The organism is Rhodocista pekingensis (assembly GCF_042665545.1).
Taxonomy (GTDB): Bacteria; Pseudomonadota; Alphaproteobacteria; order Azospirillales; family Azospirillaceae; genus Rhodocista; species Rhodocista pekingensis.
This window is the reverse complement of sequence record NZ_JBHTCM010000028.1, coordinates 168,658-334,698: the sequence shown is the minus strand read 5'-3', so window position 1 is coordinate 334,698 and position 166,041 is coordinate 168,658. Positions and strand designations below refer to the sequence as shown.

General features: G+C 70.6%; 129 protein-coding genes and 2 riboswitches (1 of these 131 only partly in view). Of the genes, 73 read left to right on the top strand and 56 right to left on the bottom strand.

Features of this window, described 5'->3' with window-relative positions; translation table 11 throughout:
* The first annotated feature begins 340 nt into the window (after positions 1-340).
* Positions 341-5,341 (top strand): AAA domain-containing protein, encoded by a 5,001-nt coding sequence (locus tag ACFQPS_RS19910; protein ID WP_377361071.1) that lies wholly within the window; start codon positions 341-343, stop codon positions 5,339-5,341.
* A 78-nt stretch (positions 5,342-5,419) separates the two neighbouring features.
* Here the strand turns inward: ACFQPS_RS19910 and ACFQPS_RS19905 are convergent, their stop codons facing one another.
* From ACFQPS_RS19905 to ACFQPS_RS19885, 5 genes are all read right to left on the bottom strand, one after another.
* The gene (locus ACFQPS_RS19905) at positions 5,420-6,199 is read right to left on the bottom strand and encodes a SapC family protein (RefSeq protein ID WP_377361069.1); all 780 of its coding nucleotides are present in this window, start codon (positions 6,197-6,199) and stop codon (positions 5,420-5,422) included.
* Positions 6,200-6,346: 147 nt separating this feature from the next.
* Positions 6,347-8,122 carry a hypothetical protein gene (locus ACFQPS_RS19900; protein ID WP_377361067.1) on the bottom strand — a complete coding sequence of 592 codons (1,776 nt, stop codon included), beginning with the start codon at positions 8,120-8,122 and terminating at the stop codon, positions 6,347-6,349.
* A 154-nt stretch (positions 8,123-8,276) separates the two neighbouring features.
* Positions 8,277-9,635, bottom strand: coding sequence for an HlyD family type I secretion periplasmic adaptor subunit (locus tag ACFQPS_RS19895; protein ID WP_377361065.1), 1,359 nt, complete (start codon positions 9,633-9,635; stop codon positions 8,277-8,279).
* On the bottom strand, positions 9,635-11,362 hold the full coding sequence (locus ACFQPS_RS19890) for a type I secretion system permease/ATPase (protein WP_377361064.1): 1,728 nt from the start codon (positions 11,360-11,362) through the stop codon (positions 9,635-9,637). Before ACFQPS_RS19890 ends, ACFQPS_RS19895 begins: the two co-directional genes overlap by 1 nt.
* A 158-nt stretch (positions 11,363-11,520) precedes the next feature.
* On the bottom strand, positions 11,521-12,543 hold the full coding sequence (locus tag ACFQPS_RS19885) for a glycosyltransferase family 2 protein (protein ID WP_377361063.1): 1,023 nt from the start codon (positions 12,541-12,543) through the stop codon (positions 11,521-11,523).
* Between the two features lie 640 nt (positions 12,544-13,183).
* On the opposite strand from ACFQPS_RS19885, the gene ACFQPS_RS19880 reads away from it, so the two are divergent.
* The 25 genes from ACFQPS_RS19880 to ACFQPS_RS19760 all read left to right on the top strand — a co-directional run bounded on the left by ACFQPS_RS19880 (position 13,184) and on the right by ACFQPS_RS19760 (position 40,491).
* Positions 13,184-13,813, top strand: coding sequence for a response regulator transcription factor (locus tag ACFQPS_RS19880; RefSeq protein ID WP_377361061.1), 630 nt, complete (start codon positions 13,184-13,186; stop codon positions 13,811-13,813).
* Positions 13,814-13,878: 65 nt separating this feature from the next.
* Positions 13,879-15,174, top strand: a complete 1,296-nt coding sequence (locus ACFQPS_RS19875) for a methyl-accepting chemotaxis protein (RefSeq protein ID WP_377361060.1) — start codon at positions 13,879-13,881, stop codon at positions 15,172-15,174.
* Between the two features lie 18 nt (positions 15,175-15,192).
* On the top strand, positions 15,193-15,561 hold the full coding sequence (locus tag ACFQPS_RS19870; RefSeq protein ID WP_377361058.1) for a response regulator: 369 nt from the start codon (positions 15,193-15,195) through the stop codon (positions 15,559-15,561).
* 10 nt (positions 15,562-15,571) lie between these two features.
* The gene (locus ACFQPS_RS19865; RefSeq protein WP_377361057.1) at positions 15,572-15,943 is read left to right on the top strand and encodes a hypothetical protein; all 372 of its coding nucleotides are present in this window, start codon (positions 15,572-15,574) and stop codon (positions 15,941-15,943) included.
* Positions 15,933-17,450: an ATP-binding protein gene (locus ACFQPS_RS19860; RefSeq protein WP_377361055.1), complete on the top strand. Its 1,518-nt coding sequence runs from the start codon at positions 15,933-15,935 to the stop codon at positions 17,448-17,450. Before ACFQPS_RS19865 ends, ACFQPS_RS19860 begins: the two co-directional genes overlap by 11 nt.
* Positions 17,428-17,805 (top strand): response regulator, encoded by a 378-nt coding sequence (locus ACFQPS_RS19855; RefSeq protein ID WP_377361053.1) that lies wholly within the window; start codon positions 17,428-17,430, stop codon positions 17,803-17,805. Before ACFQPS_RS19860 ends, ACFQPS_RS19855 begins: the two co-directional genes overlap by 23 nt.
* Positions 17,806-17,837: 32 nt before the next feature.
* Complete coding sequence (locus ACFQPS_RS19850; protein ID WP_377361051.1) at positions 17,838-18,665, top strand: STAS domain-containing protein; 828 nt, start codon at positions 17,838-17,840, stop codon at positions 18,663-18,665.
* A gap of 3 nt (positions 18,666-18,668) precedes the next feature.
* Positions 18,669-19,034 (top strand): STAS domain-containing protein, encoded by a 366-nt coding sequence (locus tag ACFQPS_RS19845; protein WP_377361050.1) that lies wholly within the window; start codon positions 18,669-18,671, stop codon positions 19,032-19,034.
* Entirely contained in the window at positions 19,031-19,450 is a 420-nt protein-coding gene (locus ACFQPS_RS19840) for an anti-sigma regulatory factor (protein WP_377361048.1), read from the top strand. The genes ACFQPS_RS19845 and ACFQPS_RS19840 overlap by 4 nt, the downstream gene beginning before the upstream one ends.
* Positions 19,450-20,580, top strand: a complete 1,131-nt coding sequence (locus ACFQPS_RS19835) for an ATP-binding protein (RefSeq protein WP_377361047.1) — start codon at positions 19,450-19,452, stop codon at positions 20,578-20,580. The genes ACFQPS_RS19840 and ACFQPS_RS19835 overlap by 1 nt, the downstream gene beginning before the upstream one ends.
* Entirely contained in the window at positions 20,561-22,060 is a 1,500-nt protein-coding gene (locus tag ACFQPS_RS19830; RefSeq protein WP_377361045.1) for a PAS domain-containing protein, read from the top strand. Before ACFQPS_RS19835 ends, ACFQPS_RS19830 begins: the two co-directional genes overlap by 20 nt.
* An 89-nt stretch (positions 22,061-22,149) precedes the next feature.
* Positions 22,150-24,078, top strand: coding sequence for a methyl-accepting chemotaxis protein (locus tag ACFQPS_RS19825; protein ID WP_377361043.1), 1,929 nt, complete (start codon positions 22,150-22,152; stop codon positions 24,076-24,078).
* 28 nt (positions 24,079-24,106) lie between these two features.
* Positions 24,107-25,645, top strand: a complete 1,539-nt coding sequence (locus ACFQPS_RS19820; RefSeq protein ID WP_377361042.1) for a chemotaxis protein CheW — start codon at positions 24,107-24,109, stop codon at positions 25,643-25,645.
* Positions 25,646-25,670: 25 nt separating this feature from the next.
* Positions 25,671-26,729 (top strand): chemotaxis-specific protein-glutamate methyltransferase CheB, encoded by a 1,059-nt coding sequence (gene cheB, locus ACFQPS_RS19815; RefSeq protein WP_377361040.1) that lies wholly within the window; start codon positions 25,671-25,673, stop codon positions 26,727-26,729.
* A gap of 1 nt (position 26,730) precedes the next feature.
* Positions 26,731-27,345, top strand: a complete 615-nt coding sequence (locus ACFQPS_RS19810) for a HEAT repeat domain-containing protein (RefSeq protein WP_377361038.1) — start codon at positions 26,731-26,733, stop codon at positions 27,343-27,345.
* Positions 27,346-27,358: 13 nt separating this feature from the next.
* Positions 27,359-28,270 (top strand): CheR family methyltransferase, encoded by a 912-nt coding sequence (locus tag ACFQPS_RS19805; protein WP_377361037.1) that lies wholly within the window; start codon positions 27,359-27,361, stop codon positions 28,268-28,270.
* Positions 28,267-28,680, top strand: coding sequence for a response regulator (locus tag ACFQPS_RS19800; protein ID WP_377361036.1), 414 nt, complete (start codon positions 28,267-28,269; stop codon positions 28,678-28,680). The genes ACFQPS_RS19805 and ACFQPS_RS19800 overlap by 4 nt, the downstream gene beginning before the upstream one ends.
* Positions 28,677-31,325, top strand: a complete 2,649-nt coding sequence (locus ACFQPS_RS19795; RefSeq protein ID WP_377361034.1) for a chemotaxis protein CheA — start codon at positions 28,677-28,679, stop codon at positions 31,323-31,325. The genes ACFQPS_RS19800 and ACFQPS_RS19795 overlap by 4 nt, the downstream gene beginning before the upstream one ends.
* Complete coding sequence (locus ACFQPS_RS19790; RefSeq protein WP_377361033.1) at positions 31,322-31,546, top strand: hypothetical protein; 225 nt, start codon at positions 31,322-31,324, stop codon at positions 31,544-31,546. Before ACFQPS_RS19795 ends, ACFQPS_RS19790 begins: the two co-directional genes overlap by 4 nt.
* A 120-nt stretch (positions 31,547-31,666) precedes the next feature.
* Positions 31,667-34,642: a PAS domain S-box protein gene (locus ACFQPS_RS19785; protein WP_377361031.1), complete on the top strand. Its 2,976-nt coding sequence runs from the start codon at positions 31,667-31,669 to the stop codon at positions 34,640-34,642.
* 328 nt (positions 34,643-34,970) lie between these two features.
* A complete protein-coding gene (locus ACFQPS_RS19780; RefSeq protein WP_377361029.1) occupies positions 34,971-37,208 on the top strand; it encodes a TonB-dependent siderophore receptor in 2,238 nt (745 codons plus the stop codon).
* Positions 37,209-37,276: 68 nt separating this feature from the next.
* On the top strand, positions 37,277-38,242 hold the full coding sequence (locus ACFQPS_RS19775) for an alpha/beta hydrolase (RefSeq protein WP_377361027.1): 966 nt from the start codon (positions 37,277-37,279) through the stop codon (positions 38,240-38,242).
* Positions 38,239-38,562 (top strand): DUF3649 domain-containing protein, encoded by a 324-nt coding sequence (locus ACFQPS_RS19770; protein WP_377361026.1) that lies wholly within the window; start codon positions 38,239-38,241, stop codon positions 38,560-38,562. Before ACFQPS_RS19775 ends, ACFQPS_RS19770 begins: the two co-directional genes overlap by 4 nt.
* A gap of 6 nt (positions 38,563-38,568) precedes the next feature.
* On the top strand, positions 38,569-40,161 hold the full coding sequence (locus tag ACFQPS_RS19765) for a PepSY-associated TM helix domain-containing protein (protein WP_377361024.1): 1,593 nt from the start codon (positions 38,569-38,571) through the stop codon (positions 40,159-40,161).
* A 9-nt stretch (positions 40,162-40,170) separates the two neighbouring features.
* Positions 40,171-40,491 (top strand): DUF3325 domain-containing protein, encoded by a 321-nt coding sequence (locus ACFQPS_RS19760; protein ID WP_377361022.1) that lies wholly within the window; start codon positions 40,171-40,173, stop codon positions 40,489-40,491.
* Here ACFQPS_RS19760 and ACFQPS_RS19755 read toward each other — a convergent pair.
* Positions 40,443-40,865: a hypothetical protein gene (locus ACFQPS_RS19755; RefSeq protein ID WP_377361021.1), complete on the bottom strand. Its 423-nt coding sequence runs from the start codon at positions 40,863-40,865 to the stop codon at positions 40,443-40,445. The genes ACFQPS_RS19760 and ACFQPS_RS19755 overlap by 49 nt on opposite strands.
* A gap of 522 nt (positions 40,866-41,387) precedes the next feature.
* The gene (locus tag ACFQPS_RS19750; RefSeq protein ID WP_377361020.1) at positions 41,388-42,872 is read right to left on the bottom strand and encodes a methyl-accepting chemotaxis protein; all 1,485 of its coding nucleotides are present in this window, start codon (positions 42,870-42,872) and stop codon (positions 41,388-41,390) included.
* 471 nt (positions 42,873-43,343) lie between these two features.
* Between ACFQPS_RS19750 and ACFQPS_RS19745 the strand changes: the two genes are divergently transcribed.
* Positions 43,344-45,746: a TonB-dependent receptor plug domain-containing protein gene (locus ACFQPS_RS19745; protein WP_377361018.1), complete on the top strand. Its 2,403-nt coding sequence runs from the start codon at positions 43,344-43,346 to the stop codon at positions 45,744-45,746.
* A gap of 87 nt (positions 45,747-45,833) precedes the next feature.
* Complete coding sequence (locus ACFQPS_RS19740) at positions 45,834-47,141, top strand: aminotransferase class V-fold PLP-dependent enzyme (RefSeq protein ID WP_377361016.1); 1,308 nt, start codon at positions 45,834-45,836, stop codon at positions 47,139-47,141.
* A 45-nt stretch (positions 47,142-47,186) separates the two neighbouring features.
* Here the strand turns inward: ACFQPS_RS19740 and ACFQPS_RS19735 are convergent, their stop codons facing one another.
* The 4 genes from ACFQPS_RS19735 to ACFQPS_RS19720 form a co-directional block, all read right to left on the bottom strand.
* Positions 47,187-47,744, bottom strand: coding sequence for a cob(I)yrinic acid a,c-diamide adenosyltransferase (locus ACFQPS_RS19735; protein WP_377361014.1), 558 nt, complete (start codon positions 47,742-47,744; stop codon positions 47,187-47,189).
* 100 nt (positions 47,745-47,844) lie between these two features.
* Entirely contained in the window at positions 47,845-48,363 is a 519-nt protein-coding gene (locus ACFQPS_RS19730) for a bifunctional adenosylcobinamide kinase/adenosylcobinamide-phosphate guanylyltransferase (RefSeq protein ID WP_377361013.1), read from the bottom strand.
* Positions 48,364-48,390: 27 nt separating this feature from the next.
* On the bottom strand, positions 48,391-49,290 hold the full coding sequence (cbiB, locus tag ACFQPS_RS19725) for an adenosylcobinamide-phosphate synthase CbiB (RefSeq protein ID WP_377361011.1): 900 nt from the start codon (positions 49,288-49,290) through the stop codon (positions 48,391-48,393).
* Between the two features lie 118 nt (positions 49,291-49,408).
* Positions 49,409-50,995, bottom strand: a complete 1,587-nt coding sequence (locus tag ACFQPS_RS19720) for a cobyric acid synthase (protein WP_377361009.1) — start codon at positions 50,993-50,995, stop codon at positions 49,409-49,411.
* A gap of 115 nt (positions 50,996-51,110) precedes the next feature.
* Positions 51,111-51,324: riboswitch (cobalamin riboswitch) on the bottom strand.
* Positions 51,325-51,439: 115 nt separating this feature from the next.
* Positions 51,440-51,659, top strand: a riboswitch (cobalamin riboswitch).
* Between the two features lie 91 nt (positions 51,660-51,750).
* On the opposite strand from ACFQPS_RS19720, the gene ACFQPS_RS19715 reads away from it, so the two are divergent.
* The 4 genes from ACFQPS_RS19715 to ACFQPS_RS19700 all read left to right on the top strand — a co-directional run bounded on the left by ACFQPS_RS19715 (position 51,751) and on the right by ACFQPS_RS19700 (position 55,418).
* The gene (locus ACFQPS_RS19715; protein WP_377361007.1) at positions 51,751-53,778 is read left to right on the top strand and encodes a ribonucleoside triphosphate reductase; all 2,028 of its coding nucleotides are present in this window, start codon (positions 51,751-51,753) and stop codon (positions 53,776-53,778) included.
* A gap of 68 nt (positions 53,779-53,846) precedes the next feature.
* Complete coding sequence (gene nrdD, locus ACFQPS_RS19710) at positions 53,847-54,026, top strand: anaerobic ribonucleoside-triphosphate reductase (RefSeq protein ID WP_041785068.1); 180 nt, start codon at positions 53,847-53,849, stop codon at positions 54,024-54,026.
* A gap of 13 nt (positions 54,027-54,039) precedes the next feature.
* Positions 54,040-54,693, top strand: coding sequence for an anaerobic ribonucleoside-triphosphate reductase activating protein (locus ACFQPS_RS19705; RefSeq protein WP_377361006.1), 654 nt, complete (start codon positions 54,040-54,042; stop codon positions 54,691-54,693).
* Complete coding sequence (locus tag ACFQPS_RS19700; protein WP_377361004.1) at positions 54,672-55,418, top strand: acyl-CoA thioesterase; 747 nt, start codon at positions 54,672-54,674, stop codon at positions 55,416-55,418. Before ACFQPS_RS19705 ends, ACFQPS_RS19700 begins: the two co-directional genes overlap by 22 nt.
* 22 nt (positions 55,419-55,440) lie before the next feature.
* Here the strand turns inward: ACFQPS_RS19700 and ACFQPS_RS19695 are convergent, their stop codons facing one another.
* Together ACFQPS_RS19695 and ACFQPS_RS19690 are read right to left on the bottom strand one after the other, a co-directional pair.
* Complete coding sequence (locus ACFQPS_RS19695; protein WP_377361002.1) at positions 55,441-56,232, bottom strand: ABC transporter ATP-binding protein; 792 nt, start codon at positions 56,230-56,232, stop codon at positions 55,441-55,443.
* Positions 56,233-56,412: 180 nt separating this feature from the next.
* Positions 56,413-57,477 (bottom strand): FecCD family ABC transporter permease, encoded by a 1,065-nt coding sequence (locus ACFQPS_RS19690; protein ID WP_377361001.1) that lies wholly within the window; start codon positions 57,475-57,477, stop codon positions 56,413-56,415.
* A 230-nt stretch (positions 57,478-57,707) separates the two neighbouring features.
* Here ACFQPS_RS19690 and ACFQPS_RS19685 point away from each other — a divergent pair, with 230 nt between their 5' ends.
* On the top strand, positions 57,708-58,568 hold the full coding sequence (locus ACFQPS_RS19685; RefSeq protein ID WP_377360999.1) for an ABC transporter substrate-binding protein: 861 nt from the start codon (positions 57,708-57,710) through the stop codon (positions 58,566-58,568).
* A gap of 15 nt (positions 58,569-58,583) precedes the next feature.
* Here the strand turns inward: ACFQPS_RS19685 and ACFQPS_RS19680 are convergent, their stop codons facing one another.
* From ACFQPS_RS19680 to ACFQPS_RS19670, 3 genes are all read right to left on the bottom strand, one after another.
* Entirely contained in the window at positions 58,584-59,615 is a 1,032-nt protein-coding gene (locus ACFQPS_RS19680; RefSeq protein ID WP_377360998.1) for an aldo/keto reductase, read from the bottom strand.
* A 149-nt stretch (positions 59,616-59,764) separates the two neighbouring features.
* Positions 59,765-61,273, bottom strand: a complete 1,509-nt coding sequence (locus tag ACFQPS_RS19675; protein WP_377360996.1) for a succinate CoA transferase — start codon at positions 61,271-61,273, stop codon at positions 59,765-59,767.
* 216 nt (positions 61,274-61,489) lie between these two features.
* Positions 61,490-62,209, bottom strand: a complete 720-nt coding sequence (locus tag ACFQPS_RS19670; RefSeq protein ID WP_377360994.1) for a TetR/AcrR family transcriptional regulator — start codon at positions 62,207-62,209, stop codon at positions 61,490-61,492.
* Positions 62,210-62,398: 189 nt separating this feature from the next.
* On the opposite strand from ACFQPS_RS19670, the gene ACFQPS_RS19665 reads away from it, so the two are divergent.
* The 7 genes from ACFQPS_RS19665 to ACFQPS_RS19635 all read left to right on the top strand — a co-directional run bounded on the left by ACFQPS_RS19665 (position 62,399) and on the right by ACFQPS_RS19635 (position 73,378).
* Positions 62,399-63,706 (top strand): parallel beta-helix domain-containing protein, encoded by a 1,308-nt coding sequence (locus tag ACFQPS_RS19665; RefSeq protein WP_377360993.1) that lies wholly within the window; start codon positions 62,399-62,401, stop codon positions 63,704-63,706.
* On the top strand, positions 63,706-64,881 hold the full coding sequence (locus ACFQPS_RS19660; protein ID WP_377360991.1) for an SO2930 family diheme c-type cytochrome: 1,176 nt from the start codon (positions 63,706-63,708) through the stop codon (positions 64,879-64,881). The genes ACFQPS_RS19665 and ACFQPS_RS19660 overlap by 1 nt, the downstream gene beginning before the upstream one ends.
* A gap of 248 nt (positions 64,882-65,129) precedes the next feature.
* Positions 65,130-67,637: a TonB-dependent receptor gene (locus ACFQPS_RS19655; protein ID WP_377360989.1), complete on the top strand. Its 2,508-nt coding sequence runs from the start codon at positions 65,130-65,132 to the stop codon at positions 67,635-67,637.
* A 128-nt stretch (positions 67,638-67,765) separates the two neighbouring features.
* Positions 67,766-68,425 carry a TetR family transcriptional regulator gene (locus ACFQPS_RS19650; protein ID WP_377360987.1) on the top strand — a complete coding sequence of 220 codons (660 nt, stop codon included), beginning with the start codon at positions 67,766-67,768 and terminating at the stop codon, positions 68,423-68,425.
* A complete protein-coding gene (locus ACFQPS_RS19645; RefSeq protein ID WP_377360986.1) occupies positions 68,422-69,498 on the top strand; it encodes an HlyD family secretion protein in 1,077 nt (358 codons plus the stop codon). Before ACFQPS_RS19650 ends, ACFQPS_RS19645 begins: the two co-directional genes overlap by 4 nt.
* On the top strand, positions 69,491-72,253 hold the full coding sequence (rbbA, locus tag ACFQPS_RS19640) for a ribosome-associated ATPase/putative transporter RbbA (protein WP_377360985.1): 2,763 nt from the start codon (positions 69,491-69,493) through the stop codon (positions 72,251-72,253). The genes ACFQPS_RS19645 and rbbA overlap by 8 nt, the downstream gene beginning before the upstream one ends.
* Positions 72,254-72,256: 3 nt before the next feature.
* The gene (locus ACFQPS_RS19635; protein ID WP_377360983.1) at positions 72,257-73,378 is read left to right on the top strand and encodes an ABC transporter permease; all 1,122 of its coding nucleotides are present in this window, start codon (positions 72,257-72,259) and stop codon (positions 73,376-73,378) included.
* 36 nt (positions 73,379-73,414) lie between these two features.
* On the opposite strand, the gene ACFQPS_RS19630 is transcribed toward ACFQPS_RS19635, so the two are convergent.
* The 5 genes from ACFQPS_RS19630 to ACFQPS_RS19610 all read right to left on the bottom strand — a co-directional run bounded on the left by ACFQPS_RS19630 (position 73,415) and on the right by ACFQPS_RS19610 (position 83,254).
* Entirely contained in the window at positions 73,415-74,614 is a 1,200-nt protein-coding gene (locus ACFQPS_RS19630; RefSeq protein ID WP_377360982.1) for an HD-GYP domain-containing protein, read from the bottom strand.
* A gap of 157 nt (positions 74,615-74,771) precedes the next feature.
* Positions 74,772-77,342: a magnesium-translocating P-type ATPase gene (mgtA, locus tag ACFQPS_RS19625; protein WP_377360980.1), complete on the bottom strand. Its 2,571-nt coding sequence runs from the start codon at positions 77,340-77,342 to the stop codon at positions 74,772-74,774.
* Between the two features lie 70 nt (positions 77,343-77,412).
* On the bottom strand, positions 77,413-78,810 hold the full coding sequence (locus tag ACFQPS_RS19620) for an AcvB/VirJ family lysyl-phosphatidylglycerol hydrolase (protein WP_377360979.1): 1,398 nt from the start codon (positions 78,808-78,810) through the stop codon (positions 77,413-77,415).
* Positions 78,811-78,823: 13 nt separating this feature from the next.
* Entirely contained in the window at positions 78,824-81,454 is a 2,631-nt protein-coding gene (mprF, locus tag ACFQPS_RS19615) for a bifunctional lysylphosphatidylglycerol flippase/synthetase MprF (RefSeq protein ID WP_377360978.1), read from the bottom strand.
* Positions 81,455-81,580: 126 nt separating this feature from the next.
* On the bottom strand, positions 81,581-83,254 hold the full coding sequence (locus tag ACFQPS_RS19610; RefSeq protein ID WP_377360977.1) for a methyl-accepting chemotaxis protein: 1,674 nt from the start codon (positions 83,252-83,254) through the stop codon (positions 81,581-81,583).
* A gap of 555 nt (positions 83,255-83,809) precedes the next feature.
* On the opposite strand from ACFQPS_RS19610, the gene ACFQPS_RS19605 reads away from it, so the two are divergent.
* A complete protein-coding gene (locus tag ACFQPS_RS19605; protein WP_377360976.1) occupies positions 83,810-84,241 on the top strand; it encodes a cache domain-containing protein in 432 nt (143 codons plus the stop codon).
* Between the two features lie 53 nt (positions 84,242-84,294).
* Here ACFQPS_RS19605 and ACFQPS_RS19600 read toward each other — a convergent pair whose 3' ends face one another.
* From ACFQPS_RS19600 to ACFQPS_RS19590, 3 genes are all read right to left on the bottom strand, one after another.
* A complete protein-coding gene (locus tag ACFQPS_RS19600) occupies positions 84,295-86,292 on the bottom strand; it encodes a cache domain-containing protein (protein ID WP_377360975.1) in 1,998 nt (665 codons plus the stop codon).
* Between the two features lie 398 nt (positions 86,293-86,690).
* On the bottom strand, positions 86,691-88,040 hold the full coding sequence (locus ACFQPS_RS19595) for a phytase (protein WP_377360973.1): 1,350 nt from the start codon (positions 88,038-88,040) through the stop codon (positions 86,691-86,693).
* A 31-nt stretch (positions 88,041-88,071) separates the two neighbouring features.
* The gene (locus ACFQPS_RS19590; protein WP_377360972.1) at positions 88,072-90,330 is read right to left on the bottom strand and encodes a TonB-dependent receptor plug domain-containing protein; all 2,259 of its coding nucleotides are present in this window, start codon (positions 90,328-90,330) and stop codon (positions 88,072-88,074) included.
* A gap of 401 nt (positions 90,331-90,731) precedes the next feature.
* Between ACFQPS_RS19590 and ACFQPS_RS19585 the strand changes: the two genes are divergently transcribed.
* Together ACFQPS_RS19585 and ACFQPS_RS19580 are read left to right on the top strand one after the other, a co-directional pair.
* Positions 90,732-93,005 carry a TonB-dependent receptor gene (locus ACFQPS_RS19585; protein WP_377360970.1) on the top strand — a complete coding sequence of 758 codons (2,274 nt, stop codon included), beginning with the start codon at positions 90,732-90,734 and terminating at the stop codon, positions 93,003-93,005.
* Between the two features lie 13 nt (positions 93,006-93,018).
* Complete coding sequence (locus ACFQPS_RS19580; RefSeq protein ID WP_377360968.1) at positions 93,019-95,121, top strand: alkaline phosphatase D family protein; 2,103 nt, start codon at positions 93,019-93,021, stop codon at positions 95,119-95,121.
* 28 nt (positions 95,122-95,149) lie between these two features.
* On the opposite strand, the gene ACFQPS_RS19575 is transcribed toward ACFQPS_RS19580, so the two are convergent.
* Positions 95,150-96,280 (bottom strand): glycerophosphodiester phosphodiesterase, encoded by a 1,131-nt coding sequence (locus tag ACFQPS_RS19575; protein WP_377360967.1) that lies wholly within the window; start codon positions 96,278-96,280, stop codon positions 95,150-95,152.
* A 178-nt stretch (positions 96,281-96,458) separates the two neighbouring features.
* Between ACFQPS_RS19575 and ACFQPS_RS19570 the strand changes: the two genes are divergently transcribed.
* From ACFQPS_RS19570 to ACFQPS_RS19560, 3 genes are all read left to right on the top strand, one after another.
* Complete coding sequence (locus ACFQPS_RS19570; RefSeq protein ID WP_377360965.1) at positions 96,459-96,773, top strand: hypothetical protein; 315 nt, start codon at positions 96,459-96,461, stop codon at positions 96,771-96,773.
* 210 nt (positions 96,774-96,983) lie between these two features.
* Complete coding sequence (locus ACFQPS_RS19565; protein WP_377360964.1) at positions 96,984-98,330, top strand: cytochrome ubiquinol oxidase subunit I; 1,347 nt, start codon at positions 96,984-96,986, stop codon at positions 98,328-98,330.
* 8 nt (positions 98,331-98,338) lie between these two features.
* Complete coding sequence (locus ACFQPS_RS19560; RefSeq protein ID WP_377360962.1) at positions 98,339-99,346, top strand: cytochrome d ubiquinol oxidase subunit II; 1,008 nt, start codon at positions 98,339-98,341, stop codon at positions 99,344-99,346.
* Here ACFQPS_RS19560 and ACFQPS_RS19555 read toward each other — a convergent pair.
* Together ACFQPS_RS19555 and ACFQPS_RS19550 are read right to left on the bottom strand one after the other, a co-directional pair.
* A complete protein-coding gene (locus ACFQPS_RS19555; protein WP_377360960.1) occupies positions 99,337-100,461 on the bottom strand; it encodes an extracellular catalytic domain type 1 short-chain-length polyhydroxyalkanoate depolymerase in 1,125 nt (374 codons plus the stop codon). The two genes, ACFQPS_RS19560 and ACFQPS_RS19555, sit on opposite strands and share 10 nt — an antisense overlap.
* Before the next feature lie 25 nt (positions 100,462-100,486).
* On the bottom strand, positions 100,487-100,921 hold the full coding sequence (locus tag ACFQPS_RS19550; protein WP_417715227.1) for a CopG family transcriptional regulator: 435 nt from the start codon (positions 100,919-100,921) through the stop codon (positions 100,487-100,489).
* Positions 100,922-101,080: 159 nt separating this feature from the next.
* On the opposite strand from ACFQPS_RS19550, the gene bchE reads away from it, so the two are divergent.
* Both bchE and bchJ read left to right on the top strand, forming a co-directional pair.
* Complete coding sequence (bchE, locus tag ACFQPS_RS19545; RefSeq protein ID WP_377360958.1) at positions 101,081-102,853, top strand: magnesium-protoporphyrin IX monomethyl ester anaerobic oxidative cyclase; 1,773 nt, start codon at positions 101,081-101,083, stop codon at positions 102,851-102,853.
* A 12-nt stretch (positions 102,854-102,865) separates the two neighbouring features.
* The gene (gene bchJ, locus ACFQPS_RS19540; protein WP_377360956.1) at positions 102,866-103,567 is read left to right on the top strand and encodes a bacteriochlorophyll 4-vinyl reductase; all 702 of its coding nucleotides are present in this window, start codon (positions 102,866-102,868) and stop codon (positions 103,565-103,567) included.
* 122 nt (positions 103,568-103,689) lie between these two features.
* Here bchJ and ACFQPS_RS19535 read toward each other — a convergent pair whose 3' ends face one another.
* Positions 103,690-106,773 carry an efflux RND transporter permease subunit gene (locus tag ACFQPS_RS19535; RefSeq protein ID WP_377360954.1) on the bottom strand — a complete coding sequence of 1,028 codons (3,084 nt, stop codon included), beginning with the start codon at positions 106,771-106,773 and terminating at the stop codon, positions 103,690-103,692.
* 10 nt (positions 106,774-106,783) lie between these two features.
* The gene (locus tag ACFQPS_RS19530; RefSeq protein ID WP_377360952.1) at positions 106,784-107,914 is read right to left on the bottom strand and encodes an efflux RND transporter periplasmic adaptor subunit; all 1,131 of its coding nucleotides are present in this window, start codon (positions 107,912-107,914) and stop codon (positions 106,784-106,786) included.
* Between the two features lie 251 nt (positions 107,915-108,165).
* Between ACFQPS_RS19530 and ACFQPS_RS19525 the strand changes: the two genes are divergently transcribed.
* Positions 108,166-108,783 (top strand): TetR/AcrR family transcriptional regulator, encoded by a 618-nt coding sequence (locus tag ACFQPS_RS19525; RefSeq protein ID WP_377360951.1) that lies wholly within the window; start codon positions 108,166-108,168, stop codon positions 108,781-108,783.
* Between the two features lie 78 nt (positions 108,784-108,861).
* Here the strand turns inward: ACFQPS_RS19525 and ACFQPS_RS19520 are convergent, their stop codons facing one another.
* Together ACFQPS_RS19520 and ACFQPS_RS19515 are read right to left on the bottom strand one after the other, a co-directional pair.
* Positions 108,862-111,285, bottom strand: coding sequence for a TonB-dependent receptor (locus ACFQPS_RS19520; RefSeq protein WP_377360950.1), 2,424 nt, complete (start codon positions 111,283-111,285; stop codon positions 108,862-108,864).
* A gap of 242 nt (positions 111,286-111,527) precedes the next feature.
* On the bottom strand, positions 111,528-111,773 hold the full coding sequence (locus ACFQPS_RS19515; RefSeq protein WP_377360948.1) for a hypothetical protein: 246 nt from the start codon (positions 111,771-111,773) through the stop codon (positions 111,528-111,530).
* Between the two features lie 172 nt (positions 111,774-111,945).
* On the opposite strand from ACFQPS_RS19515, the gene ACFQPS_RS19510 reads away from it, so the two are divergent.
* The 3 genes from ACFQPS_RS19510 to ACFQPS_RS19500 all read left to right on the top strand — a co-directional run bounded on the left by ACFQPS_RS19510 (position 111,946) and on the right by ACFQPS_RS19500 (position 116,128).
* Positions 111,946-112,890, top strand: a complete 945-nt coding sequence (locus ACFQPS_RS19510) for an alpha/beta fold hydrolase (RefSeq protein ID WP_377360947.1) — start codon at positions 111,946-111,948, stop codon at positions 112,888-112,890.
* 113 nt (positions 112,891-113,003) lie between these two features.
* Entirely contained in the window at positions 113,004-115,586 is a 2,583-nt protein-coding gene (locus ACFQPS_RS19505; RefSeq protein WP_377360945.1) for a M1 family metallopeptidase, read from the top strand.
* A gap of 8 nt (positions 115,587-115,594) precedes the next feature.
* On the top strand, positions 115,595-116,128 hold the full coding sequence (locus ACFQPS_RS19500) for a DUF6702 family protein (RefSeq protein ID WP_377360943.1): 534 nt from the start codon (positions 115,595-115,597) through the stop codon (positions 116,126-116,128).
* Positions 116,129-116,175: 47 nt separating this feature from the next.
* On the opposite strand, the gene ACFQPS_RS19495 is transcribed toward ACFQPS_RS19500, so the two are convergent.
* Together ACFQPS_RS19495 and ACFQPS_RS19490 are read right to left on the bottom strand one after the other, a co-directional pair.
* Positions 116,176-119,250, bottom strand: coding sequence for an efflux RND transporter permease subunit (locus tag ACFQPS_RS19495; protein ID WP_377360941.1), 3,075 nt, complete (start codon positions 119,248-119,250; stop codon positions 116,176-116,178).
* Positions 119,251-119,257: 7 nt separating this feature from the next.
* On the bottom strand, positions 119,258-120,343 hold the full coding sequence (locus ACFQPS_RS19490; RefSeq protein ID WP_377360939.1) for an efflux RND transporter periplasmic adaptor subunit: 1,086 nt from the start codon (positions 120,341-120,343) through the stop codon (positions 119,258-119,260).
* A 106-nt stretch (positions 120,344-120,449) separates the two neighbouring features.
* On the opposite strand from ACFQPS_RS19490, the gene ACFQPS_RS19485 reads away from it, so the two are divergent.
* Entirely contained in the window at positions 120,450-121,133 is a 684-nt protein-coding gene (locus tag ACFQPS_RS19485) for a TetR/AcrR family transcriptional regulator (protein ID WP_377360937.1), read from the top strand.
* Between the two features lie 314 nt (positions 121,134-121,447).
* Entirely contained in the window at positions 121,448-122,713 is a 1,266-nt protein-coding gene (locus ACFQPS_RS19480) for a sensor histidine kinase (protein WP_377360935.1), read from the top strand.
* On the opposite strand, the gene fghA is transcribed toward ACFQPS_RS19480, so the two are convergent.
* Together fghA and ACFQPS_RS19470 are read right to left on the bottom strand one after the other, a co-directional pair.
* Entirely contained in the window at positions 122,661-123,512 is an 852-nt protein-coding gene (fghA, locus tag ACFQPS_RS19475; RefSeq protein ID WP_417715226.1) for an S-formylglutathione hydrolase, read from the bottom strand. The two genes, ACFQPS_RS19480 and fghA, sit on opposite strands and share 53 nt — an antisense overlap.
* Before the next feature lie 73 nt (positions 123,513-123,585).
* Complete coding sequence (locus tag ACFQPS_RS19470) at positions 123,586-124,698, bottom strand: S-(hydroxymethyl)glutathione dehydrogenase/class III alcohol dehydrogenase (protein WP_377360931.1); 1,113 nt, start codon at positions 124,696-124,698, stop codon at positions 123,586-123,588.
* A 211-nt stretch (positions 124,699-124,909) separates the two neighbouring features.
* Between ACFQPS_RS19470 and ACFQPS_RS19465 the strand changes: the two genes are divergently transcribed.
* Positions 124,910-125,434, top strand: coding sequence for a glycine cleavage system transcriptional repressor (locus tag ACFQPS_RS19465; RefSeq protein WP_377360930.1), 525 nt, complete (start codon positions 124,910-124,912; stop codon positions 125,432-125,434).
* A 25-nt stretch (positions 125,435-125,459) separates the two neighbouring features.
* On the opposite strand, the gene glpK is transcribed toward ACFQPS_RS19465, so the two are convergent.
* Positions 125,460-126,956, bottom strand: a complete 1,497-nt coding sequence (gene glpK / locus ACFQPS_RS19460) for a glycerol kinase GlpK (protein WP_377360928.1) — start codon at positions 126,954-126,956, stop codon at positions 125,460-125,462.
* Positions 126,957-127,136: 180 nt separating this feature from the next.
* Positions 127,137-128,156, bottom strand: coding sequence for an Ldh family oxidoreductase (locus tag ACFQPS_RS19455; protein ID WP_377360926.1), 1,020 nt, complete (start codon positions 128,154-128,156; stop codon positions 127,137-127,139).
* Positions 128,157-128,329: 173 nt separating this feature from the next.
* Between ACFQPS_RS19455 and ACFQPS_RS19450 the strand changes: the two genes are divergently transcribed.
* Positions 128,330-129,865 carry a S10 family peptidase gene (locus ACFQPS_RS19450; protein WP_377360925.1) on the top strand — a complete coding sequence of 512 codons (1,536 nt, stop codon included), beginning with the start codon at positions 128,330-128,332 and terminating at the stop codon, positions 129,863-129,865.
* Here ACFQPS_RS19450 and glpD read toward each other — a convergent pair.
* The 3 genes from glpD to ACFQPS_RS19435 form a co-directional block, all read right to left on the bottom strand.
* Positions 129,837-131,387, bottom strand: coding sequence for a glycerol-3-phosphate dehydrogenase (gene glpD, locus ACFQPS_RS19445; protein WP_377360924.1), 1,551 nt, complete (start codon positions 131,385-131,387; stop codon positions 129,837-129,839). The genes ACFQPS_RS19450 and glpD overlap by 29 nt on opposite strands.
* A 99-nt stretch (positions 131,388-131,486) precedes the next feature.
* Positions 131,487-131,825 (bottom strand): hypothetical protein, encoded by a 339-nt coding sequence (locus tag ACFQPS_RS19440; protein WP_377360922.1) that lies wholly within the window; start codon positions 131,823-131,825, stop codon positions 131,487-131,489.
* A 140-nt stretch (positions 131,826-131,965) separates the two neighbouring features.
* On the bottom strand, positions 131,966-132,748 hold the full coding sequence (locus tag ACFQPS_RS19435; protein WP_377360920.1) for a TrmH family RNA methyltransferase: 783 nt from the start codon (positions 132,746-132,748) through the stop codon (positions 131,966-131,968).
* Between the two features lie 163 nt (positions 132,749-132,911).
* On the opposite strand from ACFQPS_RS19435, the gene ACFQPS_RS19430 reads away from it, so the two are divergent.
* The 6 genes from ACFQPS_RS19430 (at position 132,912) to ACFQPS_RS19405 (ending at position 136,909) form a co-directional block, all read left to right on the top strand.
* Positions 132,912-133,430: a sigma-70 family RNA polymerase sigma factor gene (locus ACFQPS_RS19430; protein WP_377360918.1), complete on the top strand. Its 519-nt coding sequence runs from the start codon at positions 132,912-132,914 to the stop codon at positions 133,428-133,430.
* Positions 133,427-134,197 carry an anti-sigma factor family protein gene (locus ACFQPS_RS19425; protein WP_377360916.1) on the top strand — a complete coding sequence of 257 codons (771 nt, stop codon included), beginning with the start codon at positions 133,427-133,429 and terminating at the stop codon, positions 134,195-134,197. Before ACFQPS_RS19430 ends, ACFQPS_RS19425 begins: the two co-directional genes overlap by 4 nt.
* Before the next feature lie 155 nt (positions 134,198-134,352).
* A complete protein-coding gene (locus tag ACFQPS_RS19420) occupies positions 134,353-134,838 on the top strand; it encodes a MaoC family dehydratase (protein ID WP_377360914.1) in 486 nt (161 codons plus the stop codon).
* Complete coding sequence (locus ACFQPS_RS19415) at positions 134,838-135,323, top strand: PaaI family thioesterase (protein ID WP_377360913.1); 486 nt, start codon at positions 134,838-134,840, stop codon at positions 135,321-135,323. Before ACFQPS_RS19420 ends, ACFQPS_RS19415 begins: the two co-directional genes overlap by 1 nt.
* Position 135,324: 1 nt before the next feature.
* Complete coding sequence (locus ACFQPS_RS19410) at positions 135,325-135,999, top strand: GNAT family N-acetyltransferase (RefSeq protein ID WP_377360911.1); 675 nt, start codon at positions 135,325-135,327, stop codon at positions 135,997-135,999.
* A gap of 70 nt (positions 136,000-136,069) precedes the next feature.
* Entirely contained in the window at positions 136,070-136,909 is an 840-nt protein-coding gene (locus tag ACFQPS_RS19405) for a universal stress protein (RefSeq protein ID WP_377360910.1), read from the top strand.
* 21 nt (positions 136,910-136,930) lie between these two features.
* Here ACFQPS_RS19405 and ACFQPS_RS19400 read toward each other — a convergent pair whose 3' ends face one another.
* Complete coding sequence (locus ACFQPS_RS19400; RefSeq protein ID WP_377360908.1) at positions 136,931-137,530, bottom strand: DedA family protein; 600 nt, start codon at positions 137,528-137,530, stop codon at positions 136,931-136,933.
* 356 nt (positions 137,531-137,886) lie between these two features.
* Between ACFQPS_RS19400 and ACFQPS_RS19395 the strand changes: the two genes are divergently transcribed.
* Complete coding sequence (locus ACFQPS_RS19395) at positions 137,887-138,123, top strand: hypothetical protein (RefSeq protein WP_377360907.1); 237 nt, start codon at positions 137,887-137,889, stop codon at positions 138,121-138,123.
* A 134-nt stretch (positions 138,124-138,257) separates the two neighbouring features.
* Here the strand turns inward: ACFQPS_RS19395 and ACFQPS_RS19390 are convergent, their stop codons facing one another.
* The 6 genes from ACFQPS_RS19390 to ACFQPS_RS19365 form a co-directional block, all read right to left on the bottom strand.
* Positions 138,258-138,788 (bottom strand): nucleoside 2-deoxyribosyltransferase, encoded by a 531-nt coding sequence (locus ACFQPS_RS19390; protein WP_377360905.1) that lies wholly within the window; start codon positions 138,786-138,788, stop codon positions 138,258-138,260.
* Positions 138,785-140,770, bottom strand: a complete 1,986-nt coding sequence (locus ACFQPS_RS19385) for a bifunctional 2',3'-cyclic-nucleotide 2'-phosphodiesterase/3'-nucleotidase (protein WP_377360904.1) — start codon at positions 140,768-140,770, stop codon at positions 138,785-138,787. The genes ACFQPS_RS19390 and ACFQPS_RS19385 overlap by 4 nt, the downstream gene beginning before the upstream one ends.
* A gap of 143 nt (positions 140,771-140,913) precedes the next feature.
* Entirely contained in the window at positions 140,914-141,882 is a 969-nt protein-coding gene (locus ACFQPS_RS19380; protein ID WP_377360903.1) for an ABC transporter permease, read from the bottom strand.
* 1 nt (position 141,883) lies between these two features.
* Positions 141,884-143,005: an ABC transporter permease gene (locus ACFQPS_RS19375; RefSeq protein WP_377360901.1), complete on the bottom strand. Its 1,122-nt coding sequence runs from the start codon at positions 143,003-143,005 to the stop codon at positions 141,884-141,886.
* Entirely contained in the window at positions 143,002-144,588 is a 1,587-nt protein-coding gene (locus ACFQPS_RS19370; protein WP_377360899.1) for an ABC transporter ATP-binding protein, read from the bottom strand. Before ACFQPS_RS19370 ends, ACFQPS_RS19375 begins: the two co-directional genes overlap by 4 nt.
* A gap of 13 nt (positions 144,589-144,601) precedes the next feature.
* The gene (locus ACFQPS_RS19365) at positions 144,602-145,603 is read right to left on the bottom strand and encodes a BMP family lipoprotein (protein WP_377360898.1); all 1,002 of its coding nucleotides are present in this window, start codon (positions 145,601-145,603) and stop codon (positions 144,602-144,604) included.
* A gap of 295 nt (positions 145,604-145,898) precedes the next feature.
* Here ACFQPS_RS19365 and ACFQPS_RS19360 point away from each other — a divergent pair, with 295 nt between their 5' ends.
* The 5 genes from ACFQPS_RS19360 (at position 145,899) to ACFQPS_RS19340 (ending at position 152,110) form a co-directional block, all read left to right on the top strand.
* On the top strand, positions 145,899-147,965 hold the full coding sequence (locus ACFQPS_RS19360; protein ID WP_377360896.1) for a PhoX family protein: 2,067 nt from the start codon (positions 145,899-145,901) through the stop codon (positions 147,963-147,965).
* 34 nt (positions 147,966-147,999) lie between these two features.
* A complete protein-coding gene (locus ACFQPS_RS19355; RefSeq protein ID WP_377360894.1) occupies positions 148,000-149,598 on the top strand; it encodes an alkaline phosphatase D family protein in 1,599 nt (532 codons plus the stop codon).
* A gap of 105 nt (positions 149,599-149,703) precedes the next feature.
* Positions 149,704-149,901 (top strand): hypothetical protein, encoded by a 198-nt coding sequence (locus tag ACFQPS_RS19350; protein ID WP_377360893.1) that lies wholly within the window; start codon positions 149,704-149,706, stop codon positions 149,899-149,901.
* 209 nt (positions 149,902-150,110) lie between these two features.
* Positions 150,111-151,064, top strand: coding sequence for a polysaccharide pyruvyl transferase family protein (locus ACFQPS_RS19345; protein WP_377360891.1), 954 nt, complete (start codon positions 150,111-150,113; stop codon positions 151,062-151,064).
* 122 nt (positions 151,065-151,186) lie between these two features.
* Positions 151,187-152,110 carry a glycosyltransferase gene (locus ACFQPS_RS19340; protein WP_377360889.1) on the top strand — a complete coding sequence of 308 codons (924 nt, stop codon included), beginning with the start codon at positions 151,187-151,189 and terminating at the stop codon, positions 152,108-152,110.
* A 4-nt stretch (positions 152,111-152,114) separates the two neighbouring features.
* On the opposite strand, the gene wecB is transcribed toward ACFQPS_RS19340, so the two are convergent.
* From wecB to ACFQPS_RS19310, 6 genes are read right to left on the bottom strand one after another with little or no spacing between them, the layout of a single operon-like run.
* Positions 152,115-153,215 carry a non-hydrolyzing UDP-N-acetylglucosamine 2-epimerase gene (gene wecB / locus ACFQPS_RS19335; RefSeq protein ID WP_377360888.1) on the bottom strand — a complete coding sequence of 367 codons (1,101 nt, stop codon included), beginning with the start codon at positions 153,213-153,215 and terminating at the stop codon, positions 152,115-152,117.
* Positions 153,216-153,244: 29 nt separating this feature from the next.
* Entirely contained in the window at positions 153,245-154,258 is a 1,014-nt protein-coding gene (locus ACFQPS_RS19330; RefSeq protein ID WP_377360887.1) for a polysaccharide deacetylase family protein, read from the bottom strand.
* Positions 154,255-155,958 carry an asparagine synthetase B family protein gene (locus ACFQPS_RS19325; protein ID WP_377360885.1) on the bottom strand — a complete coding sequence of 568 codons (1,704 nt, stop codon included), beginning with the start codon at positions 155,956-155,958 and terminating at the stop codon, positions 154,255-154,257. The genes ACFQPS_RS19330 and ACFQPS_RS19325 overlap by 4 nt, the downstream gene beginning before the upstream one ends.
* 12 nt (positions 155,959-155,970) lie before the next feature.
* Positions 155,971-156,828, bottom strand: a complete 858-nt coding sequence (locus tag ACFQPS_RS19320; RefSeq protein WP_377360884.1) for a hydrolase 2, exosortase A system-associated — start codon at positions 156,826-156,828, stop codon at positions 155,971-155,973.
* Positions 156,825-157,664 carry a hydrolase 1, exosortase A system-associated gene (locus ACFQPS_RS19315; RefSeq protein WP_377360882.1) on the bottom strand — a complete coding sequence of 280 codons (840 nt, stop codon included), beginning with the start codon at positions 157,662-157,664 and terminating at the stop codon, positions 156,825-156,827. Before ACFQPS_RS19315 ends, ACFQPS_RS19320 begins: the two co-directional genes overlap by 4 nt.
* Positions 157,665-157,676: 12 nt before the next feature.
* Positions 157,677-157,949, bottom strand: coding sequence for an acyl carrier protein (locus ACFQPS_RS19310; RefSeq protein ID WP_377360880.1), 273 nt, complete (start codon positions 157,947-157,949; stop codon positions 157,677-157,679).
* A 239-nt stretch (positions 157,950-158,188) separates the two neighbouring features.
* Here ACFQPS_RS19310 and ACFQPS_RS19305 point away from each other — a divergent pair, with 239 nt between their 5' ends.
* The 5 genes from ACFQPS_RS19305 to ACFQPS_RS19285 are packed head-to-tail and all read left to right on the top strand — an operon-like array spanning position 158,189 to position 165,045.
* Entirely contained in the window at positions 158,189-158,887 is a 699-nt protein-coding gene (locus tag ACFQPS_RS19305; RefSeq protein WP_377360878.1) for a GNAT family N-acetyltransferase, read from the top strand.
* A complete protein-coding gene (locus ACFQPS_RS19300) occupies positions 158,884-160,485 on the top strand; it encodes an acyl-CoA ligase (AMP-forming), exosortase A system-associated (RefSeq protein WP_377360876.1) in 1,602 nt (533 codons plus the stop codon). Before ACFQPS_RS19305 ends, ACFQPS_RS19300 begins: the two co-directional genes overlap by 4 nt.
* Positions 160,482-161,720 (top strand): pyridoxal-dependent decarboxylase, exosortase A system-associated, encoded by a 1,239-nt coding sequence (locus ACFQPS_RS19295; RefSeq protein WP_377360874.1) that lies wholly within the window; start codon positions 160,482-160,484, stop codon positions 161,718-161,720. The genes ACFQPS_RS19300 and ACFQPS_RS19295 overlap by 4 nt, the downstream gene beginning before the upstream one ends.
* A 32-nt stretch (positions 161,721-161,752) precedes the next feature.
* On the top strand, positions 161,753-163,558 hold the full coding sequence (locus ACFQPS_RS19290) for an asparagine synthetase B family protein (RefSeq protein WP_377360872.1): 1,806 nt from the start codon (positions 161,753-161,755) through the stop codon (positions 163,556-163,558).
* Positions 163,555-165,045, top strand: a complete 1,491-nt coding sequence (locus tag ACFQPS_RS19285) for a lipopolysaccharide biosynthesis protein (RefSeq protein WP_377360870.1) — start codon at positions 163,555-163,557, stop codon at positions 165,043-165,045. Before ACFQPS_RS19290 ends, ACFQPS_RS19285 begins: the two co-directional genes overlap by 4 nt.
* A gap of 4 nt (positions 165,046-165,049) precedes the next feature.
* On the opposite strand, the gene ACFQPS_RS19280 is transcribed toward ACFQPS_RS19285, so the two are convergent.
* The 3 genes in view from ACFQPS_RS19280 to ACFQPS_RS19270 are tightly spaced (at most 38 nt apart) and all read right to left on the bottom strand, a layout consistent with a single transcriptional unit that may run on beyond the window.
* Positions 165,050-165,268 (bottom strand): hypothetical protein, encoded by a 219-nt coding sequence (locus ACFQPS_RS19280; protein WP_377360868.1) that lies wholly within the window; start codon positions 165,266-165,268, stop codon positions 165,050-165,052.
* A gap of 21 nt (positions 165,269-165,289) precedes the next feature.
* Positions 165,290-165,904 (bottom strand): C-type lectin domain-containing protein, encoded by a 615-nt coding sequence (locus tag ACFQPS_RS19275; protein WP_377360866.1) that lies wholly within the window; start codon positions 165,902-165,904, stop codon positions 165,290-165,292.
* Positions 165,905-165,942: 38 nt separating this feature from the next.
* Positions 165,943-166,041 carry the 3' portion of a hypothetical protein gene (locus ACFQPS_RS19270; protein ID WP_377360864.1) on the bottom strand. Its footprint extends 1,884 nt past the window's final position, so 99 of the gene's 1,983 nt are visible here — the last part of the coding sequence; its start codon lies off the right edge, out of view; it ends in the stop codon at positions 165,943-165,945.

Genomic DNA, 166,041 nt, shown 5'->3' with positions numbered 1-166,041 from the left:
GTCAGGCTCATAACCTGAAGGCCGCAGGTTCAAATCCTGCCCCCGCAACCAATAACATCAAAGGCTTAGACCCTCCCGGAGCTAAGCCTTTTTTGCTGCCTGGAAGCACCGCGGAAGCAGGCGGAGCAAAAAGGCCCGCTCCGCAGCCCGGCCCCGTTATCGTGCCGGCCCCAGGCAGGGGCGGCGCGGTTGTGCCCGGCCCGGCTGTAGGGTGCAGGTCATGCATCGCGCACCGGCTGCGGCCATTGCACTCCGGGACACTCCCAAGCCCTTTCTTTCCAAGCGACCCCGGCCGGCGGTAGAACATCTGTCTGGTGGCTGTAGACCGGAGCGTCCTGGGATGTCGGAGTTCGCCGATAAGCAGAAAGGCCTGCAGAACGTCCTCCGGTACACGCAGGGCCTCCTCTCACTCAACGAAAGGGTCATCCTCGACATCGCGCGCGAGCCCTATCCGAGCTTCCTGGAGGCGCAGATCCGCGACCTCCCCGGGGTGGAGGTCAATGTCGATGGCGAGACATGGATCCGGGTCCAGCGCCTGCGGGAGACGCCGCCGCCGCTGCCCGATCCGCTCTTTTCCGGCTGGGCGGCGTTCGGTGCCCGCCCGTCTCCCGACAGCCCGCCGAAACTTGAGGCCGAGCGGATGCTGGCTCTCGCCCCTGAGGAGATCTCCGATCTCTTCGAGGCGAAGCTGCTGACCGATCCGGCCGACGTGATGCGGCCGCTCCCGTCCGACAGCGAGCCGCAGGACCGCCTGGACGTGCTGCTCCGGACCGCCGCGATGCCGGAGTTCCGGGCTCTGTGGCAGGCCTACCTGGATGGGCCCTGGGCGGCGTGGGCGGCCAGGGAGCGCCCTGTCCGCCGCTCGATCGACTTCTACAACAGACTGTACCAGACCTGTCAGCGCGTCCTGTCGCTCGGCGACGACAACCCGATCGACCTTGTCTTCGGTGTCGGCATGGCGCGCTGGCGCCGGCCCGATGCCCGCGTCAATGTTCCCCTGATCGAGCAACTGGTCGAGCTGGACCTGCATGATGACGGGGCCATCCTGGTCCGGCCGCGGAGCACGCCGCCCCTGATCAACCTGCGTCCGTTCCACGAGCTGGAGATCGATGGGGCGAAGACGTTGCAGCGGGATCTGGCGGCCGAACTGGAACGGGGGCTGGAGGACCCGGATCTCGGCTTCTCTCCGTTCGAGCCCCGGACCTTCGAGGCGCTGCTGCGTGCCTGCGCCGCCCGCCTGTCCAGCACCGGCGCCTACTGGCCCGACCTGCGCAAGGACGCGTCCGACCGATCCGTGCCGGAGATCACGGATGCGCTGACGATCACGGACACCTGGGCGCTCTATGTCCGCCAGCGGAGCGAGGACTTCCGCCGGGAGGATCTGGAGCGCCTGATCCGCTGCATCGAGACGGCCGAGGATGAGGCCGGCCTGCCCCGGCCCGCGCTGCGCCTTGTCGAACCGCCGAGCGACAGACGGCCCTATGAGGACGGAGCGTCGATCGACCTGAGCAGCACGGACCTCGTGCTGCCCGAGGCCAGCATCGGCTGGAAGGGCGGAACGGGCCCGGGAACCGGAGCGGCCGACGGCGATGGCCGGACGGCGTCCGGGGCGGGCCGGCGGACCTACTTCTTTCCCCTGTCCTACAACGATGACCAGATCGCCATCATGGAGCGCCTGGAAAGCGGCGATGCCGACGGCGTTCTGGTCCAGGGGCCTCCCGGGACAGGCAAGACGCACACGATCGCCAACATCATCTGCCACTACCTCGCCACCAACCGGCGCGTTCTGGTCACGGCGAAGACCCCGGAAGCCCTGACCGCCTTGCAGGAGAAGCTGCCGCCGGAGATCCGCTGTCTGGCCATCGCCGTCATCCACAACGACCGGGAGGGCGGCCGGCAGTTGGAGCAGGCCGTCACCGTCCTCGCGGGCGAGGCGAAAAGTGTCAATGTGCGGCAGGTCGAACGGGAGATCGGCGAGAAGCAGGCCCGCCTTGCCACCCTGAAGCAGCGTATCCAGGAGATCGATGACGAGCTTCAAGCCCATGCCGAGCGGAATCTCGCCCGTGTGGCGTGCGGTGATCGCCCGCTCCTGCCCATGGAGCTGGCCCGGACGGTCGCGGAACAGCGGCCGCGGCATGCCTGGTTTCCCGACCCCCTGACCCTGGATGCGCGGTTCGACCCCCGCTTCACGGACGGGGACATCGCCGAGGCCGAGGAGCTGCGGCGCACCCTCGGGGCGGATCTGATCTATGGCGTCTCCGACCTTCCCGATCCCGCCACGCTGCCCGACATGGCCCGCGTTCTGGCGGCTCACGGGGAACTACAGCGCCTCACCGAGATTGACGGCCGCGCCGAGAGGGGGGATGTCCCCTATGTCTCGGTCGATGCCGTGGGCCTGGACCAGGCGCGGGAGATCAGGGTCTGGCTCCGCGACGTCTCCGGTCTGATCGGGGAGCTGGTGGCCGAGGGATGGCTCCTTGACGCCTATCACGCCCTGGCCGGGGTGAAGCGGATGGACCCGGCCGTGGCCACGGCCATGCACCAGTCGTTCACGACCTGGGCCGCTCTCAACCGTCAGGGCCGCGAGTTCGCGCTGAAGGGGGTCCGGCACGGGGAGGTGCCCCTGGACGATCAGGCGTTCAACCGCGCCCTTGAGGATCTCGCCGCCGGCCGGCAGCCCTTCGGCCTGTTCGGCTTCCTCAAGGGAGGGCTGAAGGCCCGTATCGTCAAGGTCGAGATCGAGGGCCGCCCGCCGGCCTCGGCAGAGGACTGGGGCACGGTCGTCAGGTTCCGGGACTGGCAGCGCGATGCCATCGCCTTCCTCGACCGCTGGGCGTCGATCGCCCGGCTGGCCGGCGTGCCGGCTCTGCCCCGGACAGCGGAAGCCGGCCTTGACGAACTGATGCGCCTGGGACGCCTGCTGGAAGGGATGGTGGCGCTGCTGGAGGTGCTTCCGGCCCGCCTTCAGCTCCTGAGGCAGCTCTATCCCTACGGTGTCGATCTGGACGAGGCGCTCTACCATGGCCGCTGTGCGCCGGCCCTGGCGGCGCTGGAGGCGAGCCTTGAACGGGCCGAGCTGGCGGATGCGGAGGCCGTGCGCCGGCATCTGAGGGAGCTGGCCGGGGAGGGAAGCCTGCCCTGGCACTCGGCCGTGCGTCAGAGCCTTGAGGCCCTGGGCGATCCGGAGGTCGGCCAGGGCGCTCTGGCGCAGGCCTGGAAGCAGGTGCAGGAGGAGGCCCGCCGCCTGGACGGCCTGCGGCCCCTGATCGCCAGACTGGACACGATCATGGCGAGGGTCGCCGACTCCGGTGCGCCCCGCTGGGCGGAGCGCCTGCGGAACGACGCTCCGGGGGACAGCCCCTGGTCCGCGGTTCCCTGGCGGTCAACATGGGAGTGGGCCCGGGCGGACGGCTTCATCCGCTCGCTCGACGACAGGGGCCGCATCGGCCGGCTCACGCAGGAACGGGTCGAAGCGGAGGCCGAGCAGAAGCGGATCTTCACGGATGTCATCCGGCTGCGGACCTATCTCGGGCTGAAGCGCGGCCTGACGGAGCGGGTCGAGGCGGCGCTCGCCAAGTTCGCATCGGCGATCGCGAAGCTGGGCAAGGGGACCGGGCGGGGCGCGGACCGGCAGCGGAGGATCATCCGGGAAGCGACGCTGGACGCAGCGGCCGCGATTCCCTGCTGGATCCTGCCCGAGTGGCGGGTCTCCGAACAGCTTCCCGCTCAACTGGCCGCGTTCGATCTGGTGATCATCGACGAGGCGTCGCAGTCCGACATCACCGCCCTGCCGGCGCTGCTCCGCGGCAAGAAGGTCCTCATCGTCGGCGACGACAGGCAGGTTTCCCCGACCCTGATCGGTGTCGAGGACCGGAAGATCATCCAGCTCCGGACGACGTTCCTGGGCGGCCTCCCCTTCGCGAACCAGATGGACCCGGCGACATCGCTCTACGAACTCGGCGGGATGCTCTTTCCGGGCAAGGCGATCCTGCTGCGCGAGCATTTCCGCTGCGTTGAACCGATCATCCGGTTCTCCAGCCGCTTCTATCCGCATCCGCTCATCCCGTTGCGCCTGCCCACGGCCTCCGAGCGGCTCGACCCGCCGCTGATCGACATCCTTGTCCCGCACGGCCGGAAGCTGCGGGACGTCAACCCGGCCGAGGCGGAGGTGATCGTCGAGGAGATCCGCACCCTGACGGCCGATCCAGCCTATGCCCGCCGCTCCATCGGCGTCATCTCGCTGATCGGCGACAAGCAGGCGAAGCTGATCTACGACAGGCTGATCCGCGACCTCGGCGCCGAGATCATGGAACGGCACCGCATCATGTGCGGCAACGCCGCGAAGTACCAGGGGCAGGAGCGGGACATCATCTTCCTCTCGATGGTCGCCTGTCCGCGGACCGCGATCGCGCAGACGTCGCGCCTCTTCGAACAGCGGTTCAACGTGGCCCTGTCCCGGGCACGCGACCGCATGGTCCTGGTCCGCTCGGTGACATCGAGCCACCTGAAGCCTTCCGACCTCAAGCTGGCGGTCCTTGAGCATTTCCGCAATCCGATGGGGGGCGGCAACATCGCCGGTGCCGGCGACATTCTGGCCCTCTGCGAGTCGGACTTCGAACGGGATTTCGGGCGACGCCTGCTGGCGCTCGGTTACCGCATCCGGCCGCAGGTCCCCGTCGGCGGGCGGCGCATCGATTTCGTCATCGAAGGACGCAATGACCGGCGCCTCGCCATCGAACTCGACGGCGACAAGTATCACGGCCCCGACCGCTGGGCGGCGGATCTGCGGCGCCAGAAGTCTCTGGAACGGCTGGGCTGGCGGTTCTGGCGCTGTTGGGGGTCGAGCTGGATCACGGACCCCGACAGTTGCCTCGGCGATCTGCGGCGGGTGCTCGACGATCTGGGGATCGACCCGATCGGGGCGGCACCGGTCGACATGGTCTATACCCGGCACATCGACCTGTCCGCCCCGGCGGAGGAAACCGGCATCGCCGCGTCCGAAGGCATCGCCCCGGCAACGACCACGGTGGACCGGACGCCGGCCGATGCTGCGGCCCCCGGGGAGGTGGTTCCGCTGCCGGTCGGCGACGACGCCGTGGTTGAGATCGGGGATCTGGTGGTGGTCCGGTTCAACGACGAGCCGGGCCGCCCGCGGCGCTTCCGCATCAGCGCCAGCGAGAACCGCCCCGATGAGGGCATCGTGCAGTGGCGGGAGCCGATCGCCGCGGCGCTGATCGGGGGCTGCGTCGATGATGAGGTCGAGATCCTGGCGGGCGGACACACGAGAACCGCCGTGATCGAGCGCATCGAGAAGAACCGGGCGAAGATCGCGGCCGAATAGGTGGCGGCAGCCTTTCCAGGGTCGGACCGTCGGACGTCTCCTGCACCTCCGGAAGAACGGACCAGGGGCAGGCCCGCATCAGAAACGGAAGACAAGATCCTCGGATGGGACCCGACTGAGATCAGATGTGGGTTTGGTGGGGGGAGCTGGTTGCGGCGGCGCCACCGCCGGGGTCATTTTCGCCAACGCCTGCAATCTGTGCATCGAAATCAAATGGGCGTATGCAAGAGTCAGCCCCCCGTTGGCGCGCAACTTGAGGACGTTCTCATCGGAAAGGGAGAAAAATGCTGCTTTTTCGATCCTGAACAGGCCGCTGATTTCCCGGACGGAATCTCCTTGCTGGATCTTCAAGGGCCATGGCTGGATCAATCCAGCTTCCACGATCGCGGTTGTCGCCAGAAGAGTGGCGCCCCGGGCGGATTCCAGTTCCTTACAGAACTGAAGGGTCTTCACAAGAGTCGGTGCTGGCTGCAAGTCCTCTGTGAACAGAGGCTCCCCTTCCGTCTCCGACAACAACCCAGAACTTTCATCAATGCAAAGCGCCAGATTACGGTCACCCGGCGTATGCCCGATGACAAAAGGATAACGGCGAACGATCGCCGGGATATAATTCCCGATCCACCGACCGTTCGCGTCAACAAAAAGGTTTCGACCGTTTGCCAATCCCAGAAGGGCGCTTGGCTCAAGGGTGTCGTTGTTCTTCGTGAAACCGATGGGGTACTCTGCGGCCGCAACCATTGTTTCGGGAATGGTCAGGGGAACCGCGGTGAGTTTGTCCGCGAACGAATAGTCTGTAACTTGCTTCAGGCGTTTCCGCCCATGAACATCGGCAGAAACGGAAACAATATTCTCATACATTTGAATGCTTATCCCATCTTCCCGGTTCGCGTCCCGCCGGTTCAAGCTTTCCGGACGTCAGACACCCGCTGCTCTGCTCCAGATCAAGGCCTGAGCGTCCTGTTTCTCACGCTGTCCAGAGGGAAAAATCGACCGGCGACATCTGCGTCAGCCTCCGGCATTATCCCAGCCTGCCAGTCCAATGAAGGTCAGCGTCGAATTATCGCTGAAAGTCATGATCAGCGAACCCTCGTCTGACCACGTAATACCCATCGAGGACGGATCAAGATTGCTGGTTTCTATGATCAACCGGTCCGTGCCGAACTGGAAATTAAACAGAGTGACGTTGCCGCCGGTAAAGACGATGGTCTCGCGGCCCGTTGTGAGCGCGTAATCGGAACTTCCGTCGGCCAGGATGATCTTCCCGAAAGATGGAAGGTCTGCGGAACCAGGAAGCGTCGACGATGGTGCTTCTGGCGGATGAGACGCCGACTTTGCCGGCTGTTCTTCTGTAGCGGATGCTGGAGACGCAGGTTGGCTGTCGCTCGGGGAGGGCGGGGATGGAGGAGATGAAGCAGCCGGGTCTGGATTCTGGGCAGTCGGCGTATGATCGACCTTTCCCGCCGCCGTATCATCCGGATTACCCGAATCTCCCGTGGCCGGATCACGGGCCAGGGGAGAAACCTCCTTCCCCCGCGCCAAATCCGGTGACGGGGGCAACTGGGCCACATCCGCGGGCGTCGCCACCGTATCCAGGAGGATGTCGAACTGAACCTCAACCGCTTTCCCTGGGGCCAGGGGCAGGATCTCGGCGAGAACGGGGACGATCCTCACCTCGATCACGCCCCCCTGGGGCAGGAAGACGATGGAGTGCGCAGCCGCCAGATCAAGCGGGGCGACCGTCAGAAACTTCCCATGGGGGGCAGAAGATATTTCCCCGAATTCCAGCAGATCGTGGCTGATCACGACGGTGTCGTTACTGACCAGGACACTGTCAATGCCGACCCGTGAATCCTCTCCCACAGATTCCTGCACAATGAACGGTGAAGAGGACACCATCGGCAGGCTACGATCGCCATCCGGAGCAGTTTCCGCGCTTGCCGTAGAGGCAACGGCCATCTCGGTCAGAATGGGCTTCTGACGTCCATCATGAGCAAGGCCAGCAACCGCCCAACCGGTCGGGAGGAACTGTGCCTCGGATTGAACAAACTGACCGGTATGGGTGAATGGCGTTTCCGGTTCCGAAAATGCGGCGGCATCCCCGGCCGACTCCAGCAGCATGACGGCCGTCCCGATAACGGCAGTCAGGGCGGCGAACTGGGCCTGGCTGAAGATACTGTCGGCTTTCGGACTGGTCCGCAGCGTCTCCCATTGCCTGGGCCCGTCGAAGGCGCGGCCGGCGGCGACCGGGCTGGAAGCGGGACGGATGACCGCTTCCGGATCCGCGGCAGCGTCGCCCCCCCCTTCCGGTCCGCCCTCCTTCGGCACCTGACCCGACGGCACTTCGGATGCCTCTGCCGGGTTGATGTCAGAAAGAAGCATCAGCGCCGCCGCGACGAAGGCGCTCAGAACGACGCTGGGGTGAAGATACAGCTTGGCCGTGGCTGGATTAGAGGGGGGCAATACCAGCGGCTGCATCCGGACGAGGGCGTTGAGCAGATCGCGGAAGTCGGTCCCGCGGATCGTGTCGCCGGTGGCTCCGTTCGACGCGACAAGCCGTCCGTCGATCTTGGCAAAATGAGCGATGACGTCGCTGGAATCATCCCGCAGGAACACGAGCCAGGGATCGCCCTCGTCGCTCCACCCGCTGTCGATTGACACAGCGAGTCCTGCGCGGTTCAGAATTTCGACGACGCGATAGAATTCCGCCAGTTCCTGGTTTGCCCAGGACCTGGTTCGCGGTTGGACCGATCGCCTCAGCGGGATGACAACGGAACTGACCACGCCTTCCATCCTATTGCAGGAGCAGCCTCTGGACGGCCAACCATCCCATTCCCAATAGTGTTAATGTGTAAGTATCTCCTGTCCATTCCGCAAGGAGATAGGGAGGGGCGGGTCGGAATTGTCCCGGCTGTGTCACGTCCGACCCGCGTGCCGATCAGTTCTCCCGGAAGGATCTGTTTATGACCTGTATCAGCGGGTCGAACAGGTAACGAAGCGGGGTTTTCTCTCCGGTCTTGATATAAGCATCCGCAGGCATGCCAGGGAGCAGTTGAAGGTCGCCCAGCTTTGCTCTTTCTTCCTCAGATACAATGATCCGGACAGTATAATAAGGAAGTCCGGTCCTCTGGTCCTGGAAGCGGTCACCGGAGACATTTGCCACAGTGCCGGTGACGACAGGCGTAACACGCTGGCTGAACGCGGTAAGGTGGACATCGGCTTCCTGCCCGACATGCACATTGTCCACGTCCGTCACCTGGAGTTGGGCCTCGATGATCAGATCGTCGTTGTCTGGGACGATCTGGAGCATCACATCCCCCGGCGGGACGACGCCCCCCACGGTATGGACCTTCAGACCGGTCACCTTGCCGGCTTCGGGGGAGGTGATGACAGTACGGGTCAGAACATCCTCTGCGGCCCTCAGGCGCTCCCGCAGATCGAAGATCTGGTTCTGCGTTTCCTGAAGTTGCTTGGCGACTTCCTCCTGGAAGTTCTTGCGGACCTGGATGATCTGCAATTCGGTTTCGCCGATCACCTGCTGTACCCGGGAAACCTCGCCCCCGTATTGTCCGCGCTCGCCAAGAAGCCGGGAGGCTTCGCGCTCCAAAGCCAGAATACGGGTTCGCGGCGCATAACCCTTGTCGTAGAGTTCGCGCAGACCCTTGAGTTCATCTTCGATCAGCGTGATCTGCCGGTCATTGCTGTCGCGCTGCGCTTCGAGACCGCCGATCTGCTCACGGGCCTGAACGACACGTTTGCGAAGTATGGTGATCTGCCCTTCCAGAGAAAGCTTGCGGGCTTCGAACAGCTTCTTCTGGCTGTCGATGATAGCGGCGACATCCGGGTCCGAGGCGTTCTGCGTCAGGCTTTCAGGGAAGCGCACCGTGTCGGCGCCGGAGCGTTCCGCCAGAAGACGGGCCTCCAGGGCCAGGGTCGCGTCAAGCTGGCCCCGGACGATGTCAACCTGCGCTTCTGCCCTGGTCGGGTCCAGCACGACGAGGGTGTCGCCGGCAGCGACGATATCGCCCTCTTTAACCTTGATCTCTTTGACGATCCCCCCTTCGAGGTGCTGAATGAGCTTGTTGTTGGAGGCAACGGTCAGCACACCGGAGGCGATGGCCGCACTGCTCAGGGGCGCCAGCGCGGCCCAGGTTCCGACACCGCCGAAGGTAACGCCCAGCAGGACAAGGCCGCTGATCACAACCCCTTTGAAACTGGTCGGAACCGGGGCTTCCTGCATCCGGTTGTCGATAGTGGTTGCCGACCGTTGGGTCGGAACGAGGTCGAGCATCGTCATCAGGCCACTCCCGACTTCAGCTGCGTCACATTCTCGGCCTGCACGGGGGTGGCGGGGCGTGCGAAGCGTGCCATGACATCCGCCCTGGGGCCGAACATCTGAATCGCCCCATCCCGGAGGACAATGATCTTGTCAACGCTCGTAAGAACGCTCGGGCGATGCGCCACGATCAACACGGTTGCGCCGCGTTCACGAAGTTGGGCCATGGCCCTGACCAACGCAGATTCACCTTCGTCGTCCAGATTGGAGTTCGGCTCGTCGAGAATGACCAGGACCGGATCCCCGTACAAGGCACGGGCCAGAGCAACGCGCTGTCGCTGGCCACCGGAAAGGACGCTGCCGCCTTCGCCGATCTGCGTGTCGTAGCCTTGCGGCAGGCGGACGATGAGGTCATGCACACCCGCCATCCGGGCCGCCGCGACGACCTTGTCAGGGTCGACCGAACCGAAGCGCGAGATGTTCTCGGCGATGGTGCCTGAAAACAACTCGACATCCTGGGGAAGATATCCGATGTGGGGGCCGAGCTGTGTACGATCCCACTGGCCGATGTCGGCACCGTCGAGACGGATCTTCCCAGCATAGGCGGGCCAGACACCGACAAGCATGCGAACGAGCGTCGATTTCCCGGCGGCGCTGGGGCCGATGATCCCGATGGTCTCTCCCGCTTCCACCTGGAAGCTGATGCCCCGCAGGGCGGGAACCGTGCTGCCCGGCGGGATCGCGACCAGTCCCTCGACCGCCAAGGCGCCGGTCGGTGCCGGCAGCGGCATGGGTTGCGGCCGCGGCGGGAGCTTCTGGAACATCTCGGTCAGGCGTTCGTAGGCGCTGCGGGCCTGCAACAGCAGCTTCCAGGTGCCGATCGCCTGCTCCACGGGCGCCAGGGCCCGCCCGACGATGATGGAGGCCGCGATCATCACGCCGGGCGTGATCTCATGGCGGATGGCAAGCCATGCGCCGGCGCCCAGAATCAGGCTCTGCAACGTTATGCGCACGAACTTCGTCATCGATGAGATGGCGCCGGCCCGGTCGCTCGCGATCGCCTGCAACGTCAGCATCTTACGGTGCCGGTCATACCAGCGCCGCCGGATGCCCGGCAGCATGCCCATGGCTTCCAGAACCTCGGCGTTCCGCAGGTTCGTCTCGGCGAACTGGCTGCCCAGCATCTGCTCCTGGTTCGCCTGGGCGAGAGGCTTGCGGGTCAGCATCTCCGTGGCGATCGCAAGGGCGACCAGGATTACCGCACCACAGACTGCGATGATCCCCAACAGCGGATGCAGAAGAAAGACGACGGCCATGTAGAGAGGGGCCCAAGGGGCATCGAAGAACGCGAAAAGCCCCTGACCCGTAAGAAACTGCCGGAGTGTAAGCAGATCGGCGAGCGGCTGGCTGCGGCTTGCCTGCGGCAGTCGCAGGGCCCGCTCATAGACAATCTCGAAAAGGCGCTCGGCAAGCCGAGTGTCGATCCTGTTGCTGATCCGGACCAGGACACGGGAGCGAAGAAGTTCCAAGGCCCCCATGACCGCGAGCAGCCCGACGATGACAATCGTCAGCATGAGCAGCGTGGCTTCGCTGCGCGAGCCCAGGACCCGGTCATAGACCTGGAGCATATAAAGCGGCGACACCAGCATCAGCATGTTGATGAAAAAACTGAACACGCCGGCCATGGCGAAACCGCCACCACAAGCCTTCAAGGCGAGGGTCAGCTCGGTTTTAGGCTTTGTCCGCATTCCATGTCTTCCTTTTCGCCGCCGCCAACGCGCCAGCGGAGCGCCCCGAACTTCCGTTGCATATCACGGCTGAGTGTCTGGTTGAACCACGGGTTTCTGCATAGGCAAGGTTCATGCCGGGACCGCTCGATGCTCACGGCCCCGCCTTGCCACTCTCATCAGGGCGTCCCATTCCGACTCCAGAAGAGCGTCGGGAGATCCCGCCAGAATCCAAGAAAACCAAGCACCACCGGGCCGGGGCTTTCGCGGCGCGCGGCTGCCTGAGCCAGTCGCAGCACAGGTTCCACAGTCGCACTGGCGATGGCAAGAGCGACCGCTGGAATGACTCCAAAATGTTTTCGCGTGAAGAGGACCCGGCTGCGCAGGAACTGGTGCAGACGCAGGGCTACCGCCGTCCGGCTGCTGCCCTGGCCGATATGACGGGCCTGCACATCGGCAGCATAGAGGACTTCCTGTCCCCCTGCCGTGGTCCGTAAACATAAATCCATGTCTTCATAGTAAAGGAAGAAACGGGGATCGAAGCCGCCCAGGTCAAGGAAAGTGGAGCGGCGTGTGAGCATGACCGCACCCATCACCTGGTCGACGGAGCGCGTTTCCGAATGATCCCAGTCGGTCATGAAGGGGCCGAACCGGCCGGGAAGGAGAAGATGGAGCCCCAGAACCTGACCCAGGAGCGTTGCCGGTCGGGGAAAGCGCGAGCAGGTGCGCTGGACCCTGCCGCATGCATCAACCAGCTGGACACCGACAATGCCAACGGTGGCCTTCGGGCTGCTGGCGGCGGGGTTTCCCGGAGCGGCCGCCTCTCCAAGCGCGGCCAGCGCTCCGTCGAGCGTGCCATCCAGGACTTCCGCGTCCGGATTCAGGAAAAGCAGCAGATCGGCGGTCGAATGCTGCGCGGCGAGATTGCAGGCGGCCCCGAACCCTAGATTCCGCCCAGGACGCAGGATCTCGACCTCTGCGCCGAGCAGGGCTTCCGACATGTCGGAAGAGTTGTCCACGATGAAAATCCGCCTCACCGTACAGGTTTCCGGCGGGTACCGGTACAGCGACCCGACGCACGCTCGGATCAGGGCTTCTGAGCGGAAATTGACGATGATGACATCGATCGTGGGCTTCGGGCTGCCCCCAGGGACCGCAGAACCGTCGTCCGGTCGCCCGACACAGCAGGAGGGATGTGTCATGCGACGTTACTTTTCCACTTTGCCAGGGGCGGGTTCTCCGGAACCTGGCGATGTCCGGACGCTGGACATGAACGATGACCTCAGAAAGTCGGGGCTTCGGGCATGATACCGCGCCTTCCCGGCATGGGAACACCTCGGTTGACAAGCACAGCCTCCACTCGGAGCAGGGGCCGGCCCCGGGCCGCCTCGGGGCACCGATACCGCCCAGGGTCATTCCGCCCCGTCCCTGCCGGACCCCAGCGCCCCTCCGCCGCATCGGGGCTTCACGCCGCGGGCATCCACACGGATATGGCGCGACCGGATGAGCGGGAGTCAGGATCGGTCCCGAACTGCGAAATGAAATTAGCATGCGTTGAGATATCAGTAAAAAAGGCGCGGCTTTCGGGCGCAGGAAGATGAACCCGGAGCGGTTCTGCTTGATGGGCGACTGTCGTCCGGCCCAATCCTATTCCTCGGTCTAGATACCCAACCGGTCCCGCCTCCCGGATATTGCCGGAAGGGTGACGTCTGTCCCTTCCCGACCACCGGGGGGCGGCTGTCGCCGGTGGGAGTCCTGCTCGTCCGGTCGGTGCGGCGCACGCGGCCGGATGCCGCCTTTTCCCGGATGCCGCCGGCATCCCGATCATCCAGGGTGTGAGCGATGCCGTATGATGGCGCTGCCGGTGTGGTCGTCCATATCGTCGACGATGAACCCACGGTCCTGAAGGCGCTGCGGACGCTGCTCGAAGCCGATGGCTTCACCTGCCGGACCTACGAGGATGGCCGCCCGTTCCTGGAGGCCGGGGTCGGTGAGCGCGACTGCGTCATCGCGGACGTGCAGCTTCACGACATGACCGGGATAGAGATGCTTCAGACCCTGCGCGCCCGGGGCCAGCGCACGCCCGTCCTCGTCATCACCGGCTATGCCAGCATCGAGGTGGCGGTGGAGGCGATGAAGGCCGGCGCCACCGACTTCCTGACCAAGCCGTTCGAGAAGGCGGAACTGGTCGGCAAGGTCCGCGCCTGCCTTGCCATCGCGCGCCTGCGCGCGTCCGAGACGGCGCGCCGCCGTGCCGCCGCGGACAAGCTCGCCGCCCTGTCGGAACGGGAGGTCGAGGTCCTGGGCCAGGTCATTGAGGGCCGGACCAACCGGGCCATCGGCGACGTGCTGGGCATCAGCATCAAGACGGTGGAGGCGCACCGCGCCCGCATCATGGAAAAGACCGGCGCCCTCTCGCTGGTGGACCTGACCCGCCTCTGGGACACGGCCGGGCCCTGCGCCGCCCTGTAGGGTTTACCCTGATTTACGCCGCCCCCGGTCGTTGGCACCGTTGTCGCGGTCTTTGGAGCCCTCTGATGACGCTCATGGAACGACACGGCCCGGCGGGGCGGCGCTTCGCTTCCGCCGACCCTGTCCTGTCTGTCCTTCTCGCCGTCGCCGCCGTGGCGTCGGTGGCCGTTGTGCTGGCGGCCGGGCATCCGGCTGTCGTGCGGGCGCTCGGTATCGTCTGTGCCCTGCTCTGCGTGGCGGCGGCGCTGGTCCCGGTCCTGCGGGCCCGCCGTTCCGACGGCGGTGCCGATGCCACCGCCGCCCCGGCCGCGGCAGGTCTTTCCCCGTCTTCCGGCCCGTCGCGGCCCGGCCTGTCCCCCTCCGGCCTGACCCTGGATGCGGCCCTGGCGCCGACAGGGGAGGCGGTGCCCGCGACGCTGTTCGAGCCCGGCACTCCCGCCGGCACCAGCAACGACTTGCAGACGGCCATGGGCCTGTTCGGCTCCGTGATCATGGAGCAGGTCGAGACCTCCGTCACCGCCGTGGTCCAGGAGAACCTCCAGATGCGGGAGATGGCGGAGGAGATGTCCACCGCCGCCCAGCAGGCGAACGAGCAGTTCCGCCGCTCCATGACCGGCGCCAGCGACACCGAGACCTGCATCGAGCGCCTCAGCACCGTGGGCGAAGGGTTGTTCGCCGCCATCGGCGTCATCGGCAAGGAGGTCGAGAGCACGCTGGACGTCGTCAAGACGGCGACCAGCCGTGCCGCGGCCACCAGCGAGCGGGTGGACACCATGGCCGCCCTGGCCGAGGATGTCGCCGAAACCATCGGGCTGATCAACGACATCGCCCGCCAGACCCGCATGCTGGCCTTGAACGCGACGATCGAGGCGGTGCGTGCCGGCGAGGCGGGGCGCGGCTTTGCCGTCGTCGCCTCCGAGATCAAGCAGCTCGCGCACCAGACGGCGGTCGCCACCGACACCATCTCCGCCCGCATCGCCTCGATGCGGGAGACGACGCAGTCCACCGTCGCGGCCCTGCGCGTCCTGGTCGACACCATCGCCATGACCGACACCGCCAGCGGCCGCATCGCCACCGCCCTGCACGACCAGGAGACCCTGGCGAGCGAGGTCTCGGGCAGCCTCGGCCAGATGCGGGACTCCGTCTTCGGCCTGTCGCGGGAGATCCGCGAGGCCGCCCAGATCGCCGCCAACAGCGGCATGCTCTCCGATCTGGTCCTCGATACCGCCAATCAGGTCGATGGCCTGATGATCAACCTGCGCGACCAGCTCCGCACGGTCGGCGCCGGCATGATGCCGGCGCAGGCCGGCGCTGCTGCCGTTCCGGCGGCCGCCGTGCCCGTGCAGGTCGTGCACCATTAACTGGAAGGACGTTCCTGAATGTCGCTGATCTTCGTCATCGATGACTCGCCCACCATGGTGATGAGCCTCTCCCGCATCCTGGCCAAGTACGGCTACACCGTCGAAACCGCCACCAACGGACAGGACGGGCTGAAGCGGCTGAAGGGGGGCATGAAGCCCAACCTGATCCTGACCGACATCAACATGCCGGAGATGGACGGCATCACCTTCATCAAGGAGGCCCGCAAGCACGCTCCCACCCGGTTCACGCCGATCGTCGTGCTGACCACGGAATCGGTGGCGACCAAGCAGACGGAGGCCCGCTCGGCCGGCGCCTCGGGCTGGCTGACCAAGCCGACCCAGCCCGACGATCTGATCGCCACCATCCGGCAACTGCTCCCCGCGTGAGGCCCGGTCCATGCAGACGCACAAGGACTGCGTCCGGGTCTGCCGCGTGCTGGCGGCCCAGCTCGCCGAGGTGCAGGCCCGTTTCGAGAAATCCAGCGGCGAGCTGATCGCCACGCTGGACCGACTGGACGGCGCCGTCGTCACCGGCGAGGGCAAGGAGGATGCCGGGCGTGTGCGGAACCTGGTCGATGACATCCTCTTCTCACAGGCGCAGGAACATGACCTGATCCGGCAGATGATGGAGGTGGTGGCGCAGGCCCTGGCCCTGCTGCCCGACGACATCGACGTCGACGGTCTCGCCGCGCTCTACATCTCCGAGGCGCAGCACCGCGTCCACCGGCAGACCCTGATGGCGCCGCCGGAGGCGGGCGATGCCGGCTAGCGCAGCCCTGATGGACCGCGCGTTCCAGAGCGCGCGCATGGCCTTCTTCGACTTCGCCCCCGATCCGGAGCAGCCGCCGGGGGGGCTGGCCGGCGCGCTGCGCTGGATCGGCACCCGGTTCGGCGTCCGTGGCCTGGAGGAGGGCGGTCTCCGGGCGCTCGCCGACGCCGTGGTGGCGGAGGACCGGGCCGGCTTCCTGGATGTCTTCCTGCCGGCGGGCGACGTTTCCCGCGCCGGTGAGTTCCGCATCGCCCACGGTGATGGCCGCATCGTCTTCGTGCATTTCGATGTCTGCGCCGGCGGTCCGGGCGGCGACCGGGCGCCGCACGTCTTCGGCACCCTGCACGATGTCAGCGACCTGCGCCGCTTCGAGGCGCTGCTGAACGACGCCATGCGCGAGCGGGAGATGCTGCTGGCCGTCATCGATGCCTGCCCCATCAGCATCGCCGTCGCCGATGCGCGCCGGCCCGACACGCCGCTGATCTACGTCAACCGCATCTTCCAGACCCTGACCGGCTACGACCGGGCCGAGGTGATGGGCCGCAACTGCCGCTTCCTGCACGGTCCGGGCACGGATGACGTTGCGGTCGGGGTCCTGCACGAGGCGATCCGCACGGGCAGCCGCGCCGATGTCCGCCTGCTGAACTACCGCAAGGACGGTTCTACCTTCCTGAACCATCTGGTCCTGGCGCCCATCCACGACGAGACGGGAACCCTGTCGGCCTATATCGGGCTCCAGGCGGATGTGACCGACGAAGCCCGCCGCGAGGAGATCGACCGCCAGCGCCAGCGCGTCGAGGCGCTGGGGCGGATGATGGGCGGCGTCGCGCACGAGATCAACAACCTGCTCCAGCCCGTCACGCTGATGACGGAGGAGCTGATGCTGCGTCCGCACGGCGCCGCCGACACGGCCTGCCTGCGCACCATCCTGGACTGCGCGCTGTCGGCGCGGCGGATCATCGGGGACCTGCTGGCCTTCTCCCGCCCCGGCGGCCGCGAGACGGAGGTGGTGGACGCCGCCGCCCTGCTGCGCGACGCCCTTGTCCTGGTGCGCAAGGCCGTCGGCCCCGCCATCGTGATCCGGTTCGAGGACCGCGCCGGCCCCGCCGACATCCGCGCCGACCGCACGGCCTTCACCCAGGTCCTGCTGAATCTCGCCAGCAACGCCGCCGCCGCCATGGCGGGGGAGGGGACGATCGAGGTCGCCCTCGCCCTGGTGCCGGGCGGTCCCTCCCGGTCGGAGCCCCGGCCGCAGGTCCGTCTCACGGTGACGGACACCGGCTGCGGCATGGACGCCGCCCTGCTGGAGCGCGCCTTCGAGCCCTTCTTCACCACCAAGCCCGTGGGGCAGGGGACCGGCCTCGGCCTGTCCGTCGCCTTCGGGCTGGTCAAGGAGATGGGTGGGGAGATCATTCTGGAGAGCATGCCCGGTCGCGGCACGACCGCCACGGTGCTGCTGCCTGCCGTGCAAGGAAAACTGGAAGATGGCCACGATCCTCGTCGTTGAAGATGTCCCCTCCGTCATGCTCTCCTTGCGTGTCGTGCTGGAAGGCTGCGGGCACGCCGTCGTCGGCGCGGCGACCGCCGAGGAGGGGCTGGGCCGGTTGCGGCAGGGAGGGATCGACCTCGTGGTGACCGACATCTGGATGCCGGGCCAGCCCGGCACCGCCGTGATCAGTAAGGGCCGCCGGCTGGCGCCGGGGACCCGCTTCCTTGCCATCACCGGCGGGGCGCCGAACGGCAGCTTCACGGCGGAGGATCTGCGCCGGGAGGGAACGGATTTCGGCGCCGATCAGGTCCTCTACAAGCCGTTCCAGCGGGCCGAGCTGATCCAGGCCGTCAGCCACCTGCTGCCGGCCTGATCCGTCCGCGCCGACCGACAAGGAGAGCCCCGATGCAAGACACCGCCCCCGCTGCCGATGCCGGTCCGACGCCGGACAGCCTTCGCCGCTACCGCCAGTCCGTGCTGGAGGGCTGGGCATCTTACCTGTCGCGGGAACTCCAGACGCACGGGATCGAGGCGCGCCTGCTGCGGGAATTCTCCGCCGGGCTCTACGACGGCATGGTCGAGGCGCTGGAACGGCAGCCGGTCGCGCTGTCGGAGGAACTGCGCGAGCTGCTGTCGGCGTTGTCGGTGGAGTTCGCGGAACGGGGCGTCTCCCCCTCGCAGACGGCCACCTTCGTCTTCAGCCTCAAGCACGTCCTCCAGGAACGCTTCGGCGACGGCACGCCGGCCATGACATCCGTCCATCTGCTGGTGGACGCCATGGGGCTGCATTCGATGGATGCCCTGATCGCCCGGCGGGAACAGATCATCCGCCGCCAGAGCCAGGAGTTGCTGGAACTGTCCGTGCCGGTGGTGCCGCTCTGGGAAGGCGTGCTGTCGCTGCCCATCATCGGCACCCTGGATTCCGTGCGGGCGCAGGCGATCACGGAGAAGCTGCTGTTCGAGATCGCCCGTACCGGCTCGCGCTACGCGATCCTGGACATCAGCGGCGTGCCCACGGTGGACACCCAGACGGCGCAGCATCTGGCGAAGACGGCCGGGGCGGCACGGCTGATGGGGGCGGAGTGCATCATCACCGGCATCCGGCCGGCCATCGCCCAGGTCATGGTGGCGCTCGGCATCGACCTCTCCAACATCGAGACGCGCTTCTCCCTAGCGGAGGGGCTGCGCCACTGTTTCACCAGGATGCGCCTGACGGTCGTTCCCGGAGCCTGATCCATGGAGGGCGTGCATATCCTCACCGTCGAAGGCGTTCTCGTCGTCACCCTGCCCGGTGTGACCGACGACCGCATGGCCGAGCGTCTGGTCGAGGAGGTGGCCGGCCGGCTGGTGGAGCATCGCGCCCGCGCCGTCGTGATCGACGTCAGCAACGCCCGGCTGATCGACAGCTTCATGGGACGGGTGCTGGAACAGATGGCGCGGACCGCGCGCCTCATGGGGGTGGAGCCGATGCTCACCGGCATGCGGCCGGAAGTGGCGATCACCCTGATCGAGCTGGGCATGACCCTGGGCGGGATCGCCACCGCCCTGACGCTGGAGCATGGTCTCGCCCGTCTGCGGGAGCGTGCGGGCGGCCGATCGTGACCCAGGGCAGCGCCACGCCGCCCCCCCTGACCCTTCCGATCGTCGGTGAGGACTCCCTGCCGGCCGTCCGCCGCGCCGTGGAGGAGGCGGGACGTCGGGTCGGTTTCGGGCTGGTGGACCAGACCAAGCTGATGACGGCGGCCAGCGAACTGGCGCGCAACATCGTCCTCTATGCCCAGGGTGGCAGTGTCACCCTGGAACCGCTGGAGCGTCTGGGCCGCAACGGCCTGCGGCTGATCTTCGCGGACCGGGGTCCGGGCATTCCCGACCTGGAGCGGGCGATGCGCGACGGCTACAGCACCGGGGCGGGCATGGGGCTGGGGCTGCCCGGCACCAAGCGGCTTGCCCACGAATTCGCCGTCACCTCCTCCCCGGACACCGGCACCCGGGTGATCTTCACCCTCTGGAAACGCTGATGCTGCCCCCGCACTGCCATCACCGCGTGCGCATCGACGGCCCGGCCGATCTCGCCGCGGCGCGGGGAGTCTGTGCCGCGCTGCTGGCGCGTGCCGATCTGGACGGGGAGGCGGCGGGGCGCCTGCACCTGATCGTCGCCGAACTGGGCAGCAACCTGATCCGCCATGCCGGCGGCGGCGCGCTGCTGCTGCGCTGTGTCGTTCCGCCGGTGCCGCCGGGGTCGGGTCCCGGCGCGGCCGTCGCCGGGTGCGGCATCGAATGCCTGTCGCTGGACCGTGGTCCCGGCATCGCCGACCTGGACGGGGCCCTGGCCGACCGTCACGACCCGGAGCCGGGACCGGGGCGCAGCCTGGGCTATGGCCTCGGCGCCGTGCGCCGGCTGGCCGACCGTTTCGCCATCCAGTCGCGCCCGGGAGAGGGGACCGTCGTCCTGGCGCGGGTGCGCGACCGCGGACAGGCGCTGCCGCAGCCCGCCGATCCCGGGTGCTTCGAGCATGGTGCCGTGATGCTGCCGATGGCCGGCTGCGACGACTGCGGCGACGGCTGGATGGTCCGCCAGGACGGGCTGGCCCTGCTGGTGGACGGGCTCGGCCATGGCGAGGCGGCGGGCGTGGTGGCGCGCCGTGCCGAGGACACGTTCGCCGCCCTGCCCGCCGGCTGCGACCCGCAGGCGGCTCTGGCCGACCTGCACGCCGCCCTGCGCGGAACCCGCGGGGCGGCGGCCACCGTCCTGCGGCTGCGCCCCGACGCGGTGGACTATGCCGCGGTGGGGAACATCACGGCCGCGCTGGTCACCCGGGCCGGCAGCACCGCCCTGAACAGCCGCTGGGGGGTGGTCGGCTACAACGCGGCACCGCCGCCGACGGCCAGCGTCCCCTGGGGGCCGGGGGATCATGTCGTCCTGCACAGCGACGGGTGCAGCGGCCTGGTGCCGCTGTTCGCCGGCAGCCCGCTGCGGCATGTCGAGTCCGTTCTGGCGGCGGCGATCCTGCTGCGCGACGGCACCACCCGTATCGACGACCAGAGCGTGCTCGTCCTCGCCAACCGTGCTTCCGTCCGGGAGGGGGGCCGCGGGTCGCAGGACCGGCAGGAAGCGGAGGGTCCGGACCATGGCCGTGCTCCCCTCTGACCCCGCCCCGCCGGGGACCGTGCCCCTGGTGCTGCGGCACCTGGAGGGGCTGGATCTGGGCCTTGCCATCGTGGATGCCGACGGCCGCATCCTGCGCGACAATGCCTGGGTGCGCCGGCGCTTCGGTGCGGGGGTGCGGAGCGTGCGGGGCCTCCGGCTGGAGCCGCTGCTGCCGGAACTCGGGTCCGGATGCCTTGCCGGTGCCGTCGCGGACGCGCTTGCGACGGGTCTGTCCGTGCTGCTCCCGCCCGGCCCTGGGGCCACCGGGGCGGACACCCGCCCGCCCGCCCGTCTCGTCATCGTCCGGCCGCTGCGGGTGGAGGGGGCCGACTGTTGCCTCGTCCAGCTTTTCGACGGGCTGACCGCGACGCCCCGCGGCAGCGGGCCGGGGGGCAGCGGGCAGGGTGGCGGCGGGCCAGGACGCGGCCGGCAGCGTGGCGCCCGCTACCATGCCGCGCTGGAGACGGCGCAGGACAGCTTCGTCACGCTGGACGCGGCCGGACGGATCGCCTGGATCAACCCGGCCGCGGAGCGCAAGTTCGGCCGCTCCCTGGCGGAGACGCTGGGCCGCCCGCTCCATCTGCTGCTGCCGGACCTGACCGGGCCGCTCCCCGCCGGCGGCCTTGTCCGCGTCCGGGCGGTGGCGGCCGGTGGACGGTCGTTCGAGGCGGAGATCGCCACCGGCTGCTGGGCCGGCGGCGCCGTCCGCTACCGCACCCTGTTCATCCGGGACACCGGGCACGCTACGGGCCGCGACGCCGGGACCGCGTCCGACGCAGCGGCGGAGCCGCCGGGCTTCGAATGGCAGGTCGGCCGGATCGTCCACGAGTTCAACAACCTCCTCATGGTCATCCAGGCGAATGCCGGGCTGCTGTCCGGCCATGTCGCGGACACGGATCTGGCCGACGCCGTGCGGGAGATCGGGGAGGCCGCCGGCCGCGGCGCCACCCTGACCGGGCGTCTCCTCTCCGTCGCCGGGGATGCAGGGCGGCGGCCCGCGGCGCTGACGACAGGGGCGCCACCGGCCGCCCTGCCTCCGTCCTCGCTTCCGGCGCACGCCCAGCCCCTCCGACCGGCGGCGTTGCCGCCCCTGCGCATCCTGCGGGTGGCGGCCGACGCCGCCCTCTGCCGCACCCTGGACGATGCCCTGGCCGGCGGCGGTCATGCCGTCACCGCGGCGGCGGACGGCTATCAGGCGCTGGAATGCCTGGAGGCGATGCCCTTCGACCTGCTGCTCAGCGACGCGCGCCTGCCCGGCGGCCTGTCGGGAAGCCTGCTGGCGCGGGAGATCCGGCCCCTGTTCCCGGATCTGGCCGTCGTGCTGGTCGCGGCGGGCGATGGTGCCGCGCCGGCGCCGGACGTCCTGCTGCCGGAAGAGGCGCCGGTGCTGCGCCTGCCGTTCTCGCCGGACGACCTGTCCTCGGCCGTCGCCGGGGCGCTCGCCGCCACCGCCGTCCCCGCGGGTAAGGGTTTTCCCTAATAGGGTTCACCCCGATTCCGGAGCCCGTCGATCGGTGCCACCGTGCCGGCCGCCCCCCGAGGAGGCGGATTTCAGACGGAGCCCCCCAGATGTCGTTGGTCAAGAAGATGGATGTCGGTCGTGCGTCGGCGTCCAGCGCTGCCGCGCCGGTCGGCACGCGCGCCACCTCCACCGCTGCCGATGCCCAGCGCAAGCGGGCCCGTACCTTCGCCCGCCAGCAGAAGGTGGCGGAACGGGTGGCATCGGCGACCACGCAGATGGCCAGCGGCATCTCCGAATCCGCCTCGGCTTCCGAGCAGCTCCGCAGGTCCATGGAGCAGATCGCCGCCGGCGCGCAGCAGGCCGCCGGTGCGGCGCAGCAGTCCCTGACCGCCATCACCGGGATCAACGCGGCCATCCTGGAATCCCGCGAGCGGGCCGATGCCAGCCGTCAGAAGTCCGACCAGCTCCAGGTCCTGCTGGCCGAGGTCGGCGCCCAGATCACCGCCTCGGTCGGCAGCATCGGCGCCAATGCCGAGCGGCAGATGACCTCGGTGACCATGATCATCGAGCTGGAGCAGCAGGCCGCCAACATCGGCGAGATCGTCAAGGCCGTCGCCCGCATCGCCGACCAGACCAACCTGCTGGCCCTGAACGCCGCCATCGAGGCGGCACGCGCCGGACAGCATGGCAAGGGCTTCGCCGTCGTCGCCGACGAGGTGCGCACCCTGGCCGAGACCTCCGAGAAGTCGGCGCGCGAGATCCAGGACCTGGTCGGCCAGATCCAGTCCGAGGTGAAGGTCATCGCCGACGGGATCAACCGTGGCGCCGATGCTGCCCGCTCCGAGGTGGAGAAGGGCCGCACGGTGGGCGTCCAGCTCGACCAGATCCGGCAGGACATGACCGGGCTGGTCAAGGGTGCTGCGGACATCGCCAGCGCCGCCGTGGAATCGGAACGGGCGGCGCGGGAGGCGCAGAAGGGGTCCGAGAGCGTCGCCGCCGCCGCCGAGGAGCAGTCCTCGGCCTGCGACGAGGCCCTGCGCACGGTCGATCAGCAGACGGCCGCCCTGAACCAGTCGCAGACCGCGTCGGGCGAGTTGCAGACCATCGCGGAGGAGCTGCGCAACTCCACCGACATCACCAAGAGCGCCGAGGAGGTCGCCTCCGCCGCCGAGGAGCTGTCCGCCGCGGTGCAGGAGATCTCCGGCGCCGCCACCCAGATCATGGCCGCCATCGAGCAGATCAGCCGCGGCTCGCAGCAGGCGTCGGCGGCGACGGCGCAGTCCTCCGCCGCGATCAACCAGATCGAGCGGGGCGCCCGCCTGTCCCAGGGCAATGCCGGTCAGGCGCTGGAGCGCGCCCGCGGCATGGCCGACCTGCTGGACAGCAGCCGCGCCTCGGTCGAGGGGCTGATCAAGGGAGTCGTCCAGGCGCTGGACGAGACGCGCCGGAGCAACGAGCAGATCACCGCGCTGGAGCTGGTCAGCCGGCGCATCGACAAGATCGTGGACGCCATCTCCACCGTCGCCATCCAGACCAACATGCTGGCCGTCAACGGCTCCATCGAGGCGGCGCGGGCCGGCGAGTTCGGCAAGGGCTTCGCCGTGGTCTCCACCGACATCCGCAACCTCGCCCGCGACAGCGCCGAGAATGCCGAGCGCATCAAGGACGTGGTCAAGGCGACCCAGGACCAGATCGTGGCCGTCCGCCGCGACCTGGAATTCATCGCCCAGGCCTCCGCCTCGGAGGTGGAGAAGAACAAGGCCATCACCGTCAACATCGCCAGCGCCACCCGAGACATGGCGGTCGTGGTCGAGGGCAACGACGTGATCCTGAAGGGCGCCGACGGCATCCTTGCCGCGCTGGAGGACGCCAAGCAGGGCGTGCAGCAGATCGCCGCCGCCGCCGAGGAGGCGTCGCGCGCCGCCGCCGAGGCGTCCGCCGCGGCGAAGCAGCAGGCCCGCGGCGCCGAGGAGCTGGCGGCTGCCGTCGAGGAGATCGCCAGTCTGGCGGATGAGTTGCAGAACTCGGCCGACTGACCGGGCCCGACAACGTGAGGGCTGAGCCATGAACATGACCAACGCCGCCGCCGATCCGGGCGGCGACGCCGGGACCGGCGGCGATGCGCGGCAGTACGTGACCTTCTACGTGCAGAACGAGATGTTCGCGGTGCCGCTGGCCGAGGTGCAGGAGATCATCCGCATGCCGGAGATCGTCGGCGTCCCGAAGAGCCCGCCCAGCTTGCAGGGTCTCGCCAATCTCCGCGGCACGGTGCTGTCGGTGACCAGCCTGCGGCGCATCTTCCACTTCGCCGACGTGCCGCACGACGATTCCACCCGTGTCGTCGTGATCGACCAGGGCGCCCCGGTGGGCTTCGTCGTGGACCGGATGGCGGCGGTGGTCACCGTCGATGCCGACCGGATCGAACCGGCCGAGGCGATCGGCGCCACCATCGACACCGACCTGCTGCGCGGCATGATCAAGGGTGTCGAAGGGCACGCCATGATCATGATCCTGGACCCGGCGCGCCTGTTGACCACGGAGAAGCCGAAGGGCCGGCGCAAGGGAACCTCGCGCGTCGCCACCGCCTCGGCCGACAGCCGCGGGACGGAGGAGGCGCGGGCGTCGGACGAGCTGCAACTGGTCAGCTTCGAGGTCGCCGGCCAGGAGTACGCGCTCGGCATCGAGAGCGTGCAGGAGATCGTGCAGGTGCCGGACAATGTCAGCCGCATCCCCTGCACCGACGCGCATGTCCTGGGCGTCATGACCCTGCGCAACCGGCTGCTGCCGCTGGTCAGCCTGCGCGCCATGTTCAACCTGCCGGATCGGGAGATCGACGAGCGCAGCAAGATCGTCGTCGTCCCGCTGGACGAGGCCAATTCGGTCGGCATCGTCATGGACACGGTGCGCGAGGTCCTGCGGGTGCGCAAGGACACGGTCGATCCGCTGCCCGGCATGCTGGGCGACGGCCAGGGGGAGATCCGGTCGATCTGCCGTCTGAACGGCGGCCGGCGTCTGGTTTCGATTCTGTCGGCCGAGCAGTTGTTCCGGCACGACGCGGTCCGCTCCGCGGTCGCCGCCGCCAGCGGGAGGGAGGAGAGCATGGCCGAGGCCAGGGAGGGCGGCCGCCCGGCCGCGGTGTCGGACGAGGAGGAGCAGTTCGTCGTCTTCCGCCTGGGCAACGAGGAGTACGGCGCTCCGATCGAGAGCGTGAACGAGATCGTCCGGGTGCCGGAGGTGCTGACGCGGGTGCCCAAGACCGCCGCCTTCATCGAGGGTGTGGTCAATCTGCGCGGCTCGGTGCTGCCGGTGATCGACCAGCGCCGCCGTTTCGACCTGCCGGAGCTGGAGCGCAACGACCGCCAGCGGATCATGGTGTTCACCATCAACGGCGTGCGTACCGGCTTCATCGTGGACAGCGTGCTGGAGGTGCTGAAGATCGCCCGCGGCACGATCCGGCCCACCCCGTCGCTCTCGGAGGAGCAGGCCCGCCTGATCGGCCGGGTGGCCAACCTGGAATCCAGCAAGCGGATGATCCTGCTGCTGGAGGTCGCGAACCTGCTCGACGCGGCCGAGATGACGGCCGTCGTCGAAGCGGTCCATTGACGGAACGCCCGCGCCGGACGCCGCCATGATCAAGCTCCTCGTCGTCGATGATTCCGCCCTGATGCGCCGCCATCTGGGCCGGATCTTCCAGGAACAGCCCGACTTCCAGGTCAGCTTCGCCCGCAACGGGGCCGAGGCTCTGGCCGCCGTGCGCGACCAGCAGCCCGACGTGGTGACGCTCGACATCAACATGCCGGAGATGGACGGGCTGACCTGCCTAAGCCACATCATGACGGAAAGCCCGCGGCCGGTGGTGATGGTCTCCTCCCTCACCACCAAGGGCGCCATGGCGACGCTGGAGGCGCTGGAGCTGGGGGCCGTGGACTTCATTCCGAAGCCCGACGGCACCGTCTCGCTCAGCATCGACCGGATCGAGGCGGAACTGGTCGCCAAGGTCCGGGCGGCGGCGAAGGTGCGGATGCGCACCCGGCTGTCGGCCCGGCGCGGCCGCACCACCGAGGAGGCGGCGCCGACCCCGAAGCGGACTCCGCCGGCGCCCGCGGGCGGGAGCGTGGGCGGGCTGGTCCTGATCGGCGTCTCCACCGGCGGGCCGGGGGCACTGGACTGCGTCCTGCCCCCGCTGCGGGAGGATTTCCGCTGGCCGGTCCTGGTCTGCCAGCACATGCCCGCGAACTTCACCGGCGTGCTGGCCCGCCGCCTGGACGCGGCCAGCCGCATCCGGGTGGTGGAGGTGACGGGACCGACCCCGTTGCAGCCCGGCTGCGCCTACATCGCCAAGGGCGATGCCGACATGCTCATCGCGACCCGTCCCAGCGGGCTGATCGCCCTGCCCACGCCGGCCTCCTCCCGCCATCTCTGGCACCCCAGCGTCGACCGCATGGTCTTCAGCGCCATGGAGCACATGGAGCCGTCGCGCCTGATCGGGGTGCTGATGACCGGCATGGGCAACGACGGGGCCGAGGCGATGGCGGCACTGCACCAGAAGGGCGGCCGCACCATCGCCGAGGCGGAAGAGACCGCCGTCGTCTGGGGCATGCCGCAGGACCTCATCCGGCGCGGCGGCGCGGACATGGTCCTTCCCGTCCAGAGCGTCGCCGACCAACTCGAAAGATGGGTGCGCTGACATGCCCCTCGTCAAAGGCCACTCCCCGACCGGTGCCGCAGCCCCCTCCTTCCCCGACCGTGCCTCGGTCGTCGCGGCGCTGGCCGGAAGCGACCCGGCCCGGCGCCGGGCCGCGGCCCGCGCCGCCCATACCTGCGCCGACGGTGTCGCGCTGATCGCCCGTGCCCTGGCGGTGGAGGAGGACCCCAGCGTGGCCGAGGGGATGATCCTCGCCCTCGTCGAGATCGGCGGCGAGGATGCGGCGGCGGCGCTCGCCCCGCTGCTGCGCTCGGAAGACGCCACCCGCCGCTTCGCCGCGGCCGAGGCGCTGCGCGACGCGGGGGACGAGGCGCTGTCCTTCTTCGAGGCGCTGATCCGCGACGACGATCCCCAGGTCCGCATCATGGCGGCGGAGATCGCGCGCGGTCCGCTCGGTCGCACCGCGGCCGCCACCCTGGAGTCTCTGCTGCCGGAGGAGGAGGAGATCAACGTCGCCTGCGCCTTCATCGACGTGCTGTCGGAGATCGGCACGGCGGCCACGGCGTCGGTGCTGCGCGACTTCGCGGCCCGGTACCCCGGCAAGCCCTATGTGCGCTTCACGGTGGATGCCGCCCTGGCCCTGCTGCCGGCCGAGTGAGGAGGGTGCGCGCATGCCGGCCCCCGGAACCCCAGGCCACGCTCCGAAGGCCATGCTGAAGACCGCGACCCGGCCCGGTGTGGGCCCGGCCGTGACCACGGTCAGCGACGACGAGTTCCGCAAGTTCTGCGACCTGATCTACCGCCGCACCGGCATGTCCTACAGCGAGACCAAGCGCTACTTCGTGGACCACCGGCTGCTGGAGCGCGTGGCGCAGACGGACTCCCCCAGCGTCCAGTCCTACCTGTCGCTGCTGCGCTTCGACACGACGGGGCGGGAGCTGGAGCTGATCGTCAACGCCCTGACGGTCAACGAGACCTATTTCTGGCGGGAGGAGCACCAGTTCGCCTGCCTGACCCGCTCCATCCTGCCCGACATCCTGAAGCGCAAGCGGCGGGGGGAGCGGCTGCGCATCTGGTCGCTGCCCTGTTCGACGGGGGAGGAACCCTATTCCGTCGCCATCTGGCTGCTGGAGAACTGGCCGGAGGTCGATCACTGGGATGTGGAGATCCTGGCCTCCGACATCGACACCCGGGTTCTGGAGGCGGCCCGCGCCGGCATCTTCGATGCCCGCTCGGTGCAGCGCCTGCCGCAGTCGGTGCTGGGCCGCTACTTCGAGCGCCTGCCCGACGACCGCTGGCGCATCCTCGACACGCTGCGCGGCTCCATCGAGTTCTCCCGCGTCAACGTCTCCGACCGCGACCAGATGGCGGGCTTCCGCGACGTGGACGTCATCTTCTGCCGCAACATGCTGATCTACTTCGACGATGTCTCGCGGCGCGAGGCGGCCGAGGCGATGTTCTCCTGCCTGACGCCGGGGGGATATGTCTGCCTGGGCCATTCGGAGTCGATGAGCCGCATCTCCTCCCTCTTCGATGTGCGCCGCTTCGATGACGCCATCGTCTACCAGAGGCCCTTCCGATGATGGATGAGACCGCTTCCCCCTTCCGGCCCGGGGCCGGCCGGCGCCTGCTCGTCATCGACGATGCCGCCATCGTGCGTGCCTACTACCGCCAGGCCCTGGAGCCGGACGGCTATGGCGTCGAGGAGGCGTTCAACGGCATCGAGGCGCTGGAGAAGGTGCTGTCCGCGCCCTTCGATCTGGCGATCGTGGACGTGAACATGCCGAAGATGGACGGGCTGACCTTCGTGCGCAGGCTGCGCGCGACGGAGGAGGGGGCCTGCCTGCCCGTGCTGATGACCAGCACGCGCGACCAGGAGGCCGATTTCGCCGCCGCCCGCGCGGCCGGGGTTAACCTCTACCTCGTCAAGCCGATCACCACCGCCGACCTGCGCCTCTATGCCGGCATCATGACGGGGGCCGAGAACCCATGAACCCGCTTCTTGCCCAGTTCCTGGTCGAAGGCCGCGAACAGATCGCGGCGACGACCGACGGGCTGCTTGCCCTGGAACGCGACACCGCCGACGCCGACCTGCTGAACGGTGTCTTCCGGTCGGTCCACACGCTGAAGGGCTCGTCGGGCCTGTTCGATCTGCCGGCGCTGACGGCCACGCTGCACGCGGCCGAGGACCTGCTGGTCAGCCTGCGCGAGCGCCGGCTGACCCTGGTTCCGGCCATGATGGACCAGATCCTCGGCGCGCTCGACCTCGTCTCGGGCTGGCTGGACGCGGTCGAGGATACGGGCCGGCTGCCCGACACCGCCGCCGCCGAGGCCGCCCCGGCCGTCGCGGCCCTGCGGTCCTGGCTGGGCGGACCCGCCGGCCCGGCTGCCACTCCCGCTGCCGTCCCGGCCGAAGCGGCCGCGGCAGCGCCGCCCGCATGGCTCGCCACGGTGCCGGAACCGGCCCTGCTGGCGGCGCTGCTGCACGGTCTGACGCACGGCGCTCCGCTTTCCGTCCTGCGCTACCGGCCGGAGCCGCAGTGCTTCTTCAAGGGCGACGACCCCCTGGCGCTGGTGCGGCAGGTGCCCGAAGCCCTGTCCGTGGGGCTGGAGGAGCCGGAGACCTGGCCCGACCTCGCCGACTACGATCCGTTCTCCTGCGGCATCGGTTTCCGGGTGATCTCCGCGGCGCCGCGGTCGGAACTGCTGCACCTGCTGCGCTACGTCGCCGACCAGGCGGAGGTGGTGGAGGTGGAGGCCGCGGAGCTGCTGCGCTTCGCCCCGCCACCGCCCGACGACCCGCTGGTTCGCGATCTCGCCCTGGAAGCCGGGGCGCTGCTGCGCCTGGGCGACCTGACCGGCGTCCGCGAGGCGGCGCTCGCCGCCGCCGAGGCGCTGGAGGCCCGGGGCTGCGAGCCCGGCCCGGTCCGCTGGCTGGCCCGGCTCTGCGACGTCCCCGGCGCGGCCGGGGAGACGGTGGCGTCCCTGGCGGCCGTGCTGGTGACGGCGCTCGCCACCGGCACGGCGCCCGATCCGACGGGCATCATGCCGGCCGGGATCATGCCGGCCGCGGGGGCGGGCGCTGTCCCGGGAATGCCTGCCGCGGCGGCGTTCTCCCCCGCCGTGGGGCTGCTCCTGCGCGAACAGGCGGCCATGCTGGCGCAGCCCTGCGACGCGGCCGAGCGGGTCGGCCGCATCGGGTCCGCCGCCAAGGTCGCGGCCGGCGCCCTGCGCCACGACGGCCGTTTCGAGCCCGCCGGGACGGTCGCCGCCGCCGGCCGGCAGGCCCTGGCCGCCGCCGATCCCGCGCCCCTGCTCTCTGCCCTGGAGCGGGTCCTGGAGCCGCTGTCAGGCGGGCCGGCGCCCGCTCCCGGACCGGCCGCCGTGGCGGCCCCTGCGCTTCTGTCCGCCGAGGCGGAGAAGCCCCGCCGTCCGGACCGTACCGGCGCCGCCGGGGAGGAGGGCCATGACCGGGCCGCCACCGTCCTGCGGGTCGATCAGGCCCGCATCGATGCCATGATGAACCTGATCGGCGAACTGGTGGTGGCCAAGAACGGCCTGCCCTTCCTGGCCCGCCGCGCGGAGGACGTGTTCGGTTCGCGGGAACTGGCGCGGGAGGTGAAGGAACAGTACGCGGTGATCGACCGCATCGCCCTGGATCTGCGCAATGCGATCATGCAGGTGCGGATGCTGCCGGTTTCCACCGTCTTCCAGCGTTTTCCGCGGCTGGTCCGGGACCTTTCCCGCAAGCTCGGCAAGCAGGTCGAGATGGTGATCGAGGGGGAGGACACCCAGGCCGACAAGACGGTGATCGAGAACCTGTTCGAGCCGCTGCTGCATCTCGTGCGCAATGCCCTGGACCACGGCATCGAAGCCGACCGCACGGCCGCGGGCAAGACCGCGACCGCCACGCTGACCCTGGCCGCGCGGCAGGACAACGATCAGGTCGTGATCCGGGTCGAGGATGACGGGCGCGGCATCGACCCCGCGCTGATGCGGCGCAAGGCGGTCGAGAAGGGGCTGATCGACGCCGACGCCGCGGCGCGCATGGGCGACGACGAGGCGGTGCGCCTGATCTTCGCCGCCGGCTTCTCCACCGCCGCCGAGGTCACCGACGTGTCCGGCCGCGGCGTCGGGATGGACGCCGTGCGGACCACGGTGGAAAAGTCCGGCGGCCGCATCGACGTTTCCAGCCGGGTCGGTCAGGGCACGGCCATCAGCCTCGTCCTGCCGCTCAGCATGGCGGTGACGCGGGTGATGACGGTGGGGGTGTCCGGGCGGCAGTTCGGCATCCCCATGGACCAGATCAACGAGACGGTCCGCATCCGCCGGGCCGACATCGCCTCCATCAAGGACCGGGAGGTCTTCGTCCTGCGCAACGGGATCATCCCCCTGGTCCATCTGGACCGGCTGCTGGACCTGCCGCCCCGCCATCAGGCGGAGGAGGTGGCCGTGCTGGTCGTGCAGGTGGACAAGCAGACGGTCGGCCTCGCCATCGATGCCTTCGGCGAGAGCATGGAGGTGATCGTGCGGCCCCTGGAGGGCGTGCTGGCGGACACGCCGGACTATCTGGGCACCGCCCTGCTGGGCGACGGGCGGGTGCTGCTGGTGCTGAACCTGAAGGAGATCGTGCGATGATCGTCCATGACGGGGCCGTCGTGCGGCTGGAGGGCCACTGCGCCGTGGAAGAGGCGGAGACGCTCCTGGAGACGATGCAGAACGAGGCGGTGACCATGCTCGACCTCGGACGCTGCCAGGGGATGCACACCGCCGTGCTGCAACTTATCCGGGCTTCCGGTGTTCCTGTCGTCGCGCTGCCGGCGGATGCGTTGCTGGCCGGTCTGCTGTCGGCACCCTGACGGGCGCCTGACCGTCCGAAGGGGCTGCCCTGTCCCGGCGGATGAAACGTCGGGCCGTCCGCCGTGTTGTTCCTTGCGGAACCTTCTCTGGAACGACGGGCCGGCCGGATGCGCCTGGACATGCCTTTCCGTCTCGCCCTGTCCGGCGGACTGCTTGCCTTCGCTCTGGCCGCCCTGGCCCTGATCGGCTGGAGCCTGGGAGAGAGTACGCCCGCCCGCCTGCTGGGGGGGCCGGCGATGCAGCCGACCGCCGCCGTCGGCATCATGGCCTGTGCGGCGGTGCTGCTGCTGCGGCTCTCCCGACCGCATTCGGGCGGGCGCGCGCCGGACCTGCTGGCCGGTCTGGTCGTCGCCCTGGCCGCCTGGACGGCGGCGGCCTACGCCTTTGACCTGCCGCTTCCCCTGGACCGCCTGCTGTTCTCCGGTGCCGTGGTGATGCAGACCGACGCCATCGTGCCCGGCCGCATGGCCCCCGGTACGACGCTCGGCCTGCTGCCGGTGGCCCTGGCGCTCCTGCTGGCCGGCCGCGAGCGTTTCCGGGCCTGGGTTCCTGCACTCGCCACGGCGGCCCTGCTCACCCCCGGACTGGCGATGATCCGCTATCTGTTCGGACAGGACCCGCTTGAGGGCCTGGGCGTCGTCGCCGGCATGGCGGCGACCACGGCGGTGGCGCTGCTGGCGCTCGGCATGGGCACGCTGGCGCTGGTGCCGGAGCGCGGCTGGCTCGGCGCACTGGCGGGGGACGATGCGGGCGCGCGCACGGCGCGTTCGCTCCTGCCCTGGGCGATCCTGGCGCCGCTGGCCACGACCTGGGTGCTGAGCCTGGGCGTCCGGGCCGGACTCTACAGCATCGAGTTCGGCCTCGCCCTGATCGCGTTCGCCTCCATCGCCGTGCTCTCCACCGCCATCTTCCGGCATGCGGGAGCCCTGAGCCGGACGGAGGCGCGGCTCCGGGCCGAGCGCGACCGGGCGGGGCTGTACCTGCACAGCGCCCAGGTCATCCTGCTGGTGCTGGACCGACAGGGCCGGATCGAGACGATCAACCGGGCCGGACGCGAGCTGCTGGGCCATCCGCCGGAGGCCGACCTCACCGGGCGGGACTGGATGGAGCTTGCCGTCCCGGCGCCGCACCGTGGCGAGCTGCGGCGGTTGTTCGAAGCCTGCCTGGAGGGCGGCATCGACCTGCCGGAGCGTTTCGAGAACCCGGTCTGCCGTCCGGACGGGGAGGAACGGCTGATCGCCTGGCGCAACACCACCCTGCGCGACGGGACGGGGCGGATCACCGGCGTCATCAGCTCGGGCATGGACATCACCGAACGGGTGGCGGCCGGGACAGAGCTGGCCGAGCGCGAGGCGCTGCTGGGGGCCGTACTGGACGCCCTGCCGGTCGGCGTGATCATCGCCGATGCCCACGGCCGGATCGTGCGGGACAACGCCGCCAACCGGGAGATCTGGGGTCTGCCGCCGGAGACGACGTCCTGGGAGGGCTACGGCGACTGGGTCGGCTGGTGGCCGGAGACGGGGGAGCGGATCAAGGCGCACGAATGGGGCATGGCGCGCGCCCTGCGGACGGGCGAGACGGTGCGGGGCGAGCTGGTGGAGTGTGCCCAGTTCGGCAGCGGGCGGCGGCGTTTCTACCTGAACAACGCGGCTCCCGTCCGCAACGCCGCCGGGCAGATCGTCGCCGGCGTCGTCGTCGAGCAGGACGTGACCGAGCGCATGGTGGCCGACTCCGTGCTGCGCCGGGTGGTGGAGGGGGCGCCCTTCCCGGTCATGGTGCATGCGGAGGACGGGGCCGTGGTCCATGTCAGCCAGGCGTGGCTCTCCCTCACCGGCTACGAGCCGGGGGAGATCGCCACCCTGGCGGACTGGACCCGGCTGGCCCATGGCACGGAGCCGCCGGACCCGCGGGCCGCCTTCGATGCGCTCTATGCCCTGGACGGGCCGCGCGACGACGGCGATCAGGAGGTGCGCGCAGCCGACGGGCGGCATCTCCTCTGGTCCTTCCGGTCGGCGCCGGTCGGGGTGGATGCGCGCGGCCGCCGGCTGGCGGTCAGCATGGCGGCCGACCTGACCGCCCGGCGCGAGGCGGAGGCCCGGCTGCGCCTGCTGATGCGCGAGGTGGACCACCGGGCGAAGAACGTGCTGGCGGTGGTCCAGGCCGTCGTCCGCCTGACCGAAGCGGCCACGACAGAGGAATTCGCGGCGGCGGTGGAGGGGCGCATCGGCGCCATGGCACGGGCGCATTCCCTGCTCGCGGTCGGCGGCTGGACCGGCGTTGAGCTGGGCCGTCTGGTCGCCGACGAACTGGCCGCCTGGGAAGACGGGGACCGCATCGCCGTGACCGGAGTTCCGGTGCGGCTGCGGGCGGAAGCGGCGCAGCCGGTGTCGCTGGCCCTGCATGAACTGGCCACCAACGCCGCCAAGTACGGTGCCCTGTCCGTTCCGGCCGGGCGGCTCCGGCTCTCCTGGGATGAGCGGGCGGGCTGGCTCGACCTGCGCTGGCAGGAGCGCGGCGGACCCACGGTCCAGGGGCCACCGACGCGCCGCGGCTTCGGCACCGACCTGCTGGACAGCACCGTCGCCGGCCAGCTCGGCGGCCGGCTGGAACGGTTCTGGGAGCCGGAGGGGCTGACCTGCCGCATCCGGCTGCCGGCGGACTGCTGGCTGTCCGGGGCGGGGGCGGCCGATTCCCGTCCGGCGACGGTACGGCCGGACCCGGTTCCGGAGCCGGAGGGGCGGGCCGCCATCCTGGTCGTGGAGGACGAGCCGCTGACCGCCATGATGATCCGCCGCCATCTGGAGGCGGCCGGTTACGCCGTCATCGGGCCCGCCGCCCGGGTGCCGGATGCGCTGGTCCTGGTCGGGCAGCGCCGGATCGACGCGGCGGTGCTGGACGCCCGCCTGTTCGGGGCCTTCGTCACCCCTGTCGCCGCCGTGCTCGGCGCCATGGGGGTGCCGTTCCTGCTGTGCAGCGGCTATGCCAGCCTGGCGGGGCTGCCGACGGCGCTGCGTGACGTGCCACTGCTGCCCAAGCCGATGGAAGCGGACGCGCTGGTCCGCGCCGTGGCCGGTCTGCTGGGCCGCTCTTCCTGATCCTGTCCGCGGGGCCGGCCTGCGACCGGCTGCCGCACTGCCGGACGCGCAGGGTCTGCGCGTCCGTGTCGTATCATGCCGGCGCCGTAATAAGAATGACTCGCATTATGAATCCGGTTCGGATAGATGGCAGTGCTGGCGGTATGTCGGAAGGGGAATGTGCCGGGTCGGCCCGAGGGTCGTTCCGGGCGCAGAAATGAGACTGCGTCGTATTTGCATATCCTTTCCCGTGCCGGATCGGTCGGTCCGGCACGACGGGACCGTTCGGCATGCCGCTCCCCGCCGGTGCGGTGGGACATCGCAATTGGAAGGACGAAGGAAGGCGCTGATGAACGCCCGGTTGACGATCTGCCGTACCGCTACGGCCATTGGTCTGGCGCTGGCCGCCGCCCCCTATGCAGCCTCGGCCCAGGAAGCGGCGCCGACGGCGGAGAAGAGTGACGGAACCGCCCTCGTGCTGCCGACCGTGACGGTCGTCGATACCGCCGAGGAGGAGCTGAAGCAGGCGCCCGGCGTCTCCATCATCACCGCCGAGGAGATCGCCCGGCGCCCGCCCGCCAACGACCTGTCCGAGGTGATCCGGCGCATGCCCGGCGTGAACCTGACCGGCAACAGCTCCTCGGGCCAGTACGGCAACAACCGCCAGATCGACCTGCGCGGCATGGGGCCGGAGAACACCCTGATCCTGATCGACGGCAAGCCCGTCGCATCGCGCAACTCCGTCCGGTTCGGGCGCAGCGGCGAACGCAACACCCGCGGCGACAGCAACTGGGTGCCGGCCGAGCAGGTGGAGCGGATCGAGGTGATCCGCGGCCCCGCCGCGGCGCGCTACGGCTCCGGCGCCAGCGGCGGCGTGGTGAACATCATCACCCGCCCGCCCACCGACACGCTGGCCGGCTCCGTCACGCTGTTCACCAACCAGCCGGAGAGCGGCGACGAGGGCGACAGCCGGCGCATCGGCTTCACCCTCAGCGGTCCGCTGATGGAAGCACTCTCCTTCCGCCTCTACGGCAACTACAACAAGACCGACGGCGACGACCCCGACATCAACCGGGATGCGTCGGGTGCCGCCGGTGCCGCCAATCCGCCGGCCGGCCGCGAAGGCGTGGAGAACAAGGACATCGACGGGCTGCTGCGCTGGCAGATGACACCGGCGCAGGTGCTGGAAGCCGAAGCCGGATACTCGCGCCAGGGCAACATCTATGCCGGCGACCGCGCGCTGGGGGGAACGGACTCCACCATCATCTCCGACCTCGCGGATAAGGGGGCCGAAACCAACGTCATGAAGCGCACCACCGCCTCCCTGACCCACAAGGGTGACTGGGAGCGGGCGACGTCGCGGCTGATGTTCCAGTACGAGCACACCGACAACACCCGCCTCCAGGAGGGGCTGGCCGGTGGCGGCGAAGGCAACATCAACACCACGTCCAACTTCGTCACCTCGAAGCTGAAGAATTACATCGCCAGCGGCGAGCTGAACATTCCGCTGACGGTGCCGGTCGACATGATGCTGACGACGGGCGTCGAATGGCGCCGGGAGGAGCTGAACGATCCCTTCTCGATGAGCCAGGCGGTCAGCCAGGGCAGCATTCCGGGCATCGATAATACGGGACGCAGCGGCAAGGCCGATGCCGATACCTCCGCCGTCTTCGCAGAGGCGAACATCGCCGTCACCGACAGGCTGATGCTGACGCCGGGCGTGCGCTTCGACCACCACACGCAGTTCGGGGACAACTGGAGCCCGTCGCTGAACGCATCCTACGATGTCTTCGACGGGTTGCAGGTCAAGGGCGGCATCGCCCGCGCCTTCAAGGCGCCGAACCTGTACCAGTCCAATCCCAACTATCTATACTACACCCGCGGCAACGGCTGCCCGCTGGCCTATCAGAATCTGGGTGGCGGCTGCTATATCCAGGGCAACGACGCCCTGGATGCGGAAACCAGCCTGAACAAGGAGATCGGGCTCGTCTACGACAGGGACGGCTGGGCGGCGAGCGCCACCTACTTCCACAACGACTACGAAGACCGCATCCAGGCCGGCATGGTGCCGGTCGGGCTGATCCCGTCCACGCGGGCGCGGATCTTCAAGTGGGAGAATGTGCCCAAGGCCGTCGTTGCCGGCTGGGAGGGCAACGTCCTGGTGCCGGTGCTGGAGACGCTCTCCTTCAATACGAACTTCACCTACATGACGGAGAGCAAGAACAAGGACACCGGGGAACCGCTGTCGATCATCCCGGAATACACCATCAACTCCACGCTCGACTGGCAGGCAACGGACCAGCTCACCCTGCTGCTCTCCATGACCCATTACGGCAAGCAGGAGCCGCGGCGGCTCAATTCCCGCGGCGGGGCCGCGACCGGCGCGGAACTGGACGAGCGCGGCGCCTATACCCTGTTCGGGGTCAATGCCAGCTACGAGTTCAACGACAGCTACCGGCTGGCTGCCGGCATCAGCAACCTGTTCGACCGCCGGCTGTACCGCCTGGATACCCAGTCGGGCGCCGGCGCCAACACCTACAACGAACCGGGCCGGGCCTATACGCTCAGCCTGACCGCGTCGTTCTGATCCGACTGCCGTAGCCCCCGGTCGTCCGGCCGGGGGCTACGGCCTGTCTCCCCCGAAGGCTTCCTGTCATGGACATCCTCTCCCTTCCCGACCGGCGGAGCGTGCTGGGCGGACTCGCCGCCCTGCTGGCCGCGGGTCCCGCCATCGCCCAGCCCGATCTCAGCCGGCCGATGGGCCCGACGATCGCCGACCAGGGCTCGGCCTTCTACCGTTTCGACAGGGTCGGCCTCGTCTCCCGTGACGGCGGACGGCGCTACCGCGTCACCGTGGGCATGCCCCGGCGTCCCGCCCCGGCGGCCGGGTATCCGGTGCTGCACATGCTGGACGGGAACGCGGCCCTGGGGGTCCTGACGGAGCCATTGCTGGAGAACCTCGACCGGGACGGCCCGCCCGTGCTGGTCGCCATCGGCTACGAGACCGACCGGCGCTTCGACGTGGTGGCGCGGGCCTTCGACTACACCCCGCCGACCTCGCCCGCCGGGGAGACCTGGGAGAACCGCGAGCGTGGCCGCCGGGGCGGCGGGGCCGACGCCTTCCTCGACCTGATCGAGGCGGAGATCAAGCCCCGGGTGGCCGCCCTCGCGGCCGTCGATCCGGCGCGCCAGGCCCTCTGGGGCCATTCCTATGGTGGTCTTTTCACGCTGCACTGCCTGTTCACCCGGCCCGACCGGTTTTCGACCTACATCGCCGCCAGCCCGTCGCTCTGGTGGCAGGACGGGTTCATCCTCTCCGAAGAGGCGCGCTTCACGGGCGCGCCCGCCCGCCTGCTGCTGACCCGCGGCGGGGCAGAGGGGCGCAGAAGGGAGGGGCCGCGTCCCGCCGGGGGCGCCGATGCCGTGCGGCAGGCGCCACCACCGGGACGGGAGGGCTTCCCGGCCCACGCGCTGCCGCAGATGGCGGCGCGGCTGCGGACTCTGCCGGGCCTGTCGGTGGAGGTCATCGAATTTCCCGACCTGTCGCACGGGGAGGCGTTGGCGGCCTCCCTGCCGCCGGCCCTGCGCTTCGCCGCGGGCTTTGCCGGGGGGATAAAATGACGGCCCGGACGACGACGTCAACGCCGGCACCGGGCCGGCGCAAGCCCGGGTTCGGGGGGCGGTCGCGGCGGGAGGTGCTGTCGCGCAGCGTGGCCGGCATTCTGGCCGGGTACGGGCTGGCTGCCGCGTCGGCGGCCTGTGTCGCCGTCCTGCTGCCGGGGGAGAAGGCGGACGCGGCCCTGACCGGCACCATGCTGTCCTTCCTGGTCTATACGGCCGCCATCATCTGGGCCTACGCCGCCGCCAGCCCGCGCCGGGCCTGGGCGGGCATCCTGCTGCCGGCGGCCCTGTTCCTTGCTCTTTTCCTTCTGCTGCGGTGAGGCGTGATGGGTCCGGGTTTCCGCCAGGTCAATTCCTGGCTGCATGGCTGGTCCGGCCTGATCCTCGGCTGGCTGCTCTATGCCGTCTTCCTGACCGGCACCTATTCCTTCTTCCGGGACGAGATCACCTGGTGGATGCAGCCGGAGCTGCACGGGTCGGTCCCGGATGCGGAGACTCCCGAGCGGGCGCTGGCCAAGGTCGCCGAACTGGCCCCCACCGCCGCCCTCTGGTCCGTGATCCTGCCGTCCGACCGGATGGAGTCCGTGCGCCTGCTCTGGCGTGAGGCCGGACAGGGGGAGATGCGCGGCCGCCGCATGTCCGGCCGCCACATGGATGCCGGAACGGGGGCGCTGCTGACCCCGCGCGAGACCTCGGGCGGGGAGTTCCTCTACCATTTCCATTTCGAGCTGTACGCCATGCCCCGGACCTGGGGGCGCTGGATCGTCGGCATCGCCACCATGGCGATGTTCGTCGCCATCGTCAGCGGCGTCATCACGCACAAGAAGATCTTCACCGACTTCTTCACCTTCCGTCCCGGCAAGGGCCAGCGTTCCTGGCTCGATGCCCACAATGTGACGGCGGTGCTGTCGCTGCCCTTCCATGTCATGATCACCTTCTCCGGGCTCGTGCTGCTGGCCGGCACGCTGATGCCCTGGGGCAATCTGGCGGCCGGGGTGCAGGGGCGCGGCGGTCAGCCCGCCGCGGTGGCCGCCGCGCCCGCGCCGGCGGCGGAGCCCGCTTCCCGCTTCGCCCCGCTGGCGCCGATGCTGGCGGCGGCCGAGGCGGCCTGGGGCCAGCCGGTCGGCCGCTTCGTCGTGAACAACCCGACGGCGTCGCAGCCCGTGCTGGAACTGGCCCCGCGCTACAATCCCAGCCTGCTGGAAGGCGGTGGCGGCGGCGCCACGCGGATGCGGTTCGATGCCCGCAGCGGGACCCTGCTGGAAGCGGTGGGGACGCCGGAGCGCAGCGCCGCGCGCGCCGTCGCCGCCTCGCTGAACAGCCTGCACCGCGGGCGCTTCGCCGAGCCGGTGCTGCGCTGGGTCTATTTTCTGGCCGGGGTCGGCGGCACCCTGATGGTGGCGACGGGGCTGGTGCTGTGGTCGGTGAAGCGGGCGGCGCAGAGACGCGACGCCCCGGCCCCGTTCGGCCACCGGCTGGTGGCGCATCTGAACGTCGGTGCCGTGGCCGGCATGCCGGTGGCGATCGCCGCGCATTTCTGGGCGAACCGGCTGCTGCCGGTGGGGCTGCCCGACCGTGCCGAGTGGGAGATCAACATCTTCTTCCTGGTCTGGCTGCTGACCTTCCTGCACCCGCTGCTGCGCCCGCTGAAGCGGGCCTGGGTGGAGCAGTTGGCCGCCGCGGCCGCACTCCTGGCGCTGTTGCCGGTGCTGAACGCCCTGACCACGCCCTTCACCCTGATCGACACCCTGGCCGCCGGGCGCTGGCTGCTGGCCGGGTTCGACCTGACCATGCTGGGTCTGGCGGCCCTGTTCGCCGTCGCCGCCTGGACGATGCACCGCCACGACCCGACGCGGAAGGCGGGCCGCGCCGGACCGGCACAGCGGGAAGACCAGCCCGCCCCGCTGGCGGCGGAGTAGGAGGACCGCATGTTCATCGCCCTGCTGCTGACCGCTTTCGCCGGCTTCGTGCTGCTGGCCCTGACCATGGACCGTCACGGGGCGCAGCTCCTGACCCGGCCGCTGCCCCGCCGGCTGCACCGCCCCGGCGCCCTTGCGGGATGGGCCCTGCTGGTCCTCTCCGCCGCCATCGGGGTGGAGGGCTGGGGCTGGGGCACGGGCCTGACCCTCTGGTCCGGCAGTGCCGCCATCGCGGCCACGGCGCTGGCCGGGGTTCTGGCCTACCGGCCCCGGCTGGCGCTCTACGGGGCGGCGCTGGCGCCCGTGGCGCTGCTGGCCCTGCTCGCCTGACCGGAGCGCCCGTCTGGCCGCCGGGACAGGGGCGACCGCCCCCGGAACGGCAGCGGGCCGGCGGGTTCCGCCTCCTGCCGGAGGTCGATGCGGGATGGCCGGGCCCCTTCTTCGGAACCGGGCGCCGGTTGCCGGGCCCTTCCCTGGGATGGCGTGGACCGGACCGGGCGGTCGGCCGGGGGCGCCGCGGACCGTGCCGCCGCCGGTGACCGGATCGCGCGGCAGGCCCGGCTGATGGCCTGGGTGTCCGGGAAGAAGCGGTTCTCCAGACCGTAATAGCGCACGTCCGAAGCGAAGAAGCGGAAGCCGTCGCCCTCGGCAACGGCGATGCCGACCGTGATGTGGTCGAACTGGATGACGACGGCGTCTGCCATGTGATCCCCCTGCCGGTCCGCATGCCTGCGGGCCGGGCGCATCTGTGCTGGTGATGTCGGGATGCGGCGTCGGTCCGGCGCCGGAGGGCGCGGGACGGACGCTCCGGAACGGCCCGGCCCTGTGCGGGTCAGCCGTGCCGGCAGCCGCTACAGCAACAGGACCGGCCGGTCGCCCTGGGGGAGGGCCGGCGGGAGACGAGCGGGGCAGGGGCGGGAGCGGCAGTCATGGCGATACCCTTACGTCAGGTCCGGAGAACCACGAAGGGCCTTCGTGGCGCTTTAGCGTTTGGTGTCGCGGCGCAAGCTGCTCCGTCAAATTCCCGCGGACCCGGGGATGTCCGGTGTTCCGGCTCCAGGGTCAGCCCAAGATTTCACCGCGGACGGCCGTCATGTCAATTAAAATATCACAAGTCGCAGGTTGTTTCCCATATATAACGTAATTAATCTGTACAATATGCCTGGACGCTTTCCCGTCCGGCCCGCCGCGGGAAGGCGGCGATGCGCCGCTTCCCGCCGCTCGGATCAGCGCGCCAGGACCTGGGCGGCCTCCTTGGTCCGGCTGATGGCCTGACCGACCTGCCGCAGAGCCGCGGCGATCTCGCCCAGGCTGCGCGTGGCGGTGCCCACATCCTGCGCCGTCGTCTGCATGGTCTGCGACATGTCACGGGTGACCGCGCTCTGTTCCTCGATGGCGCTGGCGGTTCCGGCCACATGCTCCCGCACCATGCCGATGGCCTCGCGGATTTCGCGCAGGGTGCCGACCACCTCGCCCGAGACGGACTGCACGCCCTCGATCTCGCGGGTGATCTGGCTGGTCGCCTGGGCCGCCTGGTTCGCCAGGTTCTTCACCTCCGTCGCCACCACGGCGAAGCCGCGCCCGGCCTCTCCGGCGCGGGCGGCCTCGATGGTGGCGTTCAGCGCCAGCAGGTTGATCTGCCCGGCGATGGTCCGGATCAGATCGACGATCCCGGTCATCGCCGTCGCCGCATCCGTCAGCCGCTGCGTCGCCTGGTCGGCGGCGTCGGCCCGCTCCACGGCCTGGTCGGTGGCGTCGCGCGACCGTTGCATGTTCTGAGCGATCTCGCGGATGGAGGCGGCCAGCTCCTCGGCGCTGGACGCCACCATCTGGACGTTCGCCAGGGTGTCGCCGGCGGACTCCGACGCCCGGCCGGCCTGCCGCTCCGAGACGTCCAGAGCCGAGTCGATCTCTCCGAAGTTGCGGTCGATCAGGGTCTTGAGGTTGCCCAGCAGCTCCATCTGGGCCGTGATGTCGGTGGCGAACTTGACGATCTTGCAGGGCTTGCCGTTGAGGTCGAGCACCGGGTTGTAGGAACCCTCGATCCAGACTTCTCGGCCGCCCTTTCCGATCCGCTTGTACTGGCCGTTCAGGAAGCGGCCGCTGCGCAGCGTCTGCCAGAAGGTCCGGTAGTCCTCGCTGTCGCGCGCCGCCGCGTCCACGAACTGCGCATGCGGCCGGCCGACGATCTCGGCCAGGGTATAGCCCATCAGCTTCAGGAAGTTCTCGTTGGCCGTCAGCACCGTGCCGTCGAGGCCGAACTCGATCACCGCCTGCGAACGGGTGATGGCGTTCACCTGTCCCAGAAGGTTGGCGTACTCCATCTTCTGCGCCGTGATGTCCGCGGCGTACTTCACCACCTTCGCCGGCCTGCCGTCCGGGCCCAGGACCGGGTTGTAGGTGCCTTCGATCCAGACCTCGCGGCCGCCCTTGGCGATCCGCTTGAATTCACCGGAATGGTATTCGCCGCGTCCCAGCTTCGCCCAGAAGTCCCGGTAGGCAGCACTGCTCCGCTCCCGCGGATCGACGAACAGCGTGTGCTCCCGGCCCTGGATCTCGGCCAGGGAATAGCCCATCAGTTTCAGGAAGTTCGCATTCGCCGTCAGGACCTTGCCGTCCATCGTGAATTCGATGACGGCCAGCGACCGGTCCAGGGCCGCAAGCTGGGCCTGCATGGCGTCGATGGTCCTCGACCGGAAAAGATCCAGCATTCTTGCCTTCCATGTGACACGGGGGGAGCGCTGACAGGGCGTCTTCTCAGCGCTGATCAATTAGGCCGCAACTCCCTCCTTAAGAGGGTGGATTTCTGTAAGGCTGACCTACGCAATATGGGGTTGTCCATGTATGCATAGGAGGTAGGCGGTCCGCAGCGCTGTTCCGGGGCACGGCGTGGGGCCGCAGGGCAGGGGCCTGACAACCGGGGCGTCGGCACGGTGCGGCAGGTTCGTCCGGCGGCTGTCCAGGATCGTAGGGCGTGACTTATGGTTTCCCTTCGTGTCCTTGCGGTTTTCTGGCGCAATCCTGTCCATGGCCTGAAGTGAAAGAAAGAATCATCCATATGCAATCAATGTGACCCGAAACCGACATGTGATGTCCGTAGATCGCAGCGGCGCGGGCGCGCCGGTCGGCACGCCCCCTTTCCAGGCGGCAGCCCCGCCAGCAGCCGATCGAGCGAGACCGACATGCGATTCCGTACCAGCACCGCCCTGGTGGCGCTTGCGCTGACCACCGCCGCCGCCCTGCCCGCCTGGGCGCAGCAGGGCGCTGCCCCCGCCGGCCAGGAGTCCCTTGAGGAGATCATCGTCACCGGCACCCGCCAGACCCAGCGCACGCTCTACGAGACGCTGTCGCCCGTCGATGTCATCTCGGGCGACACCATCGACAGCACGATTTCGAGCGAACTGGTCGACTCGCTGGCGCAGACGATCCCGTCCTTCAACGTGCAGCGCCTGCCCGCCAATGACGGTCTGGCCTTCGTCCGCCCGGCCCGGCTGCGCGGTCTCTCGCCCGACCAGACGCTGGTGCTGGTCAACGGCAAGCGCCGGCACCGCTCGGCGCTGCTCGGCTCGCGCGGGTCGCAGGGGCCGGACCTGGCGCAGATCCCGTCCTTCGCCATCAAGCGGATCGAGGTGCTGCGCGACGGTGCGGCGGCCCAGTACGGCTCCGACGCCATCGCCGGCGTCATCAACATCATCCTCGACGACCAGCCCGGCTACCGCTTCTTCACCCAGGCCTCGCAGTACTATGAGGGCGACGGGGAGAACTACCAGTTCGGCGCCCAGGGCGGCTGGGAGATCGGCGAGGGCGGCTTCCTGACCGCCACGGCGGAATGGTCCGACGCCAATGCCACCTCCCGCACCCGGCAGCGCCCGGATGCCATCGCCTTCCAGGCCGCGCATCCGAATCTCAGCGTGCCGGACCCGGTGCAGCGCTGGGGCCAGCCGGATCAGGAGACCATCCGCCTCGCCCTGAACGGCAGGCTGCCGCTCGGCGGGAGCGCCGAGGCCTACCTGTTCGGCACCTATGGCGAGGGCGACGGCTGGACCGACTTCAACTGGCGCAACCCGGACAGCACCAGCAACGTCTACAAGACCACGCCGATCTTCCCCGGCTGGGACGCCCGCTCGCTCTATCCCACGGGGTTCACGCCCCGTTTCGGCCAGGACGACCAGGACTATTCCATCGTCGGCGGCGTGCGCGGCGACGTGACCGACGACCTGACCTGGGATCTCAGCAGCTCCTACGGCCGCAACCGCATCGACTACAAGATGCGCGAGACCATCAACGCCTCGCTCGGGCCCGACAGCCCGACCCGCTTCGACGACGGTTCGCTGATCCAGGAGGAGTTCAACCTCAACCTGGACTTCGTCTACAGCCTGCACACCGGCCTGCTGGCGGCCCCGGTCAACGTCGCCTTCGGCGGCGAGCGGCGCGAGGAGACCTACAAGATCATCGCCGGCGACGAGGCGTCGTGGGTGGTCGGCCCCGGTGCGTCGGCCGGCCTTGCCACCGGCTCCAACGGCTTCCCTGGCTACGGCGACGCCCAGGCCGGCAGCTTCGATCAGGAGAGCTACGCAGGCTATGTGGACGTCGAGGTGCCGGTGACGGACATCTGGACGATCGGCCTCGCCGGCCGCTACGAGGACTTCTCGGAGTTCGGCTCCACCACCGACGGCAAGATCTCCACCCGTGTCGAGGTGCTGCCGAACCTCGCGCTGCGCGGCTCTGCCTCCACCGGCTTCCGCGCGCCGACGCCGGGCCAGGCCTACAGCACCCGCACCTCGCAGGGGCTGGACACGGTCACGCTGAACACCTTCACCTCCGGCCGGCTGGAGCCGTCCAACCCGGTGGCGCAGTATTTCGGTGCCAAGCCGCTGAAGCCGGAGGAGTCGGTCAATCTCAGCGCCGGCCTCGCCTTCCAGACCGATGTCGGCTTCTCGGCAACGGTGGACGTCTACCAGATCAAGGTCACGGACCGTTTCAGCCAGTCCTCCAGCTTCACCGTGACCGATGCCATCCGGCGCCAGCTCATCGCGCAGGGCGTGCCCGGGGCCAACACCTTCACCAGCGTCAGCTTCTTCACCAACGACTTCGACACCCGCACCCGCGGCATCGACATCGTCGGCAGCTACGCGACGGATGCCGGCCCCGGCCACCTGACCCTGTCGGCGGCCTACAACTATAACAAGACCGAAGTCACCGGCGGGTCGCTCGCCGCCAACCCGACCCAGGCCCTGCTGTTCGAGGAGGGGCTGCCGGAGCACAACGCCACCCTCAGCGCCGACTACCGCCTCGGCCCGGTCAACCTGATGGCGCGGCTGCGCTACTACGGTGAATGGACCGACAGTTCGGGCAACGCCACGGGCGACATCTTCCAGACCTTCGGGGCGGAGAGCTTCGTGGACATGGCCGTGACCTGGGACATCACGGACGCCTTCTCCCTGCGGGTGGGGGCCGAGAACGTCTTCGACAACTACCCCGGAGAGGCGACCTACCAGTCCAACCGCGGCCTGATCTACTCGCGCAACGCGCCCTACGACACCGACGGCGGCCAGTACTATGTCCGCCTGGACGTGCGCTACTGACCGGCCGGATGCCGGACGGGACGGGGCGGCTCCGGCCGCCCCGTTTCCGTTCGCGGCCGGGTGCGGGACTGTGAAAGGAGAACGGACATGGGCGTGACGCGGCGGGACCTGCTGCGGGCGGGCGGGGCCGGGCTGGCGGCCGGCGTGGCGGTTCCGGCCGGCTGGAGCGCGGCCGGGGCGGCGGTGCCCGATCTGCCGCCGGTGCCGGCCCTGGCGCCGTCGACGCTGGCGCGCGACACCGGCTTCTGGGAGGCGGTGGCCGGCCAGTACGATGCCACCCGCGCGGTGGTGCATCTGGAGAACGGCAACTGGGGCATGATGGCCCGGCCGGTGCTGGAGGACTACCGCCGGCACCAGGACCGGGTGAACCGGGAGACTTCCTACTACACGCGGCGGGAGTTCGGCCGCGACGCGCGGGAGGTGGTGCGCCGCGTCGCCGCCCTGCTGGGGGCGGGGGAGGACGAGATCGCCCTGACCCGCGGCGCCACGGAGGCGCTGCTCACCCTGATCGCCGGCTACCACCGGCTCGGGCCGGGCGATGCGGTCCTCTACGCCGACCTCGACTATGACAGCATGCAGGCGGGCCTGGAGTCCCTGCGCCGCCGCCGCGGGGTGGAGGTCGTCCGCATCGACCTGCCGGAACCGGCCACCCACCAGGGGCTGATCGACACCTACGAACGGGCGCTGGCGGCCAACCCGCGGGTCCGGCTGATGCTGCTGACCCATCTCAGCCACCGCACCGGGCTGGTGCTGCCGGTGGCGGAAATCGTCTCCATGGCACGGGCGCGCGGTGTGGACGTGATCGTGGACGCCGCCCACTCGCTGGGCCAGGTGCCGTTCGACGCGGCCGGGCTCGGCGCCGACTTCGTCGGCTACAATCTGCACAAATGGATCGGCGCCCCGCTCGGGGTCGGGGTCATGTACATCCGGCGCGACCGGCTGGACGCCATCGAGCCCCACATGGGCGAGCCGGAGGGCGCGCAGGGCATCCGCGCCCGCATCCACACCGGCACGACGGACTTCGCCACGCTGCTGGCCGTGCCGGCGGCGATCGACTTCCACCAGCGGATCGGCACGCCCGCCATCGCGGCGCGGCTGCGCCACCTGCGCGACCTCTGGGCGGAGACGCTGCGCGGCAGTCGCGGCATCGAGATCCTGACGCCGAAGGACCCGCGTCTCGCGGCCGGCATCACCTCGTTCCGCCTCGCCGGCAAGCTGTCGGCCGAGGAGAACGCGGCCGTCGCCCGGCAGTTGCTGGAGCGGTCCGGCATCTTCACCGTCCACCGCACGGGCGTGGCGAAGGGGGCCTGCGTGCGGGTGACACCGGCCCTCTTCACCCGGGAGGAGGACATCCGGAAGCTGACGGCGGCGCTCCGGCTGCTCGCCGGCGGCTGAGGCCGGCGGGCAGCGTCGGGGCGCTCGGACGCAAGGGTGGCGGGGTCAGCGGACCCCGCGCGGCGCCCAGAGATCGTCCTTGGCGCCGTTCTCGTTCAGCGTCCGCGCCAGGATGAACAGGTAGTCGGACAGCCGGTTCATGTAGCGCAGCACCTCGGGATTGACCTCCTCGGCCCGGGCCAGCGCCACCACCCGGCGCTCGGCCCGGCGGGTCACGGTGCGGGTCAGATGGGCGAAGGCGGCGGCGCGGGTGCCGCCGGCCAGCACGAAGTTCGCCAGCCGCGGCAGCCCCTCGTTCATCGCCTCCAGTTCGGCCTCGATCCGCTCCAGACCGCTGCCGTCGATGCGCAGGGCGGCCCCGGACTCACCGGGCATGTGCAGGTCGGCGCAGATGTTGTAGAGGTCGATCTGGATGGCGCGCAGCCGCGCATCCACCGCGGCATTGTCCTCCAGCATGGAGCGCAGCACGCCGATCATGGCGCCGACCTCGTCCACGGAGCCGTAGGCCTCCACGCGGTCGGAGCATTTCGGCACGCGCACGCCGCGGCCCAGGGAAGTTTCGCCGCCGTCGCCGGTGCGCGTCACCACTTTTGTCTTGCTCATCGTTCTCTCCCTTTCCGGTCTCTGTCGGGTGTCGCCGCGGGACGGCGGGCCGCAGCACCCGGCGGGGGCAGCGGCGGGGACGGTGCGGCGGTCCGCCCCCTCATTTAAGGCGCACCGGGCATCCGGCCACCATCAGCCAGGCCTCGTCGGCGGCCGCGGCGGTGCGCTGGCCCAGCCAGCCCACCAGATCGCGGAAGCGGCGCAACTCGGCTTCCATCGGCACCGGGCTCCAGCCGATCTCGTCACCGACGATGACCGTCGGCCACGGGGCGGCGCGCAGATGCCCCAGGACCGCGCTCCACTCGGCCAGGATCGTGCTGTCGTCACGGTCGAAGCGCATGGCGGCCCAGATCACGATGCTGTCCAGCACCAGCCCGGACGGCGGCGGGTCCAGCGCCGCGAGCGCGGCCGTCAGATCGTCCGGCGCCTCCAGCGTGCGCCAGCCCTCCGGCCGTTCCTCCTGGTGCCGGCGCACGCGCGCGAGCATCTCGGCGTCGGCGGGATCGACGCGGTAGGTGGCGGCGAACACGACGTTCCCGCCCCAGCCGCGGGCGATCTCCACGGCGCGGGCGCTCTTGCCGCTGCGCACCGGGCCGGTCAGGAAGGTCACGGCACCCATGGCATCGCCTCCGCTCTGGCCTGCACGTCAGACATGATGGATGATCACCTCCGCCACGGCGGCCAGCAGGGCGAGGCCCAGACCCGCCCGCCGGGCGCGCTCCAGGGCGCGGGGCAGGTCGTCCGGGCCGGGCACCGCCCCTCCCTCGTTCAGAACATAGTGACCCGGCTTGCCCAGGCGCAGCCCCAGGGCCATCGCCATGGCCGCCATCGGCCAGCCGCTGTTCGGCGAGGCGGTGCGCCGCGCCTCCGTTGCCAGGGCCGCCCGCCGGTCGCGGCGCAGCGCATCGGCGCCCAGCAGCGCCAGGGCCGTCAGCCGTGCCGGGATCAGGTTCAGCAGGTCGTCGGCGCGGGCGGCCACCTTGCCGGCCCATTCCCAGCGCCCGCGATAGCCCCACATGGCATCCGCCGTGTTGGCGAAACGGTAGAGCGCGGCCCCGGGCAGCCCCGCGACCAGGAACCAGAACAGCGGCGCCACCAGGGAGTCCGACAGGTTCTCCGCCAGGGATTCGATGGCGGCTTCGCGCACCTGCTCCGGCTCAAGCTCCGTGGTGTCGCGGCTGACCAGGGAGCCCAGCCGGGCACGGCCGGCCGCCAGCCCCTCGCGCAGGGCCGTCTCGGTGGCGGCGACCTCCGACAGGAGCAGGGTCAGGGCGAACATCGGCTTCAGCAGGAACGCCAGCAGCACCAGTTCCAGCCAGGGCGGCAGGTCGGAGACGAGCCATGTCGCCGCCCCCGCCACCGCCACCGTGGCCACCGCGCCGACGGCCCAGGCGGCGGCGCCGGCCGGCAGCGCCAGCCACGCCGGCAGGTCGGGGAGGCGGCGGCCGGCCTGCTCCAGGTACTGGCCCATCCAGATCACCGGATGCAGCCGCCCCGGCGGCTCCCCCAGGAAGCGGTCGATCAGCAGCGCAAGCAGGATGGTCATGGCGTGGCGCCCCCCCGGACCGCGGGCGCCGTCTGTCCGCCTCCGCTACCGGGGCCGGACGGGCAGGGGCGGAAGGCCGCGCTGCGGGGGGGAAGACCGTGCGTCACCGGGGTTCCCGTCACCGCGCCAGGGCCAGCAGGGCGTCGAGGTCCAGATTGGCCTCCACATGGTCGGCCAAAGCCTCCAGGGCCGCTTCGGTCCGCGCCTCGAAGTCGAGCGCCGAGGCCTGCGCCCCCACCCGCTCCAGCCAAGCGGAGCGGAACCCGTCCGACCCGAACAGGCCGTGGACATAGCTGCCCATCACCCGCCCGTCGGCGGAGACCGCCCCTTCGGCCTTCGGGGCCGAGCCGTCGCCCGCGTCCAGCATCAGCCAGGGCCGCTCCAGGCCCGGCCCGGTCGAGCGGCCCATGTGCATCTCATAGCCGGTGACGCGGCGGCCGCTGTTCCGGTCCAGCCTGTCGATCTCGACCAGCCGCTTGTCGCCGCCGATCTCCGTCTCGATGTCCAGCAGGCCCAGGCCCGGCGTCTCCCCGGCCGGCCCCTCGATCCCGGCGGGGTCGCGCACCACCCGGCCGAGCATCTGGAATCCGGCGCAGAGGCCGACGACCCGGCCGCCATGGCGGACATGGGCCAGGATGTCCACGTCCCAGCCCTGTTGGCGCAGCACGTCAAGGTCGGCGCGGGTGGTCTTGGAGCCGGGCAGCACCACCACGTCCGTGTCGGCCGGGATCGGATGGCCCGGCTGCACCCAGCGCAGGTCCACGCCCGGCTCGGCCGCCAGCGGGTCCAGGTCGTCGAAGTTGGCGACGCGGGACAGCCGCGGCACCGCCACCTTCAGGCCGCTGCCGGTGCCGGTGGCCGGCCGCTCCAGTGCCAGCGAATCCTCCGCCGGCAGGCGGTCGGCCTCCTCGAACCAGCGGACCACGCCCAGGAAGGGCCAGCCGGTCATGGCCGTGATCGTGCCGCAGGCCGGCTCGAACAGGGAGAAGTCGCCGCGGAACTTGTTGACGATGTAGCCGACGACGCGGACCCGGTCGGCCTCGTCCAGCAGGGCGTGGGTGCCGACCAGGGCGGCCATGGTGCCGCCACGGTCCAGGTCGCCCAGTACGACGACCGGCAGGCCCAGCCGCTCCGCCAGATGCATGTTCGTGATGTCCGAGGCGCGCAGATAGATCTCCGCCCCGCTGCCGGCGCCTTCCACGATCACCAGGTCCGCCTCGGCGGCCAGCCGCTCGAAGCTGTCCATGATCGGCGGCATCAGGCCCTTGCGCATCCGGTGATAGGTGCGCGCCGGACAGTTGCCCAGCACCCGGCCGCGCAGCACCACCTGGGAGCCGATGTTCGTCTGCGGCTTCAGCAGAACCGGGTTCATGTGGATGGACGGCGCCACCTTGCAGGCGCGGGCCTGGAGCGCCTGGGCGCGGCCGATCTCGCCGCGCGCCGGGGTGCCGTCGGCCTCCGGCGGGGCGTCCGCGTCGGGCACCACGGCGGCGTTGTTGCTCATGTTCTGCGCCTTGAAGGGGCGCACCACCAGACCGCGGCGGGTGAAGGCGCGGCAGAGCCCGGCCACCAGCATGCTCTTGCCGACGTCGGAGCTGGTGCCCTGGATCATCAGCGCGCGGGCGCGGCGCGGAGCGTCCGTGCTGCGCGGCGTGTAGACGATCGGGGCGAGGCCGTCGCCGGGCGTCGTCGCGGAATCGGACATGGACTGGAAGCCCCTTCAGACAGGAAGGGCATGGGCATGGGGAAGACCGCGGGACCCCGGCATCCCCTCTGAGGGCGGCCGGAGCGCGGGCATTCCACCGGGACACCCCGCCCGTGGACCATGGTGCGTCGCGGCAGGTCTCCTGGCTCGCGGGTCGTCGCCTCGGCCCGGCCTTCCCGGAACCCTTGCGGGTCCAGTGGCGCGAACGGGAAAGGCTCACCGCTGACAGTTGCGGGGGCAGCTCCGGCCTTGCCGCGTACGGCGCACCGGATTCCCTCTTAGCTTCCGCACCCCGGAGAGCCGGAAGAACCGTGACGGCTGAGCTTTAGGAGACGGCCATCCCCCTGTCAACGGCCGCCTGCGCCGCCGCGGGCGGACCGCATGGCGATCCGTCATGCCCCTCCTGCGCCGCCGGAGCTTGACTTGAGCAGAACCTGCAATTACGGTATTTAGCGTTACGGTCCCCTGGATGACACAATATGTAGTTATCCGATCTCGTTATCCGGGGGCTAAGAGGGAAGCCGGTGTGATTCCGGCGCTGCCCCCGCAACTGTCAGCGGTGAGCTGCCGACCTTTCATGTCACTGGTGCCGACCGGCACCGGGAAGACCGGACGGTGGCGCGGACCCGCGAGCCAGGAGACCTGCCGTAGCCCAGTCTACCAATCTTCGGACGGGGTGATCCGAAGGGAACCCGCCGGCGCCGCGCCGGGCGGTTCCCGACCCCTGTCCGCGTGCCGGAAGGGGAAAGACCCGCATGCCCGTTCATGCCCTTGCCACGCTGCCGCAGTCCGTGATCAAGCGTAGCGGTGAAGTGTCCGCCTTCAACGGCGACAAGATCCGCTCCGCCATCGAGCGCGCCGGCAAGGCGACCGGCGAGTTCGACGGGGCGGAGGCGCATCTCCTGGCGATCCAGGCGATCAAGGTGATCGGCCATCGCTTCCATACCGAGGCGCCGCATATCGAACAGATCCAGGACGTGGTCGAGCAGGTCCTGATCTCCGCCAACCATTTCGCCACGGCCCGCGCCTACATCGTCTACCGCGAGCAGCGCGCCCGCCTGCGGCGCGACCGCAAGACGGTGGTGGATGTCGAAACCTCGATCAACGAGTACCTGAACCGGGCCGACTGGCGCGTCAACGCCAACGCCAACCAGGGCTATTCGCTGGGCGGCCTGATCCTGAACATCTCCGGCAAGGTGGTGGCGAACTACTGGCTGTCGCACGTCTATCCGGCGGAGGTGGGCCGCGCCCACCGCGAGGGCGACATCCACATCCACGATCTGGACATGCTGGCCGGCTACTGCGCCGGCTGGTCCCTGCGCACCCTGCTGACGGAAGGGCTGAACGGGGTGCCGGGCAAGGTCGAGGCGGCGCCGCCCAAGCACCTGTCCAGCGCCGTCGGGCAGATCGTCAATTTCCTGGGCACCTTGCAGAACGAATGGGCCGGTGCGCAGGCGTTCAGCTCCTTCGACACCTATCTCGCCCCCTTCATCCGCAAGGACAACCTGCCCTACGAGCAGGTGCTCCAGTGCATCCAGGAGCTTGTCTACAATCTTAACGTGCCCTCCCGCTGGGGCACGCAGACGCCCTTCACGAACCTGACCTTCGACTGGACCTGCCCGGAGGACCTGCGCGATCAGGTGCCGGTGATCGGCGGCGAGGACATGGACTTCACCTACGGCGAGCTTCAGGCCGAGATGGACCTGATCAACCGCGCCTACATGGAGGTGATGACCCGTGGCGACAGCAAGGGGCGGGTCTTCACCTTCCCGATCCCCACCTACAACATCACGCCCGACTTCCCCTGGGAGAGCGAGAACGCCGAGCGGCTGTTCGAGATGACGGCCAAGTACGGGCTTCCCTACTTCCAGAACTTCGTCAATTCCGAGCTGAAGCCGAACATGGTCCGCTCCATGTGCTGCCGGCTCCAGCTCGACCTCAGCGAGCTGCTGAAGCGCGGCAACGGCCTGTTCGGCAGCGCCGAGCAGACCGGTTCGCTGGGGGTGGTGACGGTCAACTGCGCGCGCCTGGGCCATCTGCACAAGGGCGACGAGGCGGCCCTGTTCCGCGCCCTGGACGAGATGCTGGACATCAGCCGCACCAGCCTGGAGATCAAGCGCAAGGTGATCCAGCACCACATGGACAACGGGCTGTTCCCGTACACCAAGCGCTACCTGGGCACGCTGCGGAACCACTTCTCGACGCTGGGCGTGAACGGCATCAACGAGATGATCCGCAACTTCACGGACGATGCCGAGGACATCACGACCGAGCGGGGCTATGCCTTCGCCGTCCGCTTCCTGGACCATGTGCGTGCGCGCATCGTGCAGTTCCAGGAAGAGACGGGCCACATGTACAACCTGGAAGCCACCCCGGCGGAGGGTACGACCTACCGCTTCGCCAAGGAGGACCAGAAGCGCTTCCCCGGCATCCTCCAGGCCGGCACGGCGGACCAGCCCTACTACACCAACTCCAGCCAGCTTCCCGTCGGCTTCACGGACGACCCGTTCGAGGCGCTGGAGCGGCAGGAGGAGTTGCAGCGCAAGTACACCGGCGGCACCGTCCTGCACCTCTACATGGGCGAGCGGGTGTCCTCGGCCGATGCCTGCCGCAAGCTGGTGCGCCGGGCGCTGGAGAATTTCCGCCTGCCCTACATCACCGTGACGCCCACCTTCTCGATCTGCCCCAAGCATGGCTACATCGAGGGCGAGCACGCCTTCTGCCCCAAGTGCGACGCCGAGCTGATCGCCCGCAAGCGGCAGAAGTGCGCCGCGGCCGAGTGAGCGCCGCGACACCGTACCGCCGGGACACCGGCCCGATTCCCTGACCTCCGGACAAGAGGACCCGACCCATGAGCTGCATGACCGAGACCGCCGAGATCGTCCTGAAGGACGAGGAGCGCCAGCCCTGCGAGATCTGGACCCGCGTGATGGGCTATCACCGTCCCGTCTCCTCCTTCAATTTCGGCAAGAAGGGTGAGTTCGCCGAGCGCCGCTACTTCGCCGAGGCGAAGGCGGACCTCGGGGCCTGATACGAGGCATCCGGTGGCCGACCTTCGCGTCGGCGGCCTGTCCCGGCTGTCCACCTGCGACTGGCCGGGCGACCTGGTCGCCACCGTCTTCTGCCAGGGCTGCCCCTGGGCCTGCCCCTACTGCCACAACCCGGACCTGCTGCCCCCCCGCGGGCAGCGGGAACTGCCGTGGGGGCAGGTGCTGGCCTTCCTGGAGGGGCGCCGCGGCCTGCTGGACGGCGTCGTCTTCTCCGGTGGGGAGGCGACGCTCCAGGCCGCGCTGCCCGACGCCATGCGGACGGTGCGGGGGATGGGCTTCCGCATCGGCCTGCACACGGGCGGCCCCTATCCCGAGCGGCTGGCGGACCTGCTGCCGCTCCTGGACTGGGTGGGCTTCGACGTGAAGGCCCCCTTTGCCGAATATGAGCGGATCACCGGCGCCCCCGGCAGCGGGGAGCGGGCGCGCGAGAGCCTGCGCCTGCTGCTGGACGCCGGCATCGCCTGCGATGTCCGCACCACCGTGCATCCGCGCCTGCTGGACGCGGCGGCGCTGGAGCGGCTGCGTGCCGATCTCGACGCGCTGGGCGTCCGACAGCACCGCCTGCAACCGTTCCGGGCCACGGGCTGCCGGCCCGACCAGCTCGCCCGCCTCTCAGGAGATGCGCCGTGCGCCGCGAGACCAGCCTGATCGACCTGATCTTCCCGGGCGACACCAACCACCACGGCACCCTGTTCGGCGGCGCCGCGCTGGCGCACATGGACAAGGTGGCCTTCATCGCCGCCACCCGGCACGCGCATGTCGATTTCGTCACCGCATCCTGCGAGCGGATCGACTTCGCCGCTCCGGCGCATCTGGGCGAGATCGTGGAGGTCACGGGCCGCATCGCCCGCGTCGGCCGGCGCTCCCTGACCGTGGAGGTCGATCTCGTGGCCGAGGCGCTGCTGACGGGGGAGCGGCGGCTCTGCACCCGCGGGCGCTTCAACATGGTCTCGGTGGACCGCGACGCGGCGGTGCCGCCGTTGGAGGAGACGGAGCCCGGACCGGCGACGGCCGGTGTCCGCATGGTGGAACTGGTCTTCCCCGACCAGGCCAGCCACAACCACATCCTGTTCGGCGGCCATGCCATGGCGCAGATGGGCAAGGCGGCCTTCGTCGCCGCCACCCGCCACTGCCGCCGCACCGTCGTGCTTGCCGCCTCGCAGAGGCTGGACTTCACCAGCCCGGTCAAGGTCGGGGAGATCATGGAGATCGAGGCCGCCGTCACCGGCACCGGGACCAGCTCCATGCAGGTGACGGTCGATCTCTGGGGCGAGAACCTGAAGACCGGCGAGCGCCGCAAGGCGGCAGAGGGCGTCTTCGTCATGGTCGCCCTGGATGCGGATCAGCGGCCGACGCCGGTCCGTCCGCTCTGACCGGGACCCGCCGGCCGCCCGGTCAGGAGACGGGATCGGCCGCCAGCCGGCGCCAGGGCAGCACGTAGCGTTCCTCGCCCTCGCTGCCGTAGAGGCCCTGGACGCGGTAGGCCGCCTCCAGGTTCGGGCGGGCCAGCACCGCCTCCGGCTCCCCGTCCGCCACCACCCGGCCGCCGCCGAGCAGCACCAGCCGGTCGCAGAAGCGCGCCGCCAGCGGCAGGTCGTGCAGCACGGCGACGACCAGCCGGCCCGTGGCGGCGATGCCGCGGAGCAGCTCCATGACCTGGAGCTGGTGGTAGGGGTCCAGCGCCGCCACCGGCTCGTCCGCCAGCAGGATCGGCGCCTCCACCGCCAGCGCGCGGGCCAGCATCACCCGTGCCCGCTCCCCGCCGGAGAGCGAGGTGATGGTGCGGGGCGCGAAGGCGGCGGCGTCCGCCGTCTCCATCGCGCGGGCGATGGCGGCCTCGTCCTCCGGCGTCGGACGGCCCAGGGGGCCGAGATGCGGCAGCCGGCCCAGCGCGACGACATGGTAGGCGTCCAGCGGCCAGTGGACGGTGTGGCCCTGCGGCAGATAGGCGACGGTGTTCGCCAGCTCCCGCCGGGAATAGGCGGAGAGCGGCCGGCCGGCGATCCGCACCTGCCCGGATTCCAGCGGCAGCAGGCCGGCGATGGCGCGGACCAGCGTGGACTTTCCGGCGCCGTTCGGCCCGATCAGCCCGACCACCTCGCCGGCGCCGGCCGACAGCCCGATCGCTTCCAGGATCGGCCGGCCGCCCAGGCGGACGCCGGCCCCCTCGACATGCAGGATCGTCATCGCCGTGCATCCGTGGCGGGGCGGGAAAGGGGCGGCTTGGAACAGGCGTCCATCAGAGGTCTCCGTCGGCGGACGGGAGGGTAGCCGGGACCGCCCCGGGATGCACCTCCCATCGCCGCAGCCGGGTCATGCGATGCAAGCCACAAGGGACGGCGGGCGGGCACGGGGCGCGCGGCGGGCTCACCAGGAGCGCCGCGCCTTGAGAAGCTGGCTCAGGAAGATCGGCACGCCCAGCAGCGCCGTCACCACCCCCAGCCGGATTTCGTTCGCCGTCGGCAGCACCCGCACCAGCAGATCCGCCAGCACCAGCAGCAGCGCTCCGGCCAGGGCCGAGGGCAGCAGCAGGCGCGACGGGCGCTGCCCGACCACGGCCCGGACCATGTGCGGGATCACCAGCCCGACGAAGCCGATGGCACCGCTGACCGCCACCGCCGCCCCGACCCCGATGGCGACGCCCAGCATCAGCCGGACCCGCACGCGGGCGAGGTTGCAGCCCAGCGACCGCGCCGCCTCCTCGCCCAGGGTCAGGGCGTCCAGGGCGCGCCCGTCCCAGAGCAGCAGCACCGCCCCCACCCCGATCAGCGGCAGGGCCAGGACCACATGGGTCATGCTGCGGTCCTCCAGCGATCCCAGCAGCCAGAAACTGATCTCCGCCGCGGCGAAGGGGGAGGGGGCAAGGTTCAGCGTCAGGGAGATCAGGGCGCCGCAGAGCGTGCCCACGGCCAGCCCCGCCAGCACGACGGAGAGCGCGCTCTCCGCCCGCGCCGCCAGCAGCATGACGCCGGCGATAGCCGCCATGGCCGCCCCGATCGCCATCAGCGGCAGCGCCAGCGGCATGGTGGCGGCGAAGCCGTTGTAGAGCGCGACCACGGCCCCCAGGGCGGCGGCGTTGGAGACGCCCAGGACCGACGGCTCGGCCAGCGGGTTGCGCAGATAGCCCTGGAGCGAGGCCCCCGCCAGCCCCAGCATGGCGCCCGCGCCCAGCCCGACCAGCAGGCGCGGCAGGCGCAGCTTCTGCATCACCGCCACGACCAGCGGATCGCCCTGACCGACCAGGCCGGCCAGCGCGTCGCCGGCGGCGATGTCCGCCGGCCCGATCAGCAGCGACAGGAGCGCCGCGACCAGAAGCGCCGCGGCCAGCAGCGGCACGAAGCCGGGCCGGCCCGCCGGCGGGCGCACGGGGGCAGGGGTGACCGCAGGCCGGGGCGGGGCGCCGGCGCGGCGCAGGTCGGGAGCAGGCGTCATGGGGCGGGCCCCCTGGCTTCAACGGTCGGGACGGACCGGATCGCGTCCGGGCGCGTCGCTCGATAGCCGCCGCCCGTCCCGGGCGCAAGCCCTTCGTCGGCGGGCAGGGCGGCCGGCGGGGCCGATGGTCCCGGGAGCGGCGGCCTGGGATGGACAAGCCGGTCGGAATCCCGGATGTCTAGGGGGAGAGAGGCCGGGGCCTTCCGCCCGCGGCCCGACGGTGATCCGCCATGTTCCGACTGCCCACCACGTTTCTGCCGGCCGTTCTTCTGCTGCTGGCGGTCCTGCCGCTGCCGTCCGTGGCCCAGGAGGCGCCGCCGCGGCGCATCGTCTCCATGAATCTCTGTGCCGACCAGTTCCTGGTGGATCTGGCGGACCGCGACCAGGTGCTGGCGCTGTCGGAATATGCGCGCGACCCGATCCTCTCCAGCATCGCGGAGCGCGCCCGCTCCTGGCCGGTCAGCCGCGGCACGGCGGAGGAGGTGCTGGCCCTGAAGCCCGACCTCATCATCGCCAGCCGCCTGCGCCGGCAGGAGACGCGCGCGCTGCTGGCCGGCTTCCAGATCAAGGTGCTGGAGCTGGGGACGGCGCGCACCTTCGAGGAGATCGTGGCGCAGGCGCGCACCATCGCCGCGGCGGTCGGCCATCCGGAGCGGGGGGAGGCGCTGGTGGCGGAGATGCGGGCCGTGCTCGGCGCCCTGCCGCCGCCGGCGGAGACGCGGCCGGTCGCGGTCCACTACCAGCGCCGCGGCTTCGTCAGCGGCGGCGAAACCCTGATGGACGAGATCATGGCCCGGGCCGGGCTGGTCAACATGGCCCGGTCCCTGGACGGCGCCTTCGTCGTCCGCGTGCCGCTGGAACGGATCGTGACGACGGCGCCGGAGTATCTGCTGCTGACCACCGCCCCGGTCGAGAGCCCCGACCTGGGCAGCGACATGCTGGAGCATCCGGTCCTGGCCGGGCTCTACGGGCCGGAGCGGCGGCTGGAACTGCCCGAAGCCGTCGCCATGTGCGGCGGCCCCGCCTATCCGGCGGCGGTCGCCAGCCTGATGGCCCAGCTCGGGCGGGGGCGGGCGGCGCCCGCCCCCTGACGGGCCGGGACGCCGCTACCAGCGCGTCGGCTTGGGGTTGCGCTCGTCGAAGCCGCGCTGATGCCAGTAGGGGTAGGCCGGCGTGCGCTGGCTCGCCGCCTCCAGCCGCGCCACCTGCGCCGGCGTCAGGCTCCAGCCCACCGCGCCCAGGTTCTGGCGGAGCTGTTCCTCGTTGCGGGCGCCGATGACGACGTTGCACACGGTCGGCCGGGTCAGCAGCCAGTTCAGGGCGACCTGCGGGATGGTCTTGCCGACCTCCTCCGCCACCGCCTCCAGGGCATCGACGACGGTGTAGAGGTATTCGTCCTCCACCTCGGGGCCGCCGACGGCGCCGCCCGTGGCGATGCGCCCCTCCGTCGCCGGCTGGCCGCGGCGGATCTTGCCGGTCAGCCGGCCCCAGCCCAAGGGGCTCCAGATCATCAGGCCGACGCCCTGGTCCAGGCCGAGCGGCATCAGCTCCCATTCGTAGTCGCGGCCGATCAGCGAATAATAAGCCTGGTACACGACGTAGCGGCCGAGCCCGTACTTCTCCGACACGGCCAGCGACTTCATCAACTGCCAGCCGGAGAAGTTGGAGGCGCCGATATAGCCGATCTTGCCGGCCCGGATCAGGTCGTCCAGCGCCCGCAGCGTCTCCTCCACCGGGGTCAGGGCGTCGAAGGCGTGCATGAAGTAGAGGTCGATATGGTCCGTGCCCAGCCGGCGCAGACTGTCCTCGCAGGAACGGATCAGGTGGTGGCGGGAGGAGCCGACCTGGTTCGGGCCTTCGCCCATGGCGAAGGTCGCCTTGCTGGAGATCAGGACCTTGTCGCGCCGGCCCTTGAGGGCCTGGCCCAGGATCTCCTCCGAGGCGCCGCCGGAATAGACGTCCGCCGTATCGAAGAAGTTGACGCCCGCTTCCAGGCAGATGTCGACGAGCCGCGTGGCTTCCGCCACGTCGGTCCTGCCCCAGCGCTCGAAGAAGGCGTTGCCGCCGCCGAAGGTGCCGGTGCCGAGGCTGAGGACGGGCACCTTCAGGCCGGAGCGGCCAAGCTGGCGATGTTCCATGGGACCCTCGTGATGGGTGACGGGCGGGACGGAGGAAGGCGGCGGCCCCGCCGCCCGCCTCCGTCTGCCCCTGGCGAACAGATGTGTCCGCCGTTCCGCCCGGTCATCCCCCGGATGCGGCCCCGGTCCCGCGGTGGCCGCATGGCTGCCTAGGCCCGAACCATCTCCCGGGGCAGCATGCTGCCCGTCTCGCGCAGCCGCAGATGCCAGGAGAACGCCTCCTCCAGCAGGTGCGGGGTGTGGCCGCCCCGCGCCGAGGCCGCCTTGAAATAGTCGGTCGCCAGTTCGCGGTAGCTGGGGTGGACGCAGTTGCGGATGATCGTCGCCGCCCGCTCCCGCGGGGCCAGCCCGCGCAGGTCGGCCAGCCCCACCTCCGTCACCAGGATGTCCACGTCGTGCTCGCAGTGATCGACATGGCTGACCATGGGCACGACGCTGGAGATGGTGCCGCCCTTGGCCAGCGACTTGGTGACGAAGATCGACATGTAGGCGTTGCGGGCGAAATCGCCCGACCCGCCGACGCCGTTCATCATGTGCGTGCCGCCGACATGGGTGGAGTTGACGTTGCCGTAGATGTCGAACTCCAGCGCCGTGTTGACGGCGATGACGCCCAGCCGCCGGACCACCTCGGGGTGGTTCGAGACCTCCTGCGGTCGCAGCACCAGCTTCGGCTTGTAGTGCTCGATCCGGTTCAGCACGTCGCGCTGCCGTTCCGCTCCCAGCGTGATGGAGGAGCCCGAGGCGAAGCGCAGGCAGCCGGCGTCGAACAGGTCGAAGGTGCAATCCTGCAAGACCTCGCTGTACATGGTGAGGCCGGAGAACGGGCCGTCCGCCAGCCCCTGCATGACGGCGTTGGCGATGCTGCCGATGCCGGCCTGGAGCGGGGAGAGCGACGGGCCGAGCCGGCCCTTGCGCACCTCCGACTGGAGGAACTCCGTCAGGTGGCCGGCGATGGCCGCCGTGTCCGCATCGCCGGGCAGGATGCTGGCGGCGCTGTCGGTGCGGTCGGTGACGACGATGGCGGCGATCTTCGCCGGATCGACCGGGATGTAGGGCAGCCCGGGCCGGCTTTCCGGTTGCAGCACGGGGATCGGATCGCGGTGCGGCCGCCGGGTCGGGATGTAGATGTCGTGCAGCCCCTCCAGCGCCGCCGGCTGCGACAGGTTCAGCTCCACGATCACCTTCTCCGCCAGGATGGCGAAGGTGGCGGTGTTGCCGACGCTGGTCGTCGGGATGATGCCGCCCTCCTCGGTGATCGCCGCCGCCTCGACGATGGCGACATCGACCGGCCCCATCTGGCGGGAGCGCAGCAGCTCCACCGTCTCCGACAGATGCTGGTCGATGAACATCACCTCGCCGCGGTTGATGGCGCTGCGCAGCGTCGGGTCCGCCTGGAAGGGCAGGCGGCGGGCCAGGGCCTTCGCCTCCGTCAGCTCCCGGTCCACGTTGCCGCCCAGCGAGGCGCCGGTCATCAGCGTGATCTTCAGCGGATCGTGCAGGGCGCGGGCGGCGACGGCGGCAGGGACGGCCTTGGCGTCACCGGCCCTGGTGAACCCGCTCATCCCGACGGTCATGCCGTCGCGGACATGCAGGGCTGCCTCCTCGGCGTCAGTGATGCGGTCCCAGAGCGACTTCAGGCGGATGCGGTCCCGGGGCATTCCCTTCCTCGTTGTTGTCGGCACACAGGTCCGCTGCCGCGGGTGGTTCCCCCGGCTAGGACGGATCGCCGATCCGGCCCGGCGTCAGGACTTGCCTGATATTGCCGGGGACGGGGCGCCGATGGCGTAAGCCAACCTAGCCAACTGGAATGTTTGAAACATCAGGATTTTCGGCGGGCGTGCCATGCTTGCAGCGACCGATCGGCGCAACGCCCCTCATTCCCCCGTCTGCCCGGTGGCGAAGCGGCTCAGGTAACCGGCCGCCAGCCGCTTCCATTCCGCCAGCAGCAGCGGGAACAGATCGGGGTTGTCGCACTCGATCGCCAGGGCCTCCAGGTGGGTATAGACCTGCACCGTCGTCCGGGCCACCGCCTCCACCTCCAGGGCGGAGGCGTCGGGCCGCAGTGCCGCGAGCGTCCGGCGCAGGGCCGCCACCATGCGGGCGTTGGAGGTGGCGAGCACGCTCGCCAGTTCCGGCACCGTGCGCACCGCGCGGAACAGCCGCCGCGGCCCCGGCTCCAGCCGGTAGGTCTCGATGATGGTCTCGATGCCCTCGTCCACGGCGCGGGCGATCGCCTGCGGCTCCATGCCGCCGGCCATCAGCGCCTCCAGGCGGGTGTCCACCCGGTCCATGGCGCGCCGCGCCAGCTCGGACAGGATGGCGAACTTGTTCGGAAAGTAGCGGTAGACAAGCCCCACGGGCACGCCAGCGCGGGCGGCGATCAGGGTGGTCGTGATCTCCCCCACCTCGCGCTCCATCAGCAGCGCCAGCGTGGCGTCCAGGATGGCGTCGCGCCGCATCAGGGCGCGGCGCTGCTGCGGGATGGTGCGGCTGCCCAGATCGACCGCGCCCGCCGCCTCCCTTCCGGCCGGCCGCTCCCCGGCGGCCGGTTGCTCCGCCCGGTTCCCGGAGGTCCCGATCCGCTCCGTCCCCATGTCCCGTCCCACCCTGACGATCCCCCCGCTTAGGTGGTCCGGCACGCAGGCGTTGCAAGCGGGCCTGTCCGTCCTGAGGACGAAACTGAGAATGATTCAAGTCTCTGTTGCGGGGCGCCCGGAGGCGTGTCACGCTGCGACAAAAGGTCCGACCGGGCATCGACCCGGCGCGAAGAACGGGGGAGGGTGATGCGCAGGATGACGCTGGCGCTGTGCGCCATGCTGGCCGCGACACAACTGGCGGCCTGCGACCAGTCCGATCAGAAACAGGCCCAGGCGACCGCGCCGGCGGGGCAGGCGGGCGCGGGAGGGCCGGACGCCGGGGCCGCCGGCTTCCAGGACGCGCTTCAGCAGAAGCTCCTGGATGCGAAGCCGGGCGACGTGATCCTGGTTCCCGCGGGTCGCCACGCCTTCGACCGCTCCCTCAGCCTGACCGTGGACGGGGTGACCCTGCGCGGTGAGGGCATGGACAGGAGCGTGCTCAGCTTCAAGGGCCAGATCGCCGGGGCGGAGGGGCTGCTGGTCAACGCCAGCGACTTCACCATCGAGGATCTGGCGATCGAGGACACCAAGGGCGACGCGCTGAAGATCAATGACGGGCGCAACATCGTCATCCGCCGCATCCGCACCGAATGGACGAACGGCCCCGACACGGAGAACGGCGCCTATGGCATCTATCCGGTGCAGACGACGAACGTGCTGGTGGAGGACAGCGTCGCCATCGGCGCGTCGGACGCCGGCATCTATGTCGGCCAGTCGCGCGACGTGGTGGTGCGGCGCAACCGGGCGGAACTGAACGTCGCCGGCATCGAGATCGAGAACACGGTGAACGCGGACGTCTACGAGAACGTGGCGACCCGCAATACCGGCGGCATCCTGGTCTTCAACATGCCGAACCTGCCGGTGGCGGGGCACGGCACGCGGGTCTTCAACAACCGGGTCTTCGCCAACAATACCGGCAACTTCGCGGCCAAGGGCGCCGCCGTCGCCTCGGTCCCCGCCGGCACGGGCATCATCGTGAACTCCAACGACGAGGTGGAGATCTTCGCCAACGAGGTCGCCGACAACGACACGGCGAACATCATCATCTCCAGCTACTTCTCCACCGGCTACATGAACCAGTACGGCGTGGCGGAGACCTTCGATCCCTATCCCGAACGCATCTTCATCTACGACAACCGCTTCTCCGGTGGCGGCGGCTCGCCCGACGGGATCGAGCTGAAGACCCTGAAGACGCTGCTCTACGGCCCGTTCGGGCGCTTTCCGGACATCCTCTGGGACGGCTGGATCGATCCGAAGAAGCTGGTGGACGGCAGGCTGCCGCTGGAACTGGCGATCTGCGTCGCCAACGGCGAGGCGCGGATGCTGAACGTGGACGGTCCCAACGGCAACAAGAACCCGGGCGTGGACATGGCTGCGCATGACTGCACCCTGCCCAGGCGCGCGCCGGTGGAACTGGCACCCCCGCTGGACCAGTTGACGAAGAAGGGGGCGTGATGCGCGCGCGGGTCCGTGCGATCGCGCTTGCCGCCGCCCTGCTCGCGGCGGCCGGCTGCGACGGGGGCAACGGCACGGCGACCGAGGCGCCGGCCGGTCCGTCCGCCGTCGTCTTCCATGCCGGGGAGAACCCCGAACGCCTCAGCGACTGGGGCGTGCTCCCCGTCGCCGGCGGCCGACTGACCCTGGCCGGGGGCGTCGTGCCCTACGATCTGGCGACGCCACTGTTCACCGATCATGCCGGCAAGCTGCGCACGATCTGGATGCCGGCCGGCACCTCCGCCCGCTACGACGCGGCGGCGACCTTCGACTTCCCGGTCGGCACCGTCATCACCAAGACCTTCTACTATCCCCGTGCCGGGGCGGAGGATGGACTCGTCGCGCCCGGCGACCGGACCGCGGGCCAGGGCGGGGCCGGGCAGGGCGGGTTTGGACTGGACCTCTCCCGTGTCCGGCTGATCGAGACGCGGGTCCTGGTCCGGCGGGAAAGCGGCTGGGCGGCGCTGCCCTATCTCTGGGATGCCGACCAGAAGGATGCGCGCCTGCACCGGACCGGGGCCGTCATCCCGCTCACGCTGGCGCGGGAGGATGGCAGCCGGGAGCGGTTCGCCTATGTGATGCCGAACGCCAACCAGTGCGCCGGCTGCCATGTGGACAATCTGGCCAGCCGGGCCTTCCAGCCGATCGGCCCCAAGGCGCGCCACCTGAACGTCGATTTCGACTATCCCGGCGGCCGGGAGAACCAGCTCCGTCATCTGGCGGCGGCGGGCTACCTGACCGGCGCGCCGGAGCCGGCGGCCGCCCCGCGCAACGCCGACTGGCGCGACACGGCGCAGCCGCTGGAGGCACGGGCGCGGGCCTATCTCGACATCAACTGCGGTCATTGCCACAACCCGGCGGGGGCGGCGAAGACCTCCGGCCTGCATCTCGGGGCGGAGGTGACGGACGCGCGCGAACTGGGCTTCTGCAAGCCGCCGGTGGCGGCGGGGCAGGGCACCGGCGGCCACCGCTTCGACATCGTGCCGGGCCGGCCGCACGAGTCCATCCTCGTCTACCGTCTGGCATCGGTGAAGCCCGGCGCCATGATGCCGGAGCTGGGGCGGACGCTGGCGCACGACCAGGGCGTCGCCCTGATCCGCGACTGGGTCGCCGCCATGGCGGGCCGCTGCGACTGAGGCATTTCCGGAAAGGAGGAGGGCAGGACGCCTGCCGGCGGCGGAGCCCAGGGGCCGGACAGCGTGAGTAGATGACTGCCGCGGACTGGCGCCGGCACGGCCGTGCCGGGCGGAGGACGCGGGAATACCCGGGCACATCCGGGAACAGCAACGATCAGAATACCAACGATCAGAACAGCAACAAGGCGCCCGCTGCCCCTTCGGCCGGCCCTCCCGGCGCGGGGGACTGCGGGCCGGAAGGGGGGAGCATGGAGAAGAGACGGGAAACCTGCGCGCGGGTCTCAACGGCGCGCGCATCCACCGACAGGCCCACGGACCGGGCCACGGACGGGGGCACGGACCGGCATGCGGTACCGCAGCGGCTGGTCCGGCTGTTCGGCCTGGTGGCGCCGGTCGCGCTGATCCAGGCGGCCGGCGCCGGACCGGTCCTGGCGCAGACGGCGCCGGAGCCCCAGCGCCGCGCCGCGGTGGAGGAGATCGTCGTCACCGCGCAGCGTCGGCAGCAGTCGGCGCAGGATGTGCCGATCAGCCTCCAGGTCGTGGATTCGGCCCGCATCGAACGGGTGGCCGCACAGGACATGGGCGACCTTGCCGCCTTCGTGCCGGGCCTCCAGGTCAAGGCGGACAGCCCGACCCAGCCGAAATACACGATCCGCGGCGTCGTCACCGATGATTTCGGCGTCGGCACGGACCCGGCCGTCGGCATCTATGTGGACGGCTTCTACGCGGCCCGCTCCGGCGCCTCGCTGCTGGCCTTCAACGATGTCGAGCGGATCGAGGTGCTGAAGGGTCCGCAGGGCACCCTGTTCGGCCGCAACTCCGCCGCCGGCGCGGTTTCCATCATCACCCGCAAGCCGTCGGACGAGGCGGAGGGCCGCTTCCTGTTCCGCCTCGGCAGCTACGACAAGCGCCGGGCCGAGGCGATGATGAACCTGCCGGCCGGCGACGATCTGGCGCTGCGCGTCAATGCCGTGTTCAACCAGCGCGACGGCTGGTTGAAGGACGATGCCACCGGCGAGGGCCTGTCGCGGGAGGACAACTGGGCCACCCGCGCCGCCCTGCGCTGGGGCCCCCTGTCCGGGACCAACGCGATCCTGACCTGGGAGCATGAGGAGCTGGACCAGGACGCCCGGCCGGCGATCAGCGTCATCGACGTCCCGGCTTTTCCGGGTCGTCCGTCGCTGCCCTACGATCCGTCCTCCTTCATCGACCCGCGCGACGGGCCGGTGCTGAACGACGTCATCGACAACCATGAGACGCGGGAGCTGGACAGCATCACCCTGACTCTGACCCACCCGCTGAGCTGGGGCGAGCTGACCTCGCTGACGGCCTTCCGCCACTTCGAGACGGAGAACCGCGAGGACGAGGACGGCACCAACCGGCGCGACCTCTACTTCGACACCAACAACATCGAGGACAACACCAGCTTCTACCAGGAATTCAAGCTGTCGGGCACGGCCGGGCCGGTGGACTGGGTCGCCGGCGCCAGCTTCTGGCATGAGAAGGCCAAGCAGCAGGCCAGCACCAGCGCCACGACCGACTCCATCAACGCCGTGCTGGGCAACATCGGTGCCGGCACGCCCTTCTCCGACCTGGAGAACTTCGTCCTGATCCCCTTCGGCATCCCGTTCCGGCTGCTCGGCAACAGCTGGAACGAGACGATGGCGAACGAGGGCACCTTCAAGGCCTACGCCGTCTATGGCGATGCCATCTGGCACGTCACCGACCGCCTCAACCTGACGCTCGGCGGCCGCCTGACCTACGACAAGAAGACCTTCTCCTGGTTCAACGGTCCGCGTCTGGCGCCGGAACTGGACGAGACGATCCGGACGCTGGCCGACCTCGGCGTGCTGGACCTTGCCGGCGTGCCGCCGGAGGCGCTGCGCTTCGACGTGGTGTTCGATGTCGGCGCCCTGGAAGGGCGCAAGGTGGAACTGTCGGACAGCTGGACGGACTTCAGCCCCCGCGTCGTGCTGGACTACGCCCTCACGGACAGCGTCATGGCCTATGCCTCCTACACCCAGGGCTACAAGGCCGGCGGCTTCAACAGCGTGGAGCCGCTGTCCCGCTTCGACAACGAGAAGGTCCGCAACTACGAGATCGGCGTGAAGACCAGCTTCCCGGAGGCCGGACTTCAGGTCAATGTCGCCGGCTACAAATACTTCTACGACGACAAGCAGCGGGTCCGGCTGGTGCAGGAGACCTCCGGTTCCAGCGTGCCGCAGTACATCGTGGAGACCAGCGACGACAAGGCGGTGGGCATCGATTTCGACGCCCTGTGGCGTCCGATCGACCCGCTGGAGATCAATCTGGCCGTCTCCTGGATCGATGCGGAGATCGACAGCAAGGTGACGCGGGAGGGGCTGGATCTCTCCGGCCAGCCGACGGGGGAACCGCACTGGACGCTCTCCGGCGGGGCGGCCTGGACGCAGCCGCTGGGCGACGGGGCCACGGTGCAGGTCGCCGTGCAGCACGCCTACCGCGGGGCGCCGCGCTGCAACACGGAGACGCTGGCGGTCGGCACCTGCGGCGACATTCTGCCCTTCAATGTCGGCGGCCCCTACCACCGCACGGACCTGCGCGTCGCCTGGACCAGCGCCAGCGGCGCCTACACCGTGGCGGCCTTCGCCAACAACGTCTTCGACAACCGCTACGTCACCTCCCTCAACCGGCTGACGGCGGACACGCTGGGCACGGTGTTCTCGGCCCTGTCCGAACCGCGCATGCTCGGCGTCGATCTCTCCGTGCGCTTCTGATCGGCCCCCCCCCGGGGCATCGCCCCGGGGGCTGACCCTGCCGGAAGGCCGCTGCCTGCGGCCATTCCGGGCTTGGCCTATACAAACATTCGTGTATGTTTGTGGCGTTGCCCGCCGGGAGCGCCACCATGCGCCGCACCAAGGAAGACGCGGAACGGACACGCGAACGCATTCTGGATGCGGCCGAGACCGTGTTCTACGACCGCGGCGTCGCCCGCACGACGCTGGAGCAGGTGGCTCTGGCCGCCGGCGTCACCCGGGGCGCCATCTACTGGCATTTCGACAGCAAGGCCGCCCTGCTGGAGGCGGTCCACCAGCGTGTCCGCCAGCCATTGACGGACCTGCTCTACCGCCTGATCGAGGATGACCCGCCCGACGCGTTCGCGCGCATGGAAGCGCAGATCACCGACGTCCTCATGCGGCTCTTCGAGGACGACCGGACCCGCCGGGTCCTCACCATCGTGCTGCTGAAATGCGAGCATACGGAGGAGATGGCGGCCATCCTGGAGCACGAGCAGGTCCAGCGGCAGCAGTTCCTCGCTTCCCTGGCCCGTTTCTTCGCCCGCCTCCAGGACAGGGGGCTCGTCGCTCCCGGCGTTCCGGAAGTGCAGGCGGCGGCCCTGCACGCCTTCCTGCTGGGCCTCTTCAGCGACGTGCTGCGCTTTCCCGCCCACTTTCCGACGCCCGACCATGCCCTGGCGCTGGTCCGGTACTTCCTCACCACCTTCGCGCCGCGGCGCAGGCAAGCCCCGCCCGGCGGGGTCGCACTCTCTGGGGTCGAGCCATGAATGCTACGTTGAAGTCCTGGGGGCTGCGGCTGGGGGCGGTCGCCATCGTCGCCGCCGTGGCCGTGCCGCTCTGGCGCTCCTTGCAACCCGACACGCTGCCGGCGGGTTTTGCCGCCGGGAACGGCCGGATCGAGGCGGTGGAGATCGACGCCGCCGCCAAGACCGCCGGCCGCGTCAAGGACATCCTGGTGAACGAGGGCGACTTCGTCACCGCGGGCCAGGTGCTGGCGGTGATGGACACGGCCGTGCTCGACGCCCAGTTCAAGGAGGCGCAGGCGCAGCTCCGCCAGGTGGAGATCGCTGTTGAAACAGCCCGCTCCCTGGTCACCCAGCGGCAGGCGGAGCGGGAGGCGGCGGTCGCCGTCGTGGCGCAGCGCGAGGCCGAGCTGGTGGCGGCGCAGAAGCGTCTGGCGCGCAGCCAGGATCTCGGCACCCGCGGCAACATCTCGCCGCAGCAGATCGACGACGACCGCGCCCAGTTCCAGAGCACCAAGGCCGCCGTCGCCGCGGCCAAGGCCAATCTCGCGGCGGCCGACGCGGCGATCGGCTCCGCCACCTCCCAGGTGGTCGGGGCGGAAGCGCAGGTGGAGGCGACCCGCGCCACCCTCCAGCGCATCCAGGCCGACATCGACGACAGCACCCTGCGCGCCCCGCGCGACGGCCGGGTGCAGTACCGCGTGGCCCAGCCCGGCGAGGTGCTGTCGGCCGGCGGGGCCGTGCTGAACATGGTCGATCTCGCCGACGTCTACATGACCTTCTTCCTGCCCACCGCGGATGCCGGCCGGACGGCCCTGGGCGGGGAGGCGCGGATCGTGCTGGATGCGGCCCCGCACCTGGTCATTCCGGCCTCGATCTCCTTCGTGGCCGATGTCGCCCAGTTCACCCCGAAGACGGTGGAGACGGCGGAGGAGCGGCAGAAGCTGATGTTCCGCATCAAGGCCCGCATCCCCGCCGACCTGCTGAAGCGCCATATCACCAGCGTGAAGACCGGCCTGCCGGGCATGGCCTATGTCCGCCTGGACCCGGCCGCCGACTGGCCCGCCGCGCTTCAGGTGAGGCTGCCCAATGGCTGACCGCCCCGACCCGGAGGCGCCGGTCGTGCGGCTCCGCGGCGTCACCCAGCGGTTCGGCAGGGTGGCGGCGCTGGACGGGATCGACCTGGACATCCCGGCGGGCCGGATGATCGGGCTGATCGGGCCGGACGGTGTGGGCAAATCCACACTGCTCTCGCTGATCGCGGGGGCCCGCGTCATCCGCGGCGGCCGGGTGGAGGTGCTGGGCGGGGACATGGCCTCGGCCGGGCACCGGCGGCTGGTCTGCCCGCGCATCGCCTTCATGCCCCAGGGCCTGGGCAAGAACCTCTATCCCACCCTGTCCGTTGCCGAGAATCTGGAGTTCTTCGGCCGGCTGTTCGGCCACGACGCCGCCGAATGCCGCCGGCGCATCCTGGACCTGACCCGCAGCACCGGGCTTGCCCCCTTCCTGGACCGGCCCGCCGGCAAGCTGTCGGGTGGCATGAAGCAGAAGCTGGGGCTCTGCGGCGCGCTGATCCACGATCCCGACCTGCTGATCCTGGACGAGCCCACCACGGGCGTCGATCCGCTTTCCCGCCGCCAGTTCTGGGATCTGATCGACCGCATCCGGCGCGACCGGCCGGGTATGAGCGTGCTGGTCGCCACCGCCTACATGGAGGAGGCGGCGCGCTTCGACTGGCTGGTGGCGATGGATGCCGGCCGCGTGCTGGCGACGGGCACGCCGGCGGATCTCTTGGCCCGCACCGGCAGCGACACGCTGGAAGCCGCCTTCGTCCATCTGCTGCCGGAGGAGAAGCGGCGCGGCCATGCCGCGGTCGTGATCCCGCCGCGGACCGACGGGGACGGCGAGGACGGCATCGCCATCGAGGCGCAGGACCTGACCATGCGCTTCGGCGCCTTCACGGCCGTGGACCGGGTGAACTTCCGCATCCGCCGGGGCGAGATCTTCGGCTTTCTCGGCTCCAACGGCTGTGGCAAGACCACCACCATGAAGATGCTGACCGGCCTGCTGGCGCCCAGCGGGGGCCGGGCCTGGCTGTTCGGCAGGCCGGTGGCGCCCGACGATCTGGCGACGCGCAGCCGCGTCGGCTACATGTCCCAGGCCTTTTCGCTCTACACCGAACTGACGGTGCGGCAGAACCTGGACCTGCACGCCCGCCTGTTCCGCGTGCCCGTGGCCGAGGTGCCCGGCCGCGTGGCGGAGATGCTGGAGCGGTTCGGTCTGCGCGACGTGGCCGACTCCCTGCCCGAGGCGCTGCCGCTGGGCATGCGCCAGCGCCTGTCGCTGGCGGTGGCGATGATCCACAAGCCGGAGATGCTGATCCTGGACGAACCGACCTCCGGCGTCGATCCGGTCGCGCGCGACGGCTTCTGGCGCATCCTGGTGGAGCTGTCGCGCCGCGACCGGGTGACGATCTTCATCTCCACCCACTTCATGAACGAGGCGGAGCGCTGCGACCGCATCTCGCTCATGCATGCCGGCCGGGTGCTCGTCACCGGCGCTCCGGCCGAGCTGGTGGCCGCGCGCGGCGCCGCCAGCCTGGAGGACACCTTCATCGGCTACCTGGAGGAGGCGGCCGGGCCGGAGGCCGCGCCCGCTGCCGGCGAGGAAAAGGGTGCGGAAGCGGTCGCCGCGGCGCCCGCCCGCGCCACGGTGGTGCGCCAGGGCTTCGATCCGGGCCGCACCCTCAGCTTCGCCCGGCGCGAGGCGCTGGAGCTGCGCCGCGATCCGATCCGCCTGACCCTGGCGCTGCTGGGCAGCGTCATCCTCATGCTGGTGATGGGCTACGGCATCAGCATGGACGTGGAGGACCTGACCTTCGCCGTGCTGGACCGCGACCAGACCGCCATCAGCCAGAATTACGCCCTCAACCTCTCCGGCTCCCGCTACTTCATCGAACAGCCGCCGCTGACGGACTACCAGGACCTGGACCGGCGCATGCGGGCCGGGTCGATCACCCTGGCCATCGAGATCCCGTCCGGCTTCGGCCGCGACATCGCCCGCGGCCGGCCGGTCGCCGTCGGCGCCTGGGTCGACGGCTCCATGCCGATGCGGGCGGAGACGGTGCGCGGCTACGTTCAGGGCATGCATGCGCAATGGCTGGCCGGGAAGGCGGCGGAGGCCGGCCGCGCGGCGGAGGCGGCCGGGCTCGTGAACATCGAGACGCGCTACCGCTACAATCCCGATGTCCGCAGTCTGGTCGCCATGGTGCCGGCGGTCATCCCGCTCCTGCTCATCATGATCCCGGCCATGCTCGCCACGCTGGCCGTGGTGCGGGAGAAGGAGCTGGGCTCCATCGTCAATTTCTACGTCACGCCGACGACGCGGCTGGAGTTCCTGCTGGGCAAGCAGATGCCCTACATCGCGCTCTCCACCGTCAGCCTGCTGATGCTGACGCTGCTCGCCGTAACCCTGTTCGGGGTGCCCTTCACCGGCAGCTTCTGGGCCTTCCTTGCCGGTGGGCTGCTCTATGTCGGGGCCGCCACGGCGCTCGGCCTGCTCGTCTCCAGCTTCATCCGCAGCCAGATCGCCGCCGTCTTCGCTACCTCCATCCTCACCATCCTGCCGGCCGTCAGCTTCTCCGGCCTGACCAACCCGGTCTCCTCGCTGGAGGGGGCCGGCCGGCTGGTGGGCGAGGTGTTCCCGACGACGCATTTCCTCACCATCGCCCGCGGCACCTTCTCCAAGGCGCTGGGCTTCGCCGATCTCCAGGCGTCCTTCCTGCCGCTGATCCTGGCGAACATCGTCCTGGTGGCGCTTGCGGCCCTGCTGCTGAAGAAACAGGAGGGTTGAGCCATGCGCCCCGGCAACGTGCTCCAGCTCGGTGTCAAGGAACTGCGCAGCCTGCTGCGCGATCCGGTGATGCTGGTGCTGATCGCCTACGCCTTCACCCTGTCCATCTACACGGCGGCGAAGGCGCTGCCGGACACGCTCAACCTCGCCCCCATCGCCATCGTGGACGAGGACCGGTCGCCGCTGTCCGGCCGCATCGCCAGCGCCTTCTTCCCGCCCTACTTCCTGCCGCCCTCCCTGATCACCCAGGCGGAGATGGATGCCCGCATGGATGCGGGCCTGGACACCTTCGCGCTGGGCATTCCGCCCGACTTCCAGAGCGATCTGCTGGCCGGGCGCCGGCCGACGATCCAGCTCAACGTAGATGCCACCCGGATGAGCCAGGCCTTCACCGGCAACGGCTACATCCAGACCATCATCAGCGACGAGGTGACGGCCTTCGCCAAGCGCTACCGGGAGGTGGCGGAGATGCCCGTCGATCTGGCCCTGCGGCTGCGCTTCAATCCGGAGCTGAACCGGACCTGGTTCGGCTCGATCATGGAGGTGATCAACAACATCACCATGCTGTCGATCGTGCTCACCGGGGCGGCGCTGATCCGCGAGCGCGAGCATGGCACGGTGGAACATCTGCTGGTCATGCCGGTGACCCCGTTCGAGATCATGGCCGCCAAGGTCTGGTCCATGGGACTGGTGGTGCTGCTGGCCTGCACCGTCTCTCTACTGTTCGTCGTGCGGGGGGCGCTGGAAGTGCCCGTCCAGGGATCCGTCGCGCTGTTCCTGGCCGGGGCGGTGCTGCACCTCTTCGCCACCACCTCCATGGGCATCCTGCTGGCGACGGTGGCCCGGTCGATGCCGCAGTTCGGCCTGCTGCTGATCCTTGTGCTGCTGCCGCTCCAGATGCTCTCCGGCGGGGACACGCCGCGGGAGAGCATGCCCGAGGCCGTGCAGACGATCATGCTGGCGGCGCCGACCACGCATTTCATCATGCTGGCGCAGGCGGTGCTGTTCCGCGGCGCGGGGCTGGACGTGGTGTGGCCGCAGTTCCTGACCCTGGCCGGCATCGGGACCGCCCTGTTCGGCGTCGCGCTCCGTCGCTTCCGCAGCACCATCGCCCAGATGGCGTGAGGGCGTTTCCGGCGGGCGGCCCTCAGCAGGGGGGCTTCAGCAGGCGGCGGCCTGCGCCGCCCGGTGCCGCAGCGCGGCCAGCCCGAAGCCGCCGGGGGTCTCGCGGAAGCGCTGCTGGATGTCCCGGATCGCCTCCGGGTCGGCCAGCAGCGCCTCGACGCAGGCGGGGTCGAAGCGGCGGCCCGCCTGCGCCCGCAGGAAGGCGGCCGCCGTGTCGTTGCTCCAGGCTTCCTTGTAGGGGCGCTGCGAGGTCAGGGCGTCGAACACGTCGGCCACGGCGACGATCCGCCCCTCCAGCGAGATGGCCTCGCCCGCCAGCCCGTGCGGATAGCCGCTGCCGTCATAGCATTCGTGGTGATGGGCCACGACGTTGCGCAGCAGGTCGCGGTACGGCAGCGCTTCCAGCCCGTGGTCGTGGATCATGGCGTCGATGATCTCCACGCCCTTGGCGACATGGGTCTTCATCACCTCGTATTCCTCGGGCAGCAGCTTGCCCCGCTTCAGCAGGATGTGGTCGGGCACGGCGACCTTGCCGATGTCGTGCAGCGGCGCGTACTGGAGCACGTACTCCACGAACTCGTCGGACAGCAGATAGCGGGCGGCCAGGGTCTGGGCGATCAGCTCGGCGTAGCGGCTCATGCGGTCCAGGTGGGCGCCCGTCTCCTCGTTGCGGTAATGGCTGACCTGGAGCGCCGAGCGGACGGCGGCCAGCATGGTGCGCTGGCTGGTCAGCGTGCCGACCACCAGCACGTCGATCAGGCGGCGGTAGGGGGTGAGCGCCGCCACCGTCGCCTCCGTGAAGAAGCCGGGCCGGCCGGAATTGAAGAAGATGAAGCCGTAGAGCGTGCCCGACCGGTGGATGCGGACGATGTAGCGGGAGCGCAGACCGAGCGAGCGCAGCCGGTCGTTCAGCCCATCGCCGCCTGCCGGATCGCCACCGATGGCGTTGTTGATGAAGGGGATGCCGGTCGTGGCGACGGCGGCCAGGGTGGGATGCAGCTCCAGCCGGTCGGAGAATCGGTCGAACGGCCGGGAGCCGATGTTGGACTCGACGAAGGTCCGCAGCCGGCCCGAGGCGGAGTCGTGGACCGCCACGGCGATGCGGTCGATCGTCGCCAGCTCCGGCTTCGCCCTGATCTCCCGATGCAGTCCGGCGAGCTGGGCCTCCAGCCCGCCGTTCAGTCCGACCCAGGGGTCGTCCGCGGTCACGAACGACGGCGCATGAGCTGTGCCCATTCAGGTCACCGGAAGTCTACGGTCTCTGCCCCGGCGCCCGGGAGCGGGGTCCCGGCGCGTCAGAAGTCCTTGAATGCTAATGTATGTGAGGTGTGTTACCCGTAGGTAAACGGGATTTGTTGCAGCCGGAAGCGTCGGAATGTCGCATCCCGCGCTGTCAGGGATCTGCCCGGTAGAAGCGTCGCTTGGCCGCTTCCGTCGCCGCCACATAGAGCGCCACCACGCCCAGCAGCGCGGCCAGCAGCGCCGGCGGCAGCGGGACGAAGCCCAGCGGGCCGGCCAGCCAGCCGACATAGGGGATGGCGACCGCCAGACCGGCGACCGCGAGGGTGGAGGCCAGCAGCAGCAGTCCCGGCCGGCTCCCGAAGGCCGGGCGACGGGTGCGCAGCACCAGCACCACCATCAGTTCCGTCAGCAGCGAGACGAAGAACCAGCCGGTCTGGAACAGCGGTTCGGACGCCTCGAAGACCAGCAGCAGCAGGGCGAAGCTCAGGACGTCGAACAGGCTGCTGACAATGCCGAAGACCAGCATGAAGCGTCGGATTTCCCGGATGCTCCAGCGGGGCGGCCGGCGGATCGATTCGGGGTCCACGCGGTCGGTGGAGATGGCGACGGAGGGAAAATCGGACAGGAAGTTGTTCAGCAGGATCTGCTTCGCCAGCATGGGCAGGAACGGCAGCACCAGCGACGCGACGGCCATGCTCAGCATGTTGCCGAAATTGGCGCTGACGGTGATGGCGATGTACTTCTGGGTGTTGGCGAAGGTGCGCCGCCCGTCCTCGATGCCCTGGCGCAGCACGCCCAGGTCCGGTCGCAGCAGCACGATGTCGGCGCTCTCCCGCGCCACGTCCACCGCACCGTCGACGGAGATGCCGATGTCGGCGGCGTGCAGCGCCGGCGCATCGTTCACGCCGTCGCCCATGTAGCCGACGACATGGCCGGCCCGCCGCAGGGCCCGGATGATCCGCTCCTTCTGCTGCGGATCGACCTCCGCGAACAGGTCGGTGCGCGGCGCCCGGTGCCACAGGGCATCGTCGGAGAGGCGGTCCAGGTCGGCGCCGGTCAGCAGCGCCGCCGGGTCCAGCCCGACCTCCCGGGCCAGACTGGCCGCGACGTGGCGGTTGTCGCCGGTGATGATCTTGGTCCGCACGCCCAGCCGGTGCAGGTCGTCCAGCGTTGCCGCCGCATCGGGCTTCGGCGGGTCGCGCAGCAGGAGGAAGCCCAGGAAGGCCATCTCCACCTCGTCCCCGTGGCCGTAGGCGGCCCGGGCAGGGACCCGCCGCGCGGCCAGCGCCAGCACCCTGTACCCGTCGCCGCCCAGGCGCTGGAACCGCTCCAGGATCGCCGCCCGGGCGTCGTCATCCAGCGGCCGCGGCGCCTCCAGGCCGATGGCGGTGCAGCAGTCCAGCACCGGCTCGACCGCTCCCTTGGTGACGATGAGGTGACTGTCCGGCAGGTGGCTGTCCGGGCCATCCCCGGCCGCGGTCACGACCACCGTCAGGCGCCGCCGCACGAAGTCGTAGGGGATCTCGTCGATCTTGTGCCAGCCGGCGGCATCCAGCCCGTGCTCCCTGCCGGCCTCCATGATCGCGGCATCCAGCGGATTCTCGATCCCCGTCTCGAAGGCCGCGTTCAGGAAGGCGAGGCGGAGAACCTCGTCCGACGGGGCGCCGTCCGGGTCCAGCGTCCGGTCCAGCCGGGCGATGCCCTCGGTAAGGGTCCCCGTCTTGTCGGTGCAGAGGACGTCCATGCTGCCCAGGTTCTCGATCGCCTCCAGGCGGCGGACGATGACCCCGGTGCGGGCCAGGGCGCGGGCGCCGGCCGACAGAGTCACCGACACGATGGCCGGCAGCAGCTCGGGCGACAGCCCCACGGCCAGCGCCACGGCGAACAGCAGCGTCTCCGCCAGGGGGCGGTCGCGCAGCAGGTTCATCGTCAGCACCAGGACGACGATGACCAGCATCACCTGCGTCAGCATGATGCCGAAGCGGCGCAGGCCGCGGGCGAAGTCCGTCTCCGGCGGGGCGGTGCGCAGCCGGAAGCCGATCCGCCCCAGTTCCGTGGCGTCGCCCGTGGCGACGACCAGCAGGCGGCCGGTGCCGGAGCGGACGGAGGTGCCCTGGAACAGGCAGTTGCTCCGGGCGCCCAGTTCGGTCGCCGCCGGCAGCACGCCGGGCTGCTTCTCCACCGGGAAGGACTCGCCGGTCAGCGCCGCCTCCGCCACCAGCAGGTCCTTGGCTTCCAGCACGATGCCGTCGGCCGGGACCAGGTTGCCGGCGGACAGCAGCACCACGTCGCCTGCCACCACCTCCGTCGCGTCGATCCTGACGGGTCGGCCGTCGCGCAGGACGGTCGCCTTGAGCGAGAGGCGCTGGCGCAGTTTCGCCACGGCGGCCGAGGCCCGGAACTCCTGCGTGAAGCTCAGCAGCGCGCTGCCCAGCACGATGGCCAGGATGATGCCGGTGTCCATCCAGTCGCCCAGCACGGCGGAAACGCCGGCCCCGAACAGCAGGATCAGCACCAGGGGGCTGAGGATCTGGCGCAGGAACAGCCGTAGCGCCGCGAGCAGCGCACTGTCACCGCTCCCCCGCCGCCGGGTGGCAGCGAGCCGGGCCGCGGCTTCCGCGGCCGTCAGCCCGTCCCGCCCGCTGCCCGCCCTCTTGGCCACCGCATCGGCCGGTTCCGACCAGCAGGGGGGTTCCGTTCCCGTCACTCGCATCGCGCCCATCGTCACGTTTCCGCCGCCATCCGGCCGTTTCCATCTTCCCGCCGGAAGAGAGGCGCTTCCAGTCCGGTCTTCATCCTGCGCCGACGGGCGCGTGCTGCCGGCTGCGCAAGGACGCCAGTATCGCCTGCACGACGGCTTCGTAGTCGCCGTCGAAATGGTGGTCGCCGGGCAGTTCCAGGGGGATCAGCCCCGTCGCCCCGGGATCGGTGCAGAGACTGTCCGCCGACTCCGCACTGCCAAGGACGCAGTGGACCGGCAGGCCGCGCAAGCCCGCCAGTTCGGGTGCGACGGGGGAGGCGCCGTCGCCGTCGCCGCCCAGATAGGCGGCCACGTTGATCTCCCAGTCCGCGTTGCGGTCGGGCGACAGCAGCCAGAGCGCGTCGACCTGCGCGCGGGTCTCCGCCGGCAGAGCGTTGACGGCGGCCGGCAGGATGGCCGCGCCGAAGCTGAACCCGATCAGGACCACGCGCCGCGCGCCCCAGCGCGCGCCTTGCCGCCGGATCAACGTCTCCATGTCGCGCGCGACCTCGGCGGGGCTGCGGCGGTGCCAGAAGTAGCTGAAGCTGTCGATGCCCAGCACCGGCACCCCGGCCGCCGCCAGGGCTTCCCCGATGGTCGCGTCGATGTCGCGCCAGCCGCCGTCGCCCGACCAGAACAGCACCAGCGTGTCGCCCGGCCGCTCCGCCGGCAGTTCCACCACCGGCAGATCCCCGGCGGCGGCACCATCCTCCTGCGCCGGGGCCAGGGCGGCGACCCGGCGGCGCAGGTCGGCCATGTCCGCGGCTCCCTTCAGCCGCTCGATGCCGCGGCCGGCGACGCTCTCCGCCCCGGCTTCCAGCAGGGTCACCGGCGTCTCCTGCCGGTCGAGCGGGGGGTAACGCCGGCCGCCCGGCACGGCCACGCTGTCCACGCCCAGGCAGATCGGCGCCACGAAGGGCATCGTCGCGCCCGGGCGGAGGGCGAGGGCGCCGGCGAACATGCCGCCCAGCCCCTGCACCGCCGCCCCGTAGGCCACCATGCCGCCGGCCCCCCTTCCCAGCAGCACGGGCGTCAGATAGTGCGGCAGCCCCTCATGCTGCTGCGCCAGCCGGCTCACCGCCTCAAGCTTGCCGGAGATCCAGTGGCAGCCGTCGGTCTGGTGGTTCAGCGCCGCCGCCATCTCCCGCAGGTCGATGCCCGCCACCAGGGCGCCGTCCCCGGCCAGCGCCCGCGCCATGCCGTCATCCGCGCTGTCCCAGCCGGTCCCGTCCGACAGGGCGACGACGACCCGGCCGACGGCGCCCGACGGCCCGTAGAGGCGGAGCGTGCCCGCCTCCCCGCCGTCCAGTCTGAGCGGGGCGCGGGCAGGGCCCGTCAGGCGGGAGTCCGTCAGGCTGGGGGGCGTCAGACCGGTGACCAACGCGAGGGCGGCGCCCAGCGCCAGCAGGGTGCCCGTCAGCAGGGCCGCGGCCCGCAGTCTCCGTCTCATCGCCGTGCGCCCGTCACTTCCCGATGGTGCCGTCCAGCCCGCCCGCCACCAGGGCGGCCACGTCGGCCAGGATGGTGGCCGGGGCCAGCCCGCCGGGGGAGCAGAGGTAGCGGGGCTCCCAGCGTGGGTGGAACTTCTCCTTGTACTGGCGCAGCCCGCGGAAGCCGTAGAAGGGCTCGCCACGGGTGAAGACGAAGGCGCCCAGCCGGTGCCAGAGCGGCGCCAGCGGCCGCCCGGTCAGGCCGGAGAGCGGCGCCATTCCCAGGTTGAACCAGGAAAAGCCGGCTCCGGCCCCCCACAGCATCAGGTGCGCGAACAGGAAGTCCATGGTCAGGGGAGGCGCGTCGGGCCGGTGCCGCATCAGGTCCACGCTCAGCTCGCCACCCGGCGCCCCGGCCCAGAGGTTGGCGAAGGCGACGATCCGCCCCTCGTGGCGCACCACCGCATGATCGAAACGGCCCAGATAATCCGGGTCGAACCAGCCGACGGAAAAGCCCTTCTCGCGCACCTTGCGTCCGGCCAGCCAGGCGTCCGACACGGCGCGCAGCTCGTCCAGGAGCGCCGGCACCTCATCGCGTCCGACCAGGGCGAAGCTCAGCCCGTCGCGCCCGCCCTTGCGCACGGCATAGCGCAGGTCGCGCCGCTCCGGCCCCTCCAGGTCGAAGCCGGCCAGCGGCACGCGCGCCTCCTCCCCGATCTTCACGGGCAGCAGCCCGGCATCCAGGTAGAGCGGCAGGGATTCCGGGCGGACCTGGTAGAAGGCGGCCTGCCCGCCGTGGCGGTGGACCATCTGACGGAACGACCAGACCAGATCGGGCCAGGTTTCCACCGGGCCGACCGGGTCGCCCATGGCGACCCAGCTCCGTCCCCTGACGCCGTACATCAGGAACCCCGTACCGGCCTCGTTGAAGAGCACGGCCTTGTCGCCCAGCAGCACGAGGTTCCCCTCGGTGCGGGGGGAGGTCGGCAGCAGGGCCGCGGCGCGCTCCACCGTCGCCGCGTCGGGGCGCGGCGTCGTCCGCGGGGCGGGCCGCAGCAGGGCATGCAGCGACAGGCCCAGCAGTGCCACCCCCGTCGCCACCAGGGCGCGCATGCTGCGCGGCGCGTCGGCGGTGGTGGCGACCTGCCACCAGAGCGCGTCGCGGTACTCGACATGCTCGAAAGCGAACAGGGTCAGCACCACGGCTCCTGCCACCAGCCCGGCGCTGCCCAGCACCCAGCCGGGGGTCAGCCGCACATCGGTCAGGGAGCCCCGGCGGTAGAACTCCTCGCGCGCCGCCCACAGGATCGCGGCGCAGCCGGCCAGGATCACCGCCTCCTCCCAGTCCAGGCCCTTCAGCAGGTTCAGCACGACGCCGGCGCCCAGGAGCCCCATGGTCAGGGTCCAGGCGCTGTCCAGCCGCTGGTAGAGGCCACGGCCGATCAGGACCAGGCCCAGCCCGACGACGCTGTTCAGGATGTGCGACACCTCCACCACCGGCAGGGAGACCAGTGCCGCCGCGGCATGCACGCGCCCCGGCACCGCCGGCAGCGCGCCCGAGACCAGCAGCACGATCCCCGCCGCCACCGCCACCGCGGCCGCCGCGGCGGGCAGCGCGCCCCGCCCCAGCCGCAGCGCGCCCGCGGTCCGGCGGCGCAGCTCCGCGAGCGGCAGGCGGTCGCGCAGGGCCCGGCCCTCGTGTCCGGCCAGCAGGGCCACCGCCGCCAGCAGCGGCAGCAGGTAATAGACGGCGCGGTAGACCAGCAGCGCCGCCCCCATGCGCTCTGCCGGCACGGCATCGGCAAGCGCCAGCACCATGATGCCGTCGAACACCCCGATGCCGCCGGGCAGGTGGCTCAGCAGCCCCAGCACGATCGCGGCACAGTAGACACCGGCGAAGGCGGCGAAGCCGACAGGCGTGTCGGCCGGCAGCAGCACATAGAGCGCGCCTGCGGAAAAGGCGATGTCGGTCGTTGAGATGACGAGCTGCATCAGCAGCAGCTTCGATCCGGGCAGCGTGATCTCGCGGCCGAACAGGACCAGCGGCCGGCGCCACAGGGCGGCCGCCAGCAGCAGGACCGGGAGGCTCACGGCCACCACCATCGCCAGCGTCCGGACCGCGGCGGGCGGCAGGTGCAGCACCGCCGCGGCGCGCTCCGGCGCCAGCCAGAGCCCGACGCTGCCGACCAGACTGATTCCGACCATGAAGGCGGTGCTGAGGAAGAACACCGCTTTGGCCACCTGCATGCCCGAGAGCCCGGCGGTGGTGTAGAGGCGGTAACGGATGGCGCCGCCGCTGAAGGCCGTGAAGCTCAGCGTGTTGCTGAAGGCGAATCCGATGAAGCTGCCCATGGCGGCCCGCGCCAGGGGCAGCCGTGCCCCGATCCAGCGCAGGGCGGACAGGTCGTAGCCGACCAGGGTGGTGTAGCTGGCGAGCGTCAGCAGGACGCAGCCGGCCAGGGCCGCGGCCGGCAGGGTCGCCACCTCCCGGCCCAGGGCGGCGAGGTCGAACTCCGCGCGCAGCCGGCCCGCGGCGACGATGGCCAGCGAGGCGACCAGGAGGGCGACGGCCCAGGGCAGCAGGCGGCGGAGCAGGGGGAGGAGGGGACCCGCGCCCTTCACATCGGGGGCGGCGGGCAGGGTGGTATCAGCACTGTGCGGCATGGCGGGGAAGCCTTCCGGCGACCGGGGAAGGCACCCTGCGACGGCCCGCGCGACGCCGGCCTGTCCGCCGCATGAATTTCCTGACAGGTCCGGCCGGGAGGCGGCCGGACCCGCCGGGCGGTTCCGTTACCCCGCCGCCCGGTCGCCGGTGTCCGTCGACAGCTCCGTGACGAAGGCACGGACCCGGCTGCGTACCGCGTCGGAGCGCCCGGCCAGATCGGACGCGGCCCCGTTCACCCGGCCGGCGACGCTGCCCGTGTCGCTGGCCGTGGCGTGGAGCTGGTGGACCTCCATCCGGATCGTCTCCGTGCCGCTGGCGGCCCCCTGGATGCTGCGGGTGATCTCGTTGGTCACGGCCGACTGTTCCTCGACGGCGGCGGCGATGGCGCCGGTCATGGCGCTGATGTCGCCGATCAGGCCGACGATCCGCTCGATGGCGGCGGCGGCGTCCACCGTGGCGCCCTGCACCCCCTCCACCTGGGCACGGATTTCCTCCGTCGCCTTGGCGGTCTGGGTGGCCAGCGACTTGACCTCGTGCGCCACGACGGCGAAGCCCTTGCCGGCTTCCCCGGCGCGGGCGGCCTCGATGGTGGCGTTCAGCGCCAGCAGGTTGGTCTGGGCCGCGATCCCGTTGATGATGTCCACAACCTGACCGATCTCGGCCACCGTGTCGCGCAGCCGGGCCACGCGCTCGGCCGTCTCCTTCGCCTGATTGGCGCCCTCGGTGGAACGGGCGGCCGTCTCCCCGGCGCGGGCGCTGATCTCATGGATGGAGGCGGACAGCTCCTCCGTCGCCGCGGCCACCGTCTGCACGTTGCTGGCCGTGCGTTCGGTCGCCGTCGTCGCCTCCTCCGTCATCTGCGCCGTGCGGCCGGCGGCGGCGGCCAGGGAATCCGCGTCGGCCTTCAGCATTCCCGATTCCCGCGCCAGTTCGTCGGTGATGGCGTTCATGCCGTCCACGAAGTCCTTGACCTGGGCGGTGAGGCGCGCGGACTGCCGGTTCCGCCGCTCCTGCTCGCGGCGCTGTTCGGCTTCCAGCTCGTCGGCCCGGCGCATCGCGTCGCGGAACACCATGACGGCCCGGGCCATGCCGCCGATGGCATCGCTGCGGCCATGGTCGGGCAGCTCGAAGTCGTAGTCCTTGGCCTGGAGCTTCGTCATCGCCTCGGTCACCCGGTCCACGGGCCGGATGACGCCACGCTGGGCCACCAGCAGCGAGACAGCGAGACCGGCCAGGATGCCCACCAGGGCGACCGTGCCCATGATCCAGGTTTCCATGGCGCTGGTCTCGGCCAGCGAGGTCTCCAGTTCGGCGACCCGCTTGATGCCGTCCTCGATCATCGGGTCAGTCAGTTCGGACGCGGCCCGCTCCGCCGACCGGACCTTCGTCTTGAACAGATCATGCGCGCCGGCGGTATCGCCTGACAGGGCCGCGTCCCGGACCTGGATCAGGGCGGCGACCACGTCGCGCTGCAAGGGGGCGAAACGCGCCTCCGCCGCGGTCAAGCGCGTCTCGATGGCCGCGGTCTGCTCCGACATGGAGGCGAGACGCCTGTTGAATCGCTCGGCGATGGCCTGCCGGTTCTCCGCCGGTTCGAACACGAGGTTGAGCGCGTCGCGTTGCAGGGCGCGGCTGGTGCTGCGCAGTTCCGAGGCGGCGATCACCAGATTGCTCTGCGCCTTCATCTGCGTCACCGCCCCGCCGATCCGGTCCAGGCTCAGGAACGCCGATCCGGCGATGATGGCGGCGACGAGCGACAGGATGGCGACCGGGGCGAGAATTTTCTGGGTCAGCGTCATGGGCAAGGTCCTGGATCGGGGATCGTGGCAGAGAAACCGGCGAGGGCGGAGCGCATCATCGGTGCGGCAGGCGGGAAGGCTGCGTTACGCGGGTATGGGGAAAGCGGTCGTGGTCGCATCCATTATGGGTACTTCACTGTCGCGTCATGAACATTAAGATTCCGGCAATTTCTCCGGGAGCTGACCGGAAGACGTGGCGGGCCGGTCGCTCCAGGGAGGTCGCCCGGGAATCCGTCCTGCGTCCGGATTCCCCGCCCGGCGAGTGGGTTTCCTGTTGACAGCAACCGTGCCCGCATGGGTCGATTCCCAGGCCAGGAACCTGCCCCGGCGCCTGCCCATGGAACTCCCGTTCACGCGCCCCGGTTGCATGCCGGGCCGTCCGGGAGCGGGCGGACCGGGCCGCCGGTTCCTGACCGTGGGGCGCCGTCCAGCCGCAGGCGGGTCACGGCGCAGTCCACCAGAGCCTGTCCGTAAGAGCTGTCCATAAGAGTCTGTCGCCATCAGGCGTCGAACCTTCAGAACAACGGCCACCGGGAGGTCCCGATGAAAGTGCCCATGCGTATCGGACTGGTCATCACCCTGCTGTTCGCGGCTGTCGGCGCCCGCGCCGCCGACTTCGGCACCGCGGAGGAGGCGAAGGCGATGCTGGAGCGTGCCGTTACGGCGATCCAGCAGGACAAGGACAAGGCGCTCCGCCAGTTCGCCCAGGGCGAGGGCGGATTCAAGGACCGCGACCTCTACCCCTTCTGCGGCGGGCCGGACGGCCTGTTCACCGCACACCCGTCCCTGACGGGCAAGAGCCTGCGCGACCTGAAGGACAAGACCGGCAAGGCGCTGGGGGAAGAGATCTACGGCACGGCGGCCGAGGGCAAGATCTCTGAGGTCAGCTACATGTGGCCGCGCCCCGGTGAGACGGAGCCGGTGCAGAAGGTCACCTACGTCACCAAGGTCGACGATCAGGTCTGCGCCGTCGGCTACTACAAGTAAGCCGGGCCCGGACGGGGTGGGCGGTCCACCCCGTCCGGACACCCGCAGCCGGGTCAGGCCGCCGTGCGGTTGTCGCGCTGGCGCTCGACCAGGGCGTCGATGAAGGCCTGCCCGGCCGCGTCGCCCGCCAGCGAGAAGGTATAGGCGATCGTACCGGACTCGACCCGCGCGATGCGCGCTGCGACCTGCCGCTGGCCGAAGCCGATGGTGACCCCCAGCCCAGGCTGCGCTCCGGGCAGCACGTCGGGCGTCGCCAGCCCGCCGATGGACAGATACAGCGTCTTCGTGGGTACCGTCCGCTCGCCGCAGGAGATGCTGATCTCCAGGGCGCAGGGGACCCGCTCGTAGTTGCGCTGGTCGCCGGCCCCTTCCATCTGCTGCATGAAGCTCTCGACCTCGTGGCGCAGGCTCTCGGCCTGCCGCGCCAGGTCGCCGGTCGCCGCCAGCACCTGATCGGAAGCCGTGCCGGTGTCCCGTGCGGCGCGCGACACGTCGCCGATCAGGGCGGTGACCTGGGCGGTCGATCCGCTGGCGTTCTGGACGTTGCGCACGATCTCCTGGGTCGTCGCCGACTGCTCGTCGATGGCCGCCGCGATGGAGGAGGAAATCTGGTCCATGCGCCCGATGATCCCCGAGATCTGGGTCAGGGAGCCGGATGCCTGTCCCGTCGCGGCCTGCACGGCCTGGATCTTGGCGCTGATCTCCTCCGTCGCCCTGGCGGTCTGGTTGGCCAGGGTCTTGACCTCGCCGGCCACGACGGCGAAGCCCTTGCCGGCCTCCCCCGCCCGCGCCGCCTCGATCGTGGCGTTCAGCGCCAGCAGGTTGGTGCGGGCGGCGATCTCCGTGATCAGCTTCAGCACGTCGCCGATCTGGGCCGCGGCATCCACCAGCCCGCGCATGATGGTGTCGGTGCGCTCGGTCTCGTCCACCGCCTCGTTCGCCACGCGGCGGGCCTCCTCGACCTGCCGGCCGATCTCCTGGATCGACGACAGCATCTCCTCCGTCGCGGCGGCAACGGTGGTCAGGTTCTCGGCGCTCTGGGCGGCATTGGTGGTCACGTCGCTGGCCTGGTCGCGGGTCCGGCCGGCCGTGTCGGACATGCTGCGGGCGGTGCCCTGCATGTCGGTGGCCGCCCCGGACAGCCCCTGAAGCACGCCGGAGACGGCGGCGTTCAGGTCGGCCGTATGCTGCTCCAGCGCGGCGCGGCGGCGTTCGCGGATGGCGCGCTCGGTCGCCGCCGCGTTCTCCAGCCGCCGCGCCTCGCGGGCATTGCGGCGGAAGACCTCCAGCGCCCGGGCGATCTCGCCCATCTCGTCCTTGCGGTCGGCATCCACGATCTGCACGTCCAGGTCGCCGTCCGCCAGCCGGCGCACGGCCGTGGTCGTGCGCTCCAGCGGCTGCCGGATGGAGCGGATCAGCACATAACCGGCGGCCCCGGCCACCAGCAGGATCAGGGCGGTCAGCAGGGCGACCGCCTTGGCTTCGGCCAGGAACCGGGCCTGCACGTCATCCACATAGAGGCCGGTGCCGACCACCCAGCCCCAGGGTTCGAAGGAGGTGACGAAGGAGATCTTCTCGGCGGGTTCGCTCTGGCCCGGCTTCGGCCACAGATAGTCCACGAAGCCGGATTTTCCCCCTTCGGTCGCGGCCAGCATGTTCATGAACAGCAGCTTGCCTTCGGCGTCCTTCGTGCCGGCCAGATCGGTGCCGTTCATCTCCGGCTTGATCGGGTGCATGACCATGCGCGGCTGGCGGTCGTTGACCCAGATGTAGTCGCCGTCGCCGTAGCGCATGGCGCCCAGCGCCGCCAGGGCGGCAGCCTTCGCCTCCGTCTCCGTGACCTCGCCCCGCCGGGCGGCGGCATGGAAGCTGGCGACGATGCTGCGGGCGGATTCCGCCATGGAGCGGACCAGATCCTGGCGGCTGTCGAATGCCTGCCGACGCGAAGAGAACAGATCGGCCGTCGTCGTTCCCGCCAGGGCGAGAACCAGGACGGCGATCAGAAGAACGAGCCGCTGGCCGACGGTGACCCGAGAAAGATACTTGTCCATGCTGATCCCTTGATTACGGCGCTGACGGCCCGACGGAAACCGGGTGATATCCAGTATGGGTGTGCCCCGACCAGAAGATGTTTCTATTTGGTATAGGTATATGGTTAAAAAACTGGATAAGTTCGGCTATGAAACCTCCCGGTGCCCGCCCTGGACGGGGCAGGTGCTTCAGGATCTTTTAATCGGGGGGCCCTGACTGGAAATACCGGTCGCGGTCAGGTCTTCAACCTGACCGAAAGAGGGTGCCTGATCGGATGGCGGCTGTGATCGGCCCGGAACGGGTGCGGCGCCGGTCCTGGAAAGCGTAAGGCCCGGCCTCCTTGCGGAGACCGGGCCTTACAGGTCGGTATGGTGCAGCGGGGAGGGAACCCTCGGTCCTGCGGCCGCCCCGGCCGGTGTCAGCGGGTGCTGCGCGGGCTCCAGGCCTGCGGCGTCACCATCAGGGCCGGGTCGAAGCTGCCCGCGATGGCCTTCCAGTCCACATACTTGAAATTCGTCGCCTCCGGCTCGCCGGACAGGCCGTTCAGGTCGTCGTTGTAGCCGTCCTGCACGACCATCAGGCCATCGGGGAAGCCCGGCAGGGCATAGCTGACGATCTCCGCCCCGTCACACTCCTGCACGCCGTCCACCCCGTTCCCGGCGACGATGCGGAAGGACCCGAGATAGCGGTTGTCCCCGCCGCGCTCGAACACGGCGAAGGTGTCGTCCAGGCCCTCCGGGTCCGGGGCCGTCCCGTCGCCATGGGCATCGCCCTGGCTGGAGGCGACCAGATAGCCGGTTCCCTCCGGCCCGTAGTAGAGCGCCAGCCCCTCCACGTCGCGCGCCACCCGGCTGGCCCGGTTGTCGAACGGGGAGCGGATCGACCCGCGGGTCTCATGGAACGGGGCCGCGTCGGCCGCGCCCGTCTTCAGGTCCACGCGCCAGAGCCCGACATCCTCCTGCCCGGCGAACAGGATGCCGCGCTCCTGATCCACGACCAGCCCCTCGAACTGCGGCTGCCAGTCCCGGGCGGGGTCGTGGTCGTCCTCGGCGGTCAGGGACTGGCCGCGATGGCTGTAGGGGAAATCCCAGTGGCGCAGACGGACATGGCCCACCGTGCCGTCGGGATTGACGACCAGCCTGTGCTCGACCAGCCGGGCCTCCTTGCGCTGGGCGACGATGACCCGGTGCCCGTCCGGCCCCTTCCAGGTGGTCAGGCCGTAGGCGCTGCGCTGGTCGGTGGCGGGATTGGCGATCTCGCCGCTGCCGTCGGGGGCGCGGCGGGTCGGGAACACCCGCGGCTGGTCCGGATCGGTGATGTCGGCCAGCGGCGTCGCGGGCGAGTCCGGATCGATGCGCCAGACCATGATCCGGTCGCGGCCGCGGTCGCTGGCCACGGCCACGTCCATGCTGCCGCCACCCGGCAGGGCCAGACCGTAGGCGACATCCACATTGTTGTAGCGGCCCGGCAGCCCGTCGGCGCCCGCCCTGGCGGCCTCGACCCGCTGCACCAGCCGGCCTTGCAGGTCGTAGACCCGCAGCCCGGCATCCTTCACCGCCGTGATGATCAGGCTGCGGGCGGGATCGGTCGGGTGCAGCCAGACGGCGGGATCGTCGGCGTCCGCCTCGTCGGGGGTGTCCGGCAACCCGGGCGCGGTCTCCAGGGCCGGTTGCACGGTGCTGACCGGTGCCGTGGGCGCGGCGCAGGCGACCCCGGCCAGAAGCAGCAGGGCCAGGACGGGGGCGGCGGGAAAGGGCAGGCGGGGCATCGTCGTTTCCGGTCCTCTCGTGCGGGAGATCTCAGAAGGCGGCGCGCAGGGTGACCTGGAACAGCGCACCGGATTCCTCCCGCTCCTTCTCGGCCTCGTCCACGTCGCCGGTGCGGCGGGCTTCCAGCATCTCCGCGACGGAGTTGCCGTCGAAGAAGCGGAAATCCTCCTTCTTCTTGCGGTTCAGCAGGTTGGTGCCGGTCAGGCGGAGCACGAAGCGCTCCGCGAACCGCTTTTCGATGAAGGCCTCCAGTTCCTGGCCGTAGCGCAGGTCGATCGTCTCGTCCAGGGAGGACTCCTCGGCGCCGCTGCGGCCGGAGAGGGAGGCGCCGAAGCTCACGTCCCAGGACGGCAGGGTCTGGATGAAGCCCACATTGTAGACATGGCGGGGCTGGTTGTTGAAGCGGCGGTCCTCGCCCGTGAAGGGGTCGGTGACGCTGCTGTCCAGCCAGGTGTAGTTGGCGAACACGCCCGTGTCCGGCAGGCCCGCGAAGTCCAGCGGCAGCGACAGGTCCGCCTCGACGCCCCAGGTCTCGCCGTCGCCGATGTTGCGCGCCTGGTAGACGCTGCCGCCGGCCTCCGCCGCCTCGCCGGTATTGACCAGCTCGATGACGTCGGTGACGTCGCGGTAGAAAACGTTGACGCCGAAGATGCCGCGTCGGCCGATCTGGCGCTCATAGCCGACGTCGATGCCCCAGGCCATCTCGTTCGCCAGCGACGGGTTGCCGATCAGCTCGTCATCGTCCGCCGGTTCCTCCTCCTGGCGGTAGGGTGCCAGCAGGTCGTAGTCGGGCCGGCGGACGGTGCGGGCGAGCGACAGCAGGAAGTGGTCGGACGCCGTCGGGTTGTAGCGCAGGTGCGCCGACGGGTTCAGGTTCTTCGACTCGTGCGAGCCGTCCTCGCCGTCGCTGTCCACGTCACGGTCGGTCATCTCGTAGCGGGCGCCCAGGTCCAGCATGACGCGGTCTGTCAGGTCCAGCGACAGGCGGGCATAGGGGTCGATGCGCGTCTCCTCGATCGTGTAGATGGCCCCCGGCGGGGTCTTCTCCTCGACGTCGCCGCCGTCGATCTCGAAGGTGCGTTCGGCATTGTCCCGCTTCTTGTGCAGCAGGTCGACGCCCAGCTTGGTGCGGAAGCCTTCCGGGCCGAAACGGTAGCTGACGGTGCCGGTGACCTCGTCATCGTCTGTATCCAGGCTCTCCCGCTCGACCAGCCCGGCCTCCGCGACGGTGTCGCCCTCATCGGTCTCGGCCGTCGTGTCCTCACGGTAGCCCGACCAGCCGGTGGCCAGCCCCAGCTCGCCCGTGCCCAGCGGCAGGGTGGCCTCGGCTCCCAGGGCATAGCTGCGCTGGCCGATGCGCTCGCGCTGGATCTCCACCTCGTCCAGCTCCAGCGCCGCCGGGCTGTCGCCCTCGTAGGTCAGGGAGGTTTCGTCCTCGTCGCGGTCGGTGTCCACGACCAGACCGAACAGCCGCAGCGAGCCACCGCCGAGCACCGTCGTCAGCTCGCCGTTGGCGGAGATATCGACGCCGTCGCGGGTGTCGGACTGCAACTCGCGGCCGGTGAATTCCTCGAAATCGCCGTCGTAGAAGTCCGTGACCTTTTCCTTCGGGTTGCGCCGCCCCTGATAGTTCAGCGCCACCCAGTAGGAGGTGTCGCCGCTGCGCAGGGTATCGGCATAGGCCACGGCGGCCGACGGCCGCAGCTTGCCGTCATCGTTGATCAGCGCGCCCACCTTGGCGAAACCGCCCGCGAATCTGGCGCTGTCCTTCGTGATGACGTTCAGCGTGCCGGCCACGCCCTCGCTGGGCTGGTCGGCGCGCGGGGCGCGGACGATCTCCACCCGCTCCACCAGTTCGGCCGGGATGCGGTCCACGAAGAAGCTGCGGTCGGCTTCGCCGCCCGGTGCGGCGCGGCCGTTGATGAGAACCTGGGTGTATCCCGCCGGCAGGCCGCGCATCTGCACGGCGTCGTACTCCAGCACGTCCGAGGTGAAGGTGACGCCCGGCACCCGCTTCAGCATCTCACCCACCGAGACCGGCTCGAAACGCTGGAAATACTCCAGGTCGTAGGACAGCACCGGGTTCGGGTCGGTGGTGCGGTTCCGGAAGGCGATCGTCCCCGTGATGATGATCTCCTCGATGTCCTGGCGGACAGCCGCCTTGTCGGCTGCCGTACCGGCCGTACCGCCCTGTAGCGCGGGGGCTTCCTGGGCCAGGGCGGGGGCGGGAAGGGACAGGGCGGACAGCAGCAGGGCGGCCGTCAGCCGCGGGCGGTGCCAGGACGTCATGGTCGTAAGCCTGTCTGGGAGGGCCGTCCGCGGCGGCCGACGGGGGCGGATCGAGGAACACCGGGTCCGGGGAGAAGACCCGCCGGGTCGGATGCGGCCCGGTCTAGAGGGCGGCCATGTCCGCCGCATGTAGCCCGCGTGAAGGTTCGGTGACGGTCGCCGCCGCTGTCCGCGGCGTGGTGACGCCCGGTCCGCACAGTGGCGGCGGCCTTCCGCAGAGCGGCTGCCTCACCGTATCCGGCCGCCTTCCGGCCTGTGGCGCCGGAAACGCAGTGCAAGCCCCCCTTTCGCCGCAACGCAAAAGGTTCATTGGAGTGTCAGCGTCCTGACACTGAATTCGGGAAGGGTCCGGCAACCCGACGAACAGTCGTCTTCACCACTTCCACGCTGGGGCCTTAACCATGTCGCGACCGGTCGTTTCCCGTGTCCTTCCCTTCCTGGGTGCCGCCCTTGTCGCCGCCGCGGTTCCCGCCGCGGCCGGTGCGCAGGAGATCGAGGAGATCATCGTCACCGCCCAGAAGCGCGCCCAGAGCGCGCAGGACGTGCCGATCGCGCTGACCGCCTATTCGGGTGAGTTCCTCGACCGTCTCGGCATCGACCAGCTCGACAAGCTGTCCGACTACGTGCCCGGCTTGCAGATCCAGTTGCAGAGCCCGAACAATCCCGGTTTCGTGATCCGCGGCATCACCTCCGACAGCGGCTCCTCGCAGCAGGAGGCGCGCGTCTCCGTGTTCGTGGACGGCGTGCCGGCCAGCCGCGCCCGCGGCGCCGTGGTGGAGATGTTCGACCTGGAGCGGGTGGAGGTGCTGAAGGGCCCGCAGGGCACCCTGTTCGGCCGCGGCGCGCAGATCGGTGCCGTCAGCATCATCACCGCCAAGCCCACCCTGGACGAGGTGGAGGTGAAGGCCGAGGGCAGCGTCGGCAACTACGGCCAGCGCCGGCTGGAGGCGGCGGTGAACCTGCCGGTCAACGACCGCGTGGCCGTGCGTCTGGCCGGCACCACCCGCGACCGTGACGGCTACATCGACAACCTGGCCGGCAGCAAGGCGCTGATGGGCGTGGGCGTGCAGGCCGCCCGCGGCTCCTTCCTCGTGGTGCCGAACGACGCGCTGACCGTCACTGGCGTCGTCAACTACCAGGAGGACGACTACACGGGCACCTCCTTCAAGAACAAGCGCTTCGCCCCGGCCGGCGGCAGCACCAGCCCGTTCACGGCGGCGCAGCTCAACCGCGGCGACGAGCTGGGCACCGACCGCAGCCTGTTCAACGCGACCCTGACGGCGGAATACGAGCTGAACGACAGCCTGATGCTGACCAGCATCACCGGCTACCGCGAGTTCAACGCGCTGGAGGAGTTCGACGCCGACGGCACCCAGGCCTACCTGCTGGAGTTCGCCGAGGACGCCCAGGGCAAGCAGTGGTCGCAGGAGTTCCGGCTGAACTATGAGATCGGCGACAAGCTCGAAGGCTTCGCCGGCGTCAGCTACTTCTACGAGGACGGATTCCAGCGCGTGCCGCTGCGCACCGACGAGCGCCAGCTCGCCATCTTCAATCCGGGTGGTGCGCTGCCGTTCCCGAACCTCGGCCCGATCATCACCCCGGCCGGCACGCTGAACCCGCTGGTGGCGCTGCTCGGGCTGCCGCGCTCGGCCGGCAACCCGCTGCCCTTCCCGCTGCCGGCGCTGGCGACGGGTGAGTTCACCAACTTCGGCACCAACAAGGCCTATGAGGCCTTCGCCGACGCGACCTATCACGTCACCGAGGAATTCTCGCTGACCGGTGGCGTCCGCTTCACCCATGAGGAACAGGAATCGGCCTTCGTGCAGTCGGTCAGCCCGACCGCCATCCTGCTGCCGGCCCTGTTCCCGAACGTGCCCCGGCGCGAACTGTCCGAGGATTTCGACAGCGTCGTCGGCCGTCTGGTCGCCAGCTACCAGCCGACCCCCGACAGCCTGTTCTACGCCAGCGTCTCCCGTGGCCGCCGTCCCGCCGTCGTCCAGGTCGATGCGACCAACCGTGAGGTGCTGAAGAACGAGATCGTCTGGAGCTATGAGGCCGGCAGCAAGCTGAGCCTGCTGGACGACCGGCTGACGGCCGAGGCGTCCGCCTTCTGGTACGACTACTCCAACTTCCAGACCGCGGTCCGGATCCCCAACTCGGCCCAGGTGCGGGTGGACGATGCCGGCGAGGCGCGCTCCTACGGCTTCGAGGTCGCGCTCAACGCCCAGGCGACGGAGTGGCTCACCCTGTTCGCCACCTACGGCTACATCAACGCCCGGATCGACGACGAGGACTCCAACGGCCAGCAGCAGGAGCTGGGCGGCAACACCTTCCGCCTGACGCCGAAGCACGCGGCTTCCGTCGGCGCCAACGCGGTCTATGCCGTGGCCGACAATCTGGAGGTCTTCTTCACCCCGTCCTTCACCTTCAAGTCGCGGGTCTTCTTCGAGGATGCCAACACGCCGGGCATCGAGCAGGGCGCCTACGGCCTGCTGAACCTGCGCGGCGGCGTGCAGTCGGCCGACGGTGTCTGGACCCTGACGGCCTTCGTCGAGAACGCCTTCGACCGCGAGTACATCATCGACGCCGGCAACACCGGCGGCTCCTTCGGCGTGCCGACCTTCATCGCCGGCGCGCCGCGCTTCTACGGCGTCGAAGTCTCCGCCCGGTTCTAAGGGAAACCGCACCATGACCAGCCAGACCCGGACCGGCGGCCTCAGCCGGCGGTCCTTCCTCGACCTCATGCTCGCCGCCGGCGCCATGACCGCCGTGACGGCCGGGACGGGTCTCGTGCCCGGCCTGCGCACGGCGCTGGCCGCGGCGGGGGAGAGCTTCCACTTCCCCCAGGGGCTCGCCTCGGGCGACCCGATGCCGGACCGGGTGGTGCTGTGGACCCGCGTCGAGGCGAAGGACCCCGCCGCCGCGGCGCGGCCGGTGGATCTCACCCTGCATGTCTCGGAGACGCCGGACTTCGCCACGGTGGTGGTCGAGCGCACGGTCGCGGCGCGGCCGGAGCACGACCACACGGTCCGCGTCCTGGTGGACGGGCTGCGGCCGGACCGCGTCTATCATTACCGCTTCGTGGCCCCCGACGGGGCGGTGCCGGAGTTCACCGGGCGTACCCGGACGGCACCCGCGCCCGATGCGGACCGCACGGTGCGGCTGGCCTTCGTCTCCTGTCAGAATTTCGAGGACGGCTTCTACGGCGCCTACCGCACCCTCCTGAAGCAGGACGCGGCGGCCGGAGAGAACGGCATCGACTTCGTGCTGCATCTGGGCGACCAGATCTACGAGACGGTGGGCGACAGCGGCGCCCGCACCATCCCGCCGCTGCCCAGCGGCGGCGGCGAGACGAAGTGGGGCAAGGCGCGCAATGCCCTGACGCTGGAGGATTTCCGCTACCTCTACCGGGTCTACCTTTCCGATCCGGACTACCGGGAGGCACGGGCCCGCTTCCCCTTCATCTCGATCTGGGACGACCACGAGTTCGTCAACGACTACTGGCAGTCGGTCATCACCTACACGCCGGCCGGCAAGTCCGCGCCGACGACGAAGACCGCCGCCAACCAGGCGTGGTTCGAGTACATCCCGGCCCTGCTCACCGGCACCGTCGGCGTGCCGGGCGTGGCGCCGGCCGCCAAGGACTTCCAGCCGGTCAGCGTCACCGACGTGGACGCCACCCACGCGCCCGTCGATGACGACAACCTGTTGCAGGAGCCGAACAACCTCGCCGCCATCGGCAGCCTGACCATCTACCGCAGCCTGCGCTTCGGCCGGCATGTGGAACTGGTGCTGACCGATACGCGCAGCTACCGCTCCGACCATGCCGTGCCGGACGAGCTGGGCATCGCCATCAGCGGTCAGGCCACCTACATGCTGCCGCTGCCGCTGGTGGCGCTGATGGATGCCGGCCGCACGGCCAACGGGGGCAACCCGCCGGCCGTGCTGACGCTGGGCGACAGGCAGGTGCCGAACCCGCGCAAGGACAGCCCGGCCGGCACCCTGCTGGGCGGGCCGCAGAAGGCGTGGCTGAAGGAGACCCTGGTCCGCAGCGACGCGACCTGGAAGCTCTTGGCGACCTCCGTGCCTTTCCTGCCGATGCGCGTGGACATGGCCCGGATCGACCCGAAGGCCCAGACCCTGGTGCTGACGGCCGACGCCTGGGACGGCTACCTGGCCGAGCGGCGGGAGCTGATGGGCTTCCTGCGCAGCCGCGGCGTCGGCAACGTGGTCAGCCTCAGCGGCGACCACCACCAGAGCTTCGCCGGCCTGATCTATGACGACTACGAGGCGGCGGAGCCCGTGCCGGTGTCGATGGAGTTCAGCATCACCGGCGTCGCCAGCACCCCCGTGTTCCAGGCCTTCGCCGCCGCCGTGTCGAAGGACGAGAACCCGCTGAAGCCGCTGATCGTGGCGGACGGCGCCGTCTTCGGCCGTCCCGGCACGGTGGCGGAGATGCTGAACATGACCCTGCGCTACGGCACGACGGCCTCCGTGACGGCCGTGAAGACGGGCGATCTCGCGCAGGGGCTGGCCGCCCGCAACCCGGCGCAGAACCCGCACCTGCGCTATGTGGACAGCAACTCCAACGGCTTCGGCCTCGTCACCGTGGACGCCAGGGGCACCCGCGTGGAACTGGTGACCGTGGCGTCGGCCCGCCGGTCCTACGGGCCGGACGGGGCGCCGGTGCTGCGCACCGCCCGCTTCGACATCGCCCCCTGGGGCGAGGGCGCGCCGGCGGCGCTGGACGAACCCGCCATCGAGGGGGAGAAGCCGTTCCCGCTGGCCTGAGCCGGCGGGAACGTTGCTCCCGTCAGCCTCACTTCCCCGCCGGGCGCAGGGCCGCCAGCGCATCGGCGGGGAAGTCGGCGAACACCCCGTCCACCCCCGCCGCCGCGAAGGCCGCGGCCTCCGCCCCGGCATCGCCCTTCAGCGCCGGGAAGCGCGGGTCGGACCTGTCGCCCCGGCGCAGCTCCGCCGGCAGGAAGTAGTTCTCGGACCGCAGGGTCCAGACATGCACGGCCAACCCGGCCGCGTGCGCCCGCCGCACCAGGTCCGTGGCCGGCAGCGACCGCGCCTCGGCATCGCGCGGGATCACCAGCACCTTCTCGGCCCCGATGCCGTCGGCATAGCGGGCGATCTCCGCCAGCCCCGTCTCCGTCAGCAGGTCGGCATAGGTCCTGCCGTCGCCGGCCGCGGCCAGATCGGCCGGCGCGCCGTCGGCGGCGACGAGCTGCACCAGGGGCAGCTCCGTCATGCCCCGCAGCTCCTTCAGGTTCCCGACCTCGAAGGACTGGATGAAGACGGGGGCGGTGCGACCCCGGTAGCCCGCGGCGTGCAGCGCTTCCACCAGCCGCGGCTCCAGCGCCAGCCCCAGGGCGCGGAAATGGCCGGGATGCTTGGTCTCGGGATAAAGGCCGATGCGCCGCCCCGTCTCCGCCTCCTTGCGCCGGACCAGCGCGATCACCTCGTCCAGGGTCGGCACCGTCTCCTGGCCATCGAAGGCGGTGTTGCCGGGGCGGAGCTGTGGCAGCCGCTCCCGGGCCCGCAGGGTCTTCAGCTCGGCCAGGGTGAAGTCCTCCGTGAACCAGCCGCTGACCTCCGCCCCGTCGATCCGCTTTGTCGTGCGGCGGTCGGCGAACTCGGGACGGTCGGCCACGTCGGTGGTGCCGGAGATCTCGTTCTCGTGCCGGGCGACCAGCACGCCGTCGCGGGTGGCGACGAGATCGGGTTCGATGAAGTCTGCCCCCTGGTCGATCGCCCGCTCATAGGCCGCCAGCGTGTGTTCCGGCCGCTCGCCGCTGGCGCCGCGGTGGGCGATGACCAGGACGGGCTTGCCCGCCGTTCCCGCACGGCCCGGCTCCGCCGCCCTCCCGTCCGTTCCTGGAACGGCGCTCCCCAGCGCCGCCGCCAGGGCCAGGACCGCCAGTCCTGCACGTCGCACTGCCATCGTCTCTCCTCCGGACCTCTCTCGGGCGAAAGGGGGCAGGATCGGGGGCTTCCGTTACAGATCCAATCGCGGAAGGCCACACGGATGACGGGTGTGCGATTCAGGATTAACAAATTCATGCAGATGTGTAAGAATTAGAACAAATACAGTTATATTCCCAGGGAGGGGAGGCGTGGGCATGGCTGTCGACTGGGCCGATCCGGTCTTTGCGGAAAGCGTGGAGATCCTGGCGGATGCGATGGACGGGATCGGTGACCGCGCCGCCGATGCGCGGCGCATCGCCTTCGCCCTGCGCGCGCGTCCGGAGGCGAAGACGATGGCGGCAGTGGAGGGGTCGTTCAACAGCCTGCCCGTCCGCCTGCGGCGGGAGATCGCCCGCCAGGGCCTGATGATCGCCAAGCTGCGCGCCGTCGCCGGTGCGCCTGAGCCCGATCCCTACGGCAATCCTTGGGCGATGGCCCCGTTCCGCAGCACGCTCGACGCTGCCGGTTGATCCGCCGGAAGCCCCTCCTGTCCGTAGGGAATAGATCGCCCGCCGAACGGCTCCGTGGGTGAATGGTGCGACAGCGCAACGCACTCCCGCTTCCGCCGCCCACCCTCACATCCTGCCCGACATCGCAGAACCCGTGAGCGGACGAGGAAGAAAGATGACGCCCGCGCAGCAGTACCGGCCCGCCCGGCCCCGGAACGGGGGAGGCGCGCCATGGAAGCGCTGACCCTGGCCCGCGTCCAGTTCGCGGCCAACATCACCTTCCACATCCTGTTCCCCACCATCACCATCGCGCTCGGCTGGCTGCTGCTGTTCTTCAAGCTGCGCTTCCGGGCCACGGGCGAGTCGCGCTGGATGGAGGCCTACGGGTTCTGGGTGAAGGTGTTCGCCCTCAGCTTCGCGCTCGGCGTCGTTTCCGGCATCACCATGAGCTTCCAGTTCGGCACCAACTGGCCCGGCTTCATGGAGACGGTCGGCAACATCGCCGGTCCGCTCCTGGCCTACGAAGTGCTGACCGCCTTCTTCCTGGAGGCGACCTTCGTCGCCATCATGCTGTTCGGTTTCCGCAGGGTGCCCGACTGGGTCCATACCGGGGCGACTCTGCTGGTGGCCGTCGGCACCACCCTCTCGGCGTTCTGGATCCTGGTGCTGAACAGTTGGATGCACACGCCGGCCGGCTTCGAGATGCGGGACGGCGTGGCGCATGCCACCGACTGGTTGGCGATCATCTTCAACCCGTCCATGCCCTACCGGCTCGTCCACATGCTGCTGGCTTCCGGCCTGACGGCGGCCTTCCTGGTGGCCGGCCTGTCCGCCTGGCGCTGGCGGCGGGGCGACCGTTCGCCCGGGGTGCTGGCGGCGCTGCGCACGGGCGTGGCCGTGGCGGCGGTGCTGATCCCGCTCCAGATCGTCGCCGGTGACCTGCACGGGCTGAACACGCTGGAGCACCAGCCGGCGAAGGTTGCGGCCATGGAGGGGAACTGGCAGACGCGCCCGAACGTGCCGCTGCTGCTGTTCGCCGTGCCCGACGAGGAGACGCGGACCAACCGCTTCGAGGTCGCCGTGCCCGGCGGGGCGAGCCTGATCCTGAAGCACGACACGGCCGGCGTGGTGCCGGGCCTGGACGATTTCGTCGGCCAGCACCCGCCGGTGGCACCGGTGTTCTACGGTTTCCGTATCATGGTCGGAGTCGGGCTGCTGATGCTGCTGGTCTCCTGGGCCGCGCTCTGGCAGCTCCGCGGCGGGCGCGAGCCGGGACCCCGGCTGGTGCTGGCCCTGGTCGGGATGACCTTCTCCGGCTGGGTGGCGACGGTGGCCGGCTGGTACGTGACGGAGATCGGACGCCAGCCCTGGCTGGTCTCGGGCCTGCTGCTGACGCGGGACGCGGCCGGTGCCGTCCCGGCGGCCTCCATCGCAACCACCCTGGCGATGTACCTGACCCTCTATGCCGGGCTTCTGGCGGCCTATGTCGCCGTTCTCTTCAGGCTGGCGGCGAAGGCGGGCGGCGCCGCCGGACACCGCCCCGTGGCGGCACCGCTACCCGTCCCTGCGGCCGGGTGAGGGGCACCATGGAGATGATGGAAACCGGGCACTGGCTGCCCGTCGCCTTCACGGTCCTGATGGGCGTGGCCGTGCTCGCCTATGTCGTGCTGGACGGCTACGACCTCGGCGTCGGCATCCTGATGGCCGATGCCGACGACGCCCAGCGCGACCGCATGGTGGCCAGCATCGGGCCCTTCTGGGACGCCAACGAGACCTGGCTGGTCCTGGCGGTCGGGCTGCTGCTGGTCGCCTTTCCGGTGGCGCACGGGATGATCCTGGGGGCGCTCTACCTGCCGGTCGCGGCGATGCTGCTGGGGCTGATCCTGCGCGGCGTCTCCTTCGAGTTCCGGGCCAAGACGGAGGGCGTGCAGCGCCGCTGGTGGAACCAGGCGTTCATCGCCGGATCGCTGCTGGCGGCGCTGGCCCAGGGTTACATGCTGGGGCTCTACGTGCTGGGCCTGCTGCAGGGGCCGGCCGCCATGGCGTTCGGCGTCCTGACGGGGCTCTGCCTCGCGGCCGGCTACGCCTTCATCGGCGCCGCCTGGCTGATCCTGAAGACGGACGGGCCGTTGCAGGCGAAGGCCGTCCTCTGGGCGCGGCGGACGCTGGGGCTGGCCGCGCTGGGCATGGTCGCGGTGTCGGTCGCCACGCCGCTGGCCAGCGGCCGCATCGCGGACCGCTGGTTCGCGCTGCCGGAGCTGTTCCTGCTGGCCCCGGTTCCGCTGATGGCGGCGCTGCTGTTCGGCATCGTGGCCCTGGCCCTGCGCGGGTTGCCCCGTGCCGACGACCGCTGGTCATGGGTGCCGTTCGCCGGCGCCGTCTGCATCTTCGTGCTGGGCTTCCACGGGCTGGCCTATTCCTTCTTCCCCTATGTCGTGCCGGAGCGCCTCACCATCTGGGAGGCGGCGAGCGCCCCGGAAAGCCTGATGATCATCTTCGTCGGGGCGGCGGTCGTGCTGCCGCTGATCGCCGCCTACACGCTGTTCGCCTACCGGGTGTTCCGCGGCAAGGCGACGGAGCTGCGCTACGACTGACCACCGCCCGGCGCCCGGTCGGCGGTGGGGTGCTCCAGGAAGAAGCGCAGCATCTCGCGGGAGGCATCGGGGCCGCGCGGGTCGGTGTAGCTGCCCTCGGCGCTGCCGCCGGCCCAGGCGTGCCCTGCGCCGTGGACCGTCCAGTGCTCCACCAGCACCCGGCCGTCGCGGCCGGCGTGCAGCGCGCGCGTGAAGGAACGGCCGCCCGGCGCCCGGCCGCGCTCCACCCGCGGCGCTCCGGCGACGGCGCCGCCGGCGAACTGCGTCACCACCGCCTCGCCGTTCTTCGGATTGACGGTGCCGTCGCGGTCGCCGTGGAAGACGATGGCCGGCACCGGCCGTCCGTGGCTGCCGTGGTGACCGTGAGGGACATGGCGGCCGGGCGCCGTACCTTGGCGCATCGCCGTGAAGGCGCCCGGCAGGTCGCGGGCGGCACCGCAGGCCAGTCCGGAATGCACGCCGACCGCGGCGAACAGCTCCGGATAGGCCAGCGCCAGGATGGCCGCCTTCGCCCCGCCGGCCGACAGTCCGGCGACGTAGACGCGCGCCGGGTCCACGTCGCGGCTGCGCATGATCTCCCGCGTCAGGCCGGCCAGGATGGCGGGTTCGCCGCGGTCGCGGCCCTGGTCCTCCGGCCGGAACCAGTTCCAGCAGCCCGACGGATTGGCGCCGCTCGCCTGGGCCGGCCAGACCACGATGCAGCCATGCTGCTGTGCCAGCAGGTTCATCCGGGTGCCGGCGGCGAAGTCCTCCGGCGTCTGGGTGCAGCCGTGCAGCATCACGATCAGCGGGCGCGGTCCCTCCGGCGCCCCGGCGGGGACGAACAGCCGGTAATCGCGGGAACCGGCGGCGTTGGCAAAGCGGTGGGCGGTCATGCGGCCGTCCCCCGACTCCGGGGGCGGGCGGGCCGGTTCGGCCACCCGCACGGATTCCGCAGCCAGATCCAGGGTCGGCGGCTCCAGCACGCGGGCGTCGGCCGTCGGCGGGGCGAGGGCGCGGCCGTCGGGCTGCCGCCCCAGCAGGCGCTGGATCAGGGCGGTCGCTTCCACCAGCCGGCCCGTCCGGGTCAGCCGCGTCGCCTCGGACATGCCGGGCATCAGATCGTCGAATTTCAAGAGGGGAGGTCCTTTCAAGGGGGGATCAGCGCGCCCGGTCGGCCAGTGCCGCCTTCACGGCGGGGCTGGCATGCAGCGCGCCCAGGACGGAGACGGAGGCGATGGCGGCGCGCGCCAGTTCGGGAGTCACGTCGGTGGCGATGCTGGCAAGGCCCAGCACCTGGATGTGCAGGGGGGTGCCGGCGTCGCGCGCCGCCTCCAGGTCCTGCCGCGTATAGTGGCGCAGGCCCAGATCCACGGCCTTGCGCGCCACGGACTGGCGGACGGCGTCGCCGTGCCGTTCGATCTGGTTCCGGATCGCCGTGCGGATGAAGTCGGTGCGGTTGGAATAGAATCCCTCCGCCACCAGCAGGTCGATGTGGCCCAGGTCCACGAAGCCCAGGTTGATCGTGATCTTTTCGCTCTCCGCTGCCTTGGGCCGCAGCTCATGAACCGTTTCCACCATGGCGCTACCATCCATCCACCATCCAGATGGATGGAAAATGGACACGAACCGTAGGGTTTCCAAGGGGTGGGGGCGCGCGCAGATGCCTCATGTGCCCGGACTTTGATTTGCGTCAAATACGTCCGCCAAAGTTCACGTCAGCTTGGCGGAAACCCGAACGCCAGGAAGGTTCCCATGCGCGTCCTGCTTATCCATCCCAACTACCACTCTGGCGGCGCCGAGATCGCCGGCAACTGGCCGCCGGCATGGGCGGCGTACCTGGCCGGCGCCCTCAAGCAGGCGGGCTACACGGACTTCATCTTCGTCGACGCGATGACCAACAACCTCTCCGAGGATGAGGTGCGGGCCATCTTCGAGAAGGAGAAGCCCGATCTCGTCGGCGCGACGTCCATCACCCCGTCGATCTACAAGGCCGAGCGCCTGTTGCAGATCGCCAAGGAGGTGAACCCGAAGATCGTCACCATCCTGGGCGGCATCCATGCCACCTTCATGTACCAGCAGGTGCTGAGCGAGGCCCCCTGGGTCGACGCCATCGCCCGCGGCGAGGGTGAGGCGATCCTGGTCAATCTCTGCCGCGCCATCGAGGACGGCACCTGGGCGACCGACCGCAAGTCGATCAAGGGCATCGCCTTCATCGAGGACGGCAAGATCGTCGCCACCCCGGCCGAGCCGCCGATCGCGGATGTCGATACGATCAATCCCGACTGGTCGATCCTGGAGTGGGACAAGTACATCTACATCCCGATGGGCGTGCGCGTCGCCATCCCGAACATGGCGCGCGGCTGCCCCTTCACCTGCTCCTTCTGCTCGCAGTGGAAGTTCTGGCGCAACTACCGCGTCCGCGACCCCAAGAAGGTGGTCGATGAGATCGAGACGCTGGTGCGCGACCACAAGGTCGGGTTCTTCATCCTCGCGGACGAGGAGCCGACCATCCACCGCAAGAAGTTCATCCAGTTCTGCGAGGAGATGGAGCGGCGCAAGCTGCCGGTGCTGTGGGGCATCAACACCCGCGTGACCGACATCCTGCGCGACGAGGAGCTGCTGCCGCTGTACCGCCGCGCCGGCCTCGTCCACGTCTCGCTCGGCACCGAAGCCGCGGCCCAGCTCAAGCTGGACCTGTTCAACAAGGAAACCACGATCGCCCAGAACAAGAAGGCGATCGAGCTTCTGAAGAAGAACGGCATCGTCGCCGAGGCGCAGTTCATCGTCGGCCTGGAGAACGAGACGGCCGAGACGCTGGAGCAGACCTACCAGATGGCGATGGACTGGGGTCCGGACATGGCCAACTGGGCCATGTACACGCCCTGGCCGTTCTCGGACCTGTTCCGCGATCTGGGCGACAAGGTCGAGATCTACGACTTCGAGAAGTACAATTTCGTCACTCCGATCATCAAGCCGGCCGCCATGGACCGCGCCGAGCTGCTTGACCGCGTGATGAACAACTACCGCCGCTTCTACATGCGCAAGAGCCTGTTCCATTATCCGTGGATCAGGGACAAGGTGAAGCGCAAGTACATGCTCGGCTGCCTCAAGGCGTTCCTCAAGAGCGGCTTCGAGCGCAAGTTCTACGACCTGGGCCGTGTCGATTACTGGGGTCCGCAGTCGAAGAAGAAGGTCGACTTCAAGTTCGACCGCAACCGCACCGCGGCCCTGCTGCCGCTGGCGGACGACTGGGAAGCCGCGGCCGACAAGGCGCGCAAGGCCCGGCTGAAGGCCGCCGAGAAGGAGAAGGCGAACCAGCAGCCGGTGGACGAGGTCGAGCTGGAGGATACTGCCGACATCGAGGCCAAGGGGATCGTCATCCCGATGGCCTGTGGCGGCGGCAAGGACCAGCTTCCCGACGAGGTCGAGGAGACGACCGAGGCCGGGAAGAAGCCGGCCGCGGTTCCCATGGCCTGCGGCGGCGGCAAGGAGCAGCTCGCCGAGACGGTGGGCGGCGACGACTGAGGACCCGCACCCGTGAGCGTTGACAGCGTCTCGCCCCTGCCTGCTCCGGTCGCGGACCGGGGCGGGCAGGGGCGGCCCCCCGGCGGCCCCGGACACGGGGACGACCATGGCGGGGCCGACCATGGCGTGGACATGGCCTTCCGCATCGGCCCGAACGCCATCATTCAGATGGAGGCGGTGCTGCGGGACCGGCTCGGCGCGGCCGAGACGGTCCGTCTGCTGACCGCGGCGGGCCTGTCGCGTTACCTGGACACCCCGCCCGGCCAGATGGTGGACGAGCGGGAGGTCAATGCCCTGCACCGGGTGCTGCGGGCAGAACTGGGGGTGGCCCAGGCCCGGCGCCTGTCGCATGAGGCGGGGCAGCGCACCGGCGACTATCTGCTGGCGCACCGCATCCCGAAGCCGGTGCAGGTGATCCTCAAGCTGCTGCCGGCGCCCTTGGCCAGCCGCGTCCTGCTCTCGGCCATCGGCAAGCATTCCTGGACCTTCTCCGGCTCCGGGACCTTCACCGTCCGCTCGGTCAGCCCGGCCGTCGTCAGCATCGAGAACTGCCCCATCGCCCGCGGCGCGACGGGGACGGAGCCGGTCTGCGACTTCTACACCGGCACCTTCGAGCGGCTGTACCGCGTGCTCGTGCATCCCCGCGCCCAGGCCGAGGAGACGGAGTGCGAGGTGACGGGCGCTCCCCGCTGCACCTTCGAGGTCCGCTGGTAGGCGCCGCGCGCCCGGTTCCGGTTGCGAACCGCTTCCGATGAAACGAAGCCCCCGGTCTCTGGCCGGGGGCTTCGTCATTTTCCGCACTCCGTTAGGCGCCCCCTGCCGGGCAGCCCCGATCCCTATTCGGCGGCGGCGCGGACAGGCGGCAGCGTCTCCCGCGTGCCGGGGACGGCTTCCGGGGTGGCCTGCCGGTCGGCGGCGATCAGCATGTAGACCGACGGCAGGATGAACAGCGTGAACAGGGCGCCGATGGCCATGCCGGCCACCAGCACGATGCCGATGCTGTTGCGCGCCGCGGCCCCCGGTCCCTCCACCAGCACCAGCGGGAAGTGGCCGACGACGGTCGCGGCCGTCGTCATCAGCACCGGCCGCAGCCGGGTCAGCGCCGCCTCGCGCACCGCCTCCAGCTTCGACCGGCCCTCTTCCTGGAGATGGTTGGCGAACTCCACGACCAGGATGCCGTTCTTGGCGATCAGCCCGACCAGGGTGATCAGGCCCACCTGGCTGTAGATGTTCACCGTGGTCAGGCTCAGGAACGGGAAGACCAGCGCGCTGGACAGGGCCAGCGGCACCGATCCCAGCAGCACCACAAGCGGGTCGCGGAAACTGCCGAACTGCGCCGCCAGCACCAGATAGATCAGCAGCAGGGCGAAGCCCAGCGTGCCGATCAGGGTGTTGCCCTCCTGCCGGATCTGGCGGGACTCGCCGGCATGGTCCAGCACGTAGTCGGCGGGCAGGATCTCGCGCGCCGCCTGCTCCAGCGCGCTCAGGGCCTGTTCCTTGGTGACGCCGGGTACCACGCCGCCATAGACGCGGAAGCTGTCGGCCTGCTGGAAGCGGGTCAGGGCGCGCGGCGCCGCCCCCGTCTCCAGCCGGGCGATGCTGGACACCGGCACTGCCGCGCCCGACGGCGTGCGGATCTTCAGGTCCAGAAGCTGGTCGGCCGTCGCCTTGGCGTCGTTGCCGACCTGCGGCACGACCTTGTAGGCGCGGCCGTCATAGTTGAAGCGGTTGACGTAGTTGCCGGCCAGCAGCACGCCGAGCTGACGCCCGACCTCCGCCAGATCCATGCCCAGATCGGCGACGCGCTCCCGGTCCACCGCGATCTTCACCTGCGGCAGGTCGATGCGCAGGTCGGTGTCGGCGAACATGAACAGGCCGCTCCCGAACGCCGCACCGACAAGGCGCTGCGAGAAGGCCGCCATCTCCTCCGGCGAGGCGATGCCCTTCACCACCAGCTCCACGTCGTAGTTGCCGGAGACGGGCAGGGCGGGGAACAGCACAGGGAACGCCTGGATGCCGCTGATCTGCGACAGCGCCTCGAAGAACAGGGGTTGCAGCTCCTGGGCGGAGCGCTCGCGCTCGGTCCAGTCCTTCAGCACCACGCCGCCGAACCCGTTCGAGGGCAGCACCACCTGCCAGAGGAAATCGGTCTCGGGGAAGCTCTTCGCCGTATCGACCAGCGATTCCATGTGGCTGCTGGTATAGGTCAGGGTCGCGTCCGGGGCGGAGGTGACCATGATGAAGATGTCGCCCTGGTCCTCGACCGGCGCCAGCTCCTTGCCGGAGAACAGGAACAACGGCACGGACAGCAGGGCGACGAACAGGCCGAAGGCCAGCACCGGCGGGCGATAGCGCAGCGTGCGGTCCAGGCCGCGGGCATAGGCGTCGCGGACGGCGTCGAAGATCGTGTTGACCCGGCGGGTGAACCAGCCCTCCCGGCCGCCCTCCGCGGCGAAGCGGGCGCTCATCACCGGCGAGAGCGTGATGGCGACGACGCCGGACATCAGCACGGCGATGGCCAGGGTGAAGGCGAACTCCCGGAACAGCACCCCGGTCAGGCCCGACAGGAAGCCGATCGGGGCGTAGACCGCGGCCAGCGTGATGGTCATGGCGACGATCGGCCCGAAGAGCTGGCGCGCGCTGGCCAGCGCCGCTTCGGTCCGCGACCGGCCTTCGCGCATGAAGCGGGAGACGTTCTCGACCACGACGATGGCGTCGTCCACCACCAGACCGACCGACAGCACGATGGCCAGCAGGGTCAGCAGGTTGAAGGAGAAGCCCAGCGCCAGCATCATGCCGGCGGCGCCGACGAGCGACACGGGAATGGCGACCAGCGGCACCAGGGCGGTACGGACCGAGCCCAGGAACAGGAAGACGACCAGCCCGACGATCAGCACCGTCTCGGCCAGGGTCTTGCCGATCTCCTTCAGCGCCCGCTCCATGTAGATGGTGCCGTCATAGGCCATCTTGATCTCGACGCCCGGCGGCAGCGCCGCCCGGATCCGGTCAAGCTCGGCGCGCAGGTCGTAGCCCAGGGTGATCTCGTTGGAGCCGGGCAGGGGCCAGACGGACAGGTAGACGGCCGGCACATGGTCCAGGCGGACATCCGCCGCCGGTTCCTCCGATGCCAGGGAGATGCGGGCGATGTCGGACAGGCGGATGATGGAATCCGCGCTCTCCCGCACGATGAGCTGTTCGAACTCCGCCTCGGTCTTGAGGTCCGTGTCGGTCAGCAGATCGACCTGCACGGCATTGCCCTTCGACTGGCCGATGGCGGCCAGGAAGTTGTTGCGCGTGAGCGCGGCCTGCACGTCGTCGGCGCTGATGCCGAAGGCATCCATGCGCGCCGCGTCCAGCCAGATCCGCATGGCCTGCGGCCGCGCGCCTTCCAGCCCGACCTTCTGCACCCCCGGCAGCACCGTCAGCCGGGGCTGCACCTCCCGGTCCAGGTACTCGGTCAGCCGGGGCAGGTCCAGCGTGGTGGCGGTGACCGCCACGTAGAAGGCGGCATAGGAGCGGTCGGCGCGGATCACCTCGACCGTCGGCGGTTCGGCCTCGGCCGGCAGTTCGTTGCGGATCTGGTCCAGCCGGTTGCCGACCTCTGCCAGGGCTACGGTGCTGCTGTGGTTCAGCCGCAGCCGCACCGTCACCGTGCTGACCCCGGCGACGCTGCTCGATTCCACATAGTCGACGCCGGAGATGGAGGAGACGGCCCGCTCCACCGGCGTCGTGATGAAGCCCTTCACCACCTCCGCCGGAGCGCCGACATAGACCGTCGTCACGACGATGGAGGCGCTCTCGATCTGCGGGAACTGCTGCACCGGCAGCTCCTGCGCCGCGCGCAGACCGATCAGCAGGATCAGCAGGTTGACGACGATGGCGACGACCGGCCGGCGGACGAACAGTTCGACGAAGCGCATGGCGGTCCCCTCAGTGCGCCGGGGCGGTCGCGGGATCGGTCCCCGGCTCCCCGCCCGGGCGGGTGTAGAGGCCGTTGACCGTCACCAGCAGACCCTCACGCAGCTTGAAGGACCCGTCGGCGGCGAGCATCTCCCCCGCCTCCAGTCCGGACAGCACTGCCACCTCCGGGCCCCGCACCGGGCCCAGCCGGACGAAGCGCTGGCGGGCGCGGATCTGGTCGCCCTCCTGCGCCAGCACGAAGACATGGTCGCCGTGCGGCGCCCGCCGCACCGCCGTCAGCGGCACGAACAGGGCGGGGCGGGGGGCGCCCGTCTCCGCCACGACGTCCACGAAGGCGCCGGGCGTCAGGACCCCGCCCAGGCCGGGGACCACCGCCCGCAGCCGCAGGGAGCGCGCACCGTCATCCACCGCCGCGTCCCGCGCCACGATGCGCGCCACCGCGGTGCCGCCGGGAAGCTGGGCGCCGGACAGGGCTACCGTGCCGCTTCCGGCCAGCAGCGGGGCGATGTCCTGCGGGAAGGCGAAATCCACATAGGCGTCGTCCGACACGCCTTGCAGGCGGGCGATCAGCGTCCCTTCCGACAGGTAGGCGCCGGGGTGCAGGTCGCGCAGGCCGACCCGCGCCTTGAACGGGGCACGCAGGGTCTTCTTGGCGATCTGCACCTCCATCCCCTGCATCCGGGCCCGCAGCGCGGCAAGCTGGGAGCGGGCCTGGTCCAGCGTCGCCTCCGATGCGGCCTGGGTCTTAACCAGCCGCTGCTGGCGCTCCAGGGTCAGCTTGGCGAGATCGGCCTCGGCCTTCAGGGCCGCCAGATCCGCTTCCTCCTGCGCGGTGTCGAAGCGCACCAGCACCTGCCCCGCCTCGACCACGTCGCCGGAGTCGAAGGTCACCTCGGTGACGCGGCCGGCCAGCTCGTTGCGCAGCTCGACATGGCGCAGCGCGATGACCGTGCCGACGGTCCGGGCGCTGGTCGTGAAGGTTCCGGGTTCCGCCCGGGCCCCCTGGACCGTCTCCCGCTGTTCGGGATAGGACGCGGCCGCCGCGATGGCCCTGGTGATCTCGATGGTCTTGTAGCCGCCCAGCCCGGCGAGGATCGCCAGCATGGCAAGGATGGCGATGACCCATGATCTGATACGCATGACCCGACCCTGTCGAAAGCCCCGTGTGCGGGGCGGACCTGACGGCTGAAGACGACGAGCCCGGCAGAGGCCATGGGGCGGCTCGCCGGGCTGAGGATGAAGGCACGGATCGGGGCGGACGGTCGGCGGATGTGGATTCCGCCTTGGCTCGGCCGGCCGCGGTCATTACCATGCAGACAGTATGTATGGATACGCACATACACGCTGTATGTCAATCACGGCTGCGGGCGGCGGCGGGACGGGAAGGGACGATGGCAGGACGGACTGCGCCGGCACGGCGGGGCGGCAGCAAGGCGGAACAGTCGGCGACGACGCGGGCGGCGCTCCTGGCCGAGGCGCAACGGCACTTCGCGGCCAAGGGGTTCGCCGCCACCACGGCGGAGGACATCCTCCAGCCACTCGGCCTGACCCGGGGGGCGCTCTATCACCAGTTCTCAGGCATGCGGGATCTCTTCCACACCGTCTGCCGGGACATGATGGACAGTTGCGGGAATGAGGTCCTTTCGGAGACGGGGGCCGCGACAGGAAACCCGGTGGAGCAGCTCCGGGCCGGCTGCATCGCCTTCCTGCGGCGCGCGGCGGAACCCGACTTCGCCCGCATCGTGCTGACGGACGGTCCTGCCGTCCTTGGCTGGGAGGCGATGGCCGAACTGGACCAGGGGACCTGGTATCCGCGCTTCATGGAGACGGTGCGTGGCGCCATCGCGGCCGGGGCCAGCCTGCCGGCCGATACGGAGGCCGCGATCCGGATCGTGGACGGCGCCGTCGGAAAGCTGGCGGAGTGGGTGGCGACGGCGACCGACGACCGGGAAGAGGTACTCCGCCGCGCCATCGCGGCGGTCGAGCTCCTGATCCGCGATCCGTCCTGAACCGCCGCCATGCGATCCGGCCCCCCGCCCGGCAGGCCGAGCGGGGGGCAAGGTCGGAGCGTTCCCGTCGGAAGAGGCTCAGAAGCGCGTCAGCACGTTCAGCCCGATGGTGCGCGGCTTGATGACCTGATAGCCGACCCGGGCGCGGAAGCCGCGTTCGCGGTCCAGCGACAGCCGCGCATTCTCGTCGAACAGGTTGTTGACGTAGCCCGCCACTTCCCAGCCGCCGCGGCGGACACCCAGGCGCAGATTGACGATGTCATAGGCCGGCAGCTTCGGATCGAAGCTGAAGCTCGTCGCCGGCTGGCCGCCGATCGGGATGCGGGTGACGGTGCCGACCGCCGCCGGGTCCTGGTCCACCGCCTGGGTGTAGCGCGAGCCGACATGCTGGTAGGTGGCCGTGACGAAGCCCAGCAGGTCGTCCGCGATCTCCTGTTCGTAGTTGGCGCTGGCGTTGAACTGGAAGCGCGGCACGGTGGGCAGCCGGTTGCCGTCCTCGATGCCGCCGACGACGGTGGCGGCCCCGCCGGCCCCGACCGAGGTCACGGTTTCCGTGAACTCGCTGTCCGTGTAGCTGGTGGAGACGGCCAGCGACAGCGCCTCGGTGACCTGGAAGCTCAGTTCGGCCTCGCCGCCTCTGGTCCGGGCATCGGCGTTGAAGACGATGCGCGAGGAGCAGGTGCCGGCGTCCAGCGTGACCTGAAGGTTGCTGATGTCGGCGTAGAAGCCCGCCAGATTGAGCTGCCCGCGCCCGTCGGCGAAGCCGAGCTTGGCCCCGACCTCGTAGTTCCAGACGGTCTCGTTGTCGAAGCTGGAGCGGCCGCCGAAGGTGACCAGATCCTGGGCCGAGCAGAGCGGGGCGTTCAGCGGGTCGTTGATGCCGCCCAGCCGGAAGCCCTTCGAGACCTGGGCGTTCAGCGTCAGGTCGGGCGTCGCCTCATAGCTGACGATCACCCGCGGGGAGAAGCCGTCGCTGCTGGTCTTGCCCTCCTGCCCGATGCTCCGGTCGGCGAACAGACCGTCGAAGTTCAGGACCCGCTCCTCCTCGAAGTCGAACCAGCGCACGCCGGCCGTGACGCTGAGCTGGTCCGTGAGATCGTAGCTGCCCTCCCCGAACAGGGCGAGCTGCTTGAAGTCGTAAGGGATCAGCGAATAGTAGAGCACGTCGCGCGGGGCCAGCGGCCCGGCCGTGGGAATGCCGGTCTGCGCCTCGAAGCCCGGCACGTCCAGGCGCTGGGCATAGGTGCGCTCGATGTCCGAATAGAAGGCGCCCAGCACCCACTGGAACGGCCCGTCGCCGTTCGACGCGATCCGCGCCTCCTGGGTGAAGACCTCCAGGTCGGTGGTGTCGTTCAGCGGCGTGGCGATGGAATAGACCGACCGCGGCAGCCCGCCCGGGGCGAAGGACCCCGGCTGCCCGGTGATCGACCCGGTGAGCGGGGAGGCATCGCGCACCACCATCAGGTCGCGGTCGGTGTAGGTGGTGATCGAGGTCAGGGTGACCGCCTCCAGCTCCCACTCCAGCGTCAGGTCGGCCAGCAGGAAATCGTCCTCGAACTGCTCCTCAAGCTGGGTGAACTGCTGGCGCTCGTCGAAGCGGTAGAGCCGCTGCGGATCGGTCGTCGGCGTCAGGTCGTTGGCCAGGATGTTGAAGATGTCCTCGCGGTTGAAGCCGTCGGTCTCGATCTTCTGGTAGATGACGCGCGGGATGACGCTCAGCCCTTCGGTCGGCTCGACCAGGGCCGACAGGCGGAAGCCCTTGCGGGTGCCGTCATTGACATTCTTGTCGATGCTGCCGTCGGGCCGGACCGCATCGATGAAGCCGGCATAGTCGGTGTAGTAGCCGACGGCGCGGAACGCTGCCTTCTCGGTCAGCGGGACATTCACCGCACCGCGTGCCGACCAGCCGGTGCCGCCGTCCTTCAGAGTCTCGATCCCGGCCTCGGCCGTGCCCTCCACCCGTTCCGTCGTCGGCCGGTTGGTGATGTAGCGGATGGTGCCCGACAGCGAGCCCGAACCGTACAGCGTGCCCTGCGGCCCGCGCAGCACCTCCACCCGGCTCAGGTCGAACAGGTCGAGGTCCGGCGTGAACAGGGACAGCGAGATGACCGATTCATCGAGATAGACGCCGACCTGCTCCTTCACGCCGGGCTGGTCGCGCACGATCTGTCCGGCGGAGATGCCGCGCACGGCCACCTGGCTCTGGCCGGGGCCCAGGTTCTCGATGGTCAGGCCGACAACATTGCGCGACACGTCCTCCAGCGTCTCGGCGCCGCGGGCGCGGAGCTGGTCCTGCCCCAGCGCGTTGATGGAGAACGGCACGTCCCGAAGGGTCTCTTCGCGCTTGCGCGCGGTGACCAGGATTTCCTCGATGAAGCCGCCCTGCGGCGGCGGGCTGCCGGCGGGTGGCGCCGACTGCGCCAGGGCCGGCGGCGCGCCGGCCATCAGGGCCAGAACCGCCGTTCCGCGGACCAGGCGTCCGCGGCTGGTCGAAACAGGCATGGATGCTCCCCCTGTCTTCTTTGTTGCGCGTCTCCCGCGGGACGGCGGCACTCCGGCGGCACCCTCCGCGAGGCCCTGCCGGGAGCATCGACCGTCCGCTCCCGTTGCTGGAGAGGGGCGGAAGATGTACTCCCGGTGGCAACAATCCTAGGGCGAGTCGATCCGGATACGCAACGGGTACGGGGAGGCACGTGAATTACCGATGATCGAAGCGTGCAGGCATTCCGGCAATCCAAGGAATGTCAGTCGTCGGGATGGATGCCCCGTTCTGCCCGCCATGTCTGGAGATCGGTCTCCGCCTCGGTGGAGGCGCGGTCGAGCAGGTCCCGCAGGTCGCGCAGCAGGGTCCCGGCCTGGTCCCGTGCGGCGGTGTCGTGCAGCAGGGAGGTCACGCTCTGCGCCAGCGTCGCCACCGCCAGCTCGGCTTCGACCAGCCCGGCCAGCCTGTTCCGCATCGCCTCGTACCGCGCGGCGGCATCCTCCGTCATGGCGTCCCCCCGTTTCCCTGCATCATCCGGGAGCAACGGCCCGGGGCGGTCGGTTGTTACGGCGCGGCCTTGACGATGGCGGCGGCGCCCCATCTTAACCTTACGGAACCCTGTGCCGCCGGACCCTGCCTGTCCGGACGGTGCCAGGGACACGGGACCGGGATCAGAATCCATGAAGCTGTCGCTTCCTTTCCTCGTCGTGCTGGTGGCCAGCCTGTTCGGGCTGGGGGTCTGGTTGCACACCCCCGACAGGCCGCGCGACGAGCTGGAGGCGCTCTATCTGCGCTCGCCGGCGGACTATGTTCAGGCGGCCGGGATGCGCCTGCATGTGCGCGATGACGGCCCGCGCGATGCGCCGGCGGTGGTCATGCTGCACGGCTTCGGGGCCAGCCTGCACACCTGGGAAGGCTGGGCGCAGGGGCTGGCCGGGCCGTTCCGCGTCGTCCGCTTCGACCTCCCCGGCTTCGGCCTGACCGGCCCCGACCCGACGGGCGACTACGGCGACGACCGCGCCATGGCGGTGCTGGAGGCGCTGCTGGACCGGCTGGGCATCGCCCGCGCCAGCCTCGTCGGCAACTCCATCGGCGGCCGCATCGCCTGGAAGTTCGCGGCCCTGCATCCCGACCGGGTGGAGAAGCTGGTGCTCGTCTCGCCCGACGGCTTCGCAAGCCCCGGCTTCGAGTACGGCCGGAAGGCGGAGGTGCCGGGCATCCTCAACCTGATGCGCTTCATCCTGCCGACCGCCGCGGTGCGTGCCAACCTGCAACCGGCCTATGGCGACCCGGCCGTGCTGACCGACCAGCTCACCACCCGCTACCACGACCTGATGCTGGCGCCCGGTGTCCGCGATGCCATGTTCGCCCGGCTGGAACAGGTGATGCTGGAGCCGCCCGAGCCGCTGCTGCGCCGCATCCAGGCGCCTACCCTGCTGCTGTGGGGGGAGAAGGACGCCATGATCCCCGTCTCGAACGCCGCGGACTATGCCCGCGCGCTGCACGACAGCCGGACGGTGACCTTCCCCGATCTGGGCCATGTTCCGCAGGAGGAGGCGCCGGCCCGGTCGCTGGAGCCCGTGCGCAAGTTCCTTGCTGACGGATACCCCGGACTTGATGGTTAACGAATAGCGATCCCCGCCCCAGAATTCGCTTGGTTACCCGCCGGACTCCACTAAAGTGCTGCTGCCGGTCTCCGATGGGCCGGCCAGGGAACGTGGCTGGTGGGAGCGTGCGCATGCGTGGTTGGTCTGCCTGGGTGTCCGTCGCGGTCGGGTCCGGTTTCCTGCTGCTGGCTGCCGCGTCGGCGAGTGCCGATGCCATCCAGCAGACCAAGGGCGACTGGGAGGACAAGTTCCGCCAGCTTGAGGTGGACCTCCCGACTCCGAACACCTACCGCACCGCATCGGGCGCGCCGGGGCACCAGTACTGGCAGCAGCGCGCGGACTACCGCATCGACGTGAAGCTGGACGCTGCGGGCAAGCGCCTCACGGCCAGCGAGTCGGTGCGCTACACCAACAACTCGCCCGACACGCTGTCCTATCTCTGGGTTCAGCTCGACCAGAACATCTACAAGGACGACAGCATCGCCCGGATGACCGAGACGGTGCAGACCGGCGGGGCCCGCCGGCCGGCCACGGGCGGCGGCGACACCGGCGACCGCCTGACCTACAACGGTCTCGCCCGCGAACAGATCTTCAAGGACATCGAATTCGGGGTGGAGATCCGGGCCGTCACGGACGAGGCGGGGCATCCGCTGCCCTACCGCGTCGTCGACACGATGATGCGGATCGACCTGCCGCAGCCGCTCTCCCCCGGCAAGGCCACGACCTTCCGGATCGACTGGGCCTACAACATCGTGGACGAGGAGCGCGTCGGCGGCCGTAGCGGCTACGAGCACTTCAAGGACACCGACACGGACCTGTTCTTCCTGGCCCAGTGGTTCCCGCGCATGGCGGCCTACACCGACTATGCGGGCTGGCAGCACAAGGCGTTCCTCGGCCGCGGCGAGTTCACGCTGGAATTCGGCGACTACGATGTCTCCATCACCGTGCCGGCCGACCACATCGTCGCCGCCACGGGCGAGTTGCAGAACCCGTCCGACGTGCTGACGCCGGAGCAGCGCCGCCGGCTGGAACAGGCCCGCACCGCCACCAGTCCCGTCTTCATCGTCACCCCCGACGAGGCGAAGGAGAACGAGAAGGCGACGGAGACGGGGACCCGCACCTGGGTCTTCCGGGCGAAGAACGTGCGCGACTTCGCCTGGTCCAGCTCCAACAAGTTCATCTGGGACGCGATGGGGTTCCGCCAGGACAGCCCGCAGCAGCCCCAGGTGCTGGCCATGTCGTTCTACCCGAACGAGGCCGAGCCGCTCTGGTCCAAGTATTCGACCCAGGCGGTCGTCCACACGATGGAGGTCTATTCCAAGTTCTCCTTCCCCTACCCCTACCCGACGGCGCAGTCGGTCAACACCTGGGACCGGGGCGGGATGGAATACCCGATGATCACCTTCAACGGCTCGCGGCCGGTGAAGGACAAGAAGACCGGCAAGGTCACCTATTCCTCCCAGGCCAAGTACGGCCTGATCGGCGTCGTCATCCATGAGATCGGGCACATCTACTTCCCGATGACCGTCAACTCTGACGAACGCCAGTGGAGCTGGATGGACGAGGGCCTGAACACCTTCCTCCAGAACGTCGCCCATCTGGAGTGGGAGGAGAATTTCGGCGGCCAGGACCGCAACCCGAATCTGCCCGACACGATCACGGCCTACATGGTCAGTGAGAACCAGGTGCCGGTCATGACGCAGTCGGACAGCATCCTGCAGTTCGGCCCCAACGCCTACACCAAGCCGGCGACGGCGCTGACCATCCTGCGCGAGACGGTGCTGGGTCGCGACCTGTTCGACCATGCCTTCCGCGAATACGCCACGCGCTGGAAGTTCAAGCGCCCGACCCCGGCCGACTTCTTCCGCACCATGGAGGATGCCTCCGGCGTCGATCTCGACTGGTTCTGGCGCGGCTGGTTCTACACCACCGACCATGTGGACATCGCCATCGACGGCGTCCGTGAGTACACCATCTCCACCCGCAATCCCGAGGTTGAGAAGCCGCTGGCCCGGACCGAGCAGCGGCAGGAGCGGGTCGAGCCGCTGATGCAGATCCATAACCGCGAGGACGGGCTGAAGACCCGGGTGGAGCGCATCCCCGACCTCAAGGACTTCTACAACGAGAACGACCAGCATACGGTCACGAACAAGGACCGGAACGACTATGCCGACCTGATCAAGGGGCTGGAGGACTGGGAACGGGCGGCGCTGGAACGGGCTCAGAAGGACGGTGATTTCATCTACTTCGCCGACTTCACCAACAAGGGCGGCCTCGTCATGCCGCTGCCGCTGAAGCTCACCTTCGCGGACGGCTCCAGCGAGTTCGTGATGATCCCTGTGGAGATCTGGCGCTACAACCCCAAGCGCGTCACGAAGATGCTGATCCGTCCGAAGCGCCTCGTCTCCATCGAGCTGGACCCGCGGCACGAGATCGCCGACGCCGACCGCAGCGACAACAGCTTCCCGCGCCGGATCGAGGCGTCGCGCCTGGAACTGTTCAAGGACAGGGAGTCCACGCGCAACCTGATGTCGGACATGCTGGTCGAGCTGAAGTCCGAGCGGACGGGCGACACCAAGGGCGAGGCGGACGAGGGTAAGGCCGGTGAGGGCAAGGCCGGGGAAGGCAAGACCGTGCCGCTCGGCCCGGCGCCGAAGGACGCGCCGCGGGACGGCAAGCCGGCTCCGGCCGCGGCGCCGGCCCCGTCGAAGTGAGAGCGCCCGTGCTCGCGCGCCGTCGCCTCCTCTCGCTCGCCCTGGCGGGGCTCGGCCTCGCCGGGGTGGCGGGGGCGTCCGGGCCGGTGCTGGCGCACCGGGCCAAGGCGGCGCTGACCACGATCGCCTGGAATCCGCGCAGCGGGACGCTGGAGGTTGTCCACCGCCTGCACGCCCACGATGCGGAGATCGCGCTCAACCGGGTCGAGAAGGTGCCGGCCCCGGACCTTGCCGACCTGAAGACCCGGGCGATCCTCGCCCTCTACGTGGAGAAGAATTTCGCGCTGGCGGACGCGGCCGGTGCGCCGCTGGCCCTGACGCTGGTCGGCGCCGAGGTGGAGATGGACCATGTCTATGTCTACCAGGAGGTGGCGCTTCCGGCACCGCCGGCGGAACTGGCGGTGCGCGACACCATCCTGCTGGACGTCTTCTCCGACCAGCTCAACCAGGTGAACATCGACTTCGCCGTCGATGGCACGGGCGGGGTCCGCACCCTGATGTTCCGCGGCGCGGACGACTGGAAGACGGCCAAGCGCGGCTGACCGACCGGGCGGGAACCCTCGCCTGACGCACACTCGCCGGACCGGGCTCAGGGAGCCGCGGTCGCCGGGACCGGCGGGCTACCCGCCGCCACCTCCCGCGGGGCCAGCAGCAGATACATGGCCGGCGTCACCAGCCGCGACAGGAAGGTGGAGGAGACGAGGCCGCCGATGATGACGATGGCCAGCGGCGAGTAGAGGCCGGACTCCTCCAGCGCCAGCGGCAGCAGGCCCCCGATGGCGGTGGCGGATGTCAGCAGCACCGGCAGGAAGCGGACCTCTCCCGCCTGCTCGATGGCCTGCTTCAGTGGTACGCCGGCGCGGCGGAGCTGGGTCGTGAAGTCCACCAGCAGGATGGAGTTCTTGATCTCGATGCCGATCAGGGCGACGAAGCCGATCATCGCCGTGAAGCTCAGCGTGTAGCCGGCGAGGTAGAGGGCGACGAGGCCGCCGACGATCCCCAGCGGGATCACCCCCGCCACCACGGCGGAGGCGGAGAAGCTGCGGAACTCCAGAATCAGCACGGCGACGATGCCGAAGACGGCGATCAGGATGGCGCTGGACAGGCCGGCGAAGCTGCGGGCGCGCGCCTCCGCCTCGCCGCCGGCCGTGATGCGGTAGCCGGGCGGCAGCGGGATCTCCGCCACCGCGGCCAGGATGGCGGTCGTCACCCCGTCGGTGTTGTGGCCCGTGGCGGTGTAGGCGGTGACCGTGACGGCGCGTTCCCGGTTGTAGCGGTCGATACGGGCCGGGCCGGATTCGAAGCGCGGGTCGGTGGCCGCGGCCAGCGGGGTGGCGCCGCCGGCCGCCGGCACGTAGATCTCTCCCAGCGTCTCCAGCTCGTGCCGCTCCCCCAGCGGCAGGCGCAGCACCACCGGAAAGGCGTCGCCGTCGCTCTCCCGGAACAGGGCCACCTGTTCGCCGGACAGGGCCAGCCGCACGGCGCGGTCGATGGCGCCGGCCGGCACGCCCAGGACGCCGGCCTTCTCCAGGTCCACGCCCAGGTTCAGGTCGGTCCGGTTCAGCCGCACCGGGTTGACGATGTCGCGCGTTCCCGGGGTCCGTTCCATCGCGGCGGTGACCCGGCCCGCGATCTCCTTCAGCACGTCCAGCTCGGGGCCCAGCACGCGGATGGCGATGGGGGCCTCGATCGGCGGGCCGTTCTCGAAGGCGCGCACGATGATCTGGGCGCCGGGATAGCGGGCCAGCCGCGCCCGCAGCCCGTCCAGCACGGCCACCCCCGCCTCGCCGTGCCAGCCCTCCAGCCCGACCAGGACGGAGCCATGGGTCGGGTCCTCCTCACGCGGCTGTACATTGTAGTAGACCCGCGGATTGCCGTGGCCGACATTGCCCATGAACCACGCCACTTCCGGCGTCGCCCGCAGCTCCGCCTCCACGAAGTCCACCGCCGCCTGCGTGGCGGCGCGGGAGGCGCCGTCGGGCAGATCCACCTCGACCAGGAACTGCGGCGTGCCGGCCGGCGGGAACAGGCTGAAGCCGATCCGCGGCACCAGCAGCAGCGACGCCCCGAACAGGCCCGCCGCCAGCAGCACGGTCAGGCCGGGCCGCTCCAGCGCCCGGTGCAGCAGCGGCCGGTAGACCGTGTGGATGACGGCCATGACGGCGCGCAGGGCGCGGTTGCCGTCGGGGTCGCCGTGCCGGCTCAGCATCCGGCCGGCCAGGAACGGGATGATCGTCAGGGCCACGAACAGCGACGCCGCCACCGTCACCAGCACCGCCACCGGCAGCGATTTGATGAACTTGCCCGACCCCTCCGGCAGGAACATCAGCGGCAGGAAGGCCAGCATCAGGGTGGCGGTGCAGCCCAGCACGGCCACGGCGATCTGCCGTGTCCCCTCGATCGCCGCCTGTTCGCGCGGGCGTCCCAGGCGCAGGTGGCGGGCGATGTTCTCCGTCACCACGATGCTGTCGTCCACCAGCAGGCCGAGCGAGAGCACGAAGCCCGCGATGGTGAGCTGGTTCAGCGAGAAGCCCGCCGCCTGCAACAGGGTCAGCCCGATGGCGAGCGACAGCGGGATCGCCAGCATGACGACCAGGGAGGCGCGCAGCCCCAGCGGCACCAGGGTCACCAGGACCAGCGCCAGCGCGATGGCGAAGTCCTTGAACAGGCGCGACAGGCGGTGCGCGACATTGACGGACTGGTCGAAGCCGCGCTCGATCCGGATGGTGTCGGGCAGGGTCGCCGCGAAGCCCTCCAGCGCCGCGTCCAGCCGCGCCGTCAGGTCGAAGATGTTCTGGCCTGGCTTCATGTTGGCGGTGACCAGGACGGCGCGCCCGCCATTGTAGCGGGTGATGTGGCTGGGCTCGTCGGCCGCCCAGGACACCGTGGCCACGTCGCGCACCTTGACGACGCGGCCGTCGGCGGCGCGTACCGTCGTCTCCCCGATGTCCGCCAGATTGCGGAAATCGCCCGTCGCCTTGACGTTGAAGCGGCGCTCCCCGGAATGCACGGCCCCCAGGGGCAGTGCTGCCCCTTCCGCCTTCAGGGCCTCAGCCAGGGCGGAGACGGGGATGCCCAGCGCGGCCAGCCGGCCGAGATCGACGGCGACCCGCACCTCCGTCCGGGCTTCGCCCCAGACTTCCGTCTCGCGGATGCCGGGGATGCGGTCGATGATGTCCTTCAGGTCGGTCGCCCGCTCCTCCAGCTCGCGGTCGCTGGCGTGGTCGCTGACCAGCGCGACCTGGGCGAAGTTGGTCAGGCTGGTTTCGACCTTCTTCACCTCCAACCGGACAAGCCCGTCGGGCAGGCTCGGCCGCAGGGCGTTCACCTCGCGCACGACCTGGTCGTACTTGCGCTCCGGTTCGCTGTTCCAGTCGAACTCGACATGGATGACGGTGCTGCCGTCGCGTGTGCGGGAGGTGATCTTGATGACGTCGTCCAGACCGTCGAGCGCATCCTCCAGCGGATCCGTCACCTGTTCTTCCATGTCCAGCGGGTCGGCGCCCGGCAGCACGGCGATGACGTTGAAGATCGGGGTGGGGAAGTCCGGGTCCTCTGCCCGCGGGATGGAGAGGAAGGCCCCCACCCCCATGGCCACCAGCATGGCGAACAGCACCAGCATGAACTGCCACTGCCGGACGGCGAAGCCGACGATCCCCGACATGGCGGCCTCAGCGGTCGATGGTGGCAGTCTGCGGCCCGGCGACCGTCACCGGATCGCCGGGCCGGAGATAGGCCGCCCCCGTCGCCACCACCTGCTCGCCCGGGGCCAGCCCGCCCGCGATCAGGGTGAAGGGGCCGTCCAGCCCCGCGACGGTCAGCATCCGCCGCGACACCCGGCCGGTCTCCGGGTCCAGCACATAGACCGTCGCCTCCATGCCGAAGCCTTCCAGGATGGCGGAGGAGGGGATGGCCAGCAGGCCGGCGTCCGCCCCCGCCACCGGGACGATCCGCACCCCGACGATGCGGCCGCTGGCCAGCCGCTCCGGTGCCGCGTCCAGGGCCAGCTCGACGTCGAAGACACCCGTGCCGGGGCTGCTCTTGGCGGCGATGCGGTCCACCGTCGCCGGCAGCGTGCGCCCGTCCAGCAGCACCTCCGCAGCATTGCCGGGCGCGATCCGGCCGATGTCCCGGTCGGCCAGCCCGACCCGCACGATCAGGCCGCTGCCGCGGTCGCCCAGGGTCAGCACCGGCGCGCCGGCCGGCACGATCTCCCCCGGCTCCACCGGGCGGGACAGCACCACGCCGTCGGCGGGGGCGGTGATCTCCGACAGGCTGCGGTTGAAGGCAACGGCGTCGCGCCGCGCCTTCGCGGCCTGCAACGAGGTCCGCGCCGTCTCGATCCGCGACAGCTCGACGAAGCCCTTCTCCAGCAGCGGTTCCAGCCGGTCCAGGTCCTGCTGCGCCCGGGTCACCGCCGCCTCCGCCTCGCGGAGCTGGGCCGACACCTCCTCCTGGTCCAGGAGCGCCAGCCGCGCGCCCTTGCGCACACTGTCGGCCACGTCCACGCTGATCGCGGCGATGCGGCCGGAAACCTTGAAGGAGAGCGGCAGTTCACGCTTGTAGGCGACGGTGCCCGTGCCGCGGACGAGACTTGCGCCCGGCGCGGGAACCGCCTCGGCCACGGTGACCACGACCGGGGCCGGGCCGGCCGCGGCCTCCCCCGCTTCCGGCCGGCCGCAGCCGGTCAGCAGCGGCGCCGCGAGCACCAGGACGGTGAGGGCGAGGGTGACGGGGAGCAGCGGCGCGCGTACCATGGCACCCTCGACCTGACGGTGTTAAGTTTACGGTGTTAGGTTAGCGTCATCCAGGGGTTCGTCAATGGCTTTGCGGAAGGTTCACGCAAAAAGGGAGGAAGCGGGCATGCGGGAGGCGGCGGAGCCGTCCGGGAACGAGCGACCCGGCGGCCGCGGCCAGCGTCTGCCCGCGGCCGAACGCCGGGCACAGATCCTCCGGGTGGCGCGCGACCTGTTCGTGCAGGAGGGGATCGAGCGCACCTCGCTGCGCCGCATCGCGGACGGCGCCGGGATCACCCCGACGGCGATCTACGACCATTTCGCGGACAAGCAGGACCTGCTCGCCGCCGTTGCCGGCGACTTCCTGGACGGGCTGATCGTCGCCATGCAGGAGGAACCGGCCGATCCGGCTGATCCCCTGGACCGGCTGCGGGCGCTGGGCCGCGGCTATGTCCGTTACGGCGTCGGGCATCCGCATGAATACCGGCTGGTGTTCATGACGACGCTGCCCGCCTTCTCCCCCGTGCCGGGCCACCGCGCCCCGCCGGGCGCCGATCCCGTCTGTCCGCCCAACAAGGGCATGCAGTCGTTCGGCGTGCTGGAGGCGGAGATCACCCGGCTGCTGGAGCTTGGTCTGCTGGTCCCCGGCAACCGCCATGCCTATGCCGACGCCCTCTGGGCCACGATGCACGGGATCGTGTCGCTGCTGATCACGCACGCGCACTTCAACTGGACGCCGATCGATGAACTGGTCGGGACGGCGACCGACATGCTGCTGCGCGGGATCAGCGTCCCGGGTCGCCTTGCCTGAAGGGCAGGACGGGGGTTGCCGCTCTCTGCTGCGAGTAAGGGCTTTATATTCAACGCCCATGAGGGGATTCTGTTGTAACGGGTGCTCCTCTTCCGCCGGTACGGGAGCGGCGATTTACCTTTTCCCCTCTCCGGGTGCCATGTATCATTTCGACTGAATGTCAGGTCTTTTCCCTTTCCCGCTTTCTTCCGGTAAGGGTGTCTTCCACGGCCCTCTCCGCAACGACAGGCGGTTCCCGGGTCGGGGCGGGCATTATCCGCAAGGTGTCCGGTTCAATCCCACGCATATCCGCGTCGGTTTCTGGCAGGCGCACCATGGATGACTTCAGGCAGGCCCTCTACGAAGGGGTGCTGGTCGCGTTCGGCAAGGCGATGGCGAGGTTCGACGGTTTCGCGCAGGGGGAGGTCATGCGCGATGTCGGTCGGGAACTCATCGAATACCTCAACAGAAAGGGTCTGTGCTTCAAGGAAACCGGCTCCGTTTCGGATCTGGAGGCCCTGATCCGACTGTTCGTCGACAACGGCTTCGCCGAGAGTGTCGAGATTGTGCCGGCCGACCGTGGCAGCACCTATGTCTGGCGGAATCTCTACGGTGCGCCCGCCTATGCCGAGCTGCACCGCTTCTCGGACAATCCGTTCCTGGCCTGTCCGCTCAATCTCTGCCTCTATGATCTGGCCGAGAGACGCGGCGTCCGGATGCTTCTGCACCGCAAGGCTTTCGGCCCCGGCTGCCATGTCGTCGAATCCCAGTACGAGATCGTCCCCAAGCCGCCGGAGGCGGAGGAACGGGACCAGCTCGTCGTCCGCAGCGCGACCCTGGTCGAGCAGGCGCGCCAGCGCGAGGCCGAGCGGAGCCGCTTCCTCGCCCACGCCAGCCACGATCTGCGCCAGCCGGTGCAGGCGGTCTCCATCTTCACCGAACTGCTGGTCCAGCGGCTGGCGGGGACGGAGCACCAGGGCACGGTCGACAAGCTCCAGCAGGCCGTGGCGGCGACGCAGAACCTGCTGAATGCCCTGCTCGACGCGGCCGTCCTCGATTCCGGGCAGGTCCAGCCGCACGTCTCGGCCTTTCCGCTGGGGCCGCTGCTGGCGTCGCTCGCCGATCAGGTGCGGGAGGAGGCGGCGGCGAAGCGGCTCCGGCTCCGCATCGTCCCCACGTCGGCGTGGGTGGTCAGCGATCCGGTCCTGCTGGAGCGCCTGCTCCGTAACCTGCTGCTGAACGCCCTGCGCTTCACCTCCTCGGGCGGCATGCTGCTGGGCTGCCGGCCCCGGGGGCGGCAGCTCGCGCTCTGCGTGGTGGACAGCGGCATCGGCATTCCGGCCGACAAGCTGAAGGCCGTCTTCGAGGACTTCACCCGCCTGGGGGAGGGCGACGGCAGCAGCCGCGGCTTCGGGCTGGGGCTGGGCGTGGTGCGGCGCATGGCCGGCGTGCTGAACCACGGGATCGAGGTCCGTTCGACGCCCGGCCGCGGCTCGACCTTTGCCGTCCTCGTCCCGCGGGCGGCGCCGGGTGGCGCCGCCTCCGGTATCAGCCCCGCTCCGTCAGACGGGCCGCATGCCAGCGCAGATGGTCCTCCATGAAGCTGGCGATGAAGTAGTAGCTGTGGTCGTAGCCTGGCTGCCGGCGCAGGGTGAGCGGGATGCCGGCCCCGGCGCAGGCCGCTTCCAGCAGGTCGGGGCGGAGCTGCGTCTCCAGGAACTGGTCGGCCCCGCCCTGGTCCACCAGCAGCGCTTCCAGCCGGTGGCCGTCCTCGATCAGGGCGCAGGCGTCGTAGGCGCGCCAGTCCCGGCGGTCGGGACCGAGATAGCGGCCCAGCGCCTTCTCCCCCCATGGGCAGGCCATGGGGGCGGCGATGGGGGCGAAGGCGGAGACGGAGCGGAAACGGCCCGGATTCTTCAGGGCGATGGTCAGGGCGCCGTGGCCGCCCATGGAATGGCCGCTGATCCCCTGGCGCGTCCGGTCGACGGGGAAGGCGGACGCCAGCACCTGCGGCAGTTCCCGGGTGATGTAGCTGTACATCCGGTAGTGCCGCGCCCAGGGGTCCTGCACGGCATCGACATAGAAGCCCGCCCCCAGCCCGAAATCGTAGGCCCCCTGCGGGTCGTCCGGCACGCCGTCGCCGCGCGGGCTGGTGTCGGGGGCGACCAGCATCAGGCCCAGCTCCGCCGCCACCCGCTGCGCCCCGGCCTTCACGGTGAAGTTCTCCTCCGTGCAGGTCAGGCCGGACAGGAACCAGAGCACGGGGACGGGGCCGTGCTCCGCCTGCGGCGGCACGAAGACGGAGAAGCGCATGGGCGTCCCCGTCTCGGCGGAGACATGGCGGTGGATGCCCTGGATGCCGCCGAAGCAGCGATGGCGGCTGATGGTCTCTACGGTCATGCTCGCGCCGGTCATGGCCTGCCTGTCGGTTGCCGGGTCCCCGGGATGCCCGTCGTCAGTAGACGACGGCTCGTCAGTAGACGACGACGGAGCGGATGCTCTCGCCGTGGTGCATCAGCTCGAAGCCATCGTTGATCTTCTCCAGCGGCATGGTGTGGGTGATCAGATCGTCGATGTTGATCTTCCCCTCCATGTACCAGTCGACGATCTTCGGCACGTCCGTCCGGCCACGCGCCCCGCCGAACGCGGAGCCCTTCCAGACGCGCCCGGTGACGAGCTGGAACGGCCGGGTCGAAATCTCGGCCCCCGCCGGGGCGACGCCGATGATGATGGACTGGCCCCAGCCACGGTGGCAGCACTCCAGGGCCTGCCGCATCACCTGCACGTTGCCGGTGCAGTCGAAGCTGTAGTCGGCACCGCCGCCGGTCAGATCCATGACGGCCTGCACGACCTTGTCGCGGCCGACCTCGTCGGGATTGACGAAGTGGGTCATGCCGAACCTCTCGGCCATGGCCCGCTTGGCCGGGTTGATGTCGATGCCGATGATCCTGTCCGCCCCGACCATGCGGGCGCCCTGAATCACGTTCAGCCCGATGCCGCCCAGGCCGAAGACGGCGACGCTCGCGCCCGGCTCCACCTTCGCCGTGTAGATCACGGCGCCGATGCCGGTGGTCACGCCGCAGCCGATGTAGCAGACCTTGTCGAAGGGCGCGTCCGGCCGGATCTTCGCCACCGCGATCTCCGGCAGCACCGTGAAGTTGGAGAAGGTGGAGCAGCCCATGTAGTGGAACAGGGGCTCCCCGTTCCGGCTGAACCGGCTGGTGCCGTCGGGCATGACGCCCTTGCCCTGCGTCGTGCGGATTGCCGTGCAGAGGTTCGACTTGCGCGACAGGCAGGTCTTGCACTGCCGGCATTCGGGCGTATAGAGCGGGATCACATGGTCGCCCACGGCGACGGAGGTGACGCCGGGCCCGATCTCGCGGACGATGCCGGCCCCCTCATGCCCCAGGATGGAGGGGAAGACGCCTTCCGAATCCTGCCCCGACAGGGTGTAGGCGTCGGTGTGGCAGATGCCGGTCGCCATCACCTCGACCAGCACCTCGCCGACCTTGGGGCCGGTCAGATCGACCTCCATGATCTCAAGCGGCTTGCCGGCAGCGACCGCGACGGCGGCTCGTGTCTTCATGATCCCTCCCCGGTGTTTCCGGTCCCGGCCTTCCGCGGCCGGATTGCGTTGCCACTGTTGTTCCCCGCGCGGGCGGCGGGGGCCGCATCCTAGCAGAGGCGGACCGGAATGCGACCCCGGAACCGGCGGCGCGCATCGGTCGCGGCGGAACGGCGGTGAAGCGGCCGCCGGACATGGTATAGATGGCACGACGCGAAGCAGGAGACAGGGGATGCATGTTTCGGCAATCCTGACGGTCATCGGCCGGGATCGGCCGGGTCTGACCCAGGCGCTGGCGGACGTCGTGGCGGAAACGGGCGGCAACTGGGGCGACAGCCAGTTGGCCCGGCTCGGCGGCCACTATGTCGGGTCGGTTCTGGTGGAACTGCCGGCCGGCAGGCTGCCGGCACTGGAGCAGGCGCTGGGACGCCTGCCCGACGATCTGACCGTCACCCTGGTGGAGGTGACGCCGGAGCCCCACCCGCCGGAGGGCAGCCGCTTCTCGGTGAGCCTGGTCGGTCAGGACCGCCAGGGCATCCTGCGGGAGGTATCGTCCGTCCTGGCCGAGATGGGGGTGAACATCGAGAGCCTGGAGACGGGGCTGGAGCACGAGGCCTGGACCGGCCAGAAGCTGTTCCGCGCCGACGTGCAGATCTTCGTGCCGGCCAGCCTGCCGCTGGAGGTGGTCGCCGACGCGCTGGAGCACATCTCCGGCGAGATCATGGTGGACATCAACCTGTCCGAGGCGCTGCGCTGACAGCCCGCCTGCGGGGCGCGCCGGGTCAGCCCGGCGCCCCGCTCAGGGTCCGCTTGACCGCCTCCTGCCAGCCGGCCAGCAGGGCCGTGCGGGTGGCGGCCGGCATCGCCGGGTCGAAGCGCCGGTCGCGCTGCCAGACCCGTGTGAACTCGGCGAAGTCGCCATAGACGCCGGCCTTGCGGCCCGCCAGATAGGCGGCCCCCAGGGCCGTCGTCTCCATCACCACGGGGCGGTCTACCGGCAGGTCCAGCAGGTCGGCCAGGAACTGCACCATCCAGCCGTTGGCGACCATGCCGCCGTCCACCCGCAGCGCCGCGGGCACCGCCCCGTCCTCGCGCATCGCCGCCAGCAGGTCGCGGGTCTGGTAGCACGATGCCTCAAGCGCGGCGCGGGCCAGATGGGCGCGGCTGCTGGCGCGGGTCAGGCCGGTCAGGCTGCCGCGGGCCGCGGCGTCCCAGTGCGGCGCGCCCAGGCCGGTGAAGGCCGGCACCATGTAGACGCCGCCATTGTCCGGCAGGCCGGCGGCCAGCGCCTCCGTCTCCGCCGCCGTGCGGACGATCCCCAGCCCGTCGCGCAGCCACTGCACCGCCGCCCCGGCGATGAAGATGGAGCCCTCCAGCGCATAGTCGGTGCGGCCGTCGATGCGATAGGCGATGGTCGTCAGCAGCCGGTGCCGGCTCGCCACGGGCGTCGCGCCCGTGTTGACCACGACGAAGCAGCCGGTGCCGTAGGTGCTCTTGATCGTGCCGGGCTCGAAACAGCACTGGCCGATGGTGGCGCCCTGCTGGTCGCCGACCAGCCCCAGGACCGGAATCGGGCGGCCGAACAGGGCCGGGTCCGTCTGGCCGAAGCTGTCGGCGCTGTCCTTCACCTCCGGCAGCAGGGCGGCGGGCACCCGGAACAGGCGCAGCAGGTCGGGGTCCCAGTCCTGGGTGTGGATGTTGAACAGGTTGGTGCGGCTGGCGTTGGTCGCGTCGGTGGCATGCACGCGCCCGCCGGTCAGCCGCCAGAGCAGGAAACTGTCCACCGTGCCGAAGGCCAGATGCCCCGTCTCCGCCCGCATCCGCGCGCCGGAGACATGGTCCAGCAGCCACGCCGCCTTGGTCGCGGAGAAATAGGGGTCGAGCAGCAGGCCGCTGCGGGCCTGCACCATCGTCTCGTTCCCGTCCGCGGCCAGGGCGGCGCAGTCGGCGGCGGTGCGGCGGTCCTGCCAGACGATGGCGTTGTGGATGGGGCGGCCGGTCTGCCGGTCCCAGATCAGCGTCGTCTCGCGCTGGTTGGTGACGCCGATGGCGACCACCCGCGCCCCCGTCGCCTCCGCCGCCTGGAGGGCCTGACGGGAGACCTCTAGCGTCGAGCGCCAGATGTCCTCCGGATCATGCTCGACCCAGCCGTCCGCCGGATAGTGCTGCGGGAACTCCGTCTGGGCCACGGCCAGCACGGCCGCGCCGGCGTCGAAGACGATGGCACGGCTGCTGGTGGTGCCCTGGTCGATCGCCAGGATGCAAGGCCTCTCCCCCATCGCGTCGCCTCCCCGAATGCCGGCCAGGTCGCCTGTCGCCCCGGTCCGGTTGTCGGCCACTTGCGGTTCCGGCCGGAACCGTCCCGTCACCGGACTAACACGCGCGGGGCCGTGGTGCGACGCCCGGCTTGCCGCGCCCCGCGCCGTCCCCCGCGGTGCGGGCAGGCGCGACCGCCCGGATCAGGCCGCCGCCTCCAGCAGGGAGAGGATCTCCGCATGCAGGGTCGGCGGCAGGGCGATCCCCTCCCGCGCGGCGCGGGCGCGGTTCTCCAGCCGCCGGCTGCCCGGCGGCCGCACCCCCGGTTCCCGCGCGAAGGCGGCGATCAGCTCGCCCATGCGGGAGAGGAAGCGACCGTCCGACGAGGGGGCCGGGTCGATTGCCACCAGGGTCTGCCCCAGGCCGGGCGGCGGGCCGACATCGTCCAGCAGGCTCGACGCCTCCCAGCCGAAATGGCTGGCCGTGAGCGCCGCCGACAGCACCTCCACCATCAGGGCGAGCGCCGCCCCCTTCGCCCCGCCGATCGGCAGCATGGACCCTTTCAGCGCCGCCGCCGCGTCCGTCGTGGGATTGCCGTCGCGGTCCAGCGCCCAGCCCTCCGGAATCGGCTCGCCCAGTTGCTGCGCCGCCATCACCTTGCCGCGCGCCACCTGCGACAGGGCCATGTCGATCACGAGCGGCGGGCCCACCGGCACCGGGGCGGCGATGGCGACGGGGTTCGTGCCGATCATCGGCTGGCGCCCGCCCCAGAAGGCCATGGCCTTGGGCGCGTTGCCCAGCAGCAGCCCGACCAGGCCGCGGTCCGCCAGCCGCTCCACCACGGCGCCGGCCTGCCCGAAATGGTGGGAGCGATGGATGGTGGCCAGGGCGATTCCCTGGCTGTGGGCCAGCGGCTCGATCTCCGCCACGGCCAGATCCAAGGCGGGGTAGGCGAAGCCGTGCGCCGCGTCCACCCGCAGCACGGACGGCGCCAGCTTCCGCACGCTGGGCCTGGCGAATCCGTCCACCTTGCCGTTGCGGCTCTGGGCCGCATAGCAGGGCACCCGCGACAGGCCGTGGCCCTTCTGCCCGTCCGCCTCCGCCTGGACCAGGGCGCGGGCGGTGGCGCGCGCAGCGTCCGGGCTGGTCCGGCAGGCGACCAGGGCGTCCATGGCGAGGCCCTCGGCCTCCTGCAACGTCATGCGGATCGGGCCGCTCATCATGCGCGCTTTCGTGTCTCGGAACGGGATCGGGCCGGATCGGATTGTGCGTCGGTCGGGTGCGTCGGTAAAGCGTGCTCCGCGCAGCGGGCGCAGACCGGGACCTTGCAGGATTCCCTTGTCTGCCAGACCTTTACCGTTATTGTCGGCAAGTCCTTTACCAATCGAAGGAAAGAATGATGCGTGTCGGTGCCTTGCTCCCGGCCTTTCTGCTGGCGCTCGCGGTCGCGTCGCCCGCTCTGTCCCAGGACGCGAAACCCCCTGCCGGGAAGGAGGCGGAGAAGGCGGCCGACCTTCCGGAGCCCCGGACCTGGAAGGTCGAGCGCAGCGGCACCTTCGCCGGTACCAAGATCGACTACTCCGTCGTGGCCCACGAGACCCGCCTGAAGAACGACAAGGGCGAGCCGGTGGCCGACATGTTCTCCATCGCCTATCTGCGCCAGGGCGTGAAGGACCCCAGCCGGCGGCCGGTGACGTTCCTGTTCAACGGCGGTCCCGGCTCGGCCAGCCTGTGGCTGCACATGGGCGTCTTCGGCCCGCGCCGGATCGACGTGCCCAGCGACGGCGGCAATGCCGGCGCGCCGCCCTATCCCATCGTGGACAATGCGCAGACCATCCTGGACGTCACCGATCTGGTCTTCATCGACCCGGTGGGCACCGGCTACAGCCGTGTCGTCGGCAAGGGGGAGGAGAAGGACTTCCTCGGCGTCTCCGAGGATGCGCGCTCCGTCGCCAAGTTCATCCGCCAGTGGCTGAGCGACAACAAGCGCTGGAACTCGCCCAAGTTCCTGGGCGGGGAGAGCTATGGCGCCGTCCGCACGGCCGCCGTGGCGAAGGAACTGAGCAAGGGTGATTCGTGGGTGTCGCTGAACGGTCTCCTGCTGATCTCCGGCGCGGTGGATTTCGCCACGCTGGATTTCGGCCGCGGCAATGACGAGGCCTACTGGACCTTCCTGCCGTCCTACGCGGCCACCGCCTGGTATCACGGCAAGGTGCCGAACAAGGGCAACTTCGAGGCGTTCATCGAGGAGGCGCGGCGCTTCGCGCTGGAGCGCTACGCCCCGGCCCTGCTGAAGGGCAACCGGCTGACGCCGGCGGAGCGCGCCGCCATCGTCAAGGATCTGGCCCGCTTCACCGGACTGTCGGAGACCTACATCGACCGCGCCAACCTGCGCGTCAGCGCCGCCCGCTTCCAGAAGGAGCTGCTGCGCGACCAGGGCAAGACCATCGGCCGCTTCGACGGACGCTACACCGGCGAAGACTTCGACGATGCCGGAGAGACCTTCGACAACGATCCGTCCTATTACGGCGTGGCCGGGGCCTATACGGCCGCGATCAACGACTACATGGAGCGTGATCTCGGCGTCGACATGGACCGGGAGTACAAGGTCCTCGGCTCCATGTGGAACAAGTGGAACTGGTCGGTGGGGGAGAATTCCAGCCGCAACGGCTACATCGACGTCACGCCCTGGATCGGTCAGGCCATGCGCGAGAACAAGGACCTGCGCACCCTGTCCGCCAGCGGCTACTACGATCTGGCGACGCCCTTCTTCGCCAAGGAGAACACGCTCAACAACAACGGCGTCCCGACGGAGCGGGTGACCTTCACCTACTACCAGGGCGGCCACATGATGTACGTGAACAAGCCGGCCCTGGACAAGCTGGTCGATGACGTCCGGAAGTTCATCCAGGCCGGACTGAAGCAGGAGTAGGGGCGGGGGCGCGCTCCCCCGCGAACCAGGCGCCGACGTCTGCCCTGGCGTCGGCGTCCAGGTGCAGTCCCAGCCGGGACCGGCGCCACAGCGCATCCTCGCCGGTCCTTGCCCATTCCTCGCGGCGGAGGTGGTCCAGTTCCGCCTCCGTGACGCCGCCGAAGTCACGCCCCAGTGCCGCCAGCGAGCGGGCGTCGCCCAGCACCCGCGCGATCCGGGTGCCGTAGGCCCGGCAGAGCCGGTGCCGCATCGCCGGCGGCAGGAACGGGTAGCAGCGGGCGGTTTCCGCCTCGAAGTGCTCGAAGTCCCCGCCGGGAATGTCGCCGCCCGGCAACGTCGCGCCCTCCGTCCAGGGGGCGGCGTGTCGGCCCAGCCGGGGCAGCAGCTTCGCCAGCGCATCCTCCGCCAGCCGGCGGAAGGTGGTCAGCTTGCCGCCATGCACGGTCAGCAGCGGCGCCCCGTCCTCCTGTCCGTCTGCCGGCCCGTCAAGGTCCAGCGCATAGTCGCGGGTCACCGCCGATGCATCGGCGCTGCCGTCGTCATGCAGCGGGCGCACCCCGGCGAAGCTCCAGACCACGTCCGCCGGCGTCGGCGCCCGCTCGAAGTAATCCGCGACGACGCCGCAGAGATAGGCGGTCTCCTCCGCCGAGGCGGTCACCGCCGCGGGATCGCCGCTCACCGGCACGTCGGTCGTGCCGATCAGGCTGAACGCGCCCTCATAGGGAATGACGAAGACGATGCGGCCATCGGCGTTCTGAAGGGTATAGGCCTGTTCGCCTTCGTAGAGGCGGGGCACGACGATGTGACTGCCCTTGACCAGCCGCACCCGGCGCCCTGCCGGCCGGCCCAGCAGCGCCTGCACGGCGGCGACCCAGGGGCCGGCGGCGTTGACCAGGGCGCGGGCCCTGAGCGGCGTCCGCCGGCCGGTTCCGGTATCCTCAAGCTCCGCCTCCCAGAGATCGCCGGTCCGGCGGGCGGCGGCGAGGCGGGTCCGGGTCAGGATGCGGGCGCCGCGCTCGTCCGCATCCAGGGCGGACAGCACCACCAGCCGCGAATCCTCGACCCAGCAGTCGGAATAGGCAAATCCCAGCCTGTAGAGCGGCCGCAGCGGGCCCCCCGCGGGATCGGTGCGCAGATGCAGCGTCCGCGTCGGCGGCAGGCGCGAGCGGACACCCGGCCGCCAGCCCAGATGGTCGTAGAGGAACAGTCCCGCCCGCAGCATCCAGGCGGGGCGCAGCCCGTCATGGTGCGGCAGCACGAAGCGCAGCGGCCGGATGATGTGCGGCGCCGCGCGCAGCAGCACCTCCCGTTCCGCCAGCGACTCCCGCACCAGCCGGAACTCCCGGTGCTCCAGGTAGCGCAGGCCGCCATGGATCAGCTTGGAACTGGCCGAGGAGGTCGCGGCGGCCAGATCCCCCTGCTCGCACAGCACGACCGACAGGCCGCGGCCGGCCGCGTCGCGGGCGATGCCGGTGCCGTTGATGCCGCCGCCCACCACCAGCAGGTCCACCGGACCGTCCATCCGCCGCCTCCGTCCGTTCCGGGGACCGTCAGGCCCCCGGGCGAGTGTGCGGGGCGCGCCGGCCGGGCACAAGCCGCAGGCCGGGGCAGATGCCGGCTGTCAGTCCGCGGCGGGGCCGCGGCCGGTCAGGCGCTGCCAGAGGGAGCGGCGGCGCGGCCGGACGGCGCGCTTGGCGATGTCCAGCTTCTCTTCCAGGTAATCGACCTTGAACAGCAGGCCTTCGCGGTGGCGGCGCACCTCGCCCAGCTCGCGCGCCTCCTCCAGCCGCTGCTCCTGCACCGTCTCCAGGCGGCGCTGCAACTCGTCGATGCGCGCCCGTGCCAGCATCAGCTCACGGGTCAGCCGCTCCACCAGCGGCGTTTCGGCGCCGGGCGCCGGGTCGGGATCGCCGCGCAGGGCGGCGGCCGCCTCCCGCAGGGGCGTCTCCTGGGATGCCATGCTCACGTCCTCCTGGGTCCGCCGGCACGATGGACCAGCGGCGACGTGGGAGGCAACGGCTCCGGCATGGCTCCGTGCGGGGAAATCAGCGAAGTCTACCAGTATAGAAAGGGGTATGATCAAACGAAGGCACGCGCGCCTCAGTCACCGACAGGACGACGGCCCCGGGAGGCATGGTGGCTGTAGAGCGCGATGCTGGCGGCCACCATGGCGTTGAGCGATTCCACGGCCCCCGTCGTCGGCACGGCCAGCCGTTCGACCGGCAGGTCCGGCGGCAATCCTTGCCCCTCTTCGCCCAGCACCAGCCGCACATCCGCCGGCCAGTCGAAATCCGTCAGGTCGCGGCCGCCCCCGTCCAGCCCGAAGACCGGCCCCGCGATCCCCGTGAGGCCACGCCAGCCCGGCCCGGTCCGCAGGGCCAGCTCGAACTGGGCGTTCGCCGCGGCGCGCAGGCATTTCGGATGGAAGGGGTGGGCCGCCTCCTCCAGCAGGATCAGGGTGCGCACACCGAAGGCGGCGGCGCTGCGCATCAGGGCCCCCAGGTTCGCCGGGTCGCCCAGGGCGCAGACCAGCTCCAGCCCCACGGGCGGAACCGACAGGTCGATCGCCGGCATCGCCGGCACGCTCCCGACCAGGAGCGGAAAGCCGGTGCCGGTGACGTCCAGACGCTCGAACAGGGCGGGCGCCAGCAGCAGCGCCTCGATCCCCGGCGGCAGCGGCAGGGCGTCGAGCTGGTCCGGGTCGGCCGCCAGCACCGTCCCGAACCGGTCCGGGTGGCGTTCCAGCGCCTCCGGCACCGTCTTGCGTCCGGCCAGCAGGAAGCGGCCATGCCGGCGCAGGCCCCGCCGGTCCAGCAGGGAGTCCCAGAGCTTGAAGCCGGGGTTCTGCGGGCTCTCGATCAGGCGGTAGCGGTCGCGGCGCATCTTTCGCTTCCAGGCGGGCACGGATTTCCGGCACCCTGCCGGGAGCGGCGGCGGAAGGCGAGCGGAAATCGCGCCTGTCCCTCTGGCCCCGCCCCGCCCCGGGGATTAATGCCGGCGATCGCGCGTTGGTGGCGCATCAGTTCTTCCGGAGACCGGCGCAGAAATGCCCAGCAGCCCGTTCGAGGCCCAGCTTGCCGACCAGATCGCAGCCCTCAGGCGCTATGCGCTGGTCCTGACCCGGAGCCGGACGGAGGCGGAGGATCTGGTGCAGGACTGCCTCACCAAGGCCTTGTCCAGCGCTGACCAGTGGCAGCCCGGTACGGACCTGCGCGCGTGGCTGTTCCGCATCCTCTACACCTGCCATGTCAGCCTCCTGCGCAAGCAGCAGGTTCGTGCCCGGGCCCAGCAGGGGGAGGTTCCGGAGACCGCCGCCGATCCCGAACAGCCGCGCCGGCTGGAGGTGAAGCGCGTCCTGTCCGCGCTGGACCGGCTGCCGGCGGCGCAGCGGGAGGCGATCATGCTGGTCGCCCTGGAGGACATGAAGTACGAGGACGCGGCGCGCCGCCTGGGCGTCCCGGTCGGAACGCTGATGTCCCGGCTCGCCCGTGGGCGGGAGGCTCTGCGGCGGCTGATGGATGAGGAGGTGCGGCCCCGGCTGCGCCTTGTGGGGGGCAAGTCATGACCGACCAGATCGACGAGATCGACGAGTTCGACCTGCACGCCTACCTTGACGGACAGCTCGAACCCCGGCGGGAAGCTGCCGTCCGCGCCTTCATCGAGGCGAATCCCGCGACGCGGGAGCGGATGCGGGCCTATGCCGAACAGCAGCTCCTGCTGCGCATGTCCCAGGTGGAAGGGGAGACGGAAGGCAGGGCCGTCGCGGCGCTGCCGGTGATGCGTCACCTGCTGGCCCGCTGGCAGCGCTCCCGCCCGCGCGAGCGGGCGCTGCGGGCCGCGGTGGGGCTGCTGCTGTTCGGTGCCGGCTGGATCGCGGCGGAGCTGTCCGACCGCATGCCCGCCCTGATCCTGCCGGCCTATGCGCAGGATGCCCTGGCCGTCCACGAGGCGCTGGGCGCCGCCGACGCGAAGGTCATCGAGACGGCCGGCGTCCGCCAGGAGGAGGTGTCGCGCTGGCTCTCCGCCCGCATGGGGGAGCCGGTGAAGCTTCCCGAGCTGCACCTGATCGGGCTCCGTCTCGTCGGCGCCACGCTGGAGGACGGGGAGCAGGGCATGTCCGGCATGCTGGTCTACGAGGACCGCACCGGCCGTCGGGTCACCCTCGCCATGGTGCCGGAGGAGTCGGCCGGTCCCGACCAGCTCGAACTCAGCGAGGTCCACGGCTATGTCGTCGGCTGCTGGCGGGGCAAGAACTTCGCCTATGCGCTGGTCGCCCGGACCTCGGAGACCCAGGTCGCCCAGATCGCGGCAGCTTTCGGCAGCGCCCGGTAGGGTCCTGCGGCATCCCCGGGGCCGGTGACCGCGGTGCGGTGCGGCACCGATCGGTGGGGGGCTCCGGCCCGCCGCGGCGCTGGCATCCCCCCGCCGGGTCGGTCACCATGTGCAAGCGCCCGATGCTGCGGGCGTCCCTGCATGGAGAGCCGCGAGTGCCCGCACAGCCGCGCTATCTGGAAGACATCGAGCCGGGCCAGACCGTCGAGTTCGGCGACCGTCCGGTGACGGCGGAGGAGATCGTCGCCTTCGCCCGTGACTACGACCCCCAGCCTTTCCACCTGGACGAGGCAGCCGGGGCGCGCACCCATTTCGGCGGGCTGGTCGCCAGCGGCTGGCATACCGCCGCCATGGTGATGCGGATGCTGGTGGACGAGTATCTGCATCCGGAGACCAGCCTCGGCTCCCCCGGTCTGGACGAGCTGCGCTGGCACAGGCCGGTGCGACCGGGGGACCGGCTGCGCGTCCGTGTCACGACGCTGGAGGTGCGGCGGTCGCAGAGCAAACCCTCCATCGGGATCGTCCGCCAGCGGCTGGAAGCCCTGAACCAGGACGGTGAGGTGGTGATGAGCCATGTCGGCATGGGCATGGTGCGCGCGCGGACTCTGCCGGCCGACACGGCAGCCGGCGGGGGCGCCTGATGGCCCGCTCTGCGGCCTGCCCGGCGCCATCCCCCGGGGCATCGGCGGACGTCGCGGACACCGACCTGCCGCTGGTCACCGAGGGGCCGTTCGCGGGCTGGCGGAGCTGGAGCGGGCGCGATCCCTGGGAGACGCTGACCGGCCCCTTCTATTTCCGCCGGGAGGGAGAGGCCGTCCGCTGCGCCTTCCGGGTGGAGGCGAAGCACCTGAACGGGCTGGGCGTAATCCATGGCGGCTGCCTGATGACCTTCGCCGATTTCGCCCTGTTCGCCATTGCCCATCCCCTGATCGGCACCGGGCCGGCGGTGACGGTGTCCCTGCACGGGGACTTCATCGCGGCCGGCCGGGAGGGGGAGCTGGTGGAGGCGACGGGGGAGGTAACCCGCGCCTCGCGCAGCCTCGTCTTCGTGCGGGGCCTGCTGACGGCGGGCGAGCGCACCCTGTTCGGCTTCTCCGGCATCATCCGGCGGCTGTCCGGACCCTGAGATGCCGCCGATCCCGCATGAAGCCCGGGCCGCCGCTGCCGCTCCCCGGCTCGCCGGACCGGCGGACCGCGCCGCCCTGGCCCGCCTGCTGGCGGCGGCCTTCGCCACCGATCCGGTCATGGACTGGTGGGTGCGGGACGGCGCGGCCCGGGCGCAGGCGCTGCACGGCTTCTACGACGCCGAACTTGCCGAGGTGCTGCCGCTCGGCGCCAGCTTCATGGCGGAGGACGCCTCCGCCTGTGCGGTCTGGCTGCCGCCGGACGCGGCTGTCCGGCATTATCCGTTCTGGCGCAAGCTGATGATGGTGCCCCGCTATCTCCGTTTCTGCGGGGTGGCGCGGGCCCGGCGGCTGATCGCACTGGGGGACATGATGGAGCGCAACCATCCCCCCGCGCCGCCGCACTGGTATCTCTATTTCCTGGCAGTCGATCCCGCCCTCAAGGGGCGGGGGCTCGGCTCCGCCATCCTGGCGGCGACGCTCGCCCGGGTGGATGCGGACGGCCTGCCCGCCTATCTGGAGAATTCCTCGCCGGCGAACCTGCGGCTCTACGAGCGGCACGGCTTCCGGCTGGTGAAGCAGGACCGCCCGCTGCCGGGCGCCCCCTGTCAGTGGACCATGTGGCGCGGACCTGCGCCGAAGGAATCCACGCCTGTGGGCTCCTTCGGCGCAGCTTGACCCAGGTCAACGCCCGTGTGCCGTCCGGCGGACGAGGGTGGGCGATGAACAGCCGGAAAGGGAGGATGCGATGGGCTTCAAGGACATCCTGGTGCATGTTCGGCCGCATGCGGTGGACGGTGAGCCCGTGCAGGTCGCCCTGCGTCTTGCCGCGGGGCACGGCGCGCGGCTGACCGGTCTGCTGACACTGCGCGACCTCGCCATGCTGAAGCTGCTCTACCCCTCCAGCGCCGCGATCGTGGAACAGCGCGTGCAGGAGGCGGCCCGGCTGGCCACGGAGGTGGAGGACCGGCTGCGGACCCTGGCCGACAGCGCCGGCGTGGGCTTCGGGTTCCAGGTGGGCGAGGGGGACACGGCGGAACTGCTGGGCCTCGCCGGCCGCTACCATGACCTGGTGGTGATCGGACAGACCGATCCCGGCACGGAGGAACTGGGGATCGACGTGCCGGAGGCGGCCCTGGGGACCTGTGGCCGGCCCGTGCTCGTCGTGCCGCGGCAGGGCACCTTCCCCGTCGTCGGGCGGCATGTGCTGGTGGCCTGGAACGGCTCACGCGAATCCGCCCGGGCCGTGCAGGCGGCGCTGCCCTTCATCGCGCTGGCGGAGCGGATCACGGTGCTGCTGGGCCGCTCCAAGGAGCGCTATCCCAGCATCACCCGGCGCCCGCCGGTGGACATCGCCGTGCATCTCGCCCGCCATGCCGGGCCGGGCTGCGCGCCCGTGGAGGCGGTCCCGCTGGAGGTGCCGGAGGCCGAGGCAGGCGCCGCCATCCTGCGGCAGGCCGCGGCGCGCGGGGCCGATCTCCTGGTCATGGGGGCCTATGGCCGCTCCTGGCTGCGGGAATGGGCGCTGGGGGGCGCTACGCGGCATGTGCTGCGCAATGCGCCCCTGCCCGTCCTGATGGCGCACTGACGCCGCTATCGACGCGCGGCGTCAGCCGCGCGCCAGCCGCGTGCCGACGCGCCAGACATAGAGCAGCAGGATGCCGGCGATCACGGCGGTGGAGACCGGATTGACCACCGCCTCGACCCGCTGGTACTGGTCCTGAAGCAGGTAGCCGGCCCCGGTCAGGACCGTGACCCAGGCCAGCGATCCGGCCGTCGTCAGGGCGAGGAAGGGCAGCAGGCGCATCCGCGCCAGCCCTGCGGGCACGGAGATCAGGGTGCGGACGGCCGGCACCAGTCGGCCGAACAGGACGGCCCGCCAGCCCCGGCGCCGGAACCAGTCGTGTGCCCGCGCCACGTCGCACGGCTCCATCGTCAGCCAGACGCCGTGCCGTTCGACAAGGCGGTCCAGCCGGTCGCGGCCGAAGCGGCGGCCGACCCAGTACCAGGGAAGCGCCCCCAGAACGGACCCCAGCGTGCCGGTCAGCACGACAAGGACCGGGTCCATCTCCCCCCGCGCCGCCAGGAAGCCTGCCAGCGGCATGATCAGTTCGGATGGAATCGGCGGAAACAGGTTCTCCAGGAACATCAGGGCCATGAGGCCCAGATAGCCGGCGGATGTGATGACGTCGAGAATCCAGTCGAACATGAGGGTCCTTCGGACAACCTTTCCGGTACCACGCGGGGCGCGCCGGCACCTCCTGTCCCGCACAATGTAGTGCGGCGGGTGTTGTTCCGCAGCACGAGTCGGCGCAACCCCGGAGACCGCCGGATGCGGACCCGTTCCGAGGGCCCGGTCTCCGGGCCCCGGCGGTCCGGGCACCGTAGCAAAAATGAGGCACCCTCCCGCCATCGATCGTTGCCGACGACAACCGTTGAACGTCGCTATACCCAACGGCCCCGCGATTGCACTATCTTACCGCTTTCCTGGTCGTACCCCCGTACGCCCGCGCGGTTGGCCGGCCGCCCGCGGACAATCCGGCCTGTATCTTGGGAGTCATCACCATGGTCTTGTCGAGGCGTGCGCCCGAGCCGCCGAAGCCGGGCGAGTGGATGGAGGAAGTGAAGCTGCCGAGGCGCCGCCTGCTCGTCCACGCCGTTCATTCACGTCCCGGCCATCCGCCGCATGTCGAATTCCTGGTGGACGGCCGGTCCAGCGACCGGCTGTCGTTGGCCCTGGAGGTCGTGAACGATCCTGAGCGGTTCCGCCGCCTGGGGCCGACCACGCAGAACGCGGCCTGAAGCGGCTGCGGCAGGTCAGTGCCGGCAAGGGGAACGGGGCGCCCGCGGGAAACCGCCGGGCGCCCTTGCCATGTCTGGACACCGGTTTCTGCCAGGACCTGATGCCGGGTCGGGCTTGGCCGCGGCCCGCCCCGTCAGTCCGCCAGCAGACGGGCGGCCGCCGTGGCGACCGCGGCCTCGAAGTGCGGATGCACCGGCCCGGTCGCCGGATCGACCAGCATCAGATTGACCGGCAGGCCGAACTCCTCCACCAGCATGCCCTCGGCATCGCGCCAGTCGGCGCCATGGGCGAACAGGTCGATCAGGTCGCGGGTGCGCGCCAGCAGACTGCGCGTGTCCGACGACCAGGCGAAGACCGGCAGCCCCAGGGCGGCGGCGAAGCCCATCTCGTAGGCCGTGCCGTCGTCGACTGACGGGCCCCGGAACGGGGAGACGTTGGCGATCACCCCCGCACAGCCCCGGATCAGATCCAGGTTGGCGCCCCGGATGCGGGCGGCGAAGGCCGTGAGCGGCTCGTCCTGCCGGCGCACCAGGGCGGCGTCCAGCGGGAAGACTCCCTCAAGCCCGGCGGCGGCGCAGGCCGCGCGCATCGTCTCCGCTGCCGCCAGGGGATCGGGCAGGAAGACGTCCGGCCCGGCGAGATAGACGCGGGGGGCGGCGCTCACGGCTGGACCCCCTTGCCCGAGAGATCCACCTGGAACAGGTCGAAGCCGTTCTCCCCGGGACCGTGGTAGGTCAGGACCGGGCATTCGGCCAGATGCTGCCGGGTGCGGGGCGAGCTGTCGTAGAGCACGGTGACGGGGCTGGCGACCGGCTGGAAGCGGAAGGTCGAATCGGTCTGCGGCTCGACCACGCCCTGGGTGCGGATGTAGTTCAGGATCGCCTCCTGGGCCGTCTCCGGCGCCTGGAAGACGACGGTGCTGCCATCCAGGCCGGGGAAGCTGCCACCGCCGTTGGCGCGGTAGTTGTTGGTGACGACGATGAACTCCTGCGCCTCATCGATCGGCCGACCCTGGAAGGACAGGTCGCGGATGCGGTGCGCGTCGGGCGCTGCCAGCTTGCCGTCGCGGTCGTAACGCGGCGGCTGGGTCAGGTCCACGGCATAGGTCACGCCGTCGATGACGTCGAAATTGTAGCCCGGCACACGCCGGTCCAGGAGCATCTGCGGCTTCGCGTCCGCCGGGTCGATCCGGTTGAAGACGCGGGCCGACATCTCCAGCCACTCGCGCACCTGCGCCCCGGTCACCTTCACCGCGACCAGCATGTTCGGATAGGGATAGATGTCCGCGATGTTGCGGATGGCGATCTCGCCGGCCGGGATGTCGGCGTAGAAGTCGGGGCCGAAGCGCCCGCCCGACTTGAACACCGCCGCGGCGGCCAGGATCGGCAGGCCGGCATGGGGCGTGCCGCGCAGGGCCCGCTCCATGTAGAAGCGTTCCGCCTCGGAGATCAGCTCCAGGCCCGGCGTGTCGCCGACGAAGGCGCAGTAGCTGTGGATCGGGCCGCTGGTGCGGCCGACGGCGCGGCGGACATAGGCCAGCGTGCCCTGGTGGTCGGCCTCCAGAAGGGCCGCCAGTCCGGCGTCGGGCTCGGCGGCGGGGACGTTGCGGCCGTCGCGCCGCTCCGTCAGCGGGCGGGTGGAGCCACGGCCGTCCACCACGGTCCAGCGGCCGTCGCGCTGCGCCAGCGTCAGTTCGATCACGCCGAGCTGGTTGCCGCTGTAGCCGGCCATGACCAGGGGCACGCCGTTCACCGTGCCCTTCGTGATGTCGGCGCCGGGCAGGCCGGCATAGTCCGGTCCGGGGAAGACGCCGTGCGAATGGCCGGTGACGACGGCGTCGATGCCGGGGATCTCCGTCAGGTAGGCGGAGGCCTGCTCCTCCCCGCCGACGCGCGGTGTGCCGGACAGCCCGGCATGGGACAGCGCGATCACGATGTCGGCCCCGGCGGCCCGGACTTCCGGCACCAGCCGGCGGGCGGTGTCCACGATGTCCCGGGTCGTGATCCGGCCGTCCAGCTTGTCGCGGTCCCAGACCATGATCTGCGGCGTCAGCACGCCGATCACGCCGATCCGGACGGTGTGCATCGCGCCGGCCGTGTCGCGGAGCTGACGCTCCAGGATCGTGTAGCCGGGGTAGAGCGGCTTGTCGTTGGCGGGATCGTCGTCACCGTCCACGACGAAGACATTGCCGGCCAGCACCGGGAACGTCGCCGCGGCATAGGTCTGCTTCAGCACGTCCAGGCCGAAATTGAACTCGTGGTTGCCCAGCACGGCCGCGTCGTAGCCGAGATGGTTCAGCGCCACCATGGCCGGGTGCGGCCGGCCGGGGCCGATGCCGCGCTCCCGCACCACCCAGTCGCCCAGGGGCGTGCCCTGGATCAGGTCGCCGTTGTCCAGCAGCAGCGTGTTCGGATTGGCGGCCCGCGCCGCCCGGATCAGCGAGGCGACCCGGACCAGCCCGATCGACGGGTCCGGCCGGTCCGCATAGTAGTCGTAGTCCATCAGCGCCATGTGCAGGTCGGTCGTGGTCAGGACCTGCACTTCGATCCGGTCCTCCGCCCGGGCGGGCAGCAACGGGACGAGGACCAGCGCGGCGAGAAGGGCGAGGCCGGCGAAGGGCCGGCGGCGGCCAAGGGCACGGATCACGGACGATGGCTCCCTGAAGATACAGCCCGAACGGATGAGGAGGCGACCATATACCCCAGGGCCGGTGACGGGTTAAAGCGCATGGGCATGGCAGGGCCGGCGGAAAACGGCCAGCGGTCCGCCGCGACCTGCGCTCCGTCCGCTCAGCGGTCCTTGACGTAGGGGGTGCCCAGCGCCTTCGGCGGGATGGCGCGGCCGACGAAGCCCGCCAGCAGCAGCACCGTCAGCAGGTAGGGCAGCGCCTCGATCAGTTGCACCGGCACCTGCCCGACGCCCGGCAGCGGCACGCCCTGCAACCGCGTCTGCACGGCGTCGGCGGCGGCGAACAGCAGGCAGGCGGCCATGGCCGGGACCGGGCGCCACTTGCCCAGGATCAGCGCCGCCAAGGCCAGGAAGCCCTTGCCGGCGGTCATGTTCTCCTGGAAGGCGGCGCCCTGGGCGGTGGACAGGTAGGCGCCGGCGATGCCGCAGAGCACGCCGGCGATCGCCACCGCCTGATAGCGCAGCCGGGTGACGGAGATGCCGGCCGTGTCCACCGCGGCCGGGTTCTCGCCCACCGCCCGCAGGCGCAGGCCGAACCGCGTCTGGGCGGAGACCCAGGCCGCCAGCGCCACGGCCGCGAAGGCGACATAGGCCAGCAGCGTGTGCCCGCTCACCAGCTCGGCATAGACGGGTCCCAGCAGGGGCACGGGCCGCAGCGTCTCGGCCAGCGGCAGGGTGATCTCCTGGAAGCGGGCGCCGGCCTCCAGCGACGGGGTGCGGCCGCCCAGGCCGAACCAGGCCGAGGCCAGCACCGTGGTCAGTCCCAGCGCGATGGTGTTGATGGCGACGCCGGACACCACCTGCTCCCCCTTCTGGGAGATGCAGGCGAAGCCGTGCAGCAGCGCCAGCAGGACGGACGCGCCGATGGCCGCCCCCAGCCCCAGCCAAGCCGACCCGGTGGCGGCGGCGGCCGCCGCGGCGGCGAAAGCCCCCGCCAGCATCTTGCCCTCAAGGGCCAGATCGACGACGCCGGCCCGTTCCGAAAAATAGCCGGCCATGGCGGCCAGGATCAGCGGCGCGGCAAGGCGCACCGTGCTGTCCAGCAGGGACAGGAGCCAGACCGAATCCATCTCACGCCTCCGCCGTGCGGTCGCCGCGGCGGGCGAACAGCCGGACCAGCGCCGGCCGGAACAGGTGCTCCAGGGCTCCTGCGAACAGGATCACCACGCCCTGGATGACCACCACCAGCTCGGGGCTGATGGACTGGTACTCGAAGGCCAGTTCCGCCCCGCCCTGGTAGAGCGCACCGAACAGGATGGCCGCCGGGATGATGCCGGCCGGATGGGCCCGGCCCATCAGGGCCACGGCGATGCCGGTGAAGCCCATGCCGGCGGGGAAGTTCAGCATCAGCCGGTGCTGCACGCCCTGGATCTCGTTGATCCCCAGCAGGCCGGCCAGCGCGCCGGAGATCAGCATGGCGACGACGACGGTCCGGCGCGGGTCCATCCCGGCATAGTGCGCCGCCTGCTCATTGGCGCCGACCGTGCGCAGGGCGAAGCCCTGCCGGGTGTGCCAGATGAACAGCCAGACCAGCAGGCAGGCCGCCAGGGCCAGGAAGAAGCTCAGGTTCAAGGGCGTGGCGTCGATCTCCAGCCCCAGGGCGCCCAGCATGCCGTGCAGCGTCGGCAGGAACAGCGACGGATCGATCTCCCGGCTCTCCGGCGACATCTGGCCCGGCCGGATCAGCACGTTGACCAGCAGATAGACCATCAGGGCGCTGGCCAGGAAATTGAACATGATCGTCGTGATGACGACATGGCTGCCGCGGTAGGCCTGGAGATAGCCCGGGATGAAGGCCCAGGCGCCCCCGAAGGCCATGGCGGCCAGCACCGTCAACGGCAGCACCGCCCACCAGGGCCAGCCACCCAGGGCAAGGCAGACCAGCCCGACGCCCAGCCCGCCGATATAGGCCTGCCCCTCGCTGCCGATGTTGAACAGCCCGGCATGGAAGGCGACGCTGACGGACAGGCCGGTGAAGATCAGACTCGTCGCGTAGTAGAGCGTGTAGCCGAGGCCGGTGCCGCTGCCGAAGGCGCCGACCAGCATCGTCCACAGGGCCCCCGCCGGGTCCTCCCCGATGGCAAGGATGACCAGCGCCGACACCAGCAGCGCGACGGTGATGTTGATGGCCGGCAGCAGCGCCAGGGAAACCCAGCGCGGCAGCCCGTCGGCCGTGGTCGTGCCCGCGCTCATGCCGTCGCTCCCGCGTCGGACGCGGGGAGGGGGTCGGCGATGCCGGCCATCATGCGGCCGATGCGGCCGTCGCTCGCCTCCGACGGCGCCAGTTCGCCGACGATGCGGCCGTCGCACATCACCAGGATGCGGTCGCTCAGGGCCATGATCTCGTCCAGTTCCGCGGAGACCAGCAGGATCGCCTTGCCGCGGTCGCGCAGGTCCACGAGCTGCCGGTGGATGAAGGCGATCGCCCCGATGTCCACGCCGCGGGTGGGCTGGCCGACCAGCAGCACGTCCGGGTCGCGGGTGATCTCGCGCGCCATCACCAGCTTCTGCTGGTTGCCGCCGGAGAAGAGGGAGGAGCGCAGCCCCGGCTGGCGCGGCCGCACGTCGAAGCGTTCCATCAGGGCGGCGGTGCGCTCCAGTACCCGGCGCCAGTCCAGCCAGGGACCGCGTCCCAGCCCGGCATCGTCCTGATAGCCCAGGATGGCGTTCTGGTAGGCGGGGTAGGGCTTCACCAGGGCCAGCCGCAGCCGGTCCTCGGGGACATGGGCGACACCGCGGCGGCGCACCGCGCCCGGCGTGAGCCCGGCGATCTCCGCTCCCTTCAGGCGGATGCTGCCCTTGGCCGGCGTCGTCATGCCCGCCAGGGCGTGCAGCAGTTCGGACTGGCCGTTGCCGGCCACGCCGGCGATGCCGACGATCTCGCCCGCGCGCAGATCGAAGCCTACGGACTTCAGACGCTCCACCCCGAGGGAGTCCACGACGCTGAGGTCGCGCACCTCCAGCACAGGGGCCCCGGGCGCCGCCGGCGCCTTCTCCAGCGACAGCGAGGCGCGGCGCCCGACCATGGCGTCCGCCAGCTCCTGCTCGTCCGTCCCGGCTGTGGCGAATTCGGCGACCACCTGACCCTGGCGGAGCACCGTCACCTGGTCGGTGACGGCCATGATCTCCTTCAGCTTGTGGGTGATCAGCACGACCGTCCGACCCTGCTCGCGCAGGCGCTCCAGGATGCGGAAGAGCTGCCCCACCTCCGGCGGGGAGAGGACGGCCGTCGGCTCGTCCAGGATCAGCACCTCGGCGCCGCGGTGCAGGGCCTTCAGAATCTCGACACGCTGCTGCACCCCGACCGGCAGGTCCGACACCCGCGCATCCAGGGGCACCTCCAGCCCGAAGCTGCGCTCCAGTTCCTCCACCTCGACGCGGGCGCGTTCGCGCGCCGGACCCAGCCGGGCGCCGCCCTCGGCGCCCAGCAGCAGGTTCTCCAGCACGGTGAAGGTCTCCACCAGCATGAAGTGCTGGTGGACCATGCCGATGCCCAGCCGGATGGCGTCCTGCGGGGTGGCGATGCGGGCCGGTTTCCCGCCGACGCGGATCTCGCCCCCGTCGGCCTGGTAGAAGCCGTACAGGATGCTCATCAGCGTCGATTTGCCGGCGCCGTTCTCACCCACCAGCCCGTGGATGCTGCCCGGCGCGAAGCGGATGGTCACGTCCCGGTTGGCGTGGACGGGGCCGAAACGCTTGTCGATGCCCAGCAGTTCGACGGCGAAGGAGACGGAGTCGGAACGGGTGGCGTCCGGAGTGGGGGCTGGACGGGTCACGGAGCGCGCGGGCTCAGTACTTGCAGCCGTCGGTGTCGCTGTAGTTAGCGACGGCGCGGGTGCCTGCCTTGATCTCCTGCGCCGCCGCCTCGACGCGCGCCTTCATCTCGGGCGTGATGAGGTCCTTGTTGTTCTCGTCATAGGCCCAGGTGACGCCGTCATCCTTCAGGCCCAGATACTGCAACCCCGGCTTCCAGGTGCCGTCCTGCGCCGTCTTGAAGGCGTTGTAGGCGGCCACGTCCACCCGCTTGACCATGGAGGTCAGGACGCTGCCGGGGAACAGGTGGTTCTGGTTGCTGTCCACGCCGATGGAGAACCGGCCCGCATCCGCCGCCGCCTGGAGCACGCCCATGCCGGTCTGCCCGGCGGCGGCGAAGACGACGTCGGCCCCGCGGTCGAACTGGCTCTTGGCCAGCTCGCTGCCGCGGGTCGGGTCCGACCACGCGGCGGGGGTGGAGCCGGCCATGTTCACCAGCAGGGTGGCCTGCGGATTGACCGCCTTCACCCCCTGCTCGTAGCCGCAGGAGAAGCGCCGGATCAGGGGAATGTCCATGCCGCCGACGAACCCGACCGTGCCGGTCTTGCTCGCCATCGCGGCCAGCATGCCGACGAGGTAGGAGCCCTCGTGCTCGGCGAACATGATCGACTGCACGTTCGGCAGATCGACCACGTTGTCGATCAGGGTGAAGCGGGCCTTGGGGAATTCCTTGGCGATCTTCTCGACCGCCGGCGCCATCGAGAATCCGACCGCGACGACGACGTCCGTTCCGCGCTGGGCCAGCCGGCGCAGGAACTGCTCCCGCTGCGCTTCGTTCGTCACCTCGAAGAAGCGGAAGTTGATGCCGGTTTCGGCCTTGAACCGCTCGGCGCCGTCATTGGCGCCTTCGTTGAAGGACTTGTCGAACCGGCCGCCCATGTCGAACACGATGGCCGGTTCGAAGGCCGCGGCCGGCCCCGCCATCGCCGCACAGAGCACAAGGACGGCCGCGAAGGCGGCGCGCAACAGCGTCTTCATCAGGCTGAACCCGCAGGATACAACAATTCCGAGATGGAGCCACGGAACCTAACGGCTTCGCCCGTCCTCGGCAAGGTCGGGCGCGCGTCCTGCCGACCATCCCGGCTCCGGACAGGAGCGGGCGGCTGCCCCGCGGTCCGCCGCCGCGCTGTCATACGATTGTAAGATGAGGTCGCTATAAGCCGCAGGTGCGGCGGAATCGCCTGTCCGGTCAGCGGGATGGCCGGCGCCGTTGTCCCTTCGGACGGCCCCCCGATATCTGCCGGACGCCTCAGCCCCACCGGAGTACCCTGCCATGACCGCCCCCTTCACGCACCTTTCCGCGGACGAGTTCGAGGACCGCGCGGACCTCCCGTCCAGCCCGGACACGACGCCGACCTTCGGCGAGGTGCTCCAGCGGCGGTTCGGCCGGCGCGAACTGCTGCGCGGCGCGCTCGCCAGCACGGCGCTGGCGGCGCTGCCGCTGTCGCTGCTGCTGCCGGCATCGCGGGCGGCGGCAGCGCAGGACGCGGCGGCCCGCGCCGTCGATGCGGAGAGCCGGTTCCCCTTCGAGGAGCTGGCGCGCGGCGTCGACGAGACCCACCACGTCGCCAAGGGCTATCAGGCCAAGGTGCTGCTGCGCTGGGGCGATCCCCTGCTGCCGGGCGCGCCCGAGTTCGATCCCTATGCGCAGACGGCGGAGAAGCAGCTCGGGCAGTTCGGCTACAACAACGACTTCGTGGGCTATCTGCCGCTGCCGCTGGGCAGCCGGTCGAGCGACCACGGCCTGCTCTGGGTGAACCACGAATACACCAACACCGAGGTGATGTTCCCCGGCCTGATCCCGGCAGGCATGGACCGCATCCCGCAGGACAAGGCCGCCCAGCTCATCACCCGGGAGATCGCCGAGGTCGAGATGGCCGCCCACGGCGGCAGCATCGTGGAACTCAAGCGCGGTGCCGACGGCAACTGGGCCTACGTGAAGGGCAGCCCGTACAACCGCCGCCTCTCGCCGCTCGCCACCGAGATGGCGTTCACCGGCCCCGCCGCCGGCCATGAGCGGATGCGGACCAGCGCCGATCCGACCGGCACCCGCGTCATCGGCATGCTGAACAACTGCGCCGGCGGCGTCACGCCCTGGGGCACGTTCCTGACCTGCGAAGAGAATTTCGACGGCTACTTCATCGGGACCATCGACCAGTCGCACCCCGAGCAGCGCAACTACGACCGCTATACGGTGCCGGGCAGCCGCTACCTCTGGGGCCTGCACCACCCGCGCTTCGACGTGAACAAGGAACCGAACGAGGCCAACCGCTTCGGCTGGGTGGTCGAGGTCGATCCCTACGACCCCACCTCGACTCCGCGCAAGCACACGGCCCTGGGCCGTGCCAAGCACGAGGGGGCGGGCGTCGTCGTCAACAAGGACGGCCGCGTCGTCGTCTACATGGGCGACGACCAGGTGTTCGAGCACATCTACCGCTTCGTCAGCCGCAACCGCTTCGATCCCGACGACCGGGCGAAGAACATGACGCTGCTGGAGGACGGCACGCTCTATGTCGCCCGTTTCAACGCCGACAGCACGCTCACCTGGCTGCCGCTGATCCAGGGACAGGGGCCGCTGACGCCGGAGAACGGCTTCCGGACGCAGGCCGACGTCTCCATCAACACCCGCCACGCCGCCACCCTGGTCGGGGCCACCCGCATGGACCGGCCCGAGGACATCGAGGTCAATCACAGGACCCAGAAGGTCTATGCGATGCTGACCAACAACAGCGACCGCCGCCCGGCCCGCCCGGAGCATCCGTCGATCACCCATGTGGATGCGGCCAATCCCCGAGTCGGCAATCTCTGGGGCCACATCGTCGAGATGTCGGCTCCGGACGACGACCACACGGCGGAGACGTTCCGCTGGACGATGCTGCTCCAGGCCGGCAACCCGGGCGACCCCAAGGTGAAGGCGACCTTCAATCCCGCGACCACGGAGAACGGCTGGTTCGCCTGCCCGGACAACTGCGTGGTGGACGGCCAGGGCCGCCTCTGGGTCGCCACCGACCAGGGCAATTCCTGGCCGACCTCCAGCGGGTCGGCCGACGGGCTCTGGGCGGTGGAGACGGAAGGCCCCCTGCGCGGCACGGCCAAGGCGTTCTTCCGCTGCCCCATCGGCGCGGAGATGTGCGGTCCCTTCTTCACGCCCGACGACACGGCGCTGTTCCTGGCCGTGCAGCATCCCGGCGTGGACGGTGTGTCGCAGGTCGTCGCCACCGGCGAGCGGGCGACCTTCGAGCATCCGGGCACCCGCTGGCCGGACTTCGACGAGAAAGTGCCCCCGCGTCCCTCGGTGGTGGTAATCACCAAGGACGGCGGGGGGCCGATCGGCTCCTGACGCCCATCGTCCGCCTGTTCCCACGGAACCATCCATGCCGATCCTCGACCCCTTCCGCCTGGGCCGGCGGCAGCTGCTGAAGACCTTCGGCGCTGCTGCCGTCACCGCCCTGTCGCTGCCGCCGACGCTCCGCCAGTCCCTGGCGCAGCCGGTCTTCGTCGCGCCGCCGTTCCAGCTCGGGGTCGCGGCGGGCGATCCCGCACCCGACGGCTTCGTGATCTGGACCCGGCTGGCGCCGCAGCCGCTGGAGCCCGGCTACGGCATGCCGGCCCAGCCGGTGGAGGTGGACTGGCAGGTCGCGGCCGACGACCGCTTCCGCACCGTCGTGCAGAAGGGCACGGCCGTGGCCCGGCCCGAGCTGGGCCATGCGGTGCATGTGGAGGTGGCCGGGCTGGAGCCGGGCCGCCCCTACTGGTATCGCTTCGTCGCCGGAACGGAGCGCTCGATGGTCGGCCGGGCGCGGACGGCGCCCGCCTTCGGTGCGCCGGTGGACAGGCTCCGATTCGCCGTCGGCGGCTGCCAGGCCTATGAGCACGGGCACTACACCGCCTGGCGCTGCATCTCCGACGAGGACGACCTGGATTTCATCTACCACTACGGCGACTACATCTACGAAGGCGGCGTCCGCAGCTTCTATTTCGACCGCCATGAGGAGCGGACGCTGCCGACGCCGCGCCCCTTCGACGGCAAGGAACTCTATTCGCTGGACGAGTACCGGCGCCGCTACGCGCTCTACAAGCTCGACCCGAACCTCCAGATGGCGCATGCCTCGGCCGCCTTCATCCCGGCCTGGGACGACCATGAGGTGGACAACAACTGGGTGGCCGACCGCGACCAGGACGGCACCCCGCCGGAGGTGTTCCTGCTGCGCCGGATCGCGGCGGCGCAGGCCTATTACGAGAACCTGCCGTTCCGGCGGTCGGCCTGGCCGCTGGGGCCGGCGATGCAGATCTACCGCCGCCTCTCCTTCGGGTCGCTGCTGGACCTGCACGTCCTGGATACCCGCCAGTTCCGCACCGACCAGCCTTGCGGCGACGGTTTCAAGGCGCCGTGCGCGGGAATGGACGCGGACACCGCCTCCGTGCTGGGGGCGGAGCAGGAGAAGTGGCTCTATGACGGGCTTGCCGCGTCCAAGGCCCGGTGGACCGGGCTTGCCCAGCAGGTGATGCTGATGGACATGGACCGCGAGCCCGGCGAGGAGGACATCCGCAACATGGACAGTTGGGACGCCTACCGGGCGGCCCGGACCCGGCTGCTGTCCTTCCTGCACGACCGTCGGATCAGCAACACCGTCGTCCTCACCGGCGACGAGCACCAGAACTGGATCGGGGAGGTCAAGCTGCGGGCCGGCGATCCCGACTCGCCGACCGTGGCGACGGAGTTCCTGGCGACCTCCATCAGCTCGGGTGCCGATGGTGGGGAGATCCGCGCCAACGGCGCCGGCATCCTGGCCGCGAACCCGCACCTCAAGCTGCTGAACGACCAGCGCGGCTACCATCTGCACGAGGTCACGCCCAAGGCCTGGACGGCGCACGTCAAGGTTCTGGACAAGGTCAGCACGCCGGGCGGAACGCTCTCCACCCGCGCGGTCTTCACGGTCGATCCCAAGCGGCCCGGACCGCAGCCGGCCTGACCGGTCGGGCTGCTGCCGGTCAGTCCCGGGTTTGATCCACGTCAAGGTGCCCCGGATGGTGAAACGATATGGTCGCCTCACCATTCGGGAGGGCGCGCGATGCTGATGGACGGTCGAACCCCGGGGCCCGCTCTCACCGGCTTCGCCCTGCTGGCCCAGGCCATGGGACTGGCGGCCGCGGGCCGGGGGGAGACGGCGCTGGACAATCCCTTCGTGGAGGAGCCTGGAGCATCGGCCGCCTGGATCGACGGCTGGATGCGGGGGCAGGCGGGGCGTTCGGCCCCGCTGTCCGGCCGGGCCTGACGGACGGAAGCGGACCGCGGTCGCCGGAAAGGGATAGCGCATCTTTGTCACCACCACGCCAGCGCCCTCTTGCCCTGCGGAGTGTTCACCGGTCGGGTTGATCTTCCCGGAGCTGACCGATGCCGCCTTCCGCCGGACGGGGCCGCTGCGCCGCCGCCCCTGCTGTTCCTGCGCCTGCCGTTCCCGACCCTGTCGGTTCCGCCTCCGGCGTGATCCTCGACGGTCCGCATGCCGCGCCGCGCCTGGAAGGGGTGGCCGCGCATGCACGGGTCATGGACCGGCTGGCGGCGCAGGTCCGCACCCTCTCGCGCTTCTTCCCGCCGGGCGGCCGCGTCGCCTATCTGGATCTGCCGTTGCACGGCAATGTCGGTGACCTGCTGATCTATCTGGGAACCGAGCGGTTCCTGGCGGAGCAGCGGCAACGGGTGGTGCTGCGCACGACCTGCGCCGCATCTCCCGCGCGGATCGCGCGCCGGATCGGGACCGGGGACCTGATCTGCCTGCATGGCGGCGGGAACTTCGGGGACCTCTATCCGGCACACCAGGAGTTCCGGCGGGCGGTCGTGGAGCGGTTTCCGGACAACCGCATCGTCGTCATGCCGCAGACGGTGCATTTCGGCGACGGCAGTCTCTGGCACCTGCTGGAACCCTTCCGGCGCCACCGCCGCCTGACCGTCTGCGTGCGCGACCGCGCGTCCGCCCGGGCCCTGGCCGAGGCCGGGATCGAGGATGTCGTGCTGGTTCCGGACATGGCGCACCTGCTCTGGCAGGACCGGCCGGCCGGCGGCGGTGGCGGGCCGCTGTACCTGCTGCGCCGCGACCAGGAGGCACCGGCCGGGGTGGGACCGCAGACCGCGGCCCCGGCCTTCGACTGGGGCGACCTGATCCATCCCGCCGAACGGCGCTGCTTCCATCTGCTCCAGATCGCGGCGCGGCGCCATCTACCCGTCGCCCCGCTCTGGCAGCCGCTGGCCGCCCGGCTGGCGCGCCGGGCGGAGCGGCTGCTCGCCCGCCACGACCATGTGGTGACCGACCGGCTGCACGGGGTGATCCTGTCGGCGCTGCTGTCGCGGCGGGTGACGGCCCTGGACAACAGCTACGGCAAGGTCTCCGCCTATGTCGATCTCTGGCTCGCCCGTTCCCCCCTGATTGCCAGGGGATGAAGGGGCGCGGTCCGGGGTGATCCGACGGGGTGACCGGACGAAAGCGGATCGCCGCCGGAAGAGCGGTTGCCCCGCGGGCGCCGGGCGGCAGGATTCGGCTGCAACCACCGCTGGGGAGCCGCATGACCGATACGGCCGAATCCCTCCTGACGACGGCAGCCGCCTCGCCGCCCCGCATCGACGTGATCATCCGGACGCTTGCCGAGGCGCGCCGGGCCGACAGTCTGCGCCGCGCCATCCGGAGCATCCGGAACCAGCAGGGCGTCACGGCCCGGCCGATCGTCGTCGTCAACGGCGACCGCTTCGATCCGGTCCTGGTGACGGAGCTGCGGGCCATGCCGGAAATCAGGCTGGTCCGGATCCCCGGGGGCCTCAGGGACAGCATGCTGGAGGGGCGCCGTCTGGTCGATGCGCCGTTCTTCGCGTTCCTGGACGATGACGACGTGCTGCTGCCGGGCGGGCTCGCGGCCCGGCTCGGGCCGCTTCTGGCGGACCCGACGGTGGACCTGTCCGTCGGCAACGGCTGGGAGGTCGGTCATGGTCGCCGGGTCATGGCGATCCCGGACATGCCGGCTGTCCGGAGCGATCCGCTGAACGCCCTGCTGTCCGCCAACTGGCTGCACAACTGTGCCGGGACGTTCCGCGCGGCAGCCTTCCCGCTGTCCTGGCTGGATGACCTCATCGACGAATACGAGTGGACCTGGATCGCGTTCAAGAGCGCGGGGGAGGGGCGTCGCATCGCCTTCGTGGACGCCATGACCTTCCTCTACACGGCGGATTCCCCGGGGTCGGCCAGCAAGCAGGAGCGCTGGATGCGGTGGGAGGACCGGCTGTACGGGCACCTGCGCGACCTGCCGCTGCCGGCGCCGGTCCATGCCGCGCTCAGGCGCCGGCACGGGGCGGCCCTGCACGCCCTGTCCGACCTTTTCCGCCGCCGCGGCGCCCTCGGACTGGCCTGGCGCTACCATCTGTGCAGCCTGATGAAGCCGGGGGGCGTCCGCTACCTCGCCTATTCGCGCAGGCTGCTGCTGCCGACCGCGGGCTGACCGGTCAGCCGTTCAGGCGCCGGCGCAGGCTGTCCGCCACCCGCTCCGCGGTGCGCCCGTCCCAGAGGTCCGGCCGGGCACCCCGCGGCCAGCGGCCGGCCAGCACGTCGCCGATGCGGTCGGCCAGTTCGGGCAGCCGGACCAGCCGGTTGGTCCCCGTGGTCACGGTCACCGGCCGTTCCGTCGTCTCCCGCAGGGTCAGGCAGGGGATGCCCAGACAGGTCGTCTCCTCCTGCACGCCGCCGCTGTCGGTCAGCACCAGCCGCGCCCGCAGCACCAGGGCCATGAAGCCGACATAGGGCAGCGGCCGCACCGGCACGATGCCGGCCGCCCGCTCCAGCCGGGGCCAGAGGCCGAAGCCCTCCAGCCGGGCGCGGGTGCGCGGATGCACCGGGAAGACCAGCGGCAGGTCGCGCGCCACGTCCGTCAGCACCTCGACCAGCCGTTCCAGGGTCGCGGCGTCGTCCACGTTCGCCGGCCGGTGCAGGGTGACGACGCCGTAGCCGCCGGGCGGCAGGCCGAGGTCGGACAGGATCGGGTCCGCCTCGATCCGGTCGCGCTGGCGCTCGAAGCTGTCGATCATGATGTTGCCGACCCGCTCGATCCGGGCCGGGTCGGTGCCCTCGCGCAGCAGGTTGGCATCGCCGTCCGGCGACGGGGTCCAGAGCAGATCGGCCACGCGGTCGATCAGCACCCGGTTGATCTCCTCCGGCATCGTCCGGTCGAAGGAGCGCAGGCCCGCCTCCAGATGCGCCACGGGCACGCCCAGCTTGACCGCCGCCAGCGTGCAGGCAAGGCTGGAGTTGACGTCGCCCACGACGACCGTCCAGGCCGGCCGGCCGTCCAGGCACAGATCCTCGTAGGCCGTCATCACCGCCGCCGTCTGCCGGGCGTGCGTGCCGCTGCCGACGGCGAACTGCACGTCCGGCCGCGGCAGGTCCAGATCCTGGAAGAAGCTGTCGGACATCTCGGCGTCGTAGTGCTGGCCTGTGTGGACCAGCCGCGGCCGGCACCAGTCCGCCCGGCTCAGCGCGTGCCAGAGCGGGGCCACCTTCATGAAGTTGGGCCGGGCCCCGGCCACCAGATCGACGATCGGCTTGCTCATGCGCAGGGCTCCCAGGATGGTGCGTGAGGTCAGGCGGCCGCCGCCGTGGCGCCCGACATCAGGTCGTGCAGCGCCTCCGGCGTGGTGAAGCGGCCGCCCAGGCCACGGAAGAAGTCGAAGAACCGCTCCATGTCGGTCAGGAAGCGGTCGAGATCGGCTCCGCTGCGGACATAGGGCGTGTGCCCCGGCGCCAGCGACGGGCTGTGGTAGGTGTAGGAGAAGATCCGTCGGCCGTCGGCCAGCAGGGTTTCCACCAGCCGCCGGTGATCCTCGAAGCGCAGCCCCTCCGGCGACAGCCGGATGCGGTCGAACAGGCCGCTGCGCGCGAGCAGGCCCGGCAGCCGCAGGCGCATCCCCAGCGGCGAGGTCGTGGCCGTATGCAGCGCCGCCGTCCGTCCCCGCAGCGGACCCGTGAACCCCGCTGTCAGGGGCAGTTCCAGCAGCCGCCCGCCGGGGCCGACCCAGAACGGGTCGATGCCGTAGCCGCGGAAGTCGGGTCCGCTGTCCGCGGCGAAGCTGACCCAGGGCACGACGCTGCTGTCCACCCGGTAGCCCAGTTCCAGCAGAAGCGCTGGCGTCTCCGGCCCCAGCCCGTAGCGGCCGGCGCGGTAGACGGTCGGTGCGCGGCCGAAACCCTCCGCGATGGCCTCCGTCAACCGGCGCAGCTTCTCCCGCTCCAGTGCCGGCGGCAGGTTGCCGGCGTAGGAGGCTGCGGGGGAAACAACCTCCTCGTGCGGCGGGTTCACCCAGGGGTGCAGGTGCGCGCCGATCCCGCAGCGCCCCTCCCGTTGCAGCCCGCCCAGCAGGTCGCGCGCCACGGGGGAGGTCGCCACCGGCCAGTCCACGACATAGGTCGGCACGATCCCGTAACGGTCGAACAGGGCGTGCGCCCGGCGCTGCGCCGGGATGGTCGTGACGGCCACGTTCTCCCGCGCCAGCGGGCGCGACCAGTCGAACTCCTCCTCCGTGTCGACGATCACGGTCAGCAGCGGCGGCAGGTCCGGCGGCAGCACCGCCTGCCGGTGGGGAAGCGGGTGGCTCATGCGGCGGGTCTCGTCCGGCGGAACAGGTATTCCAGCGTCAGCACGCGGGCGAGCTGGCGCGGGTCGCCGATCCGCTCCACCCGGAAGAACCGCTCCACCCACTCCGACCGGCCGGGCAGCACGGCCTCCCGGTGCGGGCCGGTCAGCAGCGCCGGCAGCGGCCCGGCCCGACGCCGGCGCGGCAGCCAGCCGGGGCGCAGCCGCAGCAGCAGGTCGGCGGCGCGCGCCGCGACCGGCGGCGGCCGGTCGAAGGCATGGCCGTAGGCGGACGGATGCGCCGCGAGCGCCGGGTCCGCCAGCGCGATCATCCGCGCCTGGAGCCGCCCGCCCCGCTTCAGGGCCGGCGGCGAGGCCAGGGCCGCCCGCAGCACCGGCGGATCGACGAAGGGCGTCAGCGCCGGGCCGAAGCGGTTGTTCAGGCTGGCGTTGCGCCCCATCCACCAGCGGCAGCGGAAGGCGGGATAGAGGGCTTCCGCCTGCACGGCGCTGAGCCGCCGGTCCGGTTCGACGCCGAGCGTCGCCGCGATCCGGCCGGCGAGGCCGTCGAGATAGGCGTCCGCGTCGAAGTCCCCGGCGGCGATGGACGGATCGAACCCTCCGTAGAACCGGCGGGCGAGCCCGGCCGGGCTGACGCCCCAGGGCGGCAGGTGGAAGAAGTCGCGGAAGACCTCCCCGCCGCCGCCGTTCAGGGCCAGCCGGCCGCCCGCGCTGCGCGCCGTCCGGGTGCGGACATCCATGCCGTTGTCGAACAGCCCGTCGATGGGGCAGCCGTCCAGGGCCAGGAAGTTCGCCTCGACCTGGGCCGCGAACGCCTCCGGGTCGGGGGTTCCGGCGGCAGCCTTGTCCACCGTCTCCAGCGCCAGCCCCTCGGCCGCGCAGATGGCGCGGGCGATCCGCACGTCCGGGCTGTCGGCCGCACCGTAGACATGCAGCGCCGGGACGGCGCCGCAGCGGCGCAGCAGCGCCAGGATCAGGCGGCTGTCATAGCCGCCGGAAAGGGCCGCATCCAGCTTTCCGCCCCAGAGCTCCGCCAGCACGGCGAAGCGCCGATGCAGCACGGCGAGGCAGCGCTCCGCCGCCTCGTCCAGGCTCGCCCGCCGTCCTGACGGGCAGGGCAGGAGTGCTGCGCCGTCGCCGGCCGACAGCAGCCGGATTTCCCGGAAGACGGTGCCGCCGCCGTGTGGCGCCTCCTGGAAGACATGGTCGTAGACGCCCTGCGGGTCGATGCTGAGCCGGGGCAGGGTCTCCGCCAGCGCCAGGAACGAACTGCTGACGATCCGGCCCGCGCCGTCCGCGTGCAGGTGGAAGGTCCCGGCCCCGTCGGTGCGCAGGACCCGGCGGCTCGCGACCCGTCCCGCGACGGCGAAGCAGCCCCAGGGCTCGTCACCGTCCGTCAGCGTTCCGGCGCGCAGGTCGGCATGCAGGCGCCGAAGCGCTTCCATGCCCGTGGCGCCGCGGTGGATCAGCGTGCCCGCGGCGGCCAGGGCGTCGCCGTCGGGCGTCTCCAGCAGCATCGGATCGCCGCCGCAGAAGGGAGCGTGGGCGCCCAGGATCAGGCCGGGCAGCGCCACCCGCCGGCCGGCCCGGAAGCCTTGGCCCCGCAGCGAGGCATCCAGGCGGGCGGCATCCTCCGCCGCGGCCCGTTCCCCGGCCGGACTGCCGGCATCCGGCCCGGCGAAGATGGCGTAGAGGGCACCCATCGGCCGCGCGTCTCAGGGCCAGCGGGCGAGCGCGTCGCCCGTCCGCTCCAGCAGCCGTTCCGGCAGCGGCGCTTCCCACAGCGACCAGAACGGCACATCGACGACGGTGTGCGCATCCACCGCCGCCCCGCCCGCTTCCCACGCCGCCATCGCCAGCCGGCTCGCGGCGCCGGGTCCGGCGGCGGCGTCCGCGGCGATCTCCAGCCAGGCGACCCGGGTGCCCGCGGGCGGCGGCAGGTCGCGCAGGGTCCGCGCCGCCAGCGCGTCCAGCAGGGCCGGGCGCAGGGTGTAGCCCGCGATCTCCACCGGCCGCCCGGCCGCCAGAGAGTGCCGTGGCGTCGTCGCCGGACCGCCCCCGCGCAGTCCGCCCCCGCGTAGCCCGGCGGCGACGCCGACCCGGAGAAGCTGCCGCACGAAGGCAGCCCCTTCCGCCACCGGCTGCCAGAACAGCAGGTGCCGCGCCGCCGTCCGCCGCGCCATCTCGGCCGCCAGCAGGGCGCCGGAGCGCACGCCCCAGAAGCCCGGGCGGGTGCCGCTGGCGCGGGCCAGCCAGGCGGCGGCAGTTTCCAGATCGGACAGCCAGAGGTCCCAGTCGGCTTCGGCGAAATCGCCGCCGCTGTCCCCCGTGCCATAGGGATCGACGATCAGGGTGGCGATGCCCCGCGCCGCCAGACGCCGCGCCTGCACCGCTACGGCGCGGCGTCCCCGGTTCATCTCCTCCGCGAAGGGCGGGCAGTAGACCAGGGCCAGCCGCTCGGGGGCCTGCGCCGGGACATGCAGGCAGAAGACCGGCCCCCCGTGTCCCTCCAGGAAGAAGGGGGTGACGTCGCCGGGGACGGGGGCCGGATCGTAGGCTTCCAGGGCGCTCATGCCGGCGCTCCCAGCCAGTCCAGGGTCCAGTCGGCCACCTGCTCCCGCCAGACGGCGGAGGAGAAGGTATGGTCCGCGGCCTCCAGATGCCGCCGCGCCGTTCCAGGCCGTGCCAGAATCGCACGCCAGCGCGGGCAGCGGCCGGCAAGGTCCAGGAACTCCCGTGCGATCAGGTCCTGTCCGCTGGTGACGACCAGGGTCGCACCGCGGAAGCGGGCCAGCGCCGCCGCCATCCGGTCGGGCAGGGCCGCGGGCTCCGTCGCACCCGTCCGGCTGCGCCGGGCGGCACCCAGCACGCCCGCCACGGCCCCGCCCAGGGCGACCTCTCCGCGCAGCAGACGCCGCCAGAAGCCGGGATCGCGCAGCCGGCCGCCGTAATAGTGCGTCAGCTCCGCCCGCGCCGCCCCGGCTTCGGTCCGCACCCAGGGGTTCAGCAGCACCAGCCGGGTGACGCGCGCATCGTCCGCCGCGACCGCAAGGATCGCCGGCACCGCGTCGCACAGGCCCCAGAGAGCGATGCCGTCCAGGCCGGGGCAGGCGCCGGCCAGTGCCTCCACGGCCGTGCGGATGTCGGGGCTGATCGCCTCGAACCCCGGAGCATCGCCCACGCTGTCGCCGATCCCGGCATGGTCGAAGCGCAGTACCGCCACGCCCGCCGCCGCCAGCCGGCGGGCCAGCAGGACGAAGGCGCGGTGGCTGCCGGCCCGGTACTGCGGTCCGCCCACGACGATGACGCAGCCGCGGCGCGGCCGATCTCCGCCAGGCCCGTCCGCCGGTCGGTGCAGGATCGCCACCAGCCCACCGGGCAGCAGCATCGGCTCTTCGCGCAGGGTCATGGCAGGGTCCGCTCAGTCCGCCCGCTTGCGCCGGACGAAGTCGGTCAGGCTGCCGACGGTGCGGAAGATCGCGGCGTCGATCTCGTCATCCTCGATGACGATGCCGAACCGTTCCTCCAGCGCCGTCAGGACGGCGACCACGGCCATGCTGTCGAATTCCGGCAGGCTGCCGAACAGGCCGGTCTCCGCCGTCAGCTCCGCGGCGCGGCCGGTCAGGTTCAAGGTGTCGCGCAGCAGGGCGCAGACTTCCTCCTGTACCGGATCGGCCGTCTTCAGGTCGTACATGAAAATCCCCCGCCGAGCTTTCTGATTAGAGTGAAAGGAGGGTGACCTGCACATCCGGTCGCCACTCCACGGGCGCACTTTAGCAAGCAAGGGGGGCGCCATAACATGCGCGCGGACGGTTGTCCGGGAGGCTCCTAAGTTTCAATACAGGAGTACTGGCGGTGGTTTTGGTGGCCCGTTCGAGTGAGCGCGATCGTCTTTTCGGGTCACTCCCGATACTTTTTACGAAAGCCCGTGGCGTGCTTGCCGAATTCGGGGTGCGGGACGCAGTGTCCTACGCGGTGTACCGGCTCCTGGGGCGAAGCGGCGGATGGCTGGGGTTCTACCGATACGTGTTCCATGCCCAGCCCGTGGCCGCGGTGCCGCGGGTGCCGCCGCGCCGTGCCGCCGGGCTGCCCGTGCGCCGGCTGTCGCCGGGCGACCCGGCGCTGGCCGCGCTCGGCCTGGATGCGGCGGCGCAGGCGCACCGCTTCGGGCAGGGGGCCGTGTGCCTCGCCGCCTTCCGCGGCGAGGAGCCGCTGGGCTGCATCTGGCTCTGCCTGGGGCCGTTCCGGGAGGACGAGGTGCGCTGCCGTTTCGAGCCCCTGCCGGCCGGGACCGCCTGCTGGGACCTGGGCGTGTTCGTGCGCCCGGAGCACCGGGCGGGCTTCGCCTTCGCCCGGCTCTGGGACGCGGCGGACGCCTTCCTGCGGGAGCGGGGGGTGCGCTGGTCGGTCAGCCGCATCTCCGCCTTCAACCCCGCCAGCCGCCGGGCGCACGAACGTCTGGGCGCCCGGCCGGTCGGGACGGCGAGCTTCCTCTGCCTCGGCCCGGTGCAGCTCACGGTCTCGTCGCTGCGGCCGTTCCCGCATCTCTCCCTGCGGCGCGACCGGCTGCCGGTCCTGCGCCCGCCCGTGCCCGAGCTTCCTGACCCGCCTCCTGCCCCGGACGGACCATGAGCGACCTGCTGCACCACCTGATCCTGCACACGGCCGGGCGCGCGCCCTCGGCCCCCGCCCTGCGCTGCCGCGACACGGCCCTGGATTACGGCACCCTCGCCCGGCAGGTCGGCCTGTTCGCCGGGGCGCTGGCCGGCGCCGGGGCGGGCCGCGGCGACCGTGTCGCCGTCTATCTCGACAAGCGGCCGGAGACGGTGGTCGCCCTGTTCGGCGCCGCCATGGCGGGCTGCGTCATGGTTCCCGTCAACCCCGTGCTGAAGCCGGCCCAGGTCGCGCACATCCTGGCCGACTGCGGCGTGCGCGTCCTGGTGACGGCGCGCGGGCGTCTGGACGCCCTGGTGCCGGAGCTGGGCCGCTGCCCCGGGCTGGACGTGGTGGTCCTGGTCGATGCCGCCGGCAGCGTGGAGGAAACGGGGTTGCCCGGCGTCGCCGTCCTTTCCTGGGCCGAGTTCCTGGACCTGCCGCCGCTGCCGCCGCACCGCGTGATCGACACGGACATGGCGGCGATCTTCTACACGTCGGGCAGCACCGGGCGGCCGAAGGGGGTGGTGCTGTCCCACCGCAACCTGGTCGCCGGCGCCCGCAGCGTCGCCCAGTACCTGCGCAACGATCCCTCCGACCGCATCCTGGCCGCGCTGCCCCTGTCCTTCGACGCCGGTTTCAGCCAGTTGACGACCGGCTTCCACGCCGGTGCCCTGGTGGTGCTGGCCGACTATCTGCATCCGGCCGAGCTGGTGCGCCTGTGCGCGCGGGAACGGATCACCGGCCTGACCGGCGTGGCGCCGCTCTGGGTGCAGTTGGCCGGCGTCCGCTGGCCGGCGGAAGCGGCGGCAAGTCTGCGCTACTTCGCCAACACCGGCGGCCACCTGCCGCGGCCGATCCTCCAGACATTGCGCGCGGCCCTGCCCGGTGCGCAGCCCTTCCTGATGTACGGCCTGACGGAGGCGTTCCGCTCCACCTACCTGGACCCGGCGGAGGTGGACCGCCGGATCGACAGCATCGGCAAGGCGATCCCGAACGCCGAGATCCTGGTCGTCCGCCCGGACGGCAGCCCCTGCGCGCCGGGGGAGGAGGGCGAACTGGTCCACCGCGGCGCCCTGGTCGGTCTCGGCTACTGGAACGACCCGGAGCGCACGGCGGAACGCTACCGCCCGGCGCCGGGCCAGCCGGCCGGGCTGCCGCTGCCGGAGATGGCGGTCTGGTCGGGCGACATCGTCCGCACCGACGCCGACGGCTTCCTCTACTTCGTCGGACGGCGGGACGAGATGATCAAGACCTCCGGCTACCGGGTCAGCCCGACGGAGGTGGAGGATGTCGCCTACGGCAGCGGCCTTGTCGCCGAGGCGGCCGCGGTCGGCGTGCCGCACGCCACCCTGGGGCAGGCGGTGGTCCTGGTGGCGGCGGGCCGCGACGGCGGCCCCCTGGAGGAGGCCGCGCTGGCGCAGGCGTTCCGCGCCGCCCTGCCGGCCTACATGGTGCCGCGCCTGATCCTCGGCCGTCCCTCGCTGCCGCGCTCACCCAACGGCAAGATCGACCGCAAGGCCCTGTCGTCCGAGCTTGCCGGGAGCTTCGGTACGGGGACGGAGGCCGCGGCATGACCCTGACCCTGGACGCCCCGCACCCCGCCCTGGCCGCCTGGGACCGGTCGGGACCGGAGCTGCTGGTCGGCGGCGTGCCGCTGTCGCGCCTTGCCGCGCGGGTGGGCTCGACGCCCTTCTTCGCCTACGACCGGGAGAAGCTGACCGCGCGGGTCGGGCGGCTGCGGCGCTTCCTGCCGGAAGCGATCCATCTGCACTATGCCGTGAAGGCGAACCCGATGCCGGCGCTGGTCGCCCACATGGCCGGACTGGTGGACGGCTTCGACGTGGCGTCGGCCGGGGAGATGGCGACGGCACTGGATGCCGGGATGGCGCCGCAGCACGTCAGTTTCGCGGGCCCCGGCAAGACGGACGCCGAACTGCGCCGGGCCGTCGCCGCCGGGATCGTCGTCGAAGCCGAGTCCGAGGGGGAGGTGCGCCGTCTGGCGGCGCAGGCCGCGGCGCTGGGCCTGTCCGCGACGGTCGTCGTGCGGGTGAACCCCGACTTCGCGCTCAAGGGCTCCGGGATGAAGATGGGCGGCGGGCCGCAGCAGTTCGGCGTGGATGCCGAACGGGTGCCCGCCCTGCTGCGCCTGATCGGGGACCTGAGCCTGGACTTCGCCGGCTTCCACATCTTCGCCGGGTCGCAGAACCTGCGGGCCGATCAGCTTGCCCTGGCGCAGGAGCGCACGGTGGACCTGGCTCTGCGGCTGGCCGGGCAGGCGCCGGGTCCGGTCCGGCACCTGAACCTGGGCGGCGGGTTCGGCATTCCGTACTTCCCGGACGACCGGCCGTTGGACCTGGGGCCGGTGGCGGACTCCCTGGCCCGCGCGGCGCTGCGGCTGGGCGAGCGGCTGCCCGGCGCGCGCCTGATCCTGGAACTGGGGCGCTATCTGGTGGGGGAGGCGGGCGTCTATGTCTGCCGCGTCGTGGACCGCAAGGAGTCCCGCGGGCAGGTCTTCCTGGTGACGGACGGCGGGCTGCACCACCACCTCGCCGCTTCGGGCAACTTCGGGCAGGTGATCCGGCGCAACTACCCGCTCGCCATCGGCACCCGGATGGACCGCCCGGCGGAGGAGACGGCGAGCGTCGTCGGCTGCCTCTGCACCCCGCTCGACCTGCTGGGCGACCGCTGCGCCCTGCCGCGGGCCGAGGTCGGCGACCTGCTGGTCGTCTTCCAGTCCGGCGCCTACGGCACCACCGCCAGCCCGGCCGCCTTCCTGGGCCATCCGCCGCCGGCGGAAGTGCTGGTCTGAAGCCGCGACCGAAGCCGGAAAGGAGAGGGAAGATGGACGGTCTGTTCGGCTGGTGCGGCACCGTTCCGGGACACGCGACCTGGTCGGAAGCGGCGCGCGGGCTGGAGGCACCCGGCGGCACCGCCGCGTCGCCGGACGGGACGGTGCGGGCCGGCATCGCCGGGACGCCGCGCTGGGCCGACCGGGAGCTGGCGGACCTGGCCGCCGTCCGGGGCGATGCCGCGGCCCTGCTGGAAGCCTACCGCCGCGACGGGGAGGCGCTGTTCGGGCGGCTGCGCGGCGGCTATGCGGCCGTGGTGATGGATGCCCGTCATGACCGGGTCGTGGCAGGCATCGACCGTTTCGGCATCCAGACCCTGTGCTACGCCACGCCGGGCCGCGGCGGGCTGGTCTTCGGCAGCACGGCGGATGCCGTCTCCACCCACCCCGCCGTGGATGCCGCGCTGTCGCCGCAGGCGCTCTACGGCTATCTGCACGCCGGGACGGTGCGGGCGCCGGCCACGATCCATGCCGGTCAGCAGAAGCTGCGCCCGGCGGAATATCTGGTCCTGGAGCGGGGACGGCTGCGGCGGGGCTTCCACTGGCAGCCCGGCTGGGGCGAGGACCGCCGCAGCGGACCTGAACTGGCGGAGGAGCTGCGCCGGCTGCTGCGGACGGCCGTGGTGCGGACGCTGGGCCGCGACCCCATGGCCTGCTTCCTCTCCGGCGGGCTGGACAGTTCCACCGTCGCCGGGCTGTTCGCCGGAGCGGTGGGGCGGCCCGCGCGGGCCTTTACGGTCGGCTTCGAGGACCCGCGCTATGACGAGCGGCCCTATGCCCGGATCGCCGCCCGCCATTTCGGCATCGAGCTGACGGAGGCGGTGCTGACGCCGGAGCGGGCGGCCGCCCTGCTGCCGGAGGTGGTGGCCGCCTTCGACGAGCCGTTCGGCAATTCCTCCTCCCTGCCGACCCTGCTCTGTGCCCGCAGCGCCCGGGCCGAGGGCATCGCGCTCATGCTGGCCGGCGACGGTGGGGACGAGATCTTCGCCGGCAATGCCCGCTACCGCGAGCAGCTCCGCTACGAGGCGGCGGCGCGGCTGCCCGCCTCCCTGCGCCGGGCGACCGCGGGCATGCTCCTGTCGCCGGGACTGCCCTGGGGCGGCATGGGCCCGGTCGCCCGCGCCCGGCGCTTCCTGGAGCGGACGGCGCTGCACACGGCGGAGCGGCTGGAGGTCTACAACCCCCTGTGCGGCCGGCCGGTGGCGCGGGTGATCCACCCCGACCTTGCGGCGGCGGTGGACCCGGAACTGCCCATCGCGGAGGCGCGCGCCCTCTATGAGGCGCCGGCGGACGCCGCGCCCGTGCAGCGGATGATGCACCTCGACCTCGCCGTGACGCTGGCCGACAACGATCTGCGCAAGGTCGGCCGCATGTGCGCTCTGGCGGGTGTGCGGGTCGCCTATCCCCTGCTGGACGAGGATCTGGTGGACTTCGCCGTCCGCATCCCCGGAGCCTTGCAGGCGACGCCCCGGCTGCTGCGGCGCTTCTTCCGGGACGCCCTGCGGGACTTCCTTCCGGCGCCCACGCTGGCCAAGCGCAAGCACGGCTTCGGCATGCCCTTCGGCCCCTGGACGGCCGGACGGGGGGAACTGGCCGACATCGCCCGGGACGCCCTGGACGGGCTTGCCGGCCGGGGGTTGCTGGATGACGGCTTCGTCGCCGCGGTGCGGCAGGCGGCCCGCGGCGGCGGCGATCCGGCGCTGGCGGGCTGCCTCTGGGACCTCATGGTGCTGGAGCTGTGGCTGCGTTCCCGCGCCGGGCTCCACCGGGCCGCCCGCCCGGCGGAGGCCGTGGCGTGAGTGAAGTCGGCCGCGCCATGGCCAGGGGGGCTGCGTGGATGGTGCTGATGCGGCTCAGCGTCCGCGCCCTGGGTCTTGTCAGCATGGTCATCCTGGCACGCCTGCTGAGCCCGGGGGATTTCGGCGTCGTGGCGCTCGCGCTCGTCTTCCTCGCGGCGCTGGAGGCCCTGTCGGAGTTCGGCTTCGACCTTGCCCTCATCCGCATCGCGGACCCTGACCGCACCTATTATGACACGGTCTGGACCCTGTCGCTGATCAAGGGGGCCGTCGTCGCGGCGGCGATGGCGGCCCTCGCCGTGCCGGCCGCGTCGCTGACGGGGGAGCCGGCGGTGACGTCGATCCTGCTGGCGCTGGCCGTGCTGCCGCTGATCGAGGGTCTCCAGAATCCCGGTATCGTCGATTTCCGGCGGGAGATGCGGTTCGACCGGGAGTTCCGCTTCCGCATGGTGGAGCGGCTGGCCGGGTTCGCCGTGACCCTGCCGCTCGCCGTCGCCTGGGAGAGTTACTGGGCGCTGGTGGCGGGGATGGTGGCGGGCCGCGTCGCCGCGACGGTGGCGAGCTACCGCATGTCGCCCCGCCGGCCGCGACCGGACCTGTCGCGGGCCCGGGAGATCCTGGGGTTCTCAAGGTGGATCGTCGCCTCCAGCGGGGTTCACTTCCTGAACCAGCGCATGGACGATCTGGTGATCGGACGGCTGGTGGGGACCGCGGCACTCGGCGCCTACAGCCTGGGCAAGGACATCGGCAGCATGACGACGAACGAGCTGCTGATGCCGATCTCCCGCGCGCTCTATCCCGGTTTCGCCCGCATCGCCGACGACCGGGACGGTCTGATCGCGTCCTACATGGACGTGCTGTCGCTGTCGCTCCTGCTTGGCGTGCCGACCGCCATCGGGATCGCCCTGACGGCGGATCTGATCGTGGCCATCGCCCTGACCCCCGACTGGGCCGCGGTCGCCCCGATCATCGCAATCTTCGCTCTGGCCGGTGCCGTGCAGATGGTGGCGGCCAATGCCCATCCGGTGCTGCTGGCGCTTGGCCGGCCGAACATGTCCTTCGCCTTCACGGCGGGGACGGCGGCCATCGGGCTGCCGGCGTTGGTTCCGGTGACGCTCTGGTACGGGGCGGAAGGGGCGGCCTGGAGCATCATGGTCCGGCAGGCCGTTCTGACGATCCTCTTTCTTCTGGCCGTGCGCCACCTGCTGCGACCGGCGGCCGGGCGCTATCTGGCGGCCCTGTGGCGGCCTGTGCTGGGCAATCTGGCGATGGCGGGAGCGGTGTTCTGGCTGCGCCGGGACCTTGCCGCGGCGGCGCTGCCGGCCTCCGTCGAGGCCCTGCTGGCCGTGACGGCCGGGGCCGTGACCTACGGGGTGACGGTGCTGCTGCTCTGGTGGGCGGCGGGACGCCCCGCCGGGATGGAGGCGCTGCTGCTGTCCCGGCTGCGGGGCCGCCTGGGCCTCCGGCGGGTGCCCGCAGCGGCGCCGTGACGGCTCAGCGGCGGCGGAAGCCGCCGCCCGGGGCGGAGCGACCGGTGCGCAACACGCTCCGGCCTGCCGATGGCGGCTCCGCCGGGGAGCGCGCCGGACCGCGGCGCCAGACCGGTTCCAGCAGAGCCAGAGGGCCGAGCGGCCGACCGGCCTCGGCTCGCAGCATCCAGAGGGCCACGGCGAAGACGGCCAGGGTGAAGGCGACGATCAGCAGGAATTCCATGGAGCGTCCTCCGCTGCCGGTTCAGGGGTCGCGCGGCGCCGTGTCGGTGGGGCGGGCCGGGTACTCGACGACGAAGCCGCGCATGAACTTCACATCCCCCGCCGCCTGCCAGAGCCCCCCCTCCTGTGCCGCTGTCATGTAGACCGGCATGAATTTCATGTGGGTCGCCGTCTCGCAGGTGGTGGCCGGGTCGCGGAACCACTGCGGATGCCAGGCCTGGAAGCCGCCCCGCTCCAGCAGGGTGCCATCATCCCATTGCAGCGTGCGGAAGCGGCACCAGTAGCGCAGACCGATCCAGAAGGGTTCGCGCGCCGGGAGGGCGCGGCGGAGGAACTGGAACGTCTCCCGCGTGGTCACCTTGGCCAGCCGGCCGGGCACGCCGGCCCGGCTGCGCCGGTGGGCCCGGGCCTGGGCATCCTCCCAGGTGAATCCGCGGAAGGAATGGTCCGGCAGGATGAGCTGGAAATGGCTGCCGGAAGCGGGGTCGAAGACGACCGGCCCCTCCTTCTCCGGCACGTCCGCGGTCATCTCCGCCGCTCCGGCCCGGCTGGGGAGGAGCAGCACGCCTCCCAGCGCCAGCGCGGCCACGGCCGCCCGGACGGCCTGCCGGCGCGTCCGCAGCAGGGGATTGCGCATCCCGGTCTCCATCGTGGCTTCTCTGGGGAACTGACGGGTCATCGCGGGGGCGCATCCTCCACCCGTACCGGGCCGCGTCCGCCGGTGTCCTGGACCCAGGCGCGCAGCCCGGTCTGGGTGTTGTCGTGCAGATGCAG

Excerpts from the sequence above, each read along its gene's own strand:
- ACFQPS_RS19910 (WP_377361071.1), top strand. The coding sequence starts at position 341 with ATGTCGGAGTTCGCCGATAAGCAGAAAGGCCTGCAGAACGTCCTCCGG.
- ACFQPS_RS19905 (WP_377361069.1), bottom strand. The coding sequence starts at position 6,199 with ATGTATGAGAATATTGTTTCCGTTTCTGCCGATGTTCATGGGCGGAAA.
- ACFQPS_RS19895 (WP_377361065.1), bottom strand. The coding sequence starts at position 9,635 with ATGACGATGCTCGACCTCGTTCCGACCCAACGGTCGGCAACCACTATC.
- ACFQPS_RS19890 (WP_377361064.1), bottom strand. The coding sequence starts at position 11,362 with ATGCGGACAAAGCCTAAAACCGAGCTGACCCTCGCCTTGAAGGCTTGT.
- ACFQPS_RS19885 (WP_377361063.1), bottom strand. The coding sequence starts at position 12,543 with ATGACACATCCCTCCTGCTGTGTCGGGCGACCGGACGACGGTTCTGCG.
- ACFQPS_RS19880 (WP_377361061.1), top strand. The coding sequence starts at position 13,184 with ATGCCGTATGATGGCGCTGCCGGTGTGGTCGTCCATATCGTCGACGAT.
- ACFQPS_RS19875 (WP_377361060.1), top strand. The coding sequence starts at position 13,879 with ATGACGCTCATGGAACGACACGGCCCGGCGGGGCGGCGCTTCGCTTCC.
- ACFQPS_RS19870 (WP_377361058.1), top strand. The coding sequence starts at position 15,193 with ATGTCGCTGATCTTCGTCATCGATGACTCGCCCACCATGGTGATGAGC.
- ACFQPS_RS19865 (WP_377361057.1), top strand. The coding sequence starts at position 15,572 with ATGCAGACGCACAAGGACTGCGTCCGGGTCTGCCGCGTGCTGGCGGCC.
- ACFQPS_RS19860 (WP_377361055.1), top strand. The coding sequence starts at position 15,933 with ATGCCGGCTAGCGCAGCCCTGATGGACCGCGCGTTCCAGAGCGCGCGC.
- ACFQPS_RS19855 (WP_377361053.1), top strand. The coding sequence starts at position 17,428 with ATGGCCACGATCCTCGTCGTTGAAGATGTCCCCTCCGTCATGCTCTCC.
- ACFQPS_RS19850 (WP_377361051.1), top strand. The coding sequence starts at position 17,838 with ATGCAAGACACCGCCCCCGCTGCCGATGCCGGTCCGACGCCGGACAGC.
- ACFQPS_RS19845 (WP_377361050.1), top strand. The coding sequence starts at position 18,669 with ATGGAGGGCGTGCATATCCTCACCGTCGAAGGCGTTCTCGTCGTCACC.
- ACFQPS_RS19835 (WP_377361047.1), top strand. The coding sequence starts at position 19,450 with ATGCTGCCCCCGCACTGCCATCACCGCGTGCGCATCGACGGCCCGGCC.
- ACFQPS_RS19830 (WP_377361045.1), top strand. The coding sequence starts at position 20,561 with ATGGCCGTGCTCCCCTCTGACCCCGCCCCGCCGGGGACCGTGCCCCTG.
- ACFQPS_RS19825 (WP_377361043.1), top strand. The coding sequence starts at position 22,150 with ATGTCGTTGGTCAAGAAGATGGATGTCGGTCGTGCGTCGGCGTCCAGC.
- ACFQPS_RS19820 (WP_377361042.1), top strand. The coding sequence starts at position 24,107 with ATGAACATGACCAACGCCGCCGCCGATCCGGGCGGCGACGCCGGGACC.
- cheB (WP_377361040.1), top strand. The coding sequence starts at position 25,671 with ATGATCAAGCTCCTCGTCGTCGATGATTCCGCCCTGATGCGCCGCCAT.
- ACFQPS_RS19810 (WP_377361038.1), top strand. The coding sequence starts at position 26,731 with ATGCCCCTCGTCAAAGGCCACTCCCCGACCGGTGCCGCAGCCCCCTCC.
- ACFQPS_RS19805 (WP_377361037.1), top strand. The coding sequence starts at position 27,359 with ATGCCGGCCCCCGGAACCCCAGGCCACGCTCCGAAGGCCATGCTGAAG.
- ACFQPS_RS19800 (WP_377361036.1), top strand. The coding sequence starts at position 28,267 with ATGATGGATGAGACCGCTTCCCCCTTCCGGCCCGGGGCCGGCCGGCGC.
- ACFQPS_RS19795 (WP_377361034.1), top strand. The coding sequence starts at position 28,677 with ATGAACCCGCTTCTTGCCCAGTTCCTGGTCGAAGGCCGCGAACAGATC.
- ACFQPS_RS19790 (WP_377361033.1), top strand. The coding sequence starts at position 31,322 with ATGATCGTCCATGACGGGGCCGTCGTGCGGCTGGAGGGCCACTGCGCC.
- ACFQPS_RS19785 (WP_377361031.1), top strand. The coding sequence starts at position 31,667 with ATGCCTTTCCGTCTCGCCCTGTCCGGCGGACTGCTTGCCTTCGCTCTG.
- ACFQPS_RS19780 (WP_377361029.1), top strand. The coding sequence starts at position 34,971 with ATGAACGCCCGGTTGACGATCTGCCGTACCGCTACGGCCATTGGTCTG.
- ACFQPS_RS19775 (WP_377361027.1), top strand. The coding sequence starts at position 37,277 with ATGGACATCCTCTCCCTTCCCGACCGGCGGAGCGTGCTGGGCGGACTC.
- ACFQPS_RS19770 (WP_377361026.1), top strand. The coding sequence starts at position 38,239 with ATGACGGCCCGGACGACGACGTCAACGCCGGCACCGGGCCGGCGCAAG.
- ACFQPS_RS19765 (WP_377361024.1), top strand. The coding sequence starts at position 38,569 with ATGGGTCCGGGTTTCCGCCAGGTCAATTCCTGGCTGCATGGCTGGTCC.
- ACFQPS_RS19760 (WP_377361022.1), top strand. The coding sequence starts at position 40,171 with ATGTTCATCGCCCTGCTGCTGACCGCTTTCGCCGGCTTCGTGCTGCTG.
- ACFQPS_RS19755 (WP_377361021.1), bottom strand. The coding sequence starts at position 40,865 with ATGGCAGACGCCGTCGTCATCCAGTTCGACCACATCACGGTCGGCATC.
- ACFQPS_RS19750 (WP_377361020.1), bottom strand. The coding sequence starts at position 42,872 with ATGCTGGATCTTTTCCGGTCGAGGACCATCGACGCCATGCAGGCCCAG.
- ACFQPS_RS19745 (WP_377361018.1), top strand. The coding sequence starts at position 43,344 with ATGCGATTCCGTACCAGCACCGCCCTGGTGGCGCTTGCGCTGACCACC.
- ACFQPS_RS19740 (WP_377361016.1), top strand. The coding sequence starts at position 45,834 with ATGGGCGTGACGCGGCGGGACCTGCTGCGGGCGGGCGGGGCCGGGCTG.
- ACFQPS_RS19735 (WP_377361014.1), bottom strand. The coding sequence starts at position 47,744 with ATGAGCAAGACAAAAGTGGTGACGCGCACCGGCGACGGCGGCGAAACT.
- ACFQPS_RS19730 (WP_377361013.1), bottom strand. The coding sequence starts at position 48,363 with ATGGGTGCCGTGACCTTCCTGACCGGCCCGGTGCGCAGCGGCAAGAGC.
- cbiB (WP_377361011.1), bottom strand. The coding sequence starts at position 49,290 with ATGACCATCCTGCTTGCGCTGCTGATCGACCGCTTCCTGGGGGAGCCG.
- ACFQPS_RS19720 (WP_377361009.1), bottom strand. The coding sequence starts at position 50,995 with ATGTCCGATTCCGCGACGACGCCCGGCGACGGCCTCGCCCCGATCGTC.
- ACFQPS_RS19715 (WP_377361007.1), top strand. The coding sequence starts at position 51,751 with ATGCCCGTTCATGCCCTTGCCACGCTGCCGCAGTCCGTGATCAAGCGT.
- nrdD (WP_041785068.1), top strand. The coding sequence starts at position 53,847 with ATGAGCTGCATGACCGAGACCGCCGAGATCGTCCTGAAGGACGAGGAG.
- ACFQPS_RS19695 (WP_377361002.1), bottom strand. The coding sequence starts at position 56,232 with ATGACGATCCTGCATGTCGAGGGGGCCGGCGTCCGCCTGGGCGGCCGG.
- ACFQPS_RS19690 (WP_377361001.1), bottom strand. The coding sequence starts at position 57,477 with ATGACGCCTGCTCCCGACCTGCGCCGCGCCGGCGCCCCGCCCCGGCCT.
- ACFQPS_RS19685 (WP_377360999.1), top strand. The coding sequence starts at position 57,708 with ATGTTCCGACTGCCCACCACGTTTCTGCCGGCCGTTCTTCTGCTGCTG.
- ACFQPS_RS19680 (WP_377360998.1), bottom strand. The coding sequence starts at position 59,615 with ATGGAACATCGCCAGCTTGGCCGCTCCGGCCTGAAGGTGCCCGTCCTC.
- ACFQPS_RS19675 (WP_377360996.1), bottom strand. The coding sequence starts at position 61,273 with ATGCCCCGGGACCGCATCCGCCTGAAGTCGCTCTGGGACCGCATCACT.
- ACFQPS_RS19670 (WP_377360994.1), bottom strand. The coding sequence starts at position 62,209 with ATGGGGACGGAGCGGATCGGGACCTCCGGGAACCGGGCGGAGCAACCG.
- ACFQPS_RS19665 (WP_377360993.1), top strand. The coding sequence starts at position 62,399 with ATGCGCAGGATGACGCTGGCGCTGTGCGCCATGCTGGCCGCGACACAA.
- ACFQPS_RS19660 (WP_377360991.1), top strand. The coding sequence starts at position 63,706 with ATGCGCGCGCGGGTCCGTGCGATCGCGCTTGCCGCCGCCCTGCTCGCG.
- ACFQPS_RS19655 (WP_377360989.1), top strand. The coding sequence starts at position 65,130 with ATGGAGAAGAGACGGGAAACCTGCGCGCGGGTCTCAACGGCGCGCGCA.
- ACFQPS_RS19650 (WP_377360987.1), top strand. The coding sequence starts at position 67,766 with ATGCGCCGCACCAAGGAAGACGCGGAACGGACACGCGAACGCATTCTG.
- ACFQPS_RS19645 (WP_377360986.1), top strand. The coding sequence starts at position 68,422 with ATGAATGCTACGTTGAAGTCCTGGGGGCTGCGGCTGGGGGCGGTCGCC.
- rbbA (WP_377360985.1), top strand. The coding sequence starts at position 69,491 with ATGGCTGACCGCCCCGACCCGGAGGCGCCGGTCGTGCGGCTCCGCGGC.
- ACFQPS_RS19635 (WP_377360983.1), top strand. The coding sequence starts at position 72,257 with ATGCGCCCCGGCAACGTGCTCCAGCTCGGTGTCAAGGAACTGCGCAGC.
- ACFQPS_RS19630 (WP_377360982.1), bottom strand. The coding sequence starts at position 74,614 with ATGGGCACAGCTCATGCGCCGTCGTTCGTGACCGCGGACGACCCCTGG.
- mgtA (WP_377360980.1), bottom strand. The coding sequence starts at position 77,342 with ATGGGCGCGATGCGAGTGACGGGAACGGAACCCCCCTGCTGGTCGGAA.
- ACFQPS_RS19620 (WP_377360979.1), bottom strand. The coding sequence starts at position 78,810 with ATGAGACGGAGACTGCGGGCCGCGGCCCTGCTGACGGGCACCCTGCTG.
- mprF (WP_377360978.1), bottom strand. The coding sequence starts at position 81,454 with ATGCCGCACAGTGCTGATACCACCCTGCCCGCCGCCCCCGATGTGAAG.
- ACFQPS_RS19610 (WP_377360977.1), bottom strand. The coding sequence starts at position 83,254 with ATGACGCTGACCCAGAAAATTCTCGCCCCGGTCGCCATCCTGTCGCTC.
- ACFQPS_RS19605 (WP_377360976.1), top strand. The coding sequence starts at position 83,810 with ATGCGTATCGGACTGGTCATCACCCTGCTGTTCGCGGCTGTCGGCGCC.
- ACFQPS_RS19600 (WP_377360975.1), bottom strand. The coding sequence starts at position 86,292 with ATGGACAAGTATCTTTCTCGGGTCACCGTCGGCCAGCGGCTCGTTCTT.
- ACFQPS_RS19595 (WP_377360973.1), bottom strand. The coding sequence starts at position 88,040 with ATGCCCCGCCTGCCCTTTCCCGCCGCCCCCGTCCTGGCCCTGCTGCTT.
- ACFQPS_RS19590 (WP_377360972.1), bottom strand. The coding sequence starts at position 90,330 with ATGACGTCCTGGCACCGCCCGCGGCTGACGGCCGCCCTGCTGCTGTCC.
- ACFQPS_RS19585 (WP_377360970.1), top strand. The coding sequence starts at position 90,732 with ATGTCGCGACCGGTCGTTTCCCGTGTCCTTCCCTTCCTGGGTGCCGCC.
- ACFQPS_RS19580 (WP_377360968.1), top strand. The coding sequence starts at position 93,019 with ATGACCAGCCAGACCCGGACCGGCGGCCTCAGCCGGCGGTCCTTCCTC.
- ACFQPS_RS19575 (WP_377360967.1), bottom strand. The coding sequence starts at position 96,280 with ATGGCAGTGCGACGTGCAGGACTGGCGGTCCTGGCCCTGGCGGCGGCG.
- ACFQPS_RS19570 (WP_377360965.1), top strand. The coding sequence starts at position 96,459 with ATGGCTGTCGACTGGGCCGATCCGGTCTTTGCGGAAAGCGTGGAGATC.
- ACFQPS_RS19565 (WP_377360964.1), top strand. The coding sequence starts at position 96,984 with ATGGAAGCGCTGACCCTGGCCCGCGTCCAGTTCGCGGCCAACATCACC.
- ACFQPS_RS19560 (WP_377360962.1), top strand. The coding sequence starts at position 98,339 with ATGGAGATGATGGAAACCGGGCACTGGCTGCCCGTCGCCTTCACGGTC.
- ACFQPS_RS19550 (WP_417715227.1), bottom strand. The coding sequence starts at position 100,921 with ATGGATGGTAGCGCCATGGTGGAAACGGTTCATGAGCTGCGGCCCAAG.
- bchE (WP_377360958.1), top strand. The coding sequence starts at position 101,081 with ATGCGCGTCCTGCTTATCCATCCCAACTACCACTCTGGCGGCGCCGAG.
- ACFQPS_RS19535 (WP_377360954.1), bottom strand. The coding sequence starts at position 106,773 with ATGCGCTTCGTCGAACTGTTCGTCCGCCGGCCGGTCGTCGCCATCGTC.
- ACFQPS_RS19530 (WP_377360952.1), bottom strand. The coding sequence starts at position 107,914 with ATGCGTATCAGATCATGGGTCATCGCCATCCTTGCCATGCTGGCGATC.
- ACFQPS_RS19525 (WP_377360951.1), top strand. The coding sequence starts at position 108,166 with ATGGCAGGACGGACTGCGCCGGCACGGCGGGGCGGCAGCAAGGCGGAA.
- ACFQPS_RS19520 (WP_377360950.1), bottom strand. The coding sequence starts at position 111,285 with ATGCCTGTTTCGACCAGCCGCGGACGCCTGGTCCGCGGAACGGCGGTT.
- ACFQPS_RS19515 (WP_377360948.1), bottom strand. The coding sequence starts at position 111,773 with ATGACGGAGGATGCCGCCGCGCGGTACGAGGCGATGCGGAACAGGCTG.
- ACFQPS_RS19510 (WP_377360947.1), top strand. The coding sequence starts at position 111,946 with ATGAAGCTGTCGCTTCCTTTCCTCGTCGTGCTGGTGGCCAGCCTGTTC.
- ACFQPS_RS19505 (WP_377360945.1), top strand. The coding sequence starts at position 113,004 with ATGCGTGGTTGGTCTGCCTGGGTGTCCGTCGCGGTCGGGTCCGGTTTC.
- ACFQPS_RS19495 (WP_377360941.1), bottom strand. The coding sequence starts at position 119,250 with ATGTCGGGGATCGTCGGCTTCGCCGTCCGGCAGTGGCAGTTCATGCTG.
- ACFQPS_RS19490 (WP_377360939.1), bottom strand. The coding sequence starts at position 120,343 with ATGGTACGCGCGCCGCTGCTCCCCGTCACCCTCGCCCTCACCGTCCTG.
- ACFQPS_RS19485 (WP_377360937.1), top strand. The coding sequence starts at position 120,450 with ATGCGGGAGGCGGCGGAGCCGTCCGGGAACGAGCGACCCGGCGGCCGC.
- ACFQPS_RS19480 (WP_377360935.1), top strand. The coding sequence starts at position 121,448 with ATGGATGACTTCAGGCAGGCCCTCTACGAAGGGGTGCTGGTCGCGTTC.
- fghA (WP_417715226.1), bottom strand. The coding sequence starts at position 123,512 with ATGACCGTAGAGACCATCAGCCGCCATCGCTGCTTCGGCGGCATCCAG.
- ACFQPS_RS19470 (WP_377360931.1), bottom strand. The coding sequence starts at position 124,698 with ATGAAGACACGAGCCGCCGTCGCGGTCGCTGCCGGCAAGCCGCTTGAG.
- ACFQPS_RS19465 (WP_377360930.1), top strand. The coding sequence starts at position 124,910 with ATGCATGTTTCGGCAATCCTGACGGTCATCGGCCGGGATCGGCCGGGT.
- glpK (WP_377360928.1), bottom strand. The coding sequence starts at position 126,956 with ATGGGGGAGAGGCCTTGCATCCTGGCGATCGACCAGGGCACCACCAGC.
- ACFQPS_RS19455 (WP_377360926.1), bottom strand. The coding sequence starts at position 128,156 with ATGATGAGCGGCCCGATCCGCATGACGTTGCAGGAGGCCGAGGGCCTC.
- ACFQPS_RS19450 (WP_377360925.1), top strand. The coding sequence starts at position 128,330 with ATGATGCGTGTCGGTGCCTTGCTCCCGGCCTTTCTGCTGGCGCTCGCG.
- glpD (WP_377360924.1), bottom strand. The coding sequence starts at position 131,387 with ATGGACGGTCCGGTGGACCTGCTGGTGGTGGGCGGCGGCATCAACGGC.
- ACFQPS_RS19440 (WP_377360922.1), bottom strand. The coding sequence starts at position 131,825 with ATGGCATCCCAGGAGACGCCCCTGCGGGAGGCGGCCGCCGCCCTGCGC.
- ACFQPS_RS19435 (WP_377360920.1), bottom strand. The coding sequence starts at position 132,748 with ATGCGCCGCGACCGCTACCGCCTGATCGAGAGCCCGCAGAACCCCGGC.
- ACFQPS_RS19430 (WP_377360918.1), top strand. The coding sequence starts at position 132,912 with ATGCCCAGCAGCCCGTTCGAGGCCCAGCTTGCCGACCAGATCGCAGCC.
- ACFQPS_RS19425 (WP_377360916.1), top strand. The coding sequence starts at position 133,427 with ATGACCGACCAGATCGACGAGATCGACGAGTTCGACCTGCACGCCTAC.
- ACFQPS_RS19415 (WP_377360913.1), top strand. The coding sequence starts at position 134,838 with ATGGCCCGCTCTGCGGCCTGCCCGGCGCCATCCCCCGGGGCATCGGCG.
- ACFQPS_RS19410 (WP_377360911.1), top strand. The coding sequence starts at position 135,325 with ATGCCGCCGATCCCGCATGAAGCCCGGGCCGCCGCTGCCGCTCCCCGG.
- ACFQPS_RS19405 (WP_377360910.1), top strand. The coding sequence starts at position 136,070 with ATGGGCTTCAAGGACATCCTGGTGCATGTTCGGCCGCATGCGGTGGAC.
- ACFQPS_RS19400 (WP_377360908.1), bottom strand. The coding sequence starts at position 137,530 with ATGTTCGACTGGATTCTCGACGTCATCACATCCGCCGGCTATCTGGGC.
- ACFQPS_RS19395 (WP_377360907.1), top strand. The coding sequence starts at position 137,887 with ATGGTCTTGTCGAGGCGTGCGCCCGAGCCGCCGAAGCCGGGCGAGTGG.
- ACFQPS_RS19380 (WP_377360903.1), bottom strand. The coding sequence starts at position 141,882 with ATGGATTCGGTCTGGCTCCTGTCCCTGCTGGACAGCACGGTGCGCCTT.
- ACFQPS_RS19375 (WP_377360901.1), bottom strand. The coding sequence starts at position 143,005 with ATGAGCGCGGGCACGACCACGGCCGACGGGCTGCCGCGCTGGGTTTCC.
- ACFQPS_RS19365 (WP_377360898.1), bottom strand. The coding sequence starts at position 145,603 with ATGAAGACGCTGTTGCGCGCCGCCTTCGCGGCCGTCCTTGTGCTCTGT.
- ACFQPS_RS19360 (WP_377360896.1), top strand. The coding sequence starts at position 145,899 with ATGACCGCCCCCTTCACGCACCTTTCCGCGGACGAGTTCGAGGACCGC.
- ACFQPS_RS19355 (WP_377360894.1), top strand. The coding sequence starts at position 148,000 with ATGCCGATCCTCGACCCCTTCCGCCTGGGCCGGCGGCAGCTGCTGAAG.
- ACFQPS_RS19350 (WP_377360893.1), top strand. The coding sequence starts at position 149,704 with ATGGACGGTCGAACCCCGGGGCCCGCTCTCACCGGCTTCGCCCTGCTG.
- ACFQPS_RS19340 (WP_377360889.1), top strand. The coding sequence starts at position 151,187 with ATGACCGATACGGCCGAATCCCTCCTGACGACGGCAGCCGCCTCGCCG.
- wecB (WP_377360888.1), bottom strand. The coding sequence starts at position 153,215 with ATGAGCAAGCCGATCGTCGATCTGGTGGCCGGGGCCCGGCCCAACTTC.
- ACFQPS_RS19330 (WP_377360887.1), bottom strand. The coding sequence starts at position 154,258 with ATGAGCCACCCGCTTCCCCACCGGCAGGCGGTGCTGCCGCCGGACCTG.
- ACFQPS_RS19325 (WP_377360885.1), bottom strand. The coding sequence starts at position 155,958 with ATGGGTGCCCTCTACGCCATCTTCGCCGGGCCGGATGCCGGCAGTCCG.
- ACFQPS_RS19320 (WP_377360884.1), bottom strand. The coding sequence starts at position 156,828 with ATGAGCGCCCTGGAAGCCTACGATCCGGCCCCCGTCCCCGGCGACGTC.
- ACFQPS_RS19315 (WP_377360882.1), bottom strand. The coding sequence starts at position 157,664 with ATGACCCTGCGCGAAGAGCCGATGCTGCTGCCCGGTGGGCTGGTGGCG.
- ACFQPS_RS19310 (WP_377360880.1), bottom strand. The coding sequence starts at position 157,949 with ATGTACGACCTGAAGACGGCCGATCCGGTACAGGAGGAAGTCTGCGCC.
- ACFQPS_RS19300 (WP_377360876.1), top strand. The coding sequence starts at position 158,884 with ATGAGCGACCTGCTGCACCACCTGATCCTGCACACGGCCGGGCGCGCG.
- ACFQPS_RS19295 (WP_377360874.1), top strand. The coding sequence starts at position 160,482 with ATGACCCTGACCCTGGACGCCCCGCACCCCGCCCTGGCCGCCTGGGAC.
- ACFQPS_RS19290 (WP_377360872.1), top strand. The coding sequence starts at position 161,753 with ATGGACGGTCTGTTCGGCTGGTGCGGCACCGTTCCGGGACACGCGACC.
- ACFQPS_RS19280 (WP_377360868.1), bottom strand. The coding sequence starts at position 165,268 with ATGGAATTCCTGCTGATCGTCGCCTTCACCCTGGCCGTCTTCGCCGTG.
- ACFQPS_RS19275 (WP_377360866.1), bottom strand. The coding sequence starts at position 165,904 with ATGCGCAATCCCCTGCTGCGGACGCGCCGGCAGGCCGTCCGGGCGGCC.